The sequence below is a fragment of the Apibacter raozihei genome (assembly GCF_004014855.1).
Lineage (GTDB): Bacteria > Bacteroidota > Bacteroidia > Flavobacteriales > Weeksellaceae > Apibacter > Apibacter raozihei.
In genome coordinates this window covers 2,710,558-2,941,243 of sequence record NZ_CP034930.1, presented here as the reverse complement: position 1 = coordinate 2,941,243, position 230,686 = coordinate 2,710,558, and the positions used below count along the sequence as shown (strand labels likewise).

General features: G+C 31.5%; 216 protein-coding genes, 2 tRNA genes and 1 riboswitch (1 of these 219 cut by a window edge). Of the genes, 142 read left to right on the top strand and 76 right to left on the bottom strand.

Features of this window, described 5'->3' with window-relative positions:
• Positions 1-546, top strand: partial view of a J domain-containing protein gene (locus EOV51_RS13085; RefSeq protein WP_128152979.1) — the 3' portion only. It extends 69 nt beyond the left edge of the window; only the last 546 of its 615 coding nucleotides appear in the window; the start codon falls outside the window, past its left edge; the stop codon is at positions 544-546.
• Here EOV51_RS13085 and EOV51_RS13080 read toward each other — a convergent pair.
• The gene (locus EOV51_RS13080; RefSeq protein ID WP_128152978.1) at positions 543-1,352 is read right to left on the bottom strand and encodes a glycosyltransferase; all 810 of its coding nucleotides are present in this window, start codon (positions 1,350-1,352) and stop codon (positions 543-545) included. The genes EOV51_RS13085 and EOV51_RS13080 overlap by 4 nt on opposite strands.
• A gap of 204 nt (positions 1,353-1,556) precedes the next feature.
• On the opposite strand from EOV51_RS13080, the gene EOV51_RS13075 reads away from it, so the two are divergent.
• Complete coding sequence (locus EOV51_RS13075) at positions 1,557-2,129, top strand: hypothetical protein (RefSeq protein ID WP_128152977.1); 573 nt, start codon at positions 1,557-1,559, stop codon at positions 2,127-2,129.
• 22 nt (positions 2,130-2,151) lie between these two features.
• On the top strand, positions 2,152-3,819 hold the full coding sequence (locus tag EOV51_RS13070; RefSeq protein WP_128152976.1) for a glycoside hydrolase family 3 protein: 1,668 nt from the start codon (positions 2,152-2,154) through the stop codon (positions 3,817-3,819).
• Between the two features lie 50 nt (positions 3,820-3,869).
• Here the strand turns inward: EOV51_RS13070 and EOV51_RS13065 are convergent, their stop codons facing one another.
• From EOV51_RS13065 to EOV51_RS13055, 3 genes are all read right to left on the bottom strand, one after another.
• On the bottom strand, positions 3,870-4,268 hold the full coding sequence (locus EOV51_RS13065) for a copper resistance protein NlpE N-terminal domain-containing protein (protein WP_128152975.1): 399 nt from the start codon (positions 4,266-4,268) through the stop codon (positions 3,870-3,872).
• A 38-nt stretch (positions 4,269-4,306) separates the two neighbouring features.
• Positions 4,307-5,647: a dihydrolipoamide acetyltransferase family protein gene (locus EOV51_RS13060; RefSeq protein ID WP_128152974.1), complete on the bottom strand. Its 1,341-nt coding sequence runs from the start codon at positions 5,645-5,647 to the stop codon at positions 4,307-4,309.
• Positions 5,648-5,816: 169 nt separating this feature from the next.
• Positions 5,817-6,611, bottom strand: a complete 795-nt coding sequence (locus EOV51_RS13055) for a DUF2797 domain-containing protein (protein WP_128152973.1) — start codon at positions 6,609-6,611, stop codon at positions 5,817-5,819.
• Between the two features lie 332 nt (positions 6,612-6,943).
• On the opposite strand from EOV51_RS13055, the gene EOV51_RS13050 reads away from it, so the two are divergent.
• Complete coding sequence (locus EOV51_RS13050; RefSeq protein WP_128152972.1) at positions 6,944-7,465, top strand: META domain-containing protein; 522 nt, start codon at positions 6,944-6,946, stop codon at positions 7,463-7,465.
• A 59-nt stretch (positions 7,466-7,524) separates the two neighbouring features.
• On the opposite strand, the gene EOV51_RS13045 is transcribed toward EOV51_RS13050, so the two are convergent.
• Positions 7,525-8,142 (bottom strand): VanW family protein, encoded by a 618-nt coding sequence (locus EOV51_RS13045; protein ID WP_128152971.1) that lies wholly within the window; start codon positions 8,140-8,142, stop codon positions 7,525-7,527.
• 103 nt (positions 8,143-8,245) lie between these two features.
• Between EOV51_RS13045 and EOV51_RS13040 the strand changes: the two genes are divergently transcribed.
• The 4 genes from EOV51_RS13040 (at position 8,246) to EOV51_RS13025 (ending at position 13,684) form a co-directional block, all read left to right on the top strand.
• Entirely contained in the window at positions 8,246-9,244 is a 999-nt protein-coding gene (locus tag EOV51_RS13040; RefSeq protein ID WP_128152970.1) for a hypothetical protein, read from the top strand.
• Between the two features lie 8 nt (positions 9,245-9,252).
• Positions 9,253-10,206: a hypothetical protein gene (locus tag EOV51_RS13035; protein WP_128152969.1), complete on the top strand. Its 954-nt coding sequence runs from the start codon at positions 9,253-9,255 to the stop codon at positions 10,204-10,206.
• 30 nt (positions 10,207-10,236) lie between these two features.
• Positions 10,237-12,288 (top strand): glycosyltransferase, encoded by a 2,052-nt coding sequence (locus tag EOV51_RS13030; RefSeq protein WP_128152968.1) that lies wholly within the window; start codon positions 10,237-10,239, stop codon positions 12,286-12,288.
• A gap of 154 nt (positions 12,289-12,442) precedes the next feature.
• The gene (locus EOV51_RS13025) at positions 12,443-13,684 is read left to right on the top strand and encodes a glycosyltransferase family 4 protein (protein ID WP_128152967.1); all 1,242 of its coding nucleotides are present in this window, start codon (positions 12,443-12,445) and stop codon (positions 13,682-13,684) included.
• 8 nt (positions 13,685-13,692) lie between these two features.
• On the opposite strand, the gene EOV51_RS13020 is transcribed toward EOV51_RS13025, so the two are convergent.
• From EOV51_RS13020 to EOV51_RS13005, 4 genes are read right to left on the bottom strand one after another with little or no spacing between them, the layout of a single operon-like run.
• Positions 13,693-14,982: a glycosyltransferase family protein gene (locus EOV51_RS13020; RefSeq protein WP_128152966.1), complete on the bottom strand. Its 1,290-nt coding sequence runs from the start codon at positions 14,980-14,982 to the stop codon at positions 13,693-13,695.
• A gap of 9 nt (positions 14,983-14,991) precedes the next feature.
• A complete protein-coding gene (locus EOV51_RS13015; protein ID WP_128152965.1) occupies positions 14,992-17,496 on the bottom strand; it encodes a YfhO family protein in 2,505 nt (834 codons plus the stop codon).
• Positions 17,483-17,713: a hypothetical protein gene (locus EOV51_RS13010; protein WP_128152964.1), complete on the bottom strand. Its 231-nt coding sequence runs from the start codon at positions 17,711-17,713 to the stop codon at positions 17,483-17,485. Before EOV51_RS13010 ends, EOV51_RS13015 begins: the two co-directional genes overlap by 14 nt.
• A 22-nt stretch (positions 17,714-17,735) precedes the next feature.
• Complete coding sequence (locus EOV51_RS13005) at positions 17,736-18,806, bottom strand: DUF6263 family protein (protein WP_128152963.1); 1,071 nt, start codon at positions 18,804-18,806, stop codon at positions 17,736-17,738.
• A gap of 202 nt (positions 18,807-19,008) precedes the next feature.
• Here EOV51_RS13005 and EOV51_RS13000 point away from each other — a divergent pair, with 202 nt between their 5' ends.
• Together EOV51_RS13000 and EOV51_RS12995 are read left to right on the top strand one after the other, a co-directional pair.
• Positions 19,009-19,578 (top strand): RNA polymerase sigma factor, encoded by a 570-nt coding sequence (locus tag EOV51_RS13000; RefSeq protein ID WP_128152962.1) that lies wholly within the window; start codon positions 19,009-19,011, stop codon positions 19,576-19,578.
• Positions 19,575-20,627 (top strand): hypothetical protein, encoded by a 1,053-nt coding sequence (locus EOV51_RS12995; RefSeq protein ID WP_128152961.1) that lies wholly within the window; start codon positions 19,575-19,577, stop codon positions 20,625-20,627. The genes EOV51_RS13000 and EOV51_RS12995 overlap by 4 nt, the downstream gene beginning before the upstream one ends.
• Positions 20,628-20,630: 3 nt before the next feature.
• Here the strand turns inward: EOV51_RS12995 and EOV51_RS12990 are convergent, their stop codons facing one another.
• From EOV51_RS12990 to EOV51_RS12950, 9 genes are all read right to left on the bottom strand, one after another.
• The gene (locus EOV51_RS12990; protein WP_128152960.1) at positions 20,631-21,416 is read right to left on the bottom strand and encodes a DUF3108 domain-containing protein; all 786 of its coding nucleotides are present in this window, start codon (positions 21,414-21,416) and stop codon (positions 20,631-20,633) included.
• A gap of 124 nt (positions 21,417-21,540) precedes the next feature.
• On the bottom strand, positions 21,541-21,780 hold the full coding sequence (locus tag EOV51_RS12985) for a NifU family protein (RefSeq protein ID WP_128152959.1): 240 nt from the start codon (positions 21,778-21,780) through the stop codon (positions 21,541-21,543).
• A gap of 8 nt (positions 21,781-21,788) precedes the next feature.
• Positions 21,789-22,868 (bottom strand): Mrp/NBP35 family ATP-binding protein, encoded by a 1,080-nt coding sequence (locus EOV51_RS12980; RefSeq protein WP_128152958.1) that lies wholly within the window; start codon positions 22,866-22,868, stop codon positions 21,789-21,791.
• Positions 22,869-23,011: 143 nt separating this feature from the next.
• The gene (locus tag EOV51_RS12975; RefSeq protein ID WP_128152957.1) at positions 23,012-23,752 is read right to left on the bottom strand and encodes a LytR/AlgR family response regulator transcription factor; all 741 of its coding nucleotides are present in this window, start codon (positions 23,750-23,752) and stop codon (positions 23,012-23,014) included.
• A 16-nt stretch (positions 23,753-23,768) separates the two neighbouring features.
• Entirely contained in the window at positions 23,769-24,809 is a 1,041-nt protein-coding gene (locus EOV51_RS12970) for a sensor histidine kinase (RefSeq protein ID WP_128152956.1), read from the bottom strand.
• On the bottom strand, positions 24,802-26,022 hold the full coding sequence (locus EOV51_RS12965) for an ABC transporter permease (protein WP_128152955.1): 1,221 nt from the start codon (positions 26,020-26,022) through the stop codon (positions 24,802-24,804). Before EOV51_RS12965 ends, EOV51_RS12970 begins: the two co-directional genes overlap by 8 nt.
• A gap of 3 nt (positions 26,023-26,025) precedes the next feature.
• On the bottom strand, positions 26,026-26,766 hold the full coding sequence (locus EOV51_RS12960; protein WP_128152954.1) for an ABC transporter ATP-binding protein: 741 nt from the start codon (positions 26,764-26,766) through the stop codon (positions 26,026-26,028).
• Positions 26,767-26,777: 11 nt separating this feature from the next.
• Complete coding sequence (locus EOV51_RS12955; protein WP_128152953.1) at positions 26,778-28,031, bottom strand: efflux RND transporter periplasmic adaptor subunit; 1,254 nt, start codon at positions 28,029-28,031, stop codon at positions 26,778-26,780.
• Positions 28,032-28,033: 2 nt separating this feature from the next.
• The gene (locus EOV51_RS12950; protein ID WP_128152952.1) at positions 28,034-29,371 is read right to left on the bottom strand and encodes a TolC family protein; all 1,338 of its coding nucleotides are present in this window, start codon (positions 29,369-29,371) and stop codon (positions 28,034-28,036) included.
• Positions 29,372-29,610: 239 nt separating this feature from the next.
• Here EOV51_RS12950 and EOV51_RS12945 point away from each other — a divergent pair, with 239 nt between their 5' ends.
• The 3 genes from EOV51_RS12945 (at position 29,611) to EOV51_RS12935 (ending at position 32,095) form a co-directional block, all read left to right on the top strand.
• Positions 29,611-30,624 carry an SDR family oxidoreductase gene (locus EOV51_RS12945; RefSeq protein WP_128152951.1) on the top strand — a complete coding sequence of 338 codons (1,014 nt, stop codon included), beginning with the start codon at positions 29,611-29,613 and terminating at the stop codon, positions 30,622-30,624.
• Positions 30,617-31,672 carry a diphosphomevalonate/mevalonate 3,5-bisphosphate decarboxylase family protein gene (locus tag EOV51_RS12940; protein WP_128152950.1) on the top strand — a complete coding sequence of 352 codons (1,056 nt, stop codon included), beginning with the start codon at positions 30,617-30,619 and terminating at the stop codon, positions 31,670-31,672. Before EOV51_RS12945 ends, EOV51_RS12940 begins: the two co-directional genes overlap by 8 nt.
• A gap of 150 nt (positions 31,673-31,822) precedes the next feature.
• Complete coding sequence (locus tag EOV51_RS12935) at positions 31,823-32,095, top strand: HU family DNA-binding protein (RefSeq protein WP_128152949.1); 273 nt, start codon at positions 31,823-31,825, stop codon at positions 32,093-32,095.
• A 102-nt stretch (positions 32,096-32,197) separates the two neighbouring features.
• On the opposite strand, the gene EOV51_RS12930 is transcribed toward EOV51_RS12935, so the two are convergent.
• From EOV51_RS12930 to EOV51_RS12920, 3 genes are all read right to left on the bottom strand, one after another.
• Entirely contained in the window at positions 32,198-32,638 is a 441-nt protein-coding gene (locus tag EOV51_RS12930) for a hypothetical protein (protein ID WP_128152948.1), read from the bottom strand.
• Complete coding sequence (locus EOV51_RS12925; RefSeq protein WP_128152947.1) at positions 32,604-32,942, bottom strand: phage holin family protein; 339 nt, start codon at positions 32,940-32,942, stop codon at positions 32,604-32,606. Before EOV51_RS12925 ends, EOV51_RS12930 begins: the two co-directional genes overlap by 35 nt.
• A gap of 65 nt (positions 32,943-33,007) precedes the next feature.
• Positions 33,008-33,289, bottom strand: a complete 282-nt coding sequence (locus EOV51_RS12920; protein WP_128152946.1) for a YtxH domain-containing protein — start codon at positions 33,287-33,289, stop codon at positions 33,008-33,010.
• A gap of 112 nt (positions 33,290-33,401) precedes the next feature.
• Between EOV51_RS12920 and EOV51_RS12915 the strand changes: the two genes are divergently transcribed.
• The 7 genes from EOV51_RS12915 to EOV51_RS12885 all read left to right on the top strand — a co-directional run bounded on the left by EOV51_RS12915 (position 33,402) and on the right by EOV51_RS12885 (position 39,084).
• Entirely contained in the window at positions 33,402-34,601 is a 1,200-nt protein-coding gene (locus EOV51_RS12915; protein ID WP_128152945.1) for a pyridoxal phosphate-dependent aminotransferase, read from the top strand.
• On the top strand, positions 34,601-35,626 hold the full coding sequence (murB, locus tag EOV51_RS12910) for a UDP-N-acetylmuramate dehydrogenase (protein WP_394343672.1): 1,026 nt from the start codon (positions 34,601-34,603) through the stop codon (positions 35,624-35,626). The genes EOV51_RS12915 and murB overlap by 1 nt, the downstream gene beginning before the upstream one ends.
• 20 nt (positions 35,627-35,646) lie before the next feature.
• A complete protein-coding gene (gene lpxK / locus EOV51_RS12905) occupies positions 35,647-36,678 on the top strand; it encodes a tetraacyldisaccharide 4'-kinase (RefSeq protein ID WP_228427633.1) in 1,032 nt (343 codons plus the stop codon).
• 54 nt (positions 36,679-36,732) lie between these two features.
• Positions 36,733-37,419 carry a hypothetical protein gene (locus tag EOV51_RS12900; RefSeq protein ID WP_128152942.1) on the top strand — a complete coding sequence of 229 codons (687 nt, stop codon included), beginning with the start codon at positions 36,733-36,735 and terminating at the stop codon, positions 37,417-37,419.
• 72 nt (positions 37,420-37,491) lie between these two features.
• Positions 37,492-38,637 (top strand): LOG family protein, encoded by a 1,146-nt coding sequence (locus EOV51_RS12895; protein WP_128152941.1) that lies wholly within the window; start codon positions 37,492-37,494, stop codon positions 38,635-38,637.
• 53 nt (positions 38,638-38,690) lie between these two features.
• Positions 38,691-38,763, top strand: a tRNA-Met gene (locus tag EOV51_RS12890).
• A 159-nt stretch (positions 38,764-38,922) separates the two neighbouring features.
• Positions 38,923-39,084: a DUF3871 family protein gene (locus tag EOV51_RS12885; protein ID WP_128152940.1), complete on the top strand. Its 162-nt coding sequence runs from the start codon at positions 38,923-38,925 to the stop codon at positions 39,082-39,084.
• 77 nt (positions 39,085-39,161) lie between these two features.
• On the opposite strand, the gene EOV51_RS12880 is transcribed toward EOV51_RS12885, so the two are convergent.
• A complete protein-coding gene (locus EOV51_RS12880) occupies positions 39,162-40,862 on the bottom strand; it encodes a UvrD-helicase domain-containing protein (RefSeq protein WP_128152939.1) in 1,701 nt (566 codons plus the stop codon).
• On the bottom strand, positions 40,852-42,624 hold the full coding sequence (locus EOV51_RS12875) for an ATP-dependent nuclease (protein ID WP_128152938.1): 1,773 nt from the start codon (positions 42,622-42,624) through the stop codon (positions 40,852-40,854). Before EOV51_RS12875 ends, EOV51_RS12880 begins: the two co-directional genes overlap by 11 nt.
• Positions 42,625-43,270: 646 nt before the next feature.
• Here EOV51_RS12875 and EOV51_RS12865 point away from each other — a divergent pair.
• Together EOV51_RS12865 and EOV51_RS14885 are read left to right on the top strand one after the other, a co-directional pair.
• Positions 43,271-44,083, top strand: coding sequence for a hypothetical protein (locus EOV51_RS12865; protein WP_128152937.1), 813 nt, complete (start codon positions 43,271-43,273; stop codon positions 44,081-44,083).
• A 64-nt stretch (positions 44,084-44,147) separates the two neighbouring features.
• Positions 44,148-44,282: a hypothetical protein gene (locus tag EOV51_RS14885; protein ID WP_262901877.1), complete on the top strand. Its 135-nt coding sequence runs from the start codon at positions 44,148-44,150 to the stop codon at positions 44,280-44,282.
• A 646-nt stretch (positions 44,283-44,928) separates the two neighbouring features.
• On the opposite strand, the gene EOV51_RS12860 is transcribed toward EOV51_RS14885, so the two are convergent.
• Entirely contained in the window at positions 44,929-45,480 is a 552-nt protein-coding gene (locus tag EOV51_RS12860; RefSeq protein ID WP_128152936.1) for a hypothetical protein, read from the bottom strand.
• Between the two features lie 73 nt (positions 45,481-45,553).
• The gene (locus EOV51_RS12855) at positions 45,554-45,844 is read right to left on the bottom strand and encodes a hypothetical protein (RefSeq protein WP_128152935.1); all 291 of its coding nucleotides are present in this window, start codon (positions 45,842-45,844) and stop codon (positions 45,554-45,556) included.
• 141 nt (positions 45,845-45,985) lie between these two features.
• Here EOV51_RS12855 and EOV51_RS12850 point away from each other — a divergent pair, with 141 nt between their 5' ends.
• Together EOV51_RS12850 and EOV51_RS14710 are read left to right on the top strand one after the other, a co-directional pair.
• Positions 45,986-46,363 carry a helix-turn-helix domain-containing protein gene (locus tag EOV51_RS12850; RefSeq protein ID WP_128152934.1) on the top strand — a complete coding sequence of 126 codons (378 nt, stop codon included), beginning with the start codon at positions 45,986-45,988 and terminating at the stop codon, positions 46,361-46,363.
• Between the two features lie 485 nt (positions 46,364-46,848).
• Positions 46,849-47,328 (top strand): hypothetical protein, encoded by a 480-nt coding sequence (locus EOV51_RS14710; protein WP_128330705.1) that lies wholly within the window; start codon positions 46,849-46,851, stop codon positions 47,326-47,328.
• A 300-nt stretch (positions 47,329-47,628) separates the two neighbouring features.
• On the opposite strand, the gene EOV51_RS12845 is transcribed toward EOV51_RS14710, so the two are convergent.
• Positions 47,629-48,294, bottom strand: a complete 666-nt coding sequence (locus EOV51_RS12845; protein WP_128152933.1) for a hypothetical protein — start codon at positions 48,292-48,294, stop codon at positions 47,629-47,631.
• Between the two features lie 444 nt (positions 48,295-48,738).
• Here EOV51_RS12845 and EOV51_RS12840 point away from each other — a divergent pair, with 444 nt between their 5' ends.
• The 19 genes from EOV51_RS12840 (at position 48,739) to EOV51_RS12750 (ending at position 65,082) form a co-directional block, all read left to right on the top strand.
• A complete protein-coding gene (locus EOV51_RS12840; RefSeq protein ID WP_128152932.1) occupies positions 48,739-49,287 on the top strand; it encodes a LemA family protein in 549 nt (182 codons plus the stop codon).
• Between the two features lie 8 nt (positions 49,288-49,295).
• Positions 49,296-50,444 (top strand): glycosyltransferase family 4 protein, encoded by a 1,149-nt coding sequence (locus tag EOV51_RS12835; RefSeq protein ID WP_128152931.1) that lies wholly within the window; start codon positions 49,296-49,298, stop codon positions 50,442-50,444.
• Positions 50,444-51,373, top strand: a complete 930-nt coding sequence (locus tag EOV51_RS12830; RefSeq protein ID WP_128152930.1) for a hypothetical protein — start codon at positions 50,444-50,446, stop codon at positions 51,371-51,373. Before EOV51_RS12835 ends, EOV51_RS12830 begins: the two co-directional genes overlap by 1 nt.
• Positions 51,366-51,737: a hypothetical protein gene (locus EOV51_RS12825; protein WP_128152929.1), complete on the top strand. Its 372-nt coding sequence runs from the start codon at positions 51,366-51,368 to the stop codon at positions 51,735-51,737. The genes EOV51_RS12830 and EOV51_RS12825 overlap by 8 nt, the downstream gene beginning before the upstream one ends.
• Positions 51,737-52,840, top strand: a complete 1,104-nt coding sequence (locus tag EOV51_RS12820; protein ID WP_128152928.1) for a glycosyltransferase family 4 protein — start codon at positions 51,737-51,739, stop codon at positions 52,838-52,840. The genes EOV51_RS12825 and EOV51_RS12820 overlap by 1 nt, the downstream gene beginning before the upstream one ends.
• On the top strand, positions 52,837-53,469 hold the full coding sequence (locus EOV51_RS12815) for a hypothetical protein (protein WP_128152927.1): 633 nt from the start codon (positions 52,837-52,839) through the stop codon (positions 53,467-53,469). The genes EOV51_RS12820 and EOV51_RS12815 overlap by 4 nt, the downstream gene beginning before the upstream one ends.
• Positions 53,466-54,275: a hypothetical protein gene (locus tag EOV51_RS12810; RefSeq protein ID WP_128152926.1), complete on the top strand. Its 810-nt coding sequence runs from the start codon at positions 53,466-53,468 to the stop codon at positions 54,273-54,275. The genes EOV51_RS12815 and EOV51_RS12810 overlap by 4 nt, the downstream gene beginning before the upstream one ends.
• Positions 54,276-54,670: 395 nt before the next feature.
• On the top strand, positions 54,671-55,792 hold the full coding sequence (locus EOV51_RS12805) for a hypothetical protein (protein ID WP_128152925.1): 1,122 nt from the start codon (positions 54,671-54,673) through the stop codon (positions 55,790-55,792).
• Between the two features lie 326 nt (positions 55,793-56,118).
• On the top strand, positions 56,119-56,424 hold the full coding sequence (gene ureA, locus EOV51_RS12800; protein WP_128152924.1) for an urease subunit gamma: 306 nt from the start codon (positions 56,119-56,121) through the stop codon (positions 56,422-56,424).
• Between the two features lie 9 nt (positions 56,425-56,433).
• Positions 56,434-56,808 (top strand): urease subunit beta, encoded by a 375-nt coding sequence (gene ureB, locus EOV51_RS12795; protein ID WP_128152923.1) that lies wholly within the window; start codon positions 56,434-56,436, stop codon positions 56,806-56,808.
• The gene (ureC, locus tag EOV51_RS12790) at positions 56,805-58,526 is read left to right on the top strand and encodes an urease subunit alpha (RefSeq protein WP_128152922.1); all 1,722 of its coding nucleotides are present in this window, start codon (positions 56,805-56,807) and stop codon (positions 58,524-58,526) included. Before ureB ends, ureC begins: the two co-directional genes overlap by 4 nt.
• 19 nt (positions 58,527-58,545) lie before the next feature.
• Complete coding sequence (ureE, locus tag EOV51_RS12785) at positions 58,546-59,058, top strand: urease accessory protein UreE (RefSeq protein ID WP_128152921.1); 513 nt, start codon at positions 58,546-58,548, stop codon at positions 59,056-59,058.
• A gap of 3 nt (positions 59,059-59,061) precedes the next feature.
• Positions 59,062-59,748 (top strand): urease accessory protein UreF, encoded by a 687-nt coding sequence (locus EOV51_RS12780; protein WP_128152920.1) that lies wholly within the window; start codon positions 59,062-59,064, stop codon positions 59,746-59,748.
• A gap of 37 nt (positions 59,749-59,785) precedes the next feature.
• Positions 59,786-60,424 (top strand): urease accessory protein UreG, encoded by a 639-nt coding sequence (gene ureG / locus EOV51_RS12775; protein WP_128152919.1) that lies wholly within the window; start codon positions 59,786-59,788, stop codon positions 60,422-60,424.
• 15 nt (positions 60,425-60,439) lie between these two features.
• Positions 60,440-61,219 (top strand): urease accessory protein UreD, encoded by a 780-nt coding sequence (locus EOV51_RS12770; RefSeq protein ID WP_128152918.1) that lies wholly within the window; start codon positions 60,440-60,442, stop codon positions 61,217-61,219.
• Positions 61,220-61,243: 24 nt separating this feature from the next.
• Complete coding sequence (locus EOV51_RS12765) at positions 61,244-61,945, top strand: hypothetical protein (protein WP_128152917.1); 702 nt, start codon at positions 61,244-61,246, stop codon at positions 61,943-61,945.
• A 105-nt stretch (positions 61,946-62,050) separates the two neighbouring features.
• Positions 62,051-62,578: a hypothetical protein gene (locus tag EOV51_RS12760; RefSeq protein ID WP_128152916.1), complete on the top strand. Its 528-nt coding sequence runs from the start codon at positions 62,051-62,053 to the stop codon at positions 62,576-62,578.
• A gap of 146 nt (positions 62,579-62,724) precedes the next feature.
• On the top strand, positions 62,725-64,503 hold the full coding sequence (locus EOV51_RS12755; protein WP_128152915.1) for an ABC transporter ATP-binding protein: 1,779 nt from the start codon (positions 62,725-62,727) through the stop codon (positions 64,501-64,503).
• 51 nt (positions 64,504-64,554) lie between these two features.
• Positions 64,555-65,082, top strand: coding sequence for an RBBP9/YdeN family alpha/beta hydrolase (locus EOV51_RS12750; protein WP_128152914.1), 528 nt, complete (start codon positions 64,555-64,557; stop codon positions 65,080-65,082).
• Between the two features lie 57 nt (positions 65,083-65,139).
• Here the strand turns inward: EOV51_RS12750 and EOV51_RS12745 are convergent, their stop codons facing one another.
• The 4 genes from EOV51_RS12745 to EOV51_RS12730 form a co-directional block, all read right to left on the bottom strand.
• Positions 65,140-65,532 (bottom strand): nuclear transport factor 2 family protein, encoded by a 393-nt coding sequence (locus tag EOV51_RS12745; RefSeq protein WP_128152913.1) that lies wholly within the window; start codon positions 65,530-65,532, stop codon positions 65,140-65,142.
• A gap of 73 nt (positions 65,533-65,605) precedes the next feature.
• Positions 65,606-66,832 carry an MFS transporter gene (locus EOV51_RS12740; RefSeq protein ID WP_164875314.1) on the bottom strand — a complete coding sequence of 409 codons (1,227 nt, stop codon included), beginning with the start codon at positions 66,830-66,832 and terminating at the stop codon, positions 65,606-65,608.
• Between the two features lies 1 nt (position 66,833).
• The gene (locus tag EOV51_RS12735) at positions 66,834-67,676 is read right to left on the bottom strand and encodes an SDR family oxidoreductase (RefSeq protein ID WP_128152911.1); all 843 of its coding nucleotides are present in this window, start codon (positions 67,674-67,676) and stop codon (positions 66,834-66,836) included.
• A gap of 147 nt (positions 67,677-67,823) precedes the next feature.
• Positions 67,824-68,381 (bottom strand): helix-turn-helix domain-containing protein, encoded by a 558-nt coding sequence (locus EOV51_RS12730; RefSeq protein ID WP_181951002.1) that lies wholly within the window; start codon positions 68,379-68,381, stop codon positions 67,824-67,826.
• Positions 68,382-68,724: 343 nt separating this feature from the next.
• Here EOV51_RS12730 and rpe point away from each other — a divergent pair, with 343 nt between their 5' ends.
• Both rpe and EOV51_RS12720 read left to right on the top strand, forming a co-directional pair.
• A complete protein-coding gene (gene rpe / locus EOV51_RS12725) occupies positions 68,725-69,381 on the top strand; it encodes a ribulose-phosphate 3-epimerase (RefSeq protein WP_128152909.1) in 657 nt (218 codons plus the stop codon).
• A gap of 2 nt (positions 69,382-69,383) precedes the next feature.
• Positions 69,384-70,262, top strand: a complete 879-nt coding sequence (locus tag EOV51_RS12720; protein ID WP_128152908.1) for a diacylglycerol/lipid kinase family protein — start codon at positions 69,384-69,386, stop codon at positions 70,260-70,262.
• Here EOV51_RS12720 and EOV51_RS12715 read toward each other — a convergent pair.
• Positions 70,257-71,207: a YihY/virulence factor BrkB family protein gene (locus tag EOV51_RS12715; protein WP_128152907.1), complete on the bottom strand. Its 951-nt coding sequence runs from the start codon at positions 71,205-71,207 to the stop codon at positions 70,257-70,259. The two genes, EOV51_RS12720 and EOV51_RS12715, sit on opposite strands and share 6 nt — an antisense overlap.
• A gap of 457 nt (positions 71,208-71,664) precedes the next feature.
• Between EOV51_RS12715 and EOV51_RS12710 the strand changes: the two genes are divergently transcribed.
• Together EOV51_RS12710 and odhB are read left to right on the top strand one after the other, a co-directional pair.
• Positions 71,665-74,424 (top strand): 2-oxoglutarate dehydrogenase E1 component, encoded by a 2,760-nt coding sequence (locus tag EOV51_RS12710; RefSeq protein WP_128152906.1) that lies wholly within the window; start codon positions 71,665-71,667, stop codon positions 74,422-74,424.
• 20 nt (positions 74,425-74,444) lie between these two features.
• Positions 74,445-75,680 (top strand): 2-oxoglutarate dehydrogenase complex dihydrolipoyllysine-residue succinyltransferase, encoded by a 1,236-nt coding sequence (gene odhB, locus EOV51_RS12705; protein ID WP_128152905.1) that lies wholly within the window; start codon positions 74,445-74,447, stop codon positions 75,678-75,680.
• A 62-nt stretch (positions 75,681-75,742) separates the two neighbouring features.
• Here odhB and EOV51_RS12700 read toward each other — a convergent pair whose 3' ends face one another.
• The gene (locus EOV51_RS12700) at positions 75,743-77,398 is read right to left on the bottom strand and encodes an LTA synthase family protein (RefSeq protein ID WP_228427632.1); all 1,656 of its coding nucleotides are present in this window, start codon (positions 77,396-77,398) and stop codon (positions 75,743-75,745) included.
• A gap of 524 nt (positions 77,399-77,922) precedes the next feature.
• On the opposite strand from EOV51_RS12700, the gene EOV51_RS12695 reads away from it, so the two are divergent.
• The 4 genes from EOV51_RS12695 (at position 77,923) to EOV51_RS12680 (ending at position 82,162) form a co-directional block, all read left to right on the top strand.
• Positions 77,923-79,242, top strand: a complete 1,320-nt coding sequence (locus EOV51_RS12695; RefSeq protein WP_128152903.1) for a S28 family serine protease — start codon at positions 77,923-77,925, stop codon at positions 79,240-79,242.
• A 4-nt stretch (positions 79,243-79,246) separates the two neighbouring features.
• Positions 79,247-79,876 carry an NUDIX hydrolase gene (locus tag EOV51_RS12690; protein ID WP_128152902.1) on the top strand — a complete coding sequence of 210 codons (630 nt, stop codon included), beginning with the start codon at positions 79,247-79,249 and terminating at the stop codon, positions 79,874-79,876.
• Between the two features lie 9 nt (positions 79,877-79,885).
• The gene (locus EOV51_RS12685; protein WP_128152901.1) at positions 79,886-80,716 is read left to right on the top strand and encodes a lysophospholipid acyltransferase family protein; all 831 of its coding nucleotides are present in this window, start codon (positions 79,886-79,888) and stop codon (positions 80,714-80,716) included.
• 99 nt (positions 80,717-80,815) lie between these two features.
• Positions 80,816-82,162 (top strand): UDP-N-acetylmuramate--L-alanine ligase, encoded by a 1,347-nt coding sequence (locus EOV51_RS12680; RefSeq protein WP_128152900.1) that lies wholly within the window; start codon positions 80,816-80,818, stop codon positions 82,160-82,162.
• Positions 82,163-82,232: 70 nt separating this feature from the next.
• On the opposite strand, the gene EOV51_RS12675 is transcribed toward EOV51_RS12680, so the two are convergent.
• Positions 82,233-82,763 carry an NAD(P)H-dependent oxidoreductase gene (locus tag EOV51_RS12675; protein ID WP_128152899.1) on the bottom strand — a complete coding sequence of 177 codons (531 nt, stop codon included), beginning with the start codon at positions 82,761-82,763 and terminating at the stop codon, positions 82,233-82,235.
• An 85-nt stretch (positions 82,764-82,848) separates the two neighbouring features.
• Between EOV51_RS12675 and EOV51_RS12670 the strand changes: the two genes are divergently transcribed.
• A complete protein-coding gene (locus EOV51_RS12670) occupies positions 82,849-83,244 on the top strand; it encodes a winged helix-turn-helix transcriptional regulator (protein WP_128152898.1) in 396 nt (131 codons plus the stop codon).
• 16 nt (positions 83,245-83,260) lie between these two features.
• Here the strand turns inward: EOV51_RS12670 and EOV51_RS12665 are convergent, their stop codons facing one another.
• Positions 83,261-83,722, bottom strand: coding sequence for an Lrp/AsnC family transcriptional regulator (locus tag EOV51_RS12665; RefSeq protein ID WP_128152897.1), 462 nt, complete (start codon positions 83,720-83,722; stop codon positions 83,261-83,263).
• A gap of 155 nt (positions 83,723-83,877) precedes the next feature.
• Between EOV51_RS12665 and EOV51_RS12660 the strand changes: the two genes are divergently transcribed.
• The 14 genes from EOV51_RS12660 to msrA all read left to right on the top strand — a co-directional run bounded on the left by EOV51_RS12660 (position 83,878) and on the right by msrA (position 94,690).
• Positions 83,878-85,002, top strand: a complete 1,125-nt coding sequence (locus tag EOV51_RS12660; protein WP_128152896.1) for a 5-methyltetrahydropteroyltriglutamate--homocysteine S-methyltransferase — start codon at positions 83,878-83,880, stop codon at positions 85,000-85,002.
• Between the two features lie 193 nt (positions 85,003-85,195).
• Positions 85,196-87,379, top strand: coding sequence for a type VI secretion system Vgr family protein (locus EOV51_RS12655; protein ID WP_128152895.1), 2,184 nt, complete (start codon positions 85,196-85,198; stop codon positions 87,377-87,379).
• Positions 87,380-87,400: 21 nt separating this feature from the next.
• The gene (locus EOV51_RS12650; protein WP_128152894.1) at positions 87,401-88,468 is read left to right on the top strand and encodes a hypothetical protein; all 1,068 of its coding nucleotides are present in this window, start codon (positions 87,401-87,403) and stop codon (positions 88,466-88,468) included.
• 14 nt (positions 88,469-88,482) lie between these two features.
• Positions 88,483-88,698, top strand: a complete 216-nt coding sequence (locus EOV51_RS12645; protein WP_128152893.1) for a hypothetical protein — start codon at positions 88,483-88,485, stop codon at positions 88,696-88,698.
• A gap of 3 nt (positions 88,699-88,701) precedes the next feature.
• Entirely contained in the window at positions 88,702-90,207 is a 1,506-nt protein-coding gene (locus tag EOV51_RS12640; protein WP_128152892.1) for a hypothetical protein, read from the top strand.
• Positions 90,208-90,218: 11 nt separating this feature from the next.
• Positions 90,219-90,563 (top strand): hypothetical protein, encoded by a 345-nt coding sequence (locus EOV51_RS12635; RefSeq protein ID WP_128152891.1) that lies wholly within the window; start codon positions 90,219-90,221, stop codon positions 90,561-90,563.
• Positions 90,564-90,777: 214 nt separating this feature from the next.
• Positions 90,778-91,080 carry a cysteine peptidase family C39 domain-containing protein gene (locus EOV51_RS12630; RefSeq protein WP_164875313.1) on the top strand — a complete coding sequence of 101 codons (303 nt, stop codon included), beginning with the start codon at positions 90,778-90,780 and terminating at the stop codon, positions 91,078-91,080.
• Position 91,081: 1 nt separating this feature from the next.
• Entirely contained in the window at positions 91,082-91,540 is a 459-nt protein-coding gene (locus EOV51_RS12625; protein ID WP_128152889.1) for a hypothetical protein, read from the top strand.
• A gap of 120 nt (positions 91,541-91,660) precedes the next feature.
• Positions 91,661-91,831, top strand: a complete 171-nt coding sequence (locus tag EOV51_RS14705; protein WP_164875312.1) for a hypothetical protein — start codon at positions 91,661-91,663, stop codon at positions 91,829-91,831.
• A 63-nt stretch (positions 91,832-91,894) separates the two neighbouring features.
• Positions 91,895-92,020 (top strand): hypothetical protein, encoded by a 126-nt coding sequence (locus EOV51_RS14880; RefSeq protein WP_262707251.1) that lies wholly within the window; start codon positions 91,895-91,897, stop codon positions 92,018-92,020.
• A gap of 141 nt (positions 92,021-92,161) precedes the next feature.
• Positions 92,162-92,596: a hypothetical protein gene (locus EOV51_RS12620; protein ID WP_128152888.1), complete on the top strand. Its 435-nt coding sequence runs from the start codon at positions 92,162-92,164 to the stop codon at positions 92,594-92,596.
• Between the two features lie 4 nt (positions 92,597-92,600).
• The gene (locus EOV51_RS12615; protein ID WP_128152887.1) at positions 92,601-92,972 is read left to right on the top strand and encodes a hypothetical protein; all 372 of its coding nucleotides are present in this window, start codon (positions 92,601-92,603) and stop codon (positions 92,970-92,972) included.
• Between the two features lie 164 nt (positions 92,973-93,136).
• Entirely contained in the window at positions 93,137-93,484 is a 348-nt protein-coding gene (locus tag EOV51_RS12610; protein WP_128152886.1) for a hypothetical protein, read from the top strand.
• A 705-nt stretch (positions 93,485-94,189) separates the two neighbouring features.
• Positions 94,190-94,690, top strand: a complete 501-nt coding sequence (gene msrA, locus EOV51_RS12605) for a peptide-methionine (S)-S-oxide reductase MsrA (RefSeq protein WP_128152885.1) — start codon at positions 94,190-94,192, stop codon at positions 94,688-94,690.
• Between the two features lie 59 nt (positions 94,691-94,749).
• Here msrA and EOV51_RS12600 read toward each other — a convergent pair whose 3' ends face one another.
• The 4 genes from EOV51_RS12600 to leuS all read right to left on the bottom strand — a co-directional run bounded on the left by EOV51_RS12600 (position 94,750) and on the right by leuS (position 102,039).
• Positions 94,750-95,931 carry a homoserine dehydrogenase gene (locus tag EOV51_RS12600; protein WP_128152884.1) on the bottom strand — a complete coding sequence of 394 codons (1,182 nt, stop codon included), beginning with the start codon at positions 95,929-95,931 and terminating at the stop codon, positions 94,750-94,752.
• A gap of 3 nt (positions 95,932-95,934) precedes the next feature.
• Complete coding sequence (locus EOV51_RS12595; protein ID WP_128152883.1) at positions 95,935-97,119, bottom strand: trans-sulfuration enzyme family protein; 1,185 nt, start codon at positions 97,117-97,119, stop codon at positions 95,935-95,937.
• Between the two features lie 152 nt (positions 97,120-97,271).
• Positions 97,272-97,373: riboswitch (SAM riboswitch) on the bottom strand.
• A 108-nt stretch (positions 97,374-97,481) separates the two neighbouring features.
• On the bottom strand, positions 97,482-98,840 hold the full coding sequence (locus tag EOV51_RS12590) for a WG repeat-containing protein (protein ID WP_128152882.1): 1,359 nt from the start codon (positions 98,838-98,840) through the stop codon (positions 97,482-97,484).
• A 343-nt stretch (positions 98,841-99,183) separates the two neighbouring features.
• Positions 99,184-102,039, bottom strand: coding sequence for a leucine--tRNA ligase (leuS, locus tag EOV51_RS12585; protein ID WP_128153352.1), 2,856 nt, complete (start codon positions 102,037-102,039; stop codon positions 99,184-99,186).
• 990 nt (positions 102,040-103,029) lie between these two features.
• On the opposite strand from leuS, the gene EOV51_RS12580 reads away from it, so the two are divergent.
• Positions 103,030-103,671: a hypothetical protein gene (locus EOV51_RS12580; protein WP_128152881.1), complete on the top strand. Its 642-nt coding sequence runs from the start codon at positions 103,030-103,032 to the stop codon at positions 103,669-103,671.
• Here the strand turns inward: EOV51_RS12580 and EOV51_RS12575 are convergent.
• Genes EOV51_RS12575 through EOV51_RS12550 form a run of 6 tightly spaced genes read right to left on the bottom strand, consistent with a single transcriptional unit; the run spans position 103,655 to position 109,767 of the window.
• Positions 103,655-103,927, bottom strand: a complete 273-nt coding sequence (locus tag EOV51_RS12575; protein WP_128152880.1) for a hypothetical protein — start codon at positions 103,925-103,927, stop codon at positions 103,655-103,657. The two genes, EOV51_RS12580 and EOV51_RS12575, sit on opposite strands and share 17 nt — an antisense overlap.
• A gap of 12 nt (positions 103,928-103,939) precedes the next feature.
• Positions 103,940-104,683, bottom strand: coding sequence for a hypothetical protein (locus EOV51_RS12570; protein ID WP_128152879.1), 744 nt, complete (start codon positions 104,681-104,683; stop codon positions 103,940-103,942).
• 46 nt (positions 104,684-104,729) lie between these two features.
• On the bottom strand, positions 104,730-105,497 hold the full coding sequence (locus EOV51_RS12565; RefSeq protein WP_128152878.1) for a hypothetical protein: 768 nt from the start codon (positions 105,495-105,497) through the stop codon (positions 104,730-104,732).
• 56 nt (positions 105,498-105,553) lie between these two features.
• A complete protein-coding gene (locus EOV51_RS12560; protein ID WP_128152877.1) occupies positions 105,554-106,306 on the bottom strand; it encodes a hypothetical protein in 753 nt (250 codons plus the stop codon).
• Entirely contained in the window at positions 106,303-107,988 is a 1,686-nt protein-coding gene (locus EOV51_RS12555) for a hypothetical protein (RefSeq protein WP_128152876.1), read from the bottom strand. Before EOV51_RS12555 ends, EOV51_RS12560 begins: the two co-directional genes overlap by 4 nt.
• 6 nt (positions 107,989-107,994) lie before the next feature.
• A complete protein-coding gene (locus tag EOV51_RS12550; protein ID WP_228427790.1) occupies positions 107,995-109,767 on the bottom strand; it encodes a type VI secretion system Vgr family protein in 1,773 nt (590 codons plus the stop codon).
• Between EOV51_RS12550 and EOV51_RS14835 the strand changes: the two genes are divergently transcribed.
• Both EOV51_RS14835 and EOV51_RS12545 read left to right on the top strand, forming a co-directional pair.
• The gene (locus EOV51_RS14835) at positions 109,705-109,863 is read left to right on the top strand and encodes a hypothetical protein (protein ID WP_228427802.1); all 159 of its coding nucleotides are present in this window, start codon (positions 109,705-109,707) and stop codon (positions 109,861-109,863) included. The two genes, EOV51_RS12550 and EOV51_RS14835, sit on opposite strands and share 63 nt — an antisense overlap.
• 388 nt (positions 109,864-110,251) lie before the next feature.
• Positions 110,252-110,614 (top strand): DUF488 domain-containing protein, encoded by a 363-nt coding sequence (locus EOV51_RS12545; protein WP_128152874.1) that lies wholly within the window; start codon positions 110,252-110,254, stop codon positions 110,612-110,614.
• On the opposite strand, the gene EOV51_RS12540 is transcribed toward EOV51_RS12545, so the two are convergent.
• From EOV51_RS12540 to EOV51_RS12530, 3 genes are read right to left on the bottom strand one after another with little or no spacing between them, the layout of a single operon-like run.
• On the bottom strand, positions 110,615-111,112 hold the full coding sequence (locus EOV51_RS12540; protein ID WP_128152873.1) for a hypothetical protein: 498 nt from the start codon (positions 111,110-111,112) through the stop codon (positions 110,615-110,617).
• Between the two features lie 15 nt (positions 111,113-111,127).
• Positions 111,128-112,060 (bottom strand): M28 family metallopeptidase, encoded by a 933-nt coding sequence (locus EOV51_RS12535; protein ID WP_128152872.1) that lies wholly within the window; start codon positions 112,058-112,060, stop codon positions 111,128-111,130.
• Positions 112,057-112,710: a DUF6348 family protein gene (locus EOV51_RS12530; RefSeq protein WP_128152871.1), complete on the bottom strand. Its 654-nt coding sequence runs from the start codon at positions 112,708-112,710 to the stop codon at positions 112,057-112,059. Before EOV51_RS12530 ends, EOV51_RS12535 begins: the two co-directional genes overlap by 4 nt.
• A 139-nt stretch (positions 112,711-112,849) precedes the next feature.
• Here EOV51_RS12530 and pstS point away from each other — a divergent pair, with 139 nt between their 5' ends.
• From pstS to EOV51_RS12485, 9 genes are all read left to right on the top strand, one after another.
• Positions 112,850-113,896, top strand: a complete 1,047-nt coding sequence (gene pstS / locus EOV51_RS12525) for a phosphate ABC transporter substrate-binding protein PstS (protein ID WP_128152870.1) — start codon at positions 112,850-112,852, stop codon at positions 113,894-113,896.
• Between the two features lie 39 nt (positions 113,897-113,935).
• Complete coding sequence (gene pstC, locus EOV51_RS12520; RefSeq protein ID WP_128152869.1) at positions 113,936-114,787, top strand: phosphate ABC transporter permease subunit PstC; 852 nt, start codon at positions 113,936-113,938, stop codon at positions 114,785-114,787.
• A gap of 3 nt (positions 114,788-114,790) precedes the next feature.
• Positions 114,791-115,660 (top strand): phosphate ABC transporter permease PstA, encoded by an 870-nt coding sequence (gene pstA / locus EOV51_RS12515; RefSeq protein WP_128152868.1) that lies wholly within the window; start codon positions 114,791-114,793, stop codon positions 115,658-115,660.
• Complete coding sequence (pstB, locus tag EOV51_RS12510; protein WP_128152867.1) at positions 115,645-116,427, top strand: phosphate ABC transporter ATP-binding protein PstB; 783 nt, start codon at positions 115,645-115,647, stop codon at positions 116,425-116,427. The genes pstA and pstB overlap by 16 nt, the downstream gene beginning before the upstream one ends.
• Before the next feature lie 20 nt (positions 116,428-116,447).
• Positions 116,448-117,125 carry a phosphate signaling complex PhoU family protein gene (locus tag EOV51_RS12505; RefSeq protein ID WP_128152866.1) on the top strand — a complete coding sequence of 226 codons (678 nt, stop codon included), beginning with the start codon at positions 116,448-116,450 and terminating at the stop codon, positions 117,123-117,125.
• Between the two features lie 15 nt (positions 117,126-117,140).
• Positions 117,141-117,830, top strand: a complete 690-nt coding sequence (locus EOV51_RS12500) for a response regulator transcription factor (protein ID WP_128152865.1) — start codon at positions 117,141-117,143, stop codon at positions 117,828-117,830.
• A 32-nt stretch (positions 117,831-117,862) separates the two neighbouring features.
• The gene (locus tag EOV51_RS12495) at positions 117,863-119,590 is read left to right on the top strand and encodes a sensor histidine kinase (RefSeq protein ID WP_128152864.1); all 1,728 of its coding nucleotides are present in this window, start codon (positions 117,863-117,865) and stop codon (positions 119,588-119,590) included.
• A gap of 155 nt (positions 119,591-119,745) precedes the next feature.
• Complete coding sequence (locus tag EOV51_RS12490; protein ID WP_128152863.1) at positions 119,746-122,478, top strand: TonB-dependent receptor; 2,733 nt, start codon at positions 119,746-119,748, stop codon at positions 122,476-122,478.
• 30 nt (positions 122,479-122,508) lie between these two features.
• The gene (locus EOV51_RS12485; protein WP_128152862.1) at positions 122,509-123,684 is read left to right on the top strand and encodes a hypothetical protein; all 1,176 of its coding nucleotides are present in this window, start codon (positions 122,509-122,511) and stop codon (positions 123,682-123,684) included.
• A 79-nt stretch (positions 123,685-123,763) separates the two neighbouring features.
• Here EOV51_RS12485 and EOV51_RS12480 read toward each other — a convergent pair whose 3' ends face one another.
• A complete protein-coding gene (locus EOV51_RS12480; RefSeq protein WP_128152861.1) occupies positions 123,764-124,015 on the bottom strand; it encodes a hypothetical protein in 252 nt (83 codons plus the stop codon).
• A 369-nt stretch (positions 124,016-124,384) separates the two neighbouring features.
• Between EOV51_RS12480 and EOV51_RS12475 the strand changes: the two genes are divergently transcribed.
• From EOV51_RS12475 to EOV51_RS12385, 19 genes are all read left to right on the top strand, one after another.
• On the top strand, positions 124,385-125,158 hold the full coding sequence (locus EOV51_RS12475; RefSeq protein WP_128152860.1) for a polysaccharide biosynthesis/export family protein: 774 nt from the start codon (positions 124,385-124,387) through the stop codon (positions 125,156-125,158).
• Positions 125,159-125,166: 8 nt separating this feature from the next.
• Positions 125,167-127,563 carry a GumC family protein gene (locus tag EOV51_RS12470; protein ID WP_128152859.1) on the top strand — a complete coding sequence of 799 codons (2,397 nt, stop codon included), beginning with the start codon at positions 125,167-125,169 and terminating at the stop codon, positions 127,561-127,563.
• 31 nt (positions 127,564-127,594) lie between these two features.
• Positions 127,595-128,572, top strand: a complete 978-nt coding sequence (locus tag EOV51_RS12465; protein WP_128152858.1) for a GDP-mannose 4,6-dehydratase — start codon at positions 127,595-127,597, stop codon at positions 128,570-128,572.
• Positions 128,565-129,704 carry a LegC family aminotransferase gene (locus tag EOV51_RS12460; protein WP_128152857.1) on the top strand — a complete coding sequence of 380 codons (1,140 nt, stop codon included), beginning with the start codon at positions 128,565-128,567 and terminating at the stop codon, positions 129,702-129,704. Before EOV51_RS12465 ends, EOV51_RS12460 begins: the two co-directional genes overlap by 8 nt.
• Before the next feature lie 37 nt (positions 129,705-129,741).
• Entirely contained in the window at positions 129,742-130,452 is a 711-nt protein-coding gene (locus EOV51_RS12455) for a sugar phosphate nucleotidyltransferase (protein ID WP_128152856.1), read from the top strand.
• Positions 130,453-130,494: 42 nt separating this feature from the next.
• The gene (gene pseB / locus EOV51_RS12450) at positions 130,495-131,505 is read left to right on the top strand and encodes a UDP-N-acetylglucosamine 4,6-dehydratase (inverting) (RefSeq protein WP_128152855.1); all 1,011 of its coding nucleotides are present in this window, start codon (positions 130,495-130,497) and stop codon (positions 131,503-131,505) included.
• Positions 131,502-132,698 (top strand): UDP-4-amino-4,6-dideoxy-N-acetyl-beta-L-altrosamine transaminase, encoded by a 1,197-nt coding sequence (gene pseC / locus EOV51_RS12445; protein WP_128152854.1) that lies wholly within the window; start codon positions 131,502-131,504, stop codon positions 132,696-132,698. The genes pseB and pseC overlap by 4 nt, the downstream gene beginning before the upstream one ends.
• The gene (gene pseF, locus EOV51_RS12440) at positions 132,691-133,374 is read left to right on the top strand and encodes a pseudaminic acid cytidylyltransferase (protein WP_128152853.1); all 684 of its coding nucleotides are present in this window, start codon (positions 132,691-132,693) and stop codon (positions 133,372-133,374) included. The genes pseC and pseF overlap by 8 nt, the downstream gene beginning before the upstream one ends.
• Positions 133,364-134,329, top strand: a complete 966-nt coding sequence (gene pseG / locus EOV51_RS12435; protein WP_128152852.1) for a UDP-2,4-diacetamido-2,4,6-trideoxy-beta-L-altropyranose hydrolase — start codon at positions 133,364-133,366, stop codon at positions 134,327-134,329. The genes pseF and pseG overlap by 11 nt, the downstream gene beginning before the upstream one ends.
• A complete protein-coding gene (gene pseH / locus EOV51_RS12430; protein WP_128152851.1) occupies positions 134,322-134,861 on the top strand; it encodes a UDP-4-amino-4,6-dideoxy-N-acetyl-beta-L-altrosamine N-acetyltransferase in 540 nt (179 codons plus the stop codon). Before pseG ends, pseH begins: the two co-directional genes overlap by 8 nt.
• Before the next feature lie 184 nt (positions 134,862-135,045).
• Positions 135,046-136,038, top strand: a complete 993-nt coding sequence (pseI, locus tag EOV51_RS12425) for a pseudaminic acid synthase (protein WP_262707250.1) — start codon at positions 135,046-135,048, stop codon at positions 136,036-136,038.
• Positions 136,038-137,549 carry an adenine nucleotide alpha hydrolase family protein gene (locus EOV51_RS12420; protein ID WP_128152849.1) on the top strand — a complete coding sequence of 504 codons (1,512 nt, stop codon included), beginning with the start codon at positions 136,038-136,040 and terminating at the stop codon, positions 137,547-137,549. Before pseI ends, EOV51_RS12420 begins: the two co-directional genes overlap by 1 nt.
• A 1,179-nt stretch (positions 137,550-138,728) precedes the next feature.
• Complete coding sequence (locus EOV51_RS12415) at positions 138,729-139,457, top strand: acyltransferase (protein ID WP_128152848.1); 729 nt, start codon at positions 138,729-138,731, stop codon at positions 139,455-139,457.
• A gap of 6 nt (positions 139,458-139,463) precedes the next feature.
• Positions 139,464-140,816 (top strand): hypothetical protein, encoded by a 1,353-nt coding sequence (locus EOV51_RS12410; protein ID WP_128152847.1) that lies wholly within the window; start codon positions 139,464-139,466, stop codon positions 140,814-140,816.
• A gap of 545 nt (positions 140,817-141,361) precedes the next feature.
• On the top strand, positions 141,362-142,216 hold the full coding sequence (locus EOV51_RS14700; protein WP_164875311.1) for an O-antigen ligase family protein: 855 nt from the start codon (positions 141,362-141,364) through the stop codon (positions 142,214-142,216).
• A 19-nt stretch (positions 142,217-142,235) separates the two neighbouring features.
• A complete protein-coding gene (locus EOV51_RS12400) occupies positions 142,236-143,333 on the top strand; it encodes a glycosyltransferase family 4 protein (protein WP_128152845.1) in 1,098 nt (365 codons plus the stop codon).
• A 46-nt stretch (positions 143,334-143,379) separates the two neighbouring features.
• Positions 143,380-144,471, top strand: a complete 1,092-nt coding sequence (locus tag EOV51_RS12395; RefSeq protein WP_128152844.1) for a DUF1972 domain-containing protein — start codon at positions 143,380-143,382, stop codon at positions 144,469-144,471.
• 802 nt (positions 144,472-145,273) lie between these two features.
• On the top strand, positions 145,274-145,903 hold the full coding sequence (locus EOV51_RS12390; RefSeq protein WP_128152843.1) for an oligosaccharide repeat unit polymerase: 630 nt from the start codon (positions 145,274-145,276) through the stop codon (positions 145,901-145,903).
• A gap of 293 nt (positions 145,904-146,196) precedes the next feature.
• On the top strand, positions 146,197-147,615 hold the full coding sequence (locus EOV51_RS12385) for an exopolysaccharide biosynthesis polyprenyl glycosylphosphotransferase (RefSeq protein ID WP_128152842.1): 1,419 nt from the start codon (positions 146,197-146,199) through the stop codon (positions 147,613-147,615).
• 285 nt (positions 147,616-147,900) lie between these two features.
• On the opposite strand, the gene EOV51_RS12380 is transcribed toward EOV51_RS12385, so the two are convergent.
• The gene (locus tag EOV51_RS12380) at positions 147,901-149,088 is read right to left on the bottom strand and encodes an OmpA family protein (protein WP_128152841.1); all 1,188 of its coding nucleotides are present in this window, start codon (positions 149,086-149,088) and stop codon (positions 147,901-147,903) included.
• 233 nt (positions 149,089-149,321) lie between these two features.
• The gene (locus tag EOV51_RS12375) at positions 149,322-150,038 is read right to left on the bottom strand and encodes a hypothetical protein (protein ID WP_128152840.1); all 717 of its coding nucleotides are present in this window, start codon (positions 150,036-150,038) and stop codon (positions 149,322-149,324) included.
• A gap of 884 nt (positions 150,039-150,922) precedes the next feature.
• Between EOV51_RS12375 and queG the strand changes: the two genes are divergently transcribed.
• Both queG and priA read left to right on the top strand, forming a co-directional pair.
• On the top strand, positions 150,923-151,849 hold the full coding sequence (queG, locus tag EOV51_RS12370; RefSeq protein ID WP_128152839.1) for a tRNA epoxyqueuosine(34) reductase QueG: 927 nt from the start codon (positions 150,923-150,925) through the stop codon (positions 151,847-151,849).
• 79 nt (positions 151,850-151,928) lie between these two features.
• Positions 151,929-154,352, top strand: coding sequence for a replication restart helicase PriA (gene priA, locus EOV51_RS12365; RefSeq protein ID WP_228427631.1), 2,424 nt, complete (start codon positions 151,929-151,931; stop codon positions 154,350-154,352).
• A 49-nt stretch (positions 154,353-154,401) separates the two neighbouring features.
• On the opposite strand, the gene pdxH is transcribed toward priA, so the two are convergent.
• Positions 154,402-155,049, bottom strand: a complete 648-nt coding sequence (gene pdxH / locus EOV51_RS12360; RefSeq protein WP_128152837.1) for a pyridoxamine 5'-phosphate oxidase — start codon at positions 155,047-155,049, stop codon at positions 154,402-154,404.
• Positions 155,050-155,091: 42 nt separating this feature from the next.
• Here pdxH and EOV51_RS12355 point away from each other — a divergent pair, with 42 nt between their 5' ends.
• On the top strand, positions 155,092-155,634 hold the full coding sequence (locus tag EOV51_RS12355) for a YqgE/AlgH family protein (protein WP_128152836.1): 543 nt from the start codon (positions 155,092-155,094) through the stop codon (positions 155,632-155,634).
• A 140-nt stretch (positions 155,635-155,774) separates the two neighbouring features.
• On the top strand, positions 155,775-156,881 hold the full coding sequence (locus EOV51_RS12350; RefSeq protein ID WP_128152835.1) for a DNA/RNA non-specific endonuclease: 1,107 nt from the start codon (positions 155,775-155,777) through the stop codon (positions 156,879-156,881).
• A 33-nt stretch (positions 156,882-156,914) separates the two neighbouring features.
• Here EOV51_RS12350 and EOV51_RS12345 read toward each other — a convergent pair whose 3' ends face one another.
• Positions 156,915-158,000, bottom strand: a complete 1,086-nt coding sequence (locus EOV51_RS12345; RefSeq protein ID WP_128152834.1) for a M42 family metallopeptidase — start codon at positions 157,998-158,000, stop codon at positions 156,915-156,917.
• A gap of 69 nt (positions 158,001-158,069) precedes the next feature.
• On the opposite strand from EOV51_RS12345, the gene EOV51_RS12340 reads away from it, so the two are divergent.
• From EOV51_RS12340 to EOV51_RS12315, 6 genes are all read left to right on the top strand, one after another.
• On the top strand, positions 158,070-158,753 hold the full coding sequence (locus EOV51_RS12340; RefSeq protein WP_128152833.1) for a DUF4294 domain-containing protein: 684 nt from the start codon (positions 158,070-158,072) through the stop codon (positions 158,751-158,753).
• 123 nt (positions 158,754-158,876) lie between these two features.
• Complete coding sequence (gene ccsB, locus EOV51_RS12335) at positions 158,877-162,224, top strand: c-type cytochrome biogenesis protein CcsB (protein WP_128152832.1); 3,348 nt, start codon at positions 158,877-158,879, stop codon at positions 162,222-162,224.
• A 5-nt stretch (positions 162,225-162,229) separates the two neighbouring features.
• Positions 162,230-162,625 (top strand): alternative ribosome rescue aminoacyl-tRNA hydrolase ArfB, encoded by a 396-nt coding sequence (gene arfB, locus EOV51_RS12330; protein ID WP_128152831.1) that lies wholly within the window; start codon positions 162,230-162,232, stop codon positions 162,623-162,625.
• Positions 162,626-162,882: 257 nt separating this feature from the next.
• Positions 162,883-163,614 carry a DUF4290 domain-containing protein gene (locus EOV51_RS12325; protein WP_128152830.1) on the top strand — a complete coding sequence of 244 codons (732 nt, stop codon included), beginning with the start codon at positions 162,883-162,885 and terminating at the stop codon, positions 163,612-163,614.
• Complete coding sequence (gene murA / locus EOV51_RS12320) at positions 163,614-164,924, top strand: UDP-N-acetylglucosamine 1-carboxyvinyltransferase (RefSeq protein ID WP_128152829.1); 1,311 nt, start codon at positions 163,614-163,616, stop codon at positions 164,922-164,924. Before EOV51_RS12325 ends, murA begins: the two co-directional genes overlap by 1 nt.
• 8 nt (positions 164,925-164,932) lie before the next feature.
• A complete protein-coding gene (locus EOV51_RS12315) occupies positions 164,933-165,982 on the top strand; it encodes a glycosyltransferase (RefSeq protein ID WP_128152828.1) in 1,050 nt (349 codons plus the stop codon).
• On the opposite strand, the gene EOV51_RS12310 is transcribed toward EOV51_RS12315, so the two are convergent.
• Positions 165,979-166,401, bottom strand: a complete 423-nt coding sequence (locus EOV51_RS12310) for a hypothetical protein (RefSeq protein WP_128152827.1) — start codon at positions 166,399-166,401, stop codon at positions 165,979-165,981. The two genes, EOV51_RS12315 and EOV51_RS12310, sit on opposite strands and share 4 nt — an antisense overlap.
• Positions 166,402-166,533: 132 nt before the next feature.
• Between EOV51_RS12310 and gyrA the strand changes: the two genes are divergently transcribed.
• From gyrA to EOV51_RS14695, 6 genes are all read left to right on the top strand, one after another.
• Positions 166,534-169,104, top strand: coding sequence for a DNA gyrase subunit A (gyrA, locus tag EOV51_RS12305; protein ID WP_128152826.1), 2,571 nt, complete (start codon positions 166,534-166,536; stop codon positions 169,102-169,104).
• 20 nt (positions 169,105-169,124) lie between these two features.
• Positions 169,125-170,501, top strand: a complete 1,377-nt coding sequence (locus tag EOV51_RS12300) for a tetratricopeptide repeat protein (protein ID WP_128152825.1) — start codon at positions 169,125-169,127, stop codon at positions 170,499-170,501.
• A 123-nt stretch (positions 170,502-170,624) separates the two neighbouring features.
• Positions 170,625-171,242, top strand: coding sequence for a LemA family protein (locus EOV51_RS12295; protein ID WP_128152824.1), 618 nt, complete (start codon positions 170,625-170,627; stop codon positions 171,240-171,242).
• A gap of 23 nt (positions 171,243-171,265) precedes the next feature.
• A complete protein-coding gene (locus tag EOV51_RS12290; protein ID WP_128152823.1) occupies positions 171,266-171,688 on the top strand; it encodes a TPM domain-containing protein in 423 nt (140 codons plus the stop codon).
• Positions 171,642-172,478: a TPM domain-containing protein gene (locus EOV51_RS12285; protein ID WP_228427630.1), complete on the top strand. Its 837-nt coding sequence runs from the start codon at positions 171,642-171,644 to the stop codon at positions 172,476-172,478. The genes EOV51_RS12290 and EOV51_RS12285 overlap by 47 nt, the downstream gene beginning before the upstream one ends.
• Before the next feature lie 103 nt (positions 172,479-172,581).
• Complete coding sequence (locus EOV51_RS14695) at positions 172,582-172,752, top strand: hypothetical protein (protein WP_164875309.1); 171 nt, start codon at positions 172,582-172,584, stop codon at positions 172,750-172,752.
• A 26-nt stretch (positions 172,753-172,778) separates the two neighbouring features.
• Here the strand turns inward: EOV51_RS14695 and EOV51_RS12280 are convergent, their stop codons facing one another.
• Together EOV51_RS12280 and EOV51_RS12275 are read right to left on the bottom strand one after the other, a co-directional pair.
• Positions 172,779-174,005: an aminotransferase class V-fold PLP-dependent enzyme gene (locus tag EOV51_RS12280; RefSeq protein WP_128152821.1), complete on the bottom strand. Its 1,227-nt coding sequence runs from the start codon at positions 174,003-174,005 to the stop codon at positions 172,779-172,781.
• A gap of 66 nt (positions 174,006-174,071) precedes the next feature.
• On the bottom strand, positions 174,072-176,756 hold the full coding sequence (locus tag EOV51_RS12275; protein ID WP_128152820.1) for a PD-(D/E)XK nuclease family protein: 2,685 nt from the start codon (positions 176,754-176,756) through the stop codon (positions 174,072-174,074).
• Between the two features lie 311 nt (positions 176,757-177,067).
• Here EOV51_RS12275 and EOV51_RS12270 point away from each other — a divergent pair, with 311 nt between their 5' ends.
• Positions 177,068-179,602: a TonB-dependent siderophore receptor gene (locus tag EOV51_RS12270; protein ID WP_228427629.1), complete on the top strand. Its 2,535-nt coding sequence runs from the start codon at positions 177,068-177,070 to the stop codon at positions 179,600-179,602.
• Positions 179,603-179,626: 24 nt separating this feature from the next.
• Here the strand turns inward: EOV51_RS12270 and EOV51_RS12265 are convergent, their stop codons facing one another.
• Positions 179,627-180,211, bottom strand: coding sequence for a YdcF family protein (locus EOV51_RS12265; protein WP_128152819.1), 585 nt, complete (start codon positions 180,209-180,211; stop codon positions 179,627-179,629).
• Between the two features lie 103 nt (positions 180,212-180,314).
• Positions 180,315-181,298, bottom strand: coding sequence for a LuxE/PaaK family acyltransferase (locus tag EOV51_RS12260; protein WP_128152818.1), 984 nt, complete (start codon positions 181,296-181,298; stop codon positions 180,315-180,317).
• Between the two features lie 151 nt (positions 181,299-181,449).
• Here EOV51_RS12260 and EOV51_RS12255 point away from each other — a divergent pair, with 151 nt between their 5' ends.
• The gene (locus EOV51_RS12255; RefSeq protein ID WP_128152817.1) at positions 181,450-182,007 is read left to right on the top strand and encodes a nucleotide exchange factor GrpE; all 558 of its coding nucleotides are present in this window, start codon (positions 181,450-181,452) and stop codon (positions 182,005-182,007) included.
• A 36-nt stretch (positions 182,008-182,043) separates the two neighbouring features.
• The gene (gene dnaJ, locus EOV51_RS12250) at positions 182,044-183,168 is read left to right on the top strand and encodes a molecular chaperone DnaJ (RefSeq protein WP_128152816.1); all 1,125 of its coding nucleotides are present in this window, start codon (positions 182,044-182,046) and stop codon (positions 183,166-183,168) included.
• 118 nt (positions 183,169-183,286) lie between these two features.
• On the opposite strand, the gene mazG is transcribed toward dnaJ, so the two are convergent.
• From mazG to metK, 5 genes are all read right to left on the bottom strand, one after another.
• Positions 183,287-184,057, bottom strand: coding sequence for a nucleoside triphosphate pyrophosphohydrolase (gene mazG, locus EOV51_RS12245; RefSeq protein WP_128152815.1), 771 nt, complete (start codon positions 184,055-184,057; stop codon positions 183,287-183,289).
• Between the two features lie 67 nt (positions 184,058-184,124).
• Positions 184,125-184,727, bottom strand: coding sequence for a DUF5606 family protein (locus EOV51_RS12240; RefSeq protein WP_128152814.1), 603 nt, complete (start codon positions 184,725-184,727; stop codon positions 184,125-184,127).
• A 36-nt stretch (positions 184,728-184,763) separates the two neighbouring features.
• Entirely contained in the window at positions 184,764-185,339 is a 576-nt protein-coding gene (def, locus tag EOV51_RS12235; RefSeq protein ID WP_128152813.1) for a peptide deformylase, read from the bottom strand.
• Position 185,340: 1 nt separating this feature from the next.
• A complete protein-coding gene (gene ruvX, locus EOV51_RS12230; RefSeq protein WP_128152812.1) occupies positions 185,341-185,754 on the bottom strand; it encodes a Holliday junction resolvase RuvX in 414 nt (137 codons plus the stop codon).
• A 27-nt stretch (positions 185,755-185,781) separates the two neighbouring features.
• Positions 185,782-187,050 carry a methionine adenosyltransferase gene (gene metK, locus EOV51_RS12225; RefSeq protein WP_128152811.1) on the bottom strand — a complete coding sequence of 423 codons (1,269 nt, stop codon included), beginning with the start codon at positions 187,048-187,050 and terminating at the stop codon, positions 185,782-185,784.
• A gap of 93 nt (positions 187,051-187,143) precedes the next feature.
• On the opposite strand from metK, the gene EOV51_RS12220 reads away from it, so the two are divergent.
• Positions 187,144-188,082, top strand: a complete 939-nt coding sequence (locus tag EOV51_RS12220) for a M48 family metallopeptidase (protein ID WP_128152810.1) — start codon at positions 187,144-187,146, stop codon at positions 188,080-188,082.
• Positions 188,083-188,147: 65 nt separating this feature from the next.
• Here EOV51_RS12220 and EOV51_RS12215 read toward each other — a convergent pair whose 3' ends face one another.
• Positions 188,148-188,771 (bottom strand): hypothetical protein, encoded by a 624-nt coding sequence (locus EOV51_RS12215; RefSeq protein WP_128152809.1) that lies wholly within the window; start codon positions 188,769-188,771, stop codon positions 188,148-188,150.
• A gap of 12 nt (positions 188,772-188,783) precedes the next feature.
• Positions 188,784-189,800 (bottom strand): tRNA (adenosine(37)-N6)-threonylcarbamoyltransferase complex transferase subunit TsaD, encoded by a 1,017-nt coding sequence (gene tsaD, locus EOV51_RS12210; protein ID WP_128152808.1) that lies wholly within the window; start codon positions 189,798-189,800, stop codon positions 188,784-188,786.
• Between the two features lie 2 nt (positions 189,801-189,802).
• Here tsaD and EOV51_RS12205 point away from each other — a divergent pair, with 2 nt between their 5' ends.
• The 3 genes from EOV51_RS12205 to EOV51_RS12195 all read left to right on the top strand — a co-directional run bounded on the left by EOV51_RS12205 (position 189,803) and on the right by EOV51_RS12195 (position 197,060).
• The gene (locus EOV51_RS12205; protein ID WP_128152807.1) at positions 189,803-194,287 is read left to right on the top strand and encodes a translocation/assembly module TamB domain-containing protein; all 4,485 of its coding nucleotides are present in this window, start codon (positions 189,803-189,805) and stop codon (positions 194,285-194,287) included.
• A 104-nt stretch (positions 194,288-194,391) separates the two neighbouring features.
• Positions 194,392-196,185 (top strand): excinuclease ABC subunit UvrC, encoded by a 1,794-nt coding sequence (uvrC, locus tag EOV51_RS12200; protein ID WP_128152806.1) that lies wholly within the window; start codon positions 194,392-194,394, stop codon positions 196,183-196,185.
• A 152-nt stretch (positions 196,186-196,337) separates the two neighbouring features.
• Positions 196,338-197,060: a DUF4197 domain-containing protein gene (locus EOV51_RS12195; RefSeq protein ID WP_128152805.1), complete on the top strand. Its 723-nt coding sequence runs from the start codon at positions 196,338-196,340 to the stop codon at positions 197,058-197,060.
• Between the two features lie 76 nt (positions 197,061-197,136).
• On the opposite strand, the gene htpG is transcribed toward EOV51_RS12195, so the two are convergent.
• Positions 197,137-199,020, bottom strand: coding sequence for a molecular chaperone HtpG (htpG, locus tag EOV51_RS12190; protein WP_128152804.1), 1,884 nt, complete (start codon positions 199,018-199,020; stop codon positions 197,137-197,139).
• Positions 199,021-199,174: 154 nt separating this feature from the next.
• On the opposite strand from htpG, the gene EOV51_RS12185 reads away from it, so the two are divergent.
• Both EOV51_RS12185 and EOV51_RS12180 read left to right on the top strand, forming a co-directional pair.
• Positions 199,175-199,627, top strand: coding sequence for a GNAT family N-acetyltransferase (locus tag EOV51_RS12185; RefSeq protein ID WP_128152803.1), 453 nt, complete (start codon positions 199,175-199,177; stop codon positions 199,625-199,627).
• A 22-nt stretch (positions 199,628-199,649) separates the two neighbouring features.
• On the top strand, positions 199,650-200,051 hold the full coding sequence (locus EOV51_RS12180) for an OsmC family protein (RefSeq protein WP_128152802.1): 402 nt from the start codon (positions 199,650-199,652) through the stop codon (positions 200,049-200,051).
• A 5-nt stretch (positions 200,052-200,056) separates the two neighbouring features.
• Here EOV51_RS12180 and EOV51_RS12175 read toward each other — a convergent pair whose 3' ends face one another.
• From EOV51_RS12175 to EOV51_RS12150, 5 genes are all read right to left on the bottom strand, one after another.
• A complete protein-coding gene (locus tag EOV51_RS12175; RefSeq protein WP_128152801.1) occupies positions 200,057-201,655 on the bottom strand; it encodes a flavin monoamine oxidase family protein in 1,599 nt (532 codons plus the stop codon).
• A 12-nt stretch (positions 201,656-201,667) separates the two neighbouring features.
• Complete coding sequence (locus EOV51_RS12170) at positions 201,668-203,182, bottom strand: polyamine aminopropyltransferase (protein WP_128152800.1); 1,515 nt, start codon at positions 203,180-203,182, stop codon at positions 201,668-201,670.
• Positions 203,175-203,387 carry a DUF350 domain-containing protein gene (locus EOV51_RS12165; RefSeq protein WP_128152799.1) on the bottom strand — a complete coding sequence of 71 codons (213 nt, stop codon included), beginning with the start codon at positions 203,385-203,387 and terminating at the stop codon, positions 203,175-203,177. The genes EOV51_RS12170 and EOV51_RS12165 overlap by 8 nt, the downstream gene beginning before the upstream one ends.
• A gap of 207 nt (positions 203,388-203,594) precedes the next feature.
• On the bottom strand, positions 203,595-204,653 hold the full coding sequence (locus tag EOV51_RS12155) for a DUF4178 domain-containing protein (RefSeq protein WP_164875308.1): 1,059 nt from the start codon (positions 204,651-204,653) through the stop codon (positions 203,595-203,597).
• 135 nt (positions 204,654-204,788) lie between these two features.
• Positions 204,789-205,139 (bottom strand): S-adenosylmethionine decarboxylase family protein, encoded by a 351-nt coding sequence (locus tag EOV51_RS12150; RefSeq protein WP_128152796.1) that lies wholly within the window; start codon positions 205,137-205,139, stop codon positions 204,789-204,791.
• A 162-nt stretch (positions 205,140-205,301) separates the two neighbouring features.
• Between EOV51_RS12150 and EOV51_RS12145 the strand changes: the two genes are divergently transcribed.
• From EOV51_RS12145 to EOV51_RS12135, 3 genes are all read left to right on the top strand, one after another.
• Positions 205,302-206,036: a carbonic anhydrase gene (locus tag EOV51_RS12145; RefSeq protein ID WP_128152795.1), complete on the top strand. Its 735-nt coding sequence runs from the start codon at positions 205,302-205,304 to the stop codon at positions 206,034-206,036.
• 56 nt (positions 206,037-206,092) lie between these two features.
• Positions 206,093-207,439: a tRNA (N(6)-L-threonylcarbamoyladenosine(37)-C(2))-methylthiotransferase MtaB gene (mtaB, locus tag EOV51_RS12140; RefSeq protein WP_128152794.1), complete on the top strand. Its 1,347-nt coding sequence runs from the start codon at positions 206,093-206,095 to the stop codon at positions 207,437-207,439.
• 267 nt (positions 207,440-207,706) lie between these two features.
• Positions 207,707-208,579: a helix-turn-helix domain-containing protein gene (locus EOV51_RS12135; protein ID WP_128152793.1), complete on the top strand. Its 873-nt coding sequence runs from the start codon at positions 207,707-207,709 to the stop codon at positions 208,577-208,579.
• 50 nt (positions 208,580-208,629) lie between these two features.
• On the opposite strand, the gene serB is transcribed toward EOV51_RS12135, so the two are convergent.
• Positions 208,630-209,859, bottom strand: a complete 1,230-nt coding sequence (gene serB / locus EOV51_RS12130; RefSeq protein ID WP_128152792.1) for a phosphoserine phosphatase SerB — start codon at positions 209,857-209,859, stop codon at positions 208,630-208,632.
• A gap of 38 nt (positions 209,860-209,897) precedes the next feature.
• On the bottom strand, positions 209,898-210,719 hold the full coding sequence (gene folP, locus EOV51_RS12125; RefSeq protein WP_128152791.1) for a dihydropteroate synthase: 822 nt from the start codon (positions 210,717-210,719) through the stop codon (positions 209,898-209,900).
• A gap of 60 nt (positions 210,720-210,779) precedes the next feature.
• Between folP and EOV51_RS12120 the strand changes: the two genes are divergently transcribed.
• From EOV51_RS12120 to gyrB, 5 genes are all read left to right on the top strand, one after another.
• Complete coding sequence (locus tag EOV51_RS12120) at positions 210,780-211,829, top strand: acyltransferase (protein ID WP_128152790.1); 1,050 nt, start codon at positions 210,780-210,782, stop codon at positions 211,827-211,829.
• Between the two features lie 25 nt (positions 211,830-211,854).
• Positions 211,855-212,403 carry a DUF1599 domain-containing protein gene (locus tag EOV51_RS12115; RefSeq protein WP_128152789.1) on the top strand — a complete coding sequence of 183 codons (549 nt, stop codon included), beginning with the start codon at positions 211,855-211,857 and terminating at the stop codon, positions 212,401-212,403.
• A 4-nt stretch (positions 212,404-212,407) separates the two neighbouring features.
• Complete coding sequence (locus EOV51_RS12110; RefSeq protein ID WP_128152788.1) at positions 212,408-213,502, top strand: BT_3928 family protein; 1,095 nt, start codon at positions 212,408-212,410, stop codon at positions 213,500-213,502.
• 41 nt (positions 213,503-213,543) lie between these two features.
• Positions 213,544-214,302 (top strand): triose-phosphate isomerase, encoded by a 759-nt coding sequence (gene tpiA, locus EOV51_RS12105; RefSeq protein ID WP_128152787.1) that lies wholly within the window; start codon positions 213,544-213,546, stop codon positions 214,300-214,302.
• A gap of 278 nt (positions 214,303-214,580) precedes the next feature.
• A complete protein-coding gene (gene gyrB, locus EOV51_RS12100) occupies positions 214,581-216,518 on the top strand; it encodes a DNA topoisomerase (ATP-hydrolyzing) subunit B (protein WP_128152786.1) in 1,938 nt (645 codons plus the stop codon).
• 59 nt (positions 216,519-216,577) lie between these two features.
• Here the strand turns inward: gyrB and EOV51_RS12095 are convergent, their stop codons facing one another.
• The 3 genes from EOV51_RS12095 to EOV51_RS12085 all read right to left on the bottom strand — a co-directional run bounded on the left by EOV51_RS12095 (position 216,578) and on the right by EOV51_RS12085 (position 218,698).
• Entirely contained in the window at positions 216,578-217,108 is a 531-nt protein-coding gene (locus EOV51_RS12095) for a GNAT family N-acetyltransferase (RefSeq protein WP_128152785.1), read from the bottom strand.
• 91 nt (positions 217,109-217,199) lie between these two features.
• A complete protein-coding gene (locus EOV51_RS12090; protein ID WP_128152784.1) occupies positions 217,200-218,021 on the bottom strand; it encodes a hypothetical protein in 822 nt (273 codons plus the stop codon).
• Positions 218,018-218,698 (bottom strand): TrmH family RNA methyltransferase, encoded by a 681-nt coding sequence (locus EOV51_RS12085; protein WP_128152783.1) that lies wholly within the window; start codon positions 218,696-218,698, stop codon positions 218,018-218,020. Before EOV51_RS12085 ends, EOV51_RS12090 begins: the two co-directional genes overlap by 4 nt.
• 67 nt (positions 218,699-218,765) lie before the next feature.
• Between EOV51_RS12085 and EOV51_RS12080 the strand changes: the two genes are divergently transcribed.
• Positions 218,766-219,788, top strand: a complete 1,023-nt coding sequence (locus tag EOV51_RS12080) for an asparaginase (RefSeq protein WP_128152782.1) — start codon at positions 218,766-218,768, stop codon at positions 219,786-219,788.
• 40 nt (positions 219,789-219,828) lie between these two features.
• Here the strand turns inward: EOV51_RS12080 and EOV51_RS12075 are convergent, their stop codons facing one another.
• Positions 219,829-220,566, bottom strand: a complete 738-nt coding sequence (locus tag EOV51_RS12075) for a hypothetical protein (protein ID WP_128152781.1) — start codon at positions 220,564-220,566, stop codon at positions 219,829-219,831.
• Positions 220,567-220,733: 167 nt separating this feature from the next.
• Here EOV51_RS12075 and EOV51_RS12070 point away from each other — a divergent pair.
• The 11 genes from EOV51_RS12070 to EOV51_RS12020 all read left to right on the top strand — a co-directional run bounded on the left by EOV51_RS12070 (position 220,734) and on the right by EOV51_RS12020 (position 230,021).
• Positions 220,734-220,820: transfer RNA gene (locus EOV51_RS12070), tRNA-Ser, on the top strand.
• 247 nt (positions 220,821-221,067) lie between these two features.
• A complete protein-coding gene (locus EOV51_RS12065) occupies positions 221,068-222,081 on the top strand; it encodes a sensor histidine kinase (protein ID WP_128152780.1) in 1,014 nt (337 codons plus the stop codon).
• 7 nt (positions 222,082-222,088) lie between these two features.
• Positions 222,089-222,841 carry a LytR/AlgR family response regulator transcription factor gene (locus EOV51_RS12060; protein ID WP_128152779.1) on the top strand — a complete coding sequence of 251 codons (753 nt, stop codon included), beginning with the start codon at positions 222,089-222,091 and terminating at the stop codon, positions 222,839-222,841.
• A 172-nt stretch (positions 222,842-223,013) separates the two neighbouring features.
• Positions 223,014-224,078 (top strand): alpha/beta hydrolase, encoded by a 1,065-nt coding sequence (locus tag EOV51_RS12055; RefSeq protein WP_128152778.1) that lies wholly within the window; start codon positions 223,014-223,016, stop codon positions 224,076-224,078.
• 21 nt (positions 224,079-224,099) lie between these two features.
• Positions 224,100-225,230 carry an NAD(P)-dependent alcohol dehydrogenase gene (locus tag EOV51_RS12050; RefSeq protein WP_128152777.1) on the top strand — a complete coding sequence of 377 codons (1,131 nt, stop codon included), beginning with the start codon at positions 224,100-224,102 and terminating at the stop codon, positions 225,228-225,230.
• 25 nt (positions 225,231-225,255) lie between these two features.
• Positions 225,256-226,359 carry an alpha/beta hydrolase gene (locus tag EOV51_RS12045; RefSeq protein ID WP_228427628.1) on the top strand — a complete coding sequence of 368 codons (1,104 nt, stop codon included), beginning with the start codon at positions 225,256-225,258 and terminating at the stop codon, positions 226,357-226,359.
• Positions 226,356-226,817 (top strand): nuclear transport factor 2 family protein, encoded by a 462-nt coding sequence (locus EOV51_RS12040; RefSeq protein ID WP_128152775.1) that lies wholly within the window; start codon positions 226,356-226,358, stop codon positions 226,815-226,817. Before EOV51_RS12045 ends, EOV51_RS12040 begins: the two co-directional genes overlap by 4 nt.
• A 24-nt stretch (positions 226,818-226,841) precedes the next feature.
• Complete coding sequence (locus EOV51_RS12035) at positions 226,842-227,684, top strand: aldo/keto reductase (RefSeq protein ID WP_128152774.1); 843 nt, start codon at positions 226,842-226,844, stop codon at positions 227,682-227,684.
• Between the two features lie 6 nt (positions 227,685-227,690).
• Positions 227,691-228,455, top strand: a complete 765-nt coding sequence (locus EOV51_RS12030) for a carboxymuconolactone decarboxylase family protein (protein ID WP_128152773.1) — start codon at positions 227,691-227,693, stop codon at positions 228,453-228,455.
• 12 nt (positions 228,456-228,467) lie between these two features.
• Positions 228,468-229,514 carry an alpha/beta hydrolase gene (locus tag EOV51_RS12025; RefSeq protein ID WP_128152772.1) on the top strand — a complete coding sequence of 349 codons (1,047 nt, stop codon included), beginning with the start codon at positions 228,468-228,470 and terminating at the stop codon, positions 229,512-229,514.
• 9 nt (positions 229,515-229,523) lie between these two features.
• Positions 229,524-230,021 (top strand): cupin domain-containing protein, encoded by a 498-nt coding sequence (locus EOV51_RS12020; RefSeq protein ID WP_228427627.1) that lies wholly within the window; start codon positions 229,524-229,526, stop codon positions 230,019-230,021.
• Positions 230,022-230,686: the final 665 nt, after the last annotated feature.

Genomic DNA, 230,686 nt, shown 5'->3' with positions numbered 1-230,686 from the left:
AGACGTTTAGCTTTTAAATTTCACCCGGATCGCAATGGTGGTAATCTGGAGTTTAATCAGTTATTCATAGAAATAAATCAGGCATATAAAACTTTATCGCACGAGACTACTCGTAAACGATACGATATGAGTTACAGAGTACGGATGGCAAGAGAATTAAAACCGGTAACTCCTCAGCTTTTTTTAGAAAAAATGGAATCTATAAGAACATTTATTTATAAAAAAGGAAAAAATAAAATCAGTGAAACGGCTTTATTCAGAGGATTAAATACAATACTTTCTGATAATAATATCCTATATCTTATTAATCAAAATAACTCAGATATAAACAAACAAATCATTAATGAATCATTAAAATGTTGTGATTTTATATCAGGTGAACATATGCTATCTATAACTTCAAGGTTAGAAATACTAGCGGGTAAAAATGAGATTGAAATCAGCCGTATACAAGAATATAAAGATGCTCATAAGATGATGAAGTCTAATTATTTAATGGAAATATTAGTTAATTTTTCTCATAAAGTAAGCACTATATTCCGTTAATGTATATTGCTTTTTTTAATTCCTAAATATTTATCAACGCCCTGTGGACAATATATGATTTTATTTCTTCGGGTTTGTTTAATAAGTGAAAAATTGTTTTTATCAATTGTAGGAGTATTAGAATTAAAATGATAAATAATTCCGCAATTTTGTAATTTTTTTCCCCAAACACTGCTAAAAAGTAATCGTTGGCAAAAATCTGAATCTTCACCTGCATATCCATTAAATTGTTCATTAAAACCGTTTATATCAATAAAATCTTTTTTCCAGTATGAAAGGTTATTCCCGGTCATGTCATTGGATAAATACTCTGTAGGTTTATGAAACCGATTAAAAAAAGGTAAATAAATATTTTTTATCCTTTTCTTAATTTTTCCTGAAAAAAAACTAAATGTATATATTTCATTTTTAATAATATAATCTGTTTTTTTTTGATTAATAGGAATGATTGTTCCAAAAAGGAATGTATTATATTTACGACTATGAATATGGTCTTTAATAAAATGTTTATGCAGTATACAATCATCATGGATTTGTATTATGTATTCAGATTTACATTTAGCAATTGCTTTATTTAAAATTTCAGCTTTTAGTAACTTATTACCACTTTGTTTAATATGAATTACCGGTATTTTAGTTTTTTGTGTAAAAGCAGAGATTAAAATTTCTGACTCGTAGTTTGAACTACAATCAGCTATTATAATTTCATCTGGCAATAAAGATTGTATGTTTATACTTTTTAAAACCAGATTCAGTATATCGGAATTATTATAAGTACTAATAACAAGCGATGTGGACGTTTTCATTTTAACACTATCAAATTATAAATAAAAAATAAATATTTCAGTCTTAAAGGTAATAATTATGAGATAACTTTACAATTATTTATAATAGTTTTATTCTGTATTTTTATTTAATAGCTTGCCGTTAGTTAAAATCATGAAAAAGTTTAATAAAAAAACTCCTGAAAATTATCACTATATTTACTTAATTAAGTTGAACCGGAAATTATGAAAAAGAATTTTTTAATACTAGCGACATTAGGATTAATTTTGTCTGGAGCTCATTTAAATTCTCAAACAAAAAATACTAAATCGGAATCTGTAAAATATAAAAAATCATGGTTAATCTATGGACCCAAATCATCAGCCAAAGTAAAAGATTTATTTTTCACTAAAACAGGTTTTAAATTACCGCAGACTGTAGGCTCAATAAATTCTATTGCAGGTTATACAAGTTTTGAACCTATAGAAGGTGCAGGCAATATATATACATGGGATTTTACCAATGGCTTTCAAATTAGTGTAATATCTGAAACAGGAGGGAAGCCGGGTAGCTCTGACTTAATATCTCTGGTTAGTTTTAATTTTGGAGGATTAAATTCTTTAGAGTTAGGCAATGGTATAATTTTACATAAAAGTACATTATTCGGTATTCAAAAAATATATGCCAATAAGCTTGTTAAATACAAAAATTCAGCTGCTTATAAAATGAATGATGGTAATATTTATGTATCGTTTTATTTTAACACAAAGAATATATTAACCAGTCTCTCTATATCCAACTATGATTTAGAAATATAATTTATATTTAAAATATCTATCAATGAAAAACGTAATCAGTTTATTTTGCATATTTTTATTATCAGGGAGCTCTTATTCTCAAAAGCATGCAGATAAAGTTATCACTATAAATGAACAAAAAAAAGCTTCTGCATGGGTAGACTCAACTTATAATTCACTTACTTTGGATGATAAGATAGCTCAGCTATTTATAGTTGCAGCCTATGTAAACAAAGATTCAAAACATATAGAAGAAGTTACACATTTGGTTGAGAAAGAGCATATCGGAGGATTGATATTAATGCAGGATGATATTCTTAAACAGGTTCGCTGGGTAAATAAATTGCAAAATAATGTAAAAGTACCCTTACTGATAGGTGTAGATGGAGAGTGGGGGCTGGCTCAGCGTTTTTCTGAAACAATAAAATTCCCCTGGGCTATGACATTAGGAGCTCTTACCAATGATACATTAGTATATCAAGTAGCTACTAAGATTGCCAAGCATTGTAAACGTGCAGGTATAAATTGGGATTTTGCTCCTGTAGTAGATATCAATATCAATCCCAACAATCCTATCATAGGAAACCGCTCGTTCGGTTCTGATAAATATAACGTTGTAAGAAAAGCTAATGCCTACATAGAAGGTTTACAGAGTCAAAAAATTCTTTCATCTGCCAAGCATTTCCCAGGTCATGGCGATACTGATGTAGACAGTCATTTAGGAATGCCCGTATTAAATCATTCACGTGCAAGATTCGATTCATTGGAGTTATATCCTTTTAGAGAACTTATTAAGAAAAATATAGAGGGTATTATGGTAGCCCATTTAAATGTACCTGCTTATGAGAAAAATAAAAAAATACCAGCTTCTTTATCCTATGAAATTATTACTAAATTATTAAAGGAGCGTCTCGGTTACAAAGGTATGATCATTACAGATGCACTGAATATGCAGGGAGTAGCTAAAAATTTTCCTTTTGGAGAAATGGATTATCTTGCATTTAAAGCAGGAAATGATATATTACTATTTTCCCAAGGAGTTAAAACAGGGAAAGAAAAAATTAAAGATGCACTTGTAAAAGGAGAAATACCTATGAGCCGACTGGAGGAAAGTGTTAAAAAAATATTATTTGCTAAATACCATGCAGGATTGTGTAATTATCAACCAATTTCTGAAACCAACCTTATAAAAGATTTAAACGATAAAGAATCTGAGGTTTTAAAAGAGAAGGTTTTTACAGCTGCATTAACAGAATTAAAAACCGATAAGAATCATTATCCTTTAAATAAAAAGAAAAAATACCTGTTTTTACCACTCGAAGATGGAGATTACCATTTATTTTATAGAAATTTAAAAGAAAAATACCCTATACTTCAGCAGGTAACTTTAGAGCAGCTATCGAGTGGAAAATATGATTCTAAAGAATTTGAATTGATCATAGGTATTTTTAAAGATACCGAAACCACAGTTTATTATTCACACAAATTATCAAATGTATCAAAAAATGCCATAAACAGCTTATCTAAAAAATATTCAACTACATTATGTAATTTCATTAGTCCTTACAGTTTAAACGGAATTAACCTGGATCACATAAAAAATATTTTTTTGACTTATCAGAATAACAACTATACTCAAACATCAATTATCAATATTCTGGATGGAAGTTTAAAAGCTCAAGGAAAAATACCAATAACTATTGGTAAATAATCAAACTAAAAAAAACAAATATCTGTCCGGATATTTGTTTTTTTTAGTTATTATTTTTTTATAAGAACTTCATCTTCATTGATTGTTATATTGTGATCGAGATAATAAAGCTTACCATGATCAACTTTAAACTTAAAATTAAATTTGTCTAAAGATAATATGGTTTTATCAGCATTCCATGTATATATTCCTTCCTCTTTAATAGTACTTTGGGAAGATTTTTCTTCCCCAATCAGATGTATAGTCAAAGAATAATGATGATTATCCATAATAGTTAAAACAACACTTTCACAGTCGTCACAAGAAATTTCTCCTGAATATGTCCCATAAATAGATTGAGCTGAAGTAACAGAATCTTGATTTGAGATTAAAGGATTAATTGTTTTTTTATTATCTGAACAACTGGATATAAAAAGTAATGTAAAAAATACTAATGAAAATTTATTCATGATTATTATATTTTATAAGAACAATAGTTTTAAAATATTTAAACTTCCGTATTTATATCAAAATTTTCAAGATAATCAGAAACTCTTTTCACAAACATTCCTCCAAGTGCCCCATCAATTACACGATGGTCATAGGTATGAGACAAAATCATTTTATGTCTGATACCAATTAAATCTCCCTGAGGAGTTTCTATAACAGCAGGTTTTTTAACAATGCTGCCCACAACCATAATAGCAACTTCCGGCTGATTAATAATGGGTGTACCTGCAATATTTCCAAAACTGCCAATATTTGAAAGAGTATAAGTACCTCCTTTTACATCTTCAGGTTTAAGGCTGTTTTTTCGGGCTCTGTTAGCTAAATCATTTATTGTTTTAGCTAAGCCTGACAAGCTCAATTGATTAGCATTTTTAATAACGGGTACGATTAAATTACCGTCGCTTAAGGCAGTAGCCATTCCTATATTAATATTTTTCTTTTTAATGATTGTGTTTCCTTCTACGGAAATGTTGATCATTGGGAAATCTTTAATAGCCTTGACAATGGCTTGTATAAATATAGGAGTAAAGGTTAATTTCTCTCCTTCTTTTTTATAAAATATATCTTTATATTTATTTCTCCATAGTACAATGTTGGTCACATCAGCTTCAACAAATGAAGTGACATGAGGAGATATCCTCTTACTGTTTAGCATATTCTCAGCAATGAGTTTACGCATACGATCCATCTCTATTACTTCATCTTCTGCACAGGCATGTACCGGGTAGGATTTATTGTTTACGGATTCGGTTGTAATGAATGAATTATTTTCATTTGATATGGAATTTTGAGAAGATTTTGCCCTGTTTTTTACATAAGTAAGAATATCTTCTTTTGTAATTCTTCCGTTTAAACCACTTCCTTGAATGTTGCCAAGCTCCTCCGGAGTTATATTTTCTTCTTTACATATAGCTTTAACCAAAGGAGAATAGAATTTATCCTTTGCATGTATATCATCCTGATCCTGAAGTACTTTAGTTAAGGGCTTTTCGAGTTCGTTAACAGTTTCCTTGATTATTTTTTCACTATTTATAGTTTCAGATTCTGAAATGGATGTAGTAATACTTTTATCTTCCAATGAATCTTCAGAAGAAACACCTTCCACTTCCAGAATTGCAAATGCTTCACCTATATTACAGGTATCATTCACGTCTTTAAGTTTTTTTATCAATTTACCCGATACAGGCGAAGGAACGTCCGAATCAACCTTATCCGTGGCTATTTCAATAATAGTTTCATCCTCATTAATATAATCTCCTTCATTTTTAACCCAACCGGTAATGGTAGCTTCCATTACTCCTTCCCCCATAGGAGGTAATACCATTTTATATTCAGCCATAGCTTGTAATTATTAATACAAATCTAATAATAAATAATTAGAAAAAACAGACAACTTTATATTATAAGTATAAAATTGATTTTTTATATTAATTATTCATTGAGATATTAGTAAAATTTAATCTTAATAAAATTAATTGAAATATATATGAAAATTTAAATTTAGGCAATCAGGATATGTTGAGATTTATAACAAATCCTTCATGGCTTCTGACATTAAATACCAAGTTATTCTCAAACAGTAAATATTGACCTTTAATACCGATAAGTACCCCTTCAAATTCAGGTATTTTTTTTAAATTAATGGATTTGATTTTAGAAGGATACTTTAAAACAGGATAATGAATCTGAAACATTTGATTATCTTCGGTAACAAAATGCTGATATTCCTTAGGAATAAAATCAAATAAACTGTTTTTTACTTTTGATAAATCCAAAAGCTCTACATTATTGATCAACATTTTTCTATAGTTTGTTTTATCAGATATTTGACTTTTTAAGGCTACTTCAATCATTCCTGCTTCATATCTGTTTTCTGTTTCAGCGATTTTAAGAGCAAATTCAGCCCCTTGATCTATCCAACGGGTTGGAACCTGTGATTTTCTTGTAACACCAACTTTTATTCCGCCTGAATTAGCTAGATAAACTATATGAGGCTGTAATTGTGCTTGTTTTTCAATCTCAATATTTCTGTCTTCTATGTCCAGATGAGCTTTTGATAATTCAGGTCTTACTATCCAGTCTCCAGCCTGAGCTAAATTAAAATAACAATTTTTACAGTAACCCATAGCAAATATTTCTAAATCTTGTCCACATCCGAGACACTGATAATGACTAAATTCAATTTTTATTTTTATTTCTAAAAGTTGATTAACTGAAATTATTTCATCATCAAAATTCAGGTAATACTGAATAGGATTTGCATATTCAGTAATCATCTTAGTTAGTAAACCTGGTATAGTCATATAATAATATTGGTAGGTATAATCCTACCGTAAGGTTAAATTCATATTGCTGAATGCAAAGATAATGGATATGAGCTCAAATTTCAATAAATTAATTAGTTTAAGTTTTTCAGATTAAAGACTGAAATTGTGATGAAAATAATATATAAGCTCCCTAAAATAGATAATTTTAAATATAAAATTAATATTTAATAAATTTTGCACATTTAACAACCTAAATAATCAGATAAAATTTAATAAAATTAATTAGGATCTGTTATGTTTTTTTATAACTTTACCTTCTCATATTGTGTCAATGAATTTTTTAACATTATAATTATTAGCTATCAATTATGAAACAACGTTTATTCAATTTTAATTTTATTTGTTTAGCTCTTTTAACCTTACTTTTCTTTGTAAATTGTTCAGGAACTAAAAAAATATCCAAAAAGAATGTAAAAAAGCAAGCAAAGACTTCTCAAAAAGCCAAAGCATCAGTTCATCCGCAGAATAAAACCAAATTAGATAAAATAATGGTTTATCTGGGAGATGAAAGTGTTATTAAATGGAAATTGATATCAATTAACAATCAGAAAGCTACTGAATTATTCACAGATTCGCCTATGATGAGATTTGATGATTTCTGGAAACAAATTTATGGAACTACTGGTTGCAATAAATTTACAGCTTATTACCTAAGAGATAATAATATAATAGGAATATCAAGAGTATCTCTTACAGAACTATCTTGTGACAATTCAAATGAATCTTTATTTATAAATACTTTATCAACAGCTACTGAAGTTAACGAGGAAGGTAATAGTCTCTCAATTTTAGCAAACGGTAAAACGGTTTTAGTATTTGAAAAATTATAAGATATAATTTAACAAAGTAAAAAAGGATCTTAATCAATTGATTGAGATCCTTTTTACTTTTATATTGAATTTAATTTATATATTGAGACAGCAACAGTTCTTTTGTTAACCCGGGTGAAAATTTCAATACAATTTTTATGATTAATCTTTTTAAAGTTAATTTCTGAATAATTAATTTTTTCTTTTGATACTATTTCTCCTCTTAATTTATTTTCAGATAATTCAAGTCTTAATTTTACAGGGAAAGGATATCTATTTTTAAATCTTAAATCTTTTGTTCCATAATCTATATCAGCATCAGCACCTAACGGAAATAAGCGATTTTTATCGGAATATAAATCATATTTAAAATGATGTCTTTCTTTTATCTCAACATTACAGGTTAATGCCAGCTGATAAATAATACTGGATACTAAATGTACAAGAATAGGATTTGTAGGTTTAGAAGTATCAAAAATTTTGCAAAATGAAAAAACTTGGTTGGACTTAATAACAACCTCATTAAAATTGCTAATAAATTTAGTTAGTTCTTCTAATAAATTTGTATTATTTATCAAAGTGTAATCCGATAGAATATATTCTAATGATATTTTATAAGGATAAATTGTTTTATCTTTAGTTATCTTTTGTGCATAAGAAGTAAATATTAAGTTTTTTAAATTTTCAAATCCAAGCATTTTTTTTATAAATTACTGATTCAATTGTAAATTTATTACAATATTTGTAAATATTAGCTTATATGTTATTTTTGATTTAATTTTACCGAAGTTTAAAATATCAATGAATATAGATTCAAAAACAACAATATATATTATTTGTCCTGCAAATAGCTCTACTGGAGGACCAGAAGCTCTTCATCAACTGAGTCATAAACTAAGGACAGTGTTGAAGTATAATGCTCAAATGGTTTATATAAATAAAAAATCAAATAAATCTCCTAAGCCTTCATCTTATACAATCTACGATACAAAAGAAGCTTTAGAGGTTATAGATGATAAAAATAATATTTTAATAATACCAGAATCATTAACTCATTATGTTTCACATTATCCCAATATACAGAAAATTATCTGGTGGTTAAGTGTTGATTTTTATGAGATTTGTAAGAAAAATAGACATCGGGGATTAAAATTTTATTTTTCTAAGTATATAGTAGGAAAAAAAGAGGAAATTGAATACGGCCTAGAAAACAGATCTGATGTATTTCACTGGGCACAATCTTATCGTTCTTATTTATATCTTTTAGATAAAGGGGTATTAGAATCTAAGATAGACAGAGTATGCGATTATATGAATCCTGTATTTACAAAAAAGGCAATACTTCAGGGAGATATTTCCAAAATTAAAGAAGATATTATCATTTATAATCCTAAAAAAGGTAAAAAGCAAATTGATAAAATAAAAAATTACAATTTGTCATACCAATGGATTCCTATAGAGAAGATGACGCCTGAAGAAGTTTCTGAAATTATGAAAAAATCAAAATTATATATTGATTTTGGTTATAATCCGGGACGTGATAGAATGCTAAGAGAATCAGCACTTATGGATTGCGCTATAATATCAGGTAAAGGAGGTTCTTCTAAATATCAAGAAGATTTAAATATTCCTGAAAAATATAAATTCGAGTACTCAGAAAGTTTGATACCTCAAATTAATGAAAGTATAGAGTTTGTAATGAATAATTATAGCTCAAGTATTAAAGATTTTATTGATTATAAAGAACAAATACTAAACGAGGAATCTAATTTTGAAAAACAATTGAAAAGCATTTTTTAGCATTGAAAATGAAGATTACACTTGTAAGTATGGATTTTAATGGCTATGATTCCTACATTGTTAAGTCATTAATTAAAAAAGGATTTGATGTACATCATATTAATTTGAAATCATTAAAAGTAAAATACCCTAATATTTTTTATAGAATTTTAAATTTTTTCTCAAAACTTTTATTTTCTCAAAACAATAAAATAAAATATCAAAAAAATGCAATTGAAAAAGCACTCGTTAAAATAGGCAAACAAGATTCCATATTGGTAATAAGAGCAGATCTTTTGACAAATGAGTCTCTTCGTGTATTAAGAAATCATACTAATCAATTTATAGCTTATCATTATGATAGTGTATCAAAATTCCCTAGAATTCTTCAAGTTTCAGATAAATTTGATCGTGTTTATTCATTTGAGAAAAAAGATTGTTTAAAATATGGCTATATTTTTATTACAAATTATATTTATGGTAAAATAGAAAAGCCTTCAAATAATTTTCAATATTATCTTTTTAATGTGAGTTCAAATGATAATAGAGCTCCTTTAATTGAAAGAATAGCTAAAAAATTGAATGAAAATAATTACAAATTTTACATTAGAATTGTAGGTACAATAAGTAAAAATCATAAGAAAATTGAAAATATTATTTATACAAAAAAATATATTTCTTTGGAAGAAGTTAAAAAATTGGCATCAGAATCTATGGCTATTTTAGATGTAAATGTTCCAGGGCAAGAAGGATTGTCCTTCCGTTTTTTTGAAGCATTGTCACAATCCAAAAAAATTATAACAACGAATCGTTCGATAAAAGATTATGATTTTTATAATGAAAATAACATTATGATAATCGAAAAAGATAATATTAATATTAATTCTGATTTTTTTAACAAATCATATGTTCCTATTGATAAATGTATCTTATCAAAATATACAATTGATGAATGGGTTGATGAAATTTTTAAATTACGATAAGTTAAAAATAAAAAATTTAATTACTAGGGGATGATTAAAAACTTTTTTGAAAACAGAAAAAAAATAAAAAGACTAAAAAATAACAGACTTAAAATTAAGATTAACAGTTTTGATTTAAATTTCTTTGATACCAATATTTTTGAGTTCACAGATGAATCAAAACCTCTTGTAAGTATTATTATTCCTGTATATAACCAGATTAAGTTCACCTTAAATTGTTTATATTCTATTTATTCAAATTTGGATAAAAACTTTAAAGTTGAAATTATTGTTATAAATGATAACAGCATAGATGATTCTTTAAGATATTTAGAAAAAATCAAAGGTATACGACTCGTAAATAATGAAAAAAATGAAGGTTTTCTACTGAGTATCAATAATGGAATAAGTATAGCCAAAGGTGAATATGTATATCTGTTGAATAATGATACGGAAGTTCAAAAGGATTTCTTATCAAGTTTGTTAAATGTATTTTCCAATAAAAAAGATGTAGGAGCGGTAGGTTCAATGCTTATATATCCAAATGGTAGATTACAAGAGGCAGGATGCTTGATATTTGATAACTGTGAAATAGTAAATTTAGGATATTTGGATGTGGTTGAAAACCCTCACTATAACTTTTTAAGAAAAGTAGACTATTGTTCAGGTTGTAGTTTGCTTTTTAAAAGAGTTAACTCAAATGGAGATTTAAACCTGCTTGATGTATCTTATGCTCCTGCTTATTACGAAGAAACAGATTTGTGTTCAAGATTAAAATTTGAACAAGGATTAGAAATATATTACCAACCACTATCTAAAATCGTGCATTTTGAAAATATGTCATATTCAAATGGAAATACTACAAAAGATAAATTGATCGATAAGAACAGAGAAACATTTAAAAACAGATGGGGTGATAAATATAAAACCCCAAGATACTATGTAAGTAATAATAAGAACTACACAAAACTTGATAAGAATTATATAAAAACTATATTGATTTTTGAACAAATACTACCGAAGTACGATTTAGATTCTGGATCAAGAAGGTTTACGGAAATGATCAAAATTTTAGTAAAGCATAATTATAAAATATACTTAGCTTTTACGGATATTAGTTTAGAATTTGATGAAAAATATGTAAAATATTTTGAAAATTTAGGTGTAGAGATTATTAGAACTTTTTTAGACAAGAAAAACAGATTAAATAAAGAGAAGGTTCAACTAAAGGAAATAGCACCAATTACTGATTTTATATGGATTTTTAGACCAGAATGTTTTGACCATTGGTATAAAAAATTAGATAAATATAATTTTAAATCTGAGGTTATATATGACATGTTAGATTTGCATTATTTGCGATTGCAAAGAGAACTTGAATTCCTTGAGCCTACTGAAAAAAGATTAAAAAATATCGAAAAGGTAAAAGCTCAGGAATTGAATGCCTTAAATTTATCTGATCGAATAATTGCCATTAGTGAAAAAGAAAAACAAGAAGTAGTTAATTTAGGTTATAGTGCTAATAAAATTAATATCATAAGTAATATTCATGAAATTAAACCTCTTGATAAGGCAATAACATTTAACGATCGTGAAGGAATTTTGTTTATAGGAGGATTTAAACATACTCCTAATTTAGATGCCGTCAATTATTTATACAATGATATTATGCCAATAGTCTGGAAGAGATTACCAAATTTAAACGTATATATAATAGGACAATGCACAGAAGAGCAGAAAATAAAGTTTGAAGACCCAAGATTTTTTCTTTTAGGATATGTAGAAGATGTGTCTAAATGGTTTTCGAAAGTAAAACTATCTATTGCTCCTTTAAGATATGGTGCCGGAGTAAAAGGAAAAATAGGGCAAAGTTTAGAATATTCTTTACCTGTAGTAACCACTGATATTGGTGCGGAAGGAATGTTTTTAGAAAATGAGAAAACAGCATTGATAGCCAATACTAAAGAAGAGTTTTCAGATTCAATAATTAACCTGTACTCTAATGAAACTCTTTGGAATCTATTAAGCAATAATTCAGAAAAAGCACTTTATCCTTTTTCAACTGAAAAAATGGAAAAAGAATTAGTAAATATTTTAAGGTAAATTGATTAATATTAAACAAATCTTATTATGATTTAAAAAATAAAATATAGAATTGAAACTAAGTGCATTTTGTTTAAAAACAATTTAAAATAAATTAAGAAAAGAATTTAATAAATTATTCTGTAATCTAAAAGGAAAAATTTTGAGTTTTATTATGAAAGATGGTAAAGAAAAAATAGCCATTGTAGTTCAAAGGTTTGGCAAAGAAATTAATGGAGGTGCCGAACAGCATGCTTCATTACTAGTTAATCATTTAAAAGAAAAGTATGAAGTTGAAGTATTAACGAGCTGTGCTTATGAATATTTTAATTGGAAAAATTATTATAATGAAGGTAAAGAATCAATTGACGATATAGATGTTTTAAGATTTAAAACTAATAATAAAAATAAAGGAAAAATAGAAAAACATGCCAGATATTTATACAAAAATCTAAAATATTTGAAATATAAAGTGAATTTGTTGAATTTTTTATATGTTGCTATTAAAAGATTTCAATACAGATATAATAATAAAATATTTGATCAATGGTTAGAGGAACAGGGTCCATGTACCAGTGGGCTTGTTGATTATCTTAAAAATAACAAAGAAAAATATAAAGCAGTTATTTTTTTTACTTATTTATATTATCCAACAAATTTTGGAATTAGGGAAGTATCAGAAAAAAGTATTTTAATTCCAACGGCACATGATGAATTACCTTTTTATTATACGGGTTTTAAAAAATTATTTAGTCGACCTAAATTTATAATGTATAATACGTTATCAGAGAAAAATATGGTTGAGAAAACATACCCTCAATCAAAGAAAATAAAATCAGATATTGCAGGAGTTGGTTTTAAAAATATAATTTTCAATCCTAATTCTACATGGGCAATACCAGAATTTAGGTATTTTGTTTACATAGGTCGTATTGATTCGGGAAAAGGTTGTGATGTGTTAATTGAAAACTTTAAAAATCTTAAAGGAAGAGATTTTAAGTTAGTTATGATTGGTGAAAATTTTATGAAAGAAAAATCTCACAATAATGTAATTTTTACAGGATTCATTAGTGAAGAAGAAAAATGGAATTATTTAAAAAATTCTGAAGCTCTAATTATACCATCATTATATGAAAGTCTTTCTATGGTAACGTTAGAAGCTATGTCTATAGGCATTCCGGTTTTAGCTAATGCTAAATGCGAAGTGTTAAAAGATCATATCATTAATAGTAAAGCAGGTTTTGCGTATACAAACTTTGAAGATTTTAAATTATATATTAAAAAAATATTATCCTTGTCACAAAATGAAAAAATAACGTTGGGTGAAAATGGAAAAAAGTATGTTAATGAAAATTACCAATGGGAGATAATTATAGATAAATTTATAAAAGCGATCAATGAAGTAAGTTCAAAATAAAGGATTTGTTATTTTTTAATAATCTGAACTAATTTTTTAGTTAAATTTTTTCTATGAAAATCGTTTATTTTTTCTGAAGTTATAGGATAAATCTGATTTTTCCATTTTTCATACTCACTTAGTAAGAAAAATTTTAAACTATCTATTTCATCATAAGTAAAGTGTTCTCCTGTCTGTGTGTAATTTATTATTTTGGATACATCGGAATCTTTAGGTCCTATAGATAAAATAGTTTTTCCAGTAGCCAGATATTCAAACAGCTTTCCTGGTATAATTCCTTTAGATTTATCCTCAGGGAAGTTGGTTATTAAAAGTATATTAGAATTATTCATTTCCTGAATAGATTCGAAATGGGTTAAATAACCTTTATTAACCATATTATTAATTATAATTGTATCTCCTAAATCATCAAGTATAGATTCAGCAATTTTACCAACAAACTTTAATTGAAAATCAGCTTTGAAATCCGGATGTTGCTTTAATAAAACTTCAAGAGCTTTCCATAAATTATCAGGATTTCTTAAAGTTTCAAGCATTCCAATATATGCAAGTGTAAATTTATCAGTTTTTTGACTTCTATTTGCGTCTAAAATTTCAGAATCAAATCCATTGGTAATACAAAAAACTTCTTTAGCTCCAAGCTTTTCAAAATTTTCTTTATCAGAATAACTTGTTGAAAGAACAATATCCGCATTGCTCATAACCTTTCTTTCAAGCTTTTTATGTTTTTTATCTGAATATTGTGTTAAACTTAATTGTGAATAATAAGAAATTTGTGTCCATGGATCCCTGAAATCAGCAATCCACTTTATATTAGGCATTTTTTCTTTTAAACCAAGACCTATCAGATGCATACTATGAGGTGGTCCGCTGGTAATAATCAAATCAATCTGGTTATTTTTGATATATTTTTCTAAATATTTAATGGAAGGTTTAATCCAGAATTTTCGGGCATCTGGAATAAAAAAATTACCCCGAATAAAAACAGATAATCTCGATAATATTCCTTGCTTTTTTTTTGACTCGAATTGTCCTGCTTTAAAATCTTTATTTTTTTTAGATAATTTTTCAGCAATACCATAAGGTTCCCAAATACTTTTTTTAATAATCTTTACTTCCGGACTAATTTCTGAAAGTAAACTAGTATCAACAATCGGATATGATGGGTTTTTTGGTATATAAACATGAGGCTCATATCCGAATTCGGGAAGATATTTAGAAAATTTTAACCATCTTTGAACTCCCGGACCTCCTGCTGGTGGCCAGTAGTATGAAATTATTAAAATTTTCCTATCCATATTAAAATTTTACGGTGTTTTTACAATTTCATTTTTTTTATATTTCCAAAATAATAATCCTCCGCTTAAAATAATGAATAACACAAAAGATAGTAAAGTGATAATTTTACCTTTTTGAATTACAGATGGTTCAAATTTAAAATTAATTGTATGCTTTCCTGCTGGTATTTTTAGTGCTCTCAAAATATAATCCGCCTGATAAATAGTGGTCGGTTTATCATCTATGTAAGCGTTCCAACCATGTGGATAGTAAATTTCAGAAAATACAGCCAGTTGTTCCGATTTACTATTGGAAGAATATGTAAGATGGTTAGGTTCATATTCAATCAATTCAATACTAGAGAGAGTATCTTTAAGAGGACTGATAGATAAATCTTTTTGGAACTTAGAGTTAATAACAGCCTGTTTTTTATTATCTATTTTACCAAGCATGCTAATTTCCTCATCAGCATTTTTTGCAAATATAACATCTTTGACAAACCAAGCATTTCCATTATTATTAGGATTAGGAATTGGTCTAATCACAGAATCAGCTGTAATAATGTATTTAGTGTTTAGCATATCCAGAATAGGCAAATTAATGCTATCCGATAAATAAAAATCAATTATATCCTGGTAACGCTGAAGCTTAGCTCCATGGTATCCTCCTATAGATTGGTGAAAATACGAAGTATTGGTTTCATTAAAAGGGCTTAAGAGTAAATTATATACTCTGTAATGAGCCTGATCTTTTTCTTTGATGGCTTCCAGCACCTGATTAACAGGAACAGCATTTACAATACGGGCGAGTGCAGGATCTGATTCTGCTTTTTGCATCTGATTTTCCGTTATTTCAGTAGGAAAAGGATTTTTATAAAGTTGTTTATCTACAAAATTCTCATCATTTAAATAACGTTTGTTAACTCCCCATAAATCAATAAGCGAAAGGGCTGCTAAGGCAAAAACAACATATTCAGATTTAAACTGACGAATCTGAGATAAATATAAAAATGCAGAAGTTAGTAATACAAATATAAAGGTTCGCAAAACGTCTGCTTCAAATAATTCATATCTGTCTTTTCTAATGGCTTCAAGAATAGCTGAACTTATGGTTTCTCCTTCCAAATTGGTATGAAATTTAAATAAAGAGAATCCGAAAAAGTAAAAAATTAATAAAATTCCTAAAACAATTCCTGAAATTATCAGAAGATATTTCTTTTTATATTCAGCTGAAAATTGTTCATCTTTAAAATAAGAATAAACACCCAGCAAAGCAAGTAATGGAATTGTAAATTCAGCAACAACCAAGGCTGATGAAACAGCTCTGAATTTAGTATACATCGGAAAATATTGAATCATAAAATCAGTAAAGACCGAGAAGTTTTTACCCCATGCAAGAAGAAAGCTTAATAGAGTGGCTGTTAATAACCACCATTTGTATTTGCTCCTATAGAAAAATAATGCAAGAACAGATAAAAAAATAACTACAGCACCCTGATAAGCAGGACCCACAGTACCTGGCTGTTCTCCCCAATAGGAACCATTGAAAGATTTTTGAAAATTAGCATACTCCTGTTCCGATCTGATATTTTCCTGTAAGGCGGGCTGAAGATGCTCAGGTTTAAAACTTTTCTCATTGTTTCCACCTCCCATAAAGTTAGGAATAAAAAGATTTACAGTTTCTAAAATTCCATAACTCCAGTGGGTTATATAATCAGTATCTAATCCATGATTAGTATTTGATGTATTATCTTTATTTATGGTAAGCTCTGATTTACCCCGGGTCGTTTCTTTCGAATATTCGTAAGTGGAAAGCAGACGTGATGAATTCATGCCTAATGAAAAAATAAATGCAGATAACAATAATCCGGTTGAGATACCAAAAGATTTAAATGTTTTAGTTTGTATGGTTTGTATTAGTTGTATAATTCCAAAAATAGCCAGTGCCATGAAAAGGTAATAGGTCATCTGGGGGTGATTGGCTGCTATTTGTAGAGATAAAAACAGAGTTGTTAATATAAAACCCCAAACATATTTTTTTTCATATAGTAAATATACTCCTGCTACAAATGGAGCAAAATAGGCAACAGTATGAACTTTGGCATTATGCCCGGCTCCGATAATAATAAAAAAGTAGGTTGAAAAAGCAAACATTATACTTCCTAAAAGTGCATATTTCCAGTTTTTTAACCATACCATTCCAAGTAGAAAAAAACCGCTTAAAAGTAAAAATAAGTAGTTAGCAGGAGTTGGAAAATATCGCAATAAACGATCCAGGCTTTTAATAATGTCTGCAGGATAATTTGCACCCATTTGATAAGTAGGCATACCACCAAACATTGAATTACTCCAATAAGTATCTTCACCATGTGCTTTTCTATATTCCTCAAGTTCGTGAGCTCCTCCCTTATAATGAATAATATCGGGTTGAGAAATATACTTACCGGATAAAAGCGGGGTGAAATATGCAAAAGAAATTATGGTAAAAATTACCAGACACCCTATAATAGGGAGTATATAACTATTTTTTTTCATTATTATTATTAGTGTCTACTTCTTCATAATCAACAGTTTCAGCATCCCATTTTATATCTTTTTTAGAATAGTTATCTGGTGATTTTCGCTCTGTAGATTGAAAAGACTGGGATGTTTTTTTATTATTGGATGGGGTTGGGCTGAAAAGTCTGTTTAGAAATTTAAACACAAAATAAGCAACTACTGCAAATAAGATAAATTCAATTAATCTTCCCATTTCCTATGTAATTATTGATTAATTAATTAATATAAGTATTGTTAACTGTTTTTTGTACGGCTTGTTCTGATTCTTCTCCTTTTTTAGCAGAACGGGTTTCAGTTACCGAAACAGTAAATACTCCCTTAGTAATCCATCCGGATTTAGTATCAATAGTAACTTTACCATTCTGAAATCCCTTAACAGAAATTTTATAGGTTACACCTTCTAAGACCTTAGATTCTGATTGGCTGGGTATATTACCCTGTAATTTTACTTCTGCATAATTTTCATCTACTTTAACCAGTTCATTATATCCTTTTCCTTTCATTGAAGGATTATTATTCCATTTTTCTCCTATTTTCAATCCCTGAGAAGGAAACTTCATGATTGAACTTTCAAATTGAGCTTTAAAAATCTCTGCATTGAATCCTTTTTTAAATGCCTGAACAAAATCATCAAGTTCTTTCCCTTTAAGATCTCCTGTTAATGCGGATTTTGCTTTGGAATAAACAGCATCAAGTCCGTTAATGTTAGAAACATTACCATAAATATCCATATTCATGGTAAAAGTTATATTACTTATGGCTTTATATATTTTCCACATTTTGGCCTGATCAGGATTTGAAGGTTTTTGTCCGTTAGTATCAAAAACCGATTGCTGGCCATCAGCTTTAGTAATAACTTTTTTACCACCCATATGCACTTGAAGAACATATTTTCCATCTTTGATATCCAATACGGTAAAGCTAAGCGGTTCTTTCGATTCCATACTTATAGTTTGGCTTTCTCCCCGTATGGTTAAAGTTTGAGTATTAGTTTCCCGGGTATTAAAAGGGTATACTTTTCCTTTTTCAAGGATATATCGTAAATGGTATGTATTATCTTCTGATTTATAAATTCCTGTTTCTGCAATAGGAGTCTTTGAAGTTGTATCTATAATTGAGGGAACAAAGCCCGGCTTATTGACAAGGGAGAGATTTTGAGTATCTTTTGCAGGGATTACAGAGGCTGAATCCAGCAATTTAGATTTTTCTTCATTTTTACATGAATTAAATATAGAGGATGACACTAAAGCAAATAAAATTGAAAACGCTATAAGTGGTTTTTTCATTAGGTAAAATTTTTCGCAAGTTACTAAGATAATTTTTATTTGTAAATAAAAGAATAAAAAACCTGTCATTTTTAACAGCTTATTTACATTTTGAATAAAATACTAAGTGTTTAAAACAGATTCACAAAATAATACTCTGATAAAATCAGTGTTAAAGACTGATATATTTGTTACTTTTGTATATTACTGTAAGAAAAAATTTTTGAAAGAAAAGATACAAATAGCAGGCTTTACCGATGAAGAACTTTTGAAAAAATATAAAGAAACTTCGGATTCCGAATATTTTGGTAGTTTATATAATCGTTACATACCTTTAATCTATGGTTTATGTCTTAAATATTTGAAAGATCAGGACAAAGCTCAGGACGCAGTAATGCAGATTTTTGAAAATGTAGTTTCAAAAATTTTAAATTACCCAGTATTAAACTTCAAAACCTGGATATATTCAGTTGCTAAAAATCACTGTCTTCAGGAAATCAGATCTTCTAAAAAAGAAATTGTAGTTGATTTTAATAGTGAAATTATGGAATCTGAGGATATTGTGCATCTATTAGAAGAGAAGGATGAGCAGGAAGATAGATTTAAAATCCTGGAAAAATGCATGGAATTACTGCCTCCACCTCAAAGAGTGGCGGTAAATTTATTTTTTTTTAAAGAAAAATCTTACATAGAAATAGCTGATATAACCAATAATCAGTTAAAAAGTGTTAAAAGTTTTATTCAGAACGGAAAGAGAAATTTGAAAATTTGTATAGAAAAAAATCTAAAGTGAAAAAATTATTAGATTACATACAAGGAGACCGAAGAGGTAAGGACGCACATGAAATAGAGCGTAATGCAATGACTGATCCTTTTTTGCAAGATGCTTTAGATGGATATGATTCCATAAATGGTGATCATTTGGATACAATCAAACGCTTACAGTCCCAGATAAATCAAAAAACAAAAACAAAAAAATCGTATACCAGCTATTTATATATAGCCGCCAGTATCGTAGTATTATTTTCTATCGGAGCCCTTTTTTTACTATATGATTCAAATAATCAAGAATCTACCATAGCTTATCAACTTCCACAAGATAATAAGCCAAGTCCATCAATCATGTATGAACATGAACCGTCATCTATATTAAAATCTGAAAGAACAGCTAAAATTTATAATGAGAAAAAAGAAAAAACCAGTACTTATAGTAATAAAAACAAAAATCAGTCAAAGCCCAATAAGGTAGATGAAAGTTTAGCATTAAATGAGCCTTTGGCATATTTAGAACCTTCGTATAGCAGTATTAATAAAGATGATATAAGTACAGAAAATGTTCCAGATGTATCTGAGAAATTTTTAAGAGCTAGTCCGATTAAAAAATTAAGTAGAATTAATGAGAGGAGAGATAACAAAAGTCTGGATGGTAACCTGGGAGTAATAACTACAGATTCTGCTTTACAGCAAAAAGGAAGTTTATCAAATAATGACTTAGCATTAAATAAAGATAATAAAGAACAGTATCCCGATAGAGAGTTATTATCACTTTCAAAAAGTGCGATAATTATAGATAATGTTCAGTATGAAGCAGTTCCGGTAATAGGCAATGAACTTTATAACGAGTATTTAAAGGAACAAGTAGTTTTGTCAAAAGAAGATAAATGCTATTCTGCGAAAGGTGTATTAATTTTACATTTTTCCGTTTCAGAAAAAGGAGTTCCCAATGATTTTAAAATTGTTAAATCTTTGTGTAAATCATTAGATAATAATCTAATTAAAGCTATTAAAAAAGGTTCACTTTGGACTGCCGGAAAGAAAGGTGAAATTATATTTGAAAGATAATATTTATTTTTTTGTAAAATTTATTGGATTTTGCAGGTTTTTATAGCTGCTCAAATCTGCTTTAAGAGAACCTACAGCTAATTCTGCCTTAATTTGTACAGGAACATGATTAGAATCGTCAGTTACCCACATGGTAACACTTTCTTTTTCTTTAAAAACTCTTCCAGATAAAACATAAGGTCTTATTTTTAAACATTTAACTGTGCCAAAACTGGTTTTCATGTTTTCCCTGCCCAGAATTTTTAGTTTAAAATTTAAAACTTCATTGTCCAAAAAAATATCTAAAGTAATAAAATCACCGGTTTTATAATTATCCGTATCCATATTTCTCAAATAATAAAATGCGGAAAGCATATCATGAATTTGTCCAGTGAAATTATAATTTTTTGAAGTATTATTTCTATTATCTGTATAAGTCAGTTTTTTATTCTTATGATCAATTACCATAGTTTGATCTCTTACATAACTACCTTCTTTAATTTTTCGAATAAATTTAGAAGAAAGAAGATTTGATTTATCCATATAGGTTTCATATCTGTCTTCCACTTTAAAAAAAACTTTAACAGCTCCGGTAGAATACCCTTCACCAATTACGTGGTAGTGAGGTTTACCATTAAAAGTAGTTTCACTGGTAGTCAAAGTAGCATAACCAGCATTCAAAAGTCCGTAATGAAGTCTGTATCGTAAATATTCTCCATCCTTAAACTGAGATGAATCAGATACCGAATCGGCAGAAATATAAAAGAAAGAAACTATAATAACTAAAAAAACAGATAACTTTTTTTTCATGGATCTTAGTTTTTATGAACAAATTATTTTAGTTTAAAACAAATAAAATTAATTTGTTAAAATTATAAAAAACTAATCAAACTTATTGCCAAAATTATTAAGCCATAAGAAAAATCAGGTATAATTATTCAGTAACGCTGATTACTTCTTCAATTTCGGGAACATGTTTTTTGATAGTTGTTTCAACACCAAGTTTTAACGTACTTTGATTGATAGAACAATCTGAACAGGCTCCTATAAATTTAATTTTGACTTTGTTATCTTTAATTTCGATAAGTTCAATATCTCCTCCATCTGAAATAAGAAATGGGCGAATTTCATCTAAAGCTTCGTGAATTTTGTCTGCTAATGTGGTATTACTCATAAAAAAAATTATTTGGTTGAACATCCTGCCATGGTAGTAATTCGTACAGCTTCAGTAGGTGGAAGTGACTCGTTTCTGTTAACCAGACTTTGGATCATATTTTTAGAAATGTTTCGGTAAATATCGGAAATAAACTCATCTTCCTGCAAAGCAGCAGGACGCCCGTAATCAGAAGCTTCTCTGATAGATTGTACAATAGGTACTTCCCCTAACAATGGAACGTCTAAAGTTTCAGCCAGTTTCTGAACTCCTTTTTTACCGAATATATAATATTTATTTTCCGGAAGTTCTTTAGGAGTAAAATATGCCATATTTTCAACTAATCCCAATACGGGAACATTGATTTCAGGCATTTGGAACATAGCAACCCCTTTTTTAACATCAGCAAGTGCAACATGTTGAGGAGTACTTACAATGACAGAACCTGTAACAGGAACTTCCTGTACAATAGATAAATGTATGTCACCCGTACCCGGAGGTAAATCAATGAGAAGGAAATCAAGTTCACCCCAATCAGCATCGTGTAATAGCTGATGAATAGCTTTGGAAGCCATGGCACCACGCCAAACTACTGCCTGATTGGATCCCGCAAAAAAACCTAATGAAAGTAACTTCACACCGTAACTTTCAACAGGAATAATTTTATTATTTTCAGATAAAGGTTTTTCATCAACCACATCGAACATTACAGGTACTGAAGGACCGTAGATATCAGCATCCAGCAAACCTACTTTGAATCCCATTTTTTGTAAAGAAACTGCCAGATTAGAAGCTATAGTAGACTTTCCAACACCTCCTTTACCGGAAGCTATGGCAATAATATTTTTTACACCGGGAATCGATTTTCCTTTAGACGTCTCTTTTTCAGGTACTTCAACCAGTATATTTAATTTTAACTGTATTTCTTTTCCGAATTTCTCTTCAAAAGCAGTATGCATGGCAACCTCCATTCTTTTCTTTTCATGCATAGCCGGAGAGTGGGAAAGCATGTCAATCATAACAGTACTTCCCATAATTTGTATATTTCTTACCAGGTCATCAACCTCTATCTCTTTTAAAAAGCTTTTAATTTCTTCTTTACTAATCATCTTTTAATTTAAAAAGTGTGATACACTTAAATTTTTACAAATTTACTAAATCTTAAGGGATATACGAAAATAGTTTTGAAAAAGAAAACTAATCAGAGAATAGGTAAATAGTATAGACCGATTCATTTATCAAAACCTTAAAATTAGTTAGCGGAATTGGTTTGTAAAAACTGTTGAAAGTTATCTTTATATTGATCAGATATGGTTATATGCTGTTGATTTATGACTACTTGATTTTTTTCTACCGATTGTATTTTATCTAAAGCAATAATAAATGATCTATGAATTCGCATGAAGTTATTTTTAGGAAGCTCTTCTTCAAGTTTTTTTAAGCTCATTAAGGTAAGAATGGGCTTAGGCTCATTAACCAACCATATTTTAACGTAATCTTTCAAACCTTCAATATATAAAATGGTATCAAAAATTATTTTTATTTGTTTATATTCTGAACGAATAAAAAAGTAAGAAGTAGTAGAAACTGGAGTAATCTGTGGCATAAGGGAATGTTGATTTAACAAAGAAAACCATTCCTTTGCTTTATTGGCAGCTAATAAAAATTCTTTATAATCAAAAGGTTTAAGCAAATAGTCAAGGGCCTTAACTTTATAACCGTCCAAAGCATACTGATCGAAAGCAGTAGTAAATACAACCCGGCTATCATCCGTAAGAGTTTCGGCAAGTTCCATGCCTGTAAGTTCCGGCATTTGTATATCCAGAAATAATAAATTAATTTTTTCCTTATTAAGAAAAGCTAATGCATCAATAGCATTTGAAAATTTGCCTTTTAATTCAAAAAACGGGGTTTTGATAACATAACTTTCAATAAGATTTAAAGCCATAGGTTCGTCATCAACGATAATACAGGTAATTTTGTTTTCAGCCATCAATAAATATAAACGATTAATTTAATTTAAATTCCAGAATTACAATATATTGATCCTGGATAATTTTTGATGTATAAATGTATTCATTTGGATACAATAAATCAAGTCTTTTATTAAGATTTTCCATTCCAATTCCCGAACCACTTTTATCAGAATTAGTTTTAGGGAAATTTTTATTTTTTGATACAAAACGGATTACATTTTTATTTACTTCCATCTGAAAATCAATTTCAGATTCCTGTGTAGCTGAAACGCCATGCTTAAAAGCATTTTCAATGATAGAAATAAATAGTAAAGGAGGCACTGTAATTGAATTATCTACTTTAGGTAGAAAAGAATGTACATGTGTTTTATCGGTTAGTCTGAGCTTCATTAATTCAATATACTTATTCATAAAGTCAATTTCTTTGTTTAACTGAACTTTATCTGAATTTGATTCATATAAAAGATACCTCATTAGTTTACTAAGACTGTGTAAGGTTTCTTTTGCTTTTTCCGGAGCTATGTCCACCAGAGAATATATATTGTTTAACGAATTAAAGAAGAAATGTGGCTGTATTTGATATTTTAAATGTTCCAGTTCAGAATGTAACTTTATATTTTCAATTTCCTTTTTTTCAGCTTCGGTTTTCAGCCATCTTTCACCAATTTTTAAAGCGACAACAAAAGCAATAGGAATAATCATGGAAAGGCTGTCAATATATATGAAAAAAGATCGGGAAGGTCTTATAGGATGAGAAAATTTCGGACGGTTATCCACAAACATTTTAAGAATATATTCATGTTTTATCCACACAAACAGTCCAATAACAATAATATTTATTAAAATAAAAAGGAAAATTTTCTTTGTGAATATAAATTTCTTTATCAATAACAAATAATTCAGATAAAATATGATGATGTAAAATAATAAAGGAATCCAGGAATGTTCCGTAATATTGGATAGACTGGTTTGCCCGGAAATAAATAGATACGGGGAAATGAATAACAATCCCCATACACCTATATGTAAAAGTATAATTAAGTATTTATTATAAAAATATTTGGTACTATTCATAACGTAAAGCATCTATTGGATCCAGATCGGATGCTTTTTTGGCAGGATACCAGCCAAAAAATACTCCGGTAATTGTACATACTACAAATGAAATAAGAATGGAATAAAAAGTTACACTTACCGGCCATCCGACAAAGGTACTTATAAAATAAGTAGAAGTCAGACCTATCAATACACCGAAAGCTCCGCCAGTAAAACTAATCAGGATAGCCTCAATCAAAAACTGCATAAGAATATCTTTACCACGGGCCCCCACAGCCATACGCAAACCTATTTCCCGGGTTCTTTCCTTTACAGAAACGTACATGATATTCATGATTCCAATTCCTCCAACTACCAGTGAAATACTGGCTATAGCCACAAGTAAAATCGTTAGCATTTCACTAGTGGAACTCATAGTGGATATAATTTCCTGTTGTGAAAAAGTATTAAAATTATCTTCATCATTCTCGCGTAGACTATGAGATTGTCTCATCAATTCAGTTAATTCGGTTACAGCATCTTCTGCTTTATCTTCACTTACTGCGGAAGCAACTATAGAATTAAGATAGGTAATGGCAAGAACTCTTTTTTGAACTGCGGTATAGGGAGCCAGAATGATATCATCCTGATCCTGCCCGAATGTATTTTCTCCTTTTTCGCTTAATACACCAATGATTTTAAAAGGAATTTTATTAAAACGTATAATTTTACCAATCGGATCTTCACCGTTGGGAAAAAGATTATCTACAATGGTTTTACCTATAACACAAACTTTAGCATATGTATTTACTTCATCTTGGGTAAACATACTTCCATCCTTAATATCAAGATTTCGAATATCAAGATAATCTGGAGATACTCCGTAAATAGAAGTAGGCCAGTTGTTAGAACCATTAATAGACTGTCCATTACCATTAACGACCGGGGATATATCTGTAATAAGGGTAGCCTTATTTTTTAGATAATTCATGTCTTTTAAAGTCAGCGTCTGAGATGAACTCATATCCATCCGTACACCACCTTGTCTTCCAGCTCCTGGACGGATAGTAATAATATTTGACCCCATGCTGGATAAGTTATCTTGAATACTTCTTTTAGATCCTTCTCCAATGGCTAACATTGCAATAACAGATGCTACTCCGATGATAATTCCCAGCATGGTTAGCAAAGTCCTCATTTTATTTAAGAGGATAGCTCTAAATGATATTTTAAATAAATTGTTTAAATTCATGATTTAATTTTCTACAGGTAAATTAGCTAATTCTTCAGCGGCACTAAGTGGATTTGTTACCTTTTCATCTTTAACTATGTGTCCGTCTTTTAAAGTAATAGTTCTATGACTGAATTGAGCAATATCCGGTTCATGGGTAACAAAAGCTATAGTTATTCCGTTTCGGTTCAGTTCCTGAAATAATGCCATTACCTCATAGGAAGTCCGGGTGTCCAGATTTCCAGTCGCCTCATCTGCTAATAAAATTACCGGTTCATTTACCAAAGCTCTGGCTATGGCTACCCTTTGCTGTTGACCTCCAGATAATTGACTGGGAACATGTTGTAAACGTTCTCCCAAACCTACTTTTTTCAATGCAGATATAGCTCTGTTTTTTCTTTCTTCCGACGAAACATTCGGATTGTACATAAGTGGTAATTCAGCATTATCTACACAGGTAGTTCTTGCCAATAAGTTATAAGCCTGGAAAACAAAACCAATTTTTTCATTTCTTATTTTCGCTAACTCATCTTTACTCAGATTTTTCACTCGTACTCCGTCTAGCTCATAAATACCATCTGAGGGTTGATCCAAACATCCCAATATATTTAAAAGTGTCGATTTTCCTGAACCGCTGGAACCCATTATGGTTATAAATTCACCTTCATTTACGGTCAGGTCTATTCCTTTTAGGGCTTTAACCGTTTCAGTTCCCATTTTAAATTCCCGTTTCAAATTCTCTATATGTATAATAGGTTTACTCATGATTTATACTATTAATTTGGTCCGCCCATTTTTACCTTGGTTTTGTTTTGTGAACTTTTATTACTGCCTGGACGTTTAGGCATAAATGGGCTTTGATTATTGCTTGAATCTGAAGTGTTAGCTACTAAAGCAGATTTCATGCTGTATACTACTTCTTCTCCTTCTTTCAGCCCGCTTAGAACCTGGATATTTACACCATCGTTTTCACCTACGGTTACTGGTTTTTGTTCAAGACGACCATCTTTATTTTTAATCCATACATATTTAGTTTTCTCGTTACTTGTTTTAATTTGTGTTTTCCCTGATGAAAGGCTATTTTCTTTATAATATTTCTGCAAGGTAGCTTCATCCATTTCAAAATTGAGAGCTTTAGCCTGTATGGTAAGAATATCTTTTAATTCTTTGGTAAAAATAGTAACGGTTGCTGTAAGCCCGGGTTTCAATTTTAAATCCGTATTATCTGTTACAATAACTACAGTATAGGTAACCACGTTGGAAGATGTTGTAGCTCCTAACCTTACCTGATTTACCGTACCGTTAAAAATTATTCCCGGGTAGGCATCTACAGTAAAAGTAACTCTTTGTCCGTTTTTTACTTCACCAATATCAGCTTCGTCAACGTTAGCTTCCACCTGCATTTTGGTTAAATCCTGAGCAATAGTGAAAAGGGTAGGAGTACTCATGGAAGCTGCAACTGTTTGTCCTTCCTCAACTTCTTTAGAGATAATTACACCGTCTATAGGAGAATAAATATTAGCATATCCCAGATTGGTTTGTGCTTTTTGTAATACAGAACGGGCTTGTGTAACGGCCTCCCGGGCATTAGTTAATGAGTATTGTGCTGTTTCATAATCAGATTTACTGATTACCTGAGCATTATACATATTTTTTTGACGGTTATAATTTTGCTGTTGGTAGTTTAATTGATTGATTGCCGATGAATAGGAAGATTGAGCATCTGTTAAAGTAGCCATAAGATTAGTTTTATCTAACTCTGCCAACAATTGTCCTTTGGTCACCTGACTATTATAATCCACGTAAATTTTTTCAATAATCCCGGATACCTGAGTACCTACAGTAACTTCATTTACCGGGTTTATGGTTCCCGTTGCAGTAACGGACGTAATTACGTCTCCTTTATTTATTTTGACCGTTTCAACGACTACCGGAGAAGAATCTTTAGCAAAGAAAAATTTATATATAATAAAGATACCAGCAAGAAGTATGAGAGTGAAGATAATTATTTTTGTTTTATTTGTTTTCATGGTTATTGAATTTTTATTGGATTTCCTTGATAGTACTGTAATAATTGTTGGTATAAAATACCCATATATTTGGTTTGTAAATATTTTTGTTCTGCATTTAAATAATTGGTTTGGCTTACGAGAAGATCAGTAGTTGTAGAACCACCAAATTCATATTTTTTTATGGCAAGGTCGTACGAAAGCCTTGATGTGTCCCGTAAAGTTTTTGAGGCAACATTTTCGTTTTGGTTAGTTACCGCATTAAGCCATGCAGTTTCCACTTTTTTATACAAGTCTTTATTGGCCTGTAATTTATCAAGTTCACTTTCCTGAATTTTGATTTTAGCCAACGCTATATTTGTTTTATTCTGGAATTTGGAAAATATAGGAATGCTTACGGACAAAGATAGCTGTTCACTTTTATTTCCATCTAGTTGTCTTCCAAAATTTATATTTTCACGGGTACTTGAAAAACCGGTGCTTAATCCTGCGGATAGGCTTACTGTAGGAAGAAAACCTGCTTTAGCTATGTCCAAATCTTTTTCATTGATTTCTTTAGCCACATCATATATTTTAGTATCCGGAAGTTTATCAATTGCCTTACTGTAAATGGATTGTTTATCAGGTATCAGATAATTACCTACATCAGAAGAGTGGGGTATTTCAATTTGAAAGTCATCCTCAGGTTCCAACTCCAGAAGTTGTTTTAATACCAGTATCTGCTGACTGTATTGCGTTTGGGCTGTGACAATGTTATATTGGTTTGTTGCATTCTGAGATTCCAGATCTGCAAGCTCGCTTCTTGATAAAGCCCCGTTTTTAAATTTAACTTCTCCCTGTTTTAATAGCTCTTCAGTGGATTTTGCCGAATTTTTAGCTATTTCAATACCTTCCTGGTAGTATAATGCCTGTACATAAGCTTCAGTAATGCTTAATATTATATTGTTGGCAGCCTGTTGAACATACAGATCATTTTGTGAAACCAATAATTTGTTCTGAATAATGGTATTGTTCACCTTGCTTCCATTATATAATGTAATGTTGGAGTTTATACTGGCATTGGAAGAAGTATAAAACTCATCCTGAAACGATCCGGTAATAGGGTCTATACTAGTTCCATTGGTCATAGAGCCGCTTAGATTGGCACTCAGACTTGGCAATCGGTTATTTTTAGATTGCTTGTAATTCAGTTCCGATGTATTTTTGGATAGTTCTGCTTTTTTTACAGTTATATTATTACTGACTGCATATTGAAGACACTGTTCCAGGTTCCAAACGGAAGGCAAGGATTTATTTTGAGCATAAAATATGCTTAAAGAAGCAAAATATAAGCTCATAATTAGTATTAATCTTCTTTTCATTGATATTTAAAATAATGATTCATATTGTTTTAACAGGAACAAAATTAATTCCAAAAAAGATAAAAATTTTTGTAAATCGATGTAAAGCTTTTTTCTCTATATGAAAAGCCGTTTATAGCCGATTAACACAGGTCTGATTTTAGTAGAAACCGAATTATCAGATCTTTTTCTATGGCTACTTAACAGAATATGAGTAATGTTTTTTTTATAAACACAAAAAATGTAATTTAGCATCTTATATGATATTAGTAACAGGAGGAACAGGGCTTTTAGGCAGTTATATTTTATTGCAGTTAGCAAAAATAAATAATTCACGAATCAGGGTTTTGGTTCGTGCCGAAGCTTCCAAAAACGAAATTTTGGAATTATTTAAGCTTTATGAACCTGAAAGCTATAACTGCTTGTTCAATAAAATACAATGGACGGAAGGGGATGTATTAAACCTTTCTTCTGTAGAAAAAGCACTGCAGGGGGTATCTCAGGTTTATCATATAGCGGGTAAAGTTTCTTTTAATGAACATGATCGTGCTGAATTATACAAAGTTAATGTAGAAGGAACTAAAAATATGGTTAATTTATCCATTGAAAATAACATTGATAAATTTTGTTTTATCAGTTCCATTGCCACTTTAGACCCAATGTTAGGAAAAACTCAGATTGATGAAGAGTCTGAGTGGAATTTCAAAGTTCATCATTCTTCCTATGCCTGTTCAAAATATGGAGCTGAAATGGAGGTTTGGAGAGGGTCACAGGAAGGGTTAAAAGTTGTAATTGTACATCCCGGAGTGATATTAGGCTCCCGAAACTGGAAGAGAAGTAGTGGTGTTTTATATGAAATGGTTTCTAAAAAACAACTATTATATACCAGTGGTAAAACTGCCTATGTAGATGCCTGGGATGTTGCTGCAATTTGTATAAGACTTATGAATAGTCCGATATATAATCAAAGATATATTCTGATATCGGAAAATGTATCTTATAAAAAAGTGTTTACTCTTTTACGAAATTATTTTAATAAAAGTAAACCATTCAAAATTTCTGATTTTTGGCTGGGAACCATAGCACTTATTATCAGGATGATCACCTTGAATAGGGTAATGAGTAAATCTGTAGTAGATGCATTAACGTCGAAAACCGAATATTCAAACAAAAAAATTGTAAATGAACTGGCATATTCATTTATTCCGGTTGAGGAATCGCTTAAAATACATGCTCAAAATTTTGTAAAATATAAAAATAATAAGAATGACTGAATCTGATTTTATTTCAACTCAACCTTATACTCTTTTGGAAGAAGGAGAAGTAAAAGCTCAATGCAGCTCTAATATAGCCCTTATAAAATACTGGGGAAAATATGAACCCCAGCTTCCGGCTAATCCTTCGATAAGCTACACGCTTACCGACAGCTACACGCAAACCACAGTTCATTTTAAAAAAACGCATGAATTTGCGGTACATGTTTTTTTAGAAAGTGTTGAACAAGAAGAATTTTCAAAAAAAATTAAGAAATATCTTTCCTCTATTCAGAAATATATACCTTTTGTTGAAAATTATGAATATACCATTCATACGCATAATTCCTTTCCCCATAGCAGTGGAATTGCATCTTCAGCCTCAGGATTCGGTGCTATAGCCCAATGCATGATGGAAATAAGTAAAAAGCTTGGAGAAACAATGACGGAGGAGTATAAGATTCAGAAGGCTTCATTTCTGGCAAGATTAGGTTCCGGAAGTGCATGCAGATCTTTATATAAAGGATTAGCAGTTTGGGGCAGGCATCCGGAAATTCCTGAAAGTTCCGATTTATATGCCGTTCCCTATCCATTTGAGATCCATCCCGATTTTACTACTTTTCAGGATACTGTTTTGCTAATACATGAGGGGGTAAAAGAAGTCAGCAGTACCGTCGGACACGGATTAATGAACAACCATCCGTATGCAGAAGCCAGATTTAATGAAGCAGTAAAAAACCTTTCTGAGTTGTCTGTGATATTACAGAATGGAGATCTTGATGCATTTGGTCGCCTGGTTGAGCATGAAGCACTCACACTGCATGCCATGATGATGACCTCACAACCTGCCTTTATCTTAATGAAAACAGGAACTGTAGCGGCTATTGAAAAAATATGGAAATTCAGAAAAGAAACTAAAACCCACTTATTTTTTACCTTAGATGCCGGTGCTAATCTGCATCTTTTATACCCCGAAAAAGAAAAAGGTTTGATTTCGAGTTTCATAAAAAATGATTTGGTAAAATACACGGAAAACGGTAATATTATTTTAGATAAAGTGCTTTTTTAAAAAAGAATTGAGAATTTGAAAAAAAAGTGATTAAAAATCTTTACAAATTCTTTGTTAGAACGAAAAAATGACTAATTTTACTTGTATATATGAAACAAAATCTTACCTTTGTCATATTAAGATAAATAACCTTAAATAAATTAAATCGTCATGAACAAATCAGAATTAATCGATGCAATTGCAGCTGACGCTGAAATCACAAAAGCAGCAGCAAAAAAAGCTTTAGACTCTTTTTTAGCTAACGTTACAACATCTTTAAAAAAAGGTGATAAAGTAACTCTAGTTGGATTTGGAACTTTCTCTGTATCTAACAGAAGTGCAAGAGAAGGTATCAATCCTCAAACTAAAGCTAAAATCAAAATCCCTGCTAAAAAAGTAGCTAAATTCAAAGCAGGAGCTGAATTGTCATCTGCTGTAAACTAAAAAGAAAGTTTAAAGAAGATAAAAAGGGATATCATAATGATATCCCTTTTTAATTGATGATAATATATTTTCAGTACTATTACCTTTTTGTGTCAAATAAAGTTATTTTTCTTCATCATCATCCATGTCAATAGTCTCAACATTTGGCGAAGTATATAAAGCGTCTTTATTTTTCTTTTTAGATAAATTTACAATCAGGTTTTTAGTTTGGCGTACAGCCACAGGTATCAGATAAGTTGATGCCAGTATAATTGCTTTTCCGGCAATGCTCTTTTTATTAACAAAACGTGAAATAATCTTTTCAGCACCCAATCCAACTCCTGCATCAATAAGCATACTCATCGCATTAGGGTTCTGAATTAAATCCAGAGTTTTATTTTTGATACTTCCTCCGATAGCACCTAAAGTCTGAGGCAGATTTTCCAAAGAGGCCATACTTTCGATTTCTTTGATTTCAAGTTTAAGAATACGTTTTCTTAACATTAAATCTTCGTAGGTATACCGTTCGTTAGTCTTGGTCATCTTCTTCTTCATCTTTTGCATTTAGTTGTATTTCAATAATTTTGTGCATTATATATTTTCTGATTTTATTATAATTAAAAATAAGTATAATAAAAGCCAACAAATATACCAGTGAAAAAATAAGGATGCCTAATCCCCAGTTGTTTAGTAATGCTCCTATAAGAAATCCGATGGCAAGACTAAATAGAATTAAAAACATCATAGCCAGTGTAAGTACAATAAAAATATAGATAAGAATACTTATCATACTGGAAATTGTCTCTGTTAATTCAATCTTCAACAGCTCAATTCTTTTATTGACGTATTTTTTTATAATGCCAACCATATTTCTAGCAGATTTAAAATAAAAAAGAGTCAAACCAATTTGACTCTTTTTTCGAGTTTAGAAAATTATTTTTTGGTTAAGTCGTTGTACTCACTGGTTAGGTTATCTACAACTTCTTCTTTCTTTTTTTGGAAATCTTTTTTGTATTTCTCGTAACCATCTTTTAAATCTTCTTTATATTTGGAATACGTATCTTTAAAGTTATCGCTTAAATCTTCGGCTTTTCTTTTAATTTTTTTTCTGGTATTTCTACCTTTATCCGGTGCCATAAGAACTCCGGCTAAAAGACCTGCGGCAGCCCCTAATATCATACCGGCCAAAACATTTTGAGTATTTTTACTTCCCATAATAAATAAGTATTAAATGATTAATAGAATTTTAGATTTTTATTTTCGTTTTTTCTTGTCACAAACAAATTTACTCAATAAATTTGTCAATACCAAAACAATATAAAAAATTATGCCAAAATTCTCTTCGCGGGGGATAAATATGCCGGAGTCTCCAATACGAAAGTTAGCACCTTATGCTCGAAAAGCAAAAGAAAAAGGTCTTAAAGTATATCATTTAAATATCGGCCAACCCGATATTAAATCTCCAAAGGCGGCCGTTAAGGCATTAAAAGACATCAACCTGGATATTTTTGAATATGCTCCTTCTGAAGGGAATTTCGATTATAGAAAAACATTAACCGATTATTACCATTCGCTGGGTTTTACCGATTTATCAATTGATAATTTTATAATTACCAACGGTGGCTCGGAAGCCCTGTCATTTACCATAGGATGTTTGTGCGATGAAGGTGACGAAATTATTGTTCCCGAGCCTTTTTATGCCAACTATTATAGTTTTGCTGAAGCGTTAGGAGTAAAAATTGTACCTATTGTGTCCACAATAGAAACAGGTTTTGCCCTTCCGGATATTGAAAAGTTTGAAGAACTTATCGGCCCTAAAACTAAAGCGATACTTATTACCAATCCCAGTAATCCAACCGGATATCTATATTCTAAAGAAGAACTTGAAAAGTTAAGAGATATAGTTTTAAAGAAAGATATATTTCTTATATCGGATGAGGTTTACCGTGAATATGTTTATGACGGACTGACCCATCATTCAGTATTGGATTTTCCGGAATTGAGTGAAAACGCAATTGTAGTAGATTCGGAATCAAAAAGATATAGCTTATGCGGAATACGTTGTGGATTTCTGGTTACCCGTAACCGTGAATTTTTACAAACGGCGCTTAAATTTGCTCAGGCACGTCTCAGTCCTGTGCTTATCGGACAGATTGTAGCCAATGCGGCTCATTACGAATCTCGCGATTATATTGATCAGGTCAGAAAAGAATATTCTGAACGAAGAGACCTGCTGGTCCAGCTGCTTAATGAAATTCCGGGAGTGTTTTGTCCAACGCCTAAGGGCGCATTTTATTGTACCGCTGAGTTTCCCGTAGAAGATGCCGAAGATTTTTGTCTATGGCTATTGAAAGAATATCAGTATAATAATGGAACAGTGATGTTGGCACCGGCTCAGGGTTTTTATTCCAATCATGAATTGGGCAAAAAACAAATCAGAATGGCCTACGTAATCAATAAGGAGGATATTAAAAGCGCGGTTGAAATTATGAAGAAGGGGATAGAAGTTTACAATTCAGCCAGATGATTCATATCGAGGAAAATAAAGATATAAAAGAACTGACTACTTTCGGAGTTCCGGCTTACTGTCGTTTTTTCTGTGAAATTACCTCGATGCAGGAGTTGGAAGAAGCTTTAGCTTTTGCACAAGAAAAAGAATTGCCTATTCTCATGGTAGGGGGCGGTAGCAATATTCTTTTTGCTAAATCCTGGGAGGGATTGGCCATTCATATAGCCTTAAAGGGAATACGTGAAGAAAAACCGGACGATAACCATCAGGTTTTAGTTACGGCCAGCGCCGGTGAAAATTGGCACTCTTTCGTACAATATTGTATAAATAAAAACTACGGAGGGTTAGAAAACCTTTCCCTGATTCCTGGAAATGCAGGTACTTCTCCTATGCAGAATATAGGAGCTTACGGAGTAGAAATTAAAGATCATTTTTATTCATTAAAAGCCTTAAATATTCAAACCTGTGCTATAGAAACTTTTTCAAACAAAGACTGCAGGTTTGGTTACAGAGATTCTTATTTTAAAAATGAAGGAAAAAACCGTTATGTAATTCTGGAAGTCACGTATCGTCTTACCAGTGAAAATCATCATATTGTAACAGATTACGGTTCCATAAAAGAAGAATTGCTGAAACAAGGCATATCCGAACCTTCTATTAAAGAAGTAAGTGAGGCTGTAATTGCTATCCGTAATAATAAACTTCCGAATCCTAAAGTTACCGGTAATGCAGGTAGTTTTTTTAAAAACCCCCTGTTGCCAGTTCAGCAGTTTAACAGCCTAAAAGAAATATATCCTGAGATGCCCCATTACGAAGCACCTGAAAATCAGGTGAAAGTTCCGGCCGGATGGTTAATTGAAAAAGCCGGATGGAAAGGTAAAAGAGTAGGCAACGCCGGGGTACATGACAAACAGGCTTTAGTACTGGTTAACTATGGAAATGCCGGGGGAATGGAAATATACAATCTCTCAGAAAACATAATCAGGGATGTTAATAAAATTTTTAATATTCATTTACAAAGAGAGGTAAATATTATCATATAATTTATAATTTTGCCGTGAATATGAAAATATTTTTATATCCTTTTTCCGGTTTATACTGGTTAGTAACCTATATCAGAAACAAATTCTTTGACTGGGGTATTTATCGTTCCAAAACCTACAGGAAGCCTGTTATTGCAGTAGGCAACCTAAGTGTAGGAGGAACCGGTAAATCGCCTTTTGTGATTTACCTTATCGATCTGCTCAAGGATAAGTATCTTATCGGGATAATGAGCAGGGGGTACGGCAGAAAAACCAAAGGCTATCAATTTGCAAATTACGAAACCGGTTTTGAAGATATTGGTGATGAGCCTATGCAGTTTTTCGAACGCTTCCGTAACAAAATTGTAGTGGGGGTTGATGAGAAAAGAGCGGAAGGTATTGACCACCTGATTAATGATTTTAATCCGGAGATGTTTATTCTTGACGATGCGTTTCAGCATAGATATGTAAAAGCTGATTTGTATATCTTGCTTACGGATTATTTTAAACCTTATTATGAGGATAAAATCTTACCGGTGGGCAGGCTTCGCGAAGGTAAATACGGAGCAAAGCGCGCACATATCGTGGTAGTAACCAAATGTCCGGAAGTAGTTACCGAGGAAGATAAAAAAGTGATTGAGCGAAAGCTGAAACTTCAGCCCTATCAGGCGTTATTTTTTTCTAAGATTGTGTATGAACAGAAAGTAAAATCTTTCAGTTTTACACTTAATATTGATGAGATTTCTCACTACAAGGTTCTTCTGGTAACGGGGATAGCCAAATATGAAGAAATTCTGGAATTTTCACATTCTCAATTTGCTTATGTAAAACATCTTCAATATAAAGATCATCATAATTTTTCCGAATCGGATATTGAAGATATTGAAAATGCCTATCAGAATATAAAAGGTGATAGCATCATACTTACCACAGAAAAAGACTATATGCGATTAAAGCATTTCCAACAGCTTAAAAATAATCTGTTTTATCTGCCTATTAATATAGAGCTGGACAGACCGGAGGAATTTAATGCTTTGGTGTTTGATTTTCTGAACCGTAAGACAAACGGATAAGATATTTTCTTATTTCATCTGTTTTTTTTAACTTTAAACATTAATTACTTCTTTATGAGTAAAAAAATATTATTTTGGATTTTTTTAATTATCGGTATCGGCTGGATAACCGGCGTTAGCTATTGGTACCTGCGGATTGAAAATCTGGATTTAACCTCTATTCGGTGGGATGAAAATTTTAATAGTACGGATGCTAATACCCGTGCATTTTTTAAAGCTTTGTTATTGGTAATTCTTCCTTTGCTGGTTACCGCATTGTTGTTTTATTTCATAGGTTTGTTTTTTGGCAAGAAAACAGAGGAAATTTTAATGAAGGTAGAAGAAGAAAATGAAACGCTGAAAAATGAACTGGCTCAGCATATCAACAAAATTGAAACCATGAAGGTACTTTACACCGGAGGTAAAATTGAAAGAAAGCCCAGGACAATAAAGGAATCAGAAACGTCTCAGCATGTTGCTCAGGAAAAGTTTATCAGAAATGAACAGGTAGTCAGAGACGATTTAAAAATTATTGAGGGAGTAGGAGAGAGAATTGAATTTTTTCTTAATGAAAGCGGTATATATACCTGGAAACAGCTCTCAGAAGCTAAGGAGGAAGATTTACGAAACGTTCTTACCTTATATGGAGGTGCTTCATATAAAATACATGATCCGTCTTCCTGGCCCGAACAAGCTTTACTTGCCTATGAGAAACGATGGGATGATTTTAATGCTTTGAAAGAGAAAGTCAGAAAAAAATAAATAAATAGTTATAAAGTTATATAAAATCAGTCCTATCGACTGATTTTTTTATCATAAATATATAAGACTGCTATGAGTATCAAAAGGTTTAAAAACTTTATAAAGTCAGAAAGTGAATTTAAGAGTTACATTTCTAAAAGTATCTATTTTAAAGATATAGTTGTTCAGAATATAAATTTTGTCAACTTTCCGGTTGACTGGAAAATCTATACTTTCAAAAATACCATTTTTATAAATTGTGAACTGCCGCAGGAAGATTTTGTGTTTTTGGTGATGCAGGGAGTTTTTGTTTACCCGAAGTTTAAGTCATTGCCATATAAACCGGCCCGTCGGTCGCTATATACATGGAAAGAACTGATGGCTAAAGAAGATGGAGAAACTTTGACCTGCGATGAAAAAATTTATATCCATTTTAATACTACCCGTTTTAACCCGCCAATGGATGACGCATTGGCACAGAGGATTCATGATTATAGTATAGACAGCAGCCTCAGAGAGCTTTTATTGTTTGATGATGAGGGAATGACCGAAAAGAAGGCCGTAGGCTTCATGGGAGGGCATAGTATGGACCGTACTTCCGAATTTTATATTAAGACTGCTAAAGCAGCCCGTCTGCTTGCAGAAAGCGGTTATTATATCGTTACCGGAGGAGGTCCCGGAATTATGGAAGCTGCAAATTTCGGAGCTTATATGGCTAATTATACCGAAGCCGATTTTTATAAGGCTTTGGCTATTCTTTCGGATGTAAAGAAAACAAACCCTGAACAGCCGGAATATCTGGCAGAAAATTATCTGGAACAGGCACTCAGGGTTTTAGAGCTATATCCGGAAGGAAACGGAAACCTGGCTATTCCTACCTGGTTTTACGGGCATGAGCCCAGCAATGTATTTGCTTCACATATTGCCAAGTATTTTTCTAATAGTATACGGGAAGATATTCTTCTGGCGGTATGTTTGTACGGTGTGGTATATGCACCGGGTAGTGCCGGAACTACTCAGGAAATTTTTCAGGAAGCCACCCAGAATCATTACGGAACTTATGGCTATTATAGCCCCATGGTCTTTTTTGGTAAAAAAAGATACGTAGAAGATACTTCTCTTTATTCAACCTTGCATCAGCTAGCTAAAGGTATGGAATACAAGAATTTACTTTTTCTTACCGACCATCCTGAAGAGGTTTTGGAGTATATAAAAGCTCATCCACCGAAAAAAAAGTGATAATTTATTTGCATGGTTAGAAAATAGTCGTATATTTGCAATCGAAATAACAACGCGGGATGGAGCAGTAGGTAGCTCGTCGGGCTCATAACCCGAAGGTCACAGGTTCGAGTCCTGTTCCCGCTACTAAGTAAGAGAATCAAGAAATTGATTCTCTTTTTTTATTTAAAATCAAGGAGTTATATAATTTACTTCTTTAGATAGCTTCTGATTTTACTATTTCATGCTAAAAAAGGCATACAATTAGGCATACTACATTTAACTGAATAGTAAACGATTATTAAAATGATAAGATTTTTATGTAAAGTGTATAACTTGTTTATCCAAGCCAATAAATCCAGTTATATTGATACGTTTCTGGAAAGGAATGTAAATGCTTTTGAGTTTAACGAGAGCATTGATAAAGCTATCAGTGGTAATTCGAACTATCATTGGTTTTTGAGTTAGTTGATAAGCTACTCTACTTTTGTGGGGTGGTTTTTATATTGTAAATATTACCTATACAGCTAAGATTTAATTTTGAGTTAAGTATTTACAGACTTTAAAGTCTGAATAAACATTGAAGGCTTCCAATTGTGTAAAATGACTAAAACTGCCTGAGCTCGGCTCAAACCAACATATAAAAGTGTTCTTCCATCCTCTATACTTTCTTCTGTTAAATCCTCATAAATATAATTACCATTTTGCTGTCCCAAATACATTTGGTATGGAATTTTGTTTTCGTTTATTTGGTTAAGAATAACAACTTTGTATTCCAAACCCTTTGCTTGGTGGATTGTGTTTATTGTAATCCCAGCTACTCCTGATAATGTTTCAATATATTTTTCAAAAGTCCATTGCTCAGCTTCATCATCATCAAGTAAGTACAATAATTCATCAAATGCTGAATGTGAAACTTTAAAAATTATATCAAAAACTTTTTGAAGTTCAAAAATACCATCTTTTAAAGAAAGACTATTATCAATTTGTCCGAATTTTGAGATAAGAGAATTTGTAATATAGTTAAACTCTGTGTTGCTAATAGTCAGGTTATTTTCTAAAACATGTAATTCAATGGCTCTGCGAATTATTCTTAAACTCTTTACGGTAATTGAATGAGAAAACCTACTAAGGCAACGAACCAAATTAAATGTTGAGTTATTTAAACTTTTATGAGGCAATGCTCCTAAACCAACAATACGAAATTTGTTTCTAAGTGCTTTACTTACACTTAACGCATCTCTCCATTGTAATGAAAGAATTGCAATTTCAGATGGCTCAATATTCCCTTTATTTACTAAATATTCAATATAATTTTTAACAATTGTATTATGGTCGTCTTTTTTTGTTTGCTGAAAAATTACTTTATAATCAATTGATTTATATTCTGATTCGTTTATCAATTCGGGGTGGTTTTCGAATAACGAAGAATATGTATTAATTATATTACTTGTTGAGCGATAGTTTACTTCCAAAATTTCAATTGGAGCATCAAAGTCAAGAGAAGCTCTTTTAAACGCATTATCAATAGCGCCTGCAAATCGATAAATTCTTTGTTTTTCATCTCCAACCATAAAAAATGTACATATTTTTTTCTGTTGAATTGCTTTTAGTATTTCATATTGATAAATATTTGTATCTTGAAATTCGTCAATTGAAATTTCATAAAATTTATTTGCAAGAGAACTTATTACAAAATCTTTTTCTTTTATGATTTTATAAGAACGATATAATATTTCATTAAAATCAATAGCTTTCCTGTTTTGAAGAAAATCATAAAAAGCATTTGCTACTGTTTGTATATCTGTTAAATTATTCCAAACAACTGTTGTATCTAAATTTCCATCAAGTGTTTTTTTTATTTTGTTTAACTCATCTAATGGGCTACTTCCTAAATCTAAAGTCTTATTTTCCTCAATAAATTCATTTAATTCATTATAAGTAACCACTCTCGGCTTATGCCAATTAAAAATCCACCCAAATGGACGTAAAATAAATTCTAAACAGAAACGGTGTATTGTACCAATGAAAACTTTGTAATCTTGGTCTGCTAAACGGTAGGCAATTTCATCTGCGCCTGCGTTTGTATATGTAATTAAAGCTAATGATTTGTGAAATGGAATTGTTTCCAACTTATGCTGTGCTCTTGCAACAAGTGTTTTTGTTTTTCCCGAACCAGGAGATGCACTAACAATTGTGTTGCCAGTTAAATCATAAACTACTCTACACTGCTTGTCATTTAGCATTGTTTACTTCAATATTTTTACATTTAGCAATATGTAAAATTGCTTTTTCAATATATTCAGGGACTTGGAAGTCTTTATCAATTAATAAGCTTAATTCTTGGGCAAATCTTCCTTTCATTACTGTTTGGTCTATTCGCTTAATTAATCCTATTGACCAATTTTCTTCTTCGTCTTTAGTTGCATTAATTAAATTTTCAAATGATTTTTTATGATTCAAATTTTCAAAACAAGTTTTCAAATAAATATTATTCGTTTCTACATTCGGAAATAAATCAATTTCGAATGTATTTTCTCCTGACATAACTACAACCCTATCTGTTACTTCAAGTTCTTTAGCATTTGCAACAGCTGTAGTTTCCGTATCGTCTTCTTTTAGTTCTGTGCTATCCCCATCAATAATAGCAACTGCAGGAATCTCAAGATTTGAATCTTGCACGATTTTTAAATATGGGTCAAAAAACCTGCTGTGAATAGGAATTACTGAGATGTTGTGTTCAGTCAAATTAATACCATAAACTTCCTTAGCAATTGAAGGAATTACAAACTGTTCGCCTACACCCTCAACATAAATAATCGCGGAAGCAAAAAACATTTCACTTCTCGTAGCATCTAAATAACGTTTAAGCAATTTACTCTCTCTGTCGGTTAAAAGACCATTTCCAAATGGTGAAAAGGATTTGACTTCTTTTTCTTTATTTCTGTATAGAATATTTAAGTTTTTGTAATCACAATCACTTGCTATATGGGTAGAGTGTGATGTCATAAAAACTTGGGTTGTCTTCAATCCGTTCAAATTTGCAAAAAGTATTTTTTGTAATTGAGGATGAAGATGTGCTTCTGGCTCTTCAATAAGTAAAAGGTTTATTTCGTGTTGTTTACTTGAATTTTCTAATTCAGCAATAAATAAACTCAAATATAAAATATTTTTTTGTCCTAATCCTAAAACTTGAATAGGAATATTATTGTTTTCTTCAGGGCAAAAAAATAAATTTAACTGATTCCAAGCATCAGTATTATAATTTGAGAGAAAACTAATTGCTACTGGAAAAGAGAAATATTGGCCTGCTATATCAATACCTTTTTTTTGTATCGTTTCAGATAAATTAGGAATAAAAAGTAATTTATTCAAATCAGTAGATGATTGTTGTAAGATTGTCTGAATACTTTCAAGCTCTTCTTCTGCATTTTCTCTTGATTGGCAATATCTACTTAATAACGACTTTGTATTACCGTGCAAATCTGAATTTATATTACGGAAAGCATTTATATAATAAAGATTTATTCCTTCTAAATCCCTAAAAGTTATTTGTGCTGATCTACTTACCAAATATTCTAGGTTGAGAGTCTGATTTCCTGCAAATAAACGCCAATTAAAGTCATTTAACTCAATTTCTTCTGGAGTAGCATCATCTTCATTAAACTTGCTTCTGTGAGCATATACATAGGTAATCTGTGCGGTAGTATCACTTGTTTTAAATGCATGAAAAGTGGGAAAAGATGCAAGATTTTCGCTAAAAAGCTCAATTGAAATCAGTACATAATCATTAATTGTAATAGAATTCTTGTAATTGTGAAAATCCTTGAGTTCTAATTTTCTCGAATTATAAGATAGTTCTCTGTCAAGTACAAGTCTAATAGCCCAATAAAGATTGCTCTTTCCAACATTATTTTCTCCTATAATTGTTTGAAACCCTTCTGAAAAGTCAATTGAAAAGTCTTTAAAATTTCTAAAGTTTTGAATTTTAATATTTTTAATGTTCATCGTAGCTATATATTATTGGAATTCTAATTAGTACTATTATATTTTGTATATTTTTATACTTAGCAAATGCAAATATAAGTAAATTAATACGTTAAACTTTATCTCCCCCCTGATTTAAGCTAAAATTTTTCCATAGAAATTTATCTTAAAAATATATTTATGAGCAAACTACCCTAATTAAATTCCCCCACCAGTATTAAAGGGAAAACCTCCCACTCAAATTACATAAGAAACAGAACAAATTCCAGAATGTATAAAAATTCAAGATGAAAGCTTAATCTTTTTCCTCTGGTTTTTTGTTTGCAAGTGATACACTAACTCAAAAAACATAAACCAATGTGTAACAATTATCAATTTTAAAGAAAGAAACAAAAAAGATGGAACTTCCTTCTTTTTATTAAAAATCTCTGGTGGAGATAGAAATAGTAAAAAGCCAAACTACAAAGCAATTTTATGCAACAGCAAAGAAAGCTTATATACCTTCAACTTTTGATGAACTTACTTGCAAAGCCCTGATAGGAACACAAATGCCGAAAGCTATTGGATTTGGTTTTTGTAGACCATGTGATAATAACGAAAGAAACTTGATTTGGCTTTGCTGATAAGGGATTTTTCCTTTAATTTACATTCATATATTTTTATTAAAATGAGTAAGATAGGATTTTACCAACTTCTTTTATTCGGTTTGATGGTTTCATTAGCTTACGCAATAATGATGCTAATAATAGGAATAACCTCTTTGAATTATGATGGACACATAGGAATTAAAATACTTTCTGTTTTAGGAATTTTAGCAGTATCAGGAATTCTATATACTTTAAAAGTTAAAAAAAGCTTAATTAATGGAAATCTGTTTTACTGTATCCTCGTAATAATAGGCTCTGCTTTATTAATACTTATTTTATATTTCGCTCCTACAACTAAGTATATATCCCAACCAGAAACAGTTTTATACATAGTTGATTGTCATGTGTTTATAGCTTTTGGTGTAGTGGTTTTACTTGTATATGTCTGGATTTTAATTAAAGTTTTGTCCTTAAAAAAAAAACGAAATAATTTAAAAGTATATATAAAAAAAAGATTACAGAGTTATGCGATACTTGATTTCTTAGGGCAAAGTTTAAGAATAGAAAATTATGATCTAAAAAAATATGACAAAGCAATAGGCAATTACTGGAATGAAGTTTTTACTATAGATGAGGGAGAATATATTTTATACTGTGATTTTCTTTATATATATACAGGATTAGGTAGAAGAGGATTATGTGATTACCCAATTAATAATATAAAAATAAATACTCATTTATCCAAAGGTAAACAATATAGGTTAAGACTTTCAGAAAGTGAATATGTTATTGAAGATGTTGAACTTTATAAAATTAATATCTCTATTCCCATAAAAATTAATATAAATTTACAGGATAAAGAATTATCAATTTTATTAGAGGAAAAATTATAAAAAATCCAGAATTTACTGTTGAGATATATATGAAGGAGCGTTTTTGAGAGATAAGCTACTAATTATGGGAAATGTGAAATATTTAAAGATATTTTTTGAAAAAGCTGTTATTGGGAATAAAGGCAATAAAATAAACTGTAACTATTATGGTGATGCAATAAAGCAAATAGTGGAAGAATTCAGAGATATATGGAAGTAGAGTATTTAATAGGTTATTCTCCATGTTTAATATTATTACACTTAATGGAAAAAGTTTAAGAACCTAAAATTAAAGATAAAAATGTATTATTCCAGATTCTCTAAAATATTTAATTATCTCTGTAAAAGCAATGAATAAAAAGCCAGAAAAAAAATGCTAATCATAAATACATTATAAAGTGGATTTTTTTCACTCTTAATATATTGGGATATAACAGACAATATTGCGGGAATGACGAACATGCATAATGGTATCAAAATAAGAGGAACTAAAGCACTGGCTTTACCATCATTAGCCAAATAGTATAATATTGCAACATAAAGCGATAAAGAAAGAAAAAAACCTGATAAAATTTGTTTGAAAGTGATTTGTTTTTTTATGACCAATGGAACAAGAATAATAAAACTATAAAAGAAAATCACCATAGGTATCAAATAGAACGGTATAATTAGTATTCCCATTTTTAATTCAAAGCTAAAAAATATGATTTGGACTAATAAAGATATAGAAAATCTGGTAGGTAAAAAGAAATAAATATGACTTGTAATAAATAAAAATAATAAATCATTTGTTCTTAATTAAAGATCGTAATTAGTGGCTTATAAACATAAAAATTAGTAGGTTAATACAAAAAATGCTTTCCATTTCATTCATTACATTGTACCGGATAGTCTATTAAATCTCCATTTTCAAGCTTAAAATCAATAGAGCGATTCAATTTAAGTTCCTGAGTGAAATCATCATGATCGTAAACCTCGATAGTAAGAATTTTTGCATTTCTTAAAGCTTCAGTAAATTTTTTAAATAGAGTTTCTTCATAGTTTTTAAATGGATTTTGGAAACTTTTACCATCTAACAAAAGTTGTACCTCCCGGTCGTCGTTAGAGCTCAAAAAATCTATGCCTCCGTAGCTTCCGTCTCTGTAGTTATTAGAAAATTCAATATGAAATCCGGGTCTATCAGTTGCTTTTTCACAAATAATGGAAAAAAATAAATGATAATCTTTATTGGAGCAATTCAATATATAATTATGATTCTTATCTTTCAGTAAAACCCAACCTTTTTGTGAAACACTTTGGGAAATATTGCCGAGTTCCTGCTCTGATAATTTTTCAAGATCAACTATTGTTTTAGTAGTCTGTGAAAATGAAAAAAGGCTAAAGACAAAAAATAGCAATATCAGTATAGTTTTATTCATAGCGCAAATTTAACAAGTTTTTTTACCTAGAATAATAAACACTTTCTATAGAATTGATTGTTTTATATAATTTTTATCTGGATATAGTACTAATCTCATCCAGCAACTCTAACTCAGGAAAGGGGATAAGCTTATTAGCAAAATCTAAAAGATTATAAATGTCAGTTCGTATCTCTTCATCTACCAATTCTTCTTTCAGGAAGAGAGATTGTTGAGAGATACGGATTAATGCAGAAAGCAAGCAACCTAAGTCTGTATAGCTTTCCATTTCCACCATTAAACAATTTTTATTATGCCTGTTCTTACGGATAGTTTCCATAGATTCTTTTGCTTCTTTCCAGAATTCCGGATCTTTCTTTTTCATACTAGGATTATTTTTTAGCAAAGTGAATGCATAATTGTCCTATAAGCTACTAATGAAGCCTTTATTATATAAGAAGCATTAATAAAATATAGCTCTGTTTTTATCAGATTATTTTTTTATTTTTGCTAAAACATTTTTGTTATGAATACAGAGACAGCACCTAAGAAAGTACACCAGGGAAGAAATATTAAAAGACTAAGAGAAATGCTTGGAATTAAGCAGGAATCTTTAGCTTTTGATTTAGGTGTTAGTCAGGCAACTGTATCGGATTATGAACAAAAGGAATTGTTGGAAGATAAGATACTTGAAAAAGTTTCTCAGGCATTAAAAGTTCCTGTAGAAGCGATTAAAAACATGACTGATGAAGCTACAGTAAATTACATCAATACTTTTAATGATAGTGCTAATGGAAATTTCAATAACTACAGTTGCACATTTAATCCTCTTGACAAAGTTGTTGAACTTTATGAGCGAATGCTTAAAGATAGGGAAGAATTGATTGAAAAGCTGTCTAAATAAAGATTACCAATAAAAATTAAGCATACCATAAGTCATATCTTACAATTGCTATTTTTAAATACAAAACAACGAATTCTGCTTTTTCTTTTTCTGTATAATTTATACGGAACGATTACCGTGTGTTCAATTTATGGAAGCAATTTTGGTTTTGGAGATTGGGTTTTACCTTCTCTAATTATAACATTACCTGTAAATTTTTTAAGTTTTGTATATCGTTTTGTACAATCAACACCTTTATATCCGGTATTTATAATTCAAATAGTCATTTTTTTTATTTCACAATTAATAGTTAATTCAATTAATAAAAAGCTTAATTAAGATAAAAAATATAAAGCAAAATGTTTTAATATTAATTGCTTTCCTTTTTTACTACGAAACATATAAATGTTTGAGAATAATTTAATCTTACTACAAATTAATTTAATATTTTTGCCAAAATTTTATCTAAGTACACTCAATATTTTTAACTAATTATAAAAATTACTATGAAAAAAACATTATCAATTTTACTTCTTATTTTGTCTACCCTACCGGTATACTCTCAGATAGGAGCCATGAGTTCTTCCATGCGTATGCATCAAATGGCCGTAAGTCAGCACAGAAATTTTATGAACACGAATATGAACCGTATAAATTATTATCGGAATCAATCAATTTCCAGTTTAGAAATTTTTAAAAATAAAGTTTACAAGGTTGATATGAAAATCAAAACAACGAATGCTAAAATTGAGACACAAGAAAAACGGTTAAAGGAGCTGAAAGAGGAAAATAATCCTGTAAATGAGGTTAAAATTGACAAAATAAATAACAAAATTACTTCACTGAATTCAAAATTGGAGGCTTTAAATAAAGAAAAAAAGCTATTTCAAGATAGAGTATCTGAAATAGAGAAGCAAAACCAGATAGAAAGAGAAAAAAAACAAAAAAAGAAAGAAGAGCGAAAAAAGCGTAAACAAAAATCATAAAACTATTTTTCTTTTTTGCTACAAAACAGGCTTACAAATGGTACGATTATTTACCGATTGTGAACCTTTTTAAAGATTCGTAGATCAATAAAAATTCTACTGTCATCCTCATTCAATATTCTCTTTTTTACGTATATTGATATTACACGTTTATTCAAATTTATTTTAATCTTCTCTAACCTATTCTTTATTTACGTAAGTTTTGTTAAATATAATATGAATAGATCTTACTCCTCTTTATGGATAATAATTTATTTTTTCTTTTGTAGAATTCAAAATAGTAAAAAATAAACTAAATAATTAACTATAATTATTCATAAGTAAACTAAAATCATATTCATCATAATGATTTTCCCAAAATTCTGTATTCATTTCATGTAACATTTCACCTACATCCCAATACATAAGTGCCCATCCAAGATAGGGTACACTCCTTCCTAAAATGCCTCCAATTTTAGGTGTTCCAAAAATTTTGATTTGCTTTCCGTTGATTCGCAGTCGATATTTTTCATGAATTAATTTTCTAAAAGTTAGAGATGCTGGAGATGTACCTTTTCCAGATCCTAACGCACCAAATGTTGAACCACTTTTAGGCTTTGTTATAAATGGTTGACCAACCGAAACTAAACCTAAACCTATTAATAATTTCCACCTTTGGTTAATATAGTCAAATAATTCAAAATTATTCACATTTTTTGTTTTTTCAATAAACTCTAATATTAAATTTTCTTTTTCTTCAGGATTATCTAAATCAGATAAATATATTTCTTCTTGCTTGAAATAAACATTTTGTAATTTTAAAATAGGGAAATTTCTACCCCATTCTAATTGGTAAAAACGATCCGTAAGTTTATTTGTAATTGCATCTTCTGGGTGTAATGTATTGTTGTTTAATATTTCAATTTGAGCCTGCCTCATTGCTTCTTCAATTTGATAATTAATGTCATTTTCAGATAATTCTTTCATTTTTTTATTTTAATATAATTACAAATATATAAAAAAAATATTAAAATTTTTAGTTTATAATTTTTTTATATCTAATTTAATAGACATTTTTAGTATATAACAATATGAATAAATTATTATTATCATTTATTTATCCTTCTTTTTCTTAACTATTTCTGATATTACGTTTATTCCAATTTCTTATAATCTTCTCTAACCTTTTTTTGTCAATTTTTAATGATACATTTTACTATAATTTAGTAATGATTTATTAAATAGTTTCTTAGTTACTAATTTTTATTAATTTTTCAACAGACAGCATGGTTTCATAGTATATAACTATACTTAGTAAGAAGCTTTTATTTTCTTTTAGATAAGTTCACTATTATATAAATGTATATTAAGTTGTAAAAGAATATAAATAAAAGCATATTTATTTCTAAATTAGCCGAAAATTATGATAAAATGATTGCTTTATTAATTATTCTAGGTTTACTAGTGTTTGTAATAGTATGGTTTGTACTGACTTATAATGGTTTCGTAAGGAAAAAAGCTAATGCAGAAGAAGGCTGGAGCACAATAGATGTGTATCTTAAAAAAAGAAATGACCTTATTCCTAATTTAGTAGAAACTGTAAAAGGTTATGCTTCACATGAAGCAACGGTTCTTCAAAATGTTACACAGGCAAGAAATTCTCAGGCAGGCACGGTTAAAGAACAGTCAGAGATAGAATCTCAGGTACGAAATGCCATGATGAATTTATATGCAGTTGCTGAAAATTATCCGGAACTTAAAGCTAATTCCAATTTTATATCTTTACAGCAAGATTTAAATTCGCTCGAAGACGATATTGAAATGGCTCGAAGATATTATAACGGAGTGGCAAAAGATAACAACGTAGCACTGGAGTTATTTCCATCCAGAATAGTGGCAAGTATGTTTAACTTTAAAAAATTTGATTTTTTCGAAGTTTCAGATCCTAAAGAGAGGGAAGCGGTTAAAGTAGCTTTCTAACTACGCTCATGAAGATTCATTATGCCTGTTTTGACGCCTTTCCTACAAGTAAGGGCGCTTCTACACACATATACCATACGATTAAGGCCTTAGAGCCACTTACCGATAGATTAAATTTATATTGTCTGAGGGGAGGAGACGACGCTGGTAAAGACTTTGGCAATGCAACTTATATTTATGATTTCCATTATCCGGATAAAGGAGATAATTATCCTAAAAAAGCCGGACTCTTTACTGAAAAAATTTTTGATTGTATGGAGGTTGCCAGAGAAGAAGGAATTGCTCAGTTTCGTGACATATGGGGCGGTTTAGGAATGATTAACCGGCCTAACTTGAAGACGATATTTGAAGTAAATGCACTAACTTCTTTAGAATTACCGGTACGTTATCCCTTATTAACCGAAAGTTTTATAAAGAATATAGAACAATTGGAAAATACATGTTTACAATCCTGTAATCATATTATAACCCCCTCGGCGGTAACAAAAAAATATATCGAATCCAGATTTCAGATTTCTGAATCTAAAATTACGGTTATACCCAATGGTGCCGAAATAGATATAAGTACCAGGGTAGTAGATTCTTTACCTGCCGACTATCTGGTCTATTTCGGAGCCCTACAGCCCTGGCAGGGAGTAGATATTTTAATCAAATCATTTAAATATCTGGAAGATTATCCTCAATTAAAGCTGATCATTTGTTCTTCCGTAAAAGAAAAATTTAATAAAAATTACGATAAACTCATTCAAAATTTAGGGTTTAAAGATAAAATCATATTTTATAATGAACTAGATAAAGAAAGTTTACATTATATAATTAAAAACTCCAAGGCTTCGGTTGCTCCACTAAAATTTGGTGACAGAAACATGGTACAAGGCTGCTGCCCTATAAAAATTTTGGAAACTATGGCTAGCAAAACGCCGTTGATAGCCTCTGATTTACCCGTCGTACGAGAACTTATTGGTGAAAATTATGCTTTTCTTTTTGAACCCGAGGATGAAACAGATTTAAGCAGATGCATACGGTTTATACTGGATAATCCAACCCCAGCTAAGGATAAAGCCTTTCAGGGATATGAATTTTTTAAAGCTCATTTTACCTGGCAGCATCATACAAAAAAACTTCAGGATGTTTATTTTAAATTATATAAATCATAATGGAAGGTTATTACGATATAAAAAAGCTAAATGCCGATATGGCTCCTATAGAAAGAGCTTATCTTTTAAAAGGGTTCAGTGCAAAAAAAAGACCCTTGCAATGGATAAAATTTTTTCGTTTGTGTGTTATACAAAAAGAGTCACAGCAGAAAAAAATGAATAAAAAGAACAAAATTTTTATAGGAATAACCATCTTTATTGGAATTTTGTTATTAATAATGTTTCAGATTAATTTTATTTTTTTAGCCATGTTTATAGTGGGCATATGTTGTATAGTTATTCTATACAGAAAAAATAGATTTAATAAAAAATATGGAAACGGATATGAATTTTTTGCTGAATATTTCTCTGCTTTTCTTACCCTTATAGAAGAAGAGCTTACCAGTTCAGGAACACTACACCTTACGGCTAATATCAATAAAACGACATCATCAAAGTATTTAAAAAATAAAACTCCGGCGCATTCTAACACCCGGGGATTTATTTCCGGGCAAAATCTTTTTTTTGAAAAAGAAATCGCTCAGGGTTCCTGTAAGCTAAAAGATGGCTCTTTGTTAAATTTTAGTTTTGTAGACAGAACCAGAAAAAGGGTTATCAATAAAAAAAGCCTTAGTGGTAAACACAAAACGAAATACAAGTATAAAAGTGTTTATCCTTTTGTTATGCAAATGCAAATATCCAAGTCATTATACTCCATTAAGTCAAAAATTAATCAGGAAGTAAAGATAAATCAAGATAATGACTTTTATTATGTGAAAGTTCAGCGAAAATTCGATATAAGAAAAGAACAACCTAAGTTATATTCTCAAACCAGAAATAGTAATACTATTAGGGTATTTCCAGTTGAATACTTTGTGTTGGAAGTTACTAATCTATTAAACTTGTCTTTAGGACAATTTCAACTTAAAAATAATTTGAGCAATGGATAATGAAAAAAAGTGTGAGGAAACGATAGGTCTTTTTTTAGTTAATAATTGTTTGGGTAAAGCAGAAAAAAAATGTGAAAATTGTGGTAAAGAAATATGCAGGGAGCATTTTTTTACTAATACCAAAGCCAGACGAACTATTAAATTATGCTTAACCTGTAAATCGGTTTTAGATAAGCGTTTAACATCCAACATAGAGCTTTATTCACCAGAGAGGTCCATATGGAGAAAAAAAATGATGAACAGGTTCAAAAATGAATATCCGTTTTTGGTGACTATGAATGATCAATATGGTCCGCTTTTCAATACGATTTATTATGCAGATTTTAATGATTCTACACAGGAGAGTTCATATTTTGACAGTTGATGAAAATACTTTTTGTAACACAAAATTATTATCCCTCCAAAGGTGGAATGGCAGAGTCTTGCAGGAGAATTGTCGGCAATCTCAGGAAAAATAAATTAACCATACATATATTTCATTTTAACTCAAAAACTGAGACTTGTTTTTTTCGAACTGAGAATTCCGGCTCTTACATGTCGGTCCCTATTTACAGGACTGAAGAATACACCTTGAATATAGCTGCTAAATATTTGGAAACGGTTTCCGATAAAATAGAATTTGATGTTATTGTGGCTTTTGGAGGATATTTACCCCTTACGTGGGTTCCAATTATAAGTAAGTATAATTCAAAGCCTTATTATACCTTTATAAGAGGGAATGACTTTGATGAGTTTATTTTTTCAAAAAAGAGAGAAATTTTATTTTATGCATTGCAAAACTCAACTGCCATATGTTGTGTATGTAAAGAAAAACAAATAAAAATAAAAAAACTATTTCCCAAAGTAGAAGTATTTTATACACCGAATGGAATCGACAGCTCTAAATGGATTCTTTCACCCAAAGAACAGGAAAAAGTAACAATTCTGAAAGAAAAATCTTTAGGAAGAAAAATTATATTACTAGCTGGACAGTTAAAATTTAAAAAAGGAATAGCTGGTTTTATAGATAGTTTTCAAACATTTCCCTATAATCAGGAATATGAAATTTGGTTAGTTGGAGATATTTCTGCTTCATTACAGGAATATCTGGCATCAACCAAGATATTGTATCAGATATTTTCATTTGCTACAAAAGAAGAGATTAAACAGTATTATGCGGCCGTAGACATAGTATGTATACCCTCTTTGTATGACGGAATGCCCAATGTACTACTGGAATCTGCTGCCTCAAAAAAAATGGTTATAGCATCTGATACGGGGGGAATGCCAGATGTTATTGAAAACAAGGTATCAGGACTTTTATATAATCCCTTGAAACCCAATGCACTTTTAGAAGTATTACTTCATTATCAATTTCTTAAAGAGGAAGATAGATTAAAAATGATAGATTCATTACACCAAACAGTAAAAGAAAATTTTACAGAGAAAAAAGAACTTAATAATTACTTAAATATAATACAAAAATGAAAAAAATAGCTTTACTATTATTTGCTTTTAATGTTTTACTAATAACCTCATGTAAAAAAGAAAGTAATAATAATAATCAGCAAATTTCTCAGACCGAGAATAACTCATCAGTAGAAACAAACGCTCAGCCCCAATATAAGGTTGAATACTTAGTAAAAGACGAAACCGGAAAAGAACTTGGAGGATTTAGCGTAAACCCGCTGAAAGTTCAGTATGAAAATAAAACCTACACAGCAAAAGAAAAAGAGGGGAAAAGAAAATACTATACGAATGGAGTATTATCCTATGAAGTAAAATTTGCAGAGGGTACTTTTAAACTTAAAAATGCAGACTCCAAACTTTTATGGAAAATAAAAATTTATCCCGATAAAATTAAAATATCCGATAACGAAGAAAATCTTAATCCTTACGAAATCAGAAATAAAGATGGAGTTTTTGAAATAAGTAAGGAAGAGAAAGTCCTTCATACAGTAAACATCTCAGATAAACATATTCAGGTAGATAAGCAGAATAAATACGAAATTTCTCAACCAATAGAAAACTTTGCAGTTGGTATCTTAGGTATTGATGAAATACCTTTAGAGCAAAAACTATTTATTCTTATGGAATATTTATACGAAACCCAATGATATTGATCTATGTATATGGATCAGGACTCGGACACCTTAAGCGGGTGTCCGATTTTCTTTGTATTAAGAATATTAATCCCGAAGAATGTGTAATTTTAACTAATTCTTCCTATCATCATTTTTGGGAAAACTCATGGCAGGTTATTTACCTGGAAGATGAAATTTTTAAACAAAAAAAAAGGTTCTGCACTCTTTTTAAAAAAATATGCAAGGAATATTCAATACAAGAACTTATTGTTGATGTATTTCCCTTGGGGTTTTATGGAGAATTAACAGACTGTCTTCTTACATTTAAAAAGAAAAAAACTTTATTAGCCCGAATACTTTCAGGAAAATATTTTACTTGCTACTCATCACCATTTTATTATGATACAATTTACATACTGGAAAAAGGTGTGGATCACAACAAATATTTGGGCAAAGAAAAGATAAATTTACAATTGCCTTATCAATTGGGGAATCCTGAATTTAATTATCCTCTCTTTAAATATTTTCTTATAATCCATAGTCAGCCGGAATCAGAAATTGATGTATTGTATAAAACAGCATTAATGTATCGCACATCACAGAAAATAATTATAGTCTCTATGATGTTGCCTGGAAATAAATTCCGAGATAAAGATCTAATTATTTTCCATCAGAAACAAGTAAGTTTAGAGTTGATAAAGCATGCAGAAATTGTGTTTTCAGCCTTAGGATTTAATAGTTATAGATTGCTGGGCAGCTGGAAAGAAAAATGGAAACCTATTCCTTTTCCAAGAAAATTTGATAATCAATTTTTAAGAAAGCAAGTAAATGATTTATAAGTAATGAGAATCAATTTTACATGATCATTAAAACCTGTAATATAATTTATTCAATACAAAGCAATAAAATATTCAATATTAGAAATTGCAGATTATAATTGAACTTAATTTCGGCTCGGTTTTAAAACCTGGCTTAATTTTTTACAATAACATTCAGCACATTGCAATTAGGTATAAAAAAATAAAATTTAAATACATACTTACAAATTATTACTATAATCCCTTCATTTTATCTTATTTAAAATAAATATATAAGATTTTCTTATCCCTAATAATAATTAAATAATATTAATAATAAACATTAATATATTTATAGTATTTATTTTATGTTTTTATTTATTATTTAATCTTACATATTATATTTGTAATATAATTAACACATAAAACTGATAAAAATGAATAAACAACTAATAGGTATGCTTTGTATCGGGTTGTTAACGACTAGCAACCCTTTAGCATCACAAGTAGGAGTGAATACACAGACACCAGCATCAACTTTTGATATTGTTGCAAAAAATGTTTCAGGTAGTAGTACGGGGGTAGATGGACTCTTAGTTCCCCGTATAGACAGGTTGCGTGCGCAGAGTATGTCAAATCCTCCGGTTTCAACCATGGTTTATATTAACAGTGTCTCCACAGGAACACAGACCGGATTAGCAGCTAACATAGATGCTGTAGGCTATTATTATTACAATGGAACGGCTTGGGTGAAATTATACAATCCTACCAATAATAACAGCTTGGGGCAGAATATTTACAATACGGATGGCTCTCTTTCAGCTAGCAGGACAGTAACATTAGGAAGTAACACATTAGCTTTTGCAGGAGGTACAACGACCAACGCTTTTTCAGTAAACGGAACCACATTTTCGATAGATGCAGCAAACAAACGGGTAGGAGTAGGGACTGCAAGTCCGGCTAATGCTTTACACGTTACTGCAACTTCCAATCCATTGAGGCTTACAGGGGTTCAGAAAGGCGATGTAACTACGAATCAGTTACTAACCATTGACACTTCCGGAAATGTTAAAAACATAGGTACAATAGCAGATCTTTCCATTCCTTCGCCGGCAATCTTACGGCTAGAAACTACTCAAAGTGATTTTTTAAGTACGGCGACTGCTGGAAGCAAGCAGACGGTCCCTATGACCTTGATTAAAAATTCAATTCCGGGTATGACATATGATGCCTCAACCTATACAGTTACCTTTCCTGCCGGAACCTATCAAATAATTTTTACCTATGAAGCCGTTCATAACAGTACTAATTGTACCATTAGTTCTTATTTTGTTGATTTTCCTTCGGAAAGTACAACCACACGTATTCACAGTACGGCATCCCATAGTCAGGGGAATACTTCTAATCATGGGGGAAGCATTATTTACGCATCTCAGGTAAATGCCAATGTAACATGGATGGTTCAGCTTGGTAGGGGACAGTCTGGGAATTGCTCAGGTGCAGGTATGTCCTTAATGCAGAAGTCTACACAAGTTTTAATTTTTAAAATAGGAAATTAATAAATCATTGTCTTACATATATGAGAAAATTGATAATAAAATTTAAATATTAAATTCTTTGAATCAGTTGCATATTTATAATATTAATATTTTTATCAAAAAAGCCTGAATTAATAAAAATTCAGGCTTTTTTAGTTAGTAAATATACTTTTGAATGTTTTTTAATTAAAATTTGAATGTTAAATAAGGAAATAGTGATAAATTTTATTAAGCACCAGGGTGATTAATAAGGTTATTGTATTAATTTTAATAAAATTTTAATTGGATAATTTTTCTTAATATGGGAATAATGTATAAATTTGTTTGTAATAATAATATAAATTAATATGCGACTTACAAGCAAAGAAACAGAAAAATTACTGTTGCATCTGGCAGGAGAATTGGCATATAAGAGAAAAAGCAGAGGTTTAAAACTTAATTATCCGGAGTCGGTGGCTTATATTTCTAGTCATTTGCTGGAAGCAGCAAGAGACGGAAAATCCGTAGCCGAACTAATGCAATATGGAGCAACACTTTTAAAAAAAGAAGATGTAATGGAAGGAATTGCAGAAATGATTACTGAAATTCAGATCGAAGCAACTTTTCCGGATGGAACCAAATTAGTGACCGTACATTTACCCATCAGAAATTAATATCTAATTATGATACCAGGAGAATATTTTATTAAAGACGGTGATATTGAATGTAATAAAAACAGAGAAACCGTAATTCTGAAAATTATAAATACCGGAGACAGGCCGGTACAGGTAGGCTCGCATTGTCATTTTTTTGAAACTAACAAAGCCCTGAGTTTTGATAGAGAGAAAGCCTTCGGTAAACGTCTGAATATAGCTGCGGGGACTGCCGTACGTTTTGAACCGGGAGAAGGAAAAAAGGTTGAGCTGGTAGAATATGGCGGACGTAAATATGCCTTTGGACATAACAATCTGGTGGATGGTGATACAACAACAGATTCTCAAAAAAAGAAAAGTATGCATAAGATGGAAGAAGAAAAATTTAAAAACAGCCGAGAATGAGCTTAAGAATAAACAAAGCCAAATATGCAGATATGTTTGGTCCGACAGTTGGAGATAAAATACGGTTGGCTGATACGGATTTAATTATAGAAATTGAAAAAGACTATACTGTATATGGAGACGAGAACAAATTTGGAGGAGGGAAGACGGTTCGAGACGGTATGGCTCAGTCGGCAAACGCTACAAGAGAAGAACATGTTTTAGATTTGTTAATCACTAATGTGATTATATTAGATCATTCAGGTATTTATAAAGCAGATTTAGGAATTAAAGACGGAAAAATTAAAGCAATAGGTAAGGCCGGAAATCCGGATATTATGGATGGTGTACATCCGGATATGGTAATAGGAGCTTCTACAGAAGTTCATGGTGGAGAAGGTTTGATAATTACGGCAGGAGGAATAGATACCCACATACATTTTATATGCCCTCAACAAATTGAACATGCGCTATACAGCGGAGTAACAACGATGATTGGAGGAGGAACCGGTCCGGCTGATGGTACTAATGCAACAACCGCTACTCCCGGGCAATGGAATCTCGAGAAAATGTTACAGTCAGCAGAAGCTTTCCCTATGAATTTAGGTTTCTTCGGAAAAGGTAATTGTTCTTCCGAAGAACCGTTGGAAGAGCAGGTTAAAGCCGGAGCTTTAGGCTTAAAGATACATGAAGACTGGGGAGCTACTCCGGCAGTTATAGATGCAGCACTAAAAGTTGCAGATAAATACGATGTACAAGTAGCCATTCATACAGACACACTTAATGAAACAGGATTTCTGGAGGATACGGTCAATGCAATAGCAGGCAGAGTTATTCATACCTTTCATACCGAAGGAGCAGGAGGTGGACATGCTCCCGATATAATTAAAATAGCCATGTATCCTAACGTTTTACCGGCATCAACTAATCCTACGAGGCCTTATACGGTGAATACCATTGATGAACATTTAGATATGCTCATGGTATGCCATCACTTAAGTAAAAAAATACCCGAAGATGTCGCATTTGCAGATTCACGCATAAGACCGGAAACTATCGCTGCAGAAGACATACTTCACGATATGGGGGTCTTCAGTATCATGAGTTCGGATGCACAGGCTATGGGGAGAGTAGGAGAAGTAATAATAAGAACCTGGCAGACAGCAGATAAGATGAAAAAACAAAGAAGTTTTTTACCAGAAGATGAAAAAAATGGAAATGATAATTTCAGAGCCAAAAGATATATTGCTAAATACACGATAAATCCTGCAATAGCGCAAGGAATATCCGAATATATAGGTTCCGTGGAAACGGGTAAATTTGCAGATTTGGTTTTATGGAAACCTGCTTTTTTTGGAGTTAAGCCCGAAATTATTATAAAAGGAGGCTGCATAGTGGCTGCAAGAATGGGCGACCCCAATGCATCCATTCCCACACCACAACCTTTATTATACAGGAATATGTTTGGCGCCTACGGAAAAGCATTGACCCGGACTTCCATAACCTTTGTATCTCAGGCATCCATTGAAAACGGAATTATTGAAAAATACGGTCTTCAAAAAATGGTACTACCTGTCAAAAACTGCCGGTCAATTTCAAAAAAGGATTTAATTCATAATGATAAAACTCCTGAGATAGAGGTAAATCCGGAAAACTATGAAGTAAAAGTAGAAGGCCGGCTAATTACCTGTGAACCTTTAAAAGAAGTAGCACTCGGACAACGTTATTTTTTATTTTAAACACTTATTCTATATATAAATGGTTATAATAGATAAAATAATAGGAAACAGTAAAGATATAGATATCCCTACTAAAAATATAGATTTTTTTAATATTGAATGGTTTGAAGCAGGTAAGAAAATTCTCAGGAAAAAAACCGAGCAGGGAAGAGAAATATCTTTGCGATTGTTGAAAGAAGGTCTAAGATTAAAAGAAGGAGATATTTTAAAAATAGATTCTGAAAATGCTGTTATCGTGAATATTTTACCTTGCGATGCAATTAAAATAGTCCCAAAGACTCTCTTAGAGATGGGGAGTGTTTGCTACGAAATAGGGAATAAACATCTTCCCCTGTTTATTCAGCAGGAATCTGTATTAATACCTTATGAAGAACCCATATTCAGATGGTTACAGGTAAAAGAATATCGTCCTGAAAAAACAAAGGAAAAACTTACCTGTATACTTAACTCCACTGTGCGGCCCCATAGCCATTCAGGAGGAATAGGAACATCCATTCTATCAAAGCTAATAAACTTGTCGTCAAATAAATGATATATGAATTCATACCTGGGTATTCTTTTACAATTGTGTGATCCTACCTTGCCTATAGGTGGATATTCACATTCAAATGGTCTGGAAACATACGTTCAACAGAACATTGTAAAAGATAATACTTCAGCCTATGAATTTATCAAAAGCATGATTGAACATAACTGGCTCTATAATGATCTTTTTTTTGTAAGGCTGGTATACGAAGCAGCTGAAAATAATAATTTTGAGGAAATTCTTAGACTGGATCAGGAATGTACGGCCTTTAAAACTCCTCGGGAAATACGTCAGGCAGGTCGTAAATTAGGAATTCGGACACTTAAGGTTTTCGAACCATTAGTAAGTTCAGACCTGTTAAATGCCTATCGAGAAGCTATTAATAAAAAACTGGCTGATGGTCAATACCCTGTAGTTTTTGCTTTATATGCTAATGAATTCAATATACCTGTTCAGGAAGCATTACATGCTTTTTTATACAGCACTACCTCATCTATGATTACAAATACAGTCAAATTAGTACCCTTAAGTCAGCTGGCAGGTCAGGAAATTCTTTTCAAACTTCAGGAAATAATAGAAAAAACGAAGGAAAAAGTATTGCATTTAGACAAATCTTTATTAGGTACCTGCAACGCAGGACTTGATATTCGCTGTATGCAGCATGAAAATTTATATTCACGGTTGTATATGTCTTAAATATAGTTGAAAGCTCTCAATTCAGTAAATTAAAAAAATGGAACCAAGAAAATACATTAAAATAGGAATAGCAGGTCCTGTGGGATCAGGGAAAACAGCATTATTAGAGCGGTTAACTCGTCAACTGGCAGATATTTACAGCATAGGAGTGATAACCAATGATATCTACACTCAGGAAGATGCAGAATTTTTAACCCATAACAGCCTTCTTGCAAAAGAGAGGATTATTGGTGTAGAAACCGGAGGCTGTCCTCATACCGCAATTCGGGAAGATGCCAGTATGAATCTGGAGGCGATTGAAGAATTGCTGGAACGTTTTCCGGATTTAGAGATTATTTTTATTGAAAGTGGTGGAGATAATTTGTCCGCAACTTTCAGTCCCGATTTAGCGGATGTTAGTATTTTCGTTATAGATGTTGCCGAAGGGGATAAAATTCCAAGAAAAGGAGGACCTGGCATTACACGGTCAGATTTGCTGGTCATTAATAAAATAGATTTAGCTCCATATGTTCATGCAGATCTAGGTGTTATGGAAAGAGATTCACGAAAAATGAGAAATGGAGCCCCTTTTGTATTTACTAATCTGATGAGTTGTGAAGGTCTGGATTTCGTAATTGGCTGGATAAAAAAATATGCATTACTGGAAGATAGTGACGAACCTCCTTTATTACATTAAAGTTTCCTGTTGTTGATGATTAACGAGCTAGAAATAACAGTAGGAAACGAAGTCGGAAAGTCCTATCTGAAAGATATGTACTTTACACCTCCGTTTAAAATTGCGGATTTAAGCAGATATCAAGCACGGAATATTCTTTCCCTTATGATGATGAGTTCCTCTCCGGGAATTTTGGATCAGGATAATTATCAGATAAAAATAAACCTGGAGAAAAAATCCAGATTACGTTTAGAAACACAGTCATATCAACGATTGTTTCAAATGATTAACGGAGCTAAACAGACCGTTGATATTTGTTTGGATACAGGAGCTCAATTTAGCTATATACCACATCCGGTAGCTCCTCATAAAAATTCAGTTTATGAATCATTTACCAGAGTGTTTTTAGAACAGGATACAACCTTCACCTACAGTGAAATCATAACCTGTGGAAGAAAATATTCCGGAGAAATATTTCAGTTTAGAAAATTCAGAAATCTTACTGAAATTTATTTTCAGAACAAATTGATTTTGAAAGATAACCTTTATATGGAGCCGGAAGTTATGCAGCTAGATTCATTAGGTATGTTAGAAAACTATACCCATCAGGCCACTTGGATGCATATACATACGGGTTCAGAAAATAACAAAACAAAAATGAATCATGTTCGGCAAATGCTGGAAGATGAGAAAGAAATAGTATTGGGTATAACCGAACCCGGAGATTGGGGTTTTGTTATCAGAATTTTAGGAAATGAAGCAGAGTTAATTTATACTTTATTCAAAAAACTAGAACATTACATAGAAAATCAATAGTCATAAAAAAACAAACACATTAATATGAGTCCGGATTTACTCTCCCTATTAGTAACAACAATAACGATAAGCCTGGTACACACAGCTTCAGGTCCAGATCATTATTTACCCTTCATCGTATTGTCAAAAGCCAGGAACTGGAGTTTATATAAAACAGCCTTTTGGACAGTATTATGTGGATTAGGGCATGTTTTGAGTTCTGTCCTCATCGGACTTCTTGGTGTTATTTTAGGATGGCAGATTTCCCGTTTGGATGGATTTCAGGAAATAAGAGGATCAATCGCTTCCTGGGGACTATTGATATTAGGAGTATTTTATTTAATCTGGGGACTTTACAAAGCATACACTAACCGTCCACATAAACATTTTGATGTATATGAGGGGGACGATATATACGTCTATACTCATAAGCACGGAGAAACAGTAGTGCCAGGCAAAAGAATTAAAGTAACTCCATGGATTTTGTTTGCTATTTTTGTGATGGGGCCGAGTGAACCAATTATACCTTTACTCTTTTATTCCGGAGTTTCACATTCTGTTTATGAAATAGTTTGGATCATTACTGTATTTACATTTACCACAGTTTTAACAATGCTTGTTATCGTATTTTTAGGATTATATGGATATTCATTGTTGCAGACAGATTTTCTCGAAAGATATTCATCCGCAATAGGAGGAGCCGTAGTAACACTTTGTGCGGTAGGAATGATCTTTTTTGGCTGGTAAGGGACATTCATCAAACTTTCAATTACCATAAACAAATTTAAAATAATAGGTATAAGTAAATCAGATTTAAGTAGCTTTGTTGCTTATTGATGATTTACATATATTATGAAAAATAAATTTATTTTACTTATAGTTTTTTTTCTGGGAATAACAACTATACAAGCACAAAATGCTTCTTCAGAAAGTAAAAACACAGAAAAACAACAGAAAGGCATAGATTTTCCCACCACTTTGCAAAATCTTTCCGCTAAATATGGCGAACAGTATGAAAAGATATATTCCGAAGAAGATAAGAATTATTTTTTTCGTTGGATTTTTGATTCCGGTGTGATATTAGTTTTTGTACCCCTTCCGGAAGAACAACAATATGTAGGTATTGTTGCACCCAACGAAGTAGAAGACCCGGTAGGAGGGTTATCTTACGGATTAATATTAAATCAGTCTACGTTTCAGGAATGTCAGGAAAAGTTAGCACAATATAAACCTGAGTGGGTTAAGGAAAATGTTGGAGGTATTGAATATTATATTCTTATATTCTTAAATGAAAATACATTTAATTATTTATATTTTTATAAAAACAGCATGGATAAAAATGTGCTGAAAGCAGTTACTATATCTACTACAGAGCTATAAATCAGAATAATGTAAAAAAAAACAGTGTCAGAAATATTTTATATACCAATTAGTGTACTGGTATATTATTTGTTTTTATAATATAATTATTTGCAATTACAAGAATTTTGTTCTTGTAATCGGAAATTGGAATAAAAACTAAATAAATGACACTAACAGAACTTTTCAAAAATATACGACCTTTTGTTTATCCTTATCGCTGGCTCGTTGTATTTACTTTGATTCTTACATTAGCAGGTTCTCTGACAGCACAGGTAAATGCCTGGGTATTGCGGTATACCGTAGATCATATAAATAATTTAGTAGATCAGCACAAAGGAGTTAAAGAAGGAGCACAACTTTTAGCATTAATTTCATTAATCTTATTAAGTAAAGAGATACTCAACACACTTATTCAGTTTGGTCAAAAATATTATGGTGAAAAATTAAGGATATATGTATCTAAAGATCTGGCTCAAACTGTGGTGGAAAAGGTACTAACTTACAAACTTGCTTTTTTTTCATCTGGAGGAAATGAATCCGGAAAATTACAAATTCGTATCGATAGGGGAATTGAAAGCCTAACCCGGATGATTCAGAATTTTTTTATTGATATACTACCACTCTTTGCCAGTTCATTAGTGGCTTTGCTAATGATGTTTAACGCAAATTTTTATGTAGGGCTGGTGGGGTTGAGTATTATTCCGGTGTATTTTTTTGTAACACGCAGGCAGGCTCAGAAGTTGAGTGGTGCAAGAAGAAGTATTAGAAAATTCAGGGAAAATAAAAGCCAGGGTATTTTAAGCATATTTGAATCCATATCCGTAATTAAATCATTTGTAAGAGAAAATAAAGAAGCTGACAAGCAGTTGATTCTTCAAAATGATTTAACAGGTGCTCAATTAAAAACACGGAAAATCAGTTTCATTTTTGATGGTTTAAAAAGTTTTGTAGAACAAATTGGAATAGTTCTTATCATTATTCTGACAGCCTATCTGGTGTTGAATGGTGATATGACCATTGGTGCTATCATGTTTCATATTTTGCTTTTTAACAATGTATCAGCACCAATAAGGCAGTTACACCGTATATATGATGAAATGAATGATGCATTAATTTATTCTGAAGGTTTTTTTGAAATATTAAAAGCGGATGATCAGATAGAAAAAAGTGGAACCTATAAACCTGAAAAAATTACTGGAAAGTTCGAGCTTGTCAATGTAAGTTTTAAATATCCTGATGGAACACCGGCATTACATACAGTAAATATGGAAATTTATCCTAATAAAATTACGGCATTGGTAGGACTATCGGGAGCCGGTAAAAGTACGGTAATAAATTTACTCGATAAATTCTATGAACCGACTAAAGGTAAAATTTTATTAGATGGCATACCATTAGAAGAATACGACACTGCCTTTTTAAGAGATAATATAGGACTTGTGCTTCAGAAAAATCATATTTTTAATGGAACTATAGCCGAAAATATTTTATATGGTAATCCGGATGCAGGGCAGGAAGATATGGTTAATGCCGCAAAGAAAGCATATATTCATGATCAGATAACGGAACTTCCTCAAGGTTACGATTCACCAGCATTGTCTCTGTCAGGGGGGCAGCAGCAAAGAATTGCCATTGCACGTATGTTTTTAAAAAATCCGCCTATAATTTTTTTAGATGAACCTACCGCCAGTTTAGATGCTATTTCTACCGAACAAATAAAAAATAGTTTAGATGCTATAAAGAAAAACAGGACCGTGATTATAATTTCTCATAGCTTGTCACAGATTATTGATTCAGACTGTATTTATGTAATGAAAGGTGGAAAAGTTGTGGAGAAGGGAACACACGAAGAGGTTTATGCACACGGAGGAACATATAAGGATATATTTGATTCTATGGCTCGAAGCCTTAATCTGGATAAAATCTCTAAAACGCTCGAATAAAAATAAACTAATTTTTACAAATTTATATGTAGATTTACCAAAAATACAATCATGATCATTTATTTTAATATTCCTGGATTAGGCGGATCTGATACGGAACACTGGCAAACATATTTTGAAAAATCTTCTGAGTCTATGATAAGGATTGAACAAAAGGATTGGGATAGCCCGGAATGTGAAGATTGGATTAATACTATTGAAAAAAAACTGCAACCTTATTATGATAAGCACGAAATAGTTTTAATAGGACATAGTCTAGGATGTGCAACGATTGCACATTGGGCTAAAAAATTTAAGAAAACTATTAAAGGAGCATTGTTGGTGGCACCCAGTGATATTGAAAATCCGGCATATACTTTTCCTGCTAATGGCTTTACACCTATGCCGTTAGAAAAAATTAATTTTAAGACAGTTGTGGTCTATAGTACAGACGATCCTTGGGTAAGTGTTGAACGAGCCTCTTATTTTGCTAAATGCTGGGGAAGTGAACTACGATCCGTAGGAAACGCAGGGCATATTAATGTAGCTTCAGGGTACGGAGTATGGGAGGAAGGACAGCATATTTTAAAAAGTATATAAATTGATTACTATTTGCGGGAAGTACGACAACATAAACTGGAAATATTACTATAGTTTTTAAAATAATGATGCTACGGATTTTGTGATAATCCATGAGGTATCACGATTATCTAACTCAAATTTTTGTTGTAAACGCCAGTTTTTTCTACTTCCCCCAATATTAGCATCAATATAATTTCGTATAAGAACAATCGCCTTATTATAATTTATTTTAAGATAAAGTTCCGTTTCTTTAGACGAGTAATATTTCATTTTTTCGCTTCTCATATTATCTAACCATTCCGATTTAGACTGAACATATCCTGTTATGTGTGTTAAGGTAAAATCTTTATCCAACAGCTTATCTATAGTGTTCAAATCATTTTGAACCATTGAGTGTATAAGCTGTCTTATAGATTGTTTAATAGCTTCTTCCAGCTGAATATTTTTATTTTTTATATTTAATTGCATGTTAATACCAGGATTAAAATATGATAAAATTTAATACTAAAATAATCAGGATTTTTATTTTTACAGTTAAGTTTTATGAATCTGTTGATTTAGAATTTTTATAACTCAGAGCATGCCCACCGAGTATTCCGGACAATAGTAAACAGGATATTCCAACACCCAATAATATTTTAAACCCTATTGTTTCGGCAAGATAACCCCAGGCTCCTGACATGATAGTTCCGCCTAATGCTAAAGAAATAGATATATGTGAAAATATTTTGGCATAATCTTTCGATCCGAAAACAGAGCGAACTAAAATAGCAGTTTCAACAGTGACGCCTGCATACGCCCAGCCGAATAAGAAAGCTCCGGTTAGCATCATTTCCACAATGTCTTTGCTAAGAATTAATATAACTAAACCTAGAATACCCAGGCTTATGGATAAAAATATACCCAGAATAACACTTTTATCGTTTAAATACCCTAATATTATTTTCCCCAGAGTTACTCCTAACATAATAGAGGATGCAGCCTGTGTAGACTGCTTCAAAGAATAGCCGATGGAAATTACATAAGCAGGAATAAATAAATTAAGAGTGGATACGGCAATCATTAAAAATGCAAACAAAAATATAAGGTAAAATGCCTTTGATTGTATGGCTGTATGATACATAATTCCTGTTTCAGGTTTTTTGTTAATAATATTGGTTTTCCCATAAGGGTTTAGGTCTTTATCCGCAGGATAATCTCTTAATAAGAAACCTAATAGGGGAGTAACCACTACTAATATAAGTAGTCCGGATATTAAATAAGCTGTTCTCCAGCCATAAATTTCAATATAATGACCGATAAGTAGGTTAAAAAGTACGCCTCCGATTCCGGAGGCAGCACTGCACAAACCTATATAAAAACCGATTCCTGATATAAACCATCGATTAATTAACACAGGATAACTTAAATATAACAAAAAAGATAAGGCAATACCTAATACACCACCTGAAATATAAAATTGCCAGATATGGCTAAATTGAGACATTGCCAGGTAAGTCAGGCCTATCATAGCGGAACTCAAAGTTAAAATCCATCTCACGCTAAATCTATCCATCATCCGGCCTGCTACAGAAAGCATAAAGAAAGAAAATGCATATACAAAAGTCATATATAAACCAAAATCAGCCTTGGACACACCTAATTCGTTACTTACAGGAACATAATAAATACCCGCGCAGCTCATTACCAGTCCAATGATGACACCCATAATCAAGCAGCAGCAAAAGATAATAACATAAGCATAATGAAATGTTTTCAATAAATTCATATCAAAGATTTTCAGTTTGAAGAGAACCATAGAAATAAGAAGCCGTAGCACCTCCGTCTATTAAAAAATCAGCACCTGTAATAAAAGCACCTTTACTGCTTAAAAGCAATTCAGCAACGTTGGCTACCTCATCAGCTGTTCCGGGACGGCCTGCCGGTGATTGCGCAAACATATTTTTATAAAAGTCTCCCCTGGGCCCGTTAAATTCATCCAAAGCCAAAGGTGTTACAATGATACCTGGTGATATTGAATTTATCCGGGCTCCACGTTTCCCCCATATTACTGCTTCAGCTGCTACTCTTTTTACGTTACACCTTTTAGCTATTTGATAGGCGTGTAGAGTATTTTTTATATTTTTAGTTTGGAGAAGTTCTAGGGTAAATAAACTTTCTGCAGGAGTAGTTGCTAATAATTTATCTTCTTCAGCGGTTAAGGCAGGCATTCTGTATCCGGACTGACTAGAAATAGTAATAGCAGATCCTCCTTTTTTTATAACTTTACCAAATTCCTCCAGTAGTATAGCTGTTCCATATAAATCAACCTCTAATATATGCTCAATAGTGGATTGGCTTGGAGATACACCTGCAGCATTTATGAGCATGGCAATATTTCCTTCTTTCTGAGCAGCAGAGATAAGTTCGGAAATAGACTTTCTCGAAGAAATATCTGTTTTAAAAGGAACAGCATCAAAACCTGCTTCTGTTAAAATTTGAGATATAGATACTGCATTTTCAAATTTCCAGTCGGCTATAAATATTTTATAACTATATCCCATTCTCCTTACAATAGCCATTCCCAATTGTCCGGCACCCGTAAGTACGATAATATCTTTAGAATCCTTCATTATATTGTTTTTTATTTATAAAGCAAAGGTCACTATAATCCATCTAAATATTTTATACGAATTACAGTTTGTCTTACCTTATTTACTTTTTAAAACTAAATAATGCCTGATGTTATAAAATTTAAATATAAGGAAGTCTACGGTAAACTAGATTTTATCTAAGGGTTTTCTCAGTTTAATACCCTGAGATTTAAATTGAGACGGAGTAAGTCCGGTAACTTTTTTGAATTGTGAAGATAAATGTGCAACACTGCTGTATCCCAATTGATAAGAAATTTCAGATAAAGTAAGTTCATCATAAGTAAGTAACTCTTTCACCTTCTCTATTTTTTGTAATATTGTATAATGTTCAATAGTTAATCCTTCAGTTGCAGAAAATAATTTACTTAAATATGAATAATCCTTAGCAAGGCTTTGAGATATAAGTTCAGAAAAATTTATATTTATATCTTTAAGATTTTGAATATGATTTATGATTAAAGTTTTAATTTTTTCAATAAGTTTTTGCTGATTGTCATCCAACAATTCAAAACCTAGTTCTTCAAGATGATTTTTTAATAGACTAGTTTTGTTTTTGTCCAGTTTTTCTTTTAGTGTAATTTTACCCATTTCAACCTTGAGAACTGCTAAATCTAATTCCTCTGTTAAATTCTTAACTACCAGAATACATCGGTTACAAACCATATTTTTTATAAATAATTCCATAACAAAAATCTTATATGCAAATTTACAAATATTAACTTTTTATCTTTTGAAGATGTATAAATTCTTTAATAAGATTAAAGATATGTAGTTATATATAAAATAATTCATGGCACAAATGTTGTTACGTTTAGTTTTTTTAAATAAAAAATATATAAGTTAATTAACATTGAATAATTATAGTTAATTTCCTATCAGGAAATTACGATGCTCAATGCATTTATTTAAAAATTTATTTTTTGCCCAGATTCAACATGAACTTTGTCAATATAAAAACATTAAATTAAATAGAAGATAAAAATTACATTATTCTTAACTTTGTTAACAATTTAATAAAACTAAAATTATGGCTATTATTGCACCTTCTATACTATCCGCAGATTTCGGAAACTTGAATAAAGATATTGAAATGATTAACAAAAGTGATGCCGGATGGTTTCACATAGATGTTATGGATGGTGTCTTCGTTCCTAACATATCTTTTGGATTTCCTATCCTTGATGCAGTTAACAAAAAAGCCGAAAAAATTAAGGATATACATTTAATGATTGTAAATCCCGATCCCTATATTGAAACTTTTAAAAATCTGGGAGCAGACTACCTTACCGTACATTACGAAGCATGTATTCATTTACATCGTACAGTTCAGGAAATAAAAAATGCAGGTATGAAAGCAGGGGTAGCATTAAATCCGCATACAAATGTGCATCTTCTGGAAGATATAATTGAAGATTTGGATTTGGTTTTAGTCATGAGTGTTAATCCCGGGTTTGGAGGACAAAAGTTTATTCAGAATACGTATAATAAAATATCGTTGACAAAGGAATTAATTATCAAAAAAAATTCAAAAGCACTGATACAGGTAGATGGAGGAGTAAATTTAGACAATGCACATCAGCTGGCAGAAGCAGGAGCTGATGTATTGGTCGCAGGAAGTGCAGTATTTAATGCAACAAATCCACTGGAAATGATAAAAAAATTAAAAATTACCACTGAAATATAGAAATGAAAGTTAAAAAAATTCATTTTATTGTAAATCCCATTTCGGGAGGAGGAAAAGGAAAAGAAGTAGAAAAAAGTATTCGAAAACTTTTTTACGACTATAATATTGAAATTAAATTAACTGAGAAAAAAAATGATGCTCACGATTTTGCCATAAAATCGTATAATGAAGGAGCTGATCTGATTGTTAGCTGTGGAGGAGATGGAACATTTAACGAAGTAGCCTCAGCTTTAGTTAACAAAGATATCCCATTGGCAATTGTACCCATCGGATCAGGAAATGGCTTGGCCAGGCATTTAAAACTGCCTTTAAATTATGAAAAAGCATTGCAGCTTATTCTGAATTCCAAAATGATAATTGAAAAAATTGACGTGGGATGTTTAAATGAATATTTCTTTTTCAGTAATACAGGAATAGGTTTCGATGCTGAGGCAGTTAAGGTTTATTCACATCAGAAACAAAGGCAATTAATAGGATATCTTAAATGCGTTTTTTTAAGTATATTTCAGTTTAAACCAGTTCATTTGATTTTAAATTCTGACGTATACAATTTTGAAGGCAAAGCCATGTTATTGAATATTTCAAATAGTAATTGTATGGGTTATGATTTTACAATTGCACCCCAAGCATCACTTAAAGATGGTTTGCTTGATGTTAATTTAGTTAAAAAATGTTCATGGTTTAAATTTTTATCCATAGGGTTGGGTTTTGTAGTGAAGAAAAATTTTAGCAAAAAACAAAGTTATTTCAAAACAAATCACTTAAATGTTAAAACATCAAGTAATGGTTTTATACAACTAGATGGAGAATATATGGCTCTGGATACACAGGAGCTGAAAATATCAATATTACCTCAGGCCCTGAATATATTAGTTTCATAAGTTTTTAATTTCCGCTTGAGAAGAATTTTTGTATTTAGCCTTTTGCAATGCTATGTTTAATTCATAGCCTGCAAGAGTAAACGTTACTGAAATATTTACCCACAGCATAATCATAAGCACAGAGCCTATTGAGCCGTATAAAACATTAAAGCGAGTAAAATTGGCAATGTAATAACCAAAAAGGTATGTCGTCAAAGTAAATAATACAGTAGTTAAAAAAGCACCGGGCATTACTCCTCTAAAGCTTATTTTAGTCGTCCTTCCAAGGTAATACAGGAAACAAATTCCAATAAAGAATATAAATAAGGATAAGAAAAAGTTTAGCAGATTTATAATTATACGATATTCGAATGCATTGAATGAAATGGAATGTTGAAAAAGGCGAAATACAAATTCAGTTACATAAATCAAAAGTAAAGATAAAAATAAAAACACCGAAAAGAAAAGTACAATAAATATACTCAATACAAAAGAACGAACTCCTTTAAACTCGATAGGCTCTTTATGATTAATGGATTTAAAGCCTCTGATTAATGAACGTATGCCATTGGACGATAAAAAGATAAACAATAAAACGGAAAAGACAAGTAATAAAGTATTAGGTCTGTTCAGTTGATTATTAACAAGGTTGAACCTATCGTTCATATAAGTATTAACAACAGTAAAAATATGAGGAGGCAATAATTTTTTCAGTAAAAAATCATAGATAAGATGCTGTATTTCTTCATAATAAGGTAAGTAGCTGATAAACAGTAAAAAGAAAATCATAAAAGGAAACATACTCATAAAAATACTCCACGAAGCTGCCGCTGCACGTACACCCAGTGACCCCCTGGTAATTCCATGAAAATAAATAGACAATATTTCAAACAGGGAAATATTATTGAAAGATGAAATTCTTATTTTCTTAAGAAAAGCTTTGGTATTCTTAAATCTGATACCCATAGAAGAAGTTTTTTTAAGCCCCCAAAGATATTATATATTTTTTAAATAATAAATCTACATTATTTAAACCTGTTCATAAGCTAAGCAGAATATTTTAAATAATACCAATATCCAGGCTTATAAATGTAAACTTATTGCTTGTAAGTGAGCAATTAAAAATTTCGATAACAAAATATCTAATCGGATCAAAATGAAAATAACAAAAAAAAATCGTAACCAAATAATAACAAAAAACACATAAATGTATCCAAAGTAAAAGATAATTATTAAATAGAAGGAAATAATTTTGCTTATTATAAGCTTTGCAGAAGACAAATAAACAGCTTTGATAGTATAAGCAGTTGTTAGAGTGTTGCTTATAATATATTCCAGATTTCTTTTGCAGGTTATTACAAAATTAGTAGATTTGAAGCTAGACATAAAATAAAATACACCATTAAAAGTAATAAAAAATAAAATGGACCGATTTTCATTTTTAAATGCAATTCATTCCGAATATATTGAAGAATTGTATCAAAAATATTTGAAATATCCAGATAGTGTAGAACCCAGCTGGAGAAGTTTTTTTCAAGGATTCGATTTTGCAAATCAAACCTACAACGGCAAATCCCTAATCGAAACAGACAAAAGCTCAGCTCAGGTAAATACTGAAGGAATTTCAGAAAATATCATCAAAGAATTTAAAGTCATAGATCTTGTTAACGGATATAGAACCCGGGGACATCTTTTTACAAAGACTAATCCCGTAAGACAAAGAAGATCTTACACACCGACTTTGGATATAGAAAATTTCGGACTTTCAAAGTCTGATTTAACTATGTCTGTAAATGGTAAAATACTGGGTCTGGAAGGTGTTTATACTCTGCAGGAAGTTATTGATTTTTTAAATAGAATCTACTGTGACTCTATAGGAATTGAATATGCATATGTCCGTAAGCCGGAAGAGATGGCATGGATTGAAAATTGGTTGAGAAAAAATTATAACCATGCTATTCTAAATGTTGACGAAAAGAAAAGAATATTAAAAAAACTTTCACATGCAGTTGCTTTTGAAAGTTTTTTACACACAAAATTTGTAGGACAGAAAAGATTTTCATTGGAAGGAGGTGAAAGTCTTATTCCGGCACTCGATGAAATTATAAATCATTCTTCTGAGTTGGGAGTAGAAGAAATAGTCATAGGAATGGCTCACAGAGGAAGACTTAATGTATTGGCCAATATATTTAATAAATCCTACTCTCAGATATTTACAGAATTTGAAGGAAAAGATTACATAGAAACTATTTTTTCAGGAGATGTAAAATATCATTTAGGTTCATGCAATAACTACAATACCAAAAAAGGAAAAACTGTAAAAATAAGTCTGGCTCCTAATCCTTCGCACCTTGAAACAGTAGACGCTGTGGTTGAAGGAATTGCAAGGGCAAAGACCGACCACGATTATAATGAAAACTACGGAAAAGTACTACCTATTCTGATACATGGTGATGCCGCTATAGCAGGACAGGGCATCGTGTACGAGGTACTTCAGATGATGAGTCTCGACGGATATACCACCGGAGGTACCATTCATATCATAGTAAATAATCAGGTAGGCTTTACAACTAATTATCTGGATGCTCGTTCAAGTACCTATTGTACCGATGTAGCCAAAACCGTATTGTCTCCGGTGCTTCATGTGAATGCAGACGATGCAGAAGCTGTAATTCATGCAGTTAGGTTTGCTTGCGATTACAGAAACAAATTCAATAAAGATGTATTTATTGATTTGTTGGGATATAGAAAATACGGACATAATGAAGGGGATGAACCAAGATTTACCCAGCCGCAACTTTACAAAACGATAGCTAAACATCCGAATCCCAGAGAAATTTACAGGACCCAGCTTGAAAAAGAAGAAGTGATCACTCCGCAAATGATTGCTGAAAGTGATGAAGAATACAGAGTTTTATTGGATCGAAGTCTTGAGGATTCTAAAGGAATAGATAAGGCTACTGTTGAACTATTCATGCAACAGGAGTGGAAAACATTTGACAGGGTTGGTGCAGATGAGCTTTTAACAACTGTTGATACCACTTATCCAGAAGATAAGCTAAGAGAAATAGCCAGAACCATAACCGAAGTACCTCCGGGAAAAAACCTGTTTAATAAAATACAAAGGTTATTAAAACAGCGTAGAGATATGGTGGAAGTTACCAATGCAATTGATTGGGGTATGGCTGAATTACTCGCTTATGGAACACTTTTAACCGAAGGACATACAGTCAGGTTATCCGGAGAAGATGTGGAACGAGGAACTTTTTCCCATCGCCATGCGGTAATTAAAACAGAAGATACAGAAGAAGAAATCATAACATTGAATCAGCTTGACACCAAAGCTAAATTTTATGCCTATAATTCCTTACTTTCAGAATATGGAGTTTTAGGATTCGAATATGGTTATGCTATGACTACTCCTTATTCATTGACTATTTGGGAAGCTCAGTTTGGTGATTTTGTCAATGGAGCTCAGATTGTAATAGATCAGTACATATCAGCTGCTGAAGATAAATGGAAAATGCAGAACGGATTGGTTATGCTTTTACCTCACGGATTTGAGGGGCAGGGAGCAGAACATTCCTCAGCAAGAATTGAAAGATTTCTTCCATTATGTGCCAATGGCAATATGTATATGGTAAATTCTACCACTCCGGCAAACTTCTTCCATGCCATAAGAAGACAATTGAAAACAAACTACAGAAAGCCATTAATTGTCTTTACACCAAAAAGTCTTCTTAGACATCCTAAAGTGGTTTCATCACTTGAGGAACTGTCACAGGGAAGTTTCCAGGAATTAATTGATGATTCAACGGCTCAAACAGATAAAGTAACACGATTAGTCTTCTGTTCAGGTAAATTGTACTATGAATTACTTAAAAAAAGAGAAGAACTGAACGAAGAAAGAGTAGCATTGGTTAGACTGGAACAATTATATCCATTGCATTGGGAAAAAATCTACCAGATTTTAGATAAATACGAAAACAAAAAAGAATTTATCTGGGCTCAGGAAGAACCTGAAAATATGGGAGCCTGGTGGTATATATTGAAAGAATTCCGAAAATTCGATATAGATGTTGTATGCCCTTCAGCTAGTGGCTCTCCATCTCCGGGATCACACGAAAGATATGATAAAATTCAACATGCATTGATAAACACAGTTTTTGAAAATATAAAATAAACAAAAAAAATACGTATTCTATGATACTTGAAATGAAAGTTCCCTCTCCGGGAGAATCGATAACAGAAGTCGAAATTGCTACCTGGTTAGTAAAAGATGGAGATTATGTGGAAAAAGATCAGGCTATTGCTGAAGTTGATTCAGATAAAGCTACGTTGGATTTACCGGCAGAAGCAAGCGGAACTATTACTTTAAAGGCACAAGAAGGAGACACGGTTCAGGTAGGTCAGGTAGTATGTTTAATCGATACGGATGCAGCAAAACCGGCAAGTTCGGAACCTCAGCAGCCAAAACAGGAAATTGCTCAAACCACTCCGGTACCAGAACCTGTAAAACCGGTACCTCAGGCAGAACCTAAACCGCAGCCCACTTATGCAACAGGAACGGCTTCTCCTGCAGCAAAAAAAATATTAGAAGAAAGAAACATTCCTGCCGCATCTATTTCAGGAACCGGTAAAGAAGGAAGAATAACTAAGGAAGATGCAATTAATGCAGCAGTTCCTTCAATGGGAACCCCTGCAGGAAGCGGAGTTCGTTCCTCTCAATCATCTAAACTGTCTGTTTTGAGAAGAAAAGTGGCAGAACGTTTGGTTTATGTAAAAAATGAAACAGCTATGCTTACCACTTTTAATGAAGTGGATATGAGTGAAATTTTCCGCTTAAGAAATGAATTTAAAGATGAATTCAAAACAAAACACGGAGTAGGACTTGGATTTATGTCATTCTTTACGCTTGCCGTAGTACGTGCTTTACAAATGTATCCGGATGTAAATTCTATGATTGACGGAGATTATAAAATATCCTATGATTTTCAGGATATCAGTGTAGCCGTTTCAGGACCTAAAGGGTTAATGGTTCCGGTTTTAAGAAACGCGGAAACTATGACTTTCAGAGGCGTGGAGCAAAACATCAAAGATTTGGCTATTAAAGTAAGAGATGGAAAAATAACCGTAGACGAAATGACAGGCGGAACTTTCACCATTACTAACGGAGGAGTTTTTGGATCTATGATGTCTACACCGATACTAAACCCACCGCAAAGTGCCATATTAGGAATGCACAATATTGTAGAAAGACCGGTAGTAAAAAACAAACAGATTACTATTGCACCTATGATGTATCTTGCCTTATCTTACGATCACAGAATTATTGACGGAAGAGAATCCGTAGGCTTTTTAGTTGCTGTAAAAGAAGCGATTGAAAATCCTGAAGAATTATTGATGAACAATAATGTAAGAAAAGCTTTGGAATTATAAAAAAACTATAATCTATAAAAAAAACTCCGGAAATTAACTCCGGAGTTTTTTATTTATCAGATTTATTTTTTTCCTTCAGGAAGTCTGTATTTTTTATCCTTATATAAATAATATGCGGATACTACGTGAGCAAGCGCATCTTTTGCCAGATCTTTATTTAAAGCAACAGGAATAAAAGTAGTATCATTTTTTATCTCAAATTGAAGAGGTTCTTTATTGGGTTGCAATATGACTACCTGGTTTTCAACCCGAAATGCATTTATATCATGAAATTGCATAATGCTTCTTCCAGGAATATCTTTCGGAAGACTGCGCAAATTTCTTCCAGGCATTGGGTTTACAACATCCATACCTATATAATCCAGAAGAGTAGGAGGTATATCTATCTGGCTGCATAATTTATCATAGGTAGTATGCTTGGGAACATTGGGACCGATGAGTAAGGCAGGAATATGAAATTTGTGAATAGGTACAAGGTTCGGGCCGTAAGTTCTGGTGTTATGATCGGCAATGACCACAAAAACCGTATTCTTGTAATATTCTTCTTTTTTTGCCAGCTCAAAAAATTTACCAATAGCAAAATCAGCATATTTAATAGCATTATGAACTGTATTTTTCGGTTTTTCATATAATTGAATTCTTCCATCAGGAAATTCAAAAGGATCATGGTTGGAACTCGAAAAAATTAATGAAAAGAAAGGCTTTTTATCCAATGATTTAAAATACTCGTTGGCTTTACTTATCAGGTCTTCATCAGAATATCCCCAGGTTCCTTTAAAAGCATAGCGACTTTTGTTTTTATCAAATACTGGTTCGTCAATTATCGTCTTAAATCCGTTGCCGTTAAAAAAAGAAGCCATATTATCAAAATCAGATTTACCTCCATAAATAAAGCTGGTTTCATAACCCTTACGGCCAAATAAATCGGCTAGGGTAAAAAAGTCCCTTTGAGAATTTCCAAGTTTAACAACACTTTCAGACGGTGAGGGTAAAAAGCCTGTTACAACAGCCTCTATACCTCTTACGCTTCGGGTTCCTGTACTATATAAATGGGTAAAAAGCATTCCTTCATGGGAAAGTTTATCCAGTTCAGGTGTCAGAGGCATTCCTCCTAAACAGCCTACAAACTCAGCACCCAGACTTTCCTGTAAAAAAATGACCAGGTTATATGGAGGAGTTTCCACCTCACTAGATACCTGACTATGAAGAAAAGGAAGTCTAGGATCCGTGAAAGAAGATTCCGGTGCATTCATGTATTTTTTCACTCTTTGATATGCTTCTTTTTCTTCCATTTTTCCATACATTTTTAACACATTGGCTTCATTTTTAAGCCCATAAGCAGCATATACCACAGTATATAAAGAATTAAGAGATAATGTATTAGTCAATTGGTCGTTGGAAAAAACGGAACTACTCGGAGATAAAGGCCTTATACTTGTTAGACTTCCACGAGCTCCCCACACAAGAAAAAATACAAGGAAAGGAAATAAAATAATTCTTATCTTATAAGAAGATTCTGGTATAACAAACAATTTTCGACCTTTTTTTATTCCAAGGTATAGTAGCAGTATACTGGAAAGTAGTACTATAATTACGGTCATCAGCCGGCCTTTAATAAGCATGGTTATTACCTCTTGCGGATATATCAGGTAATCTAAAAATAGTTTGTTGGGACGGGTATCATATTGTTCTATAAAATCCGGAGTGGTTATTTCCATAAAAAAAAATAGAAATAGAAAAATCAAAAAATAACCGGATAAAAATTTGTTGAAATAATGAAGATATTTTGTAGGGCACAAAGACAAAATGAGTGCAGGAATCATACATAAATACGATATCAGAATCAGATCCATATGAATGCCGATGGGAAAAATCAAACCGTAATTTTCTGTTTGGGTAACCCTATCCTTAAATAGTATAAACAAAATAAACCTGCTGAGGGTTGTTATAAGTAACGAACAAAGAACGAAAACGAACAACGGCCGTAAATATTGAATTTTTTTCATTGGAAATTAATAAATAGTTGCAAAACTATAAATTTTATTGACATTTAAGAAATTAATAGATAAAGACCTGTAAATTACTTTTTACCTTCAGTTTAATTAAGAGGTTTATGAAAAATAATTTTCAGTAAACCCAATCAGCAATAAAAAAAAATTTAATTAAGATTTAGATATATTTAATATTATGTAATTTTAATAAACAAAATAATACGTTTAATTTTAACTTGTTAAATTTTGAAATGAAAAAGATGAAAAGTAAATGGGTATTGGTTTTAATAGGGTTAATAACCTACATGGTAGGGGCTCAGACTACTGATGACAAAATAATACAGGAATTCTTATCCGGACAGCAGGAGGTATCCTTTAAAAAATTGAGCACGGATAATGAATATCCGATAAAGTATGAATTAAAAATAAGACAACCTTTAGATTGGAAAAATCCGGGAAAAGGATCTTTTTACCAGAAGGTAATCTATACCCATACAGGTTTTAATAATCCCGTAGTAATGGAAACGCAAGGGTACGATATGTATGACAGAAAAAATGAGTTGCAACAAATTACTCATTCCAATGACATCAACATTGAACATCGTTATTTTGGTGAATCTGTTCCTGATTCCTTGCATTTTGACTGGAAATATCTTAACTTATACAATGCCACTCACGATCTGCATCATATTAATCAAATTTTCAAAAAAATGTATAAAGGAAAATGGATAAGTACCGGAATAAGCAAGGGAGGGCAGACAACTATATACTACCGGTATTTTTTCCCGGATGACGTTGATGTATCTGTTCCCTATGTGGCTCCGATTAATTATTCATTGGAAGATCCACGGATATATAAATTTCTCGACGAAGTGGGAACTTCCGAATGCAGACAGAAGATAAAAGATTTTCAGACTTATATGTTCTCAAATGAAGAGGAAGCAGTTAAATATATTAAGGTATACGCAGAGGTCAGAGGACTTAAATTTGATTACGTTGGATCCATTGAGAAAGCCTACGAATTAGCTGTTTTAGAATATTCTTTTTCTTTTTGGCAGTGGGGTTCCTCATGTGCTGAGATTCCAGAGAATCCGGATATAGCCATTGCTGTGGATTATTTATTAAAAAAATCTAATATAAGTTTTTTTAGTGATAAAGAAATTGAAGAATTAGAGCCCCATTATTATCAGGCTGCTACAGAAATGGGGTATTACGGATATAATATTCAACCGTTTGCATCAGTTATACGGCAATATAGGACAAATCCGTCAGCTGTTTTTGCTCCTAAAAATGCCGGAAAACTGGTATATTCGGAAAAAATAAATACAGGATTAAAGAAATGGCTGGAAACAAAAGCAGACAATATCATTTACATTTATGGAGGAATAGATACCTGGAGTGCTACCAAGGTAATACCGTCGCCAAAAACCAATTCAATACTACTGGAAATTAAGGGTGCAGATCATGCAACGGCACGGATTAATAAAATGAATGACGATTTAAAAAGAAAATTCAGCAATACATTGGAGAAATGGTTAGGGATTCAGCCTGATTTTAACGCACTCAAATGAAAACATGAATTTTTTAAAAGTTAAAGATAAATTACAAGCTGTAGATATTCTTCCCGGTAGCAAAGCCCATAATGAACTTTCACCACCGTACAGGAAGAGTTATACCCCTGTTCAAATAGAGGCTGAAAATCCACGCAGTGCATCTGTATTAATTGTAGTATATGAAAAAAGTGAACGACTATATTTTCCGTTAATTTTACGTACAGTTTACGAAGGGGTGCATTCCGGTCAGATAGGACTTCCCGGAGGAAAACGGGAGAAGGATGATTTAACTCAGGCAGATGCTGCCCTTCGTGAAACCTTTGAAGAACTTGGACTTATCAAAGAAAAAATGGAAATTGTAAAAAAAATGACTCCATTGTATATACCCCCGAGTAATTTTTACGTTCACCCTTATATCGCAATCTACCATGAAAAGAAAATAGAGTTTTTACCGGATAAAAAAGAAGTGCAGCAAGTGTACGAAATAGATATCAGTCAGTTTTTATATCATACTTCTATAGTAATGAAAAGCAAATACAATAATACCGTTCCGGCTTTTATATATAACAATCTTGAAATATGGGGAGCCACAGCGATGATATTAAATGAGTTTAGAGTTTTGTTAAAAAGTGATATATTTACAGGTTTTTAAATTTGAAAAATGGAGACAGAAAATAAAAAGAAGAGAAAAAGAATTTTTAGAGACGCATTCGGGCATTGGTTCTTTCTTAAAAGGTTTTTAATATTTACTTTCGGGCTTATTTCATACAATAGGTTTAACGGATTTAATAAGTTAAAAATTAAAGGAACGGAACATCTGGAGAATTTGCCTGATACCAATGTGTTGTTTGTATCCAATCATCAGACTTATTTTGCAGATGTTTTTGCCATGTATCATGTATTTTGTTCCGTAAAACACGGATACAAAGACACTATAAAGAATCCGGTATATCTTTTGGATCCAAAGATTGATTTGTATTATGTAGCTGCTAAAGAAACCATGAACAAAGGAATGCTGGCGAAATTGTTTGCTTTGGCAGGAGCTATCACAGTAAAGAGAACCTGGCGTGATGCAGGTAAATCAGTGAACCGCATGGTGGATATGTCTGAAATTGATAATATTATAAAAGCATTGGATAGTGGCTGGGTGATTACCTTTCCACAGGGAACGACCACTCCCTGGTCTCCCGGAAGAAAAGGAGCCGCTAAAATTATAAAAAAGAATAAACCAATTGTAATTCCGGTAGTTATTGATGGATTTAGAAGAGCTTTTGATAAAAAAGGATTATTGGTTAAGAAAAGAGGAGTAGAGCCTAAAATGACTTTTAAGGAACCCTTGGAAGTTGATTACGACAATGAGAATGCAAATGTCATTTTGGATAAAATTATGAATGCTATAGAACAGGATCCCAAATTTTTAAAAGTTAAAACCGTTGAGGAGCTGGAAGCACAAAGAGAAGAAGAAAAAACAAGACCTTTCTTTGAAATGTAATTTGTAACATATAAACATTTTATAACTTTATAGAAAAGACAGTAGCACTACTGTCTTTTTTGTATAAAACCAGTATATTTGTTTTACTAAAATTTAGCAATGAAAATACATTTTATAGCCATAGGAGGAAGTGCAATGCACAATTTAGCTTTGGCTTTGGTAAATAAAGGATATCAGATTACCGGTTCCGACGATGCCATTTTTGAACCGTCCCGGTCACGACTTGAAAACCATGGAATATTACCTGAAAAAATGGGATGGTTTCCGGAAAAAATAACTTCGGATTTAGACGCTGTTATTTTAGGAATGCATGCACATGAGGATAATACTGAATTAATAAAAGCACAGGAATTGGGAATAAAAATATATTCTTATCCAGAATTTCTTTATGAGCAATCCAAAAACAAAACCCGGGTAGTAATTGCGGGCTCTCACGGAAAAACCACCATAACTTCCATGATTCTTCATGTGTTGAACTATCACCACAAAGAAGTTGATTATATGGTAGGTGCTCAGCTTGAAGGTTTTGATAATATGGTTAAACTTACTCATGATAATGAATTTATAATTTTAGAAGGAGACGAATACCTTTCTTCTCCAATAGATCGCAGATCCAAATTTCTCTTATACCAACCCAACATAGCCTTAATTAGCGGTATTGCCTGGGATCATATTAATGTATTTCCTACCTTTGATTCTTATAAGCAGCAGTTTACAGACTTTGTAAACAGTATCAGCCCGGGCGGAGCGCTTATATACAATCAGGAAGATCAAGAGGTGGTTGAAGTAGTGGAGAAGTCAGAAAACTATTTAAAAAAGTTTCCTTATCACACGCCCGAATACACCATCCGTGATGAACAGGTTTTTCTGCAAACTCATGAAGGCGAAGTAAGGCTATCGGTGTTCGGAAGACATAACATCTTAAATTTGGAAGGAGCCCGTTTAATTTGTAATCAGTTGGGAGTTTGGGACGAGGAATTTTATGAAGCAATTATTTCATTCAAAGGAGCTTCCAGAAGACTGGAAAAAATTTATGAAAATCAGAATTATCTGGTTTACAAAGATTTTGCGCATGCACCTTCTAAAGTTTCAGCCACTGTGAAAGCAGTAAAGGAAAATTATTCGAATAAAAAATTGGTAGCCTGTCTGGAGCTTCACACATACAGTTCTCTGAATCCGGAATTTTTATTGCAATATAAAAATTCGTTAGACGCAGCAGATCAGGCACTAGTTTTTTACAGTGAGGAAGCTTTGAAGATTAAACGGATGCAGCCCATTCCAACGGAATTTATCCGGGAATCTTTTGGCAGACCAGATCTTATGGTTTTTACAGAATCTGCATCTTTGCAAAACTATTTATGCGAAATGGACAAATCCAATGCTGTTTTTTTAATGATGAGTTCTGGAAATTATGGAGGTATGAATCTCGATCAAATATTCAATTAGTTTTTTTTGATAAGAAATATAACAAAACATTTCCCCGTTCAGGGAATGTTTTGTTATGATCAATGACCCATTACAGCGAGCGAATAAAAGAAATATATTCCTTACTGTTTTCTTCCAGAGTTGTATTTTCCACAGCCTCTTCTGCTCCGTATAAACAATGAAAGCCTTTAAAATCAGAATGCATATATAACGCAGACATTTTAAACGGTCCTATGAGATCCTCAAGGGTGTAACCATACTTTCCGTTTTTCGTAAAATCATCAGTGCGCATTCCGGCTGAAATAGACAATGCTATTTTTCGGCCTTTCATTTTATCTCCTTTGGAACCATAAGCCCATCCATAGGTAAATACGTCATCCATCCATTTTTTTAACAAAGCAGGACAATTAAACCAATATAACGGATATTGAAGAATGAGCGTTCCGTGTTCTTCAATCAATTGTTGTTCTTTTTCAACCTCAATGGCAGTTCCCTTAGGATAAGCTTCATATAAACTGTGTACCGTAAACTCTTCCGGATATTTTTTTAATTCTTCTATCCATCTTGTATTGATAACGGAATGATTAAGATCCGGGTGTCCGACTATAATAAGTGTTTTCATTTTTTATTTTTTTCAAAAATAGAAAAGCTTCCTCTTATTTTATATATTAGCGTTTAAATGTATGGTACTAACAAAAATGTAAGTAATGGGTAAAATTAAACAAACTTCAACCAACTATGAAAATAAAAGCAGATTGTTAAAAAACTGTATTACTATGTATGCCATCAGCCTTATCGAAGGTCGCTGGGTTTTGTCTATCTGTTGTTTTTTATCCGAAGGTAAAATGCGTTTCAGTGAACTCAGGAGGGCGATTCCAGAGATAACCGAGCGCATGCTCACTCTTCAGCTTCGAAAGATGGAAGCGAATAAACTAGTAAAAAGAACGGTATATGCAGAAGTTCCGCCCAGGGTTGAGTATGAGCTGACCCATATCGGCCATGAGCTTACTCCCATTTTAGAACAGCTGGATCAATGGGGGCAACGGCATAAAGAATGGTATGACGGAACAGAGGATGCCAATGAGTTGATTGCCGGCAGATAAGAAAACAAATACATTCTTAAATATCTATGACATACGAATTTTTAATCTCTGCCATGACAAAAGTACTGTGTGTGCTTCCTATTGAATGTACCCCTCCGAGCTTATTAAATACAAAATCCTGATAATGCTTCATGTCTCGCACCTGAACCTTCAGTAAAAAATCAAAATCTCCGGATATGTTGTAACATTCGGTAACCTCATCAATCAAACTGACATCTTCTACGAAAGTATTTCCTAAAATACGGTCATGTTGTTTCAATTTTATTTGGCAAAATACAGTAAAACCTTTATTTAGCTTATCTGCATCCAGAAGAGCTATATATTTTTTTATATACCCCTCCTGTTCCAGTCTTTTTATCCTTTCAAAAACCGGTGAAGGAGACAGATTAACTTCCTTTGCCAGCTCTTTAATGGTAAGTTTGGAATTGTTTTGTAAAATCCTTAGCAGCTTTAAATCCGTTAAATCCAGATGTTCCATAGAAAAATATTCTTTTTAAAAAGGTAAATATACTTATTAAAAGTATAATAGTTGGTATTTTTGAATATTTTTAGATAATTATTTCAATTTTTATAATTTATGTAATATTATTTATTAGTATATATAAATTTGTAAAGAATAAAATACTTAAATAAATGACAGATAAAGCTCATCATTTGCCCAAATGTGATACGGTAGGAAGTTTTTTACGTCCGCAACGATTAAAAGAGGCTAGAGAACAGTTAGCCCAGGGAAAAATCAGTCCGGAAGAACTTCGGGCTCTGGAGGATGAAGAAATCCTGAAAATTATTAATAAACAAAAAGAACTCGGTTTTACCCATATCAGTGATGGAGAATTCAGAAGGAGTTATTGGCATTTGGATTTTTTCTGGGGATTTGAAGGAGTAGAGCATCATCATATAGGACAGGGATATCTTTTTCAGGGAGAAGAAACCCGTGATGATTCGGCCCGCCTTACCGGCAAAATTCGTTTTACACCGGAACATCCTTTCCTTCATGAATTCCGTTTTTTAAAACAAGCAGCAGGAGAAGGGTATCAGGCCAGACAAAGTATTCCGGCACCGGCACAATTTCTTGCAGAACTTTTACGGGGAAAAAATGAAGAAAGGGTTACTCTGTTCTATCCTCAACGCGAAGAATTATACCAGGATATTTCCCGTGCATACAGAGAGGCTATTTTAGCTTTTTACGAATTGGGTTGCAGGGACTTAAAATTAGATGACTGTACCTGGGGTATGTTGTGCGATCAGAATTTCTGGTCTACCATGGCAGGAAGCAACTACAATGTAGACGATCTTAAACAAATATATTTACAGGTAAATAATGAAGCTATAAAAGATTTGCCTTCTGATTTGGAAATATCCACCCATGTATGCCGGGGTAATTACCATTCCACCTGGGCTGCTTCCGGAGGATATGCAGCGGTTGCCGATCATCTCTTTGCAGGCGAAAATGTAAATACTTTTTTCCTGGAATTTGACGATGAACGTTCCGGAGGTTTTGAGCCTTTACAATATGTTCCTGAAGATAAAAAAGTTGTTTTAGGATTAGTTACCAGTAAAAGACCTCAATTAGAAAATAAAGAAGAAATTATTGAAAGAATAAATGAAGCCGGTAAATATGTGGATTTAAGCCGTCTAAGCCTGAGTCCGCAGTGTGGATTTGCTTCAACGGAAGAAGGAAATTGCCTGACCGAAGAAGAACAATGGCAAAAACTGAAACTCATACAAGATATTTCCCGTGAAGTCTGGGGAAGTTAATTTTCTGTCTTTTTAAATAAAAAAGTCACTAATTATTTTAGTGACTTTTTTATTTATATACATGCTGATTACTAACTATTTTTGTGAAAAAAAATATAAAATTATTTTACTTTAGGTTATCGTATAAAATTTATTAGTAACTTTACCTCATATTGTTTTCTATTTTTAGTAGTAATCTATAAATTAATACATTATGAGTCAGATGGACAAAAACTCCTTCCAGACTCCCCAGGCATCCGAATTGGCCAAAAATGCAGCCGATGCCGGCGGAGTCACCGATAAGGTAAACCAGAAACTTACCGAAGCCACCGCTCCTTTATCCGAAGCCGCCCAACAAGCCCAAGAGGCTTATTCCCAAGCCCAATCCGCCGCTTCGGAAATACAGCAGGGACTTTCCACCCTTAGCCAGAAATATTCCGATATACCCGATAGTGAACTATTCAAACCCTTAAATAACTTTACGGTCACTCCTCCCGAGGTCCTGGAAAAAGAACTCAGAGAAGAGGCCAGTAAATACTATGCCAAATACGGAGGAGACATAGCCTCCCAGCTGCAGAACTCCCATATCGTGTATGCAACGATCCAGATAGGCGGGCAGGATGTACTGAAAGACAGCCATTTTACCCTGGATATCCATCAGCGCATGGCCGACCATGATGAATTTATGATCAGCTGCTATGCCGAAGCCTTCGGAGATAAGAATGCCTACCCGATGACTAATTCACGAAACCTGCTGGGGAAAAAATGTACCCTTCAATTCAAGCAGTTCGGACAGTCAGCCTATGTCTTTACCGGAATCATCACCGAAATATCCAATAAAAAAGTAGACGGTCATAACAAGCTTTTTATTAAAGGTCATGCCCCCACCATCCTGCTGGAAAACGGACAGGACTGTGAGAGTTTTGAAGAGCAAGGACTAGAGGCCATTATCCGTAAAGCCACCGGAGAATACCCGCAGGATTTGGTAGCCTGGGACTTACGCCCTAACCTGAAAGACCCGTTAAAATATACCGTACAATACCGCGAGAGTGACTGGAACTTTGTCAAAAGATTAGCGGTACGCTATGGAGAATGGCTGTATTACAACGGACAAAAAATCGTTTTTGGAGGCAGTGGAGGAAAGACCGAAGAACTGGTGGAAGAACAGGATATTTACAGCTATGAGCTGAGTATGCGACTGGTACCCCAGAAGTTTACCTATGTAGGTTACGATGCCAAACAGGCAAAAAACCATACGGTAAACTCGGACAGTGTGCCCATTACCCACCAGCTGGTGAATCCTTTCCAGCAGCATGCCATCAAAGCCTCCGAAGAGGTCTATTCCAAGGTGCCTTTGTCCCTGTATAACCAGTCCTTATTAGAAAAAGGAGAGCCGGAACTCAAAGAGGCGGTAAAAAGACAGAAGCTGAGCCGCCAGAATGTATTCTTTCTGGAAGCCAGGACCAATAACCCGAACCTGAGACTGGGGGATATTGTGAAGATGAAAGCCTGGATGCCGGGACATGAGATATTTAAAAACGGGGAAGTTCCGTTGGAATCGTATAAAGTCATAGAAATCAGCCACCATCAGGACATTACCGAAGGATATTACAACCAGCTGATAGGCGTACCGATGGACAATGAAGTGCCGGCCTACATGGATGAAAATGCCATACCTGAGTGCGAAGAACAATCGGCCATAGTGATGGATAACAACGATCCGGACGGAATGAGCCGTATACGGGTACAGTTTGCCTGGCAGAAGCCCTTTAACGGAATGACTCCGTGGATACGTTCCATTACCCCCTATGCAGGCTCAGGCAAAGGAATGCATGTAGTACCCGAGATAGGAGAAGAAGTCATTGTAAGCTTTGAGAATGGGAATGCAGAGAAACCCGTAAGCCTGGGAGCTATGTTCAACGGAAAAGGAAAGAGTGGACATGGAGGCGCAGGGAACTATATAAAAGGACTACAAACACCTACAGGAAATAAGCTACAGTTTAACGATAAAGAAGGAAGTGCTTTGCTTTCGGATCAGCCCGGTTCTGTAAGTATGAAGTTTGATGGTGGAGGGAACTCCTCTATAGGAGCTGCTGCTACGCAAGCTATTACCGTAGGTGCTAAAGAAGGAAGCCCAGATGGAGAAGCTAAATTATTAATGGATAATGCCGGAAATATTACCTTGAAAGCGAATACCAATATTACTTTAGAAGTGGGTAGTAATAAAATTTCAATTAATAAAGACGGAACTATAACAATTAATGGAGATAAAATTCTTTCAACCGCCAAAACCGGATTTGGGGTTAACGGAGGAGAAGCCGTTTTAATTGCTTCCAAAGCCAATCATATTACCGGGGGGCCTACTAAATTGGACGGAGGAGATGTATTTGTTAATTAATCATATAACGGATAAAGTATTATGACAGTACAAATAAAAGAACCGTTTAATGAACAATATACGCTCATTATAGATTCGGATATGCAGGCGGTAGATATGCACGTTACTACAACTACACAGATGCGTTGGGATTTTACGGTAGTAAAGGTTACAGATCACTCGCTGGAAATTCGTCTGATATTACTAGATCATATTTTATTAGAGACTAATAATCCTATGGTAAAAGAAGTTGCCCAGGTCTCTCAGGTCTTCTCACGCATGTATAATGAACTGCATGTAACAATAGACAAAAAAGGGATGATAAGCCAGATACATAACCTAGATGTAATACAGCAAAAGTGGGAACAAACAAAAAAAGAATTACTGAAATCTGTAGAGCATAGCCCCGATATTAAAGGCATTATTCAGATAAATGATGAATTATTTGCTACACCTGATAAGATAAAGCAGGCAATACAAGCCAATGAATTTTTTACAACCTATTTTTCTTATGTGTACGGAAGAGAATTGCCTTATGAAGAAAAAGGAATAGTTAAACCTAATTTTTTTAATTCTGCCAATGTGCAGTGGAATATGTCAATAACATCTGTTGATTCGCAACTCATTCATTTAGAAATAAAGCCATCATTTTTATTGTCATCTGGGTTTTATAACAAAGCTTATAGCCAATTTGCCGAAAAAATAGATATATCTAAGCTGTTTACTCAAATGAAAGAAACAGGAAAATATCAAATAGAATCCGGAAGCGGACGACTGACAGAAGCAATTATCCATAGAAAAGAAGAAGCCGCTACTAATCTTTATACAAAAGTATCCTATCATTTTATGAGTGAAGAGAAGTATAAAGAAAAATTGAAGAATTTATCTCAAAAATATACTGAAAAAATTAAGGCAGAACAAGATCCTGTTCCTACCCAAAATATAAAAGAAGTATATAAAGAAGTAAATGGAAAAAAATATACGAAAGAACAGTGGGAAGAATTTGAAAGAGAACAATGGGAAATTTATGCAAAAAAGCATAATATCTCGGGTTTTGATGATAAGAATCAGAAAAATTTGCCGTCCGGCAGATTTCTGGCAGATGATTAACTATAATAGAAGCAATGCAAATAGGAAGAATTACCATACATTTTATAAAAAATAAGACTTTTATAGACTCTCATATCATATGTTATACACTGGCCATGCAGAAAATAACTTCCGATAAACAAGATGAGCAGGTAGAGATAAAAACCTGGGGAATACAGTGTCTAAAGTATGATACCAGAATGCGAATATATTTTCTCAGACGAAAACAGGTTCTAATAAAAGCAGAATAAACCATGGGAAATAAAATAATAACTGAAAAAGATTTTTGGATATGCACCCTGGGGAATGTGCCGGCACAATTGCAGGGAACCCGTGAGGGAAGCAAAAAAAAATCCGGAGAAAAATATATAACGGTTGAAGACAAAGCAACCAGCAGCTGGATAGACTTCGGTTGTAAAAAGTATATGTTATTGATGGCCATAGTAGCTGCTGTTTTAGTGGTAGGAGCTGTGGTGTTAGGAGTGGTTACCGTGGCTACCGGAGGAGCCGCCCTTATCGCAATAGGCGCACTGGCAGGATTAGCAGGAGCAGCCATTGGTGCAGTAATGGGAGGTTTACTTTGCGGGCAGAAAATGGGAGGTGGAAGAAAATGGCTGGGAAGTAAAAAAGACCTGATTATTCAGGGTTCTCCCGGAATTACCGGTGGGCATCAGATGGAATGCAAAGCCGGAGGAGTCATAACCTTTGCACCGCATATAAAGAGTTGGTCGCAGGCCGTAAGCTTAGGTGCGGCTAATTATATAGGCGGATTAATGGAAGGAATGATGGCCGGGGCTGCCATAGGAATGGGAGGTGCCGCCCTGAGCGGAGGTGCCAGTGCTTTTGCTTCTGCCGGATGGAGAGGATTGGGACGTGCTGCCCTGAACTTTGGAAAATCCATTCCTACTAATTTAAAGGTAAATTTTATAGAAAGTTTTAGTAAATTTGGATTAGGATTGCGGGGAGTTATGGGAGTGCAAAATACGGCTGCCACCTACGGGAATACAGGAGAGGCCAGCGTTACCGATTTTGCCAAAGGAACCGTAGCTATGGAAACCGGTGCCTACGACTCGGCTAAAAATATCGCAACCGGACAGGGTACCTGGCAGGATTGGGTAGGAATGGCCATGATGATAGCCCCGGTAGGACAAGGAAAACGGGAACTGGAAGATTCGTTGTTTAATAAAGAGGCAGAAGGAAAAGCTAAAGATGCCGAAACCACCAAAGACGGAGATAATGAAACCGCAAAGGTAAAAAGCCAGGAGGGTGAAGCCCCTGCCCAAACCAGAGAGGCAGAGGCGTTTGAACATAGTACAGGTGGAAAAACGCCTTTTGATACTATTGCAGAAGATGGATATAGAGGAGGACTTGACCATATAGAAGCAGGAACAAGAACTATTGACGAAGCTTCTTTTACACCTGAAAATATTGAAGCTGTAAAAGAGCATTTATCAAAAGATCAAATTTCTAATAATGGAGAGTTATGGGAAAATAATAAAACAATGATTGATCGACTGGAAGCTATACAAAGAGGAGAACTAGAAGCAACAGCTACAGATAAGGCTTTCCTTACCCATGAAATGAGAGAAGCGGAACTAATGAATCAAGGTATGACATATAAAGAGGCACATGCTCAAACATGTAAAGAATATGGCATTACTGCTGAAATGGAAAGAGGAGCTAATGGTGAACATCCTTTTTATACTAAAGAAGCTGAAGATGCATTGTATAAAGCAGATATAGAAAGATTAGGTTTTTAAAAAAAAATAAAATGAATATAATAAAAGATAAACAGATAAAAGAAATATGCAAACTTATAATTTTAAGGTTATCATATAAACAGCCGATGTCTTCTAGTTTTGGTTATCGTAATATATTTCTTAATTCACTTGGACTAATTGTTAATGAGTCTTTACTTGTTGAAGAATTAGAACATGAAAAAATGGTCATTCATGAAGGAATATTTGAAAATTCTAATTTCTATAAAAATATTTCAACTACAGAAAAAGGTAAAAAATATTTTTTAGAAAATATAAATAAAATTAGTATACCTACAGATGATTTATCTTTGAAAATAGATAAAATAAAAATGTATTTAGGAATTGACAATTTATAAAATTAAGTGTTTTATTATAACTAATTGAAAATAATAGAAAAGGGCGAATGAAAAATTTCATTTTAAAAAGTAAAAGATATAGAATCATTTATACAAAATGAATCTATTGATTTTGGACAATTCTTCGATTAAGAAGGAAATCCATTAAGTGATCTTATAATAGGTGAAACTGATAGAATTACTAGACTTGATGAGTATTTTGGAAAAGTAGATGATGGAATATATACCAAAAGCTATTGAAAATTTAGGTTTAGATATTAATACTACATCTGGTAAAGTATCATATGAACAGTTAAAAACAGGTCTAGAAAATGGAAATTCAGCTGTAGTTAGTGTAAATGATGGACAAGGTGCACATTCAGTTATTATTGATAGAATTGAAAATGGACAAGTAACTGTTAGAGATCCTTTACCAATAGGTGAGGGTTCAAGTTATACTATTCCTACATCTGAATTTGAGACTGCATGGGGGCGTTTTAATGGACAAGGTAAAGTAGTAATTATAACAAATAAATAAAATGATGAAAAAATTATATGATATATATTTAAAAAAAGCTTTAGATAAAGATCCTTTAATATTAAATGAAAATAATAATATAAATTGGTGGAAAAATAAAGGGTTTATTGGATTAAATTTGGATTTAGAAAAAATCAAAGATTTAAAAAAAATATTTATACAGAATAAAATTCAAATATTAATAGTTCCTATTAATTATAGAGATAATAAAAGCATATCTTATGAAGATGCTCAAAGGATAGCTAATGAAAATTTTTTAAAAACAAAAATAAAATTAGGGGAAAATAGATTTGGAGAAATAAAAGATGGAGTAGAATCTCCCATTTGGTACCCTTTTTTAGCAGATGATTATGTATTACAAGAAGAAGGATATACTCCTGGATACTGGGGTTGTTATGTAGATAAATTATCTGGTAAAATTTTAGATAAAAAAACAATTATGTTTTATGAATTTTTATAAAATAGAAGAAGTAAAATCACATAAAAAAGAAATAACTTCAAATATTGATTTGGAATAATTCTATTTTCTAGATAATGCCAAATAAATAAAGTAGGTGCATAATTTGGTCAATTGGAAAATATGAACTTAATAATATCAATGAAATTAACAGACAATCAAGCAATTGAAATAGAAGAAAAATATAAGGAACAATATCCTTTACTAAATAATAAGATTAAAAAGGTTCAATTTAATCCTCAATTTAATGTTGTCGGAGATAAAGCATGGATAATTATAGGTGAATTTGAGTAATTTGGAGAAATACATGAATTTATATATGTTATTTCGGATGAAAAAGGAGAAGTAGAATATACAATGAATGAATTGGGAACTAAAAATCCACATATTTCAGAATCAGACGAAACATGGGATAAATTTACCGATGAAGATATAGAACGGATGAATAATGGAGAATGGGATGATAAATGGGATAATTACTAAAATACTATTATTATAAAAAGCAGAACTTATTCTGCTTTTTTATTTAAGATGCCTAGTCCTCCAAAGACAGAGATAGTGGAAACGCAAAGGTAAAAAGCCAGGAGGGAGAAGACCCTGCCCAAACCAGAGATTCAGAGGCATTTGAAATGTTATAACTCTAAAGCAGATCCTGTTGCAGATTTTTTAGGACCAGGCAAAGAATCTCATCCAGTAGAATGGCAGACAATGATAGATGATTTAAAGGCAAATGGATTAGAAATTAAGTATAGAGAAGGTAATTTAGCTTATAGTCCTGAAAAGGGAAGACCGGGACAAATGATTTTAGACCCTGATGCATCTTATAGTGCTTTAAAACATGAATATCAGCATTATATAGATAATATGGAAAATGGGAAATTAGGAATGGGAGATTATCTACAAGATCCATATAAAAGAATAGAAATGGAAACTAATGTATATAATAAAGAAATAGAGCTAGCAAATGAAATGGGAAATAAGGAATTAGCTAATGAATTAGAACAATTAAAACAAAATGAAATTGATTATATCAGAGATAATTATATAATAGAGGAATAAAATTATGAAACAATTATTTTATAAACAACCATCGCCTAAGTATAAAGACCTTGAATTTAATGAATTAAAACAAGTTCTATTTCAGACTAATTCTTCTAGAAATAAAGTTCCTATTTTGATTAATTTAGGATTACTTAATGAAAGTAAAGAATTATATGAATTATTATTAAATGAAGTTAAAAATAAAGATAATATAAAAACAAAAGAATTTTCTACTTTGACTGTAGCTATGATTGCTGCTATAGGAGTAATACAATTAGGGAATGAAGAGTATTTGAATAAATTGAAAGAAATTATAAGTAAATCATGGGATAATTATTCAAAAGAAGATTTTATACGTATTCTAAAATCAGAGGGAATTAAATTTGATTTATAATAACGTGATTAAATTAGATATTTTATTTAATTGATGAAAAATAAAGAGATTTTAACTCCTCAACAAATTAATCATGCAGAAGCTTATATCTATTATGTAGAGAACGGTTATTGACCTTATTTTAATAAGAAAATTAATTTATATGAATTTTAAAATTTTTTGTAATGAAATTGAAAAAAGAAACAGTTTTACAGATTGTTAAAGATTTTCAAGATAGATACCCGAATATTAAAGGAAATGGAAATTTTAAGATTCAATCATTCTTAGCAAAAAAAGATAATCAAAAAAATAATATATGGTTTGTTACTGAAGATAATGAACTATTTGGTGAAATACATGAATTTATATATGTTATTTCGGATGAAAAAGGAGAAGTAGAATATACAATGAATGAATTGGGAACTAAAAATCCACATATTCCAGAATCGGACGAAACATGGGATAAATTTACCGATGAAGATATAGAACGGATGAATAATGGAGAATGGGATGATAAATGGGATAATTACTAAAATACTATTATTATAAAAAGCAGAACTTATTCTGCTTTTTTATTTAAGACGCCTAGTCCACCAAAGACGGAGATAATGAAACCGCAAAGGTAAAAAGCCAGGAGGGTGAAGCCCCTGCCCAAACCAGAGAGGCAGAAGCGTTTGAACATATTAATGACGCTGGAGCAGCAGGTGTAGGCCAAACAAATGTAGGTGAACGAACTGCTCAATTTATTACACAAGAGCGTTCCAGTTCTGTACGGTTAGATGTTATTGAGGATCACGGCTCATTTATTACACGCCAGAGTGTAAGGATAGACGGAGCTACTGTAGGAAAAACTCAAATGGAAACCAGCTATATAGAATGAAAGAAAGTAAAAAAAAAATTTACCATTAGGGTAAGCAAAAAAGCCAATCCCAGGGTTGGCTTTTGCTTTTTCAACTGTTCATCTTATCTAAGAGTCCCAGTTCGTCCTCGGGAATAAGGATTTTACTAAGGGTTAAGATATTGTATAAGTCCAGCGGTTTGTGCCAAAGCGTAAAGCTTCTGCATTCCGTTTTTGCCAGTAAAGCTGTTATGATATTTTCAGGCAACTTTGTATAAGAATAAGCTAAATAAATTGATAAAAACACGAGGTAAGCTATATAAAAGTAACTTTCTGGAGAGATTATAAAAACATTTTACAATTAAATTCGTAATTTTACAATAATTAAACGCTGAAAAGAATGGAAAACAATACAAATATAAAAAAAGCCTATTTTGCTTCGGGCTGTTTTTGGGGTACCGAATATTACTTTATGAAAGCTAAAGGTGTAGTACATACTACTGTCGGATTTATGGGAGGTCATGTAGATCATCCTACCTACGAACAGGTATGTCAAAAAGATACCGGGCATCTGGAAACAACGGAAGTGGAATACAATACAGAAGAAACCAGTTATGAAGATTTGGTGAAATTATTTTTTGAAACTCACGACTTTACCCAGACGGATGGGCAGGGTCCGGATATAGGACCTCAGTACCTTTCCTGTATTTTTTATTCTGATGAAGGAGAAAAGAACATAGCTTTACGGTATATGGAGATATTGCAGTCTAAAGGATACAAAGTCGCCACTATGCTAAAACCGGCCTATATCTTCTGGAAGGCAGAAGACTATCATCAGCAGTACTACGAACACAAAGGTTCAACACCTTATTGTCACGCTTACAAGCAGATTTTCGATTAATACAAAAAGGCTTTATTTTACAAATAAAGCCTTTTCTTTTTGTAAAACAACAAATTTATTTAACACGAAAAGATAACGTTAATATCTTTATTTTTAATCCATGATGAATTTGCCAGTTTATCCAAGCTGATTCTACCGATAAAGTAATTACCATTAGGGCTGATATATTTCTCCTCTATGGAAATAAAGTCATCAAAAGCTGGAAACTCATCCGAGTAACGTACATACACCTTATACTCGCCATGATTCACCAGTTTCAGGTTTTTATCAACATGTGAGTATTTTTTATTTTCATATTTATAATCATAAGTTAAAGCGGAAATATCCGATAATACAGCGCTACCGGTCGGTTTATCACCCGCACCTTTACCTATCATCAGTTGGTTTTCCGAAAAAGCACTTTCCAGCACCACACCGTTGTATTCATATTTCACATGAGCCAGCGGATCTTCCTTTTCAATAAAAGTAGGAGCACAGAAACCGGTAATTTCATTTCCGTTTTTATTGCACTTTGCTATCAGTTTAATTGCAAAATTACGTTGCTGGGCAAACCTTAAATCAAAATCGTTAATACGGGAAATACCGAAATTAAAAATATCCTCAGGACGCGTAATCAAGCCAAAAGCATGGAAAAGAATAATGCAAAGTTTGTATTTAGGATCGATACCTTCCACATCCAGAGTCGGATCTGTTTCGGCAAACCCTTTTTCCTGAGCTTCTTTCAAAACGATGGGGTACGAGATATTCTCATCAATCATTTTGGTCAGGATAAAATTGGTAGAACCGTTAAAAATGCCCGAAACCGAAGTAAGCAAATCGTTATCGTAGTATTCTTCTAAATTACGGATGATGGGAATACTGGCACATACCGAGGCTTCATAAAGGAAAGATACCTGGTATTTTTTTTCCAGGTCAAGCAATTCCGGAAGACGTTCGGCAATCATTTTTTTATTAGCGGAAACTACCGATTTTCCGTTTTTCATTGCTTCAGAAACGATTTCAAATGCAGCATCCGCATCATCAATAAGTTCCACAATTACATTGATTTCCGGATCTTTTAAAAGTTCATCCTTGTCGGTAGTAAAATATTTTTTGTCAATCGGGCGGGGTTTATCTGCATGTTTAATACAAATCTTTTTAATATTGGCTTCCACACTTCCGGCTTCTTCCAACACCTTATATAAACCGGTTCCAACACATCCGAAACCGAAAATTCCCAGTTTAAGTTTATTTTTAGTCATGTTTTATTTTTCTTGATTTTCTAATGTTTCCTTGCTACAACATATAGTTTCAGCATTTAATGCCTGTTCCAGATCAGCAATCAAATCATCCGCATTTTCAATTCCAACGGAAAGGCGGATGAGTGAATCCTGTATTCCGGTTTCTCTGCGTATTTCGGCAGGAGTGGATTTATGAGTCATAGTAGCCGGATGACTAACCAGACTTCTGACATCTCCCAGGTTTTCTGCCAGCAGGAAGATTTGGGTCTGGGTAAGAACACGGGTGGCGGCTTCCAGAGTATCCTCTTTAAGGCTAAAGGAAACCATTCCTCCGAAAGCTTTTTGCTGTTTAGCTGCAATTTCGTGATTTTTATGAGATTTTAATCCCGGATAGTATATTTTATCCACTTTTGGGTGGTTAGCCAGATATTCCGCTACTTTTTGAGCATTTGCAGAATGTTTTTCCAGTCGTAAGGACAAAGTCTGGATACCCCGTAAGGTTAACCAGCTGTCAAATGGTGATAAAACCCCCCCAGACGTATTTTGAATATATTTAAGCTCTTCGGCCAGTTCCGGAGTATTTACCACTACAAATCCCGAAAGTACATCTCCATGGCCGGACAGGTATTTGGTTCCGCTGTGTACTACAATATCTGCTCCCAGTTCAATCGGGCGTTGTAAAGCCGGAGACAGGAAAGTATTGTCAACGATCAGCAGGGCACCCACACTTTTAGCTATTTTGGCTATTTCTTCAATATCGGAAATTTTAAGTGTAGGATTGGTCGGTGTTTCCAGCCATATGAATCGGGTTTTTGAAGAAACGGCTTCCGCTACATTCTTAGCATCGGTTGTATCTATAAATTTGGAAGTAACACCAAAACGATTATACACGGTGGTTAAGATACGATACGTACCGCCATACACATCATTTACGGCAATTACTTCATCCCCCTGGTTCAATAATTTTAATACGCAGTCCGTGGCTGCAAGACCCGAAGAAAATGCAAAACCGGCCAGTCCGCCCTCCAGTTCGGCTATTGCTGATTCTACCACCTTACGGGTTGGATTGGCAGTTCTTGAATAGGCAAATCCCTTATGCACTTCCGGGGCTTCCTGCGCATAGGATGAAGTTTGATAAATAGGAGTAGAAATGGCTCCGGTTAATTCATCCGGTTTTGAAATGTGTACGATTTTTGTTTCTAATTTCATGACTTTGTTGTTTTACAATTAATAAATGGACATTCATTAATCACTACAAAACAACTTATTCAAGATTTCCATGGCTCGGAAAAAGATATAAAAAAACTTCTTCCGATAGGTCGAAAGAAGCTTATATATTTTTTCTGATTAAGCAAGTTTTCGACTTATCTATCCCTGTTACGGGTTGGATGCAGCACCTGACTCTTACTAGAGGGTTGCTAAGGTATCATAGGGCCAATTCCCTCCACCTTTCTTGATAAGTAATTTTATTAATGATCTTTAATAACACAAAGATATAATAAAATAATCTAATAAAACAAATATTGAATGTAAAAAATTAATAAAATTATAAATTATTGATTATTAAATGGTTACATATAGTCCAATTCTGTCAGACTAACTATCAGGTATAGAGCCGCATTAATTATTACCCAAAGAAAGGCACCAATACCCACTAGAACACTTTCAAATACTTCACCGATATTTACCCGGTTTCTCTTGGATTTTTGGGTTGAAGATTGATAAGTTCTATCCATCAGTTCCTCAAACAATTTATCTTTATCAGATAGTTTAGTTTCCAGTATCTGTTCGCCCTGAAAATTCACCAGACACCATTTGTTTTTGAGATTCTGAACCAGAAAATTTTGAGTGAGCTCATTGTATTCAATGGATTTATATTCAGGAGTAATTTCCTTTCCTTCGGAATTTAACAAAAAATATTTTTTATTTCTGGTAGCAATAAATACCTGTTGCGGAGTTTTGGTTATATAATCATAACGAAAGGCAGTCAAAGGAGTTTGATTCGCATCGGTAATTCCATATTTCATATTTTGTTGAGCGATGGACAGGGCATCAAAAGCTAGAGAGTCAGAATTTTGTTTTTTTGATGAAGAATCCAAAGTGACAAAAAATAGTTCCGCATCATTCTTTACTCTGATAAACCTGGGAGATAATAAGTCTACTTGTTTATATTGCACAGGTATCACTTCTTTTCCTTCCCGATCTATAATGCCCCATTTCCCTTTTCGTAAAACTTTAAAAAGATGTGAGGTTAAAATTTGTACGTCTTCCCATTCCACCGATACAATAATTTCGCCGGTGTATACATTAATAATTCCGGTATATTCATTTGTGACTTTAGCCTTGTAAGTATCTTCTCCTTTAGAAGATTTCAAATAGGTGATATACTTGTAAATTACGGGAATGGTTTCTTTTCCTTCGATGGAAAGTGTACCTGTTTTCCCGTTATTATAAACACTGTAGTACTGGGGATTAACGGATAAAATTTTTTCATAGTTTTTAATTTCTATATCCTGTCCGTTTTTTATAAAAACAGTGACCGCCGTTGAATTTTTATACGGTTTCCCTATAATCAAAATTTTAGGATCCGAATCTACATTTGATGGAATATTAATATGAGCAAAAGAATAGGAAGAGGAAATAAGCTCTCCCCGGGTATCATAAATGGTCCATTTTTTTTCTTTCATCGTGGCAAAGCCATCCTCATGAATGGGTTCAATTTTATCAAATAGAAAAGGAATAATGATCTGTTGTTTCTTTTCATCAATAACACCGTATTTGCCTTTTTGTTTTTTAATACTAAGACCAGTAGAGTGGGTACGTTTTTTTTCCTTTTTTTCCTTTTTTTCCTTGTCCTTTTCATAAAGGTCCAATGAGAAAGAATAAGAAGAGAAGAATAAAAAAAATAAAATAAAGCAGCAGTTTTTCATAATTTAAAAGATTATTTCTAATTCAAACATAAACGAAGTATACTCAAATATAGTATAAAATAAATATAAATTATGGCTGATCGGTTTTTTATTTTTTATTTTCCGGCTCAAAAATTAAAAAGATTTTTTGTTTTACAATGGTACCCCTGAGCTTAGGAAGCTCTGTAAGAAATACAGGATAAAACCAGGTAAAAGAAAAAATGCAGATAAGAGTATTCTTAAGCGTTATGCTCTGTGATACAAAGTTTAGTGTCAAATAAGGAAACGGGGTTTCTGCTATAAAAAGCAAGCCTCTCTAAGAGTTTAGAGAGGCTTGTGTAGTATAAAGAATACCTTAGGAATACTAAAGTACAATGTTCACAATACGTTTAGGAACAACAATAATTTTTTTAGGATTTTTTCCATCCAGATAACCGGCGGTTTTTTCATGATTCATCACGGCAGTTTCAATTTCCTGAGAGGATGCTGTGGCCGGCATCTCAATTTTAAACCGTACTTTTCCGTTAAAGCTTACCGGATATTCAAAACTGTCCGAAACCAGATGTGAGGCAACAAATTCAGGGAATGAAACATATTCAATACTTTCGGAGTGTCCCAGTTTTTCCCATAATTCCTCAGCTATATGCGGTGCATACGGAGATATGAGAACAGCCAGAGGTTCCAGAATTTTCCTTGTATCGGTTTTCAGTTTACTTAGTTCATTGGTGGCAATCATAAAGGAACTCACCGAAGTATTGAATGAAAAACTCTCAATATCTTCTGCCACCTTTTTGATTAGTTGATGAAGAACCCTTAATTCCTCTTTGCTAGGCTCTGAATCCGAAGCTGAAAAAGCTTCATTTTCCCCGGAATGATACAATCTCCAGAATTTTTTCAGAAAACCATGAACACCTACCAGCCCCTGAGTATTCCAGGGTTTTGCCTGTTCCAGCGGGCCTAAAAACATTTCATACATCCTCAGGGTATCAGCTCCGTATTCTTCACATACATCGTCAGGATTAATTACATTGTACCATCTTTTAGACATTTTATCGATTTGTCTGCCAGCGATATATTTACCGCTTTCAAGAATAAACTGAGCATCTTTAAATTCATCCCGCCATTCTCTTAGCTTTTCAATGTCTACCTCATCAGTGGCTCCTTTAAGTAATTTTACGTCTATATGTATAGGAGTAACTTCCTGAGTTTCTTCTAGCAGATTGCAGGAAATATAATTTTGTGTACCGTTAATTCTGTACACATAGGCACTCTGTCCCAAAATCATTCCCTGGTTAATTAATTTCTGGAAAGGTTCTTCGCTCTTTACATAGCCGTAATCTTTTAAGAATTTATTCCAGAAACGGGAGTATAGCAAATGCCCGGTGGCATGTTCGCTTCCTCCGATATATAAATCCACATTTTCCCAGTATTCGATCTGGCTGTCATCCGCCAGACGGGAAGCGTTGTTCGGATCCGTGTATCGTAAATAATACCAGGAACTTCCTGCCCATCCCGGCATAGTGTTTAAATCCAGTGGAAATACCGTGGTATGGTTAATGTTATCTATACTCACCACCTTTTCATTTTCCGCATCCCAGGCCCAAACCTGTGCCCTTCCCAACGGAGGATCGCCGTCTTCTGTAGGCAGGTATTTTTCAACCTCAGGAAGTACCAGCGGCAATGCAGATTCCGGAAGAGTATAAGGGGTAGAGTTTTTATAATATACCGGAATAGGTTCTCCCCAGTATCTTTGACGTGAAAATACAGCATCTCGCAAGCGGTAATTTATGGTTCCGTGTCCGATACCCATCTGTTCCACCATTCCAATCATTTTAATCTGGGCTTCTTTTACCGAAAGACCGTTAATTGCATCGGAATTAATGACTTTTCCTTCTTTGGAGGTAAAAGCTTCTTCCTGTATGTTTTCAGACCCTTCAATTACTTCTTTGATGGAAATGCCAAAATGCTTCGCAAAGCGATGGTCTCTTTCATCGTGTGCCGGAACAGCCATAATTGCACCGGTACCATAACCCATTAAAACATAATCTGCAATATATACCGGTATATTTTCTTTAGTTAGCGGATGCACGGCATAGGCACCCGTAAATTGTCCGGAAACCGTTTTGGCATCCGCCATACGTTCTCTTTCCGAACGTTTGGTGCTGTCTTCTTTATATTGGTTGACTGCCTCAACATATTCCCCGGTGGTAAGCTGGTTCACCAAAGGATGTTCGGGAGCCAGTACCATAAACGTACAGCCGTACAGGGTATCGGGGCGGGTAGTGAAAACTTTGATCTGCTCGTCCGAGTTTTGTACCGAAAAAAGTATTTCAGCTCCCTGGGACTTACCAATCCAGTTTCTCTGGCTTTCTTTTATCGCATCGCTCCATTGAAGGGTGTCCAGACCGGTTAGCAGACGTTCCGCATAAGCCGTAATCCGCATAGACCATTGCATCATTTTTTTCTGATATACCGGATATCCGCCACGTTCGGACACTCCATTTATCACTTCATCATTGGCCAGAACGGTTCCCAGTGCAGGACACCAGTTTACAGTAGTTTCCGCACGGTAAGCCAGACGGTAGTTTAAAAGTATTTCCTGTTTCTGATCTTCTGAATATCCGTTCCATTCTTCTGCCGTAAAAGGTTCTTTCTGGCTGGTACAGGCATTAACTTTCAGAGAACCGTTTTCAGAGAAATTATCAATCAGTTCTTGTATGGGGCGTGCCTGATGAAGTGCCTGGTCGTAATACGAATGAAAAAGCTGAATGAAAATCCATTGGGTCCAACGGTAATATTCTTTATCCGAAGTTCTTACCTCACGGCTCCAGTCAAAAGAAAAACCCAGTTTTTTAAGCTGGTTATTGTAACCGGCAATCTGGTTGTTTTTATTATCGATTCCACCATTAATGTTTACTTCGGTTGTTATTGCCGGATGCTGGCCGGTTTGAATGGCATACTGCTCGGCAGGTAAGCCGAAACTATCGTATCCCATAGGGTGAAGGACATTAAATCCCTGGTGGCGTTTGTATCTTGAGTATATATCTGAGGCAATATAGCCCAGAGGATGTCCCACATGCAGTCCGGCTCCCGATGGATAAGGGAACATGTCCAGTACATAATATTTCGGTTGTGAAGTATTATCTGACGTGGCAAACGTTTGTTGCTCCGCCCATTTTTTCTGCCATTTTTTTTCGATGTCTTGAAAGTTATACTGCATGATTATTTCAGGGAATTTAATATTTTCTAATTTTTGCAAATGTAAGAATTTATTGGATCATTTAAGAATACCCGCCGGAAGTAATTGGGTATTTTTTCTCAAGCAGAGCTTTCTAATAAAGAAGGTTTTATATGGTAAAGTATAAGGTATTGAATATAATTTTTACTCCTCGGTCAATAATTTTATTAATCTAAAGCGATATAAACTTTCGGGTAATCCTGTTTTGGTCCGTAAACTCACCAATGCGCTTTTTACGGCTGACAAGAAAATCAGAGCTATGGTTTATCTCCTTTTAAGGGGATGATTGAATTGTTTCATCAGATTTAGGTGATAGTAAACATAAGATACGTAGCTGATTAAAAAAGTAAGTTACAGACCCAATATTGAACGTTATTTTTTTTCTTTAGGGCGTACGAGATATAAACCTCCGGAATGAGGAAACATATTTAAGTCATCACATAAATATATACATATATATCCTTTTTTGTATATTTATTCGTTTCCAAAAAACTCAATTTCCTTTCCCCGATCACTATTAAATTTAAAATGAATTTTCTCCTTAGACATTTGCAATTCTGCATAGAGGGTAATATAACGTAAGTGCAAGGTTTTTATGATATCCTGCCTGGCTTCTTCGCTTCTGTTTTATATTCTTTCAATACTTCTTGTTTTTCATTTTTCAGAAATTTAACTATGAAATTTATTTTCAATAATTTTTAATGTTTTTTAGCTTCTATAAATATAAAATTAATATATTTGTCCTTTATTGTTATAGGTTTTGTTATAAATTAAATAGTGATAGGTATAATAATAATACTTTTTACTTTTTAATACATTTAATCAATGTTAAATAAATTGAAACTTATTTTGCTGAGTATACTGAATTAAGTATTTAAGCTAAAAGTAGTATAGGAATTTTAATAAAATTATTCGTATAACACATTAAATAAAAAATTACGAAATATATTAATAACTAAACAGTAATTCAAAATGAAATTTTTAAATAAAATAATAAGTTTACTAATCATTTTATTCAATGTCTTTTTATTAGCTCAAAAAAATAGTGATATAGATACTTTACATTATAACGTTGTGATAAATAAAAATGAATCTAAAAATTTTAAAACAGGTACGAATATTAAAAATTACATAGCTTCAGACAAAAATATATATAAATCCGGTGATACAATTATTCTAGGAGAAGCTACTGGAGAAGGACAAAGTGCATTTAGTAAAAAAAGAAATTTTCAATATATATTTTATGGCAAACCTACTGCTGTATTATTTAAAGGCATAAGATATGTAGATGAAAAATATAAAGGTTATAAGGCTACTATTGAACAAATTAAATTTAATAAAGGTAGCATGGGGCAGGAAAATTATATATTTTTTTATATAAAACCATTGCCGGGTACTAACTTTTTATTATTAGATAATTATATTACTGTTACAATGGTAGATAATGCAATTTTAAGTGGTGAAATTATTCCCTTAAACAAAACACGTCCTTTAACTTATGATGAAGCAATAGAGATATTAAAAAACAAAAAAATGGAGTTAGAATTAGAATTAATAACACAAGAAGAGTTTAACAGAATAAAAGAAAATCTTAAGCCTATAATAAATAAATAAAATACAAAGTATTTAATTTATCATATACCACTAAGGGCATTCGATTGATTTCCTCTGCATGAAAAGATCTAGGATCAGGTGGATAACGTTCTCCAAATAGGGTTATTAATTCCAAATTTTCAGAAAAAATAGTACTAATTTCATATTCTTTACTTTGGATTCCCTGATCTATAAATGGATAACTAGAATACTCTTCCGGTGTTGTTTTACAACTTGTTAAAAACAAAATAAGTACTACTAAAATAGAGTTTCTCATAAGTCTAAGCTTTTATTTTTTTTCTTTAGGCCGAATTAAATATAATCCTCCGGAATGAGGTATTTGACTTGATATGCTATATATATACATATATATATAGCCCTTTTTATATAGTTCTTCATTACCAAAGAATTCTATATTTTTGTCTAAATTACTATTGAATTTAAAATGAATGTTCTCTTTAGGCATATGCAATTCTGAATATATGGTCTTATAGCGTAAGGATCGGGTTTTTATAATATCCTGCTTTATTTCTTCACTACTATTTTTATATTTCTCTAAGACTTTCTTTTTTTCTTTTTCAGAAATTTCACTATGATTTTCTTCATTTAAAACCGTATAATATTTTTCTGCATATGGAAATTTAAAATTGACAAATTTATTCTCTTTGTTTGCATAAGAATTACAAACAGAGACTATATCTTCATTATTTAAGGTATCGATTTTGTAATTTGGTATATTATACCTTAAATTATAGAATATTTTATTTATATTTCTAAAATATAAATTATTCTTTTTATCATATAATATCAAAGGCATTTTATTAATTTCGTCAGCATGTGCTTCACTAATATCAGCAGGATAACGATGCCCAAATATTGTAATTAATTTTCCTCCTTCTATAAAAATTGAATCAATTTGATACTTATCACTTTGAATCCCTTGATCTATAAATGGGTATTTAGAGTAATCTTCCGGTGTTGTTTTACAACTGGTTAAAAACAAAATAAGTACTACTAAAATATAGTTTTTCATCAGTCTAAGCAACCTCTTATCTATTTGATAGATAGTAAACACTTTTTTATTTTTTTTCCTTAAGGCGTACGAGATACAAACCTCTTGAGTGAGGAAACATATTTAAGTTATTATATATATATATAAATATATATCCTTTTTTATATAATTCTTCATTACCAAAGAGTTTTACATTTTTATCTAAATCACTATTAAATTTAAAATAAATTTTTTCCAGAGGCATTTGCAGCTCTGCATATGTAGTGTTATAGCGTGAGGAGGAATTTTCTATTATCATTTCTTTAAAAGTATCACTTTCATTTTTATATTTATTTAAAAGCTGATTTCTTTTTTCTTCGGAAATTTCACTATGATATTCCTCATTTAAAACTTTATAATATTTTTCAGCCTCTGGATATTTAAAATTTACTAAATCAGAGCTTTTCTTATAATTTTCTTTAAAGATTTTATTATAAACTTTAATGCTGTCTTCATTTTTTATCGTATCTGTTTTATTAGATAAAAAATCATATTTCATAAAATAAACTTTACTATTTTTACGATCATGTATAATATAGAAAATTCTATTTTTTTTATTGTAATATAGTAAAGGCATATCCCAGGTTTTCTTTTCTAATACAGGAGACAACATTCCACGGGTTAAACTATAGCCTAGCATATTTTTTAATTCATATTTTTCTGGTACTAAGGTTACCATTTCATACTTTTCACTTTGAATCCCATCATCTATAAATGAATAAACGGAATAATCTTTGTTGGTAGTTTTGCAACTGGTTAAAAATAAAATAAGTATTACTAAAATAGAGTTTTTCATAAGTTTAGACTTTCCTTGTTTATAACTATATATACTAGAATATTATAAACACTTTTTTATTTTTTTTCTTTAGGCCTAATTACATACAATCCTCCGGAATGAGGAAACATATTTAAATTATCGTATATATATATATATATATAGCCCATTTTGTACAACTCTTCATTACCAAAGAATATTATTTTATCATTAGAAGTACTAAATTTAAAATGTATCTTCTCATTAGGCATTTGCAATTCTACATAGAGAGTATTATACCGTATAGAAAAAGTTTTTATAATATCTTGTTTGGTTTCTTCACTGCTATTTTTATATTCTTCAAATATTCTTTTTTTCTTTTCCTCCGAAATTTCACTATGATATTCTCTATTTACTACCTTATAGTATTTTTTTGCTTCAGAAAATTTAAAGTTTGTTAGATCAGATTTTTTTTTGTCATATAATTCTCGGATAGTATCGCCATTGTAAGAAATAGTGTCAATTTTATTTTTTTCAAAATTGTACTTTATAGTAAACGGAGTATATTTATCTTCTTTAGTAGAAAAGAAAAAAATAGTATTCAATTTTTTATCAAAAAGGATAAAAGGAAGAGCTAATGTTTTTTCAATATTTCCAGATAAATTTGAAGAAGAAGGGTACCGATGTCCATACACACTTCTCAATTCATATCCTTGAGGAATAAGTGTATATGTTTCATATTTTTCACTTCGAATCTCTTGATCTATAAATGGATAAGCTGAATAATCTTCCGGAGTAGTTTTACAGCTTATAAAAAGTAAAACAAATAATACTAAAATATAGTTTCTCATAAGTCTAAATTTTTATCATCAATAAAAATACAGTAAATAAAATAATCATACCTCTTATAATCAATATTTTTTATTTTTCTTATTACTACTCCGTGTAATAAATCTTTATTTCGTAAATTCCATTCAAAATCATTTAACTTTTCAAGAGTGTCAAATTCTTTAGCTAAAAGTTTTTGTAAGGTAGAGGTACTAATTCGTAGAAAACCAAAGCCTAATTCAATGATCTTTTCTTCCGCTAAAGTTTTATTAGGTTTATCCTGCCCTAAAAAGAGTTCCATAGCTTTCATTCCCTCTTCTTTTTTCTTTAAAAAGGTTTTAAACGCTTCTTCCTTAATCAGTTCCTCTAGTTCTTGGGAGTATTGTTCTATCATCAGAGCTACCGGAAGGGAGAGCTGGCCAGCCAGCTGTCCTACCCAGGAAGGGAAAAACCCAAAGAATTTTTTCAGTAAAAAGCTTCCCATTCCTTTATAATCCGGAGTTCCGGAAGCCATGCTTTCCTCCATTCCCTGAAGGTCTATCACATAGCCCATCGTTTCAAATAGTTGGGTACTAAGCTGGGTGGCAGTATGTATGGGATTTTTTTGAGCAAGTACTTCCAGCTGGTTCAGTCCTTTGGTGGTAGCGTAGCGGGTTTCTCCCTGCAGGGTGGGGTGGGCAATACGAAATGCAGTATCGGAAGCCCTTTTTATGCGGTGCACATTTCCGTCTATCATGGTAATGGTTTTATTTTCGTATACGTTTTTCCTTAAGGTGATGCTTCCGTCCGTATACATCAAATATCCCTTTTCCAATTCCCGTATAGCCAGCGTATAGGTTTTCTTTTTCAGATACTCCAATCCTTTCCCCACTTCATTTTTAACTTTTTCTTTTGCCTGGTCTGTTATCTTAGCTTTTATTTTTTCCTGGGCATGTTCTATCTTTTGCTGGGAACTCGTATCTTCATTCAGTAACAATTCCATATAAATAGCATTTCCTTCACTGCTTCGTATTTCGGGAAACTGGTAGTCAATACCCGGTCGGATAAAGTATAAATCTGGAATTTCCGGTAGTTTTACCCTGAGATAATCCGTAAACCTGACCGGCAGGTGGGCAAGTTGGTACACAGGCCCTCCGTTAAAGCTGCTTTTCAGGGTTTTGGGACTATATTCAGCTTTGCAGTAAACTTCAATGTCACCCGGTGTATCATCTTCTTTAACCAATTGAATGGTATATTTATTATAAAGAAATTTTAAGGTGGCATATGCCCTGTTTTCAGATTCTACATAGGCATACTTCTGCGCTCCATCCAGTCTTCGGTCCCAGGCAATACAATCTATACCCAGCCAGCCCAGCTGTGAATCGTAAAAAGAAATTTTCAGCCGGCTGAGGCCTTCATCTTTATCATCGTTTTTATAATCATAGACAGGTATGTTACGGGTTTCAAACTGAAAGTATACCGTATCTCCCAGGTAAGCTTCCCTTATTTTATTATTTCCTTCCTTATCGGAGCTCCACCATCCGCGAATAATATAAATGCCCGCGGCTTTAGGTTCTTCCGGTTCCCCGTAAATCATTTCCCCATCGGTAGTAAGTTCTATGGGCCCGCCGGCGTTAATAGTAAAATTTTCCTGATAATAGGTAAGGGTTCCATAACGTTCTATTATTTTCCCTCCGGCTATTCGTACTATTTTTCCTCCTGCCATAATGTGTTAGAATAATTTGGATTTTTCACCACTGTTGTTATTAAAATTCTGGTCGGAATGAAACTGTGTTTTTCCCTCGGTGGAGGTATTTCTTTCCTGTGCGTACGATTGCGCTTCTTGGGCTCTGGAGCTAATACTTCCGGTAGCTTCTTCCTGTATATCCCCTGCAAACAGGGTATATTGCCTTCCTACGGTAGTGGCGGAGTTTTTCCCTACACTGGTGGTTTGGTCGGCTCCCACCGTGGTAATCATATTTTTACCGGCACTTAACACAATATCTTCTCCGGCACTTACCGAAAAATTCCTGGGAGCATTCATGGAGATATTTCCTTCTCCGTCCATAAACATACGGTTACCGCTGGGGTCTTCAATCAGAATGGAACCCTGTCCTTCGGCATCGTTAAATACGATTTTGGTTCCGCTACGGGTCTGTATGACTTTGAGGTCGTTTCCTTCGGTATAGTAGGCCGCTATTTCTCCTCCATTGTAAGCGGTTCCCAAGACTACCGGATATTCGGCATTGCCTCCCTGAAAGGCTACCAATACGGTTTCGCCTATCTCAGGATTCAGGTAGGTGCCTTTACCGCTTCCCGCATGGGGCTGTATGACCTGCACCCAGGGGCTCTGGCTGTTTTCGGGCTTTTGCCAGGTAAACTGTACCCGCACACGTCCCATCTTCAGCGGGTCCTGATTGTCGGTTACGGTGGCATGCTGCAAATCGGCTTTCGGAAAGGCGTTTTCTTCGTACACATCGGGTACGCTAAGGTCTTTGGGTATGCCTTTAAAACTATTGGTATAGCCTTCGCCATCGGCAAAATGATGGGTAATTTCCGTGATTTTATAGGATTCTACCGGTACTTTTCCCGATTTGAATATTTCATGGCCTGGCATCCAGGCCATCATCTTTACGACCGTGCCTACCTGTAGCTCCGGATGGTTGGTGGTGGCTTCCATATACACCAGGTTCTGCCTGTTTCTTTTTTCCCTTTCTACCGAGCGTTGCAGCTGCGAGGCATCGGCAGGATTTTGAAGGTAATGTCCCGAAGGGGATACGTTAAAGGCTGAGGCCGAGGCATTCTGGGCAAATTGCTGGAAAGGGTTTTCCGAGGCCTGCACGGATTGCGAGGAGGAATCTACGCTATAGTCTTCCGCCTGCTTGGGATCGTACACCGAGCTGCTGAACTGCTGAGGCTTGATTTCCATTTTAAGCTCATAATCGTAAATATCTTCGCCTTCGGTAAGCTCTACGATTTTTCCGCCCCAGGCGGAGAAACGGAACTGCTCGCCGGTATAGTGCAAATTTTCCCCGTACCTTTGGGAAAGCCTCCGCAAAAAGTGGTAATCGCTTTCGTTCATCTGTACGGTATAGGGAAGTTTTTCTTTGTAATTAGGATTGAGGTCAAAGTTTACCAAATCCTGCGGATAGCCGGCGGTTACTTTTTTTACAATGTCTTCGAAGCTGGAATCTTCAAAGCTGCGGCAGTGCCTTCCGTTTTCCATCAGGACAGAGGGCGATTTTCCGCGTAAAACAATATGTTTGGAGCCGTTTTGTATCCGGCTGGATATCTGGGTGATTACGCCAATAAACTGACTCATCACCCGGCCGTACTGCCGGAAGGAAAATGTGATCCTCTTACCCAGATGGCGGCGGGAGTTTTCCAGCGGATAGGCTTTGGATTCGGAAAATTCGTCGGGGTCGGCGGTAAGCTCAAACTCGTGGTGTCCGCTAAAGGACTGCTTCAGCTCCAGCTTCAGGTTGGTCTGGTTGAAATAATCCACTCCCTGTATCTGTACACTTATGCTGACCAGCGAGCTGTTGCCGTACTGGCTGTCTTTGTTTCCTCCGTAGCGGGCATAGTAGCTCCCTTTGTTTAACTGCTCTATCTCTTGTTGGGTATAAAGCTTAAAGTTTGAATATTCCTCTGAAGAATCTGTTTCTTTAAGGCGTTTGCGTGAAATTTCATCTGAATTCATAGAGATACCGTATAAGTTACAACTTTTAAACAATAATAAAGCAAAAATACGAAAAATAGTTATTAATTATATTAATAGATGGTTAAAATTATCTATATTATTAAATTTATACTACTAAAATAGTATATTTTATGTTTATTGTGTTTAATATATTAAACAAACTAAAGGTTAGGTTTACCTAGAATTTCTACCTGCAAGGTGCCTCAGGGAATGTGTGGATAGATGGTTTCCGTAAATCGAAACTTCTGGCATTTTTTTCGCAGTAAATAAATAAATAATTAGGTAACTTATGCCAGAAATTGTAGTAAAAAGGGTGTATGAGCCTTACGATCCCGAGGACGGGTACCGTATTTTGGTGGATCGTTTATGGCCCAGAGGAATAAAAAAAGAAAATTTGCCCTACGATATGTGGGCGAAAGAGGTAACTCCTTCGTCAGGGTTGCGCAAATGGTTTCATTCAGATCCGGAGCATCACTGGCCGGTTTTTGTTTCTCATTACCGGGAAGAGCTCAGTCAGTCGGATGCGGTAGAAAAACTTATGCCCCTGCTGGCTTCTCATCCCAAGATAACCTTACTGTATGCTTCTAAAAATAAAGAGCAAAACCATGCTCTGATTCTCAAGGATTTTTTAGATAAAAAAATGAAAGCGTAATCAGTTTCTGAGCTGACGGGCAAACTTATAGGCATCGGAAATATCGATGTCCTCATCGTCATGATGAGAATTGCCACGAAATTTAAATTCCAGTATCTTATCATTTTTAATATAGGTGCGGGTTTCGAGAATACGGCTGATACGAGACGAATCCGGCTCCTGGGTTTTTTCGTTTATCTCAAAAGCTTTGTCGTAATTATAAATAAAGATAAGTTTACCTGAGAAGAAAAAATATTCGGTTATGTACCTGCCTATGAAGCTGTGCGTATCGGCTACTATCTTTTTAAGTTCTCCGTTTTTAAAGTAGCCGGATAAAAGAATCCCTTTGTAATGTTTTTTAATGATTTCGTACTCCTGATCTGCATTAATTTCTTTTACCAGTCTCTTAATTTCGGAAATTTTTTTCCTCTTTTTTTGTTCTTGTGTTGCAGAAATAAAAACGAGTCCGATCAGTATAGGTATAATAATTTTTTTTAAAGGTGTTTTACGATATTTCATACGGTTTGATATTAGTTATTCATTGATTCGGGTAGGAGTGTCTACTCCGGAAATAATGGATTGCGCACTTAGGGCAATCGCTTTAACAATTTCACTCATATTGGAAAGATCCAGGGTATCGATTTCATCGTTTACCTGATGGTAGTAGGGTTCATTATCCATTTTTGAGGTGCTGATAGTGTGGGCCGGTACTCCCAGATAGGCCAGAGTGGCATTATCTGAACGGTAAAAGAGTTTTTCTTTTCTATATGGATCCGGATAAAAACTAAAAGGGGTGCCGGATAGGTTTTTTTGAAGAATTGTGCCGAAATCCGATTTTTTATAACCGGTAATAAAGGCTGAATTTTTCCCCCATTTGCTATCCGTTCCAATCATCTCAATATTAAACATAGCAGTAATTTGGTTAGGATCGTATTGCTTTGAAAAATACCGGGAACCTAGTCCACCTTCCTCTTCACCGGTAAAACAGACAAAAATAAGAGTTCTTTCGTTTTGGTTCAGTTTTTTAAAATATTCAGCAAGAAGCAGTACTGCAGCAACCCCGGAAGCATCGTCATTTGCTCCGTTGTAAATGGAATCAGTTCCCATTTGAGGGGAACGCATGCCCAAGTGATCATAATGAGCCGAAAAAATCACATATTCATTTTTTCTGGATTTACCCTCCAGTATACCTATCACATTGGTAAGCGTTCCTTGCGGATAACGTTCATAACTGAATGTTTGAAAATACGAGTCTGAGGTATAGGGAGTCAGTCCGGTTTTTTGAAAACGGGAAGCAATAAAAGCCGCGGCACTGTCAATTTCCGGAGTGAATATTTCCCGGCCTTTCATATCATCGGAAGCCAGTACTTTTATAATGGATTGTATCTTGCTAGCGGAAAACAGGGTATCTGTAGTCTGCGCCTTTCCTAAAACCGACAGGCAGACCAAAAAAAGGATTTTCTTCATATAGAGTCTTTTACATCCATCTTTTTAATTAATATGAAATTCCGAAGGCTGTAAAATTTATCGGAAGCTGTCCAGTGGATGTCTTTAAGTTTATCTCCGAGCAATGGCCAGTCTTCATTATTTTTCAGCGATTCAATCATTTTTTCGTCTTTGGAAATATTAGCATAATAAATCCTGTACCAGTTAAGATCTTCAGTAAGGGTATCGTTTTTAATCTGTTCTTCAATGGTGGAAAACAGATCCTGAGGAATATTGTAATCTCCCTTGCAGCCGAAATTACCAATGTAAACTTTCCACATTTCACCATCAATTTCCCATTCTTCAATACCTATATGCTCATGTTCGTCCACCTGCCAGAAAGCAGATAAAAAAACATGCAGAGAGTTAGCAGCAAAATTCTGGAAAGCATCCTGAGTAGCGGAAAGCTCGTCTTTACCTACTCCTGCAAAGCTTTCGTATATCACTTTTTTATCTCCTAAGAGAAGAGTGATATCCAAACGTATGCTGGCTCCGTTTTCATATTCTTTCAGATTTTGTGTAGCAGCACTCATGGCAGGCAGCTGTTCGTCAACCAAAAGCCATCCTTTGTACTCTAACGTATTCAAATCGTGAGCCTTTAATATGTTTCCTAAAATTTCCTGAGCCGTCATTTAATATATTTTTTCCAAAAATACGCATTTTCTTTGCCCTGAGTGCAAATTTTCCTTTCAAATAAATCTTAACCAAATCGCAACAAAACTGTAACAACATTGTTACGAAATACCTTTAGTATTGCATAAAAATTACATAATGAAAAAGATAATTCTTTTACTATCAGGAGCGGTTATGATGTTAACTGCCTGTAACCAAGACAAAGAAGGTAAGGCTAAGCTTTCAGGAGCAGGAGCAACCTTTCCGGCTCCTTTTTACAATATTGTTTTTAAAAATTATTCGGAACAATCGGGAAACGAAGTTACGTATGGAGCTACCGGAAGTGGAAGCGGAATACGAAGTTTGAAAGATCGTACGGTAGATTTTGGTGCTACGGACGTATTTTTATCCGATGATGAGCTTAAGGAAATGGGAGGAGAGATTGTTCATATCCCTACGGCTTTGGGTGCAGTGGTTTTATCTTACAACCTTCCGGACGTAAAAGGATTAAAACTTACCGCTGAACTTATTTCTGAAATATACAGAGGAAAAATAAAAAACTGGAATGATCCTAAAATAAAAGCCATCAATTCGGAAATCACTTTCCCTGATTTGGCAATTACTCCGGTATACCGTTCAGACGGAAGCGGAACAACCTATGTGTTTACCGACTATATGTCTAAAGCGGATGAGTTATGGAATAAAGAAATAGGAAAAGGAAAATCATTGGAATTTCCGGCAGGTATAGCGGCAAAAGGAAATCCGGGAGTTGCCGGAATCATATCAAAAACTAAAGGTTCTATCGGATATATCGGTTCTGAATATGCATTGGCACTCAACATACCTAGTGCTTCGTTAAAAAATTCTTCCGGTAAATTCGTGGAAGCTACTACTGAATCAATATCTGCGTCTGCAAATGTAGATTTACCAGCAGATACCCGCGTAATGATTACCAATTCTTCTTCAGCAGATGCATATCCTATCAGTACATTTACCTGGATCATCCTGTTTAAAGAACAATCGTATAACAACCGTACCGAAAATACCGCTAAAGCTTTAGTAGGACTTCTTGATTACGTAATCGGAGAAGAAGGTCAGAAAGTGGCGGCGAAAACTCATTATGCACCTCTTCCACAGAAAGCGGTTGAGTTAAATAAAACCAATATCAAATCTATCACTTTCAATAAAAAAGCAATTAATCCTTAATAAAACAAAAACTATCTATAACTGTCAAGTTCTGATATAATGAAAGATAGATTATTTAAAATAGTATTATTTTTAGCCTCGTTTCTCATACTGCTGTTAACTGCGGGTATTGTATACGCTCTAATCAGCCAGAGTTTACGAACATTTTCCGAAATAGGATTTTTCAAATTTCTTACTTCAGATTCCTGGAATCCTAAAACAGATAAATATGGTGCTTTATCATTTATATCAGGAACCCTTATGACCTCTGTACTGGCTTTAGCTTTCTGTGTATTGTTTTCTTTACCGGTGGCTTTGTTTAACGGGGAATATTTCCGGGGAAAAAAGATATCGACAGTAGTCAGTTCAATAGTGGATCTGCTTGCAGGTATTCCCTCCATAGTTTACGGATTATGGGGGTTTTATGTAGTTTGTCCTGTTTTGGTTGATTTAGGGTTCAGCGATACCGGTTTTGGTGTGCTGTTGGCATCTATTGTGCTGGCTATTATGATTATTCCTTATGCATCGTCTCTAAGTGCGGAATTTATTTCTATGGTTCCCAATGAACTTAAAGAAGCAGCTTACAGCCTTGGAGCCACCCGCCTGGAGGTAGTTACCCGGGTAAGTCTTCCGGCTGCCGGTTCAGGCATTCTTACTTCCTATATATTGGCATTGGGAAGAGCCTTGGGGGAAACCATGGCCGTAACTATGCTGATTGGTAATACAAATGCCATTCCTACCGGAATAACAGGTACTGGAAATACCATGGCCAGTATTATTGCCAACCAGTTCGGTGAAGCAGACGGTCTTAAATTGAGCTCGCTGATTGCGATTGGCCTGTTATTGTTTTTGATAACGGCTGTCATCAATTTTATAGCTAAATACAGTATGAAATTAATTAACAAAGCTTAAACCATGTTTACATCCAGTATAAAATACAGGGAACTGAAAAGCAAATTTTTCTTTTATATTATTTGTATTTTCTCTTTTCTGGCTATGGTTCCTTTATTTTTAATTCTTTGGGAACTTTTAAAAAAAGGATATCGGCAATTTAACCTCAGCTTATTTACCGAAACGGCTCCGACTTCTATGGATGCCATGCTGGCAAAAATGAGCGATGATTTAATTCCCGGCGGTATATTAAATGGAATTACCGGGACACTTTTAATTTTAGGTATTGCCATTGTCATATCTATTCCTATAGGGATTTTTGCAGGGGTTTACCTGGCGGAAAAACAAAACAGTTTTTTTGCTAACCTGATTCGTAATTTAACAGATTTGCTTCAGGGAATTCCCTCTATTGTTGTGGGTATTATCGTGTATATCTGGGTAGTACGTCCGATGCATTCTTATTCGGCATTAGCCGGGAGTGTGGCTCTATCCATTATGATGCTCCCTATGATTATCCGTTCTACCGAAGAAAGTATCCGGATGCTTCCCGTTACTCTTAAAGAGGCAGCACTGGCCCTGGGTGGTTCGTATGTAAATGTGGTATTTAAAGTATTAATACCCTCTGCCTTTGGAGGCTTGTTCACAGGGATATTGCTGGCTATTTCACGGGTAATGGGTGAAACGGCACCACTATTGGTTACCGCATTAGGTGCCTCTATAGTGAACTGGGATTTTACAAAACCCACCAGCTCCATACCTCTGTTAATCTGGGAATTTTATAATGATCCTAATTTATCAGACCTGGTCTGGTCTTCATCTTTATTGTTATTATTAATTATTTTGGTTATCAACCTAACAGCAAAAAGTATTTCTAAAAAATGGAAAATTCAGTAATTAATCATGATACGCCGATTCTGGAATTAAAAAATGTATGCGTTTCTTACGTTCCGGGAAAAAATGCCGTAGAAAATGTTAATGCCGTAGTGAACAAAAATACAATTACTGCAATCATGGGGCCTTCGGGATGCGGAAAAAGTACGCTTTTACGAGCCATTAACAGAATGCATGAATTATATCCCAGCATAAAAACAACCGGAGAAATTATTCTTAAAGGTGAAAATATCTTTGATATGAATCCTATGAAAGTAAGGCGAATGGCCGGAATGGTTTTTCAAAGACCTAATCCATTTCCTACGATGAGTATTCTGGAAAATGTGCTGGCGGGATATAGTTTAAACGGTATTAAACTTAAAAAATCGGAAAAAGAAGAAATTGTTGAAAAAAGTTTGCAGGATGTGGCATTGTGGGATGAAGTTAAAGACTCCATTAATAAAAGGGGAACTTTTCTATCCGGTGGCCAGCAGCAACGTTTGTGTATTGCCAGGGCACTGGCATTGAAACCGGAAGTTCTGTTGATGGATGAACCTACGTCTGCTCTGGATCCGATATCAACTAACCGTGTGGAAGAATTGGTGTTGGAACTTAAAAAAGAATATACTATATTGGTGGTTACTCACAATATGTCTCAGGCTGCCCGAATTTCCGATAATTCTATGTTCATGTATTTAGGTGAACTGGTAGAATACGATTCAACCAGACAAATGTTTACCAAGCCTAAACATAAAAGAACAGAAGATTATCTTACAGGAGTATTTAGTTAATTATAAAACAAGTTGATAGTATGCCGACAAATATAAAAATTAAACAGTTAGAAATTCTGCAAAACGATTTTGAATTGATATCCAAAACGGTATTAACTCAGATTCAGATTACCAAAAAACTTTTGGATAACCACCAGATCAATGAACTGTACGAAGAAGGACGGGAAAATGAAATTATTATTGACCGGCTGGAGATGAAAATACGTGAGGAAGTGGTATTCACGATATTTACTTTTAATCCGCTGGCGGAAGACCTTAGAAGAATTATAGCTTATCAGGATATGACTACCAATTTGGAACGAATCGGTGATATTCTTTTAAACATCATTCATTTTATCAAGGATTATAATGATAGTGCCGTTACCAATTTTTCGGAATTTAAAAAAGAGCTCAGCAAAATGCTGGAAATTGTGAGTGAAATGGTTCGGAATGCTCTGATTTCATTTACAGCTCATGACAATGTGTTGGCCTATAAAATTATTAGAGAGGATAAAAAGGTGAATACCTTATTTCATAAAATAAATAGTAACTTACAGGAAACTTTCTCCGATAAAATCCTGGCCAGAACCGATATTGAAAATCTTTTGATTATAAATTCTATTAATCAGAATCTTGAGCGTATCGGTGACGGTGCAACCAATATTGCCGAATCAGCCATTTATTTGACTGAAGGAAGAGATATAAGACATAAAAAATAACCTAGAAAGAGCATTATGGAAACTGTTCCCACTATACTGATTGTTGAAGACGAAACCGATATTCGTGAAATTTTACAGTTTAATCTGGAAAGTGAAGGTTTTAAGGTGGATTTAGCGGAATCTGCGGAAGAGGCTCTGGAAATATTTGATTCCAGTCATGAGCTGATTCTTCTGGATGTTATGATGGAAGGAATGTCCGGATATAAAATGGCCGAAAAATTAAGAAAGTCTAAAAATCAGGTACCAATTATTTTTCTTACCGCAAAAAATACGGAAAATGATATGTTAACGGGTTTTTCAATCGGAGGTGATGACTACATTACCAAACCTTTTTCAATCAAAGAGGTAGTGGCCCGGATCAAAAGTGTGCTTAAAAGATCGGATAAGCCGGTACTTGTTGAAAAGGAGAGCAATATGGTAACGATTGATGGTCTGGAAGTAAATCTTGAAACTAAACAGGTTACAATTGATAAAAACACGGTTGATTTAACTAAAACAGAATTTGAAATTCTTGTTTTCCTGCTTAAAAATGAAAATAAGATTCATTCACGTGCAGAGATACTGAATAAAGTATGGAGGAACAATGAGTTTGTACTGGAACGTACTGTGGATGTGCATATTGCCAGACTCAGAAAAAAGATTGGTAGCTATGGTAAGCTGATCGTTAACAAAACGGGATACGGATATAGTTTTTCAATGAAATAAAATATTTTAATTGTACTTAAGAACCTAATTTAATGAAATTATCTTATAAACAGCGCATATTCTTTTACTTTTTTGCCATTTTTGCCCTATTCACTATAATTCTGGTGCTTTTTGAAAGAAAAAAAGAAAAAAATTATAAAACCCAGACAATCGAAACAACATTAGAGAGTTATGCTAATGTTATTAATTCGTATATTCTTCACGAAAAGCTTCTGGAAGGAAATTCAGACAGATTACAGGAATTGTCTCAATTGTTGCCCAAGCAGATAAGAATAACGGTGATCAGTAAAAAAGGAGATGTATTGTTCGACAATGATGTACAAAACGTTAAAACACTGGAAAACCATCTCAGAAGGCCCGAAATTCAAAAAGCTATTTTTCAGGGGAAGGGATCTAATGTACGCATGTCAACTTCTACACGGGAGGAGTATATGTACTATGCTTCATCATACAACCAGTATTTTGTTCGTGTAGCACTACCTTATAATATTCAGACGGAAAAATTTTTTAAAGCCGACAATGTTTTTTTATACCTGACACTGGGTATGTTTATCATTGTTCTTTTTTTATTGAATTTTGTATCTGATCGTTTTAACGAATCTATTATTCGTTTAAAGAATTATGTTATTGATGTTAAAAATGGAAAAAGCATTCCGGAAAATGTTCATTTTCCTGATGATGATTTGGGGGAAATAGGAACGGAACTTGCGGCTATAGTTAAACAAAAAGAACAAAGCAAACAGGAGATTGAACTGGAGAGAGAAAAATTAATCCTTCACTTTCAATATGTGAATGAAGGTGTCTGTATTTTTAATCCGGATTTAAAAAGTATATATTCAAATTCGCAGTTTATTCAATATTTAAATTTTATTGTTGATGATCCGATTCTTGATGTAAGTTTACTATTTGATCATGAACTATTTTTTCCAATCAAAGCCTTTATTTTAGACGAAAATAATAAGGAAAATCATTTTTTAGTACAGATTAATAAGGGTAAAAAAGTTTTTTCATTGCAAACCATTAAGTTTGAGGACCAAAGCTTTGAAATAATTATTAAAGATATTACCAAATCGGAAAAGACGCGTTTGATTAAGCAGGAAATGTCTAATAACATCACTCACGAACTTCGTACTCCTGTGGCGAGTATACGGGCTTATCTGGAAACTCTGGAAGAACAGGATCTTCCGTTGGATAAACAAAAACAATTTATAAACCGAGCATTTTTACAATCGGTTCGCTTATCTCATTTAATTGATGATATTAGTTTAATCAGTAAAATGGAAGAGGCAGGAAATTTGTTTAAAAAAGAATTTGTAAATATATCTCAGCTAATCAATGAAGTAAGAATAAATCTGATGGATGGCTTATTGAGACATAAGATAAAACTTAAAATTTCTATTGATGAACATTTGAAGGTTAATGGGAATTATACTTTGTTGTATTCTGTTTTTCAGAATCTTATGGAAAATACAATCAATTATGGAGGAGAAAATATTGAAATTCACATCAGTAATTATATGGAAGATTCCAATTTTGTGTATTTTTCTTATTATGATACCGGAGAGGGAGTGGAAGAAAAGCATTTAAATCGTCTTTTTGAAAGGTTTTACCGTGTTAATGAAGGGAGAACCCGTAATAGCGGGGGAACAGGATTGGGACTTTCTATAGTTAAGAATGCAATATTGTTGCATAACGGTGAAATTCACGTTAAAAAGCATAATCATGGAGGTTTGGAATTCTTATTCACATTGAAAAAGTAATTTTTTATTTGTTAAATTTATATTTTAAAAGGCTGTGTTTCACAGTCTTTTGTTTTTTAGTCAAAAAAATAGTATCTTATTTTTTGTAACTAAATCTTTATCTTTTTGTAATGACTAATTAATATAGTACGTATTTCTTTGCATAAAAATTTACGATGCAGAAGACAAAACCCATTCTTTCTTTTCTATTAATTATTTATTCAGTTTTTTTATATTCTCAACAAGGTGTACGTGGTAAAGTAACAGATAATACGAATCGTGCAGTTACCGATTGCAATATTTTTGTTCAGGGAACGGATTATTTTACACAAGTAGATGCTTCTGGTAATTATCAGCTGGAAATAGAGCCTGGAGAATATACACTGGAGTTTACATCTTCTACATTTAAAGAAATAACGGAGAGAGTTACTGTTACTAAAGAACAATATACAATTCTTCCAGTAAAATTGGTTCAGGAAAGTCAGGAAAAAGTTCTTCAAAAAGTAGTGGTTACCGGTCAATCAGCATTAAATACGGAAACAGGTTTGGTTTCATTGCAAAAAAAGTCCGTTGAAATTACTGAGAATGTATCTTCTGCACAACTTAGCAAGCAAGGAGTTGGCGATGTTGCTTCTGCTGTGGCTAAAGCAACTGGTACGTTTAAACAGGAGGGCACAGGAACTATTTTTATCAGAGGGTTGGGAGACAGATATAATTCAACAACTTTAAACGGTCTTCCGATTCCCTCCGACAATCCGGATATGAAAAACATTGATTTGTCTATTTTTAAGACAGGTATTGTTGAATACATTAGTTTAGAAAAGGTTTTTTCATCACCCATGTTTGGAGACGTAGCTGGCGCTAATATCAATATTGTCTCTAAAGAGCCTAAAGCAAAAGGTTATGTAAAATTAGGACTGAACTCCGGAGTGAATACTCAGGCTATAGCTCAGGATAAATTCTGGCAAAAAGACGGAACTAATTTCTGGGGTTTTAAGAATACCCATATACCTTCTCAGGCTCTATCCGGTTATAATTTCTCAACTTCATGGAATTGGAAGAATATTAGAAATCCATTTGATTCAGGATTAAATCTGGAGGCAGGAAAAAGCTTTTCTTTAGGCTCGGAAGGTAAGTTATCTTTATCTGCAACTTTATCTTTTGATAATGATTATGTGTATAGTAAAGGTATAGAAAAAACCTTAAATGCCCAGGGAAATGCACTTAAAGATTTAACTTCCGAAAAGTATGAATATTCAACCAATACGACCGGTATGGCCAATATCATATATAAAATCAATCAAAGAAATAAAATCAGTTACCATTCATTATTTGTAAACTCTTCGGATCAGACCAACCGAGTTATGAAAGGGTATATTAAAGATCTGGCAGAAGATGCAACGGGAGTTATACGGAGAGCAGAATATAAATTATCGTCTTTATGGGTAAACCAATTGCTGGGTAGTCATAAATTTAAAGATAGAGTAGAGGCTGACTGGAATGTTGCATACAATATATTAGATAGTAAAAATCCGGACAGACAGCAAACAACAACGAAAACATCTGAATTATCAGGAAATTCCATTTTTATCAGTAATTCAGATTCAGATCAGAATCGATATTTTGACAAGCTTAAAGATAATGAATTCACAGGCGGGGCATCACTTTATTATTTTTTTGGAAGTGATAGAGAAAATAAAATAAGTCTGGGATATCAGGGAAAAAGCAAGGAAAGAAAATTTGAAGCTACTCAAATTAATTTTAAAATTCCTACCATGGAAATGTTTGCTGATGTGAATAATTTTGATTCTTTTTTTAATCAGTCGGGATTTGAGTCCGGTTCTTTTATCATGAGAACATTCAGAGGAAATATATTTACCCCGGGAGCATTAAATCCCAGTGAATTCAAAGGAACACAGATCACTCATGCAGGATTTGTTAACATTATTTATAAACTTTCAGATAGATTCACGGTTCAGGCAGGTGCAAGAGCTGAGAATGTTAATCAAAAGATTAACTGGGATACCAACTTAAGTGTGAGTACTGAAGATATGAAGCTCGAAAAGACCAAATTCCTGCCTTCTTTAAACTTAAAATACTCATTAACTCCCAATCATAATTTACGTATGGCTTTTTCGAAAACATATACTATGCCTCAGTTTATAGAGGTGGCACCATTTTATTATGAAGATGTGACTGAAATACGAATGGGAAATCCGTATTTATATCCATCGGATAATTATAATTTTGATTTGAAATGGGAACTTTTTCCTAAATCGGGAGAGGTGCTATCTTTAACTGCATTTGGAAAATATATTAAAAATCCAATAGCTAAGCTAACCTTATCATCTTCAGCTAATGAGATATCATACGCCAACGTAGGCGATAATGCCTATGTTTATGGAGCAGAGATAGAAATTCGAAAGGATCTTATAAAATTTTCAACAGGTAAAATATATAGTTTTCTAAATGCTACTGTAATGAAAACCCAATCTGATCTGAATTCGGGAAAAATTGAAAGGGAAACAAACGGTTTTATTAATGCATCTTTTGATAAAAAAAAGGATGATTTACAGGGTGCAGCTAATTTTTTAGCTAATGTTAATCTGGGATATAACCAGCAAATGGGAAGAATGTCTATGGATATGGTTATTTCTTATGCTTATGTAGGAAGTAACATTTATGCCTTAAGCTATAATCTTACAGGAAATCTTGTTGAACAGGAGCTGCATTTACTGGACGCTACTCTTAAATTTAATTTATCTAAAGATACTTCCTTAGGATTTACAGCTAAAAATCTGTTAAATCCTAAATATGAAAGAAAACAAAAAACCATTGCCGGAGATATAACTCAGAGATCATATGATAAAGGACGATATTTCGGATTAAGTTTATCACAACAATTTTAAGCTAATTAAATAAAAATAAATCAAAACATTATGGCAAGTAAAACTATTATCAAATTTTTATTGGGTTTAGGAGCAGTTTCGTCAACAATTATATCATGCGGGAGCGATGATAGTAAAAATGAAAACATTGCTACTCCACAATTGGTGACTATAGACCCATCTAATTTTAAAGGAGAACTAAAGTCCGGACAACAAGCAAAATTAGATCCATCTAAAGTTTATAAGCTGACCGGAGGATTTACGATAAGAGATGGTGCGTCTTTGGAAATACCAGCGGGTACTCGAATTGAAGCAACCGGAGGAACTTCTTCCTACCTGGCTGTTGCTCAGGGGGGTAAAATTTTTGTTAACGGAACGGCCTCTGCACCGGTAGTCTTTACTTCAGGTAATACGACTCCGGCAGGTGGTGACTGGGGAGGTCTGGTTTTATGTGGTAGAGCTCCTATCAATGTAGGTAATGGAACAGCAACTTCTGAGGTAGCTTCTTTGACATACGGAGGAACCAGTGTTAGTGATAACTCAGGCTCTATTAAATATTGCCGAATTGAATATTCGGGAGCTGCTTTTAATTCAGAAAAGGAATTTAATGGCTTATCTTTATTTGGAGTAGGTAACGGAACAACCATTGATTATGTACAAATCTATCAGGGAAATGATGACGGTATTGAATTTTTTGGTGGAACTGTTAATGCTTATCATATTGTTTCTAATGGTAATGAGGATGATGCTTTTGATTATACGGAAGGATGGACAGGTACCAGTGAATATATATATACGACCCGAAGAACCGATGGTACGGGTAATCGTGGAGTAGAAGCTGATAACAGTCAGGTTAATGAACTAGCGGCTCCCGTTTCAAATCCTACAATTAAAAATGCTACATTTATAGGGGCAACAGCAGGAAGTGAATCGCAAGCTTTAAAACTCAGATACGGTACTAAAGGAAGTTTCGAGAATATCGTTGTATCCGGATTTTCAACCGGAGTGGATATCGAACATGATTCTACTTTGGACAATGTAGCCACTGGCTCATTAAAAATAACCAAAATAAAATTTGATAATATTACAACAGAGTCCAGTGGAAAAAAATCAGACAAAACTGTAGTAAATGTTACGAATGCATATACTGTTGATAATACAGCAACCGGAGCCGGAAATGGAACAGCTATTCCTACCTGGGCGCAAGGATGGACAGCAAATTTATAATTTTCATAATACATACATTAATTCAAAAACATTAAAAGCGGTAATTTATTACCGCTTTTAATGTTTTTCGTACTAAAATTTATCTGTTAATTCTATTTTCAATATTTTCAATTTCTTTTAAAAGAATCATGTCCAATTCATTTATTCTGTCTCTTACTTCATCCAATTTACCAAGCCTTAAATAATAAGTGATTAGAAATTCAATATATTTTCTTGTTTCGGAAACATAAATTTGAAGTTGAATATCATTTTTTACAGTTTTAGAAAATTCATATATAGCTTTTATAAATACTTCGAATTCATCATCTAAATTATTATTATAATTATTCATAAAATAGTTTTTTTAATTTTTGTCAAAATTATAGAAGGTTAACCATATATGGTGACAATAATTATACCATATTAGGTTTATTGTTATTATTTTGATAATACTCAAATTTAAAAAAACTATGATTTTTTTAATGTTATAATATATTATTTATCATTAAAATCTAGTTAGTTTTGTCTTATACATAAAAATACATTATTTTTGCCGTTACTTAATAGTTTAATACTAATTAATGAATTTATTAAATAGCACCCCTGTTATAACTGATCAAACATATATAAGAAGTTATAAACTTTTTGTAGATTTTTTTTTAAAAAAAAAATCTACATTCTTTGATATATTTACTAAAGTTAACAACTTAAATTATAAAAAATGAAAAAAAGTAACTTCTATTATATTGTTATTTTGTCTTTGTTTATTTTATCATCTTGTGCTTCCAAAAAAGAAATGTATTATTTTCAGGGAGATGAAATTTTGTTAAAAGATGTATATAAATATACACCTACTTTAAAACCGGATGATTTACTCGTGATTACAGTTTCTGCTTTGGATTTGGAATCAACATTACCATTCAATCAACAAAATGCGTATAATTATAATAATGTGACCGAAAGTGTTACAACAACAAATCCTAGACTAAAAACCTACTTGATAGATGAAAATGGAGATATAGATTTTCCTGTATTAGGGAAATTAAAATTAGGAGGATTAACTAGAAATGAGGCTATGGATTTTATGAGAAATAAATTATCTAAGTACATAAAAGATCCATCAGTCAATATTTCTATAACAAACTTCAGAATAACTGTTTTGGGAGAAGTTACCAAGCCAGGAACTTATACATTAGCCAATGAAAAAATTACTATTTTAGAAGCTTTAGGGTTAGCTGGAGATTTAACTATTTATGGAAAAAGAAAGGATATTATAGTTGTAAGAGAGATTGATGGTAACAAAACATTTACACATGTCGATTTAACATCTAAAGATATATTTCGATCTCCAGTCTATTATTTGTCACAAAATGATGTGGTGTATGTTCATCCCAACAGTGCAAAAAGGACATCTTCTGCTTATAGTGCAACAACATCAGTTTTTGTTTCATTGGCAGGTGTAATAATTTCAGTGATTTCCGTACTTACCCGTTAATAAAATTTATGAAAGACTCTAACACAGAATATCCAGAAGAAAGTAATATTGATATCAAAGAGGTTTTATATCAATATCTTATATATTGGAAATGGTTTGTCGTATCTATAGTATTAATGTTGTCAATATCATTTGTTTATCTGAAATTAACCCCAAAAAAATACAGATCAGAAGCCAAGATACTGTTAAATTTAGATTCAGATAAAGGTTCGTCTTTATTAGGATTGCAAGATTTAACTGCTCTTACCGGATCAAATGGTTCAAAAATAGAAGATCAGATAGAGGTGCTTAAATCCAGACGGCTAATGACAAAAGTTATAGATTCTTTGGACTTAAATGTACATTATTATCAGAGAAATAGCTTAATAACTAATGAAATTTACAAAGAAGAATCACCAGTCACAGTACATTTTTTAGATTCTAAATCTAAATATTTGGTAGATTCATTGTATTCTTTCAAAATTAAAGTTAAAGATGCAAAAACTTTTACCTACGAAGTAAATGATTTATCAGATGAAAAAACGGCTTCATTTGATAAGCCTATAAAATTTTCATTTGGACACATTATTTTCCAGTATAATCCTTTGTTAAAAGATGCAGTTGAGAAAAATAATAAGTTAAGAATATCTATTTTCCCCATGAACTCAACAGCTTTACATTACATTGGTCAAATCAATGTTAAAGCTAATACCAAAAATGGTAATATAGTTAACTTGGAAATGGAAAATATACTTCCTAACAATTCAAATAAAATTATTGATTTGTTGGTTTCTCAGTATGAAAAAGATATTATTGAAGATAAAAATAAAGTTGGTATAAATACTATAACTTTTATTAATGATCGATTGGATTTAATCTCCAAAGATTTAAGTACAACGGATCAAAGTATGGAAAAGTTTAAATCCAAAAAAGCTATTACAGATATTGTTACAGAAGGCCAAATATCTGTTCAGCAATCTTCTAAAATTGACGATCAGCTAAAACAATATCTAATTCAGTTGAGTCTGGTTAACTATATGGATAACTTTATTAGAAATAATAGAAAGTCTTTGGTACCTAGTAATATTGGATTGACTGATCCTTCAATTGCACAAGCTACACAGCAATATAATCAATTAGTACTGGAAAGAGATAATCTTTTAAAAAGTTCAACAGAAGAAAATCCTATAATTGTAAATTTGGATAGCAGGTTAAAAGAATTTAATAATAATTTAATATCAAGTCTTAGAAACTATAAATCAACAACAGAGTTAGCGATTGGAAATTTAAAGTCTCAATTAGGAGAAGTAAAAGGAAGTATTTCTGAATTACCTTCAAAAGAACGTGGATTTAGAGATATAGCCAGAAAACAACAGACAATAGAAGCTTTATATCTTCTATTGTTACAAAAAAGGGAAGAAACTGAAATATCAACTGCTTCTACTCCAAATGTAGTAAAAGTGGTCGATAAATCTTTTTATACAGACAGAGCTGTTTCACCTAAAAAAAATTTAGTTATATTATTTAGCTTAGTTTTTGGGGTGCTTATACCTGTGGTTATACTTTATATTAGATTCATATTAGATAATAAAGTTAAATTTAAGAAAGATATTGAGAAGGTAATTACTAATATTCCTATAAGTGGATATATACCTCATTCTAAAGATGAGCTGATTGATATTAATAGTGCAAACTCACCATCTGCAGAAGCTTTTAGAGTATTAAGAACTGACATTAATTTTTTACTTCCAGGAGATAAAAATAATTCAAAATGTATTTACATAACCTCTACTATTAGTGGAGAGGGTAAAACCTATGTAGCTGTAAATTTAGCTTATACGTTAGCATTAACAAATAAAAAAGTACTAATTATAGAAGCAGACATAAGAAAGCCTAAGGTCAGAGAATATTTGAAAATTAAAGAAAACCCTAACGGTATAACTGAATATTTATCTGAAAATATATCTAATCTTAATGATAATATAATTATTGCAAAATATCCTCAAAGTGAATCTATTAAAATTGATATATTTCCCTCAGGAAGAAAGGCTCCTAATCCTTCTGAATTATTTATGAATGGACGTTTCAAAGATATTGTAGATTACGGACTTGAAAATTATGATTTTGTCATTGTTGATACAGCTCCTGTTAGTGCAGTAACTGATACTTTACTAATTAATGATTACGCTAATCTGTTGCTTTATGTTGTAAGATCCAATTATTTAGATAAAAAATTACTCGAAATACCAGAACAACTATATAAAGATAAAAAGCTCAAAAATCATAAAACGGCTATACTCATTAATGATGTTGATATGAAAAATGGATTTAATTATGGATATGGATATGGGTATGGATATAGCGATCAGGATAAAGACATTGTCTGGTATAAAAAAATATTTAATTTTAAAAATAAGAGTCGCTAATTAATATTTTTTACTACTATATACTATCTCAATGCAAAAAATATTAGTAACAGGAGCAGATGGTTTTATTGGTTCTCATTTAACTCAAAGTTTGTTAGATGAAGGATATATTGTTGTTGCTTTATCTTATTATAATTCCTTTAATTATAGCGGATGGCTGGAACATATAGTACATCCTAATTTAACAATCATTAGCGGTGATATAAGAGATCCTAATTTTTGTAGAAATATAATGGTAGGAATTGATACAGTTTTTCATTTAGCGGCATTAATCGGAATACCGTATTCCTATATATCTCCGGATAATTATGTAGATGTAAATATTAAAGGTACGTTGAATATTTGTCAGGCTGCCAAAGAAACAGGAGTGAATCGACTGTTAGTAACATCTACCTCAGAAGTATATGGCTCGGCTAAATATGTACCTATTGATGAAAATCACCCTAAACAGCCTCAATCTCCATATTCCGCTTCTAAAATAGGGGCAGATTCTTTGGCATTAAGTTTTTATTATTCGTATGACCTTCCTGTAACTGTTGTTAGACCTTTTAACGTATATGGTCCGAGACAATCAACCAGAGCCATAATTCCTACAATAATTACTCAAATCGCATATGGTAAAAGTAACATTCAATTAGGGGATTTATCTACAAGTCGTGATTTTAACTATGTAAAAGATACGTGTAAAGGATTTATACAATTAGCTAAATGTAATGAGGCCATAGGTCAAGAGGTTAATATTTCCAGTAATACTGAAATAGTTATTAAAGATATAGTTTATTTGATTAGTACTATTATGGATTATAAAGGAACGATAACTGAAGATACTGAAAGATTAAGACCTAAAAACTCTGAAGTATTAAGGTTAAAGGGCGATAATGGAAAAATACATTCATTGACAGGTTACACACCTGAATATGATATTCAATCAGGTATAAAAAAAACAATAGAATGGTTTTCCGATAAAAATAATTTAAAAATGTTCAATCCATATATTTATAATGTTTGAAAGTTTTAAATATTTTATTAGAAAACTGTATGATTCAGATCAGTTTATACCTTTGCATCAGCCTGTTTTTTTTGGAAATGAAAAAAAATATATAATTGATTGTGTTGACTCTACTTTCGTATCTTCAGTAGGTAAATATGTAGATTTATTTGAAACAAAAATTAAAGAATATACGGGTTCTAATGAAGCTGTAGCATGTGTTAATGGGACAAGTGCCCTGCATTTAGCTTTAATTGTGGCAGGAGTTGAAAAAAATGATGAAGTACTAACTCAAGCATTAACTTTTGTCGCGGGTGTAAATGCCATTAAATATGTAAATGCAGATCCAGTATTTATAGATATTGATAAAGATACTTTAGGAATGTCTCCATTAAAACTGGAAGACTGGCTTTCAAAAAATACCTTATTTAAAAACAAAGTTTGCTATAATAAAAATTCAGGAAAGCGAATCAAAGCTTGTATCCCTATGCATACATTTGGGCATCCGGTTAAAATTGATGATATATATGATATTTGTAAGTTTTATAATATTGAGCTAATTGAGGATGCGGCAGAAAGTATTGGAAGTTTTTATAAGGGTAAACATACCGGAACTTTTGCAGAAATTGGAGTGATAAGCTTTAACGGAAATAAAACTATAACTACCGGAGGTGGCGGAATTCTCTTGCTTAAGAATTCTGCATTAAGTAAATATGCAAAACATATGAGTACTCAGGCTAAAGTTTACCATCAGTGGAATTTTGAACACGATTCTATCGGATATAATTATAGATTACCAAGTATAAATGCAGCTCTGGGATGTGCACAAATGGAAAACCTGGATAAAATTGTTTCTTATCAAAGACAGCTTGCTAATAAATATAAAGATTTTTGTAAACAAAATAATATTAATTTTGTAATTGAACCTAATAATAGTAAATCAAATTATTGGTTAAATGCATTTATTTTAAATAATATAAAGGAAAAAGATGATTTTCTTAAGTTTACAAATTCAGCCGGAATCATGACAAGATCAATATGGAAACCGATAAATCAGCTTGATATTTATAAAAATTGCCAATCAGGAGAATTGATCAATACTCTATGGGCATACGAAAGAATTGTTAACGTTCCTAGTAGTATTAAAATTTAAAATATATTGATCTAAAAAAAGATAAGATTATAATATAGTGAGTGTAAAAAAGAATGATAAAATTTTAAATATACCTGTTATTATTATGGCAGGAGGTGAAGGTTTACGTTTAAAACCTTTAACTAATATTTTACCTAAGCCTTTATTACCTTATGGAGATTCTACAATAATCGAAAATATTATGAATCGATTTATAAAATTTAATTGTAGGGAATTTTACTTATCAGTAAACTATAAAGCTGAGATAATTGAATTTTACTTTAGTAACCTAAAAAATAAAAATTATTTGATACATTTTGTATTTGAGAAGAAGCCTTTAGGTACTGCGGGAAGTTTGTCTTTGTTAAAAAATCAATTTAAAACATCCATATTTGTTACCAATTGTGATGTATTGATAGATGAAGATTACTCTGAAATTTACAAATTTCATAAAAATAAAAACTATGAGTTGACAATAATTGCTACATCCAAATCAAATATTATTCCTTACGGAGTAGTTAATCTTGATTCAAATGGTAATTTTGCAAATATTATTGAAAAACCCCACACAACATATATAATTAATTGTGGAATGTATATTCTGGAACCTCATTTATTGAATGAGATACCTGATAATATGTTTTATCACATTACAGAATTAATTCAAAATATAAAAAATCGTAAAGGTAAAATAGGTGTTTTTTTAATTGATGAAAAAAACTGGATTGATGCCGGAAACATTGAAAATTTAGACTTTTTAAAAGTTTAAACCCTTGAACAATACGCGATAATAAAAACTAAAATAATAGTTATGCTAAATAATAAATCTATATTAATTACAGGAGGAACCGGATCATTAGGAAAAAAACTTACTGAAAGAATTTTTAAACAATATCCGAATGTTAAAAGACTGGTGATATTTTCGAGAGATGAACAGAAACAATTTCAAATGGCTCAGGAATATAGTGATTCCAAATATTCAGCCATACGATTTTTTATAGGAGATGTTAGAGATAGAGAAAGATTAGTAAGAGCAATGAATGGGGTAGATTACGTTATACATGCAGCAGCTATGAAACATGTCCCAATCGCAGAATATAATCCGGATGAATGCGTAAAAACTAATATAGGTGGTGCTGAAAATGTTATATATGCGTGTTTAGAAACTGGAGTTCAAAAAGTAGTAGCATTATCAACAGACAAAGCCTGTGCACCTATAAACCTATATGGAGCAACTAAACTTACTTCAGACAAATTATTTGTTGCTGCTAATAATATTAAAGGTACTAAAAATATTAAATTTTCTGTTGTACGCTATGGAAATGTAATGGGTTCTAATGGCTCTGTAATACCATTTTTTTTGAATAAACGAAAAGAAGGTTTTTTACCTATTACAGATGAAAATATGACAAGATTTAATATATCATTAGATCAAGGAGTTGATATGGTCTTACATGCATTAGAACATGCTTGGGGAGGTGAAATTTTCGTACCCAAAATTCCATCTTATAGAATAACTGATGTGGCAAAAGCTATAGCTCCTGATATTGAACACAGAACTATTGGTATAAGGCCAGGAGAGAAAGTACATGAAGAAATGATTACCTCTTCAGACTCGTTTTATACCTATGATTTAGGGAAATATTATACTATTTTACCAAGTGTTCCTAATTGGAATTTAAATGATTTTATTTTAGCATTTAAAGCGGTAAAAGTAGCTGATGGTTTTAACTATAATTCTGGAAATAATACAGACTGGGAAACAGTTGAAATCTTAAGAAATTTGATAAAAGAACATGTCGATTCTGATTTTGAAATATGATTACTAATATTATTCCCTATGGAAGACAGAATATTACAGAAGATGATGTTCAGGAAGTTATAACAGCTTTAAAATCAGACTATCTAACTCAAGGTCCTAAAATTTTAGAATTTGAAAAAAAATTTGCAGATTACGTAGGTAGCAAATACGCTGTAGCTGTTTCTAATGGTACTGCTGCTTTACATTTATCCGTTATGGCATTAGGAGTTAATAAAAATGACAAAGTAATAACTACGCCAATAACTTTTGCGGCATCTGCCAATTGTATTCGATATTGTGAAGGAGAAGTAGTTTTTTCTGATATTGATCCAAAAACTTATTTGTTGGACTATGATAAGGTTGAAAAGCTTGTAAAAAGTTCTCCTAAAGGAACGTATAAAGGTGTTATTCCTGTAGATTTTGCAGGCAGAGCTGTCGAATTGGAAAAATTCAGAAAACTAGCAGATGAATATGGATTATGGATTATTGAAGATGCTTGTCATGCACCTGGAGGATACTTTTCCAAAACTACCGGAAATATAGAAAAATGTGGTAATGGGTTAAATGCAGACGTAGCTATTTTTTCTTTTCACCCAGTTAAACATATAGCTTGTGGAGAGGGAGGTATGATTACAACAAATGATCTGGAAATTTACAATAAGCTATTAACTTTAAGAACTCATGGAATTACCAGAGATAGTAATTTATTTCATAATTCTTTGCAATTTGCTAATGGTGAGCAAAAAAGTGAAAATTATCCGGGATGGTATATGGAGATGCAAACCTTAGGCTATAATTATCGATTAACTGACTTTCAGTCAGCATTGGGAATCAGCCAGCTTAATAGAGCAGATAAAGGTTTGGATAAAAGAAAAAAAATAGCTGAAATTTACCATAATGCTTTCAAAGATGAAAACTATATTTTGGGTCAGTCAGGACTTGTAGAAGGCCATGCTTATCATTTATACATTTTGGAGGTTAAAAACAGATTAGGATTGTACAATTATCTTAAAGAGAATAAGATTTTTGCACAAATTCATTATATTCCCTGCCATCTAATGCCTTACTATAAATCTTTAGGTTGGAAAGAAGGAGATATGCCTTATTCGGAAAACTATTATAAAAATTGTCTAAGTATACCTATGTATCCTACACTAACGGATGAAGAACAAAACTACGTGATAGATAAAATTAAAGAATTTTTTAATGAGTAATTTGGCTATTATTCCTGCAAGAGGAGGAAGTAAACGAATTCCGAGAAAAAATATCAAAAATTTTTTAGGAAAACCAATTATTTCTTATTCTATCAGGTCTGCAATAGATAGTAATTTGTTTGACGAAATAATGGTTTCAACAGATGATAGCGAAATTGCTGAAGTTGCTCAAAAATACGGGGCTAAAGTACCTTTTATGAGATCTGAAGAAAATTCTAACGATTATTCAACTACAATGGATGTGTTGCAAGAGGTACTCGATAATTATGAATTAATAGGAAAAAAATTTGATCATGCCTGTTGTATATATCCGACCGCTCCATTAATTAAAAAAGGTGATTTAATAAAAGGATATGAAACATTACAAAAAGGTATATTCGATTCAGTTTTTCCTATAGTAGCTTTTAGTTATCCGGTTTGGAGAAGTGTGAAAATAATTGATGGAAAAACTAAAATGATTTGGCCTGAATATAGTAACTCACGTTCACAAGATTTAGACTCTGTATACCATGACGCCGGACAATGGTATTGGTTTATGGTAAAAAAATTTTCTCATACTTTATTTATGGAAAATTCAACTTCAATTATATTATCAGAATTAAGTGTACAGGATATAGACAATGAAACAGATTGGAAGCTGGCTGAACTTAAATATAAATTAAATAATGATAAGTAAGAAAGTTTATATAAGAGTGGATGGTAATACTCAAATTGGTTTAGGACATTTATTTCGATGCTTAGCTTTAGGTGAAATTTTGAAACCTTATTTTGAAGTTACTTTTTTTTGTGAAAAAATTCCTGATTTATTAATCAGTCAAATAAAAAATAAAAATTTTCATTTTTTTTTAATAAAAAACGAAAATGAATTTTTATCTAAACTTAATAGAAATGTAATAGCAGTTTTGGATAATTATTTTTTTAATACAGAATATCAAAAAAAAATTAAAAATTTTGGATCTAAACTAGTATGTATTGATGATGTTCATGATAAAGAGTTTTATTCGGATATTGTAATTAACCCATCTGAAGGTGTTTCTAAAAATGACTACTCCGTTCAACCTTATACAAAAATGTTTTTAGGATTTCAATATGCTTTATTAAGAAATGAATTTTTACAATTCTCTGGTGAAAAAAAGGCATTTCCTGATAATAATAATATATTTTTATGCTTAGGGGGAGGAGATATAAACAATATAACTTTAAAAATTTTAAAGAAACTTATCAGTTTTGAAAAAATTAATATTTGTGTTGGAGCAGCGTATCTATATTTAAATGAATTGGATGATTACGTTAAACAAAATAATTTAGAAAATAGAGTTTTAATTTATTCAAATATTAGCTCGATTGAAATAATTAAAATAATGACTGAAAGCAAAATTTCAATTTGTTCTCCGAGTACGGTAGCCTTAGAATATTTATCTGTTTGTAAGGGCAAATTATATTTAGTTAAAACAGCAGATAATCAAAAGGATTTTTATGAATATTCGATAAGAAATAATTTAGCTGACTCAATTAATAATTATTTTATAGGGAGCCATTTTGAACCCAATTATCAACTTCAAGATTATTTCTTTGATGGTAAACAGCAGGAAAGGTATTTTAATATATTTAATAATTTAATTCATGATTAATTTTAGGTTAGTTAATGAATCCGATATCGAACAAATCAGAAAATGGAGAAATTCGGATTTAATTAAAAATGTTTCTTATAATAGAGCCTATATATCTCAAGAAAATCAAAAATTATGGTTTTCCAATTTAGAAAATAATAAATCCCAAATTCATTGGATAATAACTAATAATTTGAAATCAGTAGGTTATGCATGTCTGAAAAATATAGATTACAATAATCATCGTTGTGAGTTTGCTAGCTTATACATTGGAGAAACTGAATATTTAAACTCGGGGATTGGAGCAATTGTTGAATTTAAAATTTTAAATTATATTTTTGAAGATCTGGAAATGAATAAAGTTTCATGCGAAGTCCTGAATTTTAATAAAAAAGTTATACAATTACATAAAAGATTTGGATTTATTACTGAAGGAATTTTAAAAGAGCAATACATTTTAGATAATCAATTTGAAGATGTACATATATTAGCATTATTTAAAAAAGAATGGGAAAATAAGAAGGCTTATATAGGTAAATTATTAAAAATTTAAATAATAATCTAAATAATTATATTTGCAAAGTATTACTTTATTTTAAAACTTACTGTATTTAAGATTTATAATACAATGTTTTGAATAATTCTTAAAAAGAATATTATAATTATTTAAACTTTAAGAAAATACGCTGAATCATAATTCAATGAAAATATCAAAATTTAATAAACAATCAGTTTTTGTGATTGCTGAGTTATCCGCTAATCATGGTAATGATATTAGTGTTGCTAAAGAAACTATTAGAGCGGCTAAACGAGCTGGAGCTGATGCTATTAAGCTTCAGACATATACAGCTGATACTATAACTTTAAATAGTAAAAAAGACGATTTTAGGATTAAAGGAACAATATGGCAAGACCAGTATTTATATGATTTATACAAAGAAGCATATACGCCTTGGGAATGGCATAAAGAATTGTTTGATACGGCAAAACAAGAAGGTTTACTATGTTTTTCTTCTCCCTTTGACTTTTCAGCAGTTGATTTTTTAGAGGAATTAGATTGTCCTATTTATAAAATTGCTTCTTTTGAAATAACTGATATACCATTAATAAAATATACAGCTTCTAAGGGTAAACCTATGATTATATCTACGGGAATTGCAGAGTATGAAGATATTAGATTAGCTATTGAAACTTGTCATTCGGTAGGGAATAACGATATAACTTTATTAAAATGTACCTCATCTTATCCGGCACCAATCGACGAAGCTAATCTTACTATGATTCCTAAGCTTGCTGAAGAATTCAATACAAATGTAGGACTATCTGATCATACTTTAGGGATTACTGTTCCTATAGTTTCCGTAGCGCTTGGAGCCAAGGTCATTGAAAAACACTTTATATTAGATAAAAGCATAGGGGGCCCTGATGCATCATTTTCTTTAGATGAAATTGAGTTCACTAAAATGGTTAAATCAGTTAGAGAAGCAGAGTTATCTTTAGGCAGTAGTGATTTCTCTTTGACAGACAAACAAATTAAAGGTAAAGATTTTTGTAGATCACTGTATGTGGTCGAAAATATGAAAAAAGGCGAAGTTATCACAAATGATAATGTTAAATCCATACGGCCTGGATATGGTTTGCATCCAAAATTTTTACCTGAAATTTTAGGTAAGACTGTTAATCAAGAGGTAAATAAAGGTGAACGGTTAAATTTCGATTTGATTAAATAATGAGATTAGAGTTCAATTTTAGAAAAAAAATTATAATAGATATAAATGATAGTTTTTTCTATAAAAAAGATAAAGTAATTTGGTGGGGATATCCAATAAGTAAAATTAATTTATTTGAATTGGAAGGAGATTTATCTGAAAAACTAAATCAAATTTCAGGTTATTTTTTATATTTATACTATAATGATAATGAAATAATAATTTCTTCAGATATTACCGGGGGATATAGATTATATAAATACGAAGATGAAAGTATTTTATTTTTAACTAACAATTATAATTTAATAATAGACTATATTAAAAATAGCGGACACTTGGAGATAGATGAAATTCAAGTTAAGTTTTGGAAAAAACATAGATATACATTTGGAGATAGAACATTTATAAAAAAGATTAATAAATTACCTCCTCATTCTACTTTTAGAATTCTTAAAAATGGAAAAAATACCGTTAAAAGCTATTTTAAAAAGGATTTAAAAAGAAAGCCTGATAAATATCTGCATAAAAAACTAATAAGAAAAGACATTATTGAGGTTTTTTCTTATTTAACCAATGTTAAAAATGAAATAGTGATATTGTTTTCCGGTGGAAAAGACTCTGTTTTTTTAGTTAGTATACTAAAAGAGTTAAAGATAAATTTTAAAGCAGTTTTTTTATATGCTTATCCGGAGTATGAGTCTAATTATAATGATTTTATAAGAGCGAAAGAAGTAGCTGATCATTTAGATATTGATTTTATTAAGGTGGAAGTAGATTTGGAGAAAACTAAAAAGTATCTAATTGATAATATAGTTAATGAAATGTTTTTTGATAAACATTATTCTTTGTTGCACTTTGGTGGATTTCAGAAATTGAAAGATATTTTTACAAAAGATACAATTTTTATTAATGGGCAGTCTTCAGATAGCATTTTATCTTTTGGTCCTTCAGAAAAAGGTATTGGTTCTTTATTAAAAAGAATTATTCTATATAGTCCTAATTGGGTATCATTTTTACCTAAAAAAATTTTTGAACATAAAAATAATTTAAAATTAAAATTACCTAAAAATAAAAATGAAAAATTAATAGCCTTTACGGATGAAAAAGAATATATATTTTTATTAAATGATTTTGACTTAGAATATATTAAAAGTATTGAGGAATATAATACTTCAATAACCAAAGATGTCACTGAACTTTTTATGAAACAAATGCTAATAAAAATCAATACTTTTCTTCAAGGCTCTGATAATCAAGTTGCAATAAAAGCTCCTAAATATTTTGGTTTTAATAATGTTATTTTGCCTTTTGCTATACCAGATTTAATCTATCATACTATTGAATATAAAGATAATTTTCATGAGATTTTTTTTCCTAAATATGCGGTAAGTAAAGAAAATCAATTAAATGTCTTAAAACTAAAAGATAAAAATCAATGCACATTTACTAATCCAAGAATAATTGAAAATGAGGTTTATGATTTTTTTGATAATAAACTAAATGATATTTATTATGAAAATTTTAAAATATAAATCGTTATTATATTTTATTTCTCTAAATTATATAGATAAAGGATTAGCTTTTTTACTACCATTATTTGTTCTATATTTTACTAAAAATATATCATTATACAATGATATAGAATATATATTTTCTATAGCTAATATTATGGTGGTAGTTCTAGATTTGGGAGGAAGAGCGTATATGTTGTATGGGTACGTCAATATACAAGATAAAAAAAAATATTTAGAAGGAGTAAAAGGTTTTTTTTACATACTTAATTTTTTTTATATTTTATTAGTACTGGCAATATTACTAACATGCACACTAACTAGCTTTATCAATAATATTATTTTTTTTATTAGCATAAGGTGTTTAATAGTTTTATTTATAAATTATTTTTCAGTTTATTTTAGATTATTGGATAAGCCTCAAAATATATTGTATATTTCAATACTGATAAACAGTTTGACTATATTGATATTATTTATTTTAAATAAATTTATTACAAATACAAATGGAGTGTATTATTTTTTTTCAGTCCAAATGTTATTTATAGTTTTGGTTTCTATAAAAGAAGGAAAATATATAAATAAAAGCTCTATTTTATTTAGTATGGATTATCTAAAAAAAGCAATTAAATATTCTTGGCCCGTAATATTAAATGTCCTTTTAATAACTATAATGAATAATTTTGGAAAAATATATATTTTTCAAAGATTCTCAAAAGAAGAAATGTATACTTTTTCTTATCTATTGAGGATTTCTATGGTTATTCAGATGGCTCACGTGTCTATTTCAGCATATTATTCTAAAAAAATTTATTTAGATTCAACTACTAAAATAGATTTTCGTTTATATAAATTTTATTCACTATTTTTATTTTCAACGGTTTTATTGTGTTTAATGATGATATTTGTGATAAATACATTAAATTTTTTACCAAAAATTGATTTAGGTGTTACGGCAATATTTTTATTGTTATATGTATTTATTTGGTGTCAGCAATCTTACTTTGAACAATATTTAAACAAAACGAATAGAAATAAATGGATTTTATATATTTCATGTATTAGTATGATTATATATTTCTTTTTATTATTTAACCCGTTAGCTAATATAACAGTAAATTACATTTCATTCTGTATGGCTATTTCGGTTCTAGTATCATTTGTTCTACTACTATTTTGTTTAAAAAAAATAAAATTAATATGAAAAAAATTTTAGCAGTAGTAATTGCATTTATTCCTTTTAATATTTTGAGGATTTTTTTATATAGAAATACATTGAAATATAATATTTCATATAATAGTAAAATTAAACCATTAAATTTTATTTTATGTCAAAATTTAAAAATATATCCTAATGCAGGATTTTCAGGATATTTTAATATAATAAGAAATGTTAACAAGATGTGTATTGGAGAAAATTCTTTTATTGTTAAATTCAATAGATTTTCAAATCTTAATAATTGTATAATTAAAAATAATGTAATAATTGTTTCTTCAAATGTTTTTTTTGGAACATCAGGAGATATAAGCCCGTTTAAAGAGTATGAAAATATAAAAATAGGACAAAATTCCATAATTACTAATAAACATTCATTTGATTTATCAGATGAAATAATTATTGGAGAAGATGTAACCATAGGTGGAAGTGGATCTCAATTGTGGACTCATGGCTTTGATTTAAAGCATGTTAAAAAACAATCAACGATCAAAATCGGTAATAACTGTTATATGGGGTCAAAAATAATTATATTACCAGGTTGTAATATATGTGATCAAGTATCGGTAGGATCTGGGACAGTTGTTTCAAAATCTATTAATTCATCAGGTTTTTATGTTTCTACAGGTTTAGTTAAAAAATCAGAAGTGGCAAATTTTCAAAATGATGAAAATGTTGTTAAAAAAAATGGATATTACTTTTTAAGAAAATAAATTTATATGAATATTTGTTTTATTGCTAACTATCATAAAACACAATTCTTTTTTGAGATATCTAAATATCTTTCAGAGAAATATGATATTAACATTTATTGGATTGTTGTTAATAAATCAAACAAAAATTTTTTAGAAAAATATACTAATAACATTTTATATTTATCTAAGAGTGTAATTTTAGATACTAAAAACACAGCTATTGATGATTTCAAACTTAACGAAATTGTATACGGAGATAGAATATTGAAATTCTCTACTAATAAAGGTGTTGATTTTCTGACAAAAATACAAAAACCCGTTTATGATTTTATTAAAGATAATCGCATTCAATATATCTTTGGAGAGTTAACGTGGGCTCATGAGTTATTGATTTTTAGAATGACGAAATATTGTCAAGAGTTAAATTGTAAATTTTTAAATCCGCACACTATTAGAATTCCCGGAGGAAGATTTGCTTTTTTTGTGGATGAATTTCAATCTAAAATGTATGAATTTGATTTGAACTATGAAAAAATGCAATATCCTGTTGATGCGTTTATTCCCAAAAAACCAGATTATTTACAATTAAATGATCAAATATTAAAAAAGAAAAATTCATGGCAAGGAAGAATTAAAAGGATTAAAAAATTTATTACTTCAGAAAATTTAGATTCTGATGATATTACTTTACCTGAAAAATGGAAATTTAATAGATTTTTCATTCCGTTTATTGAAGAGTTAAACAAAGAAACGTATAAATTTATACCTAAAATTAATCTAGATACTATAAAAAACAAAAAATTTATTTTGCTTACTCTGCATAAACAGCCAGAGGCTTCAGTAGATGTTTTGGGAAGATATATGGAAGACCAGTTTACAAATATTATTGTTATCTGGAAGCAATTACCACAAGACTGGTTATTAGTGATAAAAGAACACACGAATGCAGTAGGAGATAGATCTTGGAAGTTTTATAATAAACTGAGAAAATATAAAAATTTGATATTTATCGATGAAAAAACAGATTCTTATGAGTTATTAGAATATTGTCAAGCGGTTGTTACTATATCCGGAACCATAGCTTATGAAGCTGCATTATTACAAAAGAAATCATTAATTTTATGTGATGTATTTTTTGACTTTTCATATGTGAAAAAAATATCATTAGATGATTTTAAATTTAGTAAAAATATTCTAAGTATAATGGATACTATACCTAATAATGAAGATGACGAAAGAAAAAAGAAATATATTTTTGCTAATTCCTTTGAAGGAATCATTAGTGATCCAGTAAGTAATCCTAAATGTATTGAAAGCATCAATATAGATAATGTTTCGAAAGCTTTTTATAAAATAATTTTAGGTAAAACAATATGATATATTTAAAAAATAAAGAAATTAAATTAATATATGCATTATCTTTATTAATTGCTATTTCACAAATTTTAATTTATGTTTTTCAACCGATTATACCAATATTTAGCGTTTTAATTCTTTTTTTATCTTATTATATTTTAATTAAATATAATAATTTATTTATTATTATTATACTTATTCTCTCGGCTAGAATTATTAATGGATTTATAGTTCCTAATAATATCATTTTTTATAAGCTTACTATATTTTGTACTTTTTATTTTCCTTTTTTATTGTATATATTAATTAATGTTAAAAATTTAGCTTTTATAAAAAAAAGAATAAGTTCAAAATTCAAATTTTTTTTCATTTTTCTTTTTTTCTTAATTTTAAGTTTTATTTTTAATCTTCCTAAATCTTCAGATTTATTATTTAAAAGGATAATTCCCCCTATATACTTTGCTATTGCTATACTTTTCTATTCCGATAAAATAAAAAATATTAATTTGTTTCATATCACAATCTATTTTAGATTAATATTTATTACTTCCCTTATAACTTATTTATTGCCTAATTATATTGAAACAAATAATTTTTTATATAAAGAAGGAACTATATTCGGCGAGGCTAACGATATACCTTTTATAGATTATTTTAATTTAATTAGAAATCAAGGTATTTTTTTTGATGGAAGAATTTTAGGCATTTTTGTATATATTTATTTTTACATACTTATACAAAAGAAGAAGAATATAAATTTATTGGAGGTTTGTTTACTGTTTGCTGTATCATTATCAACAGTCTCAAGGGGTGGGATCATAGTATTTATATTCTTATTGATTTTATTCATATATTTCAGAGTAAATAAAAATTTTAAAATAGGGCTTATAATTATCTCTATTATTACATTTATAATTATTGGGTTTGGAAATGTTTCAATTAGTTTAAATAATAATTTGGTAGATTTTACATCTACATTTGATATATTTTCAAATGATAATTCTAAAAAAAATGTATTATCTCAAAGACAAATATTTTCAGATTATGCGCTTTCAGCTTTCGAAAAAAAACCAATTTTAGGAGAAGGTGTCGGTAATTTAACATCCAAAAAAGCAGATTTAAATGTTGAAATAGATTCAGGAGCAGGTATTGTGTCCTATAATGTGGTAACAGATGCTTTTATTTTTTCTCTCTTAGGAGAAATGGGAATTTTAGGAATGATTCTATTTCTTTTAGCGTTTTCGGAAATTATAATAATAAAAAATAATATATTTTCGTATGGAATGTTTGTAGGGGTTATTATTCATCTTATAGGAACTGATATTCCTGATATATTTATGCCATATTTCGTTGTATTATTCTTATTTTCTTATGTTAAATTGAGTAATAATAATAAATTAAGGTATAAATCTAATTATTAAACCTATATAAACTTTTAATATGAAAAAAACAAATAAAATACTCGTTGATGCTCATGTATTTGACAATTCTTTTCAAGGTACAACAAGCTATTTGATGGGACTTTATAATTCTTTAGTTGGATTTGATGATATTGAAATAACATTATGTTCGCATGATGTGAATAGGTTACAAAATTTTTTCCCACATAAAAATTTTAAATATATACAGTTACAATCGAAATCCAAGATAAAACGTTTACTTTTTGAGTTGCCTAAAATAATTAGGGATAATAAATTTGATTATGCACATTTTCAGTATATTGTTCCTCCAATAAAAAAATGTAAATATATTAATACTATTCATGATGTTTTATTTTTAGATTTTAAAAATTATTTTCCTTGGTCTTATAGATTAGTCAAAGGAATATTATTTAGATATTCTGCAAAAAAGACAGATATTATACTTACAGTTTCAGAATATTCAAAAAAGGCAATAGCTAAAAATTTTAAAATTGATTCGAATAAAATTTTTATTACTCCTAATGCTGTAAGGTTATCTAAAGAAATAAAATCTAATATAAGTATGAAAGATAAATACAATCTTAGAAATTATATACATTATGTTAGCAGATTTGAACCTAGGAAAAATCAAATAGGACTTTTAGAGGTCTATTTAAACTTAAATCTTTATAAAGAATATGATTTAGTATTTATTGGAAGAAAAAAAGATAAGGTTGAAAAACAAACATACGAAATGTTAGTTAAAAAAATTCCTCCAACCATTGCTAATCGAATATTTTTCTTTGATGATTTAAGTGAACAAGAAATGAATTATTTTTATCAGGAATCATCATGTTTTGTATACCCTTCTTTTGCAGAAGGTTTTGGTATTCCACCTTTAGAGGCAGGAGTTAATAATTGTAAAGTTTTATCTTCTAATCAAACAGCGATGTCAGATTTTAATTTTTTTAAATACACATTTAATCCTAACAATTTTGAAGAATTTAAAGAAAAATTAAAAGAGGTTTTAGATGATAAAAATTATCCATATAAGTTTATACATGATAAAATAGTAGAAAATTATAACTGGGATAAAATATCCAATAATTTATATAATTATTTAACTACTTGCTTATAAAAGATATATTTTTTATTAATTACAGTTTTTGACTTAAAATAATTTAATGAATATAGCAATAATAGGAACGAGAGGAATACCTAATCACTATGGCGGATTTGAACAGTTTGCAGAATATTTATCATTAGGATTGGTAAAAGCAGGTAACCAGGTTACAGTTTACAATTCACATAGCCATCCCTATCAAGAAAAAGAATGGCAAGGAGTAAGTATTGTGCATTGTTACGATCCAGAAGATAAAATGGGCACCGCTGGGCAATTTATATATGATTTTAATTGTATTAAAGATACGCGCAAAAAGAATTTTGATATAATTTTACAGTTGGGATATACCAGCAGTTCTATTTGGGGGTGGATGTTGCCTAGAAGTAAAAGTGTTGTAACTACCAACATGGATGGCCTTGAATGGAAACGAACAAAGTATTCAAAAAAAGTTCAGAAATTTCTCCAGTTTGCTGAAAAATTAGGTGTTAAATATAGCGATTTTTTAATATCAGATTCGATTGGTATACAAGATTATTTAAAAGAAAAATATAATCAAAACTCAATCTATATACCTTATGGAGCAGATTTATTTGATAGTCCAGATGATTCTTGCATAAGTCAATTTAATATTTTCAAATTTAATTACAATATGCTAATTGCTCGTTTAGAACCTGAAAATAGTGTAGATACAATTTTAGAAGGTGTAGCTAAAGCAAAAAATAATCATCCGTTTTTAATAATTGGTAAACATGAAACCAAATATGGAGAATATTTAAAAAATAAATTTCAAGAGTATTCCAATATAAAATTTTTGGGAGGAATATATGATATAAATATTTTAAATAATTTAAGATATTTTTCCAATTTATATTTTCATGGTCATACAGTTGGAGGAACAAATCCATCATTATTAGAAGCAATGTCTTCAAAAGCTTTAATTTGTGCACATAAAAATATATTTAATTATTCAATATTGGATCAAGATGCAGTATATTTTGAAAATTCTGAAGATGTATGTCGTATTATTTTAACAATTAATAAAATAAATTATGAAGACAAAATAAAATCTAATGTACAAAAGATAAACGATAAATATAATTGGGATATTATAGTTGAAAAATATATCAACCATTTTAATCAAATTTTAAGATAAATTAATTAAATCTAATCTAATTAATATCCAATATTAGTAATTAAAAAAATTATTGCCAGATAAAGTATAGATTGATATTTTATGTTTTATGGAGATCAAATTAAATAAACAATTTATAAGCTTTTTAAGGCCTGAACTCATAATAGTTTATAGCTTTTTGTTTTGGATATTAATGTTTGTAATTGCTCCTGTTGATATTAAAGCTAGTATAGATAGTATTTCTTTAATTTACATAATAGTTTCTTATTTAGCTCTATTTTTAGGAACACAAATCATTTCAATACCTAAAAATGATGTAAAGAACTATAATAAATATTTAAAATGCTTCATTTCAATTAACAATCTAAAAAAAATATATTGGATTTCGTTTTGTTTGGGAATTACTGGATTTATTTTTTACTATATAGATTTATTTTTTTATAAGAATATTTCTTTTCAAAATAATATTTTGCAAAATATTTACTTAAGAAGATCTTCTGATGGGTCAATTTTTTCTACATTGGCAAATCTTTTAATGTATTATTCCTATATTCCTATTACCATAGATTTACTATGTAAAAATTTTCACTCATTTAAAATTAAAATTTTTTCATTTCTATTATTTATTTTATTACCTGTTAGCAATTTATTTTTCGGTTCCAGATTTGGTATTATAGTTCCATTTATCTATTTAATTATTGTATTTTTTAGTTCATATTCAAATTATAAGTTAAATTTATATAAATTGTTAATAGGGGGAATAATCATAACTTCTTCTTTTTTTTATGTAGTTGGCTTTTTTTTTATTAATCGTATTGAAAATATGAACAAGGAGCCTATTGACGCATTAAATGGAAAAGCATCAGCTTTTTCAGAAAAAGTTCCTGTTACAAAAAAATTTCAAAATTTAATTATAAAATCAAAAGGGACTTTATGGTATCCGTTCTTAGTAGGATATGTAAATTCTTCACAATATACTATTCATGCTGTATTCGAATTTTCTCAAGTAAAAAACAATGTAGATAACAATAATATACAATACATGTATGGGAAGGCTACTTTTCCAGTTTTTTACAAAATATATTATAAATTATTTAGAATTTCTGAAAATTATAAAGATATTAATACCGAAGTCAATAAGGCAAATGCAAGATTAGGTGTCTGGTCAACATTTTTCTTTTATTGGTATTTAGATTTTGGATGGTTTGGTATTATATTATTTATTTTTTTAGGAGTTATATTTAAAAAGTTTTGGTTTGAATTATATATTCATAATAATTTATTATATTTACCGCTGATTTGTCTAATATCTATTGTAGTTTTTTTAATGTTACAATTAAATTATATTTCTAATATAAATCAATATGTATTTATATCTTTCATATCTTTACCTTTATTTTTTAATGATAAATTTTTTATAATACTATCATATTTTTATAAAAAAATCATTTAAATTATTAATATTTTATAATTTATCTATTAATAAATAATTTGAAGACTTAAATAGAATTAGAATTTGCTATTGAATTATAAAACTTTTAATTTAAAATTATACAATTTAGTTTAATATAAATATTAATATGATACCTGCTCAAGAACAAAATTATAAAACTTGTTTTCCTAAAACCATTAAATATTTAATCTTATTTAACTCCCTAAATGCTTTGCTCGTCTATGTTTCAGATATAATATGCATTAATTAAAAATATTATTAATAAATATTATTTTAAATAGCTTAACTATACTATGAATAAAGGAACAAGATATTCTAAGTACATATCATTTATAATAAATATTATAGATAGTATTATTATTTTTATTCTTTTTTACTTATGTGTGAAAATTGATTATAAAGAACATGGTAGAACTGAATTTAACATTACACATTTTATCCTCTTACACTATAAAGCGATCATACTTTTCATTTTTAGCTGGTTTTTGATTTCAATTGACTATAGAGCATACAAAGAATTCAGGCCTATAACTTTTTTAGATATTTTAAAAAGAAATATTTTTCATATTTTCTTATTTTCAATTGTATTGTTTACTGTTTCAGGATTAAAAGATGTTCAATTATTTTCTAATAGATTATCTTTATATTTTTTATTTATTATGTTTGTTTTAACGTCATTTTTACGTTTGGTTTTCTTTGAATTTTTACGACAGTACAGGATTTGGGGAGGGAATTTCAGACGTGTAGTGTTTGTTGATGAAAATAGCAATACAAGTTCTTTTGTAAGAATGTTAGAAAAGAGAAAAGACTATGGTTTTGTTAATTTTGGTATTTTTTTAAAAGAAATTGAAAGTCAAAATAAAGATAAGCTTTTTGAATTCAACATTAATCAATTAAAATATTATTTGCTCAAAAATAATATACAAATAGTGTTTTTTTCTTTAGATGGAAAACTATCCTGTGAAGTACAGGAAGAAATAATATATTTAGCTCAAAAGTTACATATCGAAATTAGATTTGTTCCTAGTACTATTTATGATTCTTTTAGCAGTTTAAAAATGGAATATTATGATACATTTCCAGTATTAGTATTTAAAGAGTTTCCGTTGGATAATTTTGGGAACCAATTTTTGAAAAGAATTTTTGATATAATATTTTCATTACTAGTTATTGTGTTTTTTCTTAGCTGGATGTTTCCAATCATAGCTTTAGGTATATTGTTGGACTCAGGAAAACCTATTTTTTATTTGCAAAAAAGAATAGGTTTAAAGGGAAAACCTTTTTATTGTTATAAATTTAGGACAATGAAATTCAGTAAAGATAATGATGTTAAAGCAACAGTTAAAGGAGATACAAGAATCACGAAATTCGGTTTAATACTCAGACGTACTAGTCTAGACGAACTCCCTCAGTTTTTTAATGTTCTTAAAGGTAATATGTCAATTGTTGGACCAAGACCTCATATGGTAGTTCAAGATGAATACTATAGTGAAATTATGTTAAAGTATAGTTTAAGACATTATGTAAAACCTGGAATAACAGGGCTTGCTCAGGTTAAAGGATTCAGAGGTGAGATAAATTCTAAAGAAGATATGCAAAAAAGAATTATAGCGGATATTTTTTATGTTAAAAACTGGTCTTTTTTGTTAGATATGTTTATAATTATAAGGACAGTTTTTAAAGCTATCGGAGGAGATGATAAAGCAATTTGAGTCTTTTATATTATCATGAAATAATTAAAATATATATCAAATATGCCCTGTAAAAGATTCTGTCTGCTCCAAAATTCATATTAAAATTCCGAATACAGTTTTATATTACTATTAAATAAAATATTTAGTTACTTATTAAGATGAATGTTATTATTAAATATTCAGATTACTATAAATTTTAATTAGCAGATGTACTATAAAATTATTATTAAACTAAATTAGTACAATAAAAAAAAGCTATCAATTATTTGATAGCTTTTTTTATTGTATGTGATGTGACTAAATTTATTCAGTAACAGTGATAACAACAACTCTATTCCAGTCATTATTAGGGTAAGGTTGCTCTGTGTCACCTTTCCAAGAAGTACTTATTCTATTTTTAGAAATACCATATTCTTTAACTAATTTGCTTTCTACAGCTTCAGCTCTTTTCTTAGATAAAGCTTTATTGTAAGCAGGAGTACCTGTTTTTTTATCAGCAAGACCTACAATTTGAACAGATGTATTTGAATTGTTTTTTAAGAACTCAGCTACATTGTAAATAACAGCCTCTTGTTTAGCTTCAATAGTGCTACTGTTAATTTCAAACTGTACTGGGTTTGGTACATTTAAAGCTACAGTTGCAGCAGGAGCTTGAACTGGTTTTTGATTATTCAACTGATTTTTAAGTCTTTCGTTTTCTGATGATAAATCATTTAATTGTCTGGTTAAATCATCAACCAAAGAATTATCAGTATTATCAATAACAGTTGTAACTGTTTCAGCTTTTTCAAATTTTTGTTTTCCTCCTAATCCGAAATTGAATCCTAGCATAACTGAACCTATTCCATCCCAGTCTTGTCTGTTATAACCTTTAGTAGTTTTTTCAATTCCTTTAGTAGTTCTTGTATCGAACCTTGCATCGTTAAATTTAGATTGTACTGCCTGACCAGAAATGTCTAAAGTAATAGCAAAACCATCAGTAACTCTAAAAGTATTTAAAAGTCCAGCTGCTACAACAGCACTTTTATATTTGTTAATTTTTTTATGATCAACAGCCATACCTACACCAAGATATGGAATTAGATTGTAAAATCTATTTTCTTTATATCCTGCAACTAAATTAGAAAAATTTAGCATAGCGTCTGCATGAGCAGAAATATAATTACCTGTAGCCATTTTATGTCCCGGATTACTAGCAGCTCCTTTCTCATTAAAAGTATGTTTTCTACCTCCTTGAACAGTAAATCTGGCACCTACTAGTGGTGAAAACCATTTACCTAAACTAGCTGAAGCTCCCCAAGTTAATCTTTCCGCAAGATTAGCTTCGTCTTGTTGAGTATCTCCAAAGTACATTGAAGCTCCTCCGCCTGCATTAGCGAACCAATTGTCCCAAAAACCGTTTGTTTTATAGCCTGCATTAGTTGCACCTTCTTGTGCATACATTCCTAAAGATGTCAGTGCTAAAGAAAAAACCAATATCGTCTTTTTCATATAAATTTAAATAAAAATTGTAGACAAATGTAAATGAAATATTAAATAAAAACAACTTTTTATCTGTAAAATTACTGTTTTTAAAAGAAGATGTTACATATTATAAAGTATCATTTTATTTTATTTAATATAAAAACAATTAAATAGAATAAATTATTTTGCAATAAATCTTTATTTATCAAAATATTAAAACTTAAGAATACTGAAACTTAGTTCTAATTAAATGTTTTATTTTATACTTTAGAATGATATCCAATAAAAGTTACATAATCAAAATAATATAATACCAAATTAATAAAATATCCCACAGGTGTAGAATATAAATAAGAAAGAAAATTCCAATGTACTAAAGATATTCCTGATAGTAAAAACAAAATATAGCAGTTTATTTTATTTAGATAAAGCTTAGAGCCAGTTTTTAGACAGAGATTTGAAAATTTAATAGTTTTTAAACTCAAAAATTCTAAAAACTTTATATCTGCTAAAAAATACATGATTAATGATGAACTAAACCATAAAAATATCCATCTCCCATAATCGCATCCCATTATGCATAGAAATAAAATCCCAGGAAGTTGAAGCAAAAATAGACTTAAAAATAATCTTCCATTTGAAAACTTTGAACTTCTATGAGGTGAAAGATTTAAGATTCTATAAATAAATGCTAATGATATGGAAACAGATAAAAAAATACCTAAAGGTACATAAACCCCAAATGAAAAATGATAGAATGAAGAAAAGAACATTTTTATTCCGGTTGAAAAAGGCCAGCCTAAAGCATTTATAGCCCATCCCTCTGTCATTTCTTTTGAATTATAAGGGAAATTTATTGAGCCCCAGGAGTCCCATATGATCATCCTAATTTTTTCATTACCTTTAAAATATAGACAAGCTAAAATAGAAATAAAATTAGGAAGTAGTAATATCAATGATTTTACCATTGAATTCAAAAACTTACTATTTTGATTAAAATTTATTCTAAATGCTAAAGAAATGATTATTGGAATTAATGCCCAAAAAATATAGCTTTCATGTATTAAGATAGCTAGAATTCCTAAAACGTTTATTAAAAGTAAATTTAATGTAAAATTTATTCTTGTGTTATAAATTAATTGAATGGTTGATATAAAAAATACTATTAATAAACAATCCTTTCTTATTACAAAATCAAAGATTATTGGTCCTCCTAATAAACAGGCGGATAATAATAATATAAATGGTATTTGAAATTTTTTCAAGTAGTATAAAAAAAATAAACACACATATACATAAATAATTAAGCAAATTAAAATAACGGTATAATAGGGTTGGATAGAATATTTTTTACTCATAATCAGAAGTATGTGTCCTAATAGACCTCTTCTAACAAATCCACCTTCATAATTTATTAAAAATTCTGAAATAACCCATGATTCTTTAGTATATCCACTTGATATATTAAAATATAGTGTTAATAATAGACACAAAAGAATTAAAAAATTAAATTTATTTGTAAGCAAGGCGTTTGTTTTATATAATAGTCAATACAAAATTACTAAAATATAACAATATTGAAATAATATATTACAATATTTGCATTAAATATATTATTTATATTCATAATTTAGATTAATTCAATGTGTTTATATCATTTATTTTCAAATAGTTGTACTTAGAATATAAAAGCTAAAAAAAATATATTTTTATATAAATAAATTATAAAAATCTATTATTATTGTTTCGTTCAAATGTTTATTTTATTGTTTAAAAGTTTCTTAATTGATATTTGATGTTTCTAAAAAGTAAATTTTATTTAAACCCATATGAGTTTTACTTTTGCATATAATTTAAAAAATTGAATAAAGAGGAGTTAACTAAATTTATCAAATCAAAAGCCTTTGAATATTCTTTTTTAGACTGTGGAATATCGAAATCCGGTTTTCTCGAAGAAGAAGCACCTAATTTAGAATTATGGTTAAACAAAGGCTATCAAGGTAAAATGCATTACCTTGAAAAAAACTTTGATAAAAGATTGAATCCCTCCTTATTAGTTGAAGGTGCAAAATCTGTTATTTCATTTTTATATAATTATTATCCTGAACATAAACAGAACTCAGATTCATATAAAATTGCGAAATATGCGTATGGTAAAGATTATCATACAGTCATAAAAGAAAAACTTGGTCAGTTAGTCTTAGAAATTCAAAAACATATTGGAGAATTCACATATAGGGTTTTTACCGATTCAGCACCTGTAATGGAGAGAACTTGGGCAAAAAAGTCAGGTTTAGGTTGGATTGGGAAAAATTCACTGTTGCTATCTAAACAAAAAGGATCTTTTTTCTTTTTAGCTGAGATAATTTGTGATTTAGAGCTTGAGTATGATTATCCACTTAAAACAGATCATTGTGGGAGCTGCACCCGTTGCATAGATGCTTGTCCTACTCAGGCAATTGTTAAAAATGGAGTTATAGATGCAAATAAATGTATTTCATATCTTACCATTGAACTGAAAGACCAAATCCCAGAAGAATTTAAAGGTAAAATGCAGGATTGGATTTTTGGATGTGATGTATGTCAGGATGTTTGTCCTTGGAATAGATTTTCAAAACAGCATTCGGAGCCTCAATTTGAACCACCTCCGGAATTACTTCATTTTACTCGTAAAGATTGGCAGGATTTACAACAAGAAGCTTTTAGTAATCTTTTTAAAGGATCTGCTGTCAAAAGAACAAAATTTACAGGTTTTAAGAGAAATATTGATTTTAATAAAGATGAGTAATAGTTGGAAAAGCTTCTAACCGGAAGTTTAAAAACTACCTATAAAATCGTATCTTTGATCTCTTAAAAATTCAAAAATATTGAAATTTGCTAATGTTATCATTCCTTTATCCATAGATGGAGTTTTTACTTATCAGATACCTGATGAGTTAAAGGATGATATTTGCGTGGGACAACGAGTAGTAGTTCCTTTTGGTGGAAAAAAATTATATACTGCAATAGTTGAAGAAGTACATAATCGAAAACCAGAACTTTACAAAACCAAGGAAATTTACTCTATATTAGAAGATTATCCCATGGTAATGTCTCAACAAATATCTTTTTGGAAATGGATTTCAGAATATTATTTATGTTCTTTAGGAGACGTGTATCGTAATGCATTTCCTTCAGCTCTTAAATTGGAAAGCGAAACATTTATAAGAAAGACTATAAAAGAGATTCCCTGGGAAGAATTAGATGAAAAAGAAACTTTTGTTATGCAGAGCCTGGAAATCAAAACCTCTATTAATTTAAAAGAGGTTGAAGCATTTCTTGCAAAAAAATATATCATACCAACTATAAGATCTTTATATGACAAAAATCTTTTAGAATTAGATGAACAGGTTATTGAAAAATACAAACCAAAAAAAATTACTTATCTTCAGCTAAACCCGGATTTTGATAATGCAGAAATATTTAAAAATGCACTAGCTGAAATTGATAGAGCCCCTAAACAAAGGGAAGCATTTTTGTTTTTTATCCAAATACAACAACAAAGAACCACTTATATTGAAAAAAAAGAATTAGTTGATAAATATTCACAATCAGTTGTAAAAGGTTTAGTTGAAAAACATTTTTTAGAAGAGTTTCAATTGCAAAAAGATAGAATGGAAGAATATGATGATAATATTGAAGATGCTTTCCAACTTTCTGAAGCGCAAACAAAATCATTACAGGAAATTGAGGAACAGTTTCAAAAATTTTCTACCGTAGTATTACATGGAATAACTGGTTCAGGTAAAACAGAACTATACTTTCAGCTGATTGAAAAACAAATTTCTCAAAATAAGAACTCTTTATTATTACTTCCTGAAATATCGATAACTACTCAGTTGGTAGGTAAAATACAGAAAAGATTTGGAGATGAAGTAGGTATTTATCATTCTAAACTTAGTCAGAACGAAAGGGTAGAAATTTGGAAAAATACCCTGAATAACAAATATAAAATTATTATAGGAGCTCGATCTGCAATTTTTTTACCTTTAAGTCAATTAGGTTTAATAATTGTAGATGAAGAACATGACAGTTCATATAAGCAAAACGATACAAGACCTTATTATCAAGCCAGAGATTGTATTCAGATATTGGCAAAACAAAATAAATCAAAAATTCTTTTAGGCTCAGCAACTCCTTCAATGGAAAGTTTTTATAATCATGAGTTAGGGAAATTTGGTTGGGTTGAATTAAAAGAGCGTTTTGGTAAAATAAATTTACCGGAAACGGAAATGATTTCTTTAAAAAAACCGACTGTTTCTCCCAATATCTCATTAGAATTAAACGAAGAAATAAAAAAAAATCTGGAACAAAAACACCAGATTATATTATTTCACAATAGAAGAGGATTTTCTCCCATTTTGGAATGCAACAGTTGTGGTCATTCTCCAAGTTGCCCAAATTGTGATGTTTCACTGACTTACCATAAAGCAACTTCTGCATTAAGATGCCATTATTGTGGATATTCTATGGCATTACCCAATCGTTGTCCAAATTGTCACTCTCATTCGTTAGAAACAAAAGGTATTGGTACTCAGCAAATTGAGGAAGAAATTAAAATTCTTTTTCCTGAAGCGCGCGTAGCCAGAATGGATGTGGATACAATGAAGAAAAAACATGCGTATGAAATTTTATTTGAAAAAATGTTTTTGCATGAAATAGATATATTAATTGGTACTCAGATGGTTACCAAAGGTTTGGATTTTGCATCTGTACAACTGGTTGGAGTTATCCGAGCAGATTCTTTGCTTAATTTACCCAGTTTCAGAGCAGAAGAAAAAGCAATTCAGTTATTAACTCAGGTGAGTGGGAGAGCGGGTAGAAGAAAACAAGGGAAAGTACTTATACAGTCTTTTGAACCTGAAAATCCTTTTTATCTCTTTGTTAAAGAAAATAATTACGAGCTGGCAAAAGAAGCTATTTTACAGGATAGAAAAGAGTTTTTTTATCCACCCTATTTCAGGTTAATCGAAATAACATTTAAACATAAAAAACAGGAAAGAGTAAAAAATGTAGCTACGATTACAGGAGAATATTTAAGGAATTATATACAGGATCCATATATTTTGGGCCCGGAAGAAGGCCTTATACCTCGTATAAACAATCAATATATTTATAAATTATTAATTAAACATCCGTCAAATAAATCAACAAGAAATATTAAAACATATATTAAAGATATAATTGAAAAACTAATGCAGATTCAAGCATATCGATCCGTCAAAATTGATATAGATGTAGATCCTGTATAATTGGATTAATTGTTTTTTAATATAAGTTAAATCATAAATTAATCATTTTTTATGGAGCTAGTCTACTAACCACCCATTCACCATCCGTATTTAATTCATAAATAATTCGATCATGCAACCGATTGGGTCTTCCCTGCCAAAATTCTATTTGGGTAGGTTTTATTAAGTATCCACCCCAATTTTCAGGACGTGTAAGTTCTTCTAAATGTTTTGTACTATTATCTAGATCTGAAAGTTTGTTTTCTAAGTATTCCCGATTAGGTATTACTTTGCTTTGCGGTGATGCCATAGCTCCCAATTGACTTCCGCGGGGGCGGGAATGAAAATAACCATCGGAAAGATTTTCAGCAAGTTTTTCTGCTTTACCATTAATAATAATTTGTTTTTCTAACACATCCCAAAAAAAATGCAAGCAGACTTGTGTGTTTTCAAGTATTGCTTTACCCTTTCTACTTAAATAATTGGTATAAAAAATAAACCCTTCCCAGGTAAATTGCTTTAAAAGAACCATTCGTGAACGAGGGATTAAATTATTTTCTATAGTGGTAATACACATGGCATTAGGTTCCGAGATTAAAGAACTGTTTTCAGCCATAAAATACCAGTCTCTAAACATTTCTATAGGGTTTTCTTTTAACTCAGATTCAAGCAAATAACCTGAATTATACACTTTTCTTTTATCAGATAGATCTTCCATAATGAAAAAATATGTAATTTTAGGATGTAAATTAAGTATACAATGAACTACAAAGGTAAATTATTAATTGCAAAACCTATTTTGAATGATTCCTTTTTTTCCAAAACTGTAATTTATATAACAGATTATGAAGAGAAAAGAGGGGCTGTAGGTTTTGTCCTTAATAAGACATACGAAAAAAAACTATCTGATTTAATTCCGGATGTTGAAACAGATATGACAGTATACGTAGGAGGGCCGGTTAATCAGGATCATTTATTTGTAATACATTCGCGTCCAGACGTAATACAAGGAGGAGTATCCATTAATGAGGATTTTTTCTGGTCAGGAGATTATGAGCAAATTAAAAATGCAGTTAACGACAAATTAATTAAAGAAGAAGAAATAAGATTTTTTCTGGGTTATTCCGGATGGGGGAAAAGACAATTAGAAGGAGAATTAAACAGAGAAGATTGGCTTGTAACAGATAGTGAAAAAGTTAATATACTAAAATGGGATGAGAATATTTGGAAAAATCAATTAATTAAGATTGATAAAACAAATATTATTTGGGTTAACTCACCCGCTAATCCTGAATTGAACTGAAATATTAATTTTTGATTAATTTTTTTATTGTAAATAATTGTCAAACAGATATACTGAAATAAATCATAAGCATTTAATAAATAAGTTAAATTATTAACAAAAATAAATTTATATATTGCTACATAATAAGTATAGCTATTATGAGGAATATATATTATGTAATTTTTTCTTTAATAATTTTGATTTCATCATCGGTGTATCAAAGTTGCTCATCAAGTGATGATGGACAAAATGAAACTGATAATTTTTCCATTTCATTATCTACTGTAAATATATCTTCTATTGCTACAACGGTAAAATTAAATATAACCACAACGCAACAGTGGTATATAACCGTTGATGAAAAAGACAGAACTTGGGTTTCATTTTCAGCAGATCAAGGGGTAGGTAACTCAACAGTTAATATATCAGTAGATGCAAACAGTACATCAGAAAGCAGGAGTGCTATTATATCAGTTTCAAACGGATCTAATGATTTAAAAGTACGTTTAACCCAAGAGCCGAATCCGGGAACAGATACGGGAAATTTAGGTTGGGTAGAATTGCCTGAAAGAAAAAATTTAACAAACACAATGTTTGTAAGGCATTCTTTACCAGATAATCCGACCATTCGTAACTATTCAATGTTATATGATACAGAACAAAAGGTTGCTTATTGGGTGGCATATCCCATGCACTCATCTTATATAGGAAGCTCTGGTCGAACAGATGCCTGGGATTTTGATCCAAATATATCTCAAAGTCAACAAGCTTCTTTGTTTAAAGGTATTTCTGGTTATGACAGAGGGCATCAGATACCGAGTGCAGATAGGACAAGTTCAAAAAATAATAACAAAACGACTTTTTATTTTTCAAATATGACTCCCCAAAATAAGGATCTTAATCAAAAGTTGTGGGCAAATCTTGAAAATAAAGTACGAACCTGGACTTACCAATGCGATACATTGTATGTAGTTACAGGTGCTATGATTACATCATCCACAGACTCAAAAATCAATTATGCTTATGATAATAATAAAAATAAAATAGCAATTCCCAAATATTATTTTAAAGCTTTACTCAAAAGAACCAAAAATAATTTTACTTCAATTGCATATAAAATGGATAATGTTTCACCAACAAATAACACAAATTTTAAACTTTATCAGCTCACAGTAAAAGAGCTAGAAGATTTAACAAATTTTGTATTCTTTCCAAAAATAGCAGAAGAAATTAAAAATTCCATAGATGAAAATCAATGGAAATAAAAAAAAGGAGCTGTAATAAGCTCCCTTTTATTTTTATAAGTATTTAAAACTTTGTTCGTTTTTAATATTTTTCAAAGAATAATAAATCATTTTAATAACGTTTTCCACATCATTTTTATGAACCATTTCTACTGTAGTGTGCATATAGCGCAAAGGAAGGGATATAAGAGCTGAAGGAATTCCACCGTTGGAATAGGCAAACGCATCAGTATCTGTTCCGGTTACACGGCTACAGGCATTCCTTTGAAAAGGAATATTATTTTTTTCAGAAGATTCAATAATCAGTTCCCGTAAATTATTTTGAATTGCTGGTGCATAAGATATTACAGGACCACTACCACATTTTATTTCCCCATGTTTCTTTTTATCTATCATAGGTGTTGTAGTATCATGAGTTACGTCCGTAACAATAGCAACATCGGGTTTAATTGTCTGAGTAATCATTTCAGCTCCTCTAAGTCCTACTTCTTCCTGAACTGAATTTGTTATATATAAACCGTAACTAAGTTTATCATTATTTTCTTTAAGTAAACGGGCTACTTCAGCAATCATAAATCCACCCACACGATTGTCTAATGCCCGGCAAACAAAATAGGAATCATTCAAAATGAAAAATTCATCTGGGTAAGTTATAATACACCCAACATGGATTCCTAAATCTTCCACTTCTTTTTTAGAAGAAGCACCGCAGTCAACCCATATAGTTTCTACCTTAGGAGCTTCCTCAACCCCAGTATAATTTCTTGTATGAATTGCTGGCCAACCAAAAACACCTTCAACCAATCCTTTTTTAGTATGTATGTTTACTTTTTTAGAAGGAGCTATCATATGATCAGAACCTCCATTTCTGACAACATAGATCAAACCTTCCTCAGTAATATAATTAACAAACCAGGATATTTCATCTGCATGAGCCTCTATAACTACTTTGTATTTTGCTTTAGGATTTATGACCCCATAAGCGGTACCATAATTATCTGTTTGAATAACATCTACATAAGGTTTGATGTAATCTATCCATACTTTTTGACCTTCACTTTCAGCACCGGTTGGAGATGGAGTATTGAGATATTTTTCTAAAAATTTTATCGATTTTTTATTTATTATACTATCTTTCATCAGAGTTGTAATAATTTATTTCTACAAAAATAGTAAATTTGGGAATAATTTTTGTGTATTTTCTTTTTAATGAAACTCACTGTATTAATAAAGGTTTTCTTTTTATTTATTTTCAGCTTATATAAAGCACAGGAAGTTTTACCGCTATCTGAAAATCAAGATTCAATATCTAATTATTCCTTTGATCCTGAAAAAATTATTAAAGAAGAAGCGACAGATTTTAAATCATATGAAGATAGTATATCTATTGATCTTAAATTAATTAATGTCTCAAGTCTTCCTAAATTTAACAATCAATTAGACAGATACCAGTATAATCGATTAAAAAAGAAAGTATACAATCTATACCCCTATTTGGAATTAGCCGTAAAAGAATACAATAACTTACAAGATTCAATTAAGTTAGATAATAATAGTTCTGATTTTAAAAAATATATAAAAAAAAGGCAGAAGGAACTTTCAGAAAAATACGAAACACAATTGAAGAAATTAACAAAGTCTGAAGGTAAAATTTTTTCTAAACTCATGTACAGATCTACAGGTAAAAGTGTTTATGACATTATTAAAGAATTAAAAAACGGATGGTCTGCATTTTGGTGGAATGCTAAAGCAGGAGCATTTGATATAGATTTAAAAGAACCTTTTGATCCTTATCATATCAGAGATGATGCTTATGTTGAATCTATACTGATAAGAGCCTACGAATTTGGTGATTTAAAACCAATTGTAGGATCAAAAAACCAAATTCAATAAAAGTAAGAATGACAGCTATAATTTAGAACAATCCTAACTTCCATCTTTTTTATTACAAACATTTTGCTATCGAATATACTTAATGTATTTTTGACAGATTTTAATTACAAGGGTAAATAAATTATGAAGAAAATTCTTGCTCTATTATTTTCTACGAAAACAACAGCAGTTATGCTTGTTATCTATGCGGTATCAATGGCTTGTGCCACCTTCGTTGAGAATGACTACGGTACACCTACAGCCAAAGCACTAATATATAATGCCAAATGGTTTGAGTTAGTAATGCTGATACTTATTTTAAATTTTATTGGGAATATGCAAAAATATCAGTTATGGAAACTTAAAAAATGGCCGATTCTCGTTTTTCACCTTGCATTTATTTTCATTTTTATTGGCGGTGCAATTACTCGTTACATTAGCTATGAAGGAACTATGCACATTCGTCAAGGTGAGAAAAGTAATGAAGTAATTTCAGAGGCAACATTTTTTAAAGTTCAAATAGCCAATGCACAAGGAGAAACAAGAGCTTATCAAGATGTACCCTTTACACTGACCTCAAAAAATATTCCCATACTGTTAAAACCTTTTCAAAAAGATTTTAAAGCTCAATACGATTTTTACGGAAAGAAAGTCAGAGTTAAAACTATTGACTATATACCTAGGGCACAGGATTCCGTTCAATTTTCAAATACTGGAAAACCCATTCTTCACATTGTAACTATTGGTGAAGGGGGAAGAGAAAACGTGTATATAGAAGAAGGTTCAGCAAGACAGGTTCAAAATGCAACCATTAGTTTCAATGCACCCATGCCTCAAGCTATTAATATAACCATAAAAAATGGTGAGATGTCACTTACCTCGCCTATGATGGGTAGACGCTTAATTATGGCAACACAAGAAGAAGTAGCTGTTGATGGAGAAGATAAAATCCAACAGTTACATTTAGCGAGTTTATATCAGTTTCCCAATGCAAGTTTTGTTGTTCCCCAGCCACCCAAACAAGGTAAAATTATATATTTTGAAGGAGATAAAAATAAAAACCAGAGTTCCCCTGATTTAATATTTATGGAAGTTTCAACTGATAAAGAAACCCAAAATATTTCATTTTATGGTAAAAAAGGAATGACTGGAGTTCAAAAGCAGGTTTTATTAGACAACTTACTAGTTTCAGTAGGATATGGAGCTAAAATATATAAAACAGAACCATTCTATTTGAAACTGGATGAATTTATCATGGAACGATATCCGGGAAGTAATAGTCCCTCTTCTTACGAATCTAAAGTTTCAATAATTGATGAAGGTAAAGAAACTCCTTACAAAATATACATGAATCATATTCTTAATTATAAAGGATATCGTTTTTTCCAGTCTAGCTTTGATCAGGATTTAAAAGGAACCATTCTTTCCGTTAATCACGATTTCTGGGGGACTACTGTGACTTATATAGGATATGCTTTACTTATTTTAGGAATGTTTGTTACCCTATTTTGGAAAGGGACACGTTTCTGGAAATTGAATGATCAATTGAAAAAGATTTCACAAAATAAGAAAACATACCTAATTTTATTACTGTTAAGTAGTTTATTATTATCTTCTCAGACCATAGATATGCATGGAACAGAAGATGGAAAAATAAAAAAAGAAACAGTTATAAAAAATTCTAACGATACTCATGTTCATTCTGATGGAACCGTACATAGTAACAATGAAATTTATACTCCCGAAGTAGAACCTACAGCAGAAAATGCTCACAACCATCCTAAACAGGAAAAAAGTTCTTCAATTCCGGCAACACCGTTGGATCCGAAAATCTTTGCAGAAAGCATTAAAATACCCAAAGAACATTCGGATAAATTTGGTTCACTTTTAGTTCAGTCATTTGACGGAAGAATTGAACCTGTAAATACATTAGCTCTTGAAATACTAAGAAAACTACATAAAAGTAATAACTTCTATAATCTGGATGCAAACCAGTTTTTAATATCTATATCTATAGATCCTATGAGTTGGGCGCAAGTTCCTTTAATAAAAATAGGTAACAGGGGCGGAGATGAGCTCAAAAAACGTGTTAAAGCTGATGATGAAGGATATACAACTTTAATTAACTTATATCCTGCAGGTTCAGATGGAAGTCCACGATTTATTTTAGAAGAAGATTTCAAAAAAGCCTTTGCTAAAAAACCAGCAGATCAATCCAATTATGATAAAGAAGTAATAGAAATTAATGATAAGTTACAAGTAATGGAAGCATTAATAGCTGGTTTGTACTTACGTTTTATTCCTCTACAAAATGATCCGAATCATACCTGGACTTCGTGGATAACTTCAGACTTTAAGGAAAATGATATTGCTTTAGATCTGATAGGAGGTTACTTCAAATCAGTAATTAGTGCTGAAGAAACAGGAAATTGGGGAACTGCAGATAAACAGCTTCAGGTTGTTTCAGAATATCAGCATAAATGGGGAGGACAAGTGATTCCTTCTGAAGCTAAAGTGAAATGGGAGATTAGATACAACAACTGGGATGTATTTTTTAAGATGATGATTTTGTATGCTATTGTTGGTACATTGTTGCTAATAGTAGCTTTTGCAAAACTATTTTTGATAAAGCTGAAAACTATTTCAATTTTTGAGTACATATTGCTTGGAATTATATTTTTAGGATTTATTATACATGGTCTTGGATTAGGAGTTCGGTGGTTTGTATCCGGACATGAACCTTGGTCTAATGGATATGAAGCTGTTATGTTTATAAGCTGGATAGGAGTATTAGCCGGATTTTTACTTTATAAAAACCGCAACGGATTTATTCCGGCTGCAGGATGTTTGGTAGCAGTAATTTTAATGGGATTTGCACATGGTGGAGACCAGATGAATCCGCAGATTACTCCGCTGGTTCCGGTATTAAAATCGTATTGGCTGATGATACATGTAGCAGTAATTACCTCTAGCTACGGATTTTTTGGACTGAGTGCACTCATAGGAACTGTTGTATTACTCTTATTTATAATTAATAACAAGAGAATATCACACAAAGTAGAAGATTCAATAAGAGAATTAACTATTGTAAACGAAATATCTTTAGCCATTGGTATATTTCTTTTAACTATAGGTACATTTTTAGGAGGTATTTGGGCAAATGAAAGTTGGGGGCGTTATTGGAGTTGGGATCCCAAAGAAACCTGGGCCTTTATTTCCGTTATTATTTATGCTGTTGTATTGCATTTAAGATTAGTACCCGGTTGGCGAGGCAGATATATTTTCAACTTACTTTCCTTACTTGCATTTTCTTCAGTTATTATGACTTATTTTGGTGTTAACTACTATTTATCCGGTCTTCATTCCTATGCACAAGGTGATCCGGTTCCAATACCTTTATGGGTGTATATTGTTATAGTAATCGTAATTATTTTGGCTATAGTTTCATATATATTGCATAATCGAAACTTCAAAGAAGTAAAAAAAGTTTAATACAAATGCGTAATTTCAGTTCAGAAATAAAGTACAGGACAGCACGAAGCGGAGGAAAGGGAGGTCAAAACGTTAATAAAGTTGAGACAATGGTAGAAGCTATATGGATTGTAAAAAATTCCCTGTTTTTTTCCGAAGAAGAGAAAGAGCGTATTCATTTAAAATTGGTTAACCGCATTAATAAAGATGGCGAGTTATTAGTAAGAAGCTCTGAAAGCAGATCGCAATTGGAGAATAAAGAAATAGCAACAAAAAAAATCATTGAACTTGTAGATGTATCTCTTTACATACCTAAAAGCAGAAGACCTTCCAGAAGAACCAAATCATCTATTGAGAAAAGGCTTTCTTTCAAGAAAAAAGTTTCTGAAATAAAAAAGTTAAGAAATAAAAATAATTGGTAGTTGAATGCCTTTTACATAATTGCAGATAAAAAAAAATCTTTTTCAATAAATTCGGGAATTATCTTTACATTTGTAGGTTATGTATTGACAGATATAGCTCTTCAAAACTTACAAAAGTCAATACTATAAGAAAGACTTTGTCTTTCTACTTGAAAGATATATTATAAAGTGAAACATAATTGATAAAATTCTACTGATAATTTTAATAGAGAATATTATCAGTTTTAAAATATTTATTTACTATACAGATTAAAAGAATGGAGTACAATACTCAAAGAAAAAAATTAATTATTCCGGAATACGGAAGACATATTCAACAGTTAGTCGATCATTGTCTGACTATTGAAGAAGATGAAGAGAGAAATAAATTCGCAAGATCTATAATAGAAGTAATGGGAGATTTAAATCCACATCTAAGGGATGTTCCCGATTTTCAACACAAGTTGTGGGATCAGCTCTTTATAATGTCTGAATTTAAGTTGCAAGTTGAATCTCCGTATCCCATACCTACACATGCCGAATTAAACGTTCCTCCGAAAAAAATGGAATATCCGGCAAACGAATCCAAATACAGATATTACGGAACAAATGTTAAAAAAATGATTGATGTTGCCAGAACATGGGAAGATGGTGATATGAAAGACGGGTTAAAATATGCCATTGCCAATCAAATGAAAAAAAATTACCTGAAGTGGAATAAAGATCAGGTAGAAGATGAAGTGATATTCAATCATTTAGAAGAATTATCAGATGGGAATCTTAAAGCCAATGAAGGAGAATCTTTAATGCATGTAGTTATTCAGAATAATCATAATAGCTATAGTAACAACAATTCCAGTTATTCTAATAATAAAAATAAGAACAGAAATAACAATAACAATAACAATAATAATAATAATAATAACAGGAATAATAACACTAATAACAATAACTACAAAAATAAAAACAAGAATAATAACAACAATTATTTAAAAAAAAATAATAAGTAATGAATACGTTTCAGATTGTCGGAGGTAAGAAACTTTCCGGCGATTTTTATCCTCAGGGTGCAAAAAACGAAGCTTTACAAGTAATCTGTGCAGTTTTATTAACATCCGAACCTGTTAGAATTAAAAATATTCCGGAAATTCAGGATGTTCTTAAACTGATTGAAATATTAAAAACTGTAGGTGTAAAAGTATCCCGAAATGCCAAAGGTGACTATACATTTTGTTCTAATGGAATAGACTTTGACTTTTTAAAAAGTAAAGAATTTCGTAAAAATGGTGCTCAGTTAAGAGGATCAATTATGTTGCTGGGACCATTATTGGGAAGATTTAAAGAAGCCTACATACCAATACCGGGAGGCGATAAAATTGGTCGTAGAAGACTGGACACACATTTTCAAGGTTTCATAAGTTTAGGAGCTAAGTTTGAATACGATGATGATGAAAAATTTTATTCAGTTACAGCCGATGAACTGAAAGGAAGTTATATGCTTTTAGAAGAAGCATCTGTAACAGGTACTGCAAACGTAGTTATGGCATCAATTTTAGCAAAAGGTCAAACGCAAATATACAATGCAGCCTGCGAACCCTATATACAGCAATTATGCAAAATGCTCAATTCAATGGGTGCAAAAATTGAAGGTATTGGTTCTAATCTTCTCACGATACAGGGAGTAACAGAACTTAAAGGTACCGAGCACACCATACTTCCTGATATGATAGAAATTGGAAGTATCATCGGTTTGGCAGCAATGACTAAATCTGAGATTACCATAAAAGATGTTAGCTGGGAAAACTTAGGGAACATACCAGATACATTCAGGCGGTTAGGGATTGAAATAAATAGGAAAGGCGATGATATGCATATCCCTGAACAAGAGCATTACAAAATCCAAAATTTTATTGATGGCTCTATACTTACCATCTCAGATGCCCCCTGGCCAGGTTTTACCCCAGATTTATTAAGCATTGTATTGGTAGTTGCTACTCAGGCTAAAGGTAGTGTTCTGATTCATCAGAAAATGTTTGAAAGCAGACTCTTTTTTGTAGATAAATTAATTGATATGGGAGCTCAGATAATACTATGTGATCCGCATAGAGCTACTGTTATAGGTTTAAATCAGGAAGCTCCTTTACGAGCAACTATGATGACATCTCCCGATATACGTGCCGGCATCGCTTTACTAATAGCTGCTATGTCAGCCAAAGGTACAAGTCAGATACATAATATTTATCAGATTGACAGAGGATATGAAAATATTGATGAACGCTTAAAAGCTTTAGGAGCAGATATTCAGAGAATAAAAGTCTAATAGTTAATATGCACGGTAGTTTTCGACTTAAACTTTCAATAATTATTGCAGTCTTCAATAGAAAAGATGAACTTCAGGACTTGTTAAATAGTCTTGTAAAACAGTCCGATAAAGATTTTGAAGTAGTAATTGTAGATGACGGTTCCTCAGAAAAATTAGAATCTTGTGCTTTAAAATATTCTGATAAACTGGATATAAAATATTTTTACAAAGAAAATTCCGGAGCAGGATTGGCTCGTAATTACGGTGTAAGACTTGCCTCCGGAAATTATTTTATTTTTTTGGATTCCGATTGTATTGCTCCAGATAATTACATATATAAAGTTCGGTCTAACCTCATATCAAAATATGTGGATGCTTTTGGAGGAGCAGATTCAGCGGATGCAAGTTTTAATAATTTACAAAAAGCAATTTCGTATTCTATGACTTCGCTTTTAACTACCGGAGGAATTAGAGGGAATAAAAAATCAGTGGATAAGTTTCAACCCAGAAGTTTTAATATGGGAATTTCAAAAGAGGCTTTTCAAGTTACCGGAGGTTTTTCAGAACTGAGGATTGGAGAAGATCCGGATTTAAGTTTAACTTTATGGGAAAAAGGGTTCCAAACCCGTTTTTTCAACGATTGCAAAGTTTTTCACAAAAGAAGAACCTCATTAAAAAAATTTTCTAGGCAAGTGTATCATTTTGGAATAGCGCGTCCTATTTTAAATTTACGACATCCTGAATATGTCAAATTAACATTTTGGTTTCCCAGCTTGTTTTTTATCTATACTATAGTTTCTTTAAGTTTACTGTTTTCTTACTATACTAATTTACCTTTTTTAGTAAAAGTTTTAGCCACCATTCCGTTTTTATTTTTAAGTATATATTATGCATTGATTTTTATAGACTCAACAATTAAAAATAAAAGTATTCAAGTCGGATTTTTGTCAATTGTTACAACATTTATACAATTTTTTTCCTATGGATTTGGCTTTCTAAAATCATATATTGCTTTAAATATTTTAAAAATTAGTCCGGAAAAAGCATTTCCTTCACATTATCATACCCAATCTTAGTTAAAAGAAGCTTTATTACTTAGTTTAACAAGCCTTCCTTCAGAAGTAATGATTTGTTTACCATCATTATAAGAAGTTTTATAGTATAAAGTTTTACCATCTGTTCTTTCCATAGTAACCGTTATTCCTCCGTTTTCATTAATAAATTTTTTAAATTTATCTTTTCGGGCTTCCTTGCTTGGAAAGTATAAAACATAGCTACAATCATCGAGCCATCGAACTTTCTTGTAACTTTCAGTTCCATTGGAAATTTCCAGTTGTTTTTCACCGTTTCTAATAATAATTGAAATACTACCCGTGTTTGTATCAATATTTCGAAATTCACCTTTTGAGAAATCCAGACAATTTAAATTTTTTTGCTGAGAACTGGCAAAGCAAGATATCAACAAAAAGAGAAATAGTAAACGATTAATTTTCATAGTCCAAATATATTAATTTTTTCAATAATAATCATGGATTTCCAAGCTATATTAAGAAGCTAAAACGTTGTTTATTCAATAAAAAAATAGTAATTTTACACACTTATACTATTTAAAAATAAATATATAAATATGACAGGAGAAGGGGAAAAATTAATTCCTATTAACATTGAAGATGAGATGAAATCATCTTATATAGATTATTCAATGTCTGTAATAGTTTCCAGAGCATTACCTGATGTAAGGGATGGATTAAAACCCGTACACAGAAGGGTTTTATTTGGAATGTATGAATTAGGTGTATCTTCAAACAGTGCCTACAAAAAATCTGCCAGAATTGTAGGGGAGGTAATGGGTAAATATCACCCGCACGGAGATTCCTCAGTGTACGATACCATGGTACGTTTAGCCCAGGAATGGTCTATGCGCTATCAGTTAGTAGACGGTCAGGGGAATTACGGTTCAGTAGACGGAGATCCACCTGCTGCAATGCGTTATACAGAAGCAAGATTAAAAAAGATTTCAGAAGAAATTCTTTCAGATATAGATAAAGATACGGTGGACACTCAACTTAATTTTGATGATACTTTAGAAGAACCTAAAGTAATGCCTACCCGTATACCCAATTTATTAATTAATGGAGCCTCAGGGATTGCTGTTGGTATGGCTACTAATATGGCACCGCACAATATTTCAGAATCCATTGATGCTATCTGTGCATACATTGATGATAAAGAAATAACCATTGAGGGACTGATGAAGCATATTAAGGCTCCTGATTTTCCTACCGGAGGTACTATTTACGGATATGAGGGAGTTAAATCTGCATTCGAAACCGGAAGGGGACGAATTGTTCTTAGAGGAAAAGCCAACTTTGAAGAAGTTCATGGCAGAGAAGCAATTATAGTGACAGAAATACCCTATCAGGTAAACAAAGCAGATATGATTTCTCGTACTGCCGAACTGATAAAAGAAGATAAACTACAGGGTATTTCAGAAATCAGGGATGAATCGGATAGAAAAGGAATGAGAATCGTTTATATCCTAAAAAACGATGCAATTCCTAATGTTGTTTTAAATCTTTTGTATAAATATACAGCACTTCAGACATCATTCAGCGTTAATAATATAGCCCTGGTTAAAGGGAAACCGGTACAGTTGAATTTAAAAGATATAATTCATCATTTTGTAGATCACAGGCATGATGTAGTTGTTAGGCGTACCCAGTATTTGTTAAGAAAAGCTGAAGAAAGAGCTCATATTCTCGAAGGATTTATGAAAGTAATCGCTTCGCAGGATACTTTGGATTTGGCAATCAAAATCATCAGAGACAGTTCTAACCCGTCGGAAGCTAAATCTGGTTTAATTGAAGCATTTGAACTTTCTGAAATTCAGGCTCAGGCCATTTTGGATCTTCGTCTGGCTCGATTAACCGGTATGGAGTTAAACAAAATCAGAGATGAATATGAGGCCATAATGAAAGAAATAGAGTACTTAAAAAGTATTCTTAACGATGAAGTGTTACGTTACCAGATAATCAAAGAAGAGCTGGTAGAGGTTAAAGAAAAATATGGAGATGAAAGACGTACGGATATAGATTTTGCCGGCGGAGAAATGAGCATAGAAGATATAATTCCAGATGAAAAAGTTGTACTTACAATTTCAAAAATGGGTTATATTAAAAGAACTTCTTTATCAGAATACAGAACCCAATCAAGAGGTGGAGTAGGTAATCGTGCGGCTTCAACCAGAGATGAAGACTTTTTGGAATACGTTGTTTCTGCGACTGCTCACCAGTACATGCTGTTTTTTACCGAAAAAGGAAAATGCTTTTGGCTAAGAGTTTTTGAAATACCCGAAGGTTCCAAAGCAGCCAAAGGAAGACCTATTCAGAATTTAATAAATATTGAATCGGACGATAAAATTAAAGCTTACATTTTAACTCACGATTTGAAAAACGAGGAGTATACCAATAATACTTTCTTAGTTATGGTTACTCAAAAAGGAACAGTAAAAAAGACAACTCTTGAGGCCTATTCCCGACCAAGATCGAACGGTATCAATGCGATTAATGTTCGTGAAGGAGATACATTAGTAAGCGCCAGTCTTACCTCAGGAAATGATGAGATAATGATTGCTACCAAATATGGAAAAGCAATTCGTTTTCCTCAGGAAAAATTAAGATCCATAGGAAGAAATGCATCAGGTGTAAGAGGAATAACCTTAGGCGACGAGACAGATGAAGTTATCGGAATGGTTATTATTTCAGAACCTGAAAGCGATACCATATTGGTAGTTTCAGAACAAGGTTACGGTAAAAGAACTCACGCAGATGCCTATCGAATCACCAATCGGGGAGGAAAAGGAGTTATAACCTTAAATATTACAGATAAAACAGGTAATCTGATTGCTATTCAAAAAGTAACTGATGAAAATGATTTAATGATAATAAATAAATCAGGAGTTGCTATACGTATGTCTGTGGAAGAACTCAGAGTAATGAGTAGAAATACACAGGGAGTCCGATTAATAAATTTAAAGAAAAACGACGAAATTGCTGCCATAACGAAAATTGAAAAAGAAGAAGGAGTAGACGAAGATGAAAACGGTGAATATATTGATGAAGGTAATGTTAATCCTTCAGATGTAACCGAAGAAAATTCTTCTATACAGGATGATGCAAACACAGAAGTAACAGAATAATTTTTATAATTTATTATGATATGAAAAAAATTACAATATCATTACTTACTCTTATGGCTTTGTTCTCGTTTGGACAGGATAAAGAAATAAAAGATGCTTTTAATGCATTTGAAGGAGGTAACAAATCTCAGGCACAGACTCTTATTCAACAGGCTGACCCTTTAGTTAATACTAAAATTTCATCTATTGAACCAGAACTATATGCCAAATATCTTTATGTTAAAGGGGCTACTTATTTAGATCAAGGTAAAACGCTCGAAGCAGCAAAAGTTTTGGCAGAACTCTCTAAATATGAGAAGGGACCGATTTATTCCTTGAAAAATAAAAATACCAAAGAAAAAGCTTTTGTTTTATCTAAAGAACAAGCAGATAAATTAGTTTCTGAAGGATTTTCCGGTTTAAAAGAAACGAAATCAGGAACAGATTATTTAAATAAACTATTACCGGTATTAGAACAAAAAAGGCAAGCATCTGTAACCAAAGCAACGGATGAATATAATTCAAAAGATTTTGAAAAATCTGCTGAAGATTTTCTTGAGTCACATTATCTGACTAAAGCTGCGGGTGTAGATGATGATGTTTATAAATATTATGCTGCCGTTTCTTATCATGCTGCAAACAATAGTGCTAAAGCCTTGGAATTATATAAAGAGCTTATTAATGAAGGCTATACAGGTGTAAGAAATACTTATTCCGCTTTAAATAACAAAAAAGAAAGAGTAACATTATCCGAAAATGATTATAATTTACTGAAAAAAGCATCAAGTGCTGATTATACAGATTTAAAAATTGAATCTACTCCTTCTGTAGAGGCAGATTTGTATAATTATGCAGTTTCTTTACTTACAGCCGATAAAAAGTATTCAGAAGCCTTATCTTTAGCAGAAAAAGGACTGACTAAATTTCCTACAGATACCAATTTAAGTTCTCAGGTAGGAGAACTGTATTATCAGACCGGAAATACTCAGAAATATGTAGACAGGTTAAAAGAATCTGTGCAAAAAAATCCAAATGACTATGTTTCTTTATACAACTTAGGAGTTATATACAGTAAAGATGAAAAAACATATGATCTAGCAAAAGAATATTATAATAAAGCAGTTTCAGTTAAACCGGATTATACAGCAGCCTATTTCAATTTGGCAGCGTTAGCCCTTGAGCCGGATAAAGAGATTGTTAATAAATTAAATAATTTAACAACATCTAAGGAGGATCAACAGAAATACGATGCACTGACGGTTGAAAGAAAGAAAATGTTTTTTAAAGCTCTCCCTTTCCTGGAAAAAGCTCATGAACTGGAACCTAAAGACAAAGCAGTTTATCAGGCTTTAGAAAATGCTTATAAAGTTCTCCAGAAAAGAGATAAATTAGATCAGTTAAGAAAAGAAAATAATTAATAATTTTTCTTATTAATAAAAAGACAAAAGGCTATTTTAATAGCCTTTTGTCTTTTTTTCTATTTAAAAATTTGTGCACGATATTTGTACTTATTAAATTATAAATAAAATAAAGTAAAAAATATGAAAAAAGGTTGTATCATAGGAGGAGGAATATTTCTTGTATTGGCTGTAATAGGAATAGCTTTAGTAGGATACTGGATTTCTATGAGTAATCGTATTGTTGAGTTAGATAATGATTCTAAACAAAAATGGGGAAGCGTAGAAAGTGCTTATCAAAGAAGAGCAGATTTAATACCTAGTTTGGTTGCAACAGTCAATAAAGCTACCAATTATGAAAGAGAAACATTGACATCAGTTGTGGAAGCTAGAGCTAAAGCTACTTCTGTTCAAATAGATCCTTCTAATCTTACTCCTGAAAAATTGGCAGAGTTTCAACAAGCTCAGGCAGGAGTTGGTTCAGCTTTAAGCAGGTTATTAGTATCTATTGAAAGATATCCTGATTTGAAAGCTAATCAAAGTATACTATCATTTCAAAACCAGTTGGAAGGTACTGAAAACAGAATTAAAATTGAAAGAGATAATTATAACGCTACTGTAACGACTTATAACAATTATATACAAAAATTTCCGGGAAGTATTATTGCCGGTATGAAAGGTTTAAAAGAAAAAGGAATGTTTAAAGCAGATGCAGGAGCAGAAAAAGCACCCAATGTTAATGAACTTTTAAACGGTAAATAATTTACAGAATAAAACATCACGATATGCTTTTTACTCCGGAAGATGAAAAACAAATAATCGAAGCCATTCGATTGGCTGAAACTATGTCGACCGGCGAAATACGGGTGCATTTAGATCAAAAACTTGAAGGAGATCCATTAGCTAAAGCCCAGGAGATTTTTTATAAAATTGGAATGGATAAAACGAAGGATAAAAACGGGATTTTATTTTATGTGTCCGAGAATAGGAAGCAAGTTGCTGTGATAGGAGATCAAAATATACATACTTACGTTAAACAGGCTTTTTGGGATCAGATTTTAAATGAAATTGTATCAGATTTTAAAAATGGATTTTATAAAGAAGGTCTGACTAAAGCTATTAATAAAACCGGAATTAAACTGAAAAAATATTTTCCACATAATGGAAAAACAATTAAAAACGAACTTCCTGATGAAATTTCACGATAAAATTAAGTTACTTTTATTAACTTTTTCTATTTTCTTAGGAACTTTTGTTTCTGCGCAGAGTGAATTTGAAATTCCAGATGCCCCTTCTAAAATTTATCCGGTTAATGATTATGCCAATGTTTTATCAGAACAGCAAAAAGATTTTATTAATAAGAAATTAATAACCTACAGTGATTCTACATCTACAGAAATCTTAGTTTGCACAGTAAAGACTATAAATGGAGATGATATAAATTTTGTAGGAGCTAGATGGGGTGAAAAGTGGAAAATAGGCCAAAAAAAATCTAATAATGGTATTGTGCTATTAATCGCTACGGATGATCATAAACTCACCATTCAGAACGGGAGAGGAACGGAAGATGCTATGACAGATATGATGTCGGGTATTATTATTAATCAGTATATGGTTCCTTATCTGAAAGAAAACAATTTTTATGAGGCTATTAATTCCGGGACTGATCAGATTATAAATGTGTTACAAGGTAAATTTAAAGCTAAAAAAAGTGCTGAAAATGAAGATGATTTTTCTGGATTAATGGTAGCTATTATTGTATTTGTAGTAATTATGTTTATAGTTTTTATAAGTTCTGGAGGAAACAATGGAGGAGGAACCTACTACGATAGAAATGGGAAAAGACGTAAAAATGATGATGATTTTTGGGGTGGAATTGGTGGCGGATTCTTAGGTGGCGGATTTGGAAGTAGTCGTGGAGGAAGTTCCGGAGGCGGATTTGGCGGATTTGGTGGCGGAGGAAGCTTTGGCGGTGGTGGATCAAGTGGAAGTTGGTAATTAATTAAAATATTAAAAAAAGAAGCGTAAGGCTTCTTTTTTTGAACTATGAAATTGATAGTTATTTTTATTGAGTATTGAGTTCCTAATGAATTAATACATTATGTTAAAACTTAAATATATATTTATATTATGCTTATTTTGCATAATTTCCGGTTGTGCTACAACTAAAAATAGAGAGAAAAACCGGGAGTATGAATTTCAGGATGAAATGGAAATCTATTATGAGTATGACTACGAACAATATAATTATGATGATTTTGATAGAGGATAATTTTATATCCTCTATCGATATATATATTACTGTAACATTTGTTGCGCTTTAGCCAATCCTTCAATAAGTTTATCTATGTCTTCATAAGAAGTATATATAGCGAAAGATGCCCGCACAGTACCTGATATTTCGAAGCGTTTCATTATCGGCTGGGCACAGTGATGACCTGTTCTGACAGCTATACCTTGCTTATCAAGAATAAAACCAACATCAGAAGAATGAATGTTGTCTATATTAAAATTGAAAGAGACTGCACCTGCTCTTTGATTTGCTTCTGAGGCATACACAGTAAGATTTTCTATAGATTTCAATTGATCTGTTGTATAGTTCAATATATCTTCTTCATGCTTTCTGATATTTTCAACTCCTATATTCTGCATAAATTCAATTGCTTTTTTCAAAACTATATTGCCGGCAATATTAGGAGTTCCTGCTTCAAATTTAAAAGGAAGACCAGCGTAAGTAGTTTTTTCAAAAGTGACTTCTTTAATCATTTCTCCCCCTCCTTGGTAAGGTCTCATTTGCTCAAGCAGGTTTTCTTTTCCGTATAAGATACCAACGCCGGTTGGGCCATACATTTTATGAGAAGAAAACACATAAAAATCAGTGTTTAATTCCTGAACATCTATTTCCATATGAGGAATTGCCTGTGCACCGTCAATAAGGACAATCGCACCATACTGGTGTGCTTTATCAATGATTTCTCTAACAGGATTAACTACACCCAGAGCATTAGAAATATGATTTACAGCTACAATCTTAGTTTTTTCTGTCAATAAATTATCATATTCATGCATTAGCAAATCGCCATGGTCATTAACAGGAATAATTTTTAAAATTAATCCTTTGCGCTCAGCTAGCATTTGCCATGGTACGATATTAGAGTGGTGTTCTAAATTGGAAATAATTATTTCGTCTCCTTCATTTATAAGAGTTTCAATACCATTGGCTACTAAATTAATACCATCAGTAGTACCTTTAGTAAAAATTATTTCGTAATCTTTTTTTGCATTTATAAAGGTTTGAACCGATTTTCGTGTTTCTTCCATTTCTACAGTTGCAAGCTGACTTAATGTATGAATACCACGGTGAACATTGGAATTTATGGTTTTGTAATAATCTTCTTCAGTATTAATAACAGAATATGGTTTTTGTGATGTTGCTGCATTATCAAGGTAGACCAGTTTATTTCCATTTACAGACTGTTCCAAAATAGGAAACTGACTTCGTATATATTTTAAATCTATGTTCATAAGGTAAATTTAAACAAATATGAATTAATATTATTTATTCTAACATTGAAAATCGTAATGAGTTAATTAAATTTTTTTTACAAATGGCTGATTAGGATCTGCAATCTCTTTGATTAGAGACGTAATCTCTTTAAATAATTCACAAGCCTGAGGATAGGTAAAAATAGTATTGTTATCAAAATTTAAAAGTTCAATTCCTTTAAATGGTTTCTTAAAACTCCAGATTCCTACCTGTATAGTTGAAGCTGATTTTTCATTTAAAACTATGTAAGCATAAAAAATTAATTGAATAAAAAATTTAAAATTCTTGTTATTCTTAATCTCAGATAATTGATCAGCTTTAAAATTAAGTGATCCAACAGAAGAAGTTTTATAATCAATAATTCGGTCTTGTCCGTCAAATATATCCCAGCGATCTGCAAAGCCTTTAAGTTGAATTTTTCCTAAAGATTCAATTGATACATGAGAGGTCAGTTTTTTTTCAATATCATTTAAAAATATACTATGGCCGTTTCGGATATCGTTTAAATCTCGAAGTATAATTTTTTCGACAGTTTTTTCAGCTAATAATTTTTGCAGATAATTTTGTCCCCGATCAAACAAATCAGCATTTAGTTCTTTAGCTATATACTCATTCAGATGATCTTTATATGTGTCTAGAAGAATTAATAAAGATTTTTCTTCTAAATATTGACTTTTTAAAGGAGAATATAAAGATTCTAAAGTATGGTGAATCAAATTCCCATAATTCAAAGGCGAAATTTCCTCTTCAATTTCAGATTTTTCACCCAATTCAAGAATTTTCTGCAAGTAAAAACTAATAGGATCATAATGATAACTCGTTAAATGAGTTGGAGAAACAGGGTTTTTTAACCAGTTTTTAATTGCTTTGATCAGTGCAGGAGTTTTTTCAATAGTAAGTTCTTTTTCGCTTTCCAATTCCCCTGAATAAGATGCTGTAATTTCGTGAATAGTGTGTGGAGATTCAAATTCTAATTGGCTGATAAACCTGCTTTTTTCTCCTGAATTTAATCCTTCTGTAAAATTATTATATATTAAATGAATTGAATTTGCATGTTGTAATAAGCGGTAAAAATGATAGGCATAAATAGCATCGTTTTCTAAAAAAGTATGAATATCATAGTTTTTTTTAACATCAAATGGAATAAAAGAATTATCAGATCTTCCTGCTGGAATAACACCTTCATTTACCCCAAGCATAATAATATTTTCAAATCCCAACAGACGAGTTTCCAATACACCCATTAATTGAAGACCCTCTAAAGGTTCACCTATAAAATCAATCTTTTCATTAGTAAGAATATGCTGGTAAAAAGAATATAAAAGAGTAAAATTATCAATATAAAAATTTTGAGATAATTGTGATATTAGTATTGAAAAGACATTTTTAAATTTCAGAAAATTTTCTTTTAATATAGCTTGCTGTTCTGAATATGCCCAAAATTTTTCGTTACAAAAATCATATAATTTCTGAAGTAAATCAATAGGATGTTCAAAATTAGTGAAGATAAAAAATAATTCCCATGTGCTTAATTTATCATATAATAAAGAGTTTGATATAAATACCAGATTGTAAGTATTTATTTCTTCACATAACTCATATACGTCTGAATTATTTTCTAATAATGGATGGTTAAGGATTGATAAAACATCTTTGTAATAATATCCTTTAGCTTTATTTTTTTCCCTGAATATATGTAATTGAAATATCTGTTTAAAAAAAGAGGCAAGAATTGAATTTTTAAGTGAATATCCCATAGTAATGTTAACCCTTTTTACATTTTCAGGTAAACTTTCCATTACAGAAGGAAGAATAGTTTCATCGCACAAAACCAAAGCGGTTTTTTGTAATTCATATTCCGTGAGGTTTTCCAGAAGTTTTCCGGCATACTTTGCCTGGGCAACATCTTGAGAAGTGCTAACTACATGTATATTTTTTTTTTGAGAGAAATTATTTTCAGTCCAAAGGAACTCTCTGTTAGCATAATAATTCCATTGAACAAATTTTCTTAAAAAATAACCAGACTCCTGATTATTTTTTTTCATATAATACTCATCAGAGTCCCAATAGAGTAGCGTATGATAATTAGCAACAAAATGTTTAATCAATATTTCTTCATTGGGTGTTATAGCATTGAATCCGGCAAATACAAAAGTTTGATCCGCAGATAATTTAGTGTTTTTCAGATGTTGAATTGCAGAATGTAAAATCATACCCTGAGTACCTAAGCCTTTATTTAGTAAGGATGCTTTTAATTCTTTATATAATACAACATTGTTTTCCCAAAATTTGATGTTTTTATAAAATAATTTTTCTTTATCGCCGGTATCGAGTATTTCACTCCAATTTTCAAGTCTTTCAATTGAAGTAAGATGCTCTAAAACTTTCATCGGATCCTTGGAAAAAATATCAATATCATTAAAATCTTTCAAAAGTGTAGGAATCCATTTCAAAAAGTCTTCGAGATTTTCTTCAGGATTAATAAATTGTTTTTGAATAGTATAAGCTTCAAACCAAAGAGGTATATTTTCAATTTTTACCAAATCACTATACAAGGCAACAAAATCTTCAATAGTTATAAATTTAGGTAAGAATCCTTTATACCCTTTTTCTGAAAAATACCTTTTAAAAAATATAATAGGTCGTTTACCTGGTAATATAATTTGGGTTTTGGATAAATCAATTTGATTATCCAGTAAATTAGTAACTACATTTTCAATAAAAGACATTTTCGTGTTCAACTCAATTATAAACAAATGTAGTAAAAAGTATTTTATAAGATAATGATTTTAAAATGCGTTTAATTCCCTAAGATTTTCGACAATCTTTTCAAAAAAATTGGTTAAGTTTTATCTAATCGGATTACAATTATATATTCAGGTTTTCCATAAAATCATTCTTGAATAAAGTAAAGTAAAAATAAATTTTGTATATAAAATCTTAATTTTATATTTTTGCTTATATATTGATGTAAAATTTTGTATTTATATATATTTTTAATATATAAATATAAATTAATTTTTTTTAAAAATAATTTTCTATGAATATTCTTAAGATAAATAAAAATTTTCTACTGGTCTTTTTTCTAATTTTTATAAACAATTTTACAGGCTTATGCCAGATGAGTGTTTCAGGATATATAATGGACGAAACATACAATCCTGTAAATAAAGCTAAAATAATTATAGATGAAGCTGAACAATCATCAATAATTTATTCGGATAGTACAGGATATTTCTATATTGATAAAATTAATGCAGATAAAATTATTGTAACAATAAGTGCATTAGGATATTATACACAAAATCAAACATTAGATTTAAATAAAGTTCAATCTTTAGATGTTATACTTAAATCTGACATAAAGCATAAAAATAATGATTCAAAATATACGGAACTATCTTCAATCAATGTTACGGGTAAAAATGAAAGTTATATCAACAATTATAGTTCCAGTGCAACAAGATTATCAATGCTGGCTAGAGAAGTTCCACAATCAATAAACTCTATAAATCATAATATTATCGAAGACCGGCAGACATTTCAATTGGCAGATGCAGTTAAAATTGTTCCCGGTGTAGAATCTAGCAGTTTTTACAATCAGTATACCATACGAGGGATAAGTCAGAATGAAGAAGGACAAATAATTAACGGAATGCGTACCAGACAATATTATTTTTTACAGCCATTAACAACTAACATAGAAAAAATTGAAGTAATTAAAGGTCCGGCAAGTGCTACTTTTGCAAGTGTAGATCCGGGAGGAAGTATAAATTTAATTACTAAAAAACCTTTGGTTACAAGTAGTAAAACCATAACATTGAATACGGGAAGCTATAATACAATACGGGGCGCTTTAGATTTTACCGGACCGTTAAACGAAAATAAAACATTATTATATCGATTAAATGCAGGATTTCAAAAAGCGAGAAGTTACAGGGATTTAGTGCATAACGATGCTCTGCTGCTATCACCTTCATTCACGTATAAATTGAGCAACAAAACAAAAGTTAATATAGAGACTATATATACTAATCAAACAGGTAATTTAGATAGGGGACAGCCTATATTCGGAGCAGTTTCCGGAATAACAAATTTAAAAAGTACACCCATTAGCCTTAATTTAGGTAAAGAAGGAGATTATTATAAATCTGAGAATTTAATACTTATGGGTACATTTACACATGCATTCAATAAACAAATAAGTATGAATGCTGCTTATATGAAACAAACATGGAAAGAAGATCTTCAAGAACACAGAACAACTAATGCATTTGCTGTAGATGTAAATAATAATCCTGTTAATTCTTTAGTGGGAATGCAATACGTAAAACGTAAACAAAACTGGAGTGTAGATAATTTTAACGCTTATATTAGTTATAATTTCAAGACAGGACCCATTTCTCATGATCTAATTACAGGTTTTGATTTTAGCGCATGGAAAAAAATTAAAGGAGGTAACCAAAGTGCAGCACGAGGGTATATATTGAAAGATGGAAGTGTTACCAGTCGTTATGATCCCACAAAGGCAGAACAATATGAAACCGTGACAATAAATAATGTTACTTTACCGAAGCCGAATGTTAATTATTTTGATTTAATAAATTTGAATCATACATCCTCGGATAGCAATTACATAATGAATTCACAAATTACTATTCCTCCAACTTTATCTAGAAATCAAGCTATTTATATACAAGAACAATTGAGATGGAAAAGAGTCATAGTTATAGCCGGAATTCGTCAGGATTGGTTTGAAGATAAAACAAATTATGATGAAAAAAATGAAAAATCCTTTAAAAATAATAAATTACTTCCCCGATTAGGTATCACTTTGATTTTAAGTGATAACATAAACATTTATTCAACCTATTTAGAAGGTTATCAACCACAAAGTAACACGGCAAGTTTATTACCCAGTACAGGTAACTATAATTGGAGTACGGAATCTGCAGCAAAATTTAAACCTTTGATCAGCGATTTAAAAGAAGCTGGTATTAAAACCAATTTTTTCAATAATAAGTTGGTAGCCAATCTCTCTGTTTATGAAATAAATCAAAAAAATTTATTAATGAATGCTAATCTCGCTCAATATCCCGATTCATTAATAACCAGAGGAGCTGAAAGAAGTAAAGGTTTAGAACTAGAAATATCACTTAATATAGCTGCCTATTGGCATTTATATGCATCTTACTCTTACAATGATGCAAGAATTACCAAGGATAACAATCCCGATTTAATTGGTGCCAGAAAACAGAATAGCCCCTATAACAGTGCCAGTTTCTGGACAAGGTATAACTTTCAGAATATTGATATTATAAAAGACTGGGGGATTGGTGCAGGCTTTCAGTATAATAGTAATCGTATTCCTTGGTTTGACAGAACATTCAAAGTACCTTCTTATTTTTTAGTTGATTTAGCTTTATATTATGCTCCCAAAAATACAAATATGCAATTTACGCTCAATGTTAACAATGTAATGAACAAAACCTATTGGATTGGAGCACAAAATTATCTGAGACTGTTTCCCGGAGCTCCACGTAATGCTTTAGCTACAGCCACTATAAAATTTTAATACTATTTAAGATTTTTCAGGTACTTATTTAAAAAAGTAATAATAATAGTAACCGATAAACTCTCTGAGCAAAGTTCCCGGATGATATTCTTTATTATAATAATGTGAGCTGGCTGAACCAATATTATAAAATCCTTTTTTATAATACATAAGCTTAATACGTGATATATGATAATATTGAGAAATAATAATAAGTTTTTTAAAATTATTATCCTCCATAATTTTTAATGAATTTTCAACATTTTCTTCTGTATTAATAGCTTCCGTATCAGCAATAATATCGCCCAACCGAACTCCGTTTTTTAATAAATAAATCATCATTAAATCAGCTTCACAATAACCCTTATGAGCAATACCTCCGGTAACTATCAACTTTTGAACCTGACCCGCTTTGTATAACTTTAATCCAATGTTTAAGCGTCTTTCCATAGATTTAGATAAAGAACCGTCTTTCCGGTTTTTTGAACCGAAAATAACACCTACATCTGCATCTCTTATATCTTCCTGAATACCATCTGTAACAATTATAACAGTGTGTACAATAAACCAGAAGAAAACCAGTGAAATAAACGCAAGTGTATACTTGAATATTTTCTTATAATAAGACATTAATTAAACGTTCAGTTAAGTTTTAAACGGTTGTAAATTTATAAATGATTTCTAATTAAAAACTACTAAGACAAAGTTAAAAAAGTTAAAAAATAACAGAAGATTACAATAACAATAAGCTACAGCCTCTGATATCAGAATTATCCATTCTTCCTAAAACCTGAAAAGAATCAGAAACAGTTAATTTTCCCAAATCTTGAGTGGATATAAAAGAACAGCTATGATAATTTGCTAAATCAATAATATTAATTCCACCTGTTTTTCCATTAGTTTCATAAGCAAAAGGATCCTCTGCATCTCTAATTAAAATTTTCATCCAGGGAGGGCATTTATAAACATTTTCACCTAAAGAGTATGCTTGTGATAATAATTCAGTCATACTGTATTCAGAAAAAATATTCTGTGTGTTGAAAGCATTCTGAAGTTCTTTTAGCAGCTCATCTTTAGTAATTTCTTCTTTTCTCCCTTTCATGCCTCCAGTCTCTATTACATAAGTATTTTTTAAGTTTTGAGGAAACATATTAGCAAAGTCAAGCAAAGCGTATGACACACCAAATAATATAATTTTTTGATTTTTAGATTCCAGTTTTTTAATAAGTGAATTAAGATCTTCAAAATTATATAGAAAATAACCGTTTTCTTTTTTAGACGATTGCTTCATTAGAAAATCAACCATATAAATCAATGAAGAATTTTTCTTTTCCAGATAAGAAGGTAATAAACCTAAGTAAATATATTCTGAAGGTTCCCCAAAAAATATTTTAAAAGATTCCAAAATACTTTTTTGATAAATCTTAGCATCTCCAATGAAGTGTTTGGAGAGATTTTCAGAAGTAGTTCCGCTACTTTGAAAATAAAATACATCAGAATTAATATTATTATCGAGTATTTTATGCTTTTTAAAAAATTCAACTGGTAAAAATGGTATTTCTGTATAATGTTTAATTTTATTACTATCAATTTTCAAAAAATCTACAAATCTTTTATATACATAAACATTGGTATACTGATAATTGAATATTGAAACTGCCGCATTATTAAATTCTTCTTCAGAATTTATAGTAAATATATCGTTTGGATTTATCATTAGAATTTTAATCACTAAAATTTGAATGTGTAAATTTACTAAGATTGATTGAAATATTTAAAAATATGATCTTACGTCGATTTGACAGTAAATTTAAATTGGCAGTAAAATTGATATTTAATGAATAATAATTTTAAAAAGGAATTCAATCATGTCAAAACATAATGAAAACGAAGAAAATGAGTTAATTGAAGAGCCTAACAATAATCAAAATTCTCAGGAGGAAACTGAAAATGTTGAAAATTTGTCAGATATTAAAAAAGATTCCGGACTAGAGGAAAAATTGGCACAAGAGAAAGATAAATTCATTCGGTTATTTGCAGAATTTGATAATTATAAAAAACGTGTAACCAAAGAGAGACAGGATTTAATAAAATATTCGAATAAAGATTTACTTGAATCTTTATTACCTGTATTAGACGATTTTGACAGAGCAATGAAAGAACTGGAAAAGGATGATACTAATGCAGCTGTTTTGGAAGGTGTAAAACTTATATATAATAAATTATATAACACACTGAAAGATAAAGGATTATCTCCTATAGAAGTAAAGTCCGGAGATGATTTTAATCTGGATTTACATGAAGCTATTACGCAGATTCAAGCTCCGGATGAAAGCTTAAAAGATAAAATCGTAGATGTTGTGCAGCAGGGGTATTTATTGCACGATAAAGTTATTAGATATGCTAAAGTAGTTATCGGAAAATAAAATTAATCATATTTCTTATTATTAGTAGTTGTAAACATGTCAAAAAGAGATTATTACGAGGTTTTAGAAGTTTCCAAAACTGTTACTGAAATTGAGTTAAAAAAGGCTTACAGAAAGAAGGCAATAAAATTTCATCCGGATAAAAATCCTGGAGATAAAGAAGCCGAAGAAAAATTTAAAGAAGCAGCGGAAGCTTATGAAGTATTGAGTGATCCGCAGAAAAGGGCTCGTTATGATCAATATGGTCATGCTGGTGTAGGAGGTGCTGCAGGAGGAGGTTTTGGTGGCGGAGGAATGAATATGGAAGATATTTTTTCTCATTTTGGTGATATATTTGGTGGAGCCTTTGGTGGCGGAGGTTTTGGAGGATTTTCTTCACGGCCACAGCAGGTACAGGGTTCTAATTTAAGAATACGGTTATCACTAACTCTCAAAGAAATTATTAATGGAGTAGAAAAAACCATAAAAGTTAAAAGGTTCAAATTAGCACCAGGTGCAACCTCTAAAACTTGTCCTACTTGTCACGGTTCAGGTCAAACCCGAAGAGTAATGAATACTCCTTTTGGACAAATGCAGACACAGACCGTTTGTGGTACTTGCAATGGAACTGGAAAAGTTGCCGATCATATACCTCCGGGTGCCAATAATATGGGACTTATAAAAGTTGAAGAAGAAGTTACTATCAAAATACCGGCTGGTGTTAGAGAAGGAATACAAATTCAGGCTCGCGGAAAAGGAAATGACGCCCCGTTTGGAGGTATTCCCGGAGATTTAATTGTTGTCATTGAAGAAATTGAAGACGAACACCTGAAAAGAGAAGGAGATAACCTTCATTATGAATTATACATTTCAATGCCTGAGGCTGTTTTAGGAGCCAAAAAAGAAATACCAACAGTAAATGGTAAAGTCAAAATTACTGTTGATGCTGGAACTCAATCGGGTAAAATACTTCGATTAAAAGGTAAGGGACTTCCACAAATGCAGGCTTATGGTCATGGAGATTTGTTTATTCATATTAACGTTTGGACACCTAATCCTGGTAAATTAACTAAAGATCAAAAAGAGTTTTTTGAAAAGATGGTAGAAGACGAGCATTTTTCTCCTAAACCGACTAAAAATGATAAAACATTTTTTGAAAAAATAAAAGATATGTTTTCTTAATTAGGTAATAAATAAGATAAAAAAACCTTAAGCAATAGTTTAAGGTTTTTTTATCTCACTATATATTTTAATATGCTAGGCTTAGTAATTAAATTTCTATTGATTCAACCCAATAGACTTATTTTTCAAAAGCTTTAGCATCATTCCAAAGTTTATCCATTTCGTTAATAGTTAATTGAGAAAGTTCTTTATTAGATTCATTGGCTAGTTGTTCCATCATTTGAAATCTTGAAATAAATTTTCGGTTTGTTTTTTCCAGAGCATTCTCTGGATTAATCTGATTATAGCGCGCATAATTAATTAAAGAAAACAAAACGTCACCAAATTCAATTTCTTTATTTTCTAAATCATCTTCATTTTCAAATTCATTAATTTCTTCTTTAATTTTGTTAAGTATCTGACTATTATTTTCAAATTCAAAACCGATACCTTTTACTTTTTCCTGTATTCTGTAAGCTTTAATTAAGGCAGGTAGAGAAGAAGGAACTCCTTCCAGCACCGATTTTCTTCCTTCTTTTAATTTTAATTTTTCCCAATTCTGTTTTACTTCTTCTTCATTTTCTACTTTTACATCACCATAAATATGCGGATGCCGATATACTAATTTATCACATATACCATTTAAAACATCTCCAATATCAAATAATTGAGATTCAGAAGCAATTTTAGAATAAAAGATTAGATGCAGCATTAAATCCCCTAATTCATTTTTAATCTCAGGAATATCATTGTTTTGAATGGCATCCGCTAATTCAAAGGTCTCTTCAATAGTGTTATTTTTTAAAGATTGCATCGTCTGTTTATTATCCCAGGGACATTTTTCCCGGAGTTCATCCATAATATCAAGTAGTCGATTAAATGCCTTTAAATTATTTTGTCTTGAATTCATAGTCTAAAGATAATAAAAAAAGGAACTGTTTCAAAAACAGTTCCTTTTTAAATAATTAATTGTAAACTTACTTATCTGTTTTCTTTTTAGATGCAGCTTTAGTAGTTTTAGCTGTTTTATTTTCTTCTATACTATCTTTATCGTCTTTTTCAATTTTTTTCTTGGTAGCTTTTGCAGGTTTAGAAGTTTTTTCTTCACTTGTTTCAGCAGTAATTTCTTTTTGAGCTTCTGCTTTCTCCATTTCTTCTTTAGCTTTAGCTAGATTTTCCTGATATGTAGCTACAGATTTTTCAGTAATAATCTTATTCTTAACTAATATGTTATACCAGGAAAATAATTTTTTCAAATCAGAATCATATACTCTGTCGGCAGCATAATCTGGCTGAACTTCTTCCATTAAAGCTCTTAGCTTCTGAGAATCGCTTTTGTTAAAATCAATTTCCTTATAATCATGCTTAGCTGAAATTGTAATTAATACAGTTACTAAAGGAACTTCAGAATCTTGAGTATAAATAGAAATATTTTGTAATAAACTTACCTGACTGTTCGAGTTAATAGATAATTTCTTTTGAGAGGTAAGGTCTTTTACAATAAATCCACCTTTTGCCTGAGATACTAATTCAAATAAACCGGGTTTTCCAGTAATTGCAATTATTTTCGTAAGATCCATAATGTGTGTTATGCTAATATTATATTTATTTAATAATTAATGAGAAGGAAATTTCATTCGATATGCAACATCAATATTTCCTTTACTAATATTGTTTAGTTTTCCTTTAACCAATTTTTTCTTTAAAGGTGATAAGTGGTCAGTAAATAAAATTCCTTCGATATGATCATATTCATGTTGAATTATTCGAGCTCTTATATCTCCGAAAGTTTCTATTTTTTTATTCCAGTCCTGATCAAAATATTCAATTTTAATTATTTCAGGTCTGCTTACATCTTCTCTTATATCGGGAATGCTTAAACAACCTTCATTGAATTTCCAGGGCTCACCACTTCTTTCAATGATTCTAGGGTTGATAAATACTTTTTTACAATCCAGTAATTCATCTTTAATAGATTCATATTCTTCATCTTCTGCCAATGGAGAAGCGTCTATGATAAACAGGCGAATATTAAGACCAATTTGTGGGGCAGCTAAGCCAATACCATAGGCTTTGTACATGGTTTCATACATATTGGAGATCAATTGATCCAATTCAGGATAATTTTGATCGATATCTTCTGTCTTTTTTCTTAATATAGGATCGCCGTAAGCGAAAATAGGTAAAATCATCTTATTGTTTTTTATCTAAATAAGTTTGAAGTATAAGCGTTGCACTTACTTCATCCAATAAATGTTTATCTTCTCTTTTCTTTTTATTTTTGCCACTCATACTTATTGAATGTGCTGCTATTTTGGATGTAAATCTTTCATCAATTCTATCAACCGGAATATCCGGATATAAAGTATTGATTTTTAAAATACATTTTTGAATTAAATTTTCAATTTCCGATAGTTCCCCGTTAAGACGTACAGGTAAACCTATAACTATTTTCTCAACGGAATTTTTGAGAATATATTTTTCTAAAAAAGAAAATAAATCTTTAGTGAAAATGCCTGCTAATCCACTTGCAATAATTTGCATATCATCAGTTTCTGCTAATCCGCTTCTTTTTTCTCCGAAGTCTATTGCTAGTATTTTAGGCATAAATATTAATATAATTAATAAAGAGATTTACAGATTAAATTCTTTTTTAAGAGTTTGAACAAAATCAAGTTTTTCCCAAGTGAAAAGTTCAACTTCAATTTCTTTAACTTCTACATTTCCACCGTCACTGTTTCTTTCGAAACGTTTAACAATTGTTTCATTTCTTCTTCCCATATGACCATAAGCTGCTGTTTCAGCATAAATAGGGTTTCGAAGTTTTAATCTTTTTTCAATGGCATAGGGACGTAAATCAAATATTTTTTCAATTTTTGCAGCAATTTCTCCGTCGGTTAGATTAACTTTAGAACTGCCATAAGTATTTACATACAAACCACAAGGTTCGGTAACCCCGATAGCATAGGATACCTGTACAAGTACCTCATCAGCGATTCCAGCTGCTACTAAATTTTTTGCAATATGACGTGTTGCATAGGCTGCGGAACGGTCTACTTTTGAAGGATCTTTTCCTGAAAAAGCACCTCCTCCGTGAGCTCCTTTACCACCGTAAGTATCTACAATTATTTTGCGTCCCGTTAAACCAGTATCACCATGAGGACCTCCAATTTCAAATTTTCCTGTAGGATTGATATGATATATGATATCACCATCAAATAGTGCTTTGATTTCTTCTTTCGATTCTGCTTTAACTTCAGGAATTACAATATTTTTTACATCGTTAGCAATTTGTTCCAACACTACTTCTTCATCCTGATGAAACATATCATGCTGAGTAGAAAGAACAATAGTGTCAATTCTAACCGGTTTATTATTATCGTCATACTCTATAGTAACCTGAGCCTTAGCATCCGGTCTCAGATAAGTCATTACTTTACCTTCTTTTCTTATTTTAGCAAGAACTTTTAGAATGCTATGTGAAATATCTAATGCCATAGGCATAAAATTATCAGTTTCATTGGTTGCATATCCAAACATCATTCCCTGATCACCAGCCCCTTGCTCTTCCTTATTTACTTTATCAACTCCACGGTTAATGTCTTGAGATTGTTCATGTAATGCCGATAATATACCACAAGATTCAGCTTCAAATTTATATTCACTTTTGGTATAACCTATTTTTCGGATAACATCCCGGGTAATATGTTGTAAATCAATATAGGTATTTGATTTTATTTCTCCCGCAAGAATTACCTGTCCCGTTGTAACTAAAGTCTCACAAGCTACTTTAGATTCGGGGTCGAAAGCTAAGAAGTTATCAAGTATAGCATCAGATATTTGATCTGCTATTTTATCTGGGTGGCCTTCCGATACCGATTCGGATGTAAATAAGTAAGGCATATTTTTTGATTTTATGTTGTTTTTAAATCTTTGCAAATTTAATAACATTAATTAATAAATTTACTATATAGCTAATATAAATTATATAAATCTATGAAAGCGAATAAATTAATAGCAGCTTCTGCCGTTGCTTTGCTTACAGTTGCTTGTGCAACTAACCCTCTCACAGGAAGAAAATCATTAAATTTTGTTTCAAACTCTCAAATTTTGCCTTTATCCTTCCAGCAGTATACTCAAGTTTTGTCATCGAGCAAATTAATTACCGGTACTGCTCAGTCCAGACAAGTATCTGAAGTTGGTAGTCGTATAAAAAATGCAGCTGAAGCATATTATAAATCCATAGGGCAGGAGGCTGCCTTAAATGGTTATGAGTGGCAATTTGTATTGATAGACGATCCAAAAACAATTAATGCCTGGTGTATGCCTGGAGGAAAAGTTGCTGTATATTCAGGAATTTTGCCCGTTACAAAAACCGATGCAGGACTGGCTGTTGTTTTGGGTCACGAAATTGCTCATGCACTGGCAGGTCATGGAGCTGAAAAAATTTCCCAGTCTTATGTTTCCCAGGTGGGGGGGCAACTGTTAAGTGGTGTTACAAGCAATCAACAATTAAAAGGAGTGATTAACGATTATTATCCAATAGCCAGTAATATTACTTTATTAAGATATGGCAGAAAACAAGAGACTGATGCTGATGCTATGGGACTTTATATAATGTCAATGGCGGGATATGATCCCAGAGAAGCACCTTTATTCTGGGAAAGAATGATAAAAGCAACTGAAGCTTCAGGGGGAAATAATACTCCTGAATTTTTATCAACCCACCCTAATCCGGAAAACAGAATCGCAGATCTTAACAAAGACATGTCAAAAGCGTTGGAATATTATAATTCCAGTCCTTATAAGAATAGTTCAGTAAAAAGTTATTCGGAAACTAAGAACACATCGACGTCTAAAAGTTCAAATGCTACTAACAATAAAGGAAGTAACAAAACAAATCAAAAACAAAATAAGGCGTATATGTATAAATAATATCATTTATGTATTAATAAATAAAAAGACTTAACTTATTAGGTTAAGTCTTTTTTTATCAGATATTAGAGTGATTTTTTTATTTCTAAATCTTTAACCGCTATTTGAGACCCTAAAGTAACGTATCCCATAGTAGTGGTAGAAAATTCTATCCTATCTATAGCTATAACAGATTTGCTGTTAAGAAGAAACTGTAATTTTGAGTTTGATATATGTATTGAGAAAGTATTATAGTCATCTAATTTTAAGTTCTCATTTTTATGCATATAATAAGTCTGAGCTTTGGAAGGATTGAGACTTTCTCTTGAAATACAGACTTCTTTCTTATCATTAATTCCAAAAAACAAATATTCTTTCGGATCTTTTATATTATCCGCTAAAATAATCAAACCACCTAAAGAACCTGCTTTGTAAAACTTATTAAATTTAATTGATGATTCGATCCATAAATTTTTTTCTTTAATTTGAGGCTCTATTAAAGAGAAGTTTATGACATTATCAAATTCATTGGTAGAAATAAATTGCCTGTCAACAATTTTATTTGACAAATAAGAAGTTGTAAGAGTATCCCATCCGTTATGGTTATTTTGAAAATCTTCTTTAAATAAAATTTTATTTTTTTGACAGGAAAATGCTAAACTTACGAATAAAGTTATAAGAATACTATGCTTGAACAAATTTTTTATCATACGTATTTGCTATTAAATTTTATATCTTGCTGTTGCAGCTACAGATAAATCTGAAAAAACATTATACTCATATTTTATACTTCCTACAACAGCAATCATTGCGGCATTATCCGTGGTATATTCAAATTTTGGTATAAAAGTTTTACAATTAAAAGTTTCTTCCAGCTTTAGGATTTCAGATCTCAATCTGGAATTTGCAGATACTCCTCCGGCAATCGCAATTTTATTTATTCCGGTTAATTTAACAGCTTCTTTAATTTTAATAAGTAGAGCATCCACAATTGTTTTTTGTACAGAAGCACATAAATCATGTAGGTTTTCCTGAATAAAGTCTGGATTTTTCTGTATTTCTTTTTGTATAAAATACAATACAGATGTTTTAATCCCACTAAATGAAAATTTTATTCCATCCAGCTTTGGCTGTGAAAATTTAAATTTATTTTCGTCTCCCAACTGTGCCATTTTATCTAAAAGCGGACCCGCCGGATAATTCAATCCCAATAATTTTCCTATTTTATCAAAAGCTTCGCCTGCAGCATCATCCAAAGTTTCTCCGAGAACAGAAAGAGTAAAATAATTATCGACCTTAACAATTTGAGTATGACCTCCGCTTACCGTTAAGCATAGAAAAGGAAAATTTATGGAATTAGCATTAGCGTCTTCAATAAAATGCGCAAAAATATGACCTTGCATATGGTTTACCTCAATCAAAGGAATTTGTAAAGACATAGCTAAAGATTTAGCAAAGCTGGTACCTACAAGCAAAGAACCTAATAATCCGGGACCACGTGTAAACGCGATTGCATCTATATCTTTTTTGGTTATATTTGCTTGTTGAATAGCTTGCTGAACAACAGGTACTATATTTTGCTGGTGTGCTCTTGATGCTAATTCAGGAACGACACCTCCGTAATTTTGGTGTACTTTTTGTGCAGAAACAATATTGGAAAGAATAGTTTTTCCTTTAATAATAGCTGCTGATGTATCATCGCAAGAAGATTCTATTCCTAAAATAATGGGTGTTTTCATTTATGGCAAAGTTAAAAATTAAAAAGATATTCAGAAGAATACTAAATACAGTATTATTTGCATTTTACATAATACTCTTTGTATTTCTGGCATTTATAGTAATAATCAATCTTCCTCCGGTTAAAGAAAAAATTGCGCAGGCAGGTATTGAATTTCTTAATAATCAATTTAAGACTCAAATATCTGTTAAAAGTGTTGAAGTAGATTATTTTGGTAATCTGGTTTTAAATGAGACAGCAGTCAAAGATCATCATAATTTCGATTTTATTAAAGTTAAAGAAGCAAAAGCTTTTTTTAGCACTTATTCATTAATAAAAAATTTATTGATTGATAAGAAAAACAGTCTTAAAATAAATCAGATTCGATTAAAAGAACCAGTAGTAAGAGTTATTACTTATAAAGGAGAAGATCGAGATAATTTTTCACTATTCATAGATAAATTTAAATCAGATAAACAATCATCGGATCAACCTTTTAAGCTTGAAGGAAGAGCAGATATTGTAAATGGTCAGTTTTCAATTGTCAGTCAAAATCAACCTAAAGAAGATCAGACCTGGCTGGATGCTAAAAATTTAAACCTGAAAGTCTCGAAAGTTAAAATTAACGGTTCTGATATAAATGTTTGGGTTGATTTATTTAATTTTAAAGGTAAGAGATATAATGATAATTATATTGTCAATCAGATTTCAGGACTTGTTCATTATTCTGAAACGGAATTATCGTTTAAAAATTTAATTTTGGAATCTGATACTTCCTTATTACTGGGCAGCCTTTACTTCAGACATACTAAAGAAAACGGATTAGCAAATTTTAGTGATCAGGTAAGTTGGGATTTGGATTTAAAAACAGGTAGTAAAATTTCCGGAAAAGATATAAGGTATTTCGTAAAAGACTGGAATTCAAATGCTATCATGCAAATATCTTCAACGGCAAAAGGACCGCTTAATAATCTGGTTTTAACAAATCCTATATTTTCATCAGAAAACACCTTTTTTACAGCTCCTTCTCTGAAATTAAAGGATTTAGTTCCATCTGAATCTGATAAATCTTTTGCAATAAACACTCAGGGAGCTAAATTACAAACTTCTTATCCATCATTAAAAAATTGGTTACCAAAATTCATATCTGCTAAAATTCCGGATATACTCACTAAATTTGGTACGGCAAATTATACGGGTGATTTTTCAATTGATAAAAATTCCATTGTTACGAAAGGTAGTCTGATAAGTGCTTTAGGGCTGGTAAAAGCAGATGCTAAGTTACATGATTACTCAACTGATCTTCCTAAGTATGAAGGAGAGGTGGAAACTACCGGTTTAAATCTGGCTCCGTTTACACAGTCATCTACAATTGGTCCTATAACTTCAAAAGTATATTTTGACGGCAAAGGTTTTAAATTAAACCATATGGATACCAAGTTTGACGGTAAACTCGAACAGATTGAGATTAACGGTAAAGTACTACATAATATAGCTGCCGTAGGTAATTTGAAAAATAAAGTTTTCAGGGGTAAAATAAATACCGAAGACAGCCATGCCAACTTTAACTTTGAGGGAAATCTTGACTTTTCCAGTAAAACTGTTAAAACTGAATTTTTAGCCGATATTAAAAAGTTAGATTTAAGTTATTTTACCACAGTGGTAGACAAAAATACTTCTTTTAAAGGTTTGGTAAATACTAACATATCTTTTAGTACTATCGATGATTTAATAGGGGAAATTAATCTTTCTCAAATACAGGTAACCAAAGATACGGTTACTACCGCCTACAATGATATTCAAATAAAGACAACCTCAGACAACGGTAACAGGAATTTTGATGTATTTTCTCCTAATATGATAACTGCTAACATTTATGGAAAATACAAACTTAATGATGTTCCAGCCATGTTGCAAGAGGGAATCGGTAACTTATTAGTAAACTATAAGCCTAAAAAGCGATTTGTTAATCAGGAATTTTCTTTTATTCTGGATATACAAAAAGATTTATTTGACTTATTAATGCTGGATGTTAATATTTCTCCCGGAACTACTATTATTGGCAGATATATTGGTGAGGGAAATCAGTTGCAGACACAGGTTATTTCACAATATATTTATTACAAAAACATAAAGCTAACTAATCCTAATCTTTTTCTGAATACGGCTGATTCGCTACGTCAATTTATGGGATCGCTATCTTCTTTTGAAATAGATAAAAATAAAATAGATAATATTAATTTTTCCGGTTTCAAAAGAAATGATACCTTATTTGCGTCTACGAACTTTTACCATGGAAAATACAAAGGAAAACAAACCAATTTCGACCTTAATTTATATCAGACACGTAGAGGTAATGATATGATTTATGGTTTCAGACCATCAGATATAAAATTAAACAAAGGAAAATGGACATTAAATCCCGATTTTAAACCAGATGAAGCTATTGTAAAGTATAATGTAATCACCAATAAGCTATCGCTGGAAAACATTGTAGTAAAATCAGGAGAATCAGAAGTGAACTTATCCGGAGAGTATGAATCCAAAGATAAATTTAATTTTGATTTAAATTTAAAGGAGGTAGAGCTTTCGAAAGTTATTCCTGAAAGCTTTTTAAAGGACATGACATTTGAAGGGATTGCTACGGGATCAGCCAAAATAACAAAAACTCCGCAGGAATTTAAACCGCTGGTAGATCTGGATGTCAGCGGATTGAAGTTTAATAATCAGCCTTTAGGAGATCTGATTATGGATGCTTCTTATGATGCTTCAGAAGATAAATACGTTCTGGATACTAAATTAATGAATAATGGAGTTAAGAATTTTTCTGCTGAAGGATTTATCAAAAACGAGACAGGAAAGCCCGCTCAAGTAGATATATCTTTAACTGCAAATAAGTTTAATGTAGCTCCTATAGGTACATTTTTGCAGGCAGTTTTTTCTAAATTCAGAGGAGAAGCAACCGGGGATGTTCATATTACCGGCGATTTGACTAATCCACAATATCAGGGAGTACTGGCAATGAATAACGTAGGTTTTACGGTAAATTTTTTAGGTGTCGATTACCAATTGACCAAAGAACAGGATTTACAAATTTCCAATGGTGTTTTTTATCTGGATAATATTGAATTAATGGATACGGTAAATGGTTCAAAAGGAACGGTTTATGGGGCATTGTTGACGAAAAATTTCCAGGAATGGGGATTGAACTTAGACTTTTCTACAGAAAAGCTGTTAGTTTTGAATACGACCATGAAGGAAAATGATTTGTTTTACGGGACTGTATATGCTTCGGGTACATTTTCAATTACAGGTTCCACAGTTTCCGGAATTGAAATTGCAGCCAAAGCAAGAGCTTTAAGTGGAAGTAACCTGACTATAAACAGCAGCAGTACAACAAACGCTACTGATATAAGTTTTATAAAATTCCTTCCTGATCAGCCGAAAGAAGGAGAAGAAACGGAAGTAAAACCACCTTTAGGCCTTACAATAAGTGCTGATGTCACCGCTGACAGTAATTCGGTAGTAAATCTTATCATCAGTCAGGAAACCGGAGATAGGATACAGGTGAGAGGTGACGCTAAAAACTTAAAATTTAATATGTCGCGTGCAGGAACCATAACAATGGAAGGTACGTATACAATTACCGGTGATAGTAAATATTACTATAATATGTTTGTAAATAAAGATTTTACAATTGTACCCGGTAGTAAGATACAATGGGAAAATAGAGGGCCTACAGAGGCTAATCTGGATATTACAGCTACCTATACCCGATTAGTTAGTAATATAGGAGACTATCTGGGTATATCTACAGTTCCAGCTACCAATGTCATAGTAAAAGCATTATTAACAGGTTATTTATCCAAGCCAAGCATCAATTTCGATATTGATGTCGAAGGAGCTTCTTCTATAAGGGATCAGTTAAGAAGTAAGATTAATAATAACGAAGGAGAAAAATATAATCAAGTTGCAGGAATAGTTGTTTTCGGAAGTTTCTTATCCGATAAAATGGGAGGGAGCAGTTATGCTTCTTCTGCATATGATATTGTTTTAAAACAATTAACCTCTGTTATCAATAACATTAGTGGTGTATTTTCTTTAGATGCTAACTTTAATGCAGGTTCTAGAGTGGAAAATACAAGCGATAGAATATCTATAGATCCTACCTTCAAACTAAACAACCGATTATCAATAGTCGGCTCTGTAAATATGCCACTGGAACAAAAGAGTGCAGCGGATGTTTGGACATATGGAGCTAAAATAAATTATGATATTTCAAAAAACAGTGATAAATCTTTAGTATTGAGCGGATTTTCCAAACCATCTACTTTTGGATTGGAGACTTCTTTACTAGGAAATTCAGGAGCCAATAATCAGGCTTATGGAGCGGGTATTGTCTATAAACGTTCATTTAATCGATTGAGTGACATTATAGGAAGAAAAAAGAAAGATAAAAAAAATAAATCAGACTCAATACAAGTAGCGCCTACTGAAGGAAAAAAATAAAAATATATCCCGATTTTTCGGGATATAATTTTTTATAATTGTTTGATACTTAAAAATATTAAAATAGTCCGATATTTGTAAAATCTTAACACTAAATTTGTAAAATGTCTTTAGAGCTTCAACTTAAAACGTTACCTAACAAGCCCGGTGTATATCAGTTTTTTGATGAGGAAAATAAAATTCTGTATGTAGGGAAAGCAAAAAATCTAAAAAAAAGAGTTATTTCTTATTTTAATAAAGAAAATTTCGGAAAGACTAAAGTTCTGGTTTCCAAAATTCGTAATATTAAAACGACAATTGTAGATACGGAATATGATGCATTGCTTCTGGAAAATAATTTGATTAAAGAATATTTGCCACGATACAACATCAGGTTAAAAGATGATAAAACCTATCCCTGGATTTGTATTAGAAAGGAGCCTTTTCCCAGAATATTTTTGACCCGTAAACTGGTATATGAAGGTTCGGAATATTATGGCCCTTATACATCTGTTATAGTTGCCAGAACCTTGCTGGAATTAATTAAAAGTATATATCCGCTACGAACCTGTAATCTGGATTTGAAAAAAGATAAAATTGAAGCTAATAAGTATTCAGTCTGTCTGGAATATCATATTCATAATTGTTTGGGGCCATGTGAAGAACACCAATCGCTAGAAAATTATCTGGACAATGTTCAGGAAATTCGTGAGATTATAAAGGGAAACATTACGGAACCCTTGAATTCTTTACGAAAAAAAATGATGACCTTTGCTGGTGATATGGAATTTGAGAAGGCTCAGCTAATTAAAGAAAAGCTGGATTTGCTTGAAAAATACCAGGCAAAATCAACAGTAATTTCACCCACTATTTCAAATGTAGATGTATTTGGAATAACTACAGATGAAACAGCAGCTTACGTAAATTATTTTAAAATTGTTAAAGGTAGAATTATTCAATCGTATACTACAGAAATAAAGAAAAAACTGGATGAATCTCCGGAAGAAATTCTGGAAAAAACCTTAGTGGAAATTAGAAAAAAATTTCAATCTTTTTCTAAAGAAATTTATTTGCCTTTTCCTATTGATTTGGATATACCTAATGTTAAATTATCTATTCCCAAGATAGGAGATAAGAAAAAAATTCTTGATTTATCGGAAAGAAATGCTAAAGAATACAGACTGGAAAAGCTTAAACAAGTTAAAATTATTGATCCTGAGCGCCATTCTAATAGAATAATGGCAGAAATGAAAATGTTACTTCATTTGCCTCAGGAACCACGCCTTATTGAAGGTTTTGATAATTCCAACATTCAAGGTACCAATCCGGTTTCTGCTTGTGTTGTTTTTCGAAATGGTAAGCCCAGTAAAGGAGAATATAGAATATTTAATGTTAAATCAGTGGAAGGGCCTAACGATTTTGCAACAATGGAAGAAGTCATTTTCCGCAGATACAGAAGACAGCTTGATGAAGGAAATGAACTACCTCAGCTTATATTAATTGATGGAGGAAAAGGTCAATTGAGTTCTGCCTATAAATCTTTGGAATTATTAGGCTTGGCTGGAAAAATTCCCATTATTGGTATAGCAAAAAGACTGGAAGAAATTTATTTTCCTCACGATTCTATTCCGCTATATTTAGATAAAACTTCAGAAACTCTAAAAGTTTTGCAAAAGGTAAGGGATGAGGCTCACAGATATGGAATTACCCGTCACAGAAATAAAAGAAGTAAAAATACATTTACTACAGAATTAGATAATATAAGCGGAATTGGAGAAAAAACCATCCAGCAGCTATTAAGCCATTTTAAATCTGTGCAAGCCATTAAAAAGGCAGCACCAGCTGAAATTGAAGAACTGATTGGTAAAAAAAGAGGAGATCTTTTGCAGGAATATTTTAGGTTAGATCATTCAAAATAGTAAATCCTGAAACTTTATTATAGTAGAAATATGAATATAGATAGATATTTTAGGTCTATTCATCTATAAAATAAGAGTTTATATAGATGTAGTGTAATTACTATAAAAAATGGTACCTTTTTTGTAAAGTAGTAAGCAAAAATATTGATGAAATGAAAATAAGTACAATTTCTAAACTAATTTTAGTCTCTACTTTTGTTATAAGTTTACAGTCGTGTGATACACAAGGTTCTTCTACTTCTACAACCTCTACTGCAGGTTTAAATACGGTCAAACAGATGATGACCTCAAGTACTAATCAGGGTTTTTCTGTGTTAGGTAATTCAAATTCATTTATTACCAATGCTTTAATTGAAGCTGTTATGCCTGATGAGCTCAAAAAAATTAATACAAAACTTGAAAATTTAGGTCTAAGCAGTCTGGTTACTAAAGAAAAAGAATATATTGGAAAGGCAGCAGAATCTTCTGTAAACGTAGCTAAGCCTATAATAACTTCCGCTATACAGGAAATGACTATTTCAGATGCTGTATCTATTTTATCCGGAGGTAAAGGAGCTGCTACGGAATATTTAAAAAATAAAACTCAATCTAAATTGATTGCAGCTATTCAACCTCAGGTAGAAAGTCAGTTAAATTCAAATGGATTAACCTCTTTAATTAATAATGCAACTAAAGATAAAAGCGTAAAAAGTGCAATTGATGCGTTATTAGGAAATAAACAATCTTCAACAAATTCGAATGTAAGTTCTTCCATAAGCCAATATGCATCACAACAAATTGTAGATGGCCTTTTTGAAGTTGCTAAAGATTATGAAATGAAAAATTCAATTTCTAAAAGTATACTTGGAACTTTGCTCGGAGGTAGTTCGAATTAATAATATTCAGTTAATATTAATATAAAAAAAGCCACTTTTTATTTAAGTGGCTTTTTTATGTTTAACTATAAATATGTTATTTGATCATTTCAAAACTACGTTTGATAAAATCAGTTAAATCTTTACCTTTGAGAATATTTTGAGACAGTTTTGCCAAATCAAGAGCTTGTCTAATAACTTTGGCTTTCTCCTCTTTATTATCTTTGGATAAAATTTCTGAAGCCAGCGGACTATTAGTGTTTACTACCAGATTATACATTTCAGGGAAATTACCCATCATTCCGTACATACCACCTCCCAATTGCTGCATATCCTTCATTCTTCTCATAAATTCGGGCTGTGTTAACATAAAAGGTGCATCATTTTTGCCTAGATTTTCCAGCTCAATTGTATAACTTTTAGAATCAATAGCTTCTTCCAGTTCTTTTTTCAGGTTTTCTTTTTCTTCATCTGAAAGAACAGATACTGTTTCTTCTTCTTTTTTAATCAAGTTGTTAATGTGATCTGCATCAACACGAACAAAAGATATATTTTCTTTAGAAGTTTCCAGTTTCTGAATTAAGTGAGATGTAATAGGAGAATCTAGAAGTAAAACTTCATATCCTTTATCTTTTACTGTTTGAATATATTGATCCTGTTCATGGATGTTGGAAGCATAAAGTATGATTAATTTTCCGTCTTTATCAGTTTGAAGATCTTTAATTTTATCTTTAAGCTCATCAAATGTATAATAAGTACCATCAACAGTAGGATATAATGCAAATTTGTCTGATTTTTCAAAGAATTTTTCTTCTGAAATCATTCCATATTCAATAACAACCTTTATATCATTCCATTTTTTCTCATAGTCTTCACGGTTTTCATTCATTAATGAAACCATTTTATCAGCCACTTTTTTCGTGATGTAAGAAGATATTTTTTTCACAGCACCATCAGCCTGAAGGTAGGAACGGGAAACATTCAACGGAATATCCGGAGAATCAATAACTCCTCGTAGTAACATTAAAAAGTCTGGAACAATTCCTTTAACTTCATCGGTTACAAATACTTGATTTTGATATAATTGTATTTTATCTTTATCAATATTTATATTGTTACCAAGTTTGGGGAAAAATAATATTCCGGTTAAATGAAAGGGGTAGTCAACATTTAAATGTATGTTGAATAATGGCTCATCAAACTGCATTGGATACAGCTCATGATAAAAAGCTTTGTAATCTTCCTCTTTTAATTCAGAAGGAGCTTTGGTCCAGGCAGGGTTGGGATTGTTAATGATATCATCTACAACTACTTTTTCTGGAGTAGCATCTTTATCTGCATCCTCTGGTAAAGGTAAAGTTTCTTCCTTAGTTCCAAATTTAATTGGAATAGGCATAAAACGATTATATTTTTGCAGTAATTCCCGTATTTTATATTCCTCTAAAAACTCCTGAGAATCTTCAGCTATATGAAGAATAATTTCAGTTCCACGATTAGTTTTATCTGAAGGGCCTAAATCAAATTGAGGGCTACCGTCACATACCCAATGAACCGCAGGTGCATCTGTAAATGATTTGGTAATAATTTCCACTTTATCCGCGACCATAAAAGATGAATAAAAACCTAGACCAAAATGTCCGATAATACCTTCTTTTTCAGCATCTTTATGTTTAGATATAAAATCTTCTGCACCCGAGAAAGCTACTTCATTGATATATTTTTGCACTTCTTCTTCCGTCATACCGATACCCTGATCGATAATATGAAGTGTTTTATTTTCTTTATCTATTTTAATTTCAATGATAGGACTACCATATTCAACCTTAGCTTCACCAATATTGGTTAAATGTTTAAGTTTTAGAGTAGCATCAGTTGCATTTGAAACTAATTCACGTAAAAATATCTCATGATCACTATATAAAAACTTTTTTATCAGAGGAAAAATGTTTTCTACTGATACATTGATATTACCTTTTGCCATATGTGTTATATCTTTTATTAAAATTTATTTTCCATTAAAAATCAAAAAAAATACCAACTCATTAATAGTGACAAATTGACGTTTTCGAAATTTTAGATGCTTACGTATTAGTATTAATTAGTAACTTTGGTATAAAGTAAAATAAAGAAAATACATGATCATAAGAAAAGCAAAAAAAGAAGATTGTCCGAGATTATTAGAGTTAGTAAGAGAATTAGCGGAATTTGAAAAGGCACCTGAAGAGGTTACAATCAAAATTGATCAATTTGAAAAAAGTGGATTTGGTAAACATCCTGTTTGGTGGGCTTTTGTTGCAGAAGATACAAAATCCGGAAGGGTGGTAGGTTTTGCTTTATATTATATTCGATTTTCAACATGGAAAGGTGAACGTATGTATCTGGAAGATATTATTGTGAGTAAGGACTGGAGAGGGAAGGGAGTAGGTAGTAAGCTTTTTGATTCTTTGCTTAAAGAAATGAAAAGTAATAATTTTTCGGGTATGACCTGGCAGGTATTGGAATGGAATGAACCGGCAATTAAATTTTATAAAAAATGTAAAGCCTCTTTCGATCCTGAGTGGATTAATTGTACGATTGAAAATAATTAAAAAATAATTAAATACAAATATTATGACTTTAGAAGTAATTTATCAAGGAGATCTTCACACAGATTCTGTTCATATTCAAAGTGGAGCGAAAATAGCCACAGATGCACCGGTAGATAATCATGGGAAAGGGGAAAGTTTCTCGCCTACCGATTTAGTGGCAAGTGCTTTGGCTAGCTGTATATTGTCGATTATGGGTATAAAATCACGTGAAATGAACATTGATTTAATAGGTACTCGTGCAGAAGTGACCAAGATAATGAATTCTTCTCCCAGAAGGATTGGTGAAATCAAAATAGATATTTATTTCCCCAATCTGAATTTAGATGAAAAGCAAAAAACTATTTTAGAGCGTGTAGCCCATACTTGCCCGGTATCCTTATCGCTTTCACCAGAGGTAGCTCAAACCATTTCGTTTACTTGGTAATATCTTTACTTTAATAATTGGTTTGCTGCATTTATTCCCTGTTGGAAGGCTTCTTCAAATAATGAATATCCTGTTAAATCAGTATGGGCAAAATATATTTTGTCGTTTATTGTTTTTGAAGCCTCCTTTTTTTCTTTACCAAAAATAAATCCTGGAACTGGAGCTATCATTCCATGACCTATTCGGTAAATTTCCATATTTTCAATGAAATTTTCTATATCAGGATGTGCTTTTTTTAGATCGTTAAGAATATAATTTCTCCAATAGTTTTCTGTTTTATTAAAAAGTTTTTTGCGTTCTAAATTTAAATCTGGACCTGAAAGGCATAAATAATAACTTATCACTTTTTTATCGTTTATCTGGTTTAAATTTTGATTCTGATTGTATATATACCCTAAGCCTTTTCCTTTATAAATCACATTATCCCATGAAAGAGGGAATTCACTATCGTGTAAGGCCGAATTGACAGTAAAAGTTGCAACAATCCAGGGACTATAATTAAAGTTTTTGGTAAATACATGTCTGTCTTTAATTAAATACTTGTTTATAAACTGAGGAGAGGAAACAATGACTTTTTCTGACTTTATAAGTGTAGATTGATTATTTTTTGAGTTAAATGCATGTACATGAACCTTATCTTTTTCCAAACCTACTTTGTAAGCCAAATGATTTTTATAGATATGGTTTATACAGCGTTTTTTAAGATGGGCTGCTAATCTTGCATTTCCTTCAGGCCATGTAAGAACAGCATCTGTCGCATATAAGTTTGCATTATTTTTTCTAGATGCAAAATAATGGATTCCAGCCCAAGCAGATACCGAATCTATACCTAAACCATAATCATCTTTACAACAATAATCGACATACCATAGCAATTCTTCAGCAGAAAAATTATTTTTTATCAACCAGTCTTTCATCGTAAGTTTATCGAGTGATTGTAGTGTTGTGTCCAGGCTAATAAATGAAAAAGGGATAGCAAAGAAAAATTTTCCATCGGCTCCTTTCATATTTCGGAATATGTCCATTTCTTTTAAAAAACGTTTAAATTCCAATTCAGAATCTTTACTACGCGTTGACTTAGGAATAAGTCCTTCTTGCCAAGAATTATTTATAAATAACCGTTCGTGAGGAGCAAAAGATAATTGTTCTTCATCATAAACCGGAATTCCTTCTTTGTAATTAATTATTATATTAGATTCATAAAGGAAATTAAGTAACTCCTTATTTTCCTTATCTGGTAGAGGTAAATAATGCGCACCTCTGGGGTATGAAGAAATATTATTTCTGCCTGATGATGCATTTCCACCAATTTCATCACTCATTTCAAGTAGTGCAAAATCTGTAATACCTTTACTAATTAATTGTCTTGCAGCGGAAAGCCCTGAAATACCTCCTCCAATAATTAAATATTTTACTTCTTTAATACCGGAAACCTCTGGAAAATTTTTACTCCATAGCCGATGTCCTAAAATATGATTAGTGCCGGTAAGGTTTATGAGTAATTTTTTTGCTTTTTGCTTACATTGAAGTAAAAAAGGAGTTATGAACAATCCGATAAATGAAAGTTTGAAAAATTCTCTTCGATTATAATTTTCTTTATTCATTTTAGCAGTTCTTTATTGAATCTTTCCCCATTCTTCATCAAAATACCTTACTAAAACCTGATTGTCTAAACGATTTACTTCAATATCCTTAGCTAACATGTCTTTGGTAAATAAGGTAAAATCATAAAAATTATATGTGTAGAATCGTAAATTACTTATTTTCCTTTGTATTTTATGAAAATCAGTTTTAGAAGATTTAGCAGATAAAGTAAATCCCCATTCTCCAAAAGAAGGAACATATACGTGATAAGCTTCAACTTTAGGAAAAACCTGTTTTATAGTTTCAGCGATGCACCAAAATGACCTTGGCGCAAAATATGGTGAAGTAGTTTGTATTGCAACTATAGCTTCTGGAGTAATTTTATTATATAAAGCTTTGTAAAAACCCACGGAATATAATTTACCTAAACTATAGTTAGAAGGATCCGGAAAATCGACAATTACAACATCAAATTTTTTATCGCAATTTTTAATCCAAATGTAAGCATCAGAATTAATAATTTTAACTTTTTCATTCCAAAGAGAATTGAGGTTTAGTTTCGTTAACAATGAGTTATTTTTAAATAATTTAGTCATCCCTTCGTCTAAATCAACCAAAGTGATATTTTTAACATCTCTATATTTAAGAACTTCTCTCACGGCAAGTCCGTCTCCTCCTCCCAGAATAAGTACATTTTCAACATTTGAGGCCAGAGACATGGCTGGATGAACAAGTGCTTCATGATATCTATATTCATCGGCAGAACTGAATTGCAGGTTATTGTTTAAATATAATCTGTATTCGTTGTGGTTATGAGTTAGAACAATTCTTTGATAAGAAGTAGAATGAGTATATACTATTGTTTCACCATACATTTTTTCTTCTGAAAAAGATAAAATTTTCTCAGAAAAGATAAAAGCAACCAGTAAAATTACAAAAGAACTTACAGCTTTAATTTGCAAAATAATAACATTTTTTAGCTCTCTTTTTAAGTGGAAAGCAAGAAATATAGCAATACTGACATTTATCATTCCAAAAAACAAGGAAGTTTTCATTAATCCCAATTTAGGAACTAGTATAAGTGGAAAAAGTATAGAAGCGATCAATGCTCCTATATAATCAAAGGTAAAAACATTGGAAACTAAATCTTTAAAACCTATTCTACCTTTAAGAATGTTCATAAGAATTGGAATCTCTAAGCCTACTAAACAGCCGGTAAGAAACACAAGTAAGTAAAGTGTAAACTGAAAAAAACTAGCAATATTGAAGATTAAAAAAAGTATAACTGAACTTAATCCTCCAATGAGTCCAACCAAAATTTCTACTTCAACAAATACATTTAGTAAATTTTTATTAAAGAATTTTGAAAAATATGAACCTATTCCCATGGAAAATAAGTAAACCCCTATAATAAATGAAAATTGTTTTACTGAATCACCTAATAAATAGCTAGCTAAAGCACCAGCAACCAATTCATATACCAGCCCACAGGTAGCGATTATAAAAACGGAAAAAAGAAGTAAATATTCGAACTTAATTTTATCCATGTATTGCTGCACTTATTATAAGTGAAATGCCTAATATAGATGCAGCTAATACAATAGCTAAAGCTATGTTGCCATTTTCTGATATTTCTTTCCAGGTTTTTTCAGGTGTAAGTTTTTCAATGATGTAATAGGATATAATTAAGATTAATAATCCTAAACCTGAAAATACTAATGAATTGATTATAACTTTTAATGATATGTCCATACTTATATTTTTATATATTTATTTATGATAAAAGAAAGATCTCGAATGATTTCTGTTTTGACTATTGCTTGTACTGGATTTTTCTGTTTTTGTACAATCACATATCCGGTTACCCGTGAATGTGTAAAGGAAATAAAAAAGTAATGCTAAGCAACCAATAATAAGTGATGTTTTATTGTTTTTAATAAAATGTAATAATTTCATAACTTAATTATTTTGATTAAACTTAATTCTATTATATAAAACGTTTACGACGAAAATAAGTACTAAAATAACAACTAAACCTCCAATAATTATCAAAAGATTCCAATATGAAGGTTTTATCCATAATACTTCAATTTTCATTGAGTGTCTGCTTACACTTGATTTATCTGCAGACATGGTAAATTCCATGTGATACTTTCCTTTACCTACTCCACACAGTTTTACAATACCTTCACGGTTTCCTTCAGACCACGTTTCACCTTCGCTATATCCGTAATAATATTCAATATCTTTAAATGCATACTCTTTATTATTATTAGATTCATTTACCAAGACCATATCGCAACTAGTCCAAGAATTAGAAACGGAGGAATACAGTTTAATTATTAAATTTCCAACTCTATCTTCAACTTCAAATGATGGTGTAATAAAAACCTCATTATTATAATATTCAACATTAGTATCTAGAATTTCCTGATTTTTTTCTTTTGAATATGCCCAATAATGAAAACCAGCTAGAAATAAAGATATAAATATAAAGATTAAAGACATATTTTTCACATTAATTAAAAATGGCTGAAGGAGGCCATAACCTTTTTTAGGAGGTAATGACAAGCTTCCAAAAGCTATTTTCATTTCTTTGTGAGTAAAATATTTACCTACATAAATCGACTTTTCTAATGATTCCTCAATAGATAACAAATAGGGGGTGTTATCATATTCCAGAGTCTTATAAGGTAAAGATGGGTTGAAGTCGAAAAAGCCTAAAGCTGAAACTAATTTTACATTATTTTCTTTAAATTTTGAAGAAATAGAAGAGGGTAATTTATTTTTAGATAATTTTCTAACTTCTTTTAAATCTTCGACCTCTTTTAGTATAGTCCAATGACCTTTATATTCTGAAAGATAAATAAAATCTAATGTTTCCGATTGTAAAATATATTCCGTCCACTCATAAAATTCATCGTCTTTTTTGATTAGAATACCTGTTACAGTGTATTCTTGACTATCAAAAATACCTTTCTGGCCTAAAACTAAAATAGTATGGATATTTTTACGCAAAGATTTTAATAATTGCCAATTATTGGATTTAAAAACAAAGAGTCTTTTGCATTTGGCACATGCAAAATATAAGTAATTGTTTCCAAAACTTGAGGAGTTATTTTTAGAACATTTTGGGCAGCGAACAATCATAGGTTATCTATAAATTTCATGTTTAGAGATTATGTCAGCATTAAAGAAATATATATATTCTTCTGAAATATCTTTTACTTTTTGATTATTGTTTTGAAAATAATTACATAAATAAATATCAAGGGTCAATGTGCTAAGTTCCGGCCATGTATGAATGCAAATATGAGATTCTTTAAGACAAAATGCAGAAGTAAAACCACCGTTGTCAAAAACAAATGATGAGCAACCTACTTTTTCGAGCTCATACTTAACTAGTATTTTTTTCGTAAAAAATAAAAATTCATCTAAAGATAGCAGTTTGTTACTTTCATTAACTTTTAAAGTTAATAAAGAGTGAAGACCAAGGTAATTCATAAGAACTATACAACAAATTAAGTTTTGCAAATATATAAAATACGTTTTTATTTTTATTATATTTATAATGTTGAAAAATTAGTATAAAATAATTAACATAACTTTAACTTGATGGCTAATGAGATACTCTTTAATTTTGCATAAATTAAAATATTACACTAAATGAAAAATAAATTATTTCTTATCGGATGTTTAGCTTTTTCTTTTGTTTTTTCACAAAACCACCATTGGGGGTATGACGGAGAAGGTTCGCCGGAACACTGGGGGGAAATGCAAGGTGGTGAACAATGCGGAAAAGGTAAGTATCAATCACCTATTAATATTACCAAGTCTAAGCTTGATAAAAAACTACCTAAGATCATTTTTAATTATGGTTCTGGTGAAATTGATGAAATAGAGGATAATGGTCACTCTTTGCAATTCGATTTTAAAGAAGGTAGTACTATAACGTACAATAACAAAGTATATACTTTAGCTCAGTTTCATGCTCATGAAGAGTCAGAACATAAAATTGACGGTATCAGATATCCTTTAGAGCTTCACTTTGTTCACAGAGCTCAAGACGGTTCTGTATTGGTAATAGCAGTTATGGTAAAAGACGGACCTGAAAATTCATATTTTGAAAAACTGGATGTATTTAAAAAATTAGGTAAACACAGTAAAGAAGAGACTCATATAGTATTTAATCCTGAAAAAATGTATCCAAAAAAGAAATCGTATTATACCTATGTAGGATCTTTAACTACACCCCCTTGTGCTGAAAATGTTACCTGGATAGTGTTTAAAAATCCTATTGATATGACTGAGCAAGAAATTGATGAAATAGCAGACCACTTACCTAAAAGTAATAATCGTCCTATTCAACCACTTCACGACAGAATTATTTTAAATAATTAATAATTAATGAGAAGCTATTGATTTTGACTGACAAAAAAATATATTAATTTTGCAATATGTTAGACAATACAAAATCAGTAGCTTTTCACACTTTAGGGTGTAAATTAAACTTTGCAGAAACTTCTACGATAGCCAGACAATTGCTTGAGTTAGGTTTTAAAAAAGTTCTTTTTGATGATAGTGCAGATGTATATATTATTAATACATGCTCAGTTACAGATAATGCTGACAAAGAATGCAAAACCATAGTTAAAAGGGCTTTAAATAAAAATCCGGAAGCATTAATTTGCGTTATCGGATGCTATGCTCAGCTAAAACCTAAAGAAATTGCAGAGATAGAAGGCGTAGATTTAGTATTGGGAGCTAAGGAAAAGTTTAATATATATAAATACATACTTGAATTAAAAAAAGATTCGGACGCTCAAATTCATTCATGTGAAATTGATGAGGCTGATTTTTTTGTAGGTTCTTACTCGATAGGCGATCGAACACGTGCATTTCTTAAAGTACAGGATGGTTGTGATTATAAATGTACTTACTGCACAATTCCATTAGCAAGAGGAATTTCCAGATCATCCACACTTGAAAATGTTTTAATTCAGGCTCAGGAGATCTCTAAGAAGAATATTAAAGAGATTGTTTTGACAGGGGTTAATATAGGAGACTATGGAAAAGGAGAATTCGGAAATAAAAAGCATGAACACACTTTTTTTGAATTAGTAAAAGAATTAGACAAAGTTCCCGGTATTGAAAGAATACGCATATCTTCCATAGAGCCTAACCTGTTAAAAAATGAAACCATTGACTTTGTTAGTCAGTCAAAAGTATTTGTACCTCACTTTCATATACCCTTACAATCGGGCTCAGATGATATATTAAAGAAAATGAAACGCCGGTACTTGTCCGGACTATACAAAGAAAGAGTATCTAAGATACGTTCAGTTATTGCAGATGCTTGTATTGGAGTAGATGTTATTGTAGGATTTCCTGGAGAAACGGAAGAAAAGTTTATGGAAACCTATAATTTTATACAAAGCTTACCTATTAGTTATTTACATGTATTTACTTACTCTGAAAGGGAAAACACTGAAGCTATAGCTATGGAGGGAGTAGTTTCAATAAGTGAAAGAAAAAAAAGAAATAAGATGCTTAAAATTTTATCTGAGAAAAAACGTCATGCATTTTATGAATCTCAATTAGGTAAAATTAAAACAGTATTATGGGAACATGAAAACAAAAATGGAATGATGTTTGGTTATACAGAAAATTATGTGAGAGTAACTCAGCCATATAATGAAAAATTAATAAATCAGTTAGAGGAAATTTATCTGGATTCTATTGATGCGTCAGGTAATGTATTAGTGAAGTCAGCAATATTTCATAATACATTTGTTATTGGTTAGAGTTAATTTACTCATTAAAAACTGTTTTTGCTATATATGAAAGAAGAATAGAGAGATTTGCATATATCGAGCCTCTAACCAATAAACAAATTCTACATACACACTATTTACTAATTAGTATTTTAACTAATCGTATTTCAAAGGTCTAAAAACTAAGGTGAAATATACAGATCAATATTTCTCTAAAAGTGTTCTAAAAGTCGAATACATAAGTTTTAGATAAGTACAATTTATTAATAATTAGTAAAACTATCATTTTTCTGAGTTATGAACGGACAAGATGAAAAAATTCATAAAATAACATTAAGTAATTATCCTGTCAGTAACACTGAAACTACAATTAAAAATTTATTAATTCCGGATAATTCTTTTCCGGTTGTAATCCATCAGTTATATATAGTTGAAGGCATAATTATTTGTATATGTAAAGAGGGTAGAGGTAAGGTTAAAATAAACATGAACGAACATGAAATAGTTCCTGATAAAATTATATTTTTTATGCCAGGGCAGGTGATAGAGCCTCTTGTCTGGGGAGAAAATATTAAATTACAATCTTTATTTTTTTCAATCGATTTTTTGCTGGAATTTAATCCTGTATTTGACATAAAAACCATAAATAAAATAAGGAATATTCCTTGTTTAAGTATTAGTAAGGATATAATTCATAATCTTAGTGATTTTCATTCATTAATTGTTAAATATTATGAAAAAAATACTCATATTTTTCAGGAAAAAATTATCAAAACAATATTGCTAGCGTTTTTAACGGAGCTTGCCGGGATATATTATTCAGTCGAAATTGAAAAAAACTTTGTTTCTATAAGAAAAGATGAATTGTATAATAAATTCATTCAATTATTATTAAAGTTTCATAAAAAAGAGCGAAGCGTAGGGTTTTATGCCGAGAAAATGTTTTTAACACCCAAGTATCTGTCTAAGATTATTAAGGATATAAGTGGAGTATCTGCCACGGAGTGGATAAACAGAATGGTTATGATTACAGCCAAAAATTTATTAAAAACCTCTAATTTAACTGTTCTGCAAATTTCAGAGGAATTAAATTTTCCAAATCCCTCTTTTTTTAGTAAATTTTTTAAAAAAAACAGAGGCTTATCTCCAATAGAATATAGAAAAAAATAAATTTAGCAAACTTATCTTTAAAAATATTTACCAGAATTTTGCTATAAATACTATGAAATATTAGTCATTTCAATGTCCTCAGAAGAATCCTTATATCCTAAGAAATACAATATTCCATCTAATCCGACGGTTGATAAAGCATGATTAGCATTTTTCTTAACAGTAGGTTTTGCATGGAATGCAATTCCCAGACCAGCTATGGAAAGCATAGGGAGATCATTGGCACCGTCGCCTACAGCTACAGTTTGTTGTATGTCTATATTCTCAATCTTAGATAAAAGTTTTAAATATTCTGCTTTTTTCTTACCATCCACAATATCACCCAAATAATTACCGGTCAATTTTCCATCAATTATTTCGAGAGAATTAGCAAAAACATAATCAAAACCAAATTTATCTTTTAAATAATCTCCAAAATATGTAAATCCTCCGGAAATGATTGCAGTTTTATAACCGCTCTTTTTTAAAATGCTCATCAATCTTTCAAGCCCCTCGGTAATGGGTAAATTTTCAGCAATTTCCCTTAAGACACTCTGATCTAACCCTTTTAACAGTTTGATACGTCTTTTAAAACTTTCTGAAAAATCAATTTCACCGTTCATTGCAGATTCAGTTATGGCTTTCACTTCTTTGCCTACTCCAGCTTTTTCTGCAAGCTCATCTATGACTTCTGTTTGAATTAACGTAGAATCCATATCAAAACAAATCAGTCGACGCATACGTCTGTATTTGTTTTCTTCCTGTAAAGCAATATCTATAGTTAATTCTGAAGATAAAGTTAAGAATCGGTTCTGTATTTCTTTAATTTTAGATAAGTTGCCACGTACTGCAAATTCAAAGCAAGTTCGGTTAATATGTCTGTCTAAAGGTATTCGTTGGGTAAGACGAATAATTCTTTCAATATTTAATTCGAATTCCAATAAAACCTGAGACACTTTTGATATTTGTAAAGCACTCAGTTCTTTTCCTAAAATATGAATAATATATCTGTTTTTTCCTTGAACTTTCACCCAGTTATTATATTCATCTTCAGATAAAGCACGAAAACGAATACCGACTTCAAGGGTATTAGCTTTAAAGAGCATTTCTTTTAAAATGTTTCCGGAACTTCCGTTTTCCGATTTAAATATGATAGCTAAGGATAAAGATTTATGTATATTAGCCTGACCAATATCAAGAATTGTAGCATTATATTTTCCTAGAATTTCTGTTAAAGCCGTTGTAATACCGGGTTTATCCATACCCGTAATACTAACTAAAATTATTTCTGAATTTTGCATATTGTAATTGAAGGGATAAAAGTAAGAAGTTTTTTAATTTATTTCAACAAATTCCATAATTTTATAACTTGTTTAGCCTCTTTTACATCATGAGCTCTTAGAATATTTGCACCTTTTTGTAAGGCATATAAATTTACCGCCGCGGTTCCGGTTAACGCTTCTTCTGCTGTAACATTCAAAGGCTGATAGATCATTCTCTTTCTGGAAATACCTACATATATAGGTAAATTAAATACGGCCAGTTTATCAAGGTTTTTCATTAGTTCAAAATTTTGATCTATATTTTTACTAAATCCAAAGCCCGGATCCAATAATATATCAGTTACTCCTTGATTTCTTAATTCATTAAGTTTTTCTGAAAAATAAAAATTGATGTCCAGAATTAGGTTGTTGTAATCAGTAAAACTGTTCATAGTTTGAGGTGTCCCTCTCATATGCATCAATACATAAGGAATATTTAAACGTCCCATAGTTGGAAACATTCGAGAATCAATAGTTCCTCCGGATATATCATTTATCATCGCTGCTCCTTCATTAACAGTTTGTTCCGCTACGCGAGACCAAAAAGTATCAATAGATATTTTTATATCAGGAAACCTTCTCACTAACTCCTTAACTACAGGTAAAATCCGATCAATTTCTTCCTTATCAGAAACTAATTTAGAACCTGGACGTGTAGATTGACCTCCGATATCAATTAAATCAGCTCCTTCATCTAAAAGTTTTTCCACCTGAATTATAGCATGATCGATAGTTTTGTATTTACCCCCATCAAAAAATGAGTCAGGAGTTAAGTTCAATATACCAGCAATTTTTGGAACATCAAAATTGATGAGTTGACCGTTAAGGTTAATTGTCATTTTTTAAGTTAAATATTTAAATAAAGGTTAAAATTAATAATTTTGTGCATATAATAAAAGATGGATAAAAATAAAGATAATAAAATACCACTGATTTGGATTGAAAATTTACGTGCTATTGCAGCAATGGCAGTGGTCTTACTACATGTTTCCGCCCAAATGATATATTCTTTTGGCAATGTCCCTGACTCTCAATGGTGGGCTGCTAATCTTTATGAAAGTTTTACTCGTTTTTGCGTACCTGTATTCCTGATGATAACCGGAGCGTTAACTTTAGGCAAACCCTATAAATTAACTGATTTTCTAAAAAAACGATTTACAAGGATACTAATTCCGTTTCTGTTTTGGAGTTTAATTTATATTATGTATAATTTATCAAGAGAATTTTTTAAATTTCATAGAACGTTTGACCTAGAATTTGTAAAATATTCATTGGAATATGGCTGGAATAAATTAGCATTCGGTGCTGGCTATCATATGTGGTATATATACTTATTAATTAGTTTATATTTGATTCATCCGGTCATAAACAAGTGGTTATTAAATAGTAACAGAAAAGAACAAATTTATTTTTTATGTATTTGTGCATTTGCTGTTTTGATTAATTATTTTCCGTTTGTATATTTAAAAACATCTGTTGATTTATCTTTTTTTTCACAATTTTTAGGATTTTTTGTACTAGGTTATTTTCTATTTACAACTAAGCTAAATATTAATAATAGAAATAAAATTATTTTATTTTTTGTATACTTTTTTTCATGTCTTCTTATTAGCTTAGACACCTATTTATCTTCTGTAAAAAACGGGGTTCTCACAGAAAATTATAAGCCTTGGGATATTATACAAGCAATTTCAATTTTTATTATTTTTAAAACAATTCCATTTTTCAACAAAAAAAACAGATTTTTAAGTTTTATCAGTAAATATAGTTATGGTATATATCTGATTCATGTTCTTATGATAGATATCTCTGCAAAGATAGGTTTGGCTTATTATACATTTAACCCTTATCTATCTATACCAGCAACTTTTCTCTTTACCTTATTTTTATCAGTTTTAATATTATGGATAATTGATAGATTACCTTTAGGAAAATATGTTGTGAAATAGTATTTTTGTAGTGAATAAAAAAAACATGAAAAATACTTCCCAACAATTTGATTCTGTAATTTCAATATGTAGAAAATTATTTGAAAATAAATTGTCCGATTATGGAGCTGCATGGAGAATTTTGAGATTACCTTCTTTAACAGATCAAATTTATATAAAAGCTAACCGTATACGTACCATTCAGCAAAAAGGAGAGCAAAAAATTGATGAAAATATAGAGGGTGAATTTATAGCTATAATTAATTATTCAGCTATAGCTCTTATTCAACTTGAAAAAGGTGTGGTAGAGCAACCGGATATAAACTCTACAAAAGCTCTTGAATTTTATGATATTAAAATTTCTGAAGCAAAGGAATTAATGAATAATAAAAACCATGATTATGGTGAAGCCTGGAGAGAAATGCGTATTAGCTCAATAACAGATATGATTCTGCAAAAGTTGCTCAGAATTAAACAAATCGAAGATAATGAAGGGAAAACATTAGTTTCAGAAGGTTTAGAAGCAAATTATAATGACATACTAAATTATGCAGTATTTGCTTTAATATTGATAGACGAAAAAAGCCAAAAATAAGTGTATGAAATATATAACAAATTTAGTAAGAATTGTGGTGGGAATAATATTTATTATCTCCGGCTTCGTTAAAGTAATAGATCCCATTGGATTTTCCTATAAATTAGAAGAGTATTTTGGACCGAGTGTATTCGATATATCGGTATTGCATAATTTAGCCCTACCTATGTCCATAGTTTTTGTTATATTAGAAGTAATGTTAGGAGTATTTTTATTGCTGGGCATTTTAAAAAAGTTAACTATATACTCATTGCTTATTTTAATCATTTTCTTTTCTTTTTTAACGTTTTATTCGGCTTATTATAATGTAGTTACAGATTGCGGATGCTTTGGAGACGCTCTGAAATTAAAGCCCTGGACATCTTTTTATAAAGATATTGCCCTACTTGTAATGATATTATTGATAATTTCAGGATCAAAATATATAACACCTTTATTCAGTACTAAAATAAACGGTACTTTAGTTGTGGTTTCATTATTATTTTTAGGTTGGGTAGTCTATCAGGGCATTGCTCATCTACCGATCATAGATTTTAGACCTTATGCTGTAGGAAAAAATTTAATATCAGGGATGAACGATGGAATACCGGAAGTAAACAATACGGTGTATACTCTTAGAAATTTGAAAAATAATGAAGAAAAGAATTATACAGCTGATGAATATATTAATACAGAAATATGGAAAGATACTTTAAATTGGGCTATTAAAGATACTAAAGTTGAAATTATAAAAGAAGCAATACCTAATTCTGTTCACGATTTTATAGTAGATTGTCAGAACAATGATCGCACAGAGGAAATTTTAAATTCAGATAAAATAGCTGTATTTACAGTTCCGTTTGCAAATAAACTGACTTTAATAGAAAAAGCAAAGCTAAGAAAAATCACTAATGAACTAAACCAGAAAAAAGTTAAATTTGTAATCTTGTCTAATGATCCTGGAGCTTTAACTCCTGTAGGTTCCTGCTCAATGGATCAGACTACTTTAAAAACAATTAACAGAAGTAACCCCGGATTAATGGTTCTGAAAAAAGGAATAGTGGTAGCCAAATATCATGCTAACGATTTTCCGGAAGTTAAAGAAATGGTAAAACTTTAATTAAAAATAAAAAAATAAAAATTAACATAAATTTTAACCTAATGAGAAAAAAAATTGTAGCTGGTAACTGGAAAATGAATAAAACTTTGCCGGAAGCCAAAGCTTTATTATCTGAAATAGACGCATATTTAAACTCAAATAATGCTAAATGTGAAGTTGTGGTGGGTATACCCTATATATATTTGGAAAATGCTAAATCTAACTTTAAAAATTTAAATATTTATTCAGAAGATATATCCGAGCATAAATCCGGAGCTTATACAGGAGAAATTTCTGCTGAAATGTTAGCCTCAATTCAGGCTGATGGAGCTATCATCGGGCATTCGGAAAGAAGACAATACCATAATGAAACGGATGAGCAAATAGGTAAAAAAGTTAAGATTGCTTTAGATAATGGATTAACACCTATTTTTTGTAATGGGGAAGTGTTAGAGGAAAGAAAGGCGGGCAAACATTTCGAAGTTGTTAAAAGACAAACCGAAGTAGCTTTATTTAACTTATCTTCAGAAGAAATCTCAAAAGTGGTTATTGCCTATGAACCTGTTTGGGCTATAGGAACAGGGGAAACAGCTACACCCGACCAGGCACAGGAAATTCATGCATATATTCGAAGTTTATTGGCAGAAAAATATGGAAAAGAAATAGCTGATTCAGTTTCCATTTTATATGGAGGAAGTGTAAAACCGGAGAATGCAAAAGATATATTTTCAAAACCGGATGTTGACGGCGGATTAATAGGAGGAGCTTCTTTAAACAGTAAAGATTTTGGATCCTTAATTCAAACGTATTCAGAAATTTGATTATATAAATACAAAATAGTTGTAGCCTGATTAAATATTAATCAGGCTTTTCTGCTTATATTCACTTAGCTTAAAATAAATTAATATGTAAATTATTTATTAGTAAACAATTGATAGCTGTTAATTCAATTTTATAAATAAAAAAATAAGTAAAAATAAAATGGTAAAATTATCCCGAAACAGGATCAATATAAGCCAATTTAGAGCTGGAAAAAACAATAAAAATTCGTATCTTTGTAAGTCGATTTTAAATAGTAAAAGAACCGATAGAATATAATATGAGTGAACAAAAATATACGGCTGACAGTATTCAGGCCTTAGAAGGAATTGAACACGTACGTATGCGTCCTTCCATGTATATTGGAGATGTGGGTGTCAGAGGCTTGCATCATTTAGTATATGAGGTGGTAGATAACTCAATAGATGAAGCTTTAGCTGGCTATTGTGATGATATAGATGTAATTATTGGTAAAGATAATTCCATTACCGTTAAAGACAATGGACGAGGTATTCCCGTAGATGTTAATACAAAAACCGGTTTATCTGCTTTAGAATTAGTAATGACTAAAATAGGAGCGGGAGGGAAGTTTGATAAAGATTCTTATAAAGTATCGGGAGGTCTCCACGGAGTAGGAGTTTCTTGTGTAAATGCACTATCAACCCTGTTAGTTGCTACGGTTAATCGAAACGGAAAAAAATACGAACAAAGATATTCAAAAGGGGTTGCCTTAAACCCTGTTGAAGTTGTCGGAACCTCTGAAAAGACCGGTACTGAAGTAACTTTCTCACCAGATCCGTCAATTTTTAATGATACGGTTTACAGCTACGATACACTAGCTACTCGTTTAAGAGAGCTTTCTTTCTTAAACAAAGGAATTACAATAACTATCACAGATGAACGTGAAACGGAAGAAGATGGAAGTTTTAAAAATGAAACCTTTCATTCAGATCGTGGACTTGAAGAATTTGTTGAGTTTGTAGATGGGAACCGTGAGCCTCTTATGGACGAAATTATTCATATGGAAGGTGAAATTGAAGATATTCCTGTAGAAGTAGCTATGCGTTACAATACTTCGTATACAGAAAATATCCATTCCTACGTTAATAATATTAATACCCACGAAGGAGGTACACATTTAACAGGATTTAGAAGAGCATTGACCCGTACATTAAAAAAATATGCGGATGAAAATATAAATCTGGCTAAAGAAAAAGTTGAAATTACAGGAGATGATTTCCGTGAAGGTTTAACAGCTGTTGTATCTGTTAAAGTTATGGAACCTCAGTTTGAAGGCCAAACCAAAACTAAATTGGGAAATTCAGAGGTAAGTTCTGCGGTTGATAAACTAGTAGCAGAAATGTTAACTAATTATTTAGAAGAGCATCCGAATGAAGCCAAGCAAATAGTACAAAAAGTTTTATTAGCAGCAAAAGCAAGACAGGCAGCTAAAAAGGCACGTGAATTGGTTCAGAGAAAATCACCTTTAGGAGGAAGCGGTCTTCCTGGAAAACTGGCTGACTGTTCTTCGAGAAAAGCTGAGGACAGTGAATTGTTCCTTGTCGAGGGAGATTCAGCAGGTGGAACTGCTAAGCAGGGGAGAGATCGTATGTTTCAGGCTATACTTCCACTAAGAGGTAAAATTCTTAACGTGGAAAAAGCAATGAGCTACAAGGTTTTCGAAAGTGAAGAAATAAAAAATATTTATACGGCTCTAGGTGTTTCCGTAGGTACAGAAGAGGATTCCAAAGCTTTAAATATGGCTAAATTGAGGTATCATAAAGTGGTTATTATGACCGATGCCGATGTAGATGGTTCGCACATTACAACTCTGATTCTTACTTTCTTTTTCCGCTATATGAAAGAAATGATTGAAAAAGGATACATTTATATTGCAACTCCACCGTTATATTTATTAAAAAAAGGCAGCAAAGAATATTATGCCTGGGATGATAAGCACAGAGAAGAAATTGCTGCTCAGATTGGAAATGCTCAAGGAAAAGGATTTTCTGTACAGAGGTATAAAGGTCTTGGGGAAATGAATGCAGAACAACTTTGGGATACAACTATGAATCCGGAGCAAAGAACTCTACGTCAGGTTACCATAAACAATGCATCTGAAGCAGATAGAATCTTTTCTATGTTGATGGGAGATGATGTTCCGCCAAGAAGAGAATTTATTGAAAAAAATGCTGCATATGCTAAAATTGATGTTTAAATCATCAGTAGCTGTAGAATAAAATAAAAAAGACTATCTTCACAGATAGTCTTTTTTTATTATATAGAATATACGTTATGTATAGTTTCAATCACAGATTTGTGATCTTTTTCAATATCTAATTCACCGACTGACATTATTCTCATAGGATAAGAAATTCCTTTTGATTCATACGAAGGCTGTCTATACTTGATTTTATCCCATAATTTAAATCCTAATCTTTCATAAAAACCTATTCTTCTTTGGGAAATTTCTGTTTCCGGTGGTTCTACCTCCAGTACTATAGGTTTAGATATATTTTCCATAAAAACTTTCATAACTCTGCTTCCATATCCGCCACTTCTAAAATCTGAAGAAATAGCAAAATGTTCTGCAAAAATAAATTTATCAAAATCCCAAAAATTAAAAAAGCCAACATTTTTACTCTCAGTCACAGCCAATAATATTGAAAATTTATTTTGTGAATTTTCGTAAGCTTTAAACATTCTTTCAGTAGGTCTTTGCTCTTCTTTAGGAAAAGAATCCAAATAAAGTTTTTCCATAAAATTTACTTCATTAAGATTCATTAAATTTAATTTTTTTAATTTCATATGTAAATGAATTAAGGTCCAAAATCATACGCTAATACGAATGATCTATAAATTTATTTTAAATATATACTATAAATATAGTGGATTTTTTTTAACGATCAAAGTAATCTCTTGTATTTTCATCTGTTTTTTTAACAGTTTCAGAAGTATCCGCATTGTCACTGGAACTTAATTCAATTCCTTTTTCCAAATGATCTTTTCTTGTTTCAAATCTTTGTATTACTAAGCTTTGCGATTTTATTTGCTCATCCAGTATTCTATTTTTGTCCCTCAAAAGTTGAATTTCTGTTATATTGGATATTATTCGTTGCTTTATTTTCTCAATACTAACTTTCTCCTTTTCAGTCAGATCTTTTCCTTCACTCAGGGTAACCTTTTGTTGATCAGACTGATTACTTTTTTCAAGGTATAAAATACGATCAGAATTTCGTATTTTTTCTTTACTGAGCGTATTGCTATAGGCTCTGGCTCGATTTAGGTCATCCAAATTACACTCTTTAAGAATAGAATCTCTGTAACCGCTTAAAATGGTTACCAGCGAGTCATATTCATTTTTATAGTTTTTAGAAGTTAAAAAATCGCCCTGCATATCTTGAAAAGAAGTATATATAGTCAGGGTGTTATCTTCATTAAAACTATAAGCAAAATATCCGCTCCATCTATTTCCCTCCTGTAGAAACTGAATTTCACTGCCCGTTACTTTATTGATGACACCCCCTTTCACTTTTCCTCCATTCTTTTTTATAAAGGTTTTCCACGTATTTACTAAAACGTCTTTGTTGCAAACGGGGGCTTTAAAACCAAAACCATCTAATTGCTTATTTTTTTCAGTGAATGTAACCTCCTCAATTTTTTGAGCAGGAAGTAAAGATATTGTTAGACAAACCCAGCAGGACAGTAATGTTTTTTTCATTTTTGAAAAGTTTTAAGATAATGTAGGGCTATTTCCTCACCGGAACTAACCGATTTAATCGCCCATTTTATTTTTAATTCCAATTTTTCTTCTTCAGATAATTTCCAGTCTAAACTTGATTTTTCAAGTTTATTTCTCATTTCATAAAATGAAATACCTGCAGCTACCGATACATTTAAACTTTCAGTAAATCCAAGCATAGGAATTTTAATACAGATGTCTGCAAGACTAAGAGTTTCCTCAGTTACTCCTTTAAATTCTGTACCATATATTAAAGCTACCGGTTGTTTTATTTGAAAGTCCTGAATATTTATTGCATTTTTTTCAGGTGAAATGGCAGCCAATTGATAACCTTTATTTTTTATATTTTGTAAAGCCCCTAAACCGGCATGCATATAAATAATATCTACCCACTTATCAGCACCTTTAGATACAGTAGCCTCCGGAATAAATGAATTTCTGTTCTCCAGAGCATATACGGACTGAAATCCAAAAGCTTCCATACTTCGGACAATGGCTCCGGCATTACGATACTGATAAATATCTTCTAAAACAGGAGCAATATAATTTGTTCTGTAAGATACCAGTTTTTCAATTTTATCTAATTTAACAGTAGAAATAAAACCTTTTAAATACTCATAAAGACTCAGCTTTTCTTCAAAACCTTTTGGAATCATAGCTCAAAAATAATAATTTAAGCTGTTAATTAATTCATAAATTAGCCTTAAAAAATAAAATTTTCTTATGAAGAGAAGAATTTTACTTATTTATACGGGAGGAACTATAGGTATGATGAAAAAATACGGATCAGAAGTACTGATTCCTTTTGATTTCAGTAATATTATTAATCACATTCCCGAAATAAAATTAATCAATGCGAATATTGATTTTTATGAATTTGAAAATCCTATTGATTCCTCAGATATAGAAATCAAAGATTGGAAATTTCTGGCATCGCTCTTAAAAGAAAAATACGAATATTATGACGGATTTGTAGTATTACATGGTACAGATACAATGTCTTATACAGCATCTATGATGAGCTTTATGCTACAGGGAATAAAAAAGTCGGTAATATTTACAGGCTCTCAGTTACCGATTGGAGAGCTTCGTACAGACTCAAAAGAAAACTTAATTACGAGCATATACTATGCTAGTTTATATCAAAATTCGCAATCCGTTATTCAGGAAGTTTGTTTATATTTTGAACATAAATTATATAGAGCCAACAGAACCACTAAATTTTCTTCTGAACATTTTGATGCATTTATTTCTCCGAATTATCCTATTTTAGGTGAATCTGGAGTTAATCTTGAAATTTTTAATGAAAACCTATTTAAGCCGTCCTCTAAATTTAATCTTAATACAGATATTGAACCTAATATTGATGTAGTTAGTTTTTTTCCAGGAAGAAACAAACGTTTATTGGAATATTCATTGCTAAATTCGGAAATAAAAGGATTAATACTAAGAACCTTTGGTTCCGGTAATATTCCATCGGATAAAGAAACGATTGACTATTTGAAAAAAGCTAAAGATTTGGGTAAAGAAATAGTAGTTATTACCCAATGTGTGAGAGGAAGTGTAAGTATTGGTAAATATCATAACAGTACTATTTTTACTGACTTAAATGTTTGTAACGGATTTGATATTACGGTAGAAGCTGCTACAACAAAGCTGATGTGGCTTTTAGGACAAAAATACAAATCAGAAGACCTCAAAAAAGAATTTGAATCACAGATAGCAGGTGAAATATCTGTTTATTAACAATAAAAAAGCCTGACTAATTTTAGTCAGGCTGAATATTCTAATTTCTAATGTCCTTTAATTTATTTTGAATATCTGTGATATCCTGAGACTTGGTATTTAGCTCCTGTTCAATTTCAATATTCCTGTTTTGCAGGTTTTGAATTTGTAATTCGTTGGATGATTGTTTATTTTTTTGTTTCTGTATTTTATTAAAATCTTTTTTTGTAATATCAGAAGCAGTATAATCTTTTTTCAGATCATTTTGGATTTTAGCATTTTCTTTAGTTAAATTTTTAATTTTAGCATTATTGTTATTTAACTCTTTAGTAAGATTATCCTTAACAGATAAGGAAGCTTTCAAATCAGAGGTTGTACAATTCAGATTAACCGTATTACTGAATTTTTGTAATTTGCTTTTAACTATTTCTATATCCTGAGGAGAATTAGAAGTGCTCAAAAAATTACCCTCAGCATTTTTAAAGTACATGTATACCTCTATATTAGGGTTATTCTTTTCAATGGTATAAAATATACCTGCGTCCCATAAATTTTCAGAATTAAATTGAAGGTGGGTACCGGAAATCTTTGCCGTTAAATCACCACCGATTTTACCTTTATTTTCTTTAATGAAGTTTTTCCATGCGTCATTAATAATATTTTTATTACAAGTACTTTGGGTAAAGTGAAACGCATCTACAGAATTTTTATTAAGAAGATAAGTTATTTCATTAACTTCCTGAGCCTGAAAAAAACCTAAAGTAAGGGTTCCTAAGATAATAACTAGTTTTTTTTTCATAATTACATTATATTTTCATTTTAAACTTTCTGTGAATGTCAACAATCATACCTTTTTATAAATCGGTAATATTTTCCGTTTTTTCAAGTAGTGCGAGATTGTTATAGAAAATTAAAGAATAGTTTTTGCTGTTTGGAAAAAAAATTCTACATTTGTCAACCTAATTCAGAGAGGTGCTCGAGTGGTTGAAGAGGCTACCCTGGAAAGGTAGTATACGGGTGACCGTATCGTGGGTTCGAATCCCATCCTCTCTGCTGATAAACCCGCTTAAAAGCGGGTTTCTTTGTTTCTAAGAGGGTTTCAATACACTTTTCTATTTTCCACGTATGTCATATTGTGAAAGAGTTATGATATCTCTTTTTAATAGTATCTTTTTATTAAAATAATCTAGATACAAAATATTTTTTCGCGTTTACTCCTATTTTTTCGTTTTAGTTAGAACTTCTGTTAACTTAGAACGATAATAGTTATTTTCGTAAGATTAATTTTACAAATTGAATCATGCAAGATTTAGCTAAAATATACACCCCTTATAAGTTATTGTTAACAAGCCTAGTTTGTGCTTTGTTAGTCTTATATCCCGAAATAACTTGGATTCCTTATGAATTAAGTAATTTACCTCAAAGCGAACACTTTAAGTATGTAGCATTTTTCATATTTCGCTATAGCTATTATGTTGCAATAGTATTTTTTTTGATTAAGCTAAATCTATTCAAAATAAAAATATCCTCGTTTAAAAAACGCTTTTTATACAATGCACTTATTTGCTTCATAACCTTTGCTATTTATGGTTTAATCTCTTTTATCCTTTATTTAAAAGTAAGACATTTTGGAAGTTTAATCTTATTCCAATTCTTCATTATATGTATATTAGCCACATCCATAGGATATATTTATCAATTATACCAAGAGCAGCGAACTAAAGAGAAAGAAATAGAATTACTCAAAATTGAGAATTTGCAAAGCCGTTATGATGCTTTGACAAATCAAATAAACCCACACTTTTTCTTCAATTCTTTGAATGGTTTAACCTCACTTATTCGAAAAAAAGATGATAAAATAACCCTTACTTATGTAAATAAACTATCTGATGTTTTCAGATACATACTTCAGAGCGATAAGAAAGGCTTAGTAACCTTTGGCGAAGAGTTGGAATTTGTAGATGCTTTCCGCTATATGATGGAAGTACGCTTTGCTAACAAATTGGAATATAGGATAGATGTGGACGGAGAAGCTCTATTTTATAAGATACCTGTTTTGTCTATTATGCCTCTTTTAGATAATATCGTTGTCCATAATATGATAGATAGCGATCATAAAATGCATGTATCAATATATATAAATGACAAAAAAGAATTAGTCGTTTCAAACACAATATACCCTAAATTAATCAAATCTGACACCAATGGAACAGGCTTGAAAAATCTCGAAAATCGTTTTTCTTTACTGATGAATAAGAAAATAAGAACCGAAAACAACGGAAGTATGTTTTATGTATATTTACCTTTAAAATAATTTGCTCATGAAAGTACTGATAGTAGAAGACGAAACCGCTGCCTTCGAAACCCTTGAAGCCATATTGAAGGATATAGATTCAAGCATAGAAGTTATGGGCAATACCGAAAGTGTAAGCCAAACGGTAAAATGGTTACAAAACAATCCAGAACCCGATCTTATACTAATGGATATCCACCTTTCTGATGGTGACTCTTTTTTGATATTTGAATACCTAAAAGTAGACACCCCTATAATCTTTACTACGGCTTATAACGAATATGCTATTGATGCCTTTAAGCAAAACAGCATTGACTACCTGCTAAAACCTATAAAACCCGAGGATTTAGAACGAGCATTGAACAAGTTCAAGAAGTGGACACAAAAAGACTTCCTCGATTATTTATCCCGATTGCCACAATTAGCCTCTAAGCCGCAATACAATAGCAAAATACTAGTTCCAATCAAAGATAAATTGCTTCCGATAAGTCTGAGTGATGTTTCTTTTTTCTATACAACTGATAAAAATACTCAGGTAACATTGAAGGATGGGCAGTCGTACCCTATTTCTAAAACACTGGAACAGATTTATATGAAATTAAATCCGGCAGATTTCTATCGAGCAAATAAACAATTTATTATAGCACGTAGTAGTGTCGAAAATATTACAATCTGGTTTGACAATCGTCTATTAGTTAGCCTTAATACAGATATACCTGAACGTATTTATGTCAGCAAAAATAAGGCTGCTGAATTTAAAACATGGATGGTAAATGAGTAATCTATAAAAAATCGATTTTTCCCTAAAATAAAATCCTGTCATTTGAGTATGAGAGGATTTTTTATATTTATTCGTCTTTATCATTCAATTTTTCGTGTTAATCGGTTCACCCATATAAATAATGTGTATTTATCTCATCTTTGTATTAAATCAATATTTAACTGAACAGAGTATGAAACAGATTATAATTTTAACATTTAGCTTTTTCTTTGTTTTATCAGCCTATTCTCAAAAACAAACAAACGGAGGAGACAAACCTTTAGTTATCGCAAAACAGGGTTCCTTTTCGGCAGGAGGAACAGTTGTTACCAGCGAGGGTATATTCGATCCTTTAAAGCCTTGGTATGAAACACAAGGAGGACAAACAAGACACGGTGATCATGCCGATGTTTTTTATCAAATCCCTATTGATGCAAAACGTAATTCAATGGTTTTTCTTCACGGATATGGACAATCCCGTCGTAGTTGGCAAACTACTGCTGATGGACGAGAAGGTTTTGTAAATATCTTTTTGAGAAATAGATATAGTACATATCTTGTAGATCAACCCGGACGAGGTGAGGCCGGTCAAGCCACAAAGCCAGTTCAGGTTTCTATAACTCCTGACGATCAAATATGGTTTACCCAGTTTCGCATCGGCTTATATCCCAATTTTAATGAAGGTGTACAATTTCCCAAAGACAAAAAATCTTTAGATCAGTTTTTCAGAATGATGACCCCCAATACCGGAAAAATAGATGAGGAAACTATCGTAGATGCCATGTCGGCAGTATTTGATAAATCGGGCGATGCTATCCTTTTCACACACTCCGCAGGAGGTTCTCCGGGATGGAAAACAGCTATCAAAAACAACCATGTAAAAGCAATTATAGCTATCGAACCCGGTGGATTTAGTTTTCCTGAAGGAGAAGCCCTTGAGGGTAATCGTGGGGGGAAAGGCATTCCTATGGATGAATTTATGAAACTGACCAAAATTCCAATTATTGTTTATTACGGTGATTATATTCCTGAAGGAGAAGCTCTTGCTTATTCTCAAAATTTTTGGAGAGATGTATTGGCTACTGCTCGTGAATGGGCTAAAGTAGTAAATGCTCATGGTGGCGATGTTACTGTTATTCATTTGCCTAAAATAGGGATAAAAGGAAATACACACTTTATTATGTCAGATCTGAATAATGTAGAAATAGCAAATCACATATCAAGTTGGTTGAAAAAAAAGAAATTGGATTACAAGTAACAAATTAATAATAAAGAAATTATGAAACAGATATTTAGCTTATTCATACTATTAACCATGTCTATAATTACTTTTTCTCAAGAAAACAGAGTGCCATCAAAAGGTTTGGCTCTTTATGCAAAAGATGGAGATTTTCAGCCTTATGAGTTTAGCAGACATGCGATTGGAGACAATGATATTCTCATCGACATTATGTATTCAGGCATTTGCCACAGCGATATTCATATGGGAAAAAGCGAATGGGGAAATATCTCGTACCCGTTTGTAGGAGGGCACGAAATTGCAGGTCGTGTAGCACGAGTAGGTAAAAATGTTACCAAGTTTAAGGTCGGAGATTATGCTGGTATAGGTTGTATTATCAACTCTTGTGGAGTATGCGATAATTGCAAAAATGGGTTAGAAAATCTGTGCGAAAAAGGGATGGTTGGGACTTATGCCTCTCATGACTATTTTCACAACAATGAAATAACACAAGGTGGTTATGCCAACAATTATGTAGTATCAGAAAATTATGCGATAAAAATTCCCGAAAATGCAGATATGAAAAAAGTAGCACCTCTATTATGTGCAGGTGTTACTACTTATTCTCCGATTCATTTCTCGAACGTAAAAAAAGGAGATAGTGTAGCTGTTGCAGGATTTGGAGGATTAGGGCATATGGCAGTACAATATTTGGTTGCCTTGGGTGCTAATGTTACCATCTTTGATATTACAGAGGAAAAGAGAGCTGATGCAAAAAAGTTTGGAGCAGTAGAATATGTTAACATAAACAAGCCCGAAGAACTTGAAGGTCAAAACAATAAGTATAGCTTTATCATAAGCACAATACCTGCTAAATACGACCCTGTAATGTATGTTAAAATGCTCAAGATAGGAGGAGAAATGGCTATTGTTGGATTACCCGCAAGTGAAAATATGCCAATGATACCGGCAGGGTCTTTTGTTTTCAATCCGCACAAAAAAATATATGGATCGTTGATTGGTGGCATCCCTGAAACTCAAAAAATGCTCGATTATTCAGTAGCAAATAACATTTATCCCGAAGTAGAAATTATAAATGCTGACGTAAAATCAGTCACTGATGCTTACAAAAATGTAATAGATGGAAAAGTAAAATTCCGCTACGTTATTGACATGAAAACATTGAAATAATTTTAATCTAAAATGAAATGAAGTAATGAATAATATGGACTCAAATATAAAAAGAATACATAAATACAATTACATAGTTCTGTTAGTACTATTGAGTATGCTTTTACCTCTATTGGTAAATGCTCAAAACAAACAAAAGCCAATGACGATTGAAGACCAGGGAAGTTTTGCCGTAGGAGGCTCTGTTATACAAAACGCAGGAACGTTTAATCCTATTACTCGAACACCTGAGGGACAAACTTTACACGGAGATCATGCCTATGTATTTTACCAAATACCTGCAAATTCTAAAAAACTTCCTTTAGTATTTTGGCATGGTATCGGTCAGTTTTCAAAAACATGGGAGACAACTCCTGATGGAAGAGAAGGATTTCAGAACATTTTTTTACGCAAATCATTTAGCACTTATCTTATAGATCAGCCTAGAAGAGGAAACGCAGGACGTAGTACGGTAGATGCAAAAGTGAACGCAACTCCGGATGAAATGGAATGGTTCAGTACGTTCCGGGTAGGTGTTTGGCCTGAATATTTTGAAGGAGTTCAGTTTGCAAAAGATCCTGAAACATTAAACCAATACTTTCGTCAAATGACACCTAATATCGGATCTTTTGATACAGACGTTATTGTAGATGCTACTTCAGCTCTCTTCAATAAAATAGGTGATGGCATATTGGTTACACATTCTCATGCTGGTGGGTTCGGATGGCAGACAGCGATCAAAAATAATCATGTAAAAGCAATAGCATCTTATGAGCCGGGAAGCGGTTTTCCTTTTCCTGAGGGTGAAGTACCTTCTGCTATTCCTAGTTCAGCAGGAGCATTATCTGCTAATAGTATAACTATGGATGAATTTATGAAGCTCACCAAAATTCCTATTGTAATATACTACGGAGATTATATTCCGACTGAGAGAGTTGAAAACCCGGGTATTGATGGTTGGCGAGTACGTCTCGAAATGGCTAGAAAATGGAGAGATACAGTTAATAAATATGGCGGAGATGTCACTGTTGTTCATCTTCCTGAAATAGGAATACATGGAAATACACACTTCCCTTTTTCAGACTTGAATAATATTGAAATAGCTAATTTACTCGAACAATGGTTAAATGAAAAAGAACTTATAAAATGAAAAACTTACCCCTTAAATTTTATTGCATATTAATCTGTTTATGCTGTGTAAATATTACGAATGCATATTCGCAAGAAAAGGAAAATAATATAGATAATAATTCTGAATTAATTGCACTTTCAAAACAAAATTGGCAATGGATGGCCGATCGTAATATAGATTTATTGAAAAACTTGTTTCACGAAAAAGCGGTATTTGTACATATGGGTGCAACGATGAATAAAGAACAAGAAATCAATACAATTAAAAGCGGAGGCATTCAGTACAAACATACCGAAATTCAAGATATATCTGTTCGTTTCATAAACAATATGGCTATAGTCTTAGATAAAATTAGGCTCACGGCAATAGTTGAAGGCAATGAGGTTATCAATCCTTTTATGGTAACAGAAGTATATATAAAAATAGACGACGAATGGAAATTGGGGTCGCTATCATTTACCCGAACTCTTGAATAATTAATATAGATAAAACATAAAATAATGAAAACAGTAATATTAAATAACGGTGTAGAAATGCCAATCTTAGGGTTTGGCGTATATCAAATAAAACCTGAGGAAACAGAGAAAAGTGTATTAGATGCAATAGAAGTAGGCTATCGTTCTATTGACACAGCTACAGCCTACAACAACGAAGAAGCTGTTGGCAGGGCTATTAAGAATAGTGCAATTGATCGCAGCGAATTGTTCATAACAACCAAACTTTGGATTCAATATGCAGGATATGAAAAAGCAAAAAAAGCTTTTGATACATCACTCAAAAAATTACAATTAGACTACCTAGATCTTTACCTCATACACCAACCCTTTGGCGATGTTTACGGAGCATGGAGGGCTATGGAAGAATTGTACAAAGAAGGGCGAATACGAGCTATTGGGGTTTGTAATTTTCAAGCAGACAGATTGGTCGATCTGAGCATTAACAACGATATTACTCCTGCCATTAATCAGATAGAAACCCATGTATTCAATCAGCAAATAAACAATCAGCAAGTGATGAAAAAATACAATATACAGATTGAATCTTGGGGACCTTTTGCTGAAGGTAAAAACAATATGTTTACGAATGAGTTGTTGGTATCTATGGGGGGGAAATATAATAAATCGGTAGCACAAATAGTTCTTCGTTGGCTAATTCAAAGAAATGTCGTCGTTATTCCCAAGTCGGTTCGCAAAGAACGAATGATTGAGAACTTCAATGTATTTGATTTCGAATTGAGCAGTATAGATATGCAAAAGATTTCCACATTAGATACAGGAGCGAGTTTGTTTTTTGATCACCACGATCCTGAGATGGTTAAGAGGTTATGCTCATTACATAAATAATTAACCATGAGAAAAAATGGACTAATTATTCTAATTACAATTATTTGCTTTACCTGCGGATATAACGAAGCTAAAGCTCAAAACGGAATTAGTAACAATATGAGAACAAAAAATTTAGATCTACAACAAGAAAAAACAGTAACTATTGCTGCATTTGTGGCAAGAGGCGAGCTGAACAAGTTAAAGATTGAATTAAGTGCAGGACTCGATGCCGGCTTGACTGTGAATGAAATAAAAGAAATGATAGTACAAGCTTATGCTTATTGTGGTTTTCCTCGTTCGATTAGAGGTTTACAAACCCTTATGTCGGTTCTTGAAAAACGAAAAGCAAATGGGAGTATAGACAGTTTTGGAAAAGAAGCCTCGCCAATTATAGACGTTCGTCCGAAATACGAAAGAGGAAAAGAGATTTTGGCAGAACTTTCAGGAGTAGCTGCTCCAGAAGGTCGTCCTACTAATGGTTATGGAGCATTTAGTCCCGAAATAGATACTTTTCTGAAAGAGCATCTTTTTGCAGATATTTTTGAACGAGATGTATTGACTTATGCTCAACGAGAAATGGTTACCGTCTCCATATTGATGAGTTTGGATGGAGTTGAGCCAATGTTAAGCTCACACATCAATCTTGCTCTTAATGTAGGTATTACTCCTGACCAACTTTACCAAATGACTCAAATAATAAGCAACAACGTAGATCCAAAAAATGGTGATATAGCTAAGTCTATACTCACAGAGGTTCTAAAAAATAGAGACCTGCAATTAAATAATTAATAATAAACAGTCATGAAAAAAATAAAATCAATTTTAATAGCAACGCTTATGGCAACAAGTATTATATCTTCAGCACAAAGCAATTCCAACAATCCTTTGGGTTTGGTATATGGAGATGCAATAACAGAAAATATTTCAGGAAAAGTAAATATTCATCCAGTAACTTATAAATTAAATGGAATTGATATTGCGGCAAATGTATATACACCTGCAAATTATAATAGTTCGAAAGAATATCCGGCAGTAGTCGTAGCTCATCCTAATGGAGGTATTAAGGAGCAAACAGCGGGCTTGTATGCACAGCGTTTAGCTGAAGCCGGTTATATTACTATTGCTGCCGATGCGGCTTATCAAGGAGCAAGTGGGGGCGAACCTCGTCATACAGATAATCCGGCATACCGTACTGAAGATATTCGTGGTATGGCAGATTATATTTCTCAATATCCGGGTATCGATACCCATCGTTTAGGTGCTTTAGGTATTTGTGGTGGTGGTGGTTACACCTTAAAAGCTGTGCAATCGGACAAACGATTCAAGGCTGTTGCCACTCTAAGTATGTTTAATTCGGGAGAAGTGAGACGTAATGGTTTCCAAAACTCACAACTAAGCACCATACAAGAACGCCTGAAAAAAGCATCGGAAGCTAGAGCTAAACAAGCAAACGGTGAAATCATTTATGCCGGAGTAGCTAGTGTAACTGACGAGGAAATTGCAAAAACACCTAAAGGCCTCTATCGTGAAGGATACGAATATTATTACAGGACACATGCACATCCCAATTCCACTTTTCTGTATACAATGAGCAGCTTGTTAGATTTAATGACATGGGATGCTACAGCTAATATGGACTTGATAGAACAACCTTTACTGATAATTGCAGGAAGTGAAGCTGACACAAAATACATGACTGACGAAGCATTTGCTAAAGCAACAAATGCTAAAAACAAAGACCTTTTTGTTGTTGATGGAGCTACCCATATTCAAACTTATTGGAAACCTGAGTATGTAGATCAAATAGTAGCCAAGCTTGTAAATTTTTATAATAATAACATAAAATAATTTTTTACCATGTATAAATCAATATTCCTCATAGGTTTGACTGTATTAATTACAGGATGTTGCAATACATCAGACAAAAAAGAAGCTATGACAGTAAATAGTAATGAAACCAAAAATCAAATATTTCCTAAAGGAGAGATAATTAATAATGATTACTTCAGTGGCGAGGCTTGGTTACAAATGTTGATGAAAGATAAAGATAATTTTGATCTGACCATCGGTAATGTCGTTTTTGAACCAGGAGTTCGCAACAATTGGCACTCTCATCCAGGAGGTCAGATATTGTTATGTACAGATGGCGAAGGATACTATCAGGAAAAAGGTCAACCCATAAGATTACTTCACAAAGGAGATGTAGTTGAGATATTGCCTAATGTAGTGCATTGGCATGGTGCAAGCCCTGATAGTGATTTTACACATATTGCGATCACAACCCAAGCCCATAAGGGTTCTGTTGTTTGGCTAGATCCGGTTACAGAAAAAGAATATAATAGTTACAGAAAATAATCCTATTTATAATTATGAAAATTTCAGGAATACAAGACTATTGTTTTGAATGAGTTATGATTCAATTTATCTCCCAACTAAAACAAAGAAATAGATACAAGTATAGAGAGCAAATAGAGAATTCAGAAATTAGTATGATTACGAAAGTTTGATAAATAATACACGTAAGGAGAAATGATAAAAATGAAGAAAATGATAATTTGATATCTTTAAAGTTAAATAATAACGAATCTTCTTCCTATACGAATTATCTACTTTTTGTTTAAGCTTAGACCATGAGATTAAGTGAGTTTACGACTTCACCTAACTTTTATGAGTGCGAAAGAATAACTAGCCTAATGTTACCGGCGACAGTATATATCAGGAATATATAAATGGCTTTCAAATCTAAAAAATCAATGAAAAAGCTTTTATTGAATGGCGGAAGGTTTATCTATTAGATAATTGTAACGGTACTTTAATTAAAGAAATAATAGAACATAAAGAAGATAAATATCATATTATTTGTTGGTCTAATAATCCAGATCCTAAATTTGAACCATTTTGGTAAATATGAAAGATGTTTAATCTTTATATGATGTATCGGAGTTTTATTTAGTATGTCAATTAAATAAAATATTTTATCCTATATTTGTTTATCTGATAAACTATTAAAATTAAGGTAA

Bases quoted from the DNA above. Each gene is read 5' to 3' on its own strand.
- EOV51_RS13080 (WP_128152978.1), bottom strand. From the start codon at position 1,352: ATGAAAACGTCCACATCGCTTGTTATTAGTACTTATAATAATTCCGAT.
- EOV51_RS13075 (WP_128152977.1), top strand. From the start codon at position 1,557: ATGAAAAAGAATTTTTTAATACTAGCGACATTAGGATTAATTTTGTCT.
- EOV51_RS13070 (WP_128152976.1), top strand. From the start codon at position 2,152: ATGAAAAACGTAATCAGTTTATTTTGCATATTTTTATTATCAGGGAGC.
- EOV51_RS13065 (WP_128152975.1), bottom strand. From the start codon at position 4,268: ATGAATAAATTTTCATTAGTATTTTTTACATTACTTTTTATATCCAGT.
- EOV51_RS13060 (WP_128152974.1), bottom strand. From the start codon at position 5,647: ATGGCTGAATATAAAATGGTATTACCTCCTATGGGGGAAGGAGTAATG.
- EOV51_RS13055 (WP_128152973.1), bottom strand. From the start codon at position 6,611: ATGACTATACCAGGTTTACTAACTAAGATGATTACTGAATATGCAAAT.
- EOV51_RS13050 (WP_128152972.1), top strand. From the start codon at position 6,944: ATGAAACAACGTTTATTCAATTTTAATTTTATTTGTTTAGCTCTTTTA.
- EOV51_RS13045 (WP_128152971.1), bottom strand. From the start codon at position 8,142: ATGCTTGGATTTGAAAATTTAAAAAACTTAATATTTACTTCTTATGCA.
- EOV51_RS13040 (WP_128152970.1), top strand. From the start codon at position 8,246: ATGAATATAGATTCAAAAACAACAATATATATTATTTGTCCTGCAAAT.
- EOV51_RS13035 (WP_128152969.1), top strand. From the start codon at position 9,253: ATGAAGATTACACTTGTAAGTATGGATTTTAATGGCTATGATTCCTAC.
- EOV51_RS13030 (WP_128152968.1), top strand. From the start codon at position 10,237: ATGATTAAAAACTTTTTTGAAAACAGAAAAAAAATAAAAAGACTAAAA.
- EOV51_RS13025 (WP_128152967.1), top strand. From the start codon at position 12,443: ATGAAAGATGGTAAAGAAAAAATAGCCATTGTAGTTCAAAGGTTTGGC.
- EOV51_RS13020 (WP_128152966.1), bottom strand. From the start codon at position 14,982: ATGGATAGGAAAATTTTAATAATTTCATACTACTGGCCACCAGCAGGA.
- EOV51_RS13015 (WP_128152965.1), bottom strand. From the start codon at position 17,496: ATGAAAAAAAATAGTTATATACTCCCTATTATAGGGTGTCTGGTAATT.
- EOV51_RS13010 (WP_128152964.1), bottom strand. From the start codon at position 17,713: ATGGGAAGATTAATTGAATTTATCTTATTTGCAGTAGTTGCTTATTTT.
- EOV51_RS13005 (WP_128152963.1), bottom strand. From the start codon at position 18,806: ATGAAAAAACCACTTATAGCGTTTTCAATTTTATTTGCTTTAGTGTCA.
- EOV51_RS12990 (WP_128152960.1), bottom strand. From the start codon at position 21,416: ATGAAAAAAAAGTTATCTGTTTTTTTAGTTATTATAGTTTCTTTCTTT.
- EOV51_RS12985 (WP_128152959.1), bottom strand. From the start codon at position 21,780: ATGAGTAATACCACATTAGCAGACAAAATTCACGAAGCTTTAGATGAA.
- EOV51_RS12980 (WP_128152958.1), bottom strand. From the start codon at position 22,868: ATGATTAGTAAAGAAGAAATTAAAAGCTTTTTAAAAGAGATAGAGGTT.
- EOV51_RS12975 (WP_128152957.1), bottom strand. From the start codon at position 23,752: ATGGCTGAAAACAAAATTACCTGTATTATCGTTGATGACGAACCTATG.
- EOV51_RS12970 (WP_128152956.1), bottom strand. From the start codon at position 24,809: ATGAATAGTACCAAATATTTTTATAATAAATACTTAATTATACTTTTA.
- EOV51_RS12965 (WP_128152955.1), bottom strand. From the start codon at position 26,022: ATGAATTTAAACAATTTATTTAAAATATCATTTAGAGCTATCCTCTTA.
- EOV51_RS12960 (WP_128152954.1), bottom strand. From the start codon at position 26,766: ATGAGTAAACCTATTATACATATAGAGAATTTGAAACGGGAATTTAAA.
- EOV51_RS12955 (WP_128152953.1), bottom strand. From the start codon at position 28,031: ATGAAAACAAATAAAACAAAAATAATTATCTTCACTCTCATACTTCTT.
- EOV51_RS12950 (WP_128152952.1), bottom strand. From the start codon at position 29,371: ATGAAAAGAAGATTAATACTAATTATGAGCTTATATTTTGCTTCTTTA.
- EOV51_RS12945 (WP_128152951.1), top strand. From the start codon at position 29,611: ATGATATTAGTAACAGGAGGAACAGGGCTTTTAGGCAGTTATATTTTA.
- EOV51_RS12940 (WP_128152950.1), top strand. From the start codon at position 30,617: ATGACTGAATCTGATTTTATTTCAACTCAACCTTATACTCTTTTGGAA.
- EOV51_RS12935 (WP_128152949.1), top strand. From the start codon at position 31,823: ATGAACAAATCAGAATTAATCGATGCAATTGCAGCTGACGCTGAAATC.
- EOV51_RS12930 (WP_128152948.1), bottom strand. From the start codon at position 32,638: ATGCAAAAGATGAAGAAGAAGATGACCAAGACTAACGAACGGTATACC.
- EOV51_RS12925 (WP_128152947.1), bottom strand. From the start codon at position 32,942: ATGGTTGGCATTATAAAAAAATACGTCAATAAAAGAATTGAGCTGTTG.
- EOV51_RS12920 (WP_128152946.1), bottom strand. From the start codon at position 33,289: ATGGGAAGTAAAAATACTCAAAATGTTTTGGCCGGTATGATATTAGGG.
- EOV51_RS12915 (WP_128152945.1), top strand. From the start codon at position 33,402: ATGCCAAAATTCTCTTCGCGGGGGATAAATATGCCGGAGTCTCCAATA.
- lpxK (WP_228427633.1), top strand. From the start codon at position 35,647: ATGAAAATATTTTTATATCCTTTTTCCGGTTTATACTGGTTAGTAACC.
- EOV51_RS12900 (WP_128152942.1), top strand. From the start codon at position 36,733: ATGAGTAAAAAAATATTATTTTGGATTTTTTTAATTATCGGTATCGGC.
- EOV51_RS12895 (WP_128152941.1), top strand. From the start codon at position 37,492: ATGAGTATCAAAAGGTTTAAAAACTTTATAAAGTCAGAAAGTGAATTT.
- EOV51_RS12885 (WP_128152940.1), top strand. From the start codon at position 38,923: ATGATAAGATTTTTATGTAAAGTGTATAACTTGTTTATCCAAGCCAAT.
- EOV51_RS12880 (WP_128152939.1), bottom strand. From the start codon at position 40,862: ATGCTAAATGACAAGCAGTGTAGAGTAGTTTATGATTTAACTGGCAAC.
- EOV51_RS12875 (WP_128152938.1), bottom strand. From the start codon at position 42,624: ATGAACATTAAAAATATTAAAATTCAAAACTTTAGAAATTTTAAAGAC.
- EOV51_RS12865 (WP_128152937.1), top strand. From the start codon at position 43,271: ATGAGTAAGATAGGATTTTACCAACTTCTTTTATTCGGTTTGATGGTT.
- EOV51_RS14885 (WP_262901877.1), top strand. From the start codon at position 44,148: ATGGGAAATGTGAAATATTTAAAGATATTTTTTGAAAAAGCTGTTATT.
- EOV51_RS12860 (WP_128152936.1), bottom strand. From the start codon at position 45,480: ATGAATAAAACTATACTGATATTGCTATTTTTTGTCTTTAGCCTTTTT.
- EOV51_RS12855 (WP_128152935.1), bottom strand. From the start codon at position 45,844: ATGAAAAAGAAAGATCCGGAATTCTGGAAAGAAGCAAAAGAATCTATG.
- EOV51_RS12850 (WP_128152934.1), top strand. From the start codon at position 45,986: ATGAATACAGAGACAGCACCTAAGAAAGTACACCAGGGAAGAAATATT.
- EOV51_RS14710 (WP_128330705.1), top strand. From the start codon at position 46,849: ATGAAAAAAACATTATCAATTTTACTTCTTATTTTGTCTACCCTACCG.
- EOV51_RS12845 (WP_128152933.1), bottom strand. From the start codon at position 48,294: ATGAAAGAATTATCTGAAAATGACATTAATTATCAAATTGAAGAAGCA.
- EOV51_RS12840 (WP_128152932.1), top strand. From the start codon at position 48,739: ATGATTGCTTTATTAATTATTCTAGGTTTACTAGTGTTTGTAATAGTA.
- EOV51_RS12835 (WP_128152931.1), top strand. From the start codon at position 49,296: ATGAAGATTCATTATGCCTGTTTTGACGCCTTTCCTACAAGTAAGGGC.
- EOV51_RS12830 (WP_128152930.1), top strand. From the start codon at position 50,444: ATGGAAGGTTATTACGATATAAAAAAGCTAAATGCCGATATGGCTCCT.
- EOV51_RS12825 (WP_128152929.1), top strand. From the start codon at position 51,366: ATGGATAATGAAAAAAAGTGTGAGGAAACGATAGGTCTTTTTTTAGTT.
- EOV51_RS12820 (WP_128152928.1), top strand. From the start codon at position 51,737: ATGAAAATACTTTTTGTAACACAAAATTATTATCCCTCCAAAGGTGGA.
- EOV51_RS12815 (WP_128152927.1), top strand. From the start codon at position 52,837: ATGAAAAAAATAGCTTTACTATTATTTGCTTTTAATGTTTTACTAATA.
- EOV51_RS12810 (WP_128152926.1), top strand. From the start codon at position 53,466: ATGATATTGATCTATGTATATGGATCAGGACTCGGACACCTTAAGCGG.
- EOV51_RS12805 (WP_128152925.1), top strand. From the start codon at position 54,671: ATGAATAAACAACTAATAGGTATGCTTTGTATCGGGTTGTTAACGACT.
- ureA (WP_128152924.1), top strand. From the start codon at position 56,119: ATGCGACTTACAAGCAAAGAAACAGAAAAATTACTGTTGCATCTGGCA.
- ureB (WP_128152923.1), top strand. From the start codon at position 56,434: ATGATACCAGGAGAATATTTTATTAAAGACGGTGATATTGAATGTAAT.
- ureC (WP_128152922.1), top strand. From the start codon at position 56,805: ATGAGCTTAAGAATAAACAAAGCCAAATATGCAGATATGTTTGGTCCG.
- ureE (WP_128152921.1), top strand. From the start codon at position 58,546: ATGGTTATAATAGATAAAATAATAGGAAACAGTAAAGATATAGATATC.
- EOV51_RS12780 (WP_128152920.1), top strand. From the start codon at position 59,062: ATGAATTCATACCTGGGTATTCTTTTACAATTGTGTGATCCTACCTTG.
- ureG (WP_128152919.1), top strand. From the start codon at position 59,786: ATGGAACCAAGAAAATACATTAAAATAGGAATAGCAGGTCCTGTGGGA.
- EOV51_RS12770 (WP_128152918.1), top strand. From the start codon at position 60,440: ATGATTAACGAGCTAGAAATAACAGTAGGAAACGAAGTCGGAAAGTCC.
- EOV51_RS12765 (WP_128152917.1), top strand. From the start codon at position 61,244: ATGAGTCCGGATTTACTCTCCCTATTAGTAACAACAATAACGATAAGC.
- EOV51_RS12760 (WP_128152916.1), top strand. From the start codon at position 62,051: ATGAAAAATAAATTTATTTTACTTATAGTTTTTTTTCTGGGAATAACA.
- EOV51_RS12755 (WP_128152915.1), top strand. From the start codon at position 62,725: ATGACACTAACAGAACTTTTCAAAAATATACGACCTTTTGTTTATCCT.
- EOV51_RS12750 (WP_128152914.1), top strand. From the start codon at position 64,555: ATGATCATTTATTTTAATATTCCTGGATTAGGCGGATCTGATACGGAA.
- EOV51_RS12745 (WP_128152913.1), bottom strand. From the start codon at position 65,532: ATGCAATTAAATATAAAAAATAAAAATATTCAGCTGGAAGAAGCTATT.
- EOV51_RS12740 (WP_164875314.1), bottom strand. From the start codon at position 66,832: ATGAATTTATTGAAAACATTTCATTATGCTTATGTTATTATCTTTTGC.
- EOV51_RS12735 (WP_128152911.1), bottom strand. From the start codon at position 67,676: ATGAAGGATTCTAAAGATATTATCGTACTTACGGGTGCCGGACAATTG.
- EOV51_RS12730 (WP_181951002.1), bottom strand. From the start codon at position 68,381: ATGGAATTATTTATAAAAAATATGGTTTGTAACCGATGTATTCTGGTA.
- rpe (WP_128152909.1), top strand. From the start codon at position 68,725: ATGGCTATTATTGCACCTTCTATACTATCCGCAGATTTCGGAAACTTG.
- EOV51_RS12720 (WP_128152908.1), top strand. From the start codon at position 69,384: ATGAAAGTTAAAAAAATTCATTTTATTGTAAATCCCATTTCGGGAGGA.
- EOV51_RS12715 (WP_128152907.1), bottom strand. From the start codon at position 71,207: ATGGGTATCAGATTTAAGAATACCAAAGCTTTTCTTAAGAAAATAAGA.
- EOV51_RS12710 (WP_128152906.1), top strand. From the start codon at position 71,665: ATGGACCGATTTTCATTTTTAAATGCAATTCATTCCGAATATATTGAA.
- odhB (WP_128152905.1), top strand. From the start codon at position 74,445: ATGATACTTGAAATGAAAGTTCCCTCTCCGGGAGAATCGATAACAGAA.
- EOV51_RS12700 (WP_228427632.1), bottom strand. From the start codon at position 77,398: ATGGAAATAACCACTCCGGATTTTATAGAACAATATGATACCCGTCCC.
- EOV51_RS12695 (WP_128152903.1), top strand. From the start codon at position 77,923: ATGAAAAAGATGAAAAGTAAATGGGTATTGGTTTTAATAGGGTTAATA.
- EOV51_RS12690 (WP_128152902.1), top strand. From the start codon at position 79,247: ATGAATTTTTTAAAAGTTAAAGATAAATTACAAGCTGTAGATATTCTT.
- EOV51_RS12685 (WP_128152901.1), top strand. From the start codon at position 79,886: ATGGAGACAGAAAATAAAAAGAAGAGAAAAAGAATTTTTAGAGACGCA.
- EOV51_RS12680 (WP_128152900.1), top strand. From the start codon at position 80,816: ATGAAAATACATTTTATAGCCATAGGAGGAAGTGCAATGCACAATTTA.
- EOV51_RS12675 (WP_128152899.1), bottom strand. From the start codon at position 82,763: ATGAAAACACTTATTATAGTCGGACACCCGGATCTTAATCATTCCGTT.
- EOV51_RS12670 (WP_128152898.1), top strand. From the start codon at position 82,849: ATGGGTAAAATTAAACAAACTTCAACCAACTATGAAAATAAAAGCAGA.
- EOV51_RS12665 (WP_128152897.1), bottom strand. From the start codon at position 83,722: ATGGAACATCTGGATTTAACGGATTTAAAGCTGCTAAGGATTTTACAA.
- EOV51_RS12660 (WP_128152896.1), top strand. From the start codon at position 83,878: ATGACAGATAAAGCTCATCATTTGCCCAAATGTGATACGGTAGGAAGT.
- EOV51_RS12655 (WP_128152895.1), top strand. From the start codon at position 85,196: ATGAGTCAGATGGACAAAAACTCCTTCCAGACTCCCCAGGCATCCGAA.
- EOV51_RS12650 (WP_128152894.1), top strand. From the start codon at position 87,401: ATGACAGTACAAATAAAAGAACCGTTTAATGAACAATATACGCTCATT.
- EOV51_RS12645 (WP_128152893.1), top strand. From the start codon at position 88,483: ATGCAAATAGGAAGAATTACCATACATTTTATAAAAAATAAGACTTTT.
- EOV51_RS12640 (WP_128152892.1), top strand. From the start codon at position 88,702: ATGGGAAATAAAATAATAACTGAAAAAGATTTTTGGATATGCACCCTG.
- EOV51_RS12635 (WP_128152891.1), top strand. From the start codon at position 90,219: ATGAATATAATAAAAGATAAACAGATAAAAGAAATATGCAAACTTATA.
- EOV51_RS12630 (WP_164875313.1), top strand. From the start codon at position 90,778: ATGGAATATATACCAAAAGCTATTGAAAATTTAGGTTTAGATATTAAT.
- EOV51_RS12625 (WP_128152889.1), top strand. From the start codon at position 91,082: ATGATGAAAAAATTATATGATATATATTTAAAAAAAGCTTTAGATAAA.
- EOV51_RS14705 (WP_164875312.1), top strand. From the start codon at position 91,661: ATGAACTTAATAATATCAATGAAATTAACAGACAATCAAGCAATTGAA.
- EOV51_RS14880 (WP_262707251.1), top strand. From the start codon at position 91,895: ATGAATGAATTGGGAACTAAAAATCCACATATTTCAGAATCAGACGAA.
- EOV51_RS12615 (WP_128152887.1), top strand. From the start codon at position 92,601: ATGAAACAATTATTTTATAAACAACCATCGCCTAAGTATAAAGACCTT.
- EOV51_RS12610 (WP_128152886.1), top strand. From the start codon at position 93,137: ATGAAATTGAAAAAAGAAACAGTTTTACAGATTGTTAAAGATTTTCAA.
- msrA (WP_128152885.1), top strand. From the start codon at position 94,190: ATGGAAAACAATACAAATATAAAAAAAGCCTATTTTGCTTCGGGCTGT.
- EOV51_RS12600 (WP_128152884.1), bottom strand. From the start codon at position 95,931: ATGACTAAAAATAAACTTAAACTGGGAATTTTCGGTTTCGGATGTGTT.
- EOV51_RS12595 (WP_128152883.1), bottom strand. From the start codon at position 97,119: ATGAAATTAGAAACAAAAATCGTACACATTTCAAAACCGGATGAATTA.
- EOV51_RS12590 (WP_128152882.1), bottom strand. From the start codon at position 98,840: ATGAAAAACTGCTGCTTTATTTTATTTTTTTTATTCTTCTCTTCTTAT.
- leuS (WP_128153352.1), bottom strand. From the start codon at position 102,039: ATGCAGTATAACTTTCAAGACATCGAAAAAAAATGGCAGAAAAAATGG.
- EOV51_RS12580 (WP_128152881.1), top strand. From the start codon at position 103,030: ATGAAATTTTTAAATAAAATAATAAGTTTACTAATCATTTTATTCAAT.
- EOV51_RS12575 (WP_128152880.1), bottom strand. From the start codon at position 103,927: ATGAGAAACTCTATTTTAGTAGTACTTATTTTGTTTTTAACAAGTTGT.
- EOV51_RS12570 (WP_128152879.1), bottom strand. From the start codon at position 104,683: ATGAAAAACTATATTTTAGTAGTACTTATTTTGTTTTTAACCAGTTGT.
- EOV51_RS12565 (WP_128152878.1), bottom strand. From the start codon at position 105,497: ATGAAAAACTCTATTTTAGTAATACTTATTTTATTTTTAACCAGTTGC.
- EOV51_RS12560 (WP_128152877.1), bottom strand. From the start codon at position 106,306: ATGAGAAACTATATTTTAGTATTATTTGTTTTACTTTTTATAAGCTGT.
- EOV51_RS12555 (WP_128152876.1), bottom strand. From the start codon at position 107,988: ATGGCAGGAGGAAAAATAGTACGAATAGCCGGAGGGAAAATAATAGAA.
- EOV51_RS12545 (WP_128152874.1), top strand. From the start codon at position 110,252: ATGCCAGAAATTGTAGTAAAAAGGGTGTATGAGCCTTACGATCCCGAG.
- EOV51_RS12540 (WP_128152873.1), bottom strand. From the start codon at position 111,112: ATGAAATATCGTAAAACACCTTTAAAAAAAATTATTATACCTATACTG.
- EOV51_RS12535 (WP_128152872.1), bottom strand. From the start codon at position 112,060: ATGAAGAAAATCCTTTTTTTGGTCTGCCTGTCGGTTTTAGGAAAGGCG.
- EOV51_RS12530 (WP_128152871.1), bottom strand. From the start codon at position 112,710: ATGACGGCTCAGGAAATTTTAGGAAACATATTAAAGGCTCACGATTTG.
- pstS (WP_128152870.1), top strand. From the start codon at position 112,850: ATGAAAAAGATAATTCTTTTACTATCAGGAGCGGTTATGATGTTAACT.
- pstC (WP_128152869.1), top strand. From the start codon at position 113,936: ATGAAAGATAGATTATTTAAAATAGTATTATTTTTAGCCTCGTTTCTC.
- pstA (WP_128152868.1), top strand. From the start codon at position 114,791: ATGTTTACATCCAGTATAAAATACAGGGAACTGAAAAGCAAATTTTTC.
- pstB (WP_128152867.1), top strand. From the start codon at position 115,645: ATGGAAAATTCAGTAATTAATCATGATACGCCGATTCTGGAATTAAAA.
- EOV51_RS12505 (WP_128152866.1), top strand. From the start codon at position 116,448: ATGCCGACAAATATAAAAATTAAACAGTTAGAAATTCTGCAAAACGAT.
- EOV51_RS12500 (WP_128152865.1), top strand. From the start codon at position 117,141: ATGGAAACTGTTCCCACTATACTGATTGTTGAAGACGAAACCGATATT.
- EOV51_RS12495 (WP_128152864.1), top strand. From the start codon at position 117,863: ATGAAATTATCTTATAAACAGCGCATATTCTTTTACTTTTTTGCCATT.
- EOV51_RS12490 (WP_128152863.1), top strand. From the start codon at position 119,746: ATGCAGAAGACAAAACCCATTCTTTCTTTTCTATTAATTATTTATTCA.
- EOV51_RS12485 (WP_128152862.1), top strand. From the start codon at position 122,509: ATGGCAAGTAAAACTATTATCAAATTTTTATTGGGTTTAGGAGCAGTT.
- EOV51_RS12480 (WP_128152861.1), bottom strand. From the start codon at position 124,015: ATGAATAATTATAATAATAATTTAGATGATGAATTCGAAGTATTTATA.
- EOV51_RS12475 (WP_128152860.1), top strand. From the start codon at position 124,385: ATGAAAAAAAGTAACTTCTATTATATTGTTATTTTGTCTTTGTTTATT.
- EOV51_RS12470 (WP_128152859.1), top strand. From the start codon at position 125,167: ATGAAAGACTCTAACACAGAATATCCAGAAGAAAGTAATATTGATATC.
- EOV51_RS12465 (WP_128152858.1), top strand. From the start codon at position 127,595: ATGCAAAAAATATTAGTAACAGGAGCAGATGGTTTTATTGGTTCTCAT.
- EOV51_RS12460 (WP_128152857.1), top strand. From the start codon at position 128,565: ATGTTTGAAAGTTTTAAATATTTTATTAGAAAACTGTATGATTCAGAT.
- pseB (WP_128152855.1), top strand. From the start codon at position 130,495: ATGCTAAATAATAAATCTATATTAATTACAGGAGGAACCGGATCATTA.
- pseC (WP_128152854.1), top strand. From the start codon at position 131,502: ATGATTACTAATATTATTCCCTATGGAAGACAGAATATTACAGAAGAT.
- pseF (WP_128152853.1), top strand. From the start codon at position 132,691: ATGAGTAATTTGGCTATTATTCCTGCAAGAGGAGGAAGTAAACGAATT.
- pseG (WP_128152852.1), top strand. From the start codon at position 133,364: ATGATAAGTAAGAAAGTTTATATAAGAGTGGATGGTAATACTCAAATT.
- pseH (WP_128152851.1), top strand. From the start codon at position 134,322: ATGATTAATTTTAGGTTAGTTAATGAATCCGATATCGAACAAATCAGA.
- EOV51_RS12420 (WP_128152849.1), top strand. From the start codon at position 136,038: ATGAGATTAGAGTTCAATTTTAGAAAAAAAATTATAATAGATATAAAT.
- EOV51_RS12415 (WP_128152848.1), top strand. From the start codon at position 138,729: ATGAAAAAAATTTTAGCAGTAGTAATTGCATTTATTCCTTTTAATATT.
- EOV51_RS12410 (WP_128152847.1), top strand. From the start codon at position 139,464: ATGAATATTTGTTTTATTGCTAACTATCATAAAACACAATTCTTTTTT.
- EOV51_RS12400 (WP_128152845.1), top strand. From the start codon at position 142,236: ATGAAAAAAACAAATAAAATACTCGTTGATGCTCATGTATTTGACAAT.
- EOV51_RS12395 (WP_128152844.1), top strand. From the start codon at position 143,380: ATGAATATAGCAATAATAGGAACGAGAGGAATACCTAATCACTATGGC.
- EOV51_RS12390 (WP_128152843.1), top strand. From the start codon at position 145,274: ATGAACAAGGAGCCTATTGACGCATTAAATGGAAAAGCATCAGCTTTT.
- EOV51_RS12385 (WP_128152842.1), top strand. From the start codon at position 146,197: ATGAATAAAGGAACAAGATATTCTAAGTACATATCATTTATAATAAAT.
- EOV51_RS12380 (WP_128152841.1), bottom strand. From the start codon at position 149,088: ATGAAAAAGACGATATTGGTTTTTTCTTTAGCACTGACATCTTTAGGA.
- pdxH (WP_128152837.1), bottom strand. From the start codon at position 155,049: ATGGAAGATCTATCTGATAAAAGAAAAGTGTATAATTCAGGTTATTTG.
- EOV51_RS12355 (WP_128152836.1), top strand. From the start codon at position 155,092: ATGAACTACAAAGGTAAATTATTAATTGCAAAACCTATTTTGAATGAT.
- EOV51_RS12350 (WP_128152835.1), top strand. From the start codon at position 155,775: ATGAGGAATATATATTATGTAATTTTTTCTTTAATAATTTTGATTTCA.
- EOV51_RS12345 (WP_128152834.1), bottom strand. From the start codon at position 158,000: ATGAAAGATAGTATAATAAATAAAAAATCGATAAAATTTTTAGAAAAA.
- EOV51_RS12340 (WP_128152833.1), top strand. From the start codon at position 158,070: ATGAAACTCACTGTATTAATAAAGGTTTTCTTTTTATTTATTTTCAGC.
- ccsB (WP_128152832.1), top strand. From the start codon at position 158,877: ATGAAGAAAATTCTTGCTCTATTATTTTCTACGAAAACAACAGCAGTT.
- arfB (WP_128152831.1), top strand. From the start codon at position 162,230: ATGCGTAATTTCAGTTCAGAAATAAAGTACAGGACAGCACGAAGCGGA.
- EOV51_RS12325 (WP_128152830.1), top strand. From the start codon at position 162,883: ATGGAGTACAATACTCAAAGAAAAAAATTAATTATTCCGGAATACGGA.
- murA (WP_128152829.1), top strand. From the start codon at position 163,614: ATGAATACGTTTCAGATTGTCGGAGGTAAGAAACTTTCCGGCGATTTT.
- EOV51_RS12315 (WP_128152828.1), top strand. From the start codon at position 164,933: ATGCACGGTAGTTTTCGACTTAAACTTTCAATAATTATTGCAGTCTTC.
- EOV51_RS12310 (WP_128152827.1), bottom strand. From the start codon at position 166,401: ATGAAAATTAATCGTTTACTATTTCTCTTTTTGTTGATATCTTGCTTT.
- gyrA (WP_128152826.1), top strand. From the start codon at position 166,534: ATGACAGGAGAAGGGGAAAAATTAATTCCTATTAACATTGAAGATGAG.
- EOV51_RS12300 (WP_128152825.1), top strand. From the start codon at position 169,125: ATGAAAAAAATTACAATATCATTACTTACTCTTATGGCTTTGTTCTCG.
- EOV51_RS12295 (WP_128152824.1), top strand. From the start codon at position 170,625: ATGAAAAAAGGTTGTATCATAGGAGGAGGAATATTTCTTGTATTGGCT.
- EOV51_RS12290 (WP_128152823.1), top strand. From the start codon at position 171,266: ATGCTTTTTACTCCGGAAGATGAAAAACAAATAATCGAAGCCATTCGA.
- EOV51_RS12285 (WP_228427630.1), top strand. From the start codon at position 171,642: ATGGAAAAACAATTAAAAACGAACTTCCTGATGAAATTTCACGATAAA.
- EOV51_RS14695 (WP_164875309.1), top strand. From the start codon at position 172,582: ATGTTAAAACTTAAATATATATTTATATTATGCTTATTTTGCATAATT.
- EOV51_RS12280 (WP_128152821.1), bottom strand. From the start codon at position 174,005: ATGAACATAGATTTAAAATATATACGAAGTCAGTTTCCTATTTTGGAA.
- EOV51_RS12275 (WP_128152820.1), bottom strand. From the start codon at position 176,756: ATGTCTTTTATTGAAAATGTAGTTACTAATTTACTGGATAATCAAATT.
- EOV51_RS12270 (WP_228427629.1), top strand. From the start codon at position 177,068: ATGAATATTCTTAAGATAAATAAAAATTTTCTACTGGTCTTTTTTCTA.
- EOV51_RS12265 (WP_128152819.1), bottom strand. From the start codon at position 180,211: ATGTCTTATTATAAGAAAATATTCAAGTATACACTTGCGTTTATTTCA.
- EOV51_RS12260 (WP_128152818.1), bottom strand. From the start codon at position 181,298: ATGATAAATCCAAACGATATATTTACTATAAATTCTGAAGAAGAATTT.
- EOV51_RS12255 (WP_128152817.1), top strand. From the start codon at position 181,450: ATGTCAAAACATAATGAAAACGAAGAAAATGAGTTAATTGAAGAGCCT.
- dnaJ (WP_128152816.1), top strand. From the start codon at position 182,044: ATGTCAAAAAGAGATTATTACGAGGTTTTAGAAGTTTCCAAAACTGTT.
- mazG (WP_128152815.1), bottom strand. From the start codon at position 184,057: ATGAATTCAAGACAAAATAATTTAAAGGCATTTAATCGACTACTTGAT.
- EOV51_RS12240 (WP_128152814.1), bottom strand. From the start codon at position 184,727: ATGGATCTTACGAAAATAATTGCAATTACTGGAAAACCCGGTTTATTT.
- def (WP_128152813.1), bottom strand. From the start codon at position 185,339: ATGATTTTACCTATTTTCGCTTACGGCGATCCTATATTAAGAAAAAAG.
- ruvX (WP_128152812.1), bottom strand. From the start codon at position 185,754: ATGCCTAAAATACTAGCAATAGACTTCGGAGAAAAAAGAAGCGGATTA.
- metK (WP_128152811.1), bottom strand. From the start codon at position 187,050: ATGCCTTACTTATTTACATCCGAATCGGTATCGGAAGGCCACCCAGAT.
- EOV51_RS12220 (WP_128152810.1), top strand. From the start codon at position 187,144: ATGAAAGCGAATAAATTAATAGCAGCTTCTGCCGTTGCTTTGCTTACA.
- EOV51_RS12215 (WP_128152809.1), bottom strand. From the start codon at position 188,771: ATGATAAAAAATTTGTTCAAGCATAGTATTCTTATAACTTTATTCGTA.
- tsaD (WP_128152808.1), bottom strand. From the start codon at position 189,800: ATGAAAACACCCATTATTTTAGGAATAGAATCTTCTTGCGATGATACA.
- EOV51_RS12205 (WP_128152807.1), top strand. From the start codon at position 189,803: ATGGCAAAGTTAAAAATTAAAAAGATATTCAGAAGAATACTAAATACA.
- uvrC (WP_128152806.1), top strand. From the start codon at position 194,392: ATGTCTTTAGAGCTTCAACTTAAAACGTTACCTAACAAGCCCGGTGTA.
- EOV51_RS12195 (WP_128152805.1), top strand. From the start codon at position 196,338: ATGAAAATAAGTACAATTTCTAAACTAATTTTAGTCTCTACTTTTGTT.
- htpG (WP_128152804.1), bottom strand. From the start codon at position 199,020: ATGGCAAAAGGTAATATCAATGTATCAGTAGAAAACATTTTTCCTCTG.
- EOV51_RS12185 (WP_128152803.1), top strand. From the start codon at position 199,175: ATGATCATAAGAAAAGCAAAAAAAGAAGATTGTCCGAGATTATTAGAG.
- EOV51_RS12180 (WP_128152802.1), top strand. From the start codon at position 199,650: ATGACTTTAGAAGTAATTTATCAAGGAGATCTTCACACAGATTCTGTT.
- EOV51_RS12175 (WP_128152801.1), bottom strand. From the start codon at position 201,655: ATGAATAAAGAAAATTATAATCGAAGAGAATTTTTCAAACTTTCATTT.
- EOV51_RS12170 (WP_128152800.1), bottom strand. From the start codon at position 203,182: ATGGATAAAATTAAGTTCGAATATTTACTTCTTTTTTCCGTTTTTATA.
- EOV51_RS12165 (WP_128152799.1), bottom strand. From the start codon at position 203,387: ATGGACATATCATTAAAAGTTATAATCAATTCATTAGTATTTTCAGGT.
- EOV51_RS12150 (WP_128152796.1), bottom strand. From the start codon at position 205,139: ATGAATTACCTTGGTCTTCACTCTTTATTAACTTTAAAAGTTAATGAA.
- EOV51_RS12145 (WP_128152795.1), top strand. From the start codon at position 205,302: ATGAAAAATAAATTATTTCTTATCGGATGTTTAGCTTTTTCTTTTGTT.
- mtaB (WP_128152794.1), top strand. From the start codon at position 206,093: ATGTTAGACAATACAAAATCAGTAGCTTTTCACACTTTAGGGTGTAAA.
- EOV51_RS12135 (WP_128152793.1), top strand. From the start codon at position 207,707: ATGAACGGACAAGATGAAAAAATTCATAAAATAACATTAAGTAATTAT.
- serB (WP_128152792.1), bottom strand. From the start codon at position 209,859: ATGCAAAATTCAGAAATAATTTTAGTTAGTATTACGGGTATGGATAAA.
- folP (WP_128152791.1), bottom strand. From the start codon at position 210,719: ATGACAATTAACCTTAACGGTCAACTCATCAATTTTGATGTTCCAAAA.
- EOV51_RS12120 (WP_128152790.1), top strand. From the start codon at position 210,780: ATGGATAAAAATAAAGATAATAAAATACCACTGATTTGGATTGAAAAT.
- EOV51_RS12115 (WP_128152789.1), top strand. From the start codon at position 211,855: ATGAAAAATACTTCCCAACAATTTGATTCTGTAATTTCAATATGTAGA.
- EOV51_RS12110 (WP_128152788.1), top strand. From the start codon at position 212,408: ATGAAATATATAACAAATTTAGTAAGAATTGTGGTGGGAATAATATTT.
- tpiA (WP_128152787.1), top strand. From the start codon at position 213,544: ATGAGAAAAAAAATTGTAGCTGGTAACTGGAAAATGAATAAAACTTTG.
- gyrB (WP_128152786.1), top strand. From the start codon at position 214,581: ATGAGTGAACAAAAATATACGGCTGACAGTATTCAGGCCTTAGAAGGA.
- EOV51_RS12095 (WP_128152785.1), bottom strand. From the start codon at position 217,108: ATGAAATTAAAAAAATTAAATTTAATGAATCTTAATGAAGTAAATTTT.
- EOV51_RS12090 (WP_128152784.1), bottom strand. From the start codon at position 218,021: ATGAAAAAAACATTACTGTCCTGCTGGGTTTGTCTAACAATATCTTTA.
- EOV51_RS12085 (WP_128152783.1), bottom strand. From the start codon at position 218,698: ATGATTCCAAAAGGTTTTGAAGAAAAGCTGAGTCTTTATGAGTATTTA.
- EOV51_RS12080 (WP_128152782.1), top strand. From the start codon at position 218,766: ATGAAGAGAAGAATTTTACTTATTTATACGGGAGGAACTATAGGTATG.
- EOV51_RS12075 (WP_128152781.1), bottom strand. From the start codon at position 220,566: ATGAAAAAAAAACTAGTTATTATCTTAGGAACCCTTACTTTAGGTTTT.
- EOV51_RS12065 (WP_128152780.1), top strand. From the start codon at position 221,068: ATGCAAGATTTAGCTAAAATATACACCCCTTATAAGTTATTGTTAACA.
- EOV51_RS12060 (WP_128152779.1), top strand. From the start codon at position 222,089: ATGAAAGTACTGATAGTAGAAGACGAAACCGCTGCCTTCGAAACCCTT.
- EOV51_RS12055 (WP_128152778.1), top strand. From the start codon at position 223,014: ATGAAACAGATTATAATTTTAACATTTAGCTTTTTCTTTGTTTTATCA.
- EOV51_RS12050 (WP_128152777.1), top strand. From the start codon at position 224,100: ATGAAACAGATATTTAGCTTATTCATACTATTAACCATGTCTATAATT.
- EOV51_RS12045 (WP_228427628.1), top strand. From the start codon at position 225,256: ATGAATAATATGGACTCAAATATAAAAAGAATACATAAATACAATTAC.
- EOV51_RS12040 (WP_128152775.1), top strand. From the start codon at position 226,356: ATGAAAAACTTACCCCTTAAATTTTATTGCATATTAATCTGTTTATGC.
- EOV51_RS12035 (WP_128152774.1), top strand. From the start codon at position 226,842: ATGAAAACAGTAATATTAAATAACGGTGTAGAAATGCCAATCTTAGGG.
- EOV51_RS12030 (WP_128152773.1), top strand. From the start codon at position 227,691: ATGAGAAAAAATGGACTAATTATTCTAATTACAATTATTTGCTTTACC.
- EOV51_RS12025 (WP_128152772.1), top strand. From the start codon at position 228,468: ATGAAAAAAATAAAATCAATTTTAATAGCAACGCTTATGGCAACAAGT.
- EOV51_RS12020 (WP_228427627.1), top strand. From the start codon at position 229,524: ATGTATAAATCAATATTCCTCATAGGTTTGACTGTATTAATTACAGGA.